Source organism: Vibrio gangliei (assembly GCF_026001925.1).
In the GTDB taxonomy this organism is placed as follows: Bacteria; Pseudomonadota; Gammaproteobacteria; order Enterobacterales; family Vibrionaceae; genus Vibrio; species Vibrio gangliei.
Genome location: NZ_AP021869.1, coordinates 749,728 through 980,413, shown reverse-complemented (window position 1 = coordinate 980,413; position 230,686 = coordinate 749,728). Strand labels below are relative to the sequence as shown.

Here is a 230,686-nt window from a genome sequence, read left to right as displayed (position 1 = left end):
CTGGTACTTCTGGTAAAGGTGCAGACGTTGATAAAGTACGTGAAGCTACTCGCATTGCTCAAGAGAAACGTCCTGATCTTGTGATCGACGGTCCTCTTCAATACGACGCAGCGATCATGGAAAACGTCGCAGCTTCTAAAGCGCCTAACTCGCCTGTAGCGGGTAAAGCAACGGTATTTGTATTCCCTGACCTAAACACGGGTAACACAACATACAAAGCGGTACAACGTTCAGCAGACCTAGTATCTATCGGTCCAATGCTGCAAGGGATGCGTAAGCCTGTAAACGACTTGTCTCGTGGTGCATTGGTTGACGATATCGTGTACACAGTAGCACTAACAGCAATTCAAGCGGCTCAAGCTGAATAAACACACCGCCTATTAAGCTGTAACAATTCATCCCCAGTAGCCTGTGTTACTGGGGATTTTTTGTTTTGAATTTCGAGTTTCGAGAGAAATGAAAACAGATAAACTAGCCGTTACTGCAACAAAAAAGCCAGCGGATTCACTCCGCTGGCCTTATAGTTTCAAATCTATATAGAAATATTAAGAATTGGTTTGAATACCAACAATCAACCAAGGCGCGTTTTGAACGGTCAAATTACGCTCTAAATGCCACACTTCATCAATGTCTTCTTCCACACCTTCAACCGCATCACGGTAACGTCCGGTAAACTGCAAGCTAAGTTCTGCTTTAGTCGTATCATAATCACCGCGTACAATATCAGCATCGACATACATAACGTCAGTATGTTGGTCACCGTGCAATTGGGCACGTTCTGCTTTCAATTGTTCAAACAAACTTGGGCTGACATATTCTTCAATCTTATCAAGCTGATTAAAGTTCCACGCACCTTGAAGAATACGATAATGCTCACGTGAACCTTCAATAAATGCAGCACGGTCAAACCCCGGTGGGTAATTGTGCGGTACATCAGAATGTCCTGTTGCACCAAATCCGCCCATAGATTGCGGCTGCTCGAAGTTCTGTACATTCGGTTGCTCGAACTGTTGACGATTCATGGCACCTGAATACGCGGCTTGTGGCCCTCGATTCATTGAACCTTGTTTCGCCCCCATCATTCCGCGCAAGAATTTAAAGGCGACAAAAGCGAGTAAACCAATGATTAAAATATCGAAGAATTGAATGCCTTCAAAACCACCGCCCATGAATAATGAAGCCAGTAAACCACCAGCTAATAAGCCACCTAGCATTCCCCCCATCATGCCACCACGGCGAGGAGTCGTTGCGTCAGGCTTTTTATTAATTGAGTTGGTATTTTGAACATTTTGTTTTGGCGCAGGCGCAGTTTTAAAGCTTTTCCCAAATGATTTACCACCGCCAAAGCGTTTTGCTTCAGCAATAGGTGCTGCTACAACTGAAACCATGATCAATGCGGCCATGATAAAAAAACGGTTCATAAGATCCCTTTTTATTGTGATTATTTAAGACTGATTTCATCATAACGGTAATAAAGTCGGTGTACACTATTGCTATGTTTCAGAATATTGCAACTTGTTCACTTAATAATCAGCTCATCATTCAACTGCTCAAGGATGAAAATGGATAATCAACCTTCACCCACATCTGTTTTTTTATCACGCCGCTTTTTTCCATATTTCGTGACGCAATTTTTTGGTGCCTTTAACGACAACATTTATAAAAACACCCTGTTGATTTTTGTCGCATTCGCTAGCGTCGATGCCATTCCCATGTCGAGCACTCTATTCATTAATATGGCAGCTGGCGTATTTATTCTGCCTTTTTTCTTATTCTCAGCCAGTGCCGGCGTTTTAACCGATCAATATGAAAAGTCGACGTTAATCCGCTGGGTTAAGTTTGCAGAGATCATGATTATGTCTTTAGGCGCAATAAGCTTTGTCACTCACAGTTACATTGCGTTACTGATTCTTCTATTTCTGATGGGGACACAATCTGCTTTTTTTGGTCCAGTCAAATACGCATTACTGCCTCAACATTTGCACCCAGATGAATTAATTAAAGGTAATGCTTGGGTAGAAACGGGGACTTTTCTTGCCATTTTATTCGGTACGATAGGCGCCGGTTTTTTAGTCGCTGCGCCACATGCTTATACACTCACAGCAATCGCCGTAGTGACCTTTGCCATATTCGGCTTTATTTCAAGCCTATTTATTCCTAAAGCGAACACTCACATTGCTCAAGCTCGATTTAGTTGGCAACCAATTGTGCATACGAAACAAACCTTCCGCTTAGTCAAAAGTGACAACACCATCTATACCGCTATTATGGCCATCAGTTGGTTTTGGTTTTTAGGAGCCAGTTATCTCACCCAGTTTCCTAACTTCACGAAACACAACTTAAATGGTGATTCCACCAGCGTGTCATTTTTGTTAGCGCTATTCTCGGTTGGCATTGCAATTGGATCTTTACTTTGCGCCAAATTATCTCACCATAAAATTCGCTTATCATTGATGTTTATCGGTGGGTTCGGTATTTCACTCTGCAGCTTATTGCTTGGCATCACAACACCGGCTACTTCCCCTACTCCTCTCACCATTACCAACCTACTCTCCCATGTTGAAGTTTACTTCGTCATTTTATCTTTACTTGGGCTAGGCGTGTGCGGTGGGCTGTTTATCGTGCCTCTTTATACCTTGATGCAAACCTCTGCCAGCGATCAAACTCGCGCTCAAGTCATAGCCGCGAATAACATCTACAACGCGCTGTACATGGTTGGTAGTGCGATTGCGGGCATTATCTGTTTATCTCTGCTTGCCATGACCATTCCGCATTTTTTCATTCTGCTTGGCGCGGTCAATTTATTAATGATGCTCGTATTTGTAAATCGCTTTAAAGGGCACACGATTAAACAACCACATTAAATATGTTTTGGAAAACAAAACTCATAGTTTAATTTATTAAAACTTACTAAACCTGATTTTTGCGATAAGCTGCACACTCTTTCTTACTGCAATCATTTAGGTCTCAGATGACATCTTACATTCGAAACTACGGTGTATTTGTACTGGCAGCATTAGCTTGCTTTACACCTTGGGTGAGCTCACCTATCGCTTTAACGTTAGGTTTTTTATTGACTAGCTTTGGGTTTGTCCCACACAGCATTCCGGTTACCAAGATCACCAAAAAGCTTTTGTCTTACTCCATTATCGGTCTTGGTTTTGGTATCAACATTGACCAAGCGATTCATGCGACGGCTCAAGGTTTTGGCATTATTGTCACTAGCATTTTCAGCACCTTAATTATCGGCACACTGGTTGCTAAAAAAATGAAACTCGACCGCGAAATAGGTCATTTGATTGCGTCAGGTACAGCAATTTGTGGTGGGAGTGCGATTGCCGCGGTTGCGCCTGCGATTAACGCCAAAGATCAACCGGTTGGTATGGCATTGGCTGTGGTGTTCGTATTGAACTCAGTGGCTTTATTCCTGTTTCCAGTAGTCGGTCATGCTCTAGGGTTAAGCCAGACACAATTTGGCACATGGGCGGCCATTGCCATTCACGACACATCGTCAGTCGTGGGTGCCGCTCAAGCATACGGTGAACAATCACTGCAAATTGCCACCACATTGAAACTTGCTCGTGCGTTATGGATTGTGCCAGTCGCGTTCATTAGTGCCATGATGTTTAAGAGTGAAAGTAAAAAAATTACCATTCCATTCTTCATCATCTTCTACTGCTTAGCGATTGTATTTTGTGACCAAGTACCTCAGTTCTCAACGATTTACCATGGGATTTATAGCATCGCGAAGCAGACACTGGTGCTATGCTTATTCCTAATTGGTTGTGGCATATCGGTTGGTAAACTAAAAGAGGCTGGGCCTAAACCTATGCTGTTTGGTGTCATTTTATGGGCGATCATTTCTATCAGCTCACTCACTTACATCATGACGCACATTCAATAACACGTAACTAACTTGACTTCAGGTTAACTGTATTACACATGAGGCTCGGTATGGGCCTCATTTCTATGTACCGCTTGCTTACTTTTCCAAGCCCATACAATCACAGCAGCAAAAGCCAATAATGCCGCTAATGCCGCCACTAGCCCTTCTGTCGAAATAGAAACTCCGAATAAAGCCGCTACAATCGCAACCAGTAATAATTTCATCATTGTCATCCTTTTATACTTACGCTCAAATTATTCAGTCTTTACAGATAATTAATCTGTATAGATAAATAGTGAGTATCCTTGTTTAAGCATTAGGATTTAGTATGAAGGCATTTCACTAAAGCCATAAATACACTTTTGTGCTAATACATAACCAATGTTGATAACTGTTCGACAAGAAGATAATTAAGACAGGTGTTGTTGGTAGTAGGCTTTCAATGCTGCGCGAGAGATTTTAATCCCGGTATTCATAAGCTCTTGCGGCAATAAATAGTAGCGTTCTGGGCACTTAAACTTTTGTAGGTATTGCTGCAAAAAAGCTTGATATGCTTGGGTGTCAAGCGGGCTCTCAGCATCAATAAAAGCCACGGGACGATAGCCATATTGTGTATCTTCGACTGGAATCACCAAGGCTTGTTTGATGTCAGGGTACTTTAATAAAGCAGACTCAATTTCCTCACAATGAATATTCTCACCACCGGAAATAAATTGATTATCGGCACGCCCCACAATAATAAATTCATCGGGTTTGCCATCTTGAACATATCGCTGCGCCAAATCTTTCGTATCAAACCACGGCTGTTCTTCACTCACTAAAGGCGTTAATTGCCCGTGAGCTAAATACCCTGCTGCAAGCGTGTCACCAGCCACATAGATTCGACCATTTTCAAGTTTGATTTTGCGATAAGGCAATAACCAACCTGCTGATGGGCTACCATCAACCGGCTTGGCAATAACCGTCGAAGCGCTCTCTGTCATCCCATAACCTAGCCAACATTCAATCCCTTTTTGTTGGGCTTGCTCAATAAGCGGCATCGGAATATGAGAACCTCCGAGCAACACTCGTTTTAAGGGCAACGGTATGCCAGAGTCGAATAAGCGTTGCAGTTGGATAGGCACCAAAGAAGCATGTGTCACTACGCTAATATCTTGTTCCAGTTGACCAGAACCAATCGCCAAGCACGCCCTTTTCGCAAGCCAACGCCAAATGATGGATAAACCCGAGACATGGTACATCGGCAAACTGAGTAACCATGTATCACGGTTGGTAAATTCAAACTTTTCAGTCAAACCTTTTGCACTAGCAAGATGATGTTTAGCAGCATGTACCACCGCTTTAGGTACACCGGTTGAGCCAGATGTAAACACAATACTGGCCAATTGTTCAGCGTGAAAGGTATGTGAGGATGCCATTAAGCGGGTGTTGCGACCGACATGCTCTAAATGCAATCGTGTCTGTGGTAATTCAGCAAGCTCATGATTATCAATATCACCGGACCAAATAAAATCCGCCTGAATGATATCGAGTTTTTGTTGCATCGCCATTTTAGGTTGCGGTGGCATCAAGGCACAAAGCGCACCTAACCGAAGGGATGCGAGATACAATAACAGCGCTTCAACATTATTCTTACTCACTAAAGCAATGACGCTGCCAGCAACCACACCTTGGGTTTGCATGATTAAAGCGATGGCATCAACCTGTTCATCTAACTGTTGCCAAGTATAGGCTCGATTTGGTGTCTTTAACGCTATCGGATTAGCTTGATATTGAGGTGTTTGACACACTTGCTGAATAAGGTCCACAAGCCATTACCATTGTTGAATAAGCTGCTGATCTGAAAGTAAAGTAACCGGCAACGGACAGCCTGGCCAAGTAACTTCCAATTGAGTTTGGAATAATTGTAAGGTATCTAGCCCCGGTGTTTGCTCAGGGGTTTTCCATGCGGACAAACGGGCTAATTGATTGAGACCTAAGCTCGATTCAATACTCGAACTGATCACGGTTTGAATGCCATGCTGATGAGCAAAATCAATCAGTTGATTACAACGTTCCAGCGAACCAATCAAGGTAGGTTTTATTACCCACGCGCCGACGTGTTCACCAAGAAAACGTTCACCGAGCGATTCTTGGCCAAACAAGGAATCTAATTCGATTTCATTAAAATCCGTTTGTTGTAACGCTTCATCCCACGCAATTGTGATACCGGTTTTCTGAGCAAAATCCCTGCTTAGGCTTTCGGTTTTACAAGGCTCTTCCAAAAATGCAATGCGTGCACGATATTCCGGTGATACGTATTGAGCAAATTTGAGCGCTTTTTCTAATGTCCAACTACGGTTTGCATCTAACCTTAATTGCAAATCAGGAATCGATTCTAAAAATAAGTTCACCAGCATGCCATCGCGAATCGGTTCGTATAAGCCGACTTTCACTTTGGCTACTTTTTGCCTGCCTGTTTCTTCCATTGCATCAAACACTGGTAATAATTCATCCGGATCGCCAGAACATAATGGTGCAGCACGATATTCACCTTGTTCCGGCAAAAGATTCGAAAGTTCTGCTTGCGCCATCGACAAAGCAAATGCCACACTCGGCGCATATTGATTCCAATCAGACCACAGGCCAGTTTGATACCAGTGTTCTAAAGCTTCTTTCAGTTGTACCTCAACTTCTTCGAGCGTTTCTTGGCTAAAACCGGGTAAAGGAGCGCATTCACCATAGCCAATCTTACCGGAATCTTTTAATTCAATAATATACCCATTTCGCTGTAATAAACGTTGATCGCGTACAATCACGCCACTGTCCATAGGAATTTGATAACGATAGAGTTTTGCGCTACGTGCGCCAGATTGGTCTAAAGGCATAATAATTTCTTCAGTTATAAATCGTTACTTACGTTATAAAGTATTACTTAGAAGATGGATGAAATTGGTGAATAAACTCGGCAACGATGGCCGCAAATTTTGCCGGCTGCTCATGGTGAACATTATGACCAGCTTGGCTCACGGAGTGGTAAGTCAGGCCACTTTGCTTTGCGAGAGACTGAAATTTGTCGTCCTTCTCTCCACAAATATACAGCAGAGGAATCGGGAGTTGTTTGAGGGTGTCTAACAGATAAGGCTGTTTAGCCAGTGAAGTCGCACGCAACATACAGCCGAGTTGAGAACCGAGATTATCACTACGCAGTTCAACCAATTCGGCCCTTTGCGTCGCGGTCAGAGAAGCAAATACCCCTTGCTGATACCAATCCTCTAGGACTTCATCAATGGCTTCTGTGGCAAAACGACGTGACCAATGTTTATCATTTTCCCAACGCAGAACTTTGTCTTCTTCAGTTTTCAGGCCAAAATTACCGCCCTCTAACACCGCACCACAAATATTCAATTGAGGAAAGGCGCTTTCAGCTAGGCCGTACATTGTCACACGGGCTCCGAGAGAATAACCGATCAGTACCAGTGGCGTTGAAGTGTCAATACCTGCTTTTTTCAATTTCGATAAAATGGTGAGTTCAACTTGCTGACAAGCCTGAACAAAATCTTCCACTTCGCAATATTTACTGCCGCCATGACAAGGCAAATCCACTTGAATCGCTGCGTCACAATGCAAATGCTCTAGGCTGTCGGCCCAGTCTTGGCTAGAGCCTAAAAAGCCATGCAGAAACACAGGAATCGGCAATGTACGAGGCTCGTTTTGAGGTGTATGATCAACAATTTGGCTATACAACATGGGATTTCATTGCCTGTGTTATGGTTTTTATTTGTTGTGATGCTTGCTCTGGTGGCGAGCTAATTTCTACTAATAACGCGCTTTGAGTCTCACCATTGCCAAAGCAAACAAGATAATCTTCAATCGCTTCTCGACACTCAAGCCAACAGCCTGGGTTTGTATAGTGTAGCCCAAACTGCTTAGCTGCAAACTCAAATTGATAACCGTGTGGCATTTGATATAGCGCTTGCTTTTGCCGCTCAGGCACCGGCAATAAATCAAAAATCGCCCCGCCATCGTTATTGGTCACAATCACCACATGCGGTTGATTATTGCGAGTGAGTAATGCCAGCGAATTAACATCATAAAGAAGAGAGGTATCGCCAATCAGAGTCAGCATTGATGATTGTTGGGCTCTTTGCACACCGGCTGCCGTCGCAACCAAACCATCAATCCCAGATGCGCCACGATTGGTATGCACATTCACGTTTTCAAACTTAGAAAGCATATCCAACAAGCGTACGATTAAACTATTCCCAACAAATAACTCTCGGTTGGGCATCAACTCAACGAGCTCATCAATACGCAATGCCAACTGACATTCCGTCAACACGTTATCGCGTTTTATCGCCATTGCGCAGTGCTCCACTTCCTTAGAGGCTGGTTTTAATGTTTCAGCCCAATTCGAAGTGTTCGCAGGCGCATTAATCATAGAGCTCAATAATGAAATACAGTCAGGAATCGACGCGACGGTTCGTAATTGCGGTAAACGGTCAGGGTTCAATACACTGGCTGTCGGTTCAAACAGCCAATAATGGCAATTGCGTTCGGTAACGACTTGTTTGGTCCATTGCGCTAAGCGTTTAGAAACGATACGCGCACCAAACTGTAAAATACACTGCGCTTGTGATAAGGCATTAAAATAGTGTGGATGTTGCAGCCATAGATCAAAGTGTGCCCATTCGGAACTGACACCGGACTGGGGATCGGCAAGAATTGGCCAGCCCATTTGCTGTGCCCATTGCTGAACGTTTTGCGCATCGGATAATGGCATTTTACCAATCACCACCACCGTCTTTAACGTCGGCAGTTGATTGACAAGACCTTGTTGTAAGCTGTTGGTTAATTCCGGCACGTTGTAACTTGGATACAATTTAGCCAAATCAGCAACATCGCTTGTTGCCTTTGTCGCACCCGTTAGCTCCGTTAAATTTAGCTGCGTTAAATACGGATCTTTTTCAGTATCCGATTGAATATACAAGGGCTCTGGAAATGGGCAATTTATATGTAGAGCGCCGCCTACTAACGATTGATAAGCCAAGCCTTGCTTAATTGGCGTCAACTCTTCACTTAAACTGGCTTGCCTACTTGGGCTAGGCAATAACACACTCTTACGTACATGAGATGAAAAAATGCCTTTTTGCACAATGGCTTGATTCGCTCCAACGCCAACCAGACTCAATGGACGATCCGCCGTCAATAACACCAACTTTTCACCGGTTAACCCCGATTCTGCAGTACTGGGTAATAAATTGGCAACCGCCGTTCCAGACGTCACAATAATGGCGACCGGTTGCTGAGTGGCTTTGGCTAAACCAAGTGCAAGAAAGCCTAAACCTCGTTCATCAAAATGGGTATGAATGGTGACGCCCGAACGTTCAGCTAATTCCAAGGCTTCTAAGCTTAATGGCGTCGAACGTGACCCCGGTGCAATACAAATATGCTTAACGCCAGCAGTCGCAATGGTTTCTAATATAGCTTGCGACCAAACTCTATTTAGGCCAGCTTGACTCATGCTTGTTCACCACGTTCATTTTCTATCGGATAATCGCTGATTAAATTCAGCAAAGTTGCGGTTTTTCGGTTTAATTCTTGCCATTCAAATTCGGCTTCCGAACCAGCCACAATGCCTGCGCCAGCATACAATTTCACGGTATTATCCACCAATGATGCGCTACGAATGGAAACACAAAACTCAGCTTTATTATGACCAAAATAGCCCACTGAACCGCTGTACCAACCGCGAGTAAAGGGCTCATTCATGCGGATAAAATTCAAAGCATCTTGGCGCGGTAAACCAGCAATTGCCGCTGTAGGCTGCAGAGCCCCAAGCAATTGCACTCCACGAATCCCAGGAGATAATTGCCCTGCAATATGGCGTTTAAGATGTTGAACTTTACGCAGTTGAATCAGTTGAGCTTGCTCTTGCACATCAATGTTTTCGGTATAAGGCGCTAAGCGCTCAATAATGTCATCCACCACAATCTGATTTTCACGCCGATTTTTATCATCATTAAGTAGCCAGTCGGCCAGTTTTTTATCTTCCACCGGATCATTGCCGCGTCCTATCGTCCCAGCCAAGGCTTCAGTTTCAATCATCTCTCCAAGGCGGCGATATAAACGCTCTGGTGTTGAACCGACAAAACTTTGGTTTTCTGCCAGTGACAATAAAAAATGGAAACTATGTCGATTTTTCTCACGGCTTGATTTTAATAGCTGCGTGGCCCTGATCGGTTTAGCAAGCTCCACCAGAGTTTTTCTTGCCAACACCACTTTTTCAAACTCACCGGCTTCTATCGCATTTAATGCTTTGGTTAAAATATGCTGCCATTCATCAAATTGTGGAGAAAAATGAACGTTGCTGGGCTGAATAACAAGCGGCTCAATAATTGGATACTGAGCTTTCAATTGTTGTAATGCTTGAATGGTTCGCTCACGATCCACAGAAAGGTTCGCGTTCAAGGTCCATTGACCATCTTGCCGAATCAGTTCTATTTTCGGCAAAAAGAAATAAGAAGATTGATGAGTGGTTTTGGCATGTTCGCTATCAAACGCTTTTCCGCCCCATACACGCTGGTGCTCACCAATGACAGTATAAGCCGCCAATGGATCGGTAAAGGTATGGATCTGCGCCAGAGCGATCACTTCTTCTCGTTCATCTCGAGATTGCCAGTAAAATCGTGGGTATAAGGTTTGTTCTGCGAGCCAATCTATGGCGCTGAAATCACTCGGAAGAGGTACAACTTCTGAGATGCGTTGTTCACTTGAAACTTGTCCATGTCTAATGCGTTGTATTAATCGCTCAATCACTAAATGTAATTCAGACAAGTCAACCTCTCATTGTTTTTGTGCAGCAGAGATTACGAAAAGAAGCATCGTATTTCACCACTGAAAATTTTCTTTTTATTTAGGTGGCATACTCTAGGGTTTCAAAGGGATCAAATCAAGCAATAAGCGAACTTGTGCCCTGATTCCTAAGAAGAATTTCAGTATAAGAATAGCTAAGATTCCCCCTTATTTGGCAAGAATCGGTGAAATTTTCTCATTCCATCAAAAATCACGCACAAATATAACGAAATCAAAGATTATTGATATGGTTTGCTCTGACAAAATAGTGTAACTTGATGGGTCACAACATAATAAACCAACGGGTATAAGGCTATGAATAACGTCGAGATGTCATCAAAACTCGATAATGTCTGTTATGACATTCGCGGGCCAATCCTAAAACATGCCAAACGCATGGAAGAGGAAGGGCAAAAAATCCTAAAATTGAATATCGGTAATCCCGCCCCGTTTGGTTTTGACGCCCCTGATGAAATTCTGGTCGACGTGATTCGCAACCTGCCAACCTCACAAGGTTACTGTGACTCAAAAGGGATTTATTCAGCTCGTAAAGCCGTGGTGCAACATTATCAAAAACTGGGGCTTCGCGACCTAGAAGTGGAAGATGTCTACATTGGTAATGGCGCGTCTGAATTGATCGTCATGTCAATGCAAGCGTTGCTGAATAATGGCGATGAAATTTTAATTCCTGCTCCTGACTACCCGCTTTGGACTGCCGCAGCGTCACTGGCTGGAGGCAAACCGATCCATTACATTTGTGATGAGTCGTCAGACTGGTATCCAGACCTCGACGATATTAAAAGCAAAATCACACCACAAACACGCGGTATTGTGCTGATTAACCCAAACAACCCAACCGGTGCAGTCTATAGCCGTGATTTCTTGTTGCAAGTGGTTGAAATTGCTCGTCAGCACAATTTGATTATCTTCGCAGACGAAATCTACGACAAAGTGCTATACGATGGCGCAATTCACACTTCTATCGCGACTTTAGCCGATGATGTTTTAATGGCGACTTTTAACGGTTTATCTAAAGCGTATCGTGTGTGCGGTTTCCGTGGTGGCTGGATGTTCTTAACGGGCCCTAAACATTTAGCTAAAGGCTACATCGATGGGTTAGATATGCTGGCGTCGATGCGCTTATGTGCAAACGTACCAATGCAACACGCGATTCAAACCGCGCTTGGCGGCTATCAAAGTATTAATGAGTTGATCTTACCTGGTGGACGTCTGCTAGAGCAACGAAACAAGGCCTACGAACTCATTACTCAAATTCCTGGGATCACTTGCGTTAAACCTAAAGGGGCAATGTATTTGTTCCCGAAAATTGATGTCAAAAAATTCAACATCACCGATGACGCCAAAATGGTGCTCGATTTCTTAATCCAAGAAAAAGTACTGCTGGTTCAAGGGACTGGTTTTAACTGGAAACAACCGGATCACTTTCGAATTGTGACCTTGCCACATGTCGAAGACCTTGAAACCGCGATTGGACGCTTCGAACGTTTCCTATCAAATTATCGACAATAATCCATAAACAGGCTTCTTACGAGAAGCCTGTTGTTTATTAGATACATTCGGAGGTAAAAGATGGACAAACCTCAACCAAGTCATTTTTTTGCGCATCTTGCGCGTATGAAGCTCATTCAACGCTGGCCATTGATGCGCTCAATTTCACAAGAAAACATTTCAGAGCACAGCCTACAAGTGGCATTCGTTGGTCATGCGCTTGCTATCATTAAAAACAAGAAGTTTGGTGGCCATGTCAACCCTGAGCGTATCGCGCTACTGGCGATGTATCATGACACCAGCGAAGTACTCACCGGTGATTTACCGACCCCAGTGAAATATTACAACCCAGCCATTGCCGCCGAGTACAAGAAAATCGAACTGGCCGCTGAAAAGAAACTGGTTTCCATGCTACCGGAAGAATTTCAGCAAGATTTTGCGCCTTTTCTAATTAGCGAAGAAATCAATGCTGATGATAAGGCAATGGTCAAACAAGCCGATAGCTTATGTGCATACCTGAAATGTTTAGAAGAACTATCCGCTGGCAATCATGAATATGAGCAAGCGAAAAGCCGTTTAGAAAACACCTTGAAAGAACGTGAAACCCCTGAGATGCGTTATTTTCTCGATGTGTTTGCCCCAAGTTTTGAGCTTACTTTAGATGAAATCAGTTAATTGAGTACCACACGCTTATGGATAAGAAATCTACTCACAATGAAGTGACTTCGACCATTGCCTCCCATGATTGGCAAGCCCGAATCAATAATGAACAAAAACTACGACGCAATGATCACCGTGATGTCTATCAGCGAGATCGCGCGCGCGTCTTACATTCAGCCGCTTTTCGCCGCTTGCAAGCTAAAACGCAAGTCCATAGTACGGGTTTAAATGATTTTTATCGCACTCGCCTTACCCATTCACTCGAAGTATCACAAATCGGCAGTGGGATTTTAGAGCAACTCAAACAAAAGCAGCCGCAGTATCACGCCATTTTACCGCCGGCGAGCTTAATCGAAACCTTGTGTCTTGCTCATGATATTGGTCATCCCCCTTTTGGCCATGGTGGCGAAGTCGCTCTTAATTACATGCTCCGCAATCATGGCGGCTTTGAGGGTAATGCGCAGACTTTCCGTATCGTGACACAGCTCGAGCCTTATACTGAGCATCATGGCATGAACCTGGCGCGTAGAACCTTGTTGGGATTATTAAAATATCCAGCATTGATCAGCCAAGTTAAAAACCCGCACAGACCCGATGATGTCAAATCTCCACGACAGTTAAAAGCCCGCGACTGGTTGCCGGCCAAAGGAATATACGATATTGATGAAGCCTTTCTTGACTGGGTATTTAAACCATTAAGCGAACATGATCGCCACTTATTTACCACTCAACGCACACCATCGGATGCAGGGCAATTTACTCACAATAAAACGCGCTTTAAATCACTCGATTGTTCCATAATGGAGTTGGCAGACGATATCGCCTATGGCGTGCATGATTTAGAAGATGCCATTGTGCTGAATATGGTTAATCGTAAGCAATGGCAAGAAGGCGCCGCCAGTAAATTAGCGGAATGCGGTGATGAATGGTTTGAAAGCAATATTGATTTATTGAGCGATAAGTTATTTTCAGGTAAACATCATGAACGTAAGGATGCGATTGGTGGGATCGTCAATGCCCTCCTGACCAGTATTGAACTCAAGCCGGTTTACAGCGAAACACCATTTGATGAGCCGTTTCTCAATATTAATGCTTACCTGAGCGCCCCCATGGCCTACGCACTGGATGTCTTTAAACGCTTTGTTTTCCAATATGTCATTCATGTTCCTGAAGTTCAGCAGTTTGAATACAAAGGCCAACAAATCATTATGGATATTTTTGAAGCACTGAATGCAGACCCAATGCGTCTCTTACCAGAAGGTACGAAACAGAAATGGCAAGAAGCCGAGCAAGATCATCAAGGGGGAACCCGAATTTTGGCTGATTATATTTCCGCAATGACGGATGGCTACGCCCAAAAAGTGCATCAGCACCTATTTTCAGCTCACTCGTCTTTCTAAGTTAACCTAAACTCGGAATAAGTTACTCTTTCGAAATCAGCGTATAATTTCGCTCAAACACCCCTTGCGGCATTTGAGCGATTTGAAAATCGACCATATTGGTAAAGGCGCTGATCAACGAGGAATAATCTCGCTGTGAATCTAATAGACGTAAAGCATGAAAACCGGCTTCTACTGTCGATAAATGCTGTTCGGTTGGCGCTTTACGGATACGATAGTTACCTTGAATATCAGACGGCAACACCATACTAGGCAGAGTATGGAGGTTGGTCGATAATTGCCACATTTTATACGCCTTCTTCCATGTACCATCGAGCAAAATGACACAAAGAGATCGCTTTGCGTTGGCCAGCTCAAATACCCATTTGCTGTCAGCGTTTAAAACTCGACTCTGCTCATTGGGATACAACACCAAAGATTGCACATTTTCATCGCCTAATATCGCGTTTAATTGCTCATGTTGAGAAAAATCTTCCCCAATCCAGATATCACATCGCTGAAGGCTTAACTGCAAAATTTTAGCTGTGCCCATTGGCCGCTTAGATTCTGTCGGATGTTGCAGCACCACCACTCTTACCGGTGAATCTATGGCTTTAATCCATTCACAAATACAGGCATTATTAGCTTTTCCGCATTGTGGGCAATATCGAGACATGACGTTTAAATCGATCCTTATATTATCTGGATTCACCATTCTAATGGCATTATTACAGCTACCAAGCCTGCATTCTTGGGCAGAATGGAACCGCCTGGCGATGAGTAATGGTCAATGGTGGCGGATAGTAACAGGAAACTTTACCCACACCAATCTCTATCACTTAGCCATGAATCTATCTGGACTATGGCTTATTCATTATATTTTCCGCCAGCACATACAAGCACGCACACTTTTTTTAGTGATATTGCTATTGAGTTGCGCTGTCGGTGGTTTACTGCTGTTAAGCTCACTCCAACTCTATGTAGGGTTATCAGGGGTATTACATGGTGTATTCGGATTCTATGCCTTGCTCGAATACCAAAATGGGCGAAAAAGCAGTTTATTGTTAGTCGTTGGGCTAGTTATAAAAATAATATGGGAGCAAATCTTAGGCTCACCAACAGGAAGCGAATCCTTTATTGAAGCGCCTGTTGCCACTCAAGCTCACTTATTTGGCGCACTATCTGGGCTGTTCTTCGCTTGGTTGTATTATATAAAAAATCGAGCTGACAAACTCAAACGTTAAGTCACAAAAAAGCCCTAACCACATGGCTAGGGCTCAGTTAATCTCGCTCATAGAACGACAACCAATATGTTTAATTACAAAACAATACGTTGTTTATTTTTATCAATCGTTGCTTGACCAATTCCTTTCACTTGTTTCAAGGAATCAATATCAGCAAATTTTCCGTGTTCATTACGGTAATCAACAATATCTTGCGCTTTCTTTTGTCCAATGCCTTTTAGCAAAGTGGCAATTTCTTGCGCATCGGCGGTATTAATATTAACCGTAATTTCAATACCTTCATGTTGAGCATTATCTTGTCGTTCTTCTGCCAACACCGAACCTGCCGGCATGAACATGAAACAGATAAGTGAAAATAATATTCCTAATTTACGCATGAGTGACGCTCCATCGTGTTTAAAGAAACCTCAGTCTAGGAGCGCGTTACATGTAATAGTGTCTTAAATTTGGACATGGAACAGGCTGCAAAATAACAGCTTGTTGATAAACAAAAAATTACATCATGCTATGAGTTAGCTACTTTTCCAGTTATAGAAAACATTAAAGAAGTAGTAACGGGATTCATAGCCACTTAATATGACAAGCAATAAAAAAGGCCACTGTTATCAGTGGCCTTTAATGATTAAGCTAATTTATCACCAGCGTGATTATTGCTCAGATAATGTCTTGTATTCAATGGATGTGGACTCACGTAATGAACTCAACAGAACTTCTAAATCTTGTTGATTATTCATACGCAGTAATTGAGAAGCAATTTGCTGTTCGAACTGGTCATCAGAACCACTCGTCACTTTATTTAGCTTAACAATGACAATATTGCCTTGCTCATCTTTGGTTTGAGAATACGTCGCTTTATCTTCATTTGGATGAGGCATTGCAAAGACATCATTGGCTAATGGAGAGCGGCGATCGATATTTTGCTCATCACCAAAAGCTAGGCCATTGTCAGCAAGAACCTTATCGTCACCTTTTTGAAGTGACTCAACTGTGCTTGCAGCAAGATCCAATGCAGCTTGCTCACCTTTCGTTGCCAATAGTTGAGTTTTCACTTGCTCTTTAACTTCGTCAAATGGCAATGTTGTTTCGTCACGAACATCATTCACACGAACAACAACCACATGCTCTGGTGCAACTTCTAGTACTTCAGAGTTCATGCCTTCTTGCTTCACATCAGCACTTTCTAGCGCTTGTGCCACCGCTGAAGTTTTCAAAATTTCTGGAGCATCTGCTTGAGAGATAAAGTCTGTTGTTTGGATTTTTTGACCAATCACTTTCGCTGCTTCATCAAGAGAATCTGGTGATTCAAACGCAACAGACTCTAACTTAGATTGAAGTTTGTAGAATTCATCTACCGCTTTCTGATCACGAATTTCTGATTTAATATCCGCAGCCACTTGTTCATAAGGTTTAGACTGAGGTGCTTTCACATCTTCTAGCTGAATGATGTGGTAGCCAAAATCTGATTTCACGACATCAGACACATCCCCTTTCGAAGCTAGGTCAAACGCAGCCTCTTCAAACGCAGGATCCATGACACCTTTTTCAATCCAACCTAAGTCACCGCCTTGTTTAGCACTGCCTACGTCTTGTGAACTTTCTTTAGCAACCGCTGCGAAATCGGCGCCATCTTTCAATTTCGCTAAGATCTCTTCCGCTTTTGCTTCATCATCTTTAATCAAAATATGGCGAACTTTACGCTGCTCATGAGTTGAGTACTTGTCCAGATGCTCTTGGTAGTATTTCTCAGCTTCTTCATCGCTTACGGTAATCGCTTGTTTAAGTTGTTCAGCAGAAAGCTCTACATAAGCCACTTTCATTTGCTCAGGACGTTCGTAATTTTCAGAATGCGACTTGTAGTAAGCCTGCAGTTCTTCGTCTGTCACTTGTGCTTTTTGAGCAAACTCAGCGATATTCAAAGTAATCGTTTGAATATCTCGAGTTTGAGTTAGCAACTGTGTTTGTTGCTCGACTTCATTTTTTAGTGTGAATTCGCTGCCTTGAATTGCTGAAACCACTTGGTTACGCAATAAATCTTTACGTAGGTATTCTGCAAAACTATCCGGGCTGAAACCTGCACGACGCAGTGTTGCCGCATAAATGTCTTGGTCGAACTTACCGTTAGTTTGGAATTGAGGCATTGTCAGAATCAATTGGCTCACTTGATCATCGCTAACACGTAGCCCTAGTGTTTGCGCATATTGCTCTAGCAACACATCATTGATCATACGGTCAAGAACACTCTTACGGAATGTTTGAACATATTGTGGGTCACCCATTAATGTCGAAAAGTAATCACCCATTTGTGATTGCATGCGATTACGTTCATTTTGATACGCTTGTTCAAATGCACCACGGTCGATGGTTGTATTACCTACTTTTGCTGCAACATTGCCACTGCCGCCCACTAAGTAACTACTCACACCCGCAAATACAAAAGAAAGGATGATTAACACTAAAATAATTTTAACGGCTATACCATTTACGCCTTCGCGTAGTCGATCCATCATAATCAGACTGCTCTCTCAAAACTAACTGTTACCAATCACAAAGCTAACCTAGCCTTTTTCTTGGTTGGAAAAAATTTAACGTCGATGATATCAGAAAACGAAAAGCGCACCAGTAAGATGCGCTTTTTGATAAAGAAAGATTGAGGTTAGACGTAAAAACCTCATGCATACACTCCTAAATAGGAGCAACACTTTCAGACAAATTAGTTACACGCGTCTTTAAGTGCTTTACCTGCTTTGAATGCTGGTACTTTTGCTTCAGCGATTTGGATTACATCACCAGTTTTAGGGTTACGGCCAGTACGTGCTGCGCGAGTACGAACACTGAAAGTACCAAAACCAACTAATGCAACTTGATCGTCAGCTTTTAGAGTGTCAGAGACTGCTTCAATGAATGCATCCAGAGCGCGACCTGCTGCTGCTTTTGAGATATCCGCATCTGCTGCAATTTTTTCTACTAATTGAGTTTTATTCACTTGTTGTTCCCCTTTTAACTATTAACACCAAGTTAATAGTAAATCGTTCCATTAAAAATTGTCTTTATAGTAAAGAAGCTCTTTATCATAAATAAAAAAGTAAGACTGGCCTTTATTTAATCAGCTTCTAGAAGGCGTTAGCCCCCACCACTATTGGCTCAGGTCTTTCGAAACTTAACTTAGCCTTGAAAAAAAACGCTGACAAGTATTTTCTGTCCCGTCAGCGTCAATCTTTTAACTAAATTTGTTTAATATCACTAGTTTGTGACTTCAATCACACAACCTGTAGGGTCTTTCTCCAGCGCAAGCGGTAAAACTTCGTCTAACCACTGGACTGGACGTACGTTCAAGTCACCAATAACGTTGGCTGGAATATCTTCCAAATCACGCTCATTTTCTTTTGGAATAATGACCGTTTTAATACCACCACGATGGGCAGCTAACAATTTTTCTTTCAAGCCACCGATAGGAAGTACTTCACCACGTAGGGTAATTTCACCTGTCATCGCCACATCAGCACGCACAGGATTCCCCGTTAAACTAGAAACTAGCGCCGTACACATGGCAATACCCGCACTCGGACCATCTTTCGGGGTTGCCCCTTCAGGTACGTGGACATGGATATCACGCTTTTCGTAGAAGTCAGGGTTAATACCGAGTTTCTCTGCACGTGAACGAACGACGGTCATCGCCGCTTGAATTGACTCTTGCATCACATCGCCCAGAGAACCAGTGTAAGTCAGCTTACCTTTACCGATCATCGATTGGGTTTCGATTGTCAATAAATCACCGCCCACTTCCGTCCAAGCAAGACCAGTGACCTGACCAATACGATTGCTTTCTTCGGCTTTACCGTAGTCAAAACGTTGAACACCTAAGTATTCTTTCAGGTTTTCCATATTGATGGTCACAGACTTCAGCTCTTTATTGAGCAAAATATTCTTAACCGCTTTACGGCAAACTTTTGAAATTTCACGCTCAAGACTACGCACACCAGCTTCACGGGTGTAGTAGCGAATCATGCCGATGATGGCCGAATCCTCAATCACAATTTCATTTGGTTTCAATCCATTACGTTCTATTTGCTTGCTGACTAAGTGACGCTTAGCAATATTGAGTTTCTCATCTTCGGTGTAACCAGAAAGACGGATCACTTCCATACGGTCAAGCAATGGACCAGGAATATTCATCGAGTTAGACGTCGCCACAAACATCACATCAGACAGGTCATAATCTACTTCTAGATAATGATCGTTAAATGAGTTGTTTTGCTCTGGATCTAATACTTCCAATAACGCAGAAGAAGGATCACCACGCATATCTGATGCCATTTTGTCGATTTCATCCAACAGGAATAATGGGTTTTTCACACCCACTTTCGACATTTTCTGGATAAGTTTGCCTGGCATAGAGCCAATGTAAGTACGGCGGTGACCACGAATTTCGGCTTCATCACGCACGCCACCCAGTGCCATACGCGTGTATTGACGACCGGTTGCCGCAGCAATAGAGCGACCTAGCGAGGTTTTACCCACACCTGGAGGTCCAACAAGACAAAGGATAGGCCCTTTTAGCTTGTTGACGCGGTTTTGCACGGCGAGATACTCAAGAATGCGATCTTTAACGCGCTCCAAACCGTAATGATCTTGGTTTAAGATCTCTTCTGCTTTGGCTAAATCTTTTTTCACCTTAGAGCGCTTGCTCCACGGCACACCAACCATCCAGTCAATGTAACCACGAACGACCGTCGCTTCAGCCGACATCGGTGACATCATTTTCAGCTTTTGCAGTTCTTGTTCGGTTTTTTCACGCGCCTCTTTTGGCATCTTAGCATCTTCGATTTTCTTCTTCAGAGCTTCGAATTCATCCGGCGCGTCATCTAAATCACCCAGTTCTTTTTGAATGGCTTTCATTTGCTCATTCAAGTAGTACTCACGTTGTGATTTTTCCATCTGTTTTTTAACACGGCCACGAATACGTTTTTCAACTTGCAATAAGTCGATTTCGGATTCCATCATGCCCATTAAAAATTCAAGACGTTCAACAACATCCAGAATTTCTAGAACGCGCTGCTTATCATTCAATTTTAATGGCATGTGTGCCGCGATAGTATCAGCAAGACGCGCAGCTTCATCGATACCGTTTAATGAGGTTAAGACTTCCGGCGGGATCTTTTTGTTTAATTTGATGAAGCCTTCGAATTGATTAATCGCACTACGAACAATCACTTCTTGTTCACGCTCATCGATGTCAGGTGTCGTTAAATATTCTGCATCTGCAGTAAAGAATTCTTGATTTGAAAAAGCGTGGACTTTGGCACGCTGTTGACCTTCAACCAATACTTTAACCGTCCCATCAGGCAATTTGAGCAGTTGCAATATGGTTGCCACTGTCCCTGTTGAGAATAAATCATCGATGTTCGGTTCATCCGTCTCTGCGTCTTTTTGAGCCACCAATAATACTTGCTTATTGGTATCCATCGCAGTTTGAAGACATTGAATCGATTTTTCACGGCCAACAAATAATGGGATGACCATATGAGGGTAAACCACAACATCGCGAAGGGGTAATACTGGAATCTCGATACGCTCGGAACGCTCCAAGTTCATATTATTCTCTCTATTCCGTTTGCACATTCATTGAAAAGTATATGGGGGCTATCTTGCTAGATTCAATAACAAAATTAAAAAAGGAGGCTAAATGCCTCCTTTATATTCATAATTTCGTTTTCTATCGAATTATTCTGAACTTGCGAGCTGGTTTTCAGCATTTTGATAAATCAATAAAGGCTCTGATTCACCTTTAATGACTGACTCATCAATCACCACTTTCGTTACTTCTTTGTTCGATGGTAACTCGTACATGGTTTCTAGTAACACAGACTCTAAGATAGAGCGTAGACCACGAGCACCCGTTTTACGCTCCATGGCTTTTTTCGCGATCGCTTTAAGCGCATCTTCACGGAACTCAAGCTCAGCGCCTTCTAAGTCAAACAAGGCAGCATACTGTTTCGTCAGTGCGTTCTTTGGCTCACAAAGGATCTGAATCAATGCTTCTTCATCCAGCTCAGTCAGTGTCGTAGTAACAGGTAGACGACCTATAAATTCAGGGATCAAACCATATTTCACCAAATCTTCTGGCTCAACTTGCTTGAATAACTCACCTGCACTTTTTGCTTCGTCTTTGCTGCGTACTTCCGCACCAAAACCAATACCCGTACCGACAGCAACACGTTGTTCAATCACTTTATCTAGGCCAGCAAAGGCACCGCCACAGATAAATAGGATTTTCGAGGTATCGACTTGTAGAAATTCTTGTTGTGGGTGTTTACGACCACCTTGTGGTGGAACCGATGCAACCGTACCTTCAACTAATTTCAATAATGCCTGCTGCACACCTTCACCCGATACATCACGAGTGATGGACGGGTTTTCAGCTTTACGAGAAATCTTATCGATCTCATCGATATACACGATACCGCGTTCTGCTTTTGCTACGTCATAATCGCATTTTTGCAGCAATTTCTGGATGATGTTTTCAACGTCTTCACCGACATAACCTGCTTCAGTTAATGTGGTTGCATCCGCCATAGTAAATGGCACATCCAAGAAACGAGCCAGGGTTTCAGCCAATAGCGTTTTACCACTACCGGTTGGACCGATTAGCAATATATTACTTTTGCCTAACTCAACGCCATCTTTGGTTTTATCGCCATTGCGTAAACGCTTGTAGTGGTTATATACCGCTACAGATAGCACTTTTTTCGCGTAATCTTGGCCGATGACATAATCATCTAGGTGCGCACGAATTTCCTTCGGTGTTGGAAGTGCTTCCGATTCTTTCTTCGGTACCACGTCTTTCACTTCTTCGCGGATGATGTCGTTACAAAGATCGACACACTCATCACACACGTAAACGGAAGGACCTGCGATCAGTTTACGAACCTCATGCTGGCTTTTACCGCAGAAAGAGCAATACAGAAGTTTGGTACTTCCACCCTCTTTGCTTTTATCTGTCATTCGCTAACCTCTTAGCCTTTAATTCTTTAGTTAGTCTATAACAGTTTCATCTAATGTGCTCGTGCTATGCGTCTTCGCGAAGCCCTGTACTCAATGAAACTGTTACACCTAAACAATCTCTCTTTATTCTATGACAAGACCTAGCATATTGCCCTTGTCTTTCATGATTAAAGAGAAAATCTGCCCTTCAATTAAGCTGGGCGTTTTTCTAATACCGCGTCCACTAGACCATAATCAACCGATTGTTGCGCTGACATGAAGTTATCACGGTCAGTGTCGCGCTCAATCACTTCTAATGGTTGGCCAGTGTGCTCTGCAAGCAAGTTATTTAGACGCTGCTTAATCGTTAAGATTTCTTGCGCGTGAATTTGAATATCAGAAGCCTGACCTTGGAAGCCACCTAATGGTTGGTGGATCATCACACGTGAATTAGGCAAACAGAAACGCTTACCTTTTTCACCACCCGCAAGCAAGAAAGCCCCCATAGAACATGCTTGTCCCATACATACTGTGCTTACGTTTGGTTTAATAAATTGCATTGTATCGTAGATCGACATACCCGCCGTTACAGAACCGCCTGGTGAGTTGATATACAAGAAGATATCTTTATCTGGGCTTTCTGATTCTAAAAACAGCAACTGAGCAACCACAAGGTTTGCCATGTGATCTTCAACTTGACCAGTTAAAAAGATAATTCGTTCTTTAAGTAGGCGAGAATAAATATCGTAAGAACGCTCACCGCGAGAAGTTTGCTCTACCACCATTGGCACAAGCGCATCAACAATTGGAGACATTGTATTATTTTCTTGGTAGCTCATTTTCGCTTTCCCTGTAGTAGATAGGCTTATAAACCTGAATTGGTTATTAAAATTATAAACAAGTTAAGTTAACCATAAACCTAGACGCTTACCAACACCATTTATTCTTTAACAAATGATCCGTAAGCTAAAAAATAAAATGGCCCGTATGATCTACCCTAAAAATTAGAGGTCATATCGAGCCATTGTTAGCAGAAGATCTAAAACGCTGTCAAATCTTCTGCTCAGCGAAGCCTGATTTCACTTCAAATTTGAGTGATTAAGCAGGTTGCTGTTGGTTCATCAACTCATTGAAGCTTACTTCTTTTTCAGAAACTTTAGCTTTAGCGATGATGGCATCAATAGCTTGATCTTCTAGAGCTACGTTGCGGATGTTGTTCATCATTTGCTCGTTTTGCTCGTAGTATGCGATAACTTCAGCTGGATCTTCGTAAGCCGTTGCCATTTCTTCGATCAGTGCTTTTACGCGGTCTTCATCAGCTTTTAGCTCTTCAGACTTGATCACTTCACCTAGTAGTAGGCCCACTTTTACGCGACGAGCAGCTTGCTCTTCGAATAGTTCACGAGGAAGTTGTGCAGCTGCTTCTGGGTTACCGCCGAAACGTTGTGCAGCTTGTTGACGTAGCACTTCGATTTCTTGATCGATAAGTGCAGAAGGTACGTCCATCTCGTTTTGCTCAACAAGACCATTGATCGCTTGCTCTTTGATACGGTTTTTAACCGCTTGCTTAAGCTCACGCTCCATGTTTTTACGTACTTCAACTTTTAGTGCGTCAACGCCGCCTTCAGTTACGCCGAATTTAGCAACGAACTCGTCAGTTAGCTCAGGAAGCTCACGAGTTTCAACTTTGTTTAGTTTGATTTCAAACTTAGCTGCTTTACCTTTTAGGTTTTCAGCATGGTAATCTTCTGGGAAGTTTACTTCGATAGTAAATTCTTCACCTGCTTTTTTACCTAGGATTCCATCTTCAAAACCAGGGATCATGCGACCTTGGCCCATTTCTAGAGGGAAACCTTCAGCTTTACCGCCTTCGAATGCTTCACCGTCGATGTAGCCAACGAAATCGATAGTTGCACGGCTTGCTTCGCCAACTGCTTCTTCAACTTCAGCCCAAGTAGACTGTTGTTTACGAAGTGTTTCTAGCATTTCAGCTACGTCTTCATCTTTTACTTCTACTGCTGGTTTTTCAACAGTAATGTTTTCAAGACCTTTTAGCTCAACTTCTGGGTAAACTTCAAAAGTTGCAGTGAAAACAAGATCTTTACCAGCTTCGTTTTCAACTGGAGCAAACGTTGGAGCGCCTGCTGGGTTGATTTTTTCTTTAACGATGTTTTCGATGAAGTGGCGTTGCATCACTTCACCCATCACGTCTTGACGTACTGCTTTGCCGTACATTTGAGCAACCATCTTCATTGGTACTTTACCTTTACGGAAACCATCGAAACGACGGTTTTTCGCGATGTTGCGCAATTCAGCTGTTACTGCATCTTCGATGTTAGCAGCAGGAACAGTAATAGTAAGACGGCGCTCTAGGCCTTCTAGATTTTCAACAGTAGCTTGCATTATTTATAAACCTCAAAACTGGCTCAGTAAGTATGAGCGTATGAGCTAGTCTTTACGCTAAGTAAAACGACCAGCCTCATTCCTTGTGTTGCATCCAAATGGACACATAAAAATTATGAGCATCAATCAACGTACTCAGCCAAAAGCTGTTGATGCGATGATTGAACTAATGAGTGAAACCTTCTTCATTTTTACTAAAGAGAATCGATAGTGAAAAACAAAGAAAAAGACTTCCCCTATTAGTCTCAGGATAAAATTCAGACGCGCCATTCTAGCGGCATGCGTTGAGCCTGTCGAGTCAAGTCCTAAATTCTCATGCGCTCATTTTCCGCTTTTTTATCTAGAGCGGAGAATGATCACGTTTCAGTTATGGGGATGAGCAATTTTATTTCAAGGCCGACCGATGTCATTTACCTCTTTTTTTGCTTATTAGAGGCAAAATTCACACTGATCGGCTAAAAATCCTGCAGTTTACTTAATGATTGCAGTTTTCATTCTGCTTCACATTCTCTCTCTGTGGCATTTTACTTGGCTATATTCGCATTTCCGTTCGAACATCAAAAAAGACGGCATTGGATAAATCAAAATACAAAGGCACGCTGTCCCCGACTTTGCCATCAAACTCGGCAGACAATCGGCACGCAACATGCTCTTGGTTAATCTCCACGATGGCGATGGTATCGGGCCCAGTCGGTTCCAAGACATCGATGGTCATTGGGATTTTAGTGAAGGTCCGATCTTCATCACTTGGCAGCTCTGTAATGTATTCCGGACGTAAACCGATGATAATGGTTTCACCGTCAAATTTACGCAAACGATCGGGTAAGTTGATTTTGTGAGCCTGACCATCCGCTGTCCAAATTTCAGCTAAAGGATTATCTTGCTCATCCAAATCCACTCGTGCTTTGATAAAATTCATCGACGGTGAACCCATAAATCCAGCAACAAACATATTGTTGGGCTGATTGTAGATTTCTTTCGGTGTGCCTAATTGCTGCAACTCACCGTCTTTCATCACCGCAATGCGATCGGCGAGTGTCATGGCTTCAATTTGGTCATGAGTCACGTACACAATCGTGGTATTGAGTTGCTGGTGTAAGCGCTTGATTTGGGTGCGCATTTCAACGCGTAGTTTGGCATCTAAATTCGATAACGGTTCATCAAACAAATACAATTTAGGCTGACGAGCCAACGCGCGTCCCATTGCCACCCGTTGACGTTGCCCGCCTGAAAGTTGCGCTGGTTTGCGATCGAGCAAGTGATCAATTTGCAGCATTTCAGCGACGCGTTTCACTTCTGCATCAATTTTCACTTGTGGCATTTTGCGAATTTTCAAGCCGAATGCAATATTGCCTCGCACCGTCATGTTTGGGTACAGCGCATAAGATTGAAATACCATCGCGATATCACGATCTTTCGGTTCGACATTCGACACATCGACCCCGTCAATTACGATCTCACCAGATGAAATCGACTCTAACCCTGCAATGGCATTCATTAACGTGGATTTACCACAACCTGATGGGCCAACTAAGATCAGAAACTCGCCTGATTCAATTTGAATATTAATGCCCTTTAACGTTTCGTTTTCAGCCCCACGATACGTTTTACGAATTTGGTTTAGTTCTAAAGCAGCCATTATTAATTTTCCTTTTAAGCTAAATTGGCGTTGTTTGAGACTTTGTGTTCCCACTATCCTTTGACTGATCCTGCGGTTAGCCCCCTAACAAAATATTTCCCTGCTACCACATACACCACCAAGGTTGGCAATGCAGCAATAATCGCGGCTGCCATGTCCACGTTATATTCTTTTACCCCTGTACTGGTATTCACTAGGTTATTGAGCGCGACCGTGATCGGTTGAGTTTCTGAGCCGGAATACACCACACCGAACAAGAAATCATTCCAGATCGAGGTAAATTGCCAAATCACCGTCACCATGATGATCGGAGTTGAAAGTGGCAGCATGATACGGAAGAAAATGGTAAAGAAACCGGCACCATCGAGTTTGGCGGCTTTAACTAATTCATCCGGTACGCCCACATAGAAATTGCGGAAGAACAAGGTGGTAAAGGCCAGGCCATACACCACATGCACAAACACTAACCCAGGCGTGGTATTGGCTAAACCAAAGAAGCCTAATGTCGATGCCATAGGAAGTAACACCACTTGAAATGGAATGAAGCAACCAAATAGCAATAAGCTAAATAACAGGTTTGAGCCTCTAAATTGCCATTTACTGATCACATAACCATTAAATGCGCCCATCAGTGTGGAAATGGCCACCGCAGGGATCACCATTTGAAAGGAATTCCAAAAGTAGCTTTTTATCCCTTCACATTTCACCCCAGTACAGGATGTCGCCCATGCTTTATGCCACGCGTCGAGCACCCATTCAGTTGGCAATGACATTAAGTTTCCGGTGCGAATATCAGCTAAACTTTTAAATGAGGTGATCACCATGACAAACAGTGGCATCAAATACAGCACACAGAAAAAAATCAAAATGCTGTAGATGGCAATTCGTCCGACACGTTTTGAATTGAAATACGGTTGTTTGCTTTGCGAGGCCATCATGATTTTTTCTCCCTTAATTCTGAATAAAGGTACGGCACCAAAATGGCGAGAATACCGGCCAACATCATCATGGCACTGGCCGAACCAAGCGCTGTTTCACCACGAGTAAATGAGTAGGCATACATGAATAGCGCAGGTAAATCAGAAGAATAACCTGGGCCACCCGCGGTTAATGCCGTGACCAAATCGAAGCTCTTAATTGCGATGTGAGAAGTAATGATGACGGCGCTGAAAAAGACCGGACGCAAACATGGCAAGACGATGCTCCAGTAGATACGCGGCAAGCTCGCGCCATCAATTTGCGCCGCTTTTATAATGGAAGAGTCAATACCCCGCAGACCGGCCAAAAACATCGCCATCACAAAGCCAGAAGATTGCCACACCGCTGCAATCACTAAGGTGTACACCACCATGTCGGAGTCAACTAGCCAATCAAATTTGAAGTTAGTGAAGCCCCAGTCGTGCACCATTTTTTCAATGCCAAGACCCGGGTTTAAAATCCATTTCCATGCAGTACCGGTAACAATAAATGACAAAGCCATTGGGTAGAGATAAATACTGCGGATCCCCCCTTCATTACGAATATTTTGGTCAAGTAAAATGGCCAACCCAACGCCAAGCACAATGACGATCAGCAGAAACAACAAACCGAAAATGCCAAGATTGGTGATTGACGTTATCCAGCGGTCGTTTTCCATCAGCTTTTCATATTGACCGAAGCCGGTGAAATTAAAGCGAGGTAGGAAGCGTGAATTAGTGAGCGATAAAGCACCCGTCCAAATAATGTAACCGTAAATGCACACCACGGTGATAAGCAGTGTTGGTGCTAATACGATTTTGGGAAGAATATGTTGCAGTCTGTCACCGAGCTTTGGCTTAGGTGCAGCTCGTCTTTGCGGCATATTGGCCGCTTTTTTATGGGAATCGAAAGCGTTGTCCATAACCGATCCTTTTATTTACATCTATACCTAACAGACGCTTTGTCTGTGGATTTTAGGTCGAAGAAATCTAGACTGCGCACAATTTGGCGCAGTCTAATTAGGTTTATTTCGTTTTGTTAAACCGTAGGTTTTAAAACGAAGGAAGGTTATTCAGCCGCTTTCACCGCTTTCGCTAACTTCTCAGCTGCTGCTTTCGGGTCAGCGCTTGGATCGTTAAAGAAATTCGTGATCACGTCATACATCGCACCTTGAACATAGCTAGTGGTCGACATACCGTGCGCCATACTTGGGACTAAACCGCCCGTTTTGGCTGTGGCTTTAAAGGCATCCATGGAATCAAGAGCACACTTATCAAACTTCGACATGTCCATATCAGTACGGACGGGAATCGAACCTTTATTTAAGTTAAACACTTGTTGGAAGTCTTTCGACAAAATGGTCTTAGCTAGATCTTGCTGCGCTTTTTGGTTGTCTTTATCTTTTATTTGGAAGAAGGCAAAGCTGTCTACGTTAAAAGTAAATGAGTCGTCAGTGCCTGGCGTTGGTGAACAAGTGTAATCCGTGCCCGCCATCTTATTGGCCGCCGTAAATTCCCCTTTCGCCCAGTCGCCCATGACTTGCATTGCGGCTTTACCACTGATCACCATTGAGGTTGCTACGTTCCAGTCACGACCTGGGGCGTTGCTATCAATGTAATCATGTACTTTTTTGAAGGTGGTGAACGCATCAACCATCTTGTCACCCGATAACACATCTTGGTCAAGGTCGACAAAGGCTTTCACGTAATCCTCATTACCCAATTTTTCTAAAGCAATCGCTTCAAATAAGGTTGCGTCTTGCCATGGTTGTCCACCGTGAGCAAGAGGAATGATGCCATCAGCTTTAAGCTTATCACCGGCTTTGAAGAATTCGTCCCAAGTTTTGGGTACGCTCAAGCCCTCTTTGTCCATCACCGCTTTGTTAGCCCACAGCCAGTTTACACGGTGGACGTTAACCGGAACGGCGACATAATGGCCTTGATATTTAGCGGTATCCGCCACCACTTTAGGTAAAATGCCGTCCCAATTGCCTTCTTTGGCTACCTTATCCAAGTTAGTCAAGAAACCAAGATCTGCCCACTCTTGAATATTATGGCCTTTGATTTGTGCAGCCGCTGGTGGGTTACCTGAAACGGCACGAGTTTTTAGAACCGTCATGGCACTTTCACCGCCGCCCCCGGCAACCGCGAAATCTTTCCAGGTGTGCCCCTGTTTTTCCATCATGTCTTTTAGAACCGCGACGGATTTCGCTTCACCACCAGATGTCCACCAGTGAAGCACTTCGACTTCCCCCGCTTGAGACAGTTGTGATGCAGAAAGTAAAGCAAGGGTCAGAAGACTTTTGTTCATTGTTTTCATTGTCATCGTCCATGTTATTGATCAGTTATTGGATTTACAGGCTAGCCCATTCTGCGCGTCGTTCACGCATTGTTATCACTTAATATGAGTTAGCTAGGGTCTACTATAGATGGGGTTAAATGCGAATATCGCGACAAAAGGTAACATCATTGTAACAATTGCGTTACATGTGCTGTGTATCACGCTATACCCTTCGTACTTGAAGCTGCAGCTTTATTGAGGTCGATGAGTATTAAATGGCAATACAACTTGCACTCTCAACCCAGCATTTCGTTCATTGAAGATTTGAATGGTTCCTCCATGCGCATGCAAAATATTGCGGCAAATCCCTAAACCTAAACCATGACCTTCTTTATCTTTAGCCAAACGAACATAAGGCTCAAAGACAGATTCCAACTGCTCTTCTGGAATACCCGGGCCATGATCGATAAAATTCAATTCAACGTAATCATCCGTTTGTTTGTAGGTAATATTGACGCTATTGCCATATTTCACGCCATTATCAATAAGGTTTGTCATCACACGCTTTAAGGCCAAGGGCTTACCTAATACAGGCGCAATAGATTGATTTGGTAGCGTCACTTTGATCTGATGTGCATTATGCGTTTCTGCCGCTGCTTTCAATAAATCATTGAGATAAACCAAATTTGAGTTTTCGTGCAGTTCGGTATCGTGCACACATTGCAACGCACCTTTCACCATCATTTCTAATTCATCTAAGTCTTGATTAAACTTCGCTCGCTTAACATCACTTTCCAATAATTCGGTTCTTAAGCGTAAGCGTGTGATAGGCGTTTTAAGATCATGTGAGATAGCGGAAAAAAGCTGCTCACGGTCCATTACATAATGTCGAATACGCTGCTGCATGCGGTTAAAGGCCAACGTAGCCGTCACGACTTCATCCGCCCCTTCTTCTGGTAACGGAGATTGCTCACCATCAATACTCATTTGATTCGCGGCTTTAGCCAGATTTCGTAACGGTCGAACTTGGCGACGAATCATGAAGTAAGTAAAAATCAGCAGCAACGCGGTCGACAGTAACAAATACAACCATTGCGACGGCGGTAAAATACGATCCTCTAACGTGTTATAAGGCGGTGGCAGTAACGCCGCGATATAAATCCATTCATCAGATTCAAGTTCAATTTGTACCACCATGATGGGCGGATTTAATGGCTCTAAAGTCAAGGTGTAATGCGCCCATGACTTTGGCAAATCACTGAGGTAAATGTCATTTTTAAGAATTTTGAGGTGTTCTGGATGGGCAAATTCAACATGGATAGAACGTACATTGGTGAGTTTTGCTTCCAGTGCTTGTGACATGGATTGAATCGCCACTTGCTTCAAACGTGTATCTTCAATTGGCTGAATATTGAGGTATTCATGGTTAAACGATACAAAAAATCGGGTGCCGCCCATTTTGCGTAACTGCTCCATGATGACATGACGATAATTGACTGGCAGCGCTTGAAAATAGGAAACCGTAGAAGCGAATAATGAGGCCATGCTGACGGTGGTGGTTTTGATGCCTTCGACTTCTTGCTGACGAGAATTACTGTACCAAATGGCCGTAGAAATGCCCTGAGCCACGATCACAGTCAGTAGTGTCAGCAATAAAGTCCGCGCGACTAACGATTGATATTTCCAGAAAAATCGCATGTTCAGGGCGCTTCAGTTAATGGCCATAATGCACAGGCGCTGTGAAAATATAGCCATTCCCACGCATGGTTTTGATGTATTTATGCTCGCGCCCCGTATCACCTAAACGCTGACGTAAACGGCTCAATTGCACATCAATACCACGCTCAAAAGGCAAGGCTTCACGACCTTTGATCTCAAAAGAAATGGTGTCTCGGTCTAAGACTTCATTCGGTCTAGATAGAAACAACATCAATAGTGCAAAATCACTGCCTGATAATTCAATTTTTTGTTTTTTATCTGAGTGGTAAGCAACGTGAGAAAGCGTATCGAGCCTCCAATCCCCAAAGGTAATGGCGGTAGGCTTGGCTTGTTCATCAAGGTGAGTTCGCCGTAGTAAGGCTTTAATACGCGCCATTAACTGACGAGGGCTAAAAGGCTTCGCAATATAATCGTCCGCACCAATTTCCAGGCCAACGATTTGATCGGCTTCATCCGAGACCGCCGTTAGCATAATGATGGGAACATTCGACTCTTTACGGATATGCTGGCAAAGGCTAAATCCATCTTCACCCGGTAGCATTACATCTAATAAAATCAGATCAGGATAATGGTGCTCGGCAATATAATTTCTCATTTGCTCACCATCATTCACAGTTGAGACCGTAAACCCCATTTTACTCAAGTATTCATCGAGCAATTCGCGGATTTCTTGGTCATCATCCACCACCAAAATATGCTTATAGTTGTGTGTCATTACTTTGTAGTCCATTACGTCTGCAAGCGGTGTGGTCAAGCGTCAACCATCACATCGAATACATCATTACCGCTATTCGTCGCAGCGGCATTTTAATAATAGTTAACACAATAATAACAATAGGCAGGCATGGCGAGTTTTTCCTAACCCGCCATCGCAAATCCTTGAAGTGAGTTACATTTAACGCCTGCCACCCGCTCTGCCTCGCATCCCGCCACGATTAAAATCAGGGCGTGGGATATTTGGACGAGCGCCGGTGTTCATCGACGGTGTTGGGCGAGCCGGTCTAGTTTGTGGCAAGTTTGGTCGCGTTGGTCGGTTAAGCGTGGGCCTTTCTTTACTCTGCCAACGGTTTTTGATCTGTTGTTTTTGCTCAGGTGTAAGGTTTTTCCCTGCCTCAGCCATGTCGCCTTTGCTCACGTTAGCCGGTAAGGTTTGTACGTTAGAATCTGACATCTGCTGTCTTATCGCCTCACGCTTTTGAGTGATCTCTTGCTGTTTCTCTGGGGGCAAAGAGTCAAATTTGGCTTGAAAGTCGTTTTTTAGTGCAGGAATATCAGGCCCATTACCCTCTTTCCAGCCATCAACTTTATCTTTAATTTCTTGCTGTTTTTCCGAGTCAAGCGTATGCCACCAACTGGTGACCGCTTGCTTAAATTCACCATCGGTATGACAGCAATCAGGATAAACATGATCTTGATAAAACCAATAATCATCATGCCACCAGCTATCGGTGTAATAATACTGCGAAGTCGAGGTTGAAGATGTACTGGAACAACCCGCCAACAACAACATCAGCATCACGAATAAAGAGCGAGGTTTTAAGATACTTGCGAAAGCCATAGATACATTCTCATTGATATCAATTACTTTCAGTGTACATGAGTTAAAAGCATTTGATGAAAAATGCCAGTCAGTATATTAAAAAATTTCATGTAATAAGGACATTTGCACGCTCGATATTAATCACTACTAACCTCTGTATCCCCCTCATGAGTCACTTTGTTTTTAAGCCCCGTTCCTGCATCTCTGATCAGTTCTATCGGAGATAAAATCACCCCTTTTACAGCCCCTTGAGCAGCTTGTTTTGACAGATCTTCACTTTTATCCATTAAGGTATCTATTTTGGCTAGCATAGGCGGTACAGCCTCACGCAAATGCGCGGATTCATCTAATATTCCCGGAAGTGCTTCACTTCGAAACGCTTTCACTTCAGCTAACACACTCGGAATATTTTGATTGATGCTATCCGCGGTTTTGTTCACTTCACCAACAGTCGTATTCACTTTTTCGACGGTTTGATTAATATCTTGCGCCGCTTTAACGGCATCAGGCGTCACATCGGCAAACTTATTAGCGACCTCAAGCCAATCATCGACTTTTAAAGTCTCTGCTGTTTTTGCAATATCACTTAGCATCTGCGGGTACTTATCCACCACTGTGGTTACGGTCGAGGTAAAGTGATAGATGGTATAGCCTAGATAAAAAATGGACGCTGATAAAATTGCTTGAATTAAAATGCCAATACGTGCCATGAGCTTTCCTTTTTTGGTCTCGTTGTATTTGAGTATACAAATAAATCGAATGTCCAGATAAACAAAACCCTCAGAACACCGGTACTGAGGGTTAATACGTTATCTAACAAGTTGGTTAGCCTTTAAACACAGGCAAAATATCCAACATAGTTAAAAAGTGGAATAACGCCGTTGCTACACCAAACAGTAAAATTAAATACGGTACCGCATTACCACCAGCAACCATGAAACCCTTGTCGCCATCTTTGCGTTGACGAGATTTAAGCGCCAACAATGCAGGAATAATGCAAGTCCAAACCGTTGCTGCTGCCCCTGCGTAACCAATCGCCAAAATAAAGCCGAATGGGAACAGTAACGACAAAACTAGCGGAGGCATGAAAGTTACGGCCCATGTTTTCGTTCTGCCTGATTTGCTGCGATTATCAAAATGGAATAAGTCCGCGATGTAGTCAAACACACCTAAACCCACACCGATAAATGAAGACAGAATCGCCGAAACGGAGAAGATGTTGATCGCTTGCGACACTTTTTCTGACGCAACAACTGTACCTAGTGCACTTAACAGAACATCCACGTTGCCATCTTTGGCGATCACCGGGCCAAATGAATCACGAGATAAATGCCCAAAAATGCTCACTAACCAAATCACATACAAAAATAGCGCAATTGATGTACCGCCTAGAATCGCATATTTGGCTTTGCGTTCCTCACCATAATAAGATCGCATCGATGCGACGGAATGGTGATAACCAAATGAGGTTAAGGCAATGGGTAATAACGCCATCGCATATTTTGCGTATTCACCGTGTTGATTGACAGCATCCGTTAACTTAGAAAAATCGACATTTACCGTTAAACCAAACACACCAAAAATAAAGCTGAACAGCATGATACAAATCAACACTACGGAAATACGATCAACCGCGCGAGTCGAATGCCACACCACACTAGAGGCTAAGAATACAAAAATAATGGAAGCGGTTTTGCTCTCTAGCCCAAGCGAGCCTTGCAGAATCAAACCAAATGACGTGGTGTAGGCATATAATAAGATCCCACCGACAAAATACACCGTTAAGTTATTAAAAGCGTTAACCTTTTCGCCAAGTAAATCAGACGTAACCGTGTTAAATGATACGTTCAGGTCGTAATGTTTAAATGCTTCAAGTAATAACCAGCCCGACACCGTCATCACCAGCATGGTTAATGCAATGGCAGCAATAGACCAAAATGTCCACGCACCTGCCCCAGCACTTGGCAAACCAAGCATACCCGCGCCGACACAGACACTTGCAATAATACAAGCGCCGCCCACCAATGAAGGTTGTTTCGCTGTTGTTGTTACGGTTGTCATATTGAGTTCTCTTTACGCTAAATTAAGTACACAAAGCACTTAAAAACAAACAAGCATCAAGCAGAAGAAGGTAGGAAGGTTGAAACTGTCTTCAAAACGATTGAAAAAATGGGGCAACCCAATTTCTATGCTGATGATGACGCCCATCATAGCGATATCAACCAGACTAGTAAACTAGTTAGCTGATACAAATTTAAAAAACTGACAAAATGTAGAGATATGTCTCACTGCACATTCATTTTGTGATTCCATCAATGCCGGCGGGCAATTTCCTCATCCACCCAGTGCAAGAGCTGCTTAATGGCTTTTGATAACACGCGATTTTGCCGCACAATATAACCCAAACTGGTGCTTGGAAATTCAGGTAATGGGGTGACTTCCGTGGTTAAATGCGCTTTGGTCGATAAAGAAAACTCTGGCACAATCGCCACCCCAAAGCCAGCTTCTGCCCAATCAATTTGCGCATCAACACTGCCCACTTCCATGATGCGATAACTCGGTAAATTTAAACTCGGCAATGCCGTATCTAGTAGATCTCGTGTGCGAGTATCATGCCCCAAAAGAATTAAAGTCGGTGGCTCACTTTGATCATAGTCGCCTTGCTGCCAACGTTGTAGGTTATTGCCTAGTGAGCACCATTTTACTTGCTGTAATTCAGTAAAATGCAAAGGCTCACTTTCTTTTTGCGCAATTACAAACCCTAAATCCGCATCGGCGCTTTTAACCAAACTCGACGCTTGTGAAGACGTGGTATTAAGCAGGGTGAAATCGATACCAGGAAACTCCGCTTTAAATAGCTGGAATGGACCTATCAATAACAGTCGTGAAATGATGTCACTGGCAGCAATCACCAAGGAACCTTGTTGCAAATCGTTTATCGCATCAAGATCGGACTGGCACACCTGCAATTCCCATAAGGTTTTTTGACCAGATTCGAGCAATCTCGCGCCCGCTGGCGTTAAGTGAAATGGGTTGCGTTCCACCAACTTCACCCGTGTCGCCTGCTCTAAGTTTTTGATATGTAAACTCACATTAGGTTGAGTCATATTTAAGGCATTGGCTGTTTTGCCGAAATGCTTTAATTCCGCCAAAGTAACAAACGTTTTTAACCAATGAATATCCAGCATCATTTTTCCTTATCAGGGCGAGTTCAAATCATCTTATTCGATATGAATCTGTTATCAAGATAATAATCATAATTAATTTCTCTTATTTTTATTGGCTACGTACTATGCATATTCAAATCAATTTGGAGAAAAAATTATGCCATCGATTGTTGTTGTAGGTGCCAACTGGGGCGATGAAGGTAAAGGCCGTATTGTTGACTTTTTAGCTGAAAATGCTGCGGCGAGTATTCGTTTCCAAGGCGGTAATAACGCAGGTCATACTGTGGTTAACGAATTCGGTACTTTCAAATTGCATCAACTGCCAAGCGGTATTTTTAATCCAAATTGTACGGCGGTTTTAGGCCCTGGCATGGTGATCAGCCCAGCGGCATTAAGTGAAGAAATTGCTGAAGTGAAACAAGCTGGTGTAGAGGTGAAATTATGCATATCTGATCGCGCCACCTTATGCCTGCCTTTACACGCACTAGAAGACACACTAGAAGAACAACGCTTAGGTGATGCCGCTTATGGCTCCACCCGTCAGGGTATTGCGCCTGCTTATGGCGATCGCGTAATGAAAAAAGGCATTTTAGTCGGCTGGTTAAATCAACCTGAAGTGCTAAAAGAGCGCATCCAATTCATGCTTGATTGGAAAATGCCGCAATTAAAAGCGCTATACCCTAGCTGCGATTTCTCACAAAGCGCCGAAGAAATGACAGAGTGGTTACTCGAAGTCACAGCCGCTTGGCGTCCATTCATTTGCAATGTGACTCAACCACTTAAAGCACTGCAAGAGAAAAATGAAAACCTATTATTTGAAGCGCAATTAGGTGCTGGTCGCGACTTAGTTTACGGCGAATACCCTTACACGACTTCATCGAATGTGACGGCGGCGTATGCTGGTATTGGTAGCGGATTACCCGCGCTTCGCCCAGAACGTATTGTGGCTGTCGCAAAATCATTCAGCTCATCAGTCGGTACTGGCACACTGGTTACCGCAATGGAAGAACAAGACAACTTCCGTGAAGCCGCCAATGAATATGGCGCAGTAACAGGCCGTCCACGTGATATGGGTTACTTTGATGCCGTCGCCACTCGTAACGGTGTCGATCTGCAAGCCGCCACCGAGATCGCTCTGACAAAAATTGATTGCTTATCTGGCATGCAAGATCTGAAAATCTGTGTCGCTTACGATGGCGAGCACAGTGAAAACCCAATTTGGCCACAAACCTCAGCGCTGAAACCTGTGTATGAATCCATGCAAGGTTGGGATGAAGACATCACCGGTTGTCGCACCTTTGAAAGCCTACCAATTGCGGCCCAAAACTACGTTAAACGCATTGAAGAGTTAATGGGTGTGCCGGTTTCTATGGTGTCAGTTGGTCCTGAGCGTGAGCAAATGATCATTCGTTAATTTGCATTTAATGGACAATAAAAATTAGCCCTGATAACGTTTGTTGTCAGGGGCTTTGTTTCCGCAATGAAACGGTTCAGCAGTATTAATCAGCAAGCTTAAGTCATTACTACTAATTGAATAAATATCAAAGCCATAAACGCGGTTGGTAAAGTTAAAAAAGTCAACCCTGCTACATCATTTGCTGGCCCTTGATAACGAGTCACAAAAATATAATTCAAGACCGCGACAGGCATACAACTTGCTATGAGTAAATTAGCCGTATAAAGCGGTGATAAATTCAGTAATAACGCAATTCCCCACGCAACACCTAACCCGATGACTGGTCGGTACCAAGCAAGCAAAAACAACTTAAGCCAATTAGCTTCTTTAACCTTCATGTGTGCAAGGGAGCGTCCCAACATCAACAACATGATTGGTACTGCAATGTTACCCAACATATCAAATATCTGGATAAAAAATTTGGGGACTGGAAGGTCTGCGGCTAAAATAACCGCCCCCATAATCAACGAGATCACCGGAGGGTTAGCCAAGAGCTTTCTAACGTTAAACGAGCCTGACATCATGCCAATCCCTAACGTAAAATGGCTAATTTCAATAACAGAGGAAATGATCACCGCACCTGCTAGTCCCTTTTCCCCAAGCAATGCATAAGCAATAGGAATTCCTAAATTGCCCGTATTAGGGTTAACTAGAACAGGAAGATAATAACGCACAGGCAAACGAAGAGATTTTAAAAATATAAAAGTGAGTAATACCATGCAGGTTAAAGCCAAAACAGCTGCGATAACCAATTTCCCCATACTCAAAAATTCAATATGTGAACCCAGCATCGAATGCAGTAATAAGCATGGCATACCAACATTTAGTATCAGTTGAGGCAGATTGGGATCATCAAGGTAAGTTGTTTTTTTACTGAGAAATGCGCCAAGCAAAGCAATTATCATCACAGGCAGAATGGCCTCCATAAAACTTGAAATCATTTTATCCCTTATTCAATTTGTCCAAACTCCAATTTTGCATTAAGACATTACTCACCAGTTATATCAATATAGAATTAATCTCTCACGTCATTATTCACCACAGGGATTAATACAGCTAATTCATACGCATTGAGAATTGCTTTGTTTCTCCCTACTTCAAACAATTATAGTGATTTTAAATATGTTACTAATCACAAGGAGTCTCTGATGTCATTTCGTTTTCCAGACACATTTCTATGGGGCGGCGCGACAGCTGCAAACCAAATTGAAGGTGCGCATACTACCGATGGGAAAGGTCTATCCACTTCCGATGTTCAACCATATGGATCATTTGGTGAGTTGCGTTCACGTCAAACTGGTGATTTCAACATTAAAGACATCGCTATTGATTTCTACCACCGCTACCCGCAAGACATCCAACTTTTTTCAGAATTAGGTTTTAGCTGTTTTCGCTTATCAATTGCTTGGAGCCGTATTTTCCCCAAAGGCGATGAGCTAGAACCCAATGAGTTGGGACTGGCGTATTACGACAAAATCTTTGATGAACTGGAAAAACACAACATCACACCTGTCGTGACGCTATCGCACTATGAAATGCCACTGCACCTGGCTGAGCATTATCACGGCTGGACAAACCGAACACTGATTGGTTTTTTCGAGCGCTACGCTAAAACGGTGTTCGAACGTTATGGTAATCGAGTCAAATATTGGCTGACTTTTAATGAAGTGAATGTCACTTTGCATGAATCGTTCACAGGTGCTGGCATTCCTCGTGGCAGTGATCAGCAAACGCTGTATCAAGGTATTCATCACCAGTTAGTTGCCAGTGCAAAAGCCGTCAAACTTTGCCATGAAATGCTACCAGAAGCCAAGATCGGCAACATGATGCTTGGCGCAGTACAATACGCATTAACCAGTCATCCTGATGACGTATTTGAAGCCATGCAGCAAAATCGTGACTGGTTATTCTTTGGTGATGTACAAAGCCGTGGTTACTACCCAAGCTACATGACTCGTAAATTTAAAGAACTAGGCATTTCCCTCAACATTACAGAACAAGACAAACAAGATTTAAAAGAAACCATCGACTTTATCTCATTTAGCTACTACATGACCGGCTGTGTGAGCGTACAAAAAAATACCATGTCACAAGAAGACGATGTGGCATTCAAAATGGGCACTAATCCTTATTTAGAATCGACAGGCTGGGGCTGGCAAATTGATCCAAAAGGACTCCGTATTGTGTGCAATCTGCTCTATGACCGCTACCAAAAGCCATTGTTTATCGTTGAAAACGGGCTAGGTGCAGTCGATAAAATCAATGAAAATGGGCAAATTGAGGATGACTACCGTATTCAATACATGAACGATCACCTCTATCAAGTCGGTGAAGCGCTACAAGACGGTGTAAAAATCTTAGGTTACACCTGTTGGGGGCCTATTGATCTCGTGAGTGCCTCAACCGCTCAGATGTCTAAACGCTACGGTGTGATTTACGTAGATAGAGATGACCAAGGTAACGGGACACTCCAGCGTATTAAAAAGAAAAGTTTTGACTGGTATAAAAATGTCATCGCATCTAAAGGGGAAAACCTCACCCCACCAGCAGACAAATAACGAATAATTTGCATTCAGTCATTTCAAAAGCAAAAACCCCAGACAACTCAAAATGGTTATCTGGGGTTTCTTTATATGGCACGCCCTACAGGATTCGAACCTGTGACCACCTGCTTAGAAGGCAGGTGCTCTATCCAGCTGAGCTAAGGGCGCTTTGAGTGGGGAATTATACGAGATGAAAAAGTCAGGTCAATCGCTTTCTATGTGATTAGGGCTTGAGTGTTGAAAAAAAAGGCATTATTGGGGCGGAACGCTTAAAGCAATGATACCCGGTGTAATTAGCGACCCATCAAATCTGTAAAACGGCAAAAAGCAAACGTTTGCCTTATGGATATTACTTTATTTTTTTGCGACAATACGCCGCAAATCTAGCACAGCTAGTCAAATAAGGATTGAAGGAAAACCATGACTGCTCAAATTATTGATGGAAAGTTGATTTCACAAACTGTTCGTTCTGAAGTTAAAGCTCGTGTTCAAGCGCGTGTCGAGGCGGGTTTACGCGCCCCAGGGCTAGCGGTTGTTTTGGTTGGTAGTGATCCAGCGTCACAAGTGTATGTCGGCAGTAAACGTCGTGCTTGTGAAGAAGTCGGCTTTGTTTCTAAGTCTTTTGATTTACCTGCAACTACATCAGAAGAAGAACTGTTGGCTGTAGTAGAAGAATTAAATAACGATCCTGAAATCGATGGTATTTTAGTTCAGCTTCCTCTTCCTGCTGGTATAGATAGCACAAAAGTATTAGAAAGCATTCACCCAGAAAAAGACGTTGATGGTTTCCATCCTTATAACGTTGGTCGCTTATGCCAACGTATGCCCAAATTACGTTCTTGTACACCAAAAGGTATCATGACGCTGCTAGAGCGCTACAATATTGATACTCATGGTAAACATGCTGTGATCGTTGGCGCATCGAACATCGTTGGCCGCCCAATGACGTTAGAGCTATTACTTGCAGGCTGCACCACCACCACTTGTCACCGTTTCACTAAAGATTTAGAAGGCCATATTCGCCAAGCGGATCTATTAGTGGTTGCTGTCGGTAAACCCAACTTCATTCCGGGTGCTTGGATCAAGAAAGGCGCAGTGGTGATCGATGTGGGTATTAACCGTATGGATGATGGAAAACTGATCGGTGATGTGGAATACGATGTCGCGAAAGACAACGCGAGCCATATTACACCTGTACCAGGTGGTGTCGGCCCAATGACAGTGGCAAGCCTCATTGAAAACACCATGTATGCGTGTGAAAACTTTTCGAAATAATCCACTTTTCAAAACAAAGTGAAATAGCATGGATAAACGCCCCTCGTCAAAAACAGGGGCGTTTTTTTAACGAATAATCCCTTCCGGTACGCCTTCATAGCTTGGAATATTAGGGTTTAATTCACACCAACTGGCTTTTGAATCGATATGGAAATTGGCAACCGGTTTGGCGTTAACCGGGGTATCAACCGTCGATAGCGTCACGCTGAAATAGAGGCTTTTATCTGGAGCATAATTAAACAAACGCGTGCCGCAAGTTGAGCAAAATGCTCGAAAGCCTCCAGTGCCGGTTTGATGCTCTTTCAATTGATGCTGCTCATCCTTAATGGTGAGTGTGCTAGCATCAGCCAATGCAACGGTGACATAATCGGCACCATGAGCTTTACGACAGTATTGGCAATGACAATTAAATACCTTTCCTTCGACCAATTCCACATCATAGTGAATGGCGCCGCATAAGCAACTTCCTTTAATCATAAGTATTTATCTCCAGATTTATTTTTCTGCCCAGAATTGTAGCACTGACTGTGGCGGTTAACTTGTCACGGATAAATAAAAAGGCAGCGAGCTCTCACCCACTGCCTTGATTATCTTTATTACATAGCCAGATTATGAGTCTTTCGATTCTATTGCAGGCTGATCTTGTTGCGTGTGGTTTTCCGCTTGCTTTCTTTTACCACCAAAGAGTTTCATCACACCGACATAGAACATAGGCACGAAGAAGATAGCTAAGAAGGTTGCGGTTAACATACCACCGATCACCGAGGTACCAATGGCATGACGTGAGTTTGCGCCCGCCCCCGTACTGGTTGCCAATGGTAATACGCCCAAGATGAATGCAAATGAAGTCATCAAGATTGGACGCAAACGCATACGACACGCTTCTAATGTGGCTTCCATCAAGCCCATGCCTTTCTCGTATAGATCTTTGGCGAACTCAACGATCAAGATGGCGTTTTTCGCTGACAAACCAATGGTTGTCAATAAACCAACTTGTAAGTAAACGTCGTTTTCTAAGCCACGCATCATGGTCGCGCCCAAGGCACCGAGTACGCCCAGAGGCACAACAAGGATAACCGCCATCGGGATTGTCCAACTTTCATACAAGGCTGCTAAGCTCAAGAATACGATCAGCATTGAAAGCGCATATAGCATTGGTGCTTGATCGCCTGATTCACGCTCTTGGTAAGACATGCCTGTCCAGCTCACGCCAACACCATCAGGTAAGGTTTTCGCAATGTCTTCGATCGCTTTCATGGCATCACCGGTACTGTAACCTGGCGCGGCTTCACCTAAGATCTCAACCGCTGAGTTACCGTTATAACGCTGTAAGTTAGGTGACCCCATACCCCAACGTGTGTGGCTGAAGGCATTAAATGGCACCATTTTGTCTTGGTCATTACGCACGTACCAATGGTTTAAATCATCAGGTGTCATGCGATAAGGCGCATCGGCTTGAATGTACACGCGCTTGATTCGGCCTTGATCGATGAAGTCATTCACATAAGAAGAACCCCAAGCCATCGATAGCGTTTGGTTGATATCGCTAATGCTGACACCCAATGCTTTGGCTTTTTCATAGTCCAGATCAATGTAGAACTGCGCTTGGTCATCAAGACCATTTGGACGTACTTTTTGCAGTGCCGGATTTTGGTTAGCCGCTTGCAATAGCATGTCGCGAGCTTGCATGAGTTTGTCGTGACCAATACCCGTTCTGTCTTCGAAGTACATATCGAAACCCGAAGCCTGACCCAGTTCACGAATGGCAGGCGGGTTAATCGCAAAAACGACACCCTCTTTATTTTGACTTAGATGCTGCATTGCGCGACCGATAATGGAATTCACATCCTGCCCCGGCTTGGTACGCTCTGACCAATCTTTTAACTCAAGGAAAGCCATACCCGCATTTTGGCTTTGACCGACAAAACTGAAACCCGATACTTGGAAGAATGACTTCACGGTATCTTTTTCGTTTTCAGTAAAGTATTCACGTACATCCGCCATTACTTTTTCAGTACGCTCTAATGTTGCGCCGGTGGGTAGCTGCACCATGACCATAAAGTTACCTTGGTCTTCATCTGGCAAGAAACTAGACGGGATTGAGGTGAACATCCAACCAATGAGTGGCAACATCACAACATAAATAATGAACACACGTTTTGGACGGCTAAGGATCTTACGCACGCCATTGGTGTATTTTTCACTTGAGCGATTGAAGTGACGGTTAAACCAACCAAAGAAGCCCGTCGTTTTCTCACCATGATGTGGTTTCAGCATAGTGGCACAAAGTGCTGGCGTGAAGATCATCGCAACGATAACCGATAACACCATTGAGGATACGATGGTCAAAGAGAACTGACGATATATCGCACCGGTTGAACCACTCATAAAGGCCATTGGGACGAATACCGCTGAAAGCACCATTGCAACACCGATCAATGCGCCAGTAATTTCACTCATGGCTTTACGTGTCGCTTCCAGTGGTGGCAAATTTTCTTCCGCCATTACACGCTCGACGTTCTCCACCACAACGATGGCATCATCCACCAGCAAGCCGATGGCCAGAACCATACCAAACATGGTTAAGGTGTTAACGCTAAAGCCCATCGCGGCCATCACCCCGAAGGTACCCAGAAGTACCACAGGCACGGCGATAGTTGGAATCAAAGTTGCACGCCAGTTTTGTAGGAACAGCAGCATCACTAGGAAAACTAAAACCACGGCTTCAATTAAAGTATGAACCACTTCTTCAATCGAGATTTTAACAAATGGTACGGTGTCCATCGCTTTAACGACTTTCAGCCCTTCAGGCATGGACTTTTCGAGTTCAGCCAGTTTCTCATCAACTAACTTTTGGGTCGCAATAGCGTTCGCACCTGTGGCTAACTTAATCGCAATCCCTGATGCACCTTGACCGTTATATTGTGCGAGAACACTGAGGTCTTCACCATTTAGCTCAACACGTGCGACATCTTTTACTCGAACTTGTGAGCCATCTGAACGCACTTTCAGCAAAATATTTTTAAATTGTTCAACACTTTGCAAACGGTTTTGCGCAGTAATGGTGGCGTTAATTTGCTGCCCTGGCACCGCTGGCGCACCACCAATTTGGCCGACTGTTACTTCAGTGTTTTGAGATTCAATCGCTTGATAAACATCAATTGGCGTTAATTGGTAACTGGTTAACTTCGCTGGATCAAGCCATAAACGCATCGCATATTGCGAACCAAACACCTGCACGTCACCCACACCATTCAATCGACTCAGAGGATCTGCGATATGCGAACTTACGTAGTCTTGAATATCACTTTGCGTCATGCTGCCATCGGTTGAAATAAATGCGTTGACAGACATAAACGAAGCGGACGATTTGCGAACACTGAGACCTTGCTTTTGTACATCGCTCGGTAACTGGCTCATGGCTTGTTGCAACTGGTTTTGTACCTGTACTTGCGCAATATCTGGATCTGTGCCCAATGCAAAAGTCAGTGTCACTGAAACCGAGCCTGACGAGCTACTTGAAGAGGACATGTACAAAAGGTTATCCAGACCTGTCATGTTTTGCTCAATCACCTGAGTCACAGAGTCTTCAGCCGTTTTCGCCGAAGCACCTGGATAAACAGCACTGATTTGGACCGCTGGGGGCGCGATAGTTGGGTATTGCTGTATTGGCAAACTCATTACTGACAGTACACCTGCCAGCATGATCAAAATTGCGATAACCCAAGAAAATATTGGGCGATCAATAAAAAATCTTACCATGGGTCTGCTTCCTATTTCTGTGCGGTTTGAGTCGCGCTTGCATCATCAGATACAACTTGCACAGGCATACCCGGGCGGATTTTCATCAGGTTCGTGGTAATCACTTGATCGCCATCTTTCAAACCGGATTCAATAACCCACTCATTACCATTAACGGTTGGGCCTGTTTTTACTTCTCGCGTTGCCACTTTACCGTCTTCAACCACAAGGACGGTCGCTTTACCACCTTGACCAAAGCTCACTAAACCTTGCGATAATGTGTACATTGGTTTCTGGTCTGCAATTACGATTTCAGCGCGGACAAACATACCCGGCAGTAAAATGGAATCAGGGTTTGGTACTTTGGCACGTAGCGTTACACTGCCGGTTGAAGTATCGACTTTGGCACCCGAGAAAGTGAGCATCCCCATTTGGTCATATTCAGTGCCATCTTCTAATTTAACGGCCACTTTCGGATTCATATTCGAGCCTAGGCTTTTCTTGATTTTCGCCATCGACAAAGAAGATTGTGTCATGTCGATATAAATGGGATCTAACGGTTGAATGGTCGTCAACGCCACGTCTTGGTTTGCCGTCACCAGTGCCCCTTCCGTCACATTTGAGATATCGATACGGCCAGAAATTGGCGCAGTGACTTTAGTGTAAGAAAGTGAAATTTTAGCGTTATCGAGTGCGGCTTGCGCAACGGCAGATTGGGCTTTTGCTTGCTGCCAGTTACCGTCAGCGGTGTCATATTCATCTTGACTGATCAACTTACGCTGCACGAGATCTTTATAGCGTAATGCTGTTTTTTTCAGTACCGATTCATCGGCCTTGGCTTTCGCTAAAGCAGCTTGAGCACTTTTCACATCCGCTTGATACGGTGCCGGGTCAATTTGATACAAGACATCACCTTGCTCAACCATTTGTCCTTCTTCAAACAAACGTTGTTGCAAAATACCGGTTACCTGTGGACGAACTTCTGACACTCTTGTCGCCACCACACGAGCTGGCAATTCGGTGTACATCGTTGTTGGCTTTTTCGCCATAGAAATCGCTTCTACTGGCATGGCCTGATTCGCGGCGGCTTGTTGTGGTGCAGAAGATTCAGAATCACATCCGGCAACCCCTGCAACCAAAACAACCGACAATAATCCCACATTTAAACGGTTAGTAAGCATACTCATATCTCGATATCTCGATATCTTATGAAAATAAAAAGGCTGTCACAAAAAAGTGTGACAGCCTCTAAAAATAGCGGTTGATCAGCAAAAATGATACGAATGCGAGACGAATTTACATTACTTTACCTTTTGCTAACCACTTGTGCAGTAAAGCTAATTATTGTCAACGATTTTATCCGCCAATGTGCTCACGGCAAGTGCGAAATAATAGGAACGATTCCAATGCATTAGCACGTTATAGTTGTTGTACACCAAGTAGCTTCGACCAATCTCATCATCGGGCATGATTAACCAGGCTTTAATGTCTTCATTCAGTACCGGTAAAGGTGAGCCGTCTAAATTCGTGATCCCCAGTTTTGACCATTCTTGTAAGTATTTACCTTTCTCTTCTTCACGACCTTGCAACTCCGGGTTAATACCTTGTGGTACCCGAATTTGGCGGCCCCAGGTGTATTTGTCATCCCAACCTTCGGTTTTTAAATAATTCGCTGCCGAAGCAAACACATCTTGCTCTGTGGTCCAAATGTCTTTCTTGCCATCACCATTACCATCTTGTGCATAGGCTAAAAACGACGTTGGCATAAACTGACATTGCCCCATGGCACCAGCCCAAGAGCCTTTCATGTTATCCGCACTGATATGACCTTCATCAATGATCTGCAAAGCCGCCATGGTCTGTTTGCGGAATAATGCTTCACGACGTCCATCAAAAGCCAATGTGGCTAATGAATCGATCACGTTATGATTTCCAGTATATTTGCCGAAATTACTTTCCACGCCCCACAATGCGACAATAAAACGAGGCTGCACACCGTATTGTTCACCAATACGCTGTAGATCGTCGAAATGCTCATGATACAAACGACGCGCCTGTTTAATTTTCCAATTCGGCACTGCGCGAGGAATATATTCATCTAACGTCAGTTTTTTCTCCGGCTGATTGTTATCGGCTTTCACTACACGTGGGTGAAATTCGACATTTTTAAACGCAGCGGCAATAGTGGCATCTGTGATCCCTTTTTGCTTAGCTTCTTGTTTTAAACCTTCAACATAGGCTTGAAAGTCTTGTTCTTGCTGGACAACATCCGTCGCTGAATCAGTTGAAGAGTCGCTGTCTTGAGCGCTCACGCTAAAGCTCAGTAACCCCGTCAATAATAAACCGGACATCCCCACTAACTTCATGTTCATATTCATCCTTAATCCGCCCACCTGGGCTTACTCTGATTGAGACTTACGTGCTTTGTGCTCATCCAGCAAATTGACTGGAGGAGGAGGCAATTGCAAAAAGTAACCCTCATCGTTAAGCGATTGTTTTACTTTTTCAATATCGACTAACGCTAATTTGCGCCCTTCCATTTTCATCACCATGACGAAAATAGGCTTACCAAACATTTGCAATAACGCTTCTGGGACATCAGAAAAATCGTCTTTTTTAGGAATATACAAGTACATTCCCTCTTTTTTGCTACTTTTATAAATCGAGCACAACATATAACACCCTTTCTAATTTGACGACTGAGCACTTACCTTGATAAATCTGGGCACATTGTAAGCAAACACACTGATTAAACGGACTTTCACTTGGATTTAACACCTTTTTTTATCATTATGACAAGCAATTAACCCAATGATGTTTTAAATAGACTATAACATTGTCAGACTTTGTAATGTTACTGTTAGTTTAATCAAATCGATCAACAAATAACCTTTTGATAAAACGCAGTAATATCTTAAATTATCACGCGTATTCAATACTCAGAGTAACTTTCTCTATGGCTACAAAACCTGATTTAAAAGGCAGCAGTTTCGCACTCTCCGTTTTGCATTTACCGGAAGATAACGTGCAAACCAGCTTGCAATTTTTACAACAAAAAGTCGAACAAGCCCCAGCGTTTTTCAGTCATGCACCACTGGTTATTGACATTGAGAAAGCCTCTCAAGTAGACATCGATTTTAGCGCACTTCATCAAGGTATTGTGAATGCGGGTATGATTCCGGTCGGGGTCACCGGATGTCAGTCACCCTTGGTCAAGAAACAAGTAACGGATGCCGGTTTTGCTGTGATGTCGACCAGTAAGTCAAGCTATCAAGCCCCTGCCGACATCGTACCAACAAAAGTCATTCGCACACCGATACGTTCAGGACAACAGGTGTATGCGAAAGATTGCGATTTAGTGATTTTAAACCATGTTAGTGCTGGAGCCGAAGTGATTGCCGATGGTAGCATTCATATTCATGGCACTTGCCGTGGTCGCGCTCTGGCTGGTGCGAATGGTCAAAAAGGCGCGATGATTTTATGTGATGATTTACAAGCTGAGTTGGTATCTATTGCTGGCCACTATCATCTCAGCGATCAAATCGCACCAGAAGTCTGGCAACATAAAGTGTTAGTGACTTTGCAAGATGAACAATTGCAATTCGACAAAATTAAATAAATTCAATCATTAAGGTCTATTGACCATTGCGGGTTGAATTTTTTCGGGATAAACGCATTTTCAGTAAAGCAAGCTGATTAGGCGATAAAACAACAACAGAGAGCAATAATGGCATTGAACAGTCATTGCTTACCATAACCAAAGTGCGTCAAGTACGAAGGGATAAGCATCACACTGTAAAACGTATCCATTGTTGGAAATACTGATTCAACATAAGGGAAATGAAATGGCACGTACTATTGTCGTGACGTCTGGTAAAGGGGGTGTAGGCAAAACTACATCTAGCGCAGCGATTGCCACCGGTCTTGCACTCAGGGGTAAAAAAACGGCGGTTATCGATTTTGATATTGGCCTACGTAATCTGGATTTAATTATGGGCTGTGAACGCCGTGTTGTGTATGACTTCGTCAATGTCATCAACGGTGAAGCCACTTTGAATCAAGCCTTAATCAAAGATAAACGTTGTGAGAATCTTTTCATCTTACCGGCTTCACAAACTCGTGATAAAGACGCATTGACTCACACTGGCGTTAAACGCGTATTAACTGAACTGCATGAGATGGGTTTCGACTTCATCATTTGTGACTCTCCTGCTGGTATTGAGCAAGGCGCATTAATGTCACTGTATTTTGCGGATGAAGCGGTGATCACCACCAACCCTGAAGTGTCATCAGTACGAGATTCTGACCGCATTTTAGGTTTACTGGATTCAAAATCACTACGCGCTGAACAAGGTCTTGAGCCAGTCAAGCAACATCTACTTCTTACTCGCTACAACCCTGCCCGTGTGAATGCGGGTGAAATGCTCAGTGTGACAGACGTTGAAGATATTCTTCACATTCCACTGCTGGGTGTGATTCCAGAAAGCCAAGCGGTTTTGAATGCATCTAATAAAGGTGTACCGGTCATTCATGATGATGAATCTGATGCGGGTCAAGCCTACAGCGATGCAGTTGATCGTCTTTTGGGTGAAGAAAAAGAGTTTCGCTTCTTAACGGAAGAGAAAAAAGGCATCTTTAAACGCTTATTCGGAGGTTAAAATGTCATTACTGCAATTCTTCCGACCTAAGAAAAAAGACACCGCTAACTTAGCGAAAGAACGTCTGCAAATCATTGTTGCTGAACGTCGTAACCAAGGCAGTAGCCCATCTTATTTGCCGCAGTTGAAAGAAGATATTCTGCAGGTACTGAGCAAATACGTCGAAGTCGATCCATCGATGGTCAACGTCAGCCTAGAACAAGGTGATGACGATTTATCGGTATTGGAACTGAATATTCAGTTGCCGGAAAAAGATTAAAAACCGAAACTCGTTACTCGGATTTCGTTTCTCGAAAAAGAAAAACCCACTTCACCAAAAATGAAGTGGGTTTTGTCGTTTTAGAGGCAATATTTATAAAGAATTCCGTGTAACAACGGTTGATCGATGTATACTCAGCATCAAAGTCGAGACACGAGTAACGAGATTCCGAATCCCGCTATTGCATTTTCCCATTCAACGCATTACCCACCACTTCTTTACGCCAGCCTTGCATCACATCCGGTAATTTTTCTGGATTGCGTTCATGTTTCCAAACCCACGTGATGAACTGGTTAATTTGCTTTTTCGAGGCAAGAAACTCCGAGGCTAAGCCAGAGGTTTCAGAGGCATGTTTTACCACATCTTTTAACGTTTTGAACAATTGCTTATAAACGGGATTGTCCATTAATCGAGTGATTTTTTCCGGCCACTCGCTTTCTGGGGTTTCTAGCCCTTGCTTCACCATAGAAATTACTCGATTACCATGACGTCGAATTTCGCGATGGTCAAAGCCGGCATCACTCATTTGTTGCAAGCTGGTCATCTGCTGGCGACAAATCTCAATCATGTTGGCTTCTTTGAGGATGAAGTTTAATGCCAGATCACGTTGTTTGGCTTCTTCTAAGCGCCACTTTGCCATGATTTTCAATATCGCTAGCTGTTGCGGGTTAAGCGTCCACGCCCCTTTTACCGCTAAGTAGGCTTTCTCTGGTTTCACGGTTTTCAGGCGTTTTTCCACCAGCAATTTAGATTCTTGCTGCGCGGCTTCAAGCCAGCCTGTTTCTTCCACTTGTACCAACAATTTTTGATATAGCGGCAACAAGTAATACACATCTGCTGCCGCATAATCGAGTTGCTTATCGGTTAATGGGCGCGCTAGCCAATCAGTACGAGATTCACTTTTATCCAACTCGATGCCAAGGTAATCATTCACTAAAGCGGCAAAACCTGTCGATAACCCATATCCTAAAAATGCCGCCATCAATTGGGTATCCACCATCGGCGTAGGCACACAACCAAATACATGCTGAAACACTTCAAGGTCTTCACCACATGCGTGCAGAATCTTCATCACAGAAGTATCGGCTAACAAATCGGCGAAAGAGTGCATGTCGTCGATTTCAAGCGGATCAATTAATACCAGCTGTTCACCATCATAAAGCTGAATCAAACCCAGCTTCGGGTGAAAAGTACGGGTACGAACAAACTCGGTATCTAGCATGATAACGTCAGTCTGGCGGGCTTTCTCACACACTTTTTGTAAGGTGTGGCTGTCTTTAATGATGGTGTAATTCACGTCATTCCTTAAATAAAATGCCAGAATTTTACTCTGGCATTTTTGACTATGTGCAACGCTAAATCAGTTTAAGCGTTAAGCACTTTCTTTCTCTTAAGCTTTCTTCGATAAATTAGCGATATTTTCCTCGCGTAATTCACGACGTAAAATTTTGCCTACGTTACTCTTGGGTAGCTCTTCTCTAAACTCAACCACTTTCGGGATCTTATAGCCCGTTAAATGCTCACGACAATGCGCGATCAATTCATCTTTGGTTAAGCTGCTATCACTTTTCACGACGTAGATCTTCACGATCTCACCAGATGTCTCTTGAGGTTGACCAATCGCCGCCACTTCAAGCACTTTACTATGAGAAGCCACAACATCTTCAATTTCATTTGGATAGACGTTAAAACCGGACACTAGGATCATGTCTTTTTTACGGTCTACGATGTACATAAAGCCATCTTCATCAAAACGAACAATATCACCGGTTGATAACCAACCATCTTCACTAATGACTTCTTTCGTCGCTTCGGCACGGTTCCAATAGCCTTCCATCACTTGAGGGCCTCGTACTTGCAACTCACCAATTTGATCAAAACCGAGCACATTGCCTTCATCATCAATAATACGCACTTCGGTTGACGACATTGGCAGACCAATTGAGCCGTTGTAGACACCAAGATCGTATGGGCATGCTGCCACCAATGGAGAACATTCTGTCAAGCCGTAGCCTTCCAGTAAGTGAATACCGGTAATGGATTGCCATTTTTCAGCTACCGCTTTTTGCACCGCCATGCCACCACCGACAGAGATTCGTAAGTTGCTGAAATCCAACTCTTTAAAATCTTCATTATTCACAAGAGCGTTAAATAGAGTATTCACGCCGGTGATGCCAGTGAAGCGATATTTTTGCAACTCAGAAATAAAACCAGGAATATCTCTTGGGTTGGTGATCAGTAAGTTTTGGCCACCAAGCTCCATAAATAACAAACAGTTAATCGTTAACGCAAATACATGGTAAAGCGGCAATGCGGTCACTATGGTCTCACGGCCATCACGCAAAATCGCACCGTAAGAGGCTTTCGCTTGCAGTACATTGGCTATCATATTGCGGTGAGTCAAAATCGCCCCTTTCGCTACACCTGTTGTACCACCGGTGTATTGCAAAAATGCGATATCGTCGCCTTCCAAAAACGGTTTCACGTACTGCTGACGACGACCTTTATACAGGGCTTTACGGAAAGAAATCGCCCCTGGCAAATGATATTTTGGCACCATACCTTTGACATACTTCACCACAAAGTCGACCGCTGTACCTTTTACTTTCGGCAGCATTTGACCAAGGCTGGTTAAAATCACATGTTTAATTGGCGTATTCGCTACCGCTTTTTCTAACGTGTGGGCGAAATTCGATACAATCACAATCGCTTTAACATCAGCATCATTCAATTGATGCTCAAGCTCACGCGGTGTGTAAAGTGGGTTGACGTTTACGGCGATCATACCAGCACGCAAAATACCAAATAGCGCGATCGGGTATTGCAGTACATTAGGCATCATTAGCGCGACACGGTCACCCTTTTGCAGTTTCAAATCATTTTGTAGATAGGATGCAAAAGCTCGGCTGCGTTCTTCCAACTTACGGAAGGTCATCACTGAGCCCATATTCAAAAAGGCTGGCTGGTCAGCAAACTTTTGAACACATTGCTCAAACATTTCTACCAGTGATGAATATTTATCAGGATCAATAGTGTGAGGTACATTCTCTGGGTAACGCTTCAACCACGGTTTTTCCACGGTATTTTCCTTTAATTGGTATCAACAACAATCAGCTTTAAACAAACCAATACAAAGCTGTTTGCCATTTTATTTTTAACGATTCGTCTCAGCTCAACAGCAATAAGGCTAGACGCAATTATATCTAAGATAAATGACTTAATCGCGATTTTGTCTAATTTTGTCTACAAAACTCACAATAATGCGACTAACTTGTGCATAAGATTCAATATGACAATGATGCCCACCTGGGACGGTCACTTCTTCATGATGCGATAATGCGGCCTTCCTTGCTGCAGCCGATGCCAATTGTGGAAACCCCGTCTCACCCAAAATAAGCAGATTTTGGCATGTGATGGCTTGTAAATAAGCCAAACTTTGTTGTTCCGTCATTCTATATAAAGAATCACAACGCAACTTTGGATCATAACGCCAGTACCAATAACCGTCTCGCTCAACCGTACCTCTGTCAATCAAGGATTTCAGTTGAGTCGCCGTCAGTTGATTGGCTTGCATCCGATGCAAACAAGCATTATGTTGCGACTCATAACGGCGAATAGGTTTGGCAAGCAGGCGTTGACGGCTCAAAATGCCTTTTCGCAACCTTTCAGCGCTATTGTCTGCGGATTCCGACAATGGGCCTAAACCTTCTATTTGGATAAGACCATGCACTTTGTCTGGAAAAGCGGCACTATAACAACTTGCTATTAAAGCACCAAGCGAATGGCCGACTAAAATGAGCTTTTTTGTGTCCAGTTGTGCCAATAGCAGGTGAAGATCGGCGATATAGTCATGAAATGGATAAAAGTTATCCGTATTGCGATGTTGAGAGAAACCGTGCCCAGCCAAATCTACGGCTAATAAGTGCCAGCGTTCTTCAGTTGCGACCGGCGCTAATTCCTGCATGATCTGACTGAAGCTGCCGGCATTATCAAGCCAGCCATGCAGAAATAACAACGTGACTTCTGCGTGATCTTCATGGCCGCATTCTAGCCCTGACAGTTGAATGTGAGGCAACAAGAATTTGACATCTTTTAGCATAAGTTTATTTCACTTGCTCCACGACACGCGCTCGAGTTGGCCCGTAGCTTGAACAGAAAATCGAACCACGCCAACATCCGCCAATCCAAAAGTCGTTATTGTCAATATACGTGGTTTTCTCTATTTGCCACAAACGTTGTCCACTCGCCTGCATCACAGGAAAGGTATAAGTGTAATCTCCGACTTTACCGGTTTCTGGCGGCATGCTTTTCCCTGCCACGGTAATTAGCCGACCTTTGGCGTAAGTGACAGGATCGAGAAAACCGTCTACATAAGCAACAAATCGACCTTTAGGATCGGCCTCTAAACTTGGCTTACCAGCAGATGAAATAGGAAGATTGACGATTTCCAGTCGAGTTTTATCTTGCAGGTTTGTCACTTTGGTAATGACGCCACCTAAGCGCACATCCGCAGTTTGGTCAGGATCACTATTCACCCATTGCTGATAATCTGTGATGGGCTGCTGCGATTGAGTTTCCAGCTCTGTTGGCAATGATGAGCAACCGGCGATGTCTATCAGAACAAACAAAAACACGGATAATTTTTTCATCATTAGCTCTCTTTGATTCATAGCAATACATCATGGACAAAGCAGCCGAGCGAAGAGTTCCCGTCAGAGCAAAAACTGACGGGAGCTTGACTTATTCACGACCCGGCAATTTTTTCCAGGTGACTTTATCGCGTAAATAAGTTGGGCTAGCTTGCTCTGCCTCTACCGTGTTGCCCTTTTGCCATTCATATTGCGCCAAAACCACAATATCTTGCGCTTCAGGGTACAGCACTTGACCTTTTTCCATATTCAATGGCAAATGATCTAAGATATCGGCGTAAGCCTCCCACCCCGTACCAGCTTGTTTCCAGGTATCAGCACTTGCGACTAGATTCGCCGCCAATTCTTGCGGTGGAATCACGCATTCAAGCTGACCGTCTGCAATGGCAACGGCTTGCCAATCACCATCAGTTTGACGCTGATATTGCCCCCAATACACTTCGCCCATACGTGCATCGATCGCAGCTGAGACTTGCTCAGTTTGATGAAGGCGATAAGACGCTTGTGCCATCGCGGCTAGAGTAGAAATACCTATCATGGGTAGCTCAGCACCAAAAGCAAGACCTTGCGCAATACCAATGCCAATACGCACACCCGTAAAGCTACCAGGGCCGCGACCATAAGCTAACGCATCCAATTCTTGCAGGGTAATACCCGCTTCTTTTAACACCTCATCCACCATAGGTAGAATTTTTTTGGTGTGATCACGCGGGGCAACTTCACTACGCGCAATAATGCGATCATCAATCATAAGAGCAACAGAACAATTTTCTGTCGATGTATCTAAGGCAAGAATTTTTGCGCTCATTAAAGCCTCAAGCTATTTATCTGGTTTGGATTAATCTTGGTCTGCCGCACTTGGCTGAGAAGCCGACAAACATAAAAATTCGGATACTTTTTGCAAATCACGCGTTCTTGGAATCGGCGGCAGACTTTGTAAAAACACACCGCCATAATCACGGGTGACAAGACGATTATCGCAAATGATCAACACGCCTTTATCTTTACTATCGCGGATCAAACGCCCAACGCCTTGCTTTAAAGTAATCACCGCTTCCGGTAATTGCACATCCGCGAATGCATCCCCTTGTTTGAGCCTGCAATCTTCAATTCGGGCTTTTAAAAGCGGATCATCCGGCGCGGTAAACGGCAATTTGTCGATAATAACACAGCTTAGCGCGTCACCTCTAACATCAATCCCTTCCCAAAATGCCCCCGTAGCCACCAGCACCGCATTGCCTAACTCAATAAATTCATTGAGCAGTTTTTGCTTACTGGTTTCACCCTGCACCAACACCGGCAAATCCAATTGCTCGCGAAACAAATCCGCTAATCGGCGCATCATTTGGTGAGAAGTACACAAAAAGAAACAACGCCCTTGGTTGGCTTCGATGACAGGAGTGAGCATCTGCGCCAGTTTTTCCGCCATGCCGTGACTATTCGGCTCGGGTAAATACCGTGGCACACAAAGTAAGGCTTGCGATTGATAGTCAAATGGGCTCGGTAGGGTCAATTGTTGCGCAGGCTCAATACCTAAACGCTCGGTAAAATGTTTGAAGTCATCCCGCACGGCTAGGGTCGCAGAAGTGAAGATCCAACTGCCTTGCTTGGTTTCAATTTGTTCTTTGAATTTCTCTGCCACCGACAACGGCGTAATATGCAACACGAAATGGCGCGGACTGCATTCATACCAATAGGAATAACCGGTGATCGACACATCGCACACGCGCGTGAGTCGATTTTTTATCATGTGCGTCCGTTCATACGCCGCGTCTAACAATTCACTTCGGCCCAGTGCGATTTTCAACACTTGCAGTGCCAAATCGAGCGCCTCATGCAATCGTTCTATTTCTCGCATCACATTGGGCGATTTGATCGCCTCTCGCCAATTACCACGACTGCCTTTACCCGATTGATTGGCACCAGCATAATTTATGTCACCTAAAATGATCCGCAAATCCATGAAGGTTTGCGTTAGTTTAGTGGCGATTTTTTGCAATTGCTTCATGTCTTTGGCTTCAGTGCGATAACCAATTTCAATGTCTTTGGCGAGATCTTGAATTTGACGGCTAGAAATCGACTGACCAAAATATTGGCTAGCAATGTCGGGTAATTGGTGCGCTTCATCAAAAATGAACACATCAGCATCGGGAATGAGTTCACCAAAGCCAGTTTCTTTAATCGCTAAATCGGCCAAAAACAAATGGTGATTGACCACCACCAAATCGGAATCCATGGCTTTTTTACGCGCTTTTAAAACAAAGCAATCTTGATAACTCGGGCACTCTTTACCCAAGCAATTGTCGTTGGTCGACGTAATGGTACTGATGATGGGTGAATCTTCTGCGATGGCGTCACAATCACCGAGATCGCCTGTTTTGCTTTCTGACGACCATGACCGCACTTTCACTAATTGCGATAAGAGTTCCGGGTCGGCTTCATTGGTATGACTTTCGATTAATTGACGACTTAACCTATCTAAACACAAGTAGTTAGATCGGCCTTTCAACAATGACACATGGCCAGTAAAACCCAATGCATTAACCATCAAAGGTAGATCACGGTGAAACAACTGTTCTTGCAGGTTTTTCGAGCCCGTACTGATGATGACTTTTTTGCCGCTTAATAACGCAGGTACAAGGTATGCAAATGTCTTACCAGTGCCCGTCCCCGCTTCTACCACTAACTGCTGGTCGCGCTGAATGGCATTATGCACCGCTTCCGCCATATCAATCTGTGGCTGACGCGGTTGAAAGCCGGGAATGGCCTTACCTAATGCACCAGTGGTAGAAAACGTTTTTTGCATCATTTGCCTATCAATACTCGCCTTTAATACTGATTTTCAGATTACTGACCTTTATACCAAAGTAACCTCAGATGGCGTGATTATGTCAGCTTTCCTGTATGAGTGGAAACTGGTTGCCTACTTTTCATCTCTAGTTATCCATTTTCCCCATACTTACTCAGTTTTCACCCTAGCAGAATACGATTTACACTTGCTAATTGCTCATCAGGCCGCTAAATTGTTGGGCTACGTTAAACACAGTGGTTTATTCACTTCTTTGTTTCTCGTCATTTTTTAAGGTAAGTGTTAATTATTTTTCGGATGTTTTATGGATAATATGGAAAAGAAAACCCTACTCACTCACTGCAGTGATGAGCGTGGCTTAATTGCTAAAATCACCAACATTTGTTTCAAGCATCAACTGAACATTATCCATAACAATGAATTTGTTGATAATGCCACGGGTCACTTTTTCATGCGTACTGAGCTTGAAGGCATTTTTAACGATGACGCCTTTTTAGCGGATCTTGATGACGCGTTACCTGAAAACAGCAAGCGTTCTTTATTTAGCTCATCACGCAAAAAGATTGTCATCATGGTCACCAAAGAAGCCCATTGCTTAGGTGACATTTTGATGAAAGCCTACGATGGTAGCCTAGATGTAGAAATCGCCGCAGTGGTCGGTAACTATGACAAACTACAAGCACTGACTGAACGCTTTGATATTCCGTATCATCATATTTCTCACGAAGGTTTAAGCCGTGAAGAGCATGAAGAAAAAATGCTAGAAGTGATTAACTCTTACGAGCCTCGTTATGTTGTTTTAGCCAAATACATGCGTGTACTAACACCAAACTTTGTGGCGCAATTTCCGCATAAAATCATCAACATTCACCACAGCTTCTTACCGGCATTTATCGGTGCAAAACCGTATCAACAAGCGTTCGATCGCGGCGTGAAAATCATAGGCGCGACGGCACACTTCGTGACCAACGATCTCGATGAAGGCCCAATCATTAAGCAAGATGTGATTCCGGTTGATCACAATTTCAGTGCATCAGACATGGCACAAGCAGGCCGTGACGTTGAGAAAAGTGTACTGAGTAAAGCATTAAGCAAAGTAGTCAATGATCATGTGTTTGTGTACGGCAATAAAACCGTGATTTTGTAACGCAAACAACTCTTATAACGTAAACAACACCGCACTTTCTTTTAGGCATGTCGTCATTACAAACGGCATGCCTAATTTTTTGTCTCTGATCCGGTCGATTATTCTTGCTCGCTGGCAATCACCGCTTTTAGTGTATGTGGATGCAATTTAATACACACGCCCTCTTTCTTAAAAGCCACCGTAGGGTTAGCTAGACGCTCTCCTTCCCCTTTTGGGCTCGACAGTTTCACCTTTACCCCTAATTCAGCCAATTGATCCCATTGGCTATCCAGTTTTGGAAAGGCTTGACGCACATCTTGAGTAAAATCTTCAACTGTTTGAGCTGGGCTTGCTACGACAAATTCGACATGCTCCCAGCCTTGTTGTGGGTAAGTGTTGTCACTAGGGTAAGGCAGCTCCAAACAATCAATTTCTTGCCCTGCTACCTGCAACGCTTGCTCAAGTTGTAACACGATAATTGGGCGGCCGTTAATCATGGCATTAGACAATTGCGTGCCTTGTTCAAGCCAAGCCTGATGGACTTGCTCGGTCAACGCCCAATCATTAATCCGCATCGCAATGTGATCGGCGGTTAAATTGTCCAACTCTAAACCGAGTAATTCGCTGAGTTGTTCAATTTTCTGCCAAAATTGAGGCAGTTGGATACGTAGCTGCGCAGGAGATAAAGACTCAAAATCATTTGTCGACATAGAAGGTAACCATTAAAAAACCACGAAAGAATGGCGAGAGTGTAACTGAAATTCTCGCTTGGCAACAAATGCACCGATAAAGCAGAAAAAATGCAGATTAAGTTTTTAAACCTGCAATAAATATTGGTATCATAGATCACATTTTCTGATTAAAAATTTTGACTGGTTGATAGCCCTCAAAAACAGCCACTCACAAGCTAACATAGGAAGCACGCGTGAATATTGCAGCCCTTTTAAATGATAAAGTTTCACAAGCTCTAGAAGCCGCTGGCGCACCTGCCGGTAGCCCTGCCGCGGTTCGTCAATCCGCAAAAGCACAATTTGGTGACTACCAAGCAAACGGTGTAATGGGTGTAGCGAAAAAACTTGGCATGAACCCACGCGAATTTGCTCAGAAAGTTATCGATGTATTAGACCTTAACGGCATCGCAAGCAAAACCGAGATCGCGGGCCCAGGCTTTATCAATATCTTCCTAGATCCTGCTTTCCTTGCAGCACAAGCTTCAGCAGCACTGGCTGACGAACGCTTAGGTATCGCGCAACAAGCACAACAAACGATAGTGGCGGACTACTCAGCGCCAAACGTCGCGAAAGAAATGCACGTGGGCCACCTACGCTCAACCATCATTGGTGATGCTGTTGTTCGCACCCTTGAGTTTTTAGGTCACAAAGTGATCCGTGCCAACCACATTGGTGACTGGGGTACGCAATTTGGCATGTTGATTGCCAACCTTGAACGTGTAGAAAAAGAACAAGGCGAAGTTTCTATGGAACTGGCGGATCTTGAAGCGTTCTACCGTGAATCGAAAAAACTGTACGATGAAGACGAAGCCTTTGCCGAACGTGCTCGTGGCTACGTGGTAAAACTGCAAGGCGGCGATGAACACTGCGCGAAAATGTGGAAAAAATTGGTCGATGTCACCATGCTCCAAAACCAGCGTAACTACGATCGTTTGAACGTATCATTAACCCGTGACGATGTGATGGGTGAAAGCATGTACAACGACATGTTGCCAACCATTGTTGCCGATCTAAAAGCGCAAGGCTTAGCCGTTGAAGATGATGGCGCACAAGTCGTATTCCTAGATGAATACAAAAATAAAGATGGCGAACCAATGGGCGTGATCGTACAAAAACGCGATGGCGGTTACCTATACACCACAACCGATATTGCTTGTGCAAAATACCGTTACGAGCAACTTGGCGCAGACCGCGTATTATACTTTATCGACTCACGTCAACATCAGCACTTAATGCAAGCCTGGACCATCGTTCGTAAAGCAGGCTATGTGCCAGAATCGGTGTCTTTAGAACACCACGCTTTCGGTATGATGTTAGGTAAAGACGGTCGCCCATTCAAAACTCGCGCAGGCGGTACAGTACGTCTTGCTGACTTACTAGATGAAGCCACTGAGCGCGCGCAAAAACTGATCGAAGAGAAAAACCCAGAGCTATCGACCGAAGAAAAAGCCAACATTGCTAACACAGTGGCGATGGCGGCAGTGAAATACTCGGATTTATCTAAACACCGCACGACAGACTACATCTTCGATTGGGACAATATGCTCGCATTTGAAGGCAACACAGCGCCTTACATGCAATATGCTTACACCCGTGTGGCTTCTATCTTTGCTAAAGCGGGTATTGATATGAACGGTCTAAGCGGAGATATCCAAATCTCTGATGACAAAGAAAAAGCACTTATTTCGAAACTGCTACAATTTGATGAAGCCGTTTCATCGGTAGCGCGTGAAGGTCAGCCTCACCTAATGTGTAGCTACCTATTTGAATTAGCGGGTCAATTCTCTAGCTTCTACGAAGCGTGCCCAATTTTGAGTGCAGAAGATGAAACCGTGAAACAAAGCCGTTTGAAACTGGCTGCACTAACTGCCAAAACCATCAAGCAAGGTCTATCACTGCTAGGTATTGAAACCCTAGAGCGCATGTAGTTTATACCCAAGTGACCTCAAGATGCAGAATTCAGAGCTATCATCCAAGCTCTTAGACCAGAAAGATTTATGCGGAATGTAAGCACCTTTCAAGTAAATCTGACGCCGGCTAAGGGCTTGGATGAAGCTCCCGAAGGGCAAGTTAAAACAAGCTTTATGCTGCGTTAAATTGAATAGAGATAGAATCACTATGATCATCTTCAATTTGCCTTGCCTAAAACTTGTTTTAATCTTGCTGAAACTCGCATCTTGAAATTACTTGGGTATACATACTGCTTTGAATTGAATAATCCCCTCAATGGTGTAATCCTTGAGGGGATTTTTTTTATTTATTTTTAAAGGCCTACTATGAGCTTTCAACTTCATCCACAACTGCAAGCCGATACCGATGTGATCGGTGAGTTTCCACTTTGCTTAGCTTTGCTGCATAAAGAAAATATAGGCCCTTGGGTTATTTTGGTACCGAAAGTTGCCAATTTGCAGGAATTGCATCATTTACCGATGGCGGATCAACAGCAGTTTTTGCTCGAATCGCAAACCGTATTTGAAAGCCTAGAGCAATTATTCAAACCCAAGAAACTTAATTTAGGCGCACTTGGTAACATGGTGCCTCAATTGCACATCCATCATATTGCACGCTTTGAAACTGATGTCGCGTGGCCGGGTCCTGTTTGGGGAAACACTGAAGGTAAGCAACGTTCTGAGCAACAGACTCAGCAATTGGTTCAACAACTAGCACAAGCCTTTCAAACTCAGTTTGCTGACTTTAAAGTGAATTAAGTTCAGCTCAAAAGCACAAAGGCTCGCCATCTTTAACGATAACGAGCCTTTCTTTTTCAATTTCACATCAAGTAATGTTAACAATATCAATGCGTAAAGCTTGTTCTTTGCGACCAACTTGTTTTAAACGCAGATAAATCACGCCAAAGATGGCTAACATCAAAGCAATCCACAAACTGCTGCTTAATGGATGCACAGCAAAGCTACTGGCTTGATAATAAATCGTTGCTGATGCGTAAGCTAAGAACATCGTCCACACAGCAATAAAGCGAGCAAACTTATTACCAAATTCGCGCACATACGCCCCCATTGCTGCCACGCATGGCGTATAAAGCAAGATGAACAACAAATAAGCAAATGCCGCACCGCCAGTCACAAAGTAAGCTTGCAAGTTACCATAGGTGCCCGCATCCACACCTTGCTCTTCTGCTGCTGCCGCTTGGTTGGTCAAATCACCAACTTCAATCCCCAATGGGTCACTAAAACTTAGAGCCACAAGATTATCAGGAACAGACTGCAAGGCTTCTTTTAGGCTTGAGATTAAATCAAATTCTGCTGCATCTTCATTCGGATCGGAATACAAATTGTTGAGCGTTCCTACCACAGCTTCTTTAGCAAAAATCCCCGTAATGATCCCCACCGTTGCTGGCCAATTCTCTTTTTCAATCCCCATTGGGGTAAACACTGGCGTCACCACTTGCGCCGCTTTCGACAATACAGAATTTTGGCTGTCTTCATTACCAAAACTGCCATCCGTACCGACAGAGTTTAAAAAACTCAATACCGCGACGACGACCACAATGGTTTTACCCGCCCCCAGTACAAAGCGTTTTAGCTTTTGCCAAGTTTTAATCCCGACATTACGCAAAGTTGGAATTTCATAGTCTGGGATTTCCATAATAAAGCTGCTGCTCTTACCTGGATACAGGGTATTTTTCAGTATTAAGCCGGTAAAGACCGCCGCTAAAATACCTAAAAGATACAAAGCAAACACCACATTTTGGCCACTGTTTGGAAAGAACGCTGCGGCAAATAAGGTGTAAACCGGTAAACGTGCCCCACACGACATAAACGGAGCCATCGCGGCAGACAACTTACGTTCACGTTCTTGATCCATGGTACGTGTTGCCATAATAGCAGGCACGTTACAGCCAAAACCTAAAATCAGCGGCACGAAGGCTTTACCCGGCAGGCCAATTTTTTGCATCACTTTATCCAACACAAAAGCGGCTCGCGCCATATAGCCAGAGCTTTCCAATAATGAAAGGAATAAGTACAAACAAGCGATCACGGGAATAAAGGTCGCCACCGTTTGAATACCGCCTCCTAAGCCATCAGCCAATACCGTGACCAACCACACAGGTAAGTGGTTATCGAGTAAGTAATGACCACCATCGACTAAAATCGCCCCGACACCAATATCAAAAAAGTCGATAAAGGCGCTACCAATATTGATAGAGAACATGAACATCAAATACATGATGAAAAAGAAAATCGGAATGCCGAGCCATTTGTTCAGCACTATCATATCCAATTTTTCGGTAAAGCTTTTACTTAACGCAGACTCACTACGACGTACTTGTCCGCAGACATGATGCAAGTAATCGTACTTGGTCGTGGTAATAGTAAGATCGATATCAAGCTCAGCTGAAAGACGATTTAGTATGCCCTGATATTGCTCTATCTGCGGCTCATCGAGCATTGCTACGACTAAAGCATCTTTTTCTAAAGCACGGATAGACATTGCTCGAGGCACAATCACTTGCTCATTCGGCCATAAACCGTTGAGTTCGTTTATACTAGATTCAATTTGATTTGGATAATCTAAGACAAGCCCACTCAGTTGTATCGGAGAACGTAACAACACCGAGAGTTCAGCTTTAAAGTCTGCCACTTGTTTCTTATTAATCGCAGACAAAATAAAAACTGGGCAACCAAGAATGCCCGACAGTGCCTCAACATCAATTTCTTGGCGCTCACGATGAAGAGCATCAAGTTTATTTAATACCACCACCATTGGGCGGCCCAGTTCACGTAATTGAAGCGTCATGTACAAGCTACGCTCTAAACTGGTGGCATCAACTACGTTAATAATAAGATCTGCAGGCATCGATGAGATCGCCGATGATGCAATCGACTCATCAATACTATTGGCATCATTGGCGCTATCTAATGAATAGATCCCTGGCAAATCAGTAAGATGAAACATACGCCCTTCTGCTTCAAACTGACCTGTTTTTTTCTCTACCGTGACACCGGCCCAGTTACCAACGTGCTGTTTAGCACCAGTCAAACTATTAAATAGCGTCGTTTTACCACTATTTGGGTTGCCGACCGTCAGAATGTTAAAACTCATGGCTACACCTCTATTTCAATCGCACTGGCGACTTGACCACGAATAGCAAGCGATACACCGCGAACTTCCACTTGAAGTGGATCTCCCATCGGCGCTTTGCGGATAAGCGTTACTCGGGTATTAGGTAACATGCCCATTATCATTAATTTTTTGCGTATATCGGACGACAACGCATCGAGATGAACAATGTGAGCACTTTGCCCTATTTTTAGATCATTTAATTTCATACCCAAACCAAATTATTAATGATAACCATTACTATTTGCATGGATGATACTCTTTTTTACAATTTATTTCTTGCTATATATCAATAAAAAATCTCATCTCAGCATAACTTTTTGAAGCGATAAGAAATATTTTTACTAGCAACAGCATATCCTTCAAAATCACAGCTCCTGCTTTCGTTAAAAACGTCATTTTCTCTCAACACACTTACGGCAAAAACGTTAATTTTAAAAACGACTATTGATAATCCAGAAAACAAAAACACAAACAAGCTATTGAAAATAAACAAATAAATTAGATTGTCGCTATTTTCATAGTATTCTGTCGTTTTTTTGATGCGAAAAATAAGATCGATTCAGTTATAAATACATCTATCGATAGCGAGGAGTTATCGAACCCTTTATTCCTGATGTGTATTGCTCGTCAATACACTCCGGCAGCAAGCGAAGGTGTCATTGACGCCCGTGACATGGTCCCCCCGGCTGTGTCACGTTTTTTTTATTCAAAAGTAAGGGCGTGTTGTTATTAGCAACACGCCCTTACTGTTTCTCCAGCCGTTACATCATTGCCAGTCCCATAAACAATCTAATAATTTCGTGGCGTGAATTTAGTCATTAAAAGCTATCCATTTGATTTATAATAAAATACAAACTCACCCCACAGAGTTTTCAACAAACTGGCTTGGGGATAAGCCAAAATGGTGTTTAAATTTTTGGCTGAAATAAGATGGATCGTTAAAGCCGGTTTCATACGCAGTATCGGAAATTTTTTCTCCCGCCATCAGTAAATCACATGCTTTTTCTAAACGAACCTTAGTGACGTAGTCCATAAACGAACCTCCAGTTAGCAATTTGAACTTACGCTGTAAACTTCGTTCGGATAGATAAAGCATTTTTGCCGCAGAACTGGTGCTAAAACTAGGATCGGAATAATGCAATTCAACTAAGTGATAGGCTTTTGCTAGCCAGTCGTTATTTTTTCCCTGCCCAGCCCCCTCAACATGCACTGACTCAAATCCTACATCATCTTTAACACTTGGTTCTGCTTCCATTGTTCTGGTGGAAGGCTTCTCATCTTTCTCCATCAATGCCTCACACTCTTCCACTGGCCAGGTTATGGATAACTGAGTCACATGAGTCAGTTGATTACAATGGAAATCAAATTGCCCACCACTTTGATACGCCATATACGCAATCGCACACAATGAGGTATCGGAAAAAGATTGTGCGAATTGGTCATCGACATCTCCGAACTCAAGTTTTTCGAATGCAGAGACCTCTTCATCCGACACCCCATCGCCGGTGTCTTCAATCGTAATACGCAATTTTTTGTCTGCTAAACGAGCCGATACATAGATAATTTGATTACTGTTTGAACGAATCAATGCACTTGCCATTAACGTATTTAAGATCTGGTCAAGGTTGAACTGCTTCACCTTTATCACACAACCTTGAGTATTATCTTCTGCCAATAAAGTTATGCCAGATTTGTCAGCCTCTTGCTGCCAACCATTTACCACCGCTTTAAGGACTAATGACACCACTTGCCCATCGAGGATCGCACTGCATTTATTTTTATGTCGATACAATGCGAGCACTTGCTCCAACGGTTCAAGCGCCTGTTGGGCATATTCGGTCAAAACCTGCTGATCTTGAGTTAAGTTAGCATGAGTTAAACGTTGCAAGATTTGCTCCACCCAGGATTTAGACTGATAAATACGATCACCCACCAGCGTTTTTCTCGTTTGAGCTTGTTTTCTTAATTGCATATTACTACGCACTAACAACTGGCTTTGATGACGTAACTGCTGAGTTTTTAAATTGATCACCCGGCGTAAACGAAGATTGGTACGCAACATAGACTTTGAACGCCATACCACCATCGCGATTATGCTAGCGAGCAATAGCAACACCAATAAAGCGATTGTCCAGGGCAACATGTACCATGGTTTGTTGATATTAAATACATATTGGGCAGCCTGAGTCCGAGTACCAACTTGAGACGGAGTTTTGAATTCTAAGCTATATTGCCCTGGTTCAAGGTGTTCAAAAGTAAGTTGAGAGCCCTGAAAATCAACCCAATGGTCTTTATCACTTCCAACCAATCGATATTGCAATTGCGGCATTTCAAAATTAGGTAATACCCCAAATAATACGCTAATGGAATGACCGTAATCGACTTCAATCGGCAGCTGCGTTTGAGGCGCGACCGTCACCAATTCATGATCAATTTGTAACTGACCAATCAACACATCATCTTCTGGTAATTGCGAATTTTTTAGTGTCGACGTTGAAGAAAACAACAAACCAAGTTTAGACGCCAGCACCAAAGTATTACCGCTTGGCGATAAGCTGCAGCCATCGGGTAAGAATTCGTTTGTCACTAAGCCTAGTGGAGAAGAAAATCGATTAACTAAGACTGACTCAGGAGAATAATAATCAAGGCCTTGAGTCGTGGTCACCCACGTTCCACTGTGAGATCCGATAGTACACAAAGGCACACTCGTCGACGTCAGCATGGAAGATTCCATTTGAAATAAGTCGTTTGCCACCATATTACGCAGACCATAATGGCTGGCGACCCACAAACGTTGACGAGCTGATTCAGACAATGAGATCACTTCACCATCGTTTGCACTTCTTGCATCAAACACAATTTCTTGTCCTTGATGTAAATACACACCATGATCGGTACCAATCCAAACTCGCCCTTGGTTACCTGACGATAAACGGGTAATACTTGATGGACCATATTTGTCAACCATCCATTCTAAGCCAAAACTCTCAGTAGTTTCAGATTGAGGCGAATAACGGTACAAACCTTGTTGAGTTGATAACCATACCTTTCCCTGAGAATCTGCGGTCAAATGAGTAATGGTATTCGGGCTCCATTTATCTTGTTCACGCACTACATACAATTTGTTCGTTGCAATATCAAAACGAATTAATTTGTCGTTGTAGCTGATCCACAAAGAGTCACCCACTTGGCTAAGATGAGAAATATCTAAATCTAATAATTTTTCAACTTTCTGTTTTTTGCCTGCAAAAGCGTTATTCACCGTAACACGGTATAAACCAGAGGTAGAGGCCAGCCATGCGGAATGATCATCAATCGCGGCAACTTCATTAATATGCACAAATGGAAGTTGGTCAGGACGCGATCCAAACCGGACACGTTTGAACATATCACTACTTTGTGAGTAATAATTCAGCCCTTTCGCAGTAGCAATCCAAACGCCGCCTTTTTTGTCTTCAGCCAGGTCAATAATATTATTATTAGAAAGCACGAGCTCATTTTGATAGCTGGCGGCAATATATTGGGTAGCCTTAATATTTTTCTGATAAACATAGAGACCTTGCTTGGTGCCCACCCAGTAATCTCGCCCAGTGATTAAAACCGACTGTACTTGCCCAGATACAATAGATTGCACCTCTGGTGTGATGCCGACAAGATTAATACTGAACAACCCACTTTGAGTGCCCACCAGCAAACGAGTATTACTGGGATCAAACTTCAAAACTTGAATATGAGAAAATTGCTGCGGCAAAATGCGCCTAGGACCATTGGTATCGAGATAAAACAAAGATTCATGGTTAGCCACCACCCATTTGTTATTCACGAAAACGGCCGTTTGGATGCCATTGTTGGCAGGATCTGCGCTTTGAGTCACAGTAGAAACATCAACCAAATGACTTTCTCCTGTCTTGGGATCAAAGATATAAAAGGTATGTGCACCATACATCCAAAGCAGATCTTGCGACTGGCCTAGTGCTTGCAGCACCTCACCATTTGGCGCTTCAAACTTAACTTCACTTTTTCCGGAAGTATCAACCTGAATGAGGCGACCGCCTTCGATAAACCAAAAATGATTATCCGAAAATGAAACTTGTTCGATACCATGGCTAAATGCATGGCTAGGTAGAGGAGAAAAATGCTGGCCATCAAAATAATAAATACGATTACGTATATCTTGAACCCAAATGCCCCCTTTGAGGTTTGGGAACACTTTTTTGACGGTTAAAAAATGGCCTTGAGTTTGGCTAGGTAAAGAATAAAAAATGGCGTCAGATTCAATAGCCTGCACCGAAAAAGACATCACTATTAATAATAAAAAACGTACCATGCCACCGCCAGAAACTGCATTAAGGTTTGAAAAGCCTACAGTTTTTCATTATGGCACAGTCCCTTCAAATTTTAAGTCGAATTTTAAAACATTCAGTCTGTTAAGCATGGTTAAGGATGCATAAAACGCGCTAATTGCGACATACGTTCAGTAAATTGATGCTGAAAGACGATTTGATCCTTTGAAGAAATCTTGAGTTGTTGTGGTAACGGAGCCTGCATTGCATCAATCGGCTGACCACTGTGACGCAATTCATAATGCAGATGTGGCCCTGTGGAACGCCCAGAATTACCGGTTAAAGCAATGCGCTGGCCTTGCTTTACTTTCTCTCCAGCCTTAACAAAAATACGGCTGAGATGAAAAAAGTGTGTACTGTAATTACGTCCATTTCGTAGTACTAGGTATTGCCCAGCTAAGGGGTGCAAACCAGCTTTCATGACGACACCATCGCCAGTGGCAATGACAGGTGTCCCCAAAGGCGTCGCGATATCGGTACCGTAATGTGGTGCGTATTGATGCGTCACAGGATTAAGCCGATGCGGATTAAAATCCGAGCTTATGGGATAAGATTGTGTCACGGGCAGGCGCATTAAAGATTTTTGAGCCCCCAATCCATGCTGATCATAAAATCCTGTCTCCGCAAACCGTATCCATTGCAGATCTTGGCCTTGGTGACGTAGCCATATCGCGGCCACTTTCCCCTGGCCGAAAGGCTGTCCACCAACCACCGGTTGTTCCACTTCTATGGCAAAGGTATCACCAATCACACCTGATTGCGTCACATCCACTTGCCAATACAATACATTGGCAATCGTTTGAATCTGACTTGGTGTCAAACCACTATTCATCACACTTTGATAAAAATTACGTGTCACTACCCCTGATTTAACCACCGTTTGAGTGATACCTTGTTGAAGGTATGGGCGAAATAGAAATTCACTTCCTTTTCGAACGTATACACTGCTTAAACGCGCATTACGATGTATCTGTAATTCTAATAACTGCCCGTCATCATCCTGTGTCCATTCCACCACTTGCCCTTTAGCAACCTGAATTGCTTGGGGGTTAGTTTTGATCATCAACAGCAGTTCATTGGGGTCTAAGCCATACAGCTTAAAAATAGTCGCGAGTGTTTCACCAGTTTGAACATGATGGCTATTCGTTTGAGGAGGGATGTCTGGGTAAATAACTTCGCTAAGAGTGAGCTCAGGATCGTTTCGCTCTAATAGCGCCTCTTGATGGACGGTAGGCAATGAATGATCTCTATAGCTACTGTATCCCATCACAATCAAGAGCAACAAAGCGACCCCACCAGCCCAATGCCAGAGTGGTCGCTTCGAATTAGCACCATGATAAGGGTGAGAAAGGTGTGACAACGATTATCCTTAACGAGTCAAACACTGAGTAAAATTGTCAGCCAGTTGCTGCAAAAACTGGAAGTAAGCGCCGGGTTGAACAGCTACATCGGTCGCCAGTGGATCTAAAACCCCATGCGAAACTTTCGTTCCTCGAGTCGTTGAATCAATCACAGCCGGAGTAAATTGTGGCTCAGAAAAAACACAATACACCTGATCTCCCTGTAACGCGGTACGGATAGCAATTAAGCTCTTCGCGCCTGGGCGACGATCAGGTGACACGGTAAATGCCCCTAAATGCTTTAACCCAAAGTATTGCTCGTAGTATTCGTAAGCATCATGGAACACATAGTAACCATGATCTTTCACCGGGGCGAGTTGCTGCTTGATTTTTTCAGTTGTTGCATTTAGTTGCTCAACAAAAGACTCGTAGTTAGCCGTATATTGTGCCGCGTGCTTAGAATCGATTTGAGACAGTTTATCAACAATAACTTTTGCCATTTGCTGTGCCTGAGCAGGACCTAACCATAAATGTGGATCATAGTTGCCATGGTGGTGATGCCCATCATCATGATGCTCATGACCTTCGTGCTCATCATAAACAAACTTATCAATTGAATCATATTGATCAAGTTGTAATGCATTTTGACTCTCTTTAAGCGCACCTTCTAAAAACGATTCTAAACCTGGGCCAACCCAAATAAAAATGTCAGCCTCTTTCAACTTACGCACATCGGATGGCTTCAACGCATAATCATGCGGTGAGGTGTTATTGGCCAGTAAGACTTCTGAATCCGTCACACCTTTCGTTAATTCTTGCGTGATAAGTTGCAGCGGTTTAATTGAGGTCATGACTTTGATGGGGGTCGATGATTGTGCCCAAGCCAGATTTGAAATGATACTAAATACCATTGCCATAGCGATCCCTGCATGTGATAAAATGCGCGGCATGTTTTTCTCCAAGTTCAATGTAGCGTAAAATCTTAGTGCTTAAGTAAGTGCCTGCTTCACCGCGCTTCAAGTTAGAATTAGATAAACTACCTTTAGACGTTAAATACTTTAGATAGAAGCTAAGTAAAGAAGCGTGGTATTGGGCGCAATATGATTACTTTTTAACAGTAGTAATCAATTTCAATAATGTTACTATATAACATTACACATCATCAAGTTGGTTGGCAATGTCTGAATTAATTCGACTAGATAATATTTCTGTTTCTTTTAATGAGAAATCGGTTCTCGATAATATCAGTCTCACAATAAACAAAGGCGAAATCACAACGCTGATTGGCCCGAATGGCGCGGGTAAATCAACCCTAGTTAAAGTGATGCTCGGTTTAGTGAAACCCAACACAGGTTCAATTCATAAACCCCAAAAAGTTCGTATCGGCTATGTACCGCAAAAACTGCATTTAAACGACAGCCTTCCGCTTACCGTTGACCGTTTTCTCAAATTAGCGGGCCGCTATAGCACCAATGAGCGTATGGAAGCCTTACGTTTAGTTGGGGCAGAAAGTTTATATACAAATGACATGCATAAATTGTCGGGTGGTGAAAACCAACGGGTTCTATTAGCACGTGCATTACTACAACGTCCAGATTTATTGGTACTCGATGAGCCGGCACAAGGTGTCGATGTACAAGGTCAAATTGATTTATACACCCTAATCAACTCACTTCGTCAGCGCTTTGGTTGTGCGGTATTTATGGTTTCTCACGACTTGCATCTTGTCATGGCTCAAACCGATGAAGTGATCTGCTTGCAGCACCATATTTGTTGCTCTGGCGCACCAGAAGCCATTACTCAACATCCCAGTTATATTGCGATGTTTGGTCAAACTGCGAAAGATACCCTCGCCTTTTACCATCACGATCATCATCACCATCATGATTTATCAGGTGAACCGATTGAAGGCGATGCAGAAAACTGTGGTCACAACAGTTGTGCTCATCATGCGACCCATCAACACAAGCGTGGACACTGATTTATGTTAGATATTTTATTGCCTTCTATTCTCGCAGGGCTAGGTATTGCCATTATTGCTGGCCCATTAGGGTCATTGGTGGTCTGGCGCAAAATGGCCTACTTTGGTGATACTCTTGCGCATGCCTCTTTGCTGGGTTTGGCGTTAGGCTTTCTATTAGATGTGAACTTGTATTTCACACTCGTCATTTGCTGTTTAGCGCTCGCCATTTTACTCGCCGCATTGCAAGAGCAAAAAGTCATCGCTACCGATACCTTACTGGGTATTTTAGCTCATAGCTCATTATCGCTCGGTCTTGTCGCTGTCAGCTTTTTAGATAATGTGCGCGTGGATTTAATGAGCTATTTGTTTGGTGATTTATTGGCGGTTTCTCCATCTGATTTGATGTTTATCTACATTGGCGGATTGGTTTTAATGGCGCTGGTGATGTATTTTTGGCGTGCATTACTGTCGACCTCGATTAATGAAGAACTGGCCAGTGTGGAAGGCATCAATGTTCCTTTCATGCGGGTGGTACTTATGCTCTTAGTCGGTCTGGTGATTGCGGTGGGTATGAAATTTGTCGGCGCGTTGATCATTACTTCCTTACTGATTATTCCCGCAGCAACCGCGCGACGCTTTGCCAAAACACCAGAGCAAATGGCAATTGGCGCTTCCTGTTTAGGTATGGTTTCAGTGCTTGCGGGCCTAAGTTTATCTTGGTATTACGATACGCCAGCCGGACCATCTGTGGTCATTTCTGCCGCTGCACTCTTTTTATTAAGCCAACTCAAACCACATCGTCGTTAGCGACCTAAGACCTGACTTTAAAACCAAGAGTGGTATTGATATCACTCTTGGTTTTATTACCTTTCATCCCTTGTTGCACCTAGTGTGATCGCTATCTCTCAGCCCTCAGAACTACGCCTAAAGATAATCATTGAAGGAGGGTTTCAAGACTTCACTGCTGTTCAATAATGTCCCAACCCTATTCTCCGTTTCTGATAAAGACAAAAATAAGAGGTCATGATGAGAAAACCTACCCACTCTATGCTTGCTAGTGCCTTAGCCTTGAGTTTCTTTTCCGCTCACGCTTATTCAAGTACTGATCCCATGCCAAATACCTGTCAGTATCCATCGGCTCAACAAACCAATGATTTACGCCTGTATCAAATCATGGTGGAAAGTTTTGTTGATGGTGACAGTAAAGCAAACTACGGTGAGGGTTATGGCACCAGTCACCATAATGGTGATTTGCAAGGCATCATTAACTCTCTCGATTACATTCAATCCCTAGGCGTTAACGCGATTTGGCTGACTCCAATTTTTGCTTCTCTCCCAATTGAAGGCCAATCACACTGGGATGACAAACTCGATGCTACCGGCTACTTTGCCAGTGATTATTTTAAAATTGACCCGAAATTTGGCACGTTGGAACAAGCGAAAACTTTAGTTGATGAAGCCCACAAGCGTGGTTTATATGTATTTTTTGATGGCGTGTTTGGTCACCATAAGTCGAATATTGTCCCTTCACCAACCGGCTTAACGCCCAAAGGCCCAGACAACCCTGTCGAATACCCAGCCAGTTTGCCGTTTTATCAACAAGTAGCGAGCTATTGGATTAAAGAATTAAAAATCGATGGCTGGCGATTAGACCAAGCCTATCAAGTGCCCACTAAAGATTGGATTGAGCTAAAAAAGACCGTACAACAAGCCTCGCAAAGTGTGCAATACACTGACCATAAGGGTGAGAAAGTGCATCCGCTAGGATATATGGTGGCTGAAATATGGAATAACCAAAACTATATCACCGAACATGGTTATGGTTCGGAGCAAGATCCCGCGCTGTGCTCAGCATTTGATTTTCCAATGCGATACCGTTTAGTGGAAACCTTTGCAGTTAATGAAAATGGCATTGGCGGTAAAGGTGGCGACTGGCTCGCGCAAGGCATGGATTTACAATCGCTTTATCCCAAACATGCAAGACCAAACTTGATGCTCGGCAACCATGACTTAGTGCGGTTTGGGGATTTGCTACAACGCGGCTATCTCGCTCAACCAAAAGATGAAAGTTACTGGCAACGACATTTAGCTGCCATCAGTTTTATGACGGCTTATACCGGCCCAATTACCTTATATTACGGCGATGAAATTGGAGATGAAGTGACAGACTTCTCCGACAAAGTTCCTAATGATATCTGCGCGTCTCAAGGTTGGTGTGATGACCACGTAGCACGCTCTAGCGCGAAAATTGACGGGGTAACCTCCGACTTAACCCAACAGCAAACCAGCCTCAAGCAACATGTTAGTCAATTGATGGCGTTACGTGCCGCCAATCCTGTGTTATCACAAGGTGAAAGGGTTTCGGTGCTAGCCAATCAATTTGTGTACATTGACCATAAAAGTTACCAAGGTAACAACATGCTCTTTATGGTGAGTACTTCGGATAAACCACAAACCTTATCGTTAAACACGCAACAAGTAGGCTCATCCGGTGCTTTAGTCGATATGCTAACAGGAGCAGATATTATGCCTAATCAAGGGCAATATCAGTTCACCTTAGCGCCTTTTGAAGCCAAATTTTTATCTATTAAGACACCAACAACCTTAGTGGTAAATAAAGCGCAAGTGAGCTTATCTGGCGATGGCTTTATGGCGCAATGCGATAACCCAACTCTAGAGGAAAGAGGCCCTATCGACAAACCTTTGTACGTGGTAGGTGATTTTACCGATTCTGGATGGAAGCATGTAGCAAGCCGCCAGTTTAGCTATAAAGGACAAGGGGTTTATCAAGCAGTAGTCGATGAACAAGCTGGCAGTTACCGTATGCAATACGCCAGTCAGGATTGGAAACCTCAATTTACCTCAGCTAGCTTAGAAGTCAGTGCTGGAAAAGTGGGCCAATTAAAATATGGTGGTTACGGTAAAGACACAGCAGCTTTGATCCCAGAATCGGGTAAATATGTGTGGAGCTTGCAGTTTTCAGACTCCGGTAGCCCTGAGAAAATCATGCTGTCAAAATGCCCACAATAGACAACAGTGAATCAAAGACTCAAAACCATACACATACGCTAAATCGATAAATAACAGCGCCGCCAAAAAGAACTGGCGGCGCTGCTGTTTCGTCTTAGCGATTTTCAAATAACGTGATTATAAGCGGTGAGTACCACACAACTTATTGCCCGATGGATCACGTAAATAAGCAAGGTACAAACGGCCTGCTGGGCCATTACGCTCACCCGGAGGATCTTCACAAGCCACCCCACCATTGGCAACACCGGCTTCGTGCCAAGCATGTACCAATTCTGGTGAAGAAATCGCAAAGCCAAAGGTTGAGCCATTACCATGAGTGGCTGGCTGTCCATTGATTGGTGTTTTCAAAATAAACACACCGGTGGGAGTCGCGTAAATACAGCTGTCACCGCGAATAACACCCGGTTCATAACCTAGTGTACCTAGAATCGCATCATAGAATTTTTTTGATGCTTCTAAATCATTCGAGCCTAACATAATGTGACTGAACATAATTCTTCCTTATTGATGAATAACAAATTCACGTGGCTACTCTAGCCCTTCACTATGAAAAATCCAAGTGATTATCAAGCCTGAAAGACGGTTTCGTGTAATAAAAAAGGCCATCCTAAGATGACCTTTTCAATAGAAATTAATGGGTGATTACCAACCTGTCACTTCTTTCAGTGCCTCACCGATTTCTGCCAGTGATTTGGTTGTGCGAACGCCAGCCGCTTCTAGTGCAGCAAATTTATCTTCTGCCGTACCTTTACCGCCTGAAATGATCGCACCTGCGTGACCCATACGCTTACCTGGAGGCGCAGTCACACCGGCAATGTAAGAGACAACAGGTTTAGTCACGTTGGCTTTAATGTAAGCGGCCGCTTCTTCTTCTGCAGTACCACCAATTTCACCGATCATCACAATCGCTTCAGTCGCAGGGTCGTTTTGGAACATTTCTAGTACATCGATAAAGTTGGTTCCCGGGATTGGGTCACCGCCGATACCAACACAGGTAGACTGACCAAAACCAGCATCCGTTGTTTGTTTAACCGCTTCATAAGTCAAAGTACCTGAGCGAGAAACGATACCGACACGGCCTGGCTTGTGAATGTGACCAGGCATGATACCGATCTTACATTCTCCCGGTGTGATCACACCTGGGCAGTTTGGACCAATCATGCGAACGCCGGTTTCTTCAAGCTTCACTTTCACATCCAGCATATCTAAAGTTGGAATGCCTTCTGTGATAGTTACGATGAGCTCGATACCTGCATCAATAGCTTCTAAGATCGCATCTTTACAAAATGCCGCTGGTACGTAGATAACGGTCGCCGTTGCACCCGTGGCTTCAACCGCTTCGCGAACCGTATTAAATACCGGCAAGCCTAAATGCTCTGTGCCACCTTTACCCGGAGACACACCGCCAACCATTTGCGTACCGTAAGCAATCGCTTGTTCTGAGTGGAATGTACCTTGACCACCAGTAAAGCCTTGGCAAATAACTTTGGTATCTTTATTAATTAGTACTGACATTATTTGCCCTCCGCCGCTTTAACTACTTGAACTGCTGCATCTTTTAGAGATGTTGCTGCAATGATATCTAAACCAGATTTCGCTAGAACTTCGCGTCCTAGTTCGGCATTGGTACCTTCTAGGCGAACCACAACCGGTACTTCAACGCCTACTTCTTTTACAGCACCTATGATACCTTCTGCGATCATGTCACAACGAACAATACCACCAAAGATGTTTACTAGAACCGCTTTAACATTAGTATCAGATAAGATGATCTTGAATGCTTCAGCCACACGTTCTTTGGTTGCGCCGCCGCCCACATCAAGGAAGTTTGCAGGCTTACCGCCGTGTAGGTTAACGATGTCCATTGTGCCCATCGCAAGACCTGCACCGTTGACCATACAACCTACGTTACCATCTAGGGCAACATAGTTAAGTTCAAATTGCGCCGCATGTGCTTCACGCTCATCTTCTTGCGATGGATCGTGCATTTCACGTAGCTTAGGTTGACGATACATAGCGTTAGAATCGATGTTGATTTTGCCATCGAGACACAATAAGTCACCGGCACCAGTAATCACTAGCGGGTTGATTTCTAGAAGTGCTAAATCGTATTGAGCAAACATTTTACCTAAGCCCATGAAGATCTGAGTAAATTGCTTGATTTGATTACCCTTCAAGCCAAGTTTAAAGGCAAGCTCACGGCCTTGATACGCTTGAGGACCAACAAGAGGATCGATCGCAGCTTTATGAATCAGTTCTGGAGTTTCTTCCGCCACTTTTTCAATCTCTACACCGCCTTCGGTCGATGCCATGAAAACGATGCGACGCGTGCCACGGTCAACCACAGCACCTAGGTATAATTCGTTCGCGATATCAGACGCTTCTTCTACAAGAATTTTTGTAACCGGTTGGCCTTTCGCATCCGTTTGGTAAGTCACTAGATTTTTACCTAGCCACTTTTGTGCAAATTCTTTTACGCCATCTTTGGTGTCATGTAGTTCAACACCACCCGCTTTACCACGCCCACCAGCGTGTACCTGACATTTAACAACTTTCTTTGCCGTGCTAATACGACCAGCGGCTTCATACGCTTCAAGAGGAGTATTGCAAGCGTAACCTTCTGGTACTGGCAATCCGAATTCAGCAAATAACTGCTTAGCTTGATATTCATGCAAATTCATGTGCGACTTCCATTTTTTATCCGTGAGGATTTATTATTTCCATTGATACTATTTCTTTGAGATAAAGGAAAAATATCATTTCGAGTGTAGGTGTACGTTTAAAATCGCCGAATAAAATACTTATCCGGCGATTGAGTCACACGCTTATACGTCAAGCAATAAACGTGCTGGATCTTCTAGCAACTCTTTAATCGTTACTAAGAAGCCTACTGACTCACGACCGTCAATCAAACGGTGGTCATAAGACAGTGCAAGATACATCATTGGCAAAATTTCCACTTTGCCATCCACCGCCATTGGACGATCTTGGATTTTATGCATGCCCAAGATAGCCGATTGTGGTGGGTTAATGATTGGTGTTGACATCAATGAACCAAACACACCACCGTTGGTGATGGTAAAGTTACCACCCATTAAATCTTCTACTTGAAGTTTGCCGTCACGACCTTTAACAGCAAGCTCTTTGATGCCTTTTTCGATATCAGCGAAGCCTAATTGATCACAGTTTTTAAGTACTGGTGTCACTAAGCCGCGTGGCGTTGATACCGCCATGCTGATATCAAAGTAGTTGTGATAAACAATGTCATCACCATCAATTGAAGCATTCACTTCTGGGTAACGTTTTAGAGCTTCTGTTACTGCTTTCACATAGAAAGACATGAAACCGAGACGAACGTCATGACGCTTCTCAAACTGATCTTTGTACTGAGCACGTAGATCCATGATTGGCTTCATGTTGACTTCGTTAAACGTGGTCAACATCGCTGTTGAGTTTTTCGCTTCCAATAAACGATTAGCAACCGTTTTGCGAAGACGAGTCATTGGTACACGTTTCTCACTACGCGCAGCCGCAGGTACATCAACGGCTTGTTCTTTCTCTGCTGGAGCAGATGCAGCAGGTTTCGCTAGGTGGGCTTCCACATCTTCACGAGTAATACGACCACCCACACCCGTGCCTTTCACATCTGATGCTTCAAGGTTGTGTTCAGCAAGAAGACGGCGAACTGCAGGGCTAAGCGCATCATTCGATTCTTCACTCAAAGACGCTTTATGACGTTTATCAGGAGAAGCTTCTGATGATTCTGCTTTATCTGTTGTTGGCTCACCCGCTACCGCACCCGGCTTAAGTTTTGCCAAAAGTTGCTTAGACAGTACGGTTGCACCTTCTTCTTCAAGAATGGCTTCCAACACACCATCATCTGGTGCTGGTACTTCAAGCACTACTTTGTCTGTTTCAATCTCAACCAATACTTCATCGCGTTGTACCGCGTCGCCTGGTTGTTTATGCCATGTAGCAACAGTCGCGTCTGCTACGGATTCAGGTAAATCTGGAACCAGAATTTCAATTGTCATATCTGTAAAGTCCTTATCTCTAGTTCATTCAACTAAGAGTCTTAATCCACTGTCACTTAATAATCTAAATTCAAAGCATCATCGACCAATGCTTTCTGTTGTTTTAAGTGAACTGACATATAACCAACCGCTGGAGAAGCTGAAGCTGGTCGACCTGCGTATTTCAACGTTGCACCATTCGGTAAAGCAAAGCGCATATTGTGTTGGCTGCTATACCAAGCGCCTTGGTTTTGTGGCTCTTCTTGACACCAAACAAAATCTTCAACATTGGTATATTGCTCAATTGCCTTACTTACATCTTCATATGGGAACGGGTATAACTGCTCCACTCGAATAATAGCCACATCGGTTTGTTCGTTCTTACGACGTTGTTCAAGCAAGTCGTAATACACTTTGCCAGAACACATCACAACACGTTTCACCTGACTTGGATCCAACTCATCCATTTCACCAATTGCGGCTTGGAATGTGCCATTGGCTAAATCTTCAAGGCTTGAAGTACAGAGCGGATGGCGCAGCAAGGATTTAGGTGACATCACAATCAGTGGACGACGCATTGGACGAATCACTTGACGACGAATCATGTGATAAACCTGTGCCGGTGTAGATGGCACAACCACTTGCATGTTTTGTTCTGCACAAAGTTGCAAATAGCGTTCTAAACGAGCGGAGGAGTGTTCAGGACCTTGGCCTTCGTAACCGTGTGGTAGCAACATAGTTAAGCCACATAAACGGCCCCACTTCTGCTCACCAGAGGAGATGAACTGATCAATAACCACTTGAGCACCATTGGCAAAATCACCAAATTGCGCTTCCCAAATGGTTAAACCACCTGGTTCTGCGGTTGCATAACCGTATTCAAATGCCAACACAGCTTCTTCTGATAACACTGAGTCAAACACTTGGAATGGCCCTTGATTATCATGAATATGACCTAGAGGCATATATGTGCTCGCGGTTTCTTGATCGTGCAACACAGCATGGCGATGGAAGAAAGTACCACGGCCAGAGTCTTGACCAGTAAAGCGGATACGTTTCCCACTATCAACTAACGTTGCGTAAGCCAGAATTTCAGCCATACCCCAGTCAATCGGCTTCTCACCGCTCGCCATAGACACTCGATCGTTGTACAGTTTTTCAACACGACTTTGTAGTTTGTGGCTTTCTGGGAACTGACACACTTTAGCACCAAGATCAGTTAAGCGTTTCAGATCAATTTGACTGTCCCATTCCTCATTCCATTCATGGCCGAGATATGGAGACCAATCAACAGAATGCAGTGCCATTGGACGCCATTCTTTGACCACCACTTCTCCACGGTCTAATGCATCACGGTATTCATTGACCATTTGAGTTGCAGTTTCAAGCTCGATATCTTGACGGTCAACCAATACATCAGCATATAACTTACGAGGGGTTGGATGCTTTTTGATTTTTTGATACATCAATGGCTGCGTAGCATTTGGCTCGTCGGCTTCGTTATGTCCATGGCGACGATAACAAACCAAGTCAATCACTACATCACGCTTAAACTCGTTGCGGTAATCTAAAGCAATACGGGTAATAAATGCTACTGCTTCTGGGTCATCCGCATTAACGTGGAAGATTGGTGCCTGTACCATTTTGGCAATATCAGTACAGTACATAGTTGAGCGCGTATCTCGAGGGTTTGACGTCGTGAAACCTATTTGGTTATTGACCACAATACGCACTGTACCACCAACCTGATAGCCACGGGCTTGTGACATGTTGAAGGTTTCAGCTACAACACCTTGACCCGCGATAGCTGAGTCACCGTGGATAGTAATCGGCAATACTTTGCTGCCATCTTTATCGCCGAGGCGGTCTTGGCGAGCACGAACCGAACCAATGACCACAGGGTTAACGATTTCTAAGTGTGATGGGTTAAATGCTAAGGCTAAATGCACATCACCACCTGGAGTTGCAAAGTCAGCTGAGAAACCTTGATGATATTTCACATCACCAGTACCCCAACTTTCACCGTGCTTACCGGCAAATTCATCAAATAAATCTTGTGGTTTTTTACCAAGAACGTTGACCAGCATATTTAAGCGGCCACGGTGTGCCATACCAATAACCACTTCGCGCATGCCTTTTGAGCCAGCATGACGAATCAGCTCTTTTGTCATTGGTATCAGTGCATCACCACCTTCCAGGGAGAAACGCTTAGCACCTGGGAATTTCGCGCCAAGATAGCGTTCCAAACCTTCTGCTGCGGTTAATTCATCGAGGAAAGTTAATTTTTCTTCTTTTGTGAAAGTGCCTTCACCGACAACCGACTCCAAGCGGTCTTGAATCCAGCGCTTTTCTTCTGTGTTGGTGATATGCATGTATTCCGCACCAATAGAACCACAGTAGATTTTATTTAGTGCTTCATAGATATCTTTTAATGGCATGGTGTCTTTACCGACAGCAAAAGAACCAACATTAAAAGATTCTTGGAAATCATCTTGGGAAAGATTATGGAATGCTGGGTCAAGTTCAGCGACTGACTCACGTTTCCAAATATTGAGAGGATCTAAATTCGCAGCTTGATGCCCGCGGAAACGGTACGCATTAATTAACTGCAATACTTTTACTTGTTTAGCATCGACATCAGGATCACTAACTTGGACATTGTAATGCTTTGTCTCTTTCGCTAATCGTCGGAAGTAGTCACGAACACGAGAATGTGGTTGTTCGCCATGGGTAGGAGCTTCTACTGGTAGGCTATCAAACACTTGTTTCCATTCGTCACCGACTTGATCGGGATCACTAAGATACAGTTCGTAGAGTTCTTCTACGTACGTTGCATTGGCGCCAGCCAAGTGTGAAGACTCGAGCCATGCCTTCATCACGCCGTTGTGCATATTTTCCCTTAACCTTTTTTGGTTTCAAATTATGCTTCGGCATCTACTTAAACCACTTATAAGTAGATACCTGATTGTAAGCCGGCCTAAAACAGGCCGACCATCCTTGCTCATTGAGCAATTTTTATACTGAACGATTAATCAGCATCGATTTGATGTGGCCAATCGCTTTTGTTGGGTTCAACCCCTTAGGACAAACATTGACACAATTCATTATCTCATGACAACGAAAAACGCTAAATGCATCGTCAAGATTTGACAAGCGTTCATCTGTAGCGGTATCTCGGCTATCAATTAACCAACGATATGCCGCTAACAGACCTGCTGGGCCAATAAATTTATCTGGGTTCCACCAGAACGATGGGCACGATGTTGTACAACATGCACACATAATGCAGTCGTACAGACCATCTAAATGCGCGCGGTCTTCTGGTGACTGTAAGTGTTCACGCGATGGTGGCAATTCACCGTCATTAATTAGGTATGGCTTCACTTTCGCGTAGTTATCGTAGAACTGAGCCATATCCACAATTAGGTCACGAATAACTGGTAGACCAGGCAATGGACGGATAATCACTTTACCCTTGGCGGTCAATGCTGATAATGGCGTAATACAAGCGAGGCCATTTTTACCATTCATATTGAGACCGTCTGAACCACACACACCTTCACGGCATGAACGACGGAATGAAATTGTTGGATCTTGCTCTTTCAAAAGAATCAGAGCGTCCAACACCATCATGTCAGAGCCTTCTTCTATTTCCAGTGCGTAATCCTTCATATATGGCTTTTTGTCCACATCTGGGTTGTATCGGTATAAAGAGAAATTCACTTTCATTATTCAACCCTCCCTTAGTAAGTACGCACTTTCGGCGGGAATGCTTCGCGTAATACAGGTTGCATATTCACATCACGCTTAGACATTTGTTCCGTCTCTGGGTTATAGATAGAGTGACATAGCCAGTTAGCATCATCACGGTCTGGGTAATCGAAACGCGCATGAGCACCACGACTTTCTGTACGGTAGTTTGCTGCTACTGCTGTGGCATAAGCCGTTTCCATCAAGTTATCAAGCTCTAAACATTCAACACGTTGAGTATTAAACTCCGTCGACTTGTCAGAAAGGTGGGCATCTTTCAAACGCTCACGAATTTCTTTCAATTCTTTCAAACCTTCTGCCATCGCTTCACCTTCACGGAATACCGAGAAGCTACGTTGCATACAGCTTTGTAGGTCTTTACGAATTTGAACAGGATCTTCACCACCAGTGCTATTTTCCCAACGATTGTAGCGAGCAAGAGATGCTTCAATATCCGATTCAGTTGCCGGACGCGCTTCGGCTTGTGCTGCCAGTGTTTCACCTAGGTGTAAGCCTGTTGCACGGCCAAACACAACAAGGTCGAGCAATGAGTTACCACCTAAACGGTTCGCACCATGTACCGATACCGATGCAATCTCACCACAGGCAAATAGGCCTTGAACTTCTTGATCTTGACCATTGGCGTCTTGTTTAATTGCTTGACCAGAAACCTGTGTTGGCACCCCACCCATCATGTAGTGACAAGTTGGGATAACAGGAATCGGTTCTTTCACTGGGTCAACATGTGCGAAAGTACGTGAAAGCTCAAGAATACCAGGCAAACGAGCATCTAGTACTTCTTTACCTAAGTGATCCAATTTCAGCTTAATATGTGGACCCCAAGGACCATCACAGCCACGACCTTCACGAATTTCGATCATCATTGAACGCGCAACCACATCACGACCAGCTAAGTCTTTGGCATTTGGCGCATAACGCTCCATGAAACGTTCGCCATCTTTATTTAATAGGTAGCCACCTTCACCACGACAGCCTTCGGTCACAAGCACACCCGCGCCAGCGATACCCGTTGGGTGAAATTGCCACATTTCGATATCTTGCATTGGCACGCCAGCACGCAGCGCCATACCAACACCATCACCAGTATTGATGTGAGCGTTAGTCGTCGATTGATAAATACGACCAGCACCACCTGTCGCTAAAATCGTTGCCTTAGCTTTGAAGTAACAAATTTCGCCCGTTTCCATACAAAGCGCCGTCGTACCCAAAATGGCACCATCTTGGTTTTTCACAAGATCCAATGCATACCATTCAGAGAAAATCGTCGTTTTGTGTTTAATATTTTGTTGGTAAAGCGTATGAAGCAATGCGTGACCAGTACGGTCAGCTGCCGCCGCAGTACGCGCCGCTTGTTCGCCACCAAAGTCTTTAGACTGACCGCCAAATGGGCGCTGATAGATAGAACCATCTTCAAAGCGAGAAAAAGGTAAGCCCATTTTCTCTAATTCGATCACAGATTCTGGACCATTTTTACACATGTATTCGATCGCATTTTGGTCACCGATATAGTCGGAACCTTTCACGGTATCGTACATGTGCCATTGCCAATCATCTTTATGTGAGTTACCAAGCGCAACCGTAATACCACCTTGCGCAGAAACAGTATGAGAACGAGTTGGAAATACTTTTGAAAGCAACGCACAAGATAGGCCTTGCTCTGAAATTTGTAATGCGGCACGCATACCTGCGCCACCAGCGCCGATCACAACGGCGTCAAATTCACGAACGGGAATACTCACTTACACACCCCACAGAATAAATAGACCAGAGAAGAAGTACGCAATTAATGTCACGATGATGATAAGTTGCAGAATAACGCGTACTGCGGTTGGTTTTACATAATCAGTCAACACCTGCCACATGCCAATCCATGCATGGATAAGGACACAAACTAAAGCAACCATGGTAAACACTTTGGTGAAAGTGCCACCAAAGAAGGATTGCCAAGCTAGGTAGTTGATCTCTGACGCACAAGCCAAATAGCCCACCATATAAATGGTGTATAACGCCATAATGATGCCTGTCGCTCGGATGAGGAGGTAATCATGTACTCCATTACGTCCGAATGAAGAAATGTGCTTTACCATACAAGAACTCCTGCTAATACCGATAATACAGCTGTAACCACGAAAACAGCTTTTGCACTTAATGCGCCGCTTTCTTTCTCTTCAAAATATTTCATATCCATTAGCAAATGGCGGATACCACCACAAATGTGGTAAGCAAGCGCGGTCAAAATGCCCCATAAAATGAATTTCACAATAAAGCTATCAATAAAGCTTGATGCTTGTGAAAAGCCGGTTGGAGATGCTAGAGAAGTGGCAAGAAGCCATAATAAGATACCAACAGAAACAAACATAATGACACCAGAGATACGGTGCACAATGGATGCGATTGCGGAAATCGGAAAATGTATCGTTTGTAGGTCTAAATTGACCGGTCTGGACTTTCTTTCTTTCACGGGTGTGCTCACTCAGCTCCATTGGGAGCATTTATAGTTATTGACATAAATTGATTAAACAACCTGTAACGATTTAACTAACAACTTCAGTCCATAACACCCAGTTTATATATGAATTTTTTGCTAATTAAACGTCGTCTTCACCTAGAGTAGCTTCCTAAACCCCTGATAAAATAAGGCGTTAACCAAAATTTTCTCTTGCACTATACGACCGTGAAGTTTCAAATTCAATTCATGTAACAAAATATGCTACATAGAACATATTTTTAACTTTTTCCATGTAAAAAATTCAAACTACCCCACAGAACCGAGTAGAACAATTGACTTTACTAGCCATTCTGAGTACAAAAACCATACACAAAATATCCTGGACGGATAAATAATTAACAAAGGAGAATGTCATGGCGGATAAGAAAGCGACCCTTCATATTGAGGGTCAAGCACCTATTGAGCTCCCTATTCTTAGTGGCACAGATGGCCCAGATGTGTTGGATGTTCGCAAATTAGGTGCAAGTGGTTATTTTACATTTGACCCAGGTTTTCTTGCTACAGCGTCTTGCGAATCCCAAATCACTTACATCGATGGCGGCAAAGGTATCTTGCTACATCGTGGTTTCCCAATTGATCAACTTGCTAATAACGCAGATTATTTAGAAGTTTGTTATATCCTACTCTACGGTGAAGCACCGACTCGCGAAGAATATAAAAAATTCAAAAAAATCGTTTCTGACCACACCATGGTGCACGAGCAAATTGCAAGTTTCTTCCATGGGTTCCGTCGTGATGCGCACCCAATGGCGGTAATGTGTGGTGTGGTTGGCGCATTAGCTGCGTTTTACCACGATTCACTCGACATAAACAATTCAACACACCGCGAAATTACAGCGTTCCGTTTGCTATCTAAAATGCCAACGTTGGCTGCGATGTGTTACAAATATTCGATTGGTCAACCATTTATCTACCCTCGTAACGAACTAGATTACGCGAGCAACTTCCTACACATGATGTTTGCTAATCCATGTGAAGAATACGTGGTTAACCCTGTTGTGGCTCGTGCAATGGATAAAATCTTTACCTTACATGCTGACCACGAGCAAAACGCGTCAACGTCAACGGTTCGTTTGGCTGGTTCTTCTGGTGCAAACCCATTCGCGTGTATCGCTGCAGGTATTGCTTCTCTTTGGGGCCCTGCGCACGGCGGTGCGAACGAAGCTTGTTTGAAAATGCTAGAAGAAATTGGCAGCGTTGAAAATATTCCTGAATACATTGAGCGTGCGAAAGACAAAGAAGATCCATTCCGTTTAATGGGCTTTGGTCACCGTGTATACAAAAACTTCGACCCTCGTGCGAAAGTTATGCGTGATTCTTGCCACGAAGTACTTTCTGAACTCAACATTCAAGATCCACTGCTTGATGTCGCTATGGAATTAGAGCGTATTGCGCTTTCTGACCCTTATTTTGTTGAGAAGAAACTGTACCCGAACGTCGATTTCTACTCAGGCATCATCTTGAAAGCAATTGGTATTCCAGTATCTATGTTTACGGTAATCTTCGCGATTTCACGTACCATTGGCTGGATTGCCCATTGGAATGAGATGCACGATGATCCGAACAATCGTATCGGTCGTCCACGCCAACTTTACACTGGTAAGCTAAGCCGTGATTTCACACCGCTTCAAGAACGTGAATAAGAGTTTTAGCTAAACCAATACAACAAAGCGAGCCGACAATGGCTCGCTTTTTCGTTTCTCGTTTCTCGTTTCTCGAGGATGAACCTGCACTAGACCGGATTATCGATATCGATAAATTCAACATCAAAGCCATGCTCTTGTGCTAGCCATTCACCCAATGCTTTAACCCCATAACGCTCAGTTGCATGATGGCCAGCTGAATAATAATGGATTCCCATTTCGCGTGCACTGTAAGTGGTTCGCTCTGAAATTTCCCCAGAAATAAACGCATCCAAACCAGATCTCGCCGCCAATTCAATATAGTCTTGTCCTCCGCCAGTACACCAACCGATAGTTTTAATCATCTTATCTTCAACATCAGGATGAATATGTAATGGCTTGCGTTGCAACACATTTTCAATACGCTCCGCTAATTGCTTACCTGATAGCGCGGTTTTAAACTCGCCAAACATGGCAACAGATTGAGGGTGCCCTTCTAAACCACCTTGCGTATCGATGCATAATAGTTGGGCTAGTTGCGCGTTGTTGCCAAGAGTAGGATGAATATCGAGCGGCAAATGGTAGGCATAAAGATTGATGTCATTTTGGATCAGGCTTCGAATACGCTTACCTTTCATTCCAACCAATGGCTCGGCTTCACCTTTCCAAAAATAACCATGATGGACCAATATCGCATCTGCATCGGCAGCAATCGCCGCTTCAATAAGCGCTTGAGAAGCGGTGACACCTGTGATGATTTTTTTCACCTCTTGCTTGCCTTCTACTTGCAGCCCATTAGGACAATAGTCTTTTACCAATTGAGGTGATAAAGTTTGATTCAGTAATGTCTCTAATTTCAGGTTATTCATGACCGACCTTTTGATTAATCTCTGATAGTGATACAACAATGATCAACGGATGGCAGCAAGGTTTCAACCTTTAAAGTAAGGAACATACATTTTTCGCTATGAAATACCATATATCTGCTGAGCAGCGTGATAATTTATTTAACAAGATAAGTGATTGGATGACGGTTACCCCACCGCTATTCACACCCAATCAACACCGACTGGCTGACAATCCATTTTCACCGGATATTACACCGCTTCCGATTGAGTACTCAGGTAATTCACGACTTGGCTTTTGGTATCAGCACTTATGTCATCAGCTTTTTGCTGGCCATCCTCACTACCAAATTTTGGCAGAAGAAATTCAGTTAAATGATCAAGGTAGAACCATTGGTGCGCTTGATTTTGTGTTATTGAATCAAGTCTCTGATAGTGCAGAACATTGGGAAGTGGCGATCAAGTTTTATATCTTATTTAACGGGTATTGGTACGGACCGAACAGCCGAGATCGTTTGGATTTAAAACTGTCACACATGCTCAATCATCAGCTGACGATGTCACAGCACTCATGTTTTAAACACCTTTATCCTACCCTTGAGCACATTGAACCTAAGTTGTTAATGCAAGGGCGCTTATACGTTAATCCTTTCCGTGATGAAACCATTCCAACTCATTGCTTAGAATATGAAATAAACACTAGCCAAATTAATGGTTATTGGTGTTTTTTCGATGAAGTGTCACAGATTCAACAGCCACTCTATGCGCTCAAAAAGGGCCAATGGTTAACAGGAAAAGAAAGTGACTCTCTATTATTAGATGAACTTGAAGATGAATTTGTCCATTGCCAAGCAGAAGATGGGCGTTTCTGGTTTATCTTGCCCAATCACTGGCCTAAGCACTGCCTAAAAACGTAGCACAATAAAAAGCGCAATAAAAAACGAGAACACTAAGGCTCTCGTTTCATTTCGTTTTAATAGACTTCCTTATCCCGAGTTCAGGTTAGGTAGACTTTATAATCCGGCGTTGGCAAATACTTGATTTACGATCTCTTGTGCTTCCTGCTCAATTTGTTTGAGGTGCGCTTCACCTTTAAAACTCTCACAATAAATCTTGTAAATATCCTCAGTGCCAGATGGACGAGCAGCAAACCAGCCATTTTCAGTGGTCACTTTCAGGCCACCGATTGCCCCTCCGTTGCCTTGCGCGTGCGTCAAACGAGCTGTGATTTTTTCACCTGCTAACTCATCAGCACTCACCATTTCTGCCGACATATTTTTTAATATATTTTTCTGTTCAGTATTCGCCACAGCTTGGATACGATTGTAAGCAGAAGCACCATGTCTCGCCGCTAACTTATCGTAGTACTGCTGTGGGTTCATGCCTGTTACCGCAGTAATTTCTGCTGCTAACAAGCATAAAATAATGCCATCTTTATCCGTTGACCAAGGGGTACCATCTTTACGTAAGAAAGACGCACCGGCACTTTCTTCGCCACCAAAACCAAAACGGCCTTCGTACAACCCATCAACAAACCACTTAAAGCCAACCGGCACTTCACACAGTTCACGGCCTAAATCGGCAACCACACGGTCAATGATCGCGCTAGATACCAATGTTTTCCCCACTTGTACGTCCGGTTTCCATTCATTGCGGTGACGGAACAAGTAATCAATACAGACCGCAAGGTAGTGGTTTGGATCCATCAAGCCTTGTGGTGTCACTATACCGTGTCGGTCGTAATCCGGGTCGTTACCAAAAGCCAAATCATAATCATCTTTCAAAGATAATAGACTTGCCATCGCGTATGGCGATGAGCAATCCATACGGATCACACCATCTTTATCTAAAGTCATAAACTGGAATGAAGGATCAACGGTCTCACTGACCAAAGTCATATCAAGCTGATAAGTTTTGGCAATACGGCGCCAATATTCAATACCTGCACCACCAAGCGGATCGATACCAATTTTTAACGTCGCTTTTTGAATCGCTTGCATATCAATAACATTGACCAGATCATCAACATACGGTTGGACTAAATCCACTGTTTTCACCACTGAAGTATCTTGCGTACGTTTTACGCCAGCAAGATTGGCCGCAATGTATTGATTGGCTTTGTCTTCAATGCGCTGAGTAATCTCACCTTCCGCGGGACCACCATGGCTTGGGTTGTATTTAATACCGCCATCTTGAGGTGGATTATGCGAAGGTGTGATCACGATACCATCGGCTTTATCCTGATGCGTTTTGTTATAAGTCAAAATGGCATGCGAAATGCCCGGTGTTGGTGTGAAGCCATTGTTTTCTTGCACAATCACTTCAATGCCATTGGCCACTAACACTTCAACTACAGAACGGCAAGCTGGCTCAGACAATGCGTGAGTATCTTTACCTACAAACATCGGCCCGGTTAAACCAGTCGTGGTTCGTTCGTCCACCACCGCTTGAGCAATCGCGAGAATATGATTTTCATTAAATGTGGCTTTACTGGAACAACCTCGGTGACCAGAAGTACCAAATTGCACTTTATGGGCACTGTTAGTCGCATCCGGTTGAATAAAAAAGTAATCGCTTACTAAAGCAGGAATATTAATGAGATCTTCCGGTAAGGTTTTAGTACCCGCTCGTGGATGAATAGGCATAAGATGGTCCTTGCAATAATCTAAAATTAAAAAAGCCTCATAATAAATGGTTATCCAATATCATGAGGCTCTTATCCAATCAGTGTTATCTTAATACGTTAGATGGCATTACACACTTTATCAATCAGCTCGGCTTGGAAGCCCATTTGAGTCATCAGCTGTTGCACCATTTGGCGTTTACGGTTGGTGTTGTTATTGGTGATAACCCAAAACGGCGTATTCGGAATAGAACGAGGTTTGGTCGTTTTACCACTCGCCAATAGGGTTTCTTCATTATCCGCAAAATACACACGAGTACGGCCTTTTACTTTCGCCGCTTCGGCAAAGTCAGCCTCATTGATATGGTACAAAGAAGATAAAATCAGCATAAAGCGATCAATGGCTTTCTCTTTTTCTGCAAACTCATCAGAAATCAGCAAAGTACGCATCACTTTCACGCCATCTGCTTTTTCTTGCTTTGCAGGTTGTGCCGGAGTTTCCGCAACTACAGGCTGTGCAACTTTAACGGTTTCTTGTGATCCTTGCTGCCCACCGATTAAAAGTCGACGCAAAATATCCGAGGCACTTTCACCAATATGCTGGGTTTGGCTCGCGATATAACGGTAAAGTTCTTCATCTACTTCAATGGTTTTCATTGGCTTTTCACAATCTCAATCTGTTTAAAACTGGCCAGATTATACCTATAACTGAGCAGATTCTCTATGTTAATTACGGTTTGTTATTCACAAAAAAGATCGGTTTGATCACTGAATATCAGATTGTGTGGTTATTAAAACAGCGAACACCATTTTCACTCCAAATATTCTAGGTATACAAATCCATAAGCCATTTCTACTATCTCTACTGCAATAACCTATAATGACGGTTTAATTATGAACAACTGTAAGCCCTCATTACTTTTCTACCACGACTGTATTATGATGACATCATTGAATTCAGTTATAGGCTTAATATGAACGCTCAACCACTCCTTCATCATACTATTCAAGGACATGGCCCATGTATTGTGTTAATACATGGGTTGTTCGGCAGCTTAAGTAATCTAGGATTACTCGCTCGTGACCTAGTAGAAGATCACACAGTCATTAGTGTCGATTTACGTAATCATGGTCTTTCTTTTCACAGTGAGACAATGAACTACACTGCAATGGCTGAAGATTTAAACCAATTATTAGATGCGTTGAATATTTCCTCAACGGTAGTGATTGGACACTCTATGGGCGGCAAAGCTGCCATGTCTCTGGCAGGCATCGCTCCAGATAAAATTTCCCAGCTGATTGTATTAGACATGGCGCCTGTTGCTTACACTCAAAGAAGGCATGACAATGTGTTTGCTGGGCTAAGAAGCGTGATAGAACAAAAGCCAGCCACGCGTAAAGATGCACTTGCCTGCCTGGCGCAACATGTGGAAATAGAAGGTGTACGCCAGTTTCTTGCAAAATCGTTGGTTTCAAAAGATGGCTATATGCAGTGGCTTTTCAACGTAGATGACATCATAGCCAACTACCACAACATCCAAGATTGGCAGTCAATCGCTCCCTATCATGGCGAAACATTATTTTTAAAAGGTGCAGAATCCGATTATTTAATGGCGAGCCATCAAGCTGAAATCATTCAACAATTTCCAAACAGCAAAGCACATATCATTGCCAATACCGGCCATTGGTTGCATGCAGAAAAACCACAAGAAGTACTGCGGTCTATTCATCGATTTCTGTCGAAATAATTCACATTTAACACAAGCTGAACACGGACTTCGCATTAACTTTCAACTCGATTGATGCTATAGTTCACCCATAAAAAAACAATGGCGCACAAACCTATGCTTTACGAACATATCAATACCATTGAATCTCTAGGCTTAGATCTGTTTTTTGCATCGCTATTTTTGCTGATTGGCTTGGCCATTAAAGATGTTTTAAAACAAGGTAATGTTCCTGTATTTGGTCGTCGCATTGTATGGCTTGTTTTATTTTTAGGTTGCGCAGGTTTTATCGCAAAGGGCTTAATTCAAGTCAGTTGGGAAGGCACCGGTTTAGGGTAACGTGCGTTAACATCGTCGTGTTTAATTAGATTGATACCGAAACCGTCAATATTGATAAGTTCGGTAATAAATAGATAAATAGGTAAAATTTCTATGGCAAGTGTAGGACTCTTCTTTGGTAGTGACACAGGTAACACTGAAGCCGTTGCTAAAATGATTCAAAAAGAACTCGGCAAGCAACTGGTACATGTGCAAGACATTGCAAAAAGCAGCAAAGAAGATATTGATAACTTTGACCTATTACTACTCGGTATCCCGACTTGGTACTACGGTGAATCACAATGTGATTGGGACGACTTCTTCCCAGAATTAGAAGCTATCGATTTCTCAACCAAACTTGTTGCTATTTTCGGCTGTGGTGACCAAGAAGATTACGCAGAATACTTCTGTGATGCGATGGGCACTATTCGTGATATCGTAGAAGCCAAAGGAGGAACCATCATCGGTTACTGGCCAACAGAAGGTTATGAATTTGAAGCGTCAAAAGCCTTAGTCGATGACGACAACTTCATTGGCTTATGTATTGATGAAGACCGCCAGCCAGAATTGACAGAAGAACGCGTCAAAACATGGTCAAAACAAATTTATGATGAAATGTGTCTGGCAGAATTAGCCGATTAATCAAAAATTTGTGACATATGAAGATACCTCCTTAGTGAGGTATTTTGTTATCCTTAGTCTAATGCTATAGTCATTTCATATACAATTAGACAACATTTAATGAAACGCAGTGAACTTGGTCGTTTGAGTTAATCATAAGTCGAGTCATATTTACTGATGTAATTCATGTCTTCTGTAAAACGCAGAATCTCACAGGAAAGTACAATGCCAGATAACAACCAAGCTCTAAAGGAAGCAGGCCTAAAAGTCACCTTACCTCGTCTAAAGATTTTAGAGGTATTGCAACAACCAGACTGCCAACATATCAGTGCAGAGGATCTATACAAAAAACTGATCGATCTTGGTGAAGAAATTGGTCTTGCAACCGTTTACCGTGTTTTAAACCAATTCGATGATGCAGGTATCGTCACCCGTCACCACTTTGAAGGTGGAAAGTCAGTTTTTGAACTGTCAACCCAACACCATCACGACCATTTGGTTTGCCTAGATTGCGGTGAAGTGATTGAGTTTTCTGATGACCTAATTGAAGAGCGTCAGAAAGAAATTGCAGCGAAATACAACGTCAAACTAACAAACCACAGCCTGTACTTGTATGGCCGCTGTGCTGATGGTAACTGCAAAACAGACAAAAATCCGCACAAAACTCAATAATCTATTTAGATTTAGCTCCACGAGCCTAACTAAAAAAACGCACTCGATATTGAGTGCGTTTTTTTATATCTGTACCTTGCTTAACATCCATACCGACTTATTGAACCCAATAATTCATCTATGGATGCTAACAATGACTCAAGCTAACCGAGACTAATCTTGGTTGTCTATTTTAGCCCAAGTATCACGTAGACCAACCGTACGGTTAAACACTAAATGTTCTGGTGTGGAATCTTTTGAATCAAGACAGAAATAACCCGTACGTTCAAATTGGAAACCGACACCTGCTTCCGCGTTAGCAAGACTAGGCTCTACATACGCCTTCTTCACAATAAGTGAATCTGGGTTGATGGTTGCAGCAAAGTCATCCGCAGCCGCTGGGTTTGGTACAGTAAACAAGCGATCATATAGACGCACATCGGCTTCCACACCTTTAGATGCTGATACCCAATGAATCACACCTTTTACTTTACGTCCATCAGCAGGGTTTTTCCCTAATGTTTCAGGATCATAAGTACAGTAAATAGTTGTCACATTGCCATCGCTGTCTTTTTCAATGCGGTTTGCTTGAATCACATAAGCACCACGCAAACGTACTTCTTTACCTAGCACTAAACGCTTGTATTTTTTGTTTGCTTCTTCACGGAAGTCATCTGCTTCGATCCAAACTTCTTTTGTGAACGGCACTTCACGTGAGCCCATTTCTGGTTTGTTTGGATGATTAGCAATCGTTAGTGTCTCTTCCCCATCAAAGTTTTCAATCACTACTTTAACCGGATCGAGCACCGCCATCGCACGCGCTGCATTTTCATTGAGATCTTCACGAATACAGGCTTCTAAAGAGCTGAACTCAATCATGTTGTCTTGCTTTGTCACACCAATACGTGAACAAAACTCACGGATAGAATTCGGAGTAAAACCACGACGACGTAAACCAGAAATGGTAGGCATACGTGGATCATCCCAACCATTTACTAACTTTTCAGTTACCAACTGGTTCAACTTACGCTTAGACATCACTGTGTATTCAAGGTTTAAGCGGCTAAACTCATACTGATGCGGCTGACAATCAATCGTGATATTTTCCAAAACCCAATCATATAGACGGCGGTTATCTTGGAATTCAAGCGTACATAATGAATGAGTAATGCCTTCTAGCGCATCAGAAATACAATGCGTGAAGTCGTACATTGGATAAATGCACCACTTATCACCCGTTTGATGATGCTCAATAAAACGCACGCGGTAAAGGACTGGATCACGCATAACAATGAACGACGATGCCATATCAATCTTGGCACGAAGACAGGCTTTACCCTCTTCGAACTCACCATTACGCATTTTCTCAAATAATGCTAAGTTTTCTTCAACACTACGATCGCGATAAGGGCTATTTTTACCCGGCTCTTTCAGTGTGCCACGGTATTCACGAATTTCATCTGGGGACAATTCGTCAACATAAGCTAAGCCCTTTTCAATGAGCTCAACCGCATAACCATATAATGCATCAAAGTAATTAGATGAATAGCAAATATCGCCATCCCATTGGAAACCTAACCAATTCACATCAGCTTTAATCGATTCAACGTACTCGATGTCTTCTTTCGCAGGGTTAGTATCATCAAAGCGAAGGTTACACTTTCCCTGGTAATCTTGTGCCAAACCGAAGTTTAAGCAGATAGATTTCGCATGGCCAATATGCAGATAACCATTCGGTTCAGGCGGGAAACGAGTATGAATCCCAGTGTGTTTGCCATCCGCTAGATCCTTGTCAATAATTTGGCGGATAAAGTTGGATGGTCGAGCCTCAGCTTCACTCATCGATAGTACCTCAGTAAAAATAAGAGTCTTTTTATAATTAGGGCTAATGATCCACAATTCTAGTCCTTTACACAACTTAGAACTGCTATTTTCTTTATCAAATGTACAAAAAGCCGCTTGTTGGATGATTTAGCATAAAAAAAGGCTCCGCAATGGGAGCCTTTAGTATCAAATTATCGACTTAATTATGGCAATACCACATCCGATAAGTCATCTGATGCTGGGATTTCTTTCATCTCACCAGCAACGATTTCAGCCAATGGGCCAAGGATAACTTGAAGGTTATTTTCACCCAGTTTTACAACACCTTTAGCACCTAACTTTTTCAGTACCGTTTCATCAACAATTGAACGGTCTTTCAGAGTTAAACGTAGGCGAGTAATACAAGCATCAATAGTCGTTACATTCGCATGGCCACCTAACGCTTTTAGGTATTGACGTGCTACCGCACCAGAACCTTTCTGAGATTTATCAGCCGCGACTGTCTCTTCTTCTTCGCGACCCGGTGTTTTCATGTTGAAAGCACGGATTAGGAAGCTAAAGATGAAGAAGTAAGCAACACCGAAACATAGACCAATGATAAGCAAGGTAACAGGCTTAGTTGCAAGACCCCAGTTCAACACGAAGTCAATCAGACCAGCAGAGAAGCCGAAACCATGCAGTGTACCGAACATGTTAGCCACAACAAGAGACAAGCCAGTTAGTACAGCGTGTACTGCGTATAGTCCAGGAGCTAGGAACATAAACATGAACTCTAGCGGCTCTGTGATCCCCGTTAGGAATGAACAGAATGCTACAGAGAATAAAGCACCAGCAACTTGACCACGACGCTCAGCAGGCGCTGCTAAGTACATGGCTAATGCGCCACCAGGTAGACCGAACATCATGATTGGGAAGAAGCCATTCATGAATACGCCTGCAGATTTGTCACCACCGAAGTAACGGTTCAAATCACCAGTTTTGATAGTTTCTTTCACACTATCAACAACCGCTGTGATTTCAGGAGTCACTGCATTATTGAAAGTAAACGTGTGCTCTTGACCAACAACGAGTGTTTTAGCAATCGCTGGGTCAACACAAAGTTGGTGGATATTAGAGAATGCACCCGTTGCTGTCACCATCACTTCTTGACATGAACCCATGCCGAACCAGAAGTAAGAGTTAAGAACATGATGAAGGCCAACAGGAATTAGCGCACGGTTTAATGTACCGTAAATAAATTGTCCAATCGCACCAGAGGTTGAAATACCGTGAGCAAGCGCATCAAGACCATGTTGAACCATTGGCCAAACAACACCGAACACCGCACCGGCAACTAGCGCAACAAGACCAGCCATGATTGGCACTAAACGACGACCAGAGAAGAAAGCCAACCATTCAGGCAAACGAGTCGCATGGAAAGCGTTATAACAGTGACCCGCAATGATACCTGCGAAGATACCGCCGAAGAATGACATATTCACATCAGCATTAATTTGTTGCGCCGTTGCAGTCAGAACAAAGTACGCTACCGCACCCGCAAGACCTGCCGCACCCGCACCATCTTTCGACAGACCGATTGCAATACCTAAACCAAACAATAACGGTAATTGACTAAAAATCGCATTACCAGCCGACGCCATAAAGGCGATATCTAACAGGTCAGGTTGACCCAAACGTAATAAAAGCGCCGCAACAGGTAATGTCGCGATAGGTAGCATTAACGCTTTACCTAGTCTTTGCGCGTATCCAAGTATATTCACCGTAATTCCCCCCTATAGGATTTGGTAAAAGCACACAACTTATTTTTCTGAAAAAATTTAGTACAACGACAGTCTATGTAATTAATTTTAGTCCGCAAATTAAAAGCCTGTTATTTGTGATCTTTATCAAGAGTTATTTGCATGTTTGCGCAATTCTTGTGAACGATTTATCTTATTTATACTAGATAGTTTTCAAAACTTATTTTATCATGCAAAATAATGAAATGACTATTTTGTTCCTTAATTAAGTTTATGCTCTGTAGAGGTGTACTGTGAGACTCATTCCACTAGAAAACGCAAATGAAGTTGGCTTATGGTCAGCTCGTCACATTATTAATAAAATCAACAAGTTCAAACCAACAGAAGACCGTCCTTTTGTTCTTGGATTGCCGACTGGCGGAACACCTCTGAACACCTATAAGCAGTTAATTAAGCTACATAAAGAAGGTGAAGTTAGCTTCAAGCATGTTGTTACTTTCAACATGGATGAATACGTTGGCTTAGCGGCCGATCACCCTGAATCATATCGTTCATTTATGTACGAGAACTTCTTCAATCACGTTGATATTCAAGAGAAAAACATTAACTTACTCAATGGTAATACTGATGACCATGAAGCTGAGTGCAAACGTTATGAAGATAAAATCAAATCATACGGCCGCATTAACTTATTCATGGGTGGTGTGGGCAATGATGGACATATTGCTTTCAATGAACCAGCTTCCTCATTATCATCACGCACTCGTATTAAAACATTGACGGAAGACACCAGAATTGCAAATTCACGTTTCTTTGGTGGTGATATTAATCAAGTTCCAAAATACTCTTTAACTATCGGTGTAGGCACATTGCTGGATTCCGAAGAAGTGATGATTTTGATCACTGGCCACAACAAAGCGCTGGCACTTCAAGCGGCGGTTGAAGGTTCAGTAAATCATTTATGGACGGTATCAGCTCTCCAACTTCACGCTAAATCTGTCATTGTCTGTGATGAACCGTCAACTCAAGAACTTAAAGTAAAAACCGTTAAATACTTTAAAGAGCTTGAAGCTGAAAACATTAAGAATCTGAAATAAGGTACGACGCATATGTATGCTCTGATTAATGCAAAAATCTATACCGGTCATGACGTACTTACAGGGCACGCGGTTGTTGTTGATAATGACCAAATTCAATCAGTTGTTTTGCAAGAAGAACTGAGCCCCGAGATTGAAAAAATTGATCTTCAAGGGGCTAACTTAAGCCCTGGCTTTATTGACTTACAACTCAACGGCTGTGGTGGTGTCATGCTTAATGACGACATTACCGCAGAGGCTATGCAAATTATGCATAACGCCAACTTAAAGTCGGGTTGTACCAGTTTCTTACCGACCTTAATCACGTCTTCAAACGAAGATATGCAACATGCGATTGCTGCCGCTCGTGACTACCACCAGCGCTATCAAAATCAATCGCTTGGTTTGCACCTAGAAGGTCCTTATCTGAACGTTTTGAAGAAAGGTATTCATCGTCCTGATTTTATTCGTAAATCTGACGATGAAATGATCCAAACCATTTGCGATAACCATGATGTTATTGCTAAAGTGACGCTGGCTCCTGAACAAAACTCACCGTCACACATTCGACACTTGCGCGATGCGGGTATTGTGGTTTCAATTGGACACACTAATGCCACGTACAAAGAAGCTCGCGAAAGCTTTGCAAATGGAATCACATTTGCCACTCACCTTTTTAACGCGATGACACCTATGGTTGGTCGTGAACCAGGTGTTGTTGGTGCAATTTATGACACACCAGAAGTTTATGCTGGCATCATCGCTGATGGTTTCCATGTAGACTATGCAAACATCCGAATTGCACACAAAGTAAAAGGCGATAAGTTAGTATTAGTGACGGATGCCACAGCTCCAGCAGGCGCTGACATGGATCACTTTATTTTTGTTGGTAAGAAAGTATATTACCGAGATGGAAAGTGTGTAGATGAAAATGGCACACTTGGTGGTTCAGCTTTAACCATGATTGAAGCAGTACAAAATACAGTTGAACATGTAGGAATCGCTTTAGACGAAGCACTTCGTATGGCTACTCTTTACCCGGCTCGAGCAATTGGAGTGGATAATAAACTTGGCCAGATCAAACCAGGAACGGTAGCAAACCTGACCGTGTTTGATCGTGACTTCAAAGTCAAAGCGACGGTTGTTAACGGACAATACGAGCAGACATAGAATGAATGGCGGACAAATTGGTAATGTAGACTTAGTTAAACAGCTTAATAGTGCGGCTGTATATCGATTAATAGACCAACAAGGCCCTATTTCTCGAATACAAGTTGCCGATGTCAGCCAATTAGCTCCCGCCAGTGTCACAAAAATTACGCGTCAACTTTTAGAACGCGGGTTAATCAAAGAAGTTGCGCAGCAAGCCTCTACGGGAGGACGACGCGCAATTTCTTTAACTACAGAAACCGCACCATTCCACTCAATCGCTATTCGTCTTGGCCGTGACTATATTCAGCTCAGTATCTATGACTTAAGTGGTTTTGAACTCGCCAAGCAACACTCTCCGTTCAAATACGATAAACAACAAGATTTGCTTGATGGCCTGGTTTTACACACCCAAGCCTTTATTCGTCAGAACACTGATATCCTTGATCAATTAATCGCCATTGGCGTTACCCTGCCCGGCTTAGTTAACCCTGAAACCGGCGTGGTGGAATACATGCCGAATACTGAAATTGATAACCTTTCTTTAGGGAAATTATTAAGTGACACTTTCGAGGTAGAAACATTTGTTGGCAACGATATCAGAGGTCTAGCATTAGCAGAACATTATTTTGGTGCCAGTAAAGATAGCCAGGATTCCATTTTAGTCAGTGTTTATCGCGGTACTGGTGCGGGTATTATTGTGAACGGGCAAGTTTTTCTTGGTTCTAACCGTAACGTTGGTGAAATTGGTCATATTCAAATAGAACCGCTTGGTGATCGCTGCCAATGTGGTAATTTCGGGTGTTTAGAGACGATTGCATCTAACCCCGCTATTATTGCACATGTTGAGTCACGTTTAGAGCAAGGCTATCCGTCAAGTTTGGCTAAGTTAGACACATTAACTATGGCTAACATTTGCGACCATGCCAACCAAGGTGATGAACTTGCCGTACAGGCACTTACCCGTGTTGGTCACTACCTTGGTAAAGCAATTGCCATGACAGTCAACTTATTCAACCCGCAAAAAATCATTATTGCAGGGGAATTAGTGAAATCAAAAGACATCATTTTCCAAGCAATTCAACGTAATATTGAAAATCACTCACTGACCACATTCCATAAGAACTTACCTATTGTTGAGTCTCAACTATACTTGCAACCGACTATCGGTGCGTTTGCCATGATAAAACGTGCAATGCTCAATGGGGTTTTGCTGCAGAAACTACTGGAAGAATAGAAAGGAATTTAACACTTCGGCTCCAATTGAAATAAGTATATAATTTATACGGGTATATCCTCCGATATGCCCGTTTTTGTTTTTAGGAATATAGATTTAATGGATATTTTGTTTATTATTGCGGCCTTTCTGTCCGGATTTATCGCTCTCAACCTGAAACTTCCACCTTTAGTCGGTTTTCTTGTCGCAGGTTTTGGTCTGCAATACGCTGGCTTTCAAACCACAGAATTGATCTCAGGATTATCGGATGTAGGCGTTATCTTACTGCTGTTTAGTATTGGTCTGAAACTCGATATAAAAACGTTAATGGCGAAAGAAATTTGGGCCAGTGCTACGTTGCATAATATTCTCTCCACACTCTTTTTTGCATTAGCACTACTTGCGTTTAAATTTCTTGGCATCACTCTATTTGCCAACATTGATCATTCTCAGTTATTACTGTTGGCCTTTGTTTTATCCTTCTCAAGCACGGTTTTTGCCATCAAGAGCCTGGAAGAAAAAGGCAACATGAACTCGACTTTTGCCATGATTTCGATTGGCATTCTGGTCATGCAAGATATTTTCGCAGTGTTATTTCTCACCATTTCAACAGGAAAAATCCCAGAATGGTATGCGATAGCATTATTCGCACTGCCTTTTATCCGCCCCCTCTTCTATAAAGTATTAGATAAATGTGGACATGGCGAAATGCTGGTGTCATACGGGTTTTTCATGGCGCTCGTCGTGGGTGCGGGTATCTTTAAGCTGGTTGGGATGAAGGCAGATTTAGGTGCATTGGTCGTTGGTATGCTACTAGCGGGTCACTACAAAGCGTCTGAGTTATCTAAGTCACTGTTTAATATCAAAGAGCTATTCTTAGTCTGCTTCTTCCTCAGCATTGGTTTATCTAACACCCCAACGGTTGACGGTTTCATTTTAGCGTTGTTGTTAATGCTGCTGCTTCCGATTAAAGGTGTATTGTACTTTATCGTCATTAACCTATTTAAATTCCGTGTGCGAACGTCTTTGCTGGCTTCACTCACCTTGTTGAACTACAGCGAGTTTGGCCTAATTGTATCTGGCATCGCTTTTAAAATGGGCTGGTTACCTGGTGAAATGATGGTAGCGATTGCCATCGCAGTCTCATTGTCATTTATTATTGCCGCACCGATAAACAACATGAGCAATAAAATTTACCGCTATACGTCGAATTGGTTACGTGAACAAGCAGATGAACAACTGCATTTAAAAGATAAGCGCATCAACCCAGGAAACGCTCAAGTCTTAATTTTAGGCATGGGACGAATTGGTACGGGGGCTTATGACGAAATACGTACCCGCTACGGCAAAATCAGTCTAGGTATTGAAACTCGCGCCGATGTCGTTGGCACTCATAGAAGCAGTGGACGTAATGTGATTCACGGTGATGCGACCGACTCAGATTTTTGGGAGCGTATATTAGATATCGCCAACGTTAAATTAGTGCTTTTGGCCATGCCGCACCATAAGGGTAATCAGTTCGCCTTAGAGCAATTAAGAGCGCGAGATTACCAAGGTCAAATCGCTGCGATTGCAGAGTATCCAGACCAAGTAACAGAGATGATCGAATCGGGTGTCGACGCTGCTTTTAATATTTACAACGAAGCCGGTGCTGGTTTTGCTCGCCACGTCTGTGACAAATTAAATCCACAATTTAAAGTGATGCAAATAGGTGACTGGGATAAATCCAAGGATCTGACTGAATCCTAGCTAGCCCTTTCTTTTTTGCGTAATAGAGGACTCTATATTTCTTAATAGACAATTTGTTACGCTAAAGAAAATGAAAATCGAGCAAAAAACAGCTCAAACAATAAAAAATTCATCAAAAACCACATTTTGGTGAATTATTTTTAATCGTTATGAGCTTTTGTCATTTTTTTAATAATGAACGGTTGCTTTTTTTATTGATAATGGCAAATTGAACCTAACAGATAAAAACGAAAACGGATTTTTTAAGGATAAGAGTATGTGTTCAATTTTTGGTATTTTAGACATTAAATCAGATCCGGCGCCACTTCGCCCTCTCGCATTAGAAATGTCAAAAAAACTTCGTCACCGTGGTCCTGACTGGTCAGGTATTTATGCTTCTGATAATGCAATTCTTGCTCATGAGCGCTTGTCCATCGTTGGCTTAAATAGTGGTGCACAACCGCTATACAGCGAAGACAAAAAACACATCCTCGCAGTGAATGGTGAAATTTATAACCATAAAGAAATCCGTGCTCGCTATGCTGACAAATTCAACTTCCAAACCGATTCTGACTGTGAAGTTATCCTTGCCCTTTACCAAGAGCTTGGTGAAGATTTGCTTGAAGAGTTAAACGGTATTTTTGCTTTCGTTCTTTATGATGAAGAAAAAGACAAATACCTAGTTGGTCGTGACCATATTGGTATTATCCCGCTATACCAAGGTTATGATGAGCATGGTAACTATTACGTCGCGTCAGAAATGAAAGCCTTGGTGCCGGTTTGTAAAACGATCAGTGAATTCCCTCCTGGTTGCTACTACGGTTCCGATGATGCAGAACCGGTTCGCTACTACCAACGTGATTGGATGGAATATGCTGCTGTTCAAGGTAACAGCACTAGCAAAGAAGACTTAACTCAAGCCTTAGAAGACGCAGTAAAACGCCAGTTAATGACAGACGTACCTTATGGCGTATTACTTTCTGGCGGACTAGATTCTTCGATTACTTCAGCAGTAGCCAAACGCTTTGCTGCGATGCGCATTGAAGATGACGAGCAATCTCAAGCATGGTGGCCTCAGTTACACTCATTTGCCATTGGCCTTGAAGGTGCGCCAGATCTAAAAGCGGCACGTGAAGTGGCTGATAAATTAGGTACTGTACACCACGAAATGACTTACACTGTTCAAGAAGGTCTTGATGCGATTCGTGATGTCATTTATCACATTGAAACTTACGATGTGACCACGATTCGAGCTTCCACTCCAATGTTCTTGATGGCTCGTAAAATCAAAGCGATGGGCATCAAAATGGTACTTTCAGGTGAAGGTGCTGATGAAATCTTTGGCGGCTACTTGTACTTCCATAAAGCACCAAACGCGAAAGAATTCCATGAAGAGACGGTTCGTAAACTCCTTGCACTGAACATGTTTGACTGTGCTCGTGCTAACAAGTCTCTTGCCGCGTGGGGCGTAGAAGGTCGTGTTCCGTTCTTGGACAAAGAATTTATCGATGTCGCGATGCGCCTAAACCCACAAGATAAAATGTGTGGTAACGGCAAAATTGAGAAACACATTTTACGTGAATGTTTTGAACATTACTTGCCAGAGTCCATTGCATGGCGTCAAAAAGAACAGTTTTCTGACGGTGTAGGCTATAACTGGATCGATTCACTTAAAGCGCAAGCTGAAGAGAAAGTGACTGACCAGCAATTAGAAACCGCGGCATTTAAATTCCCATACAACACGCCGACAACAAAAGAAGGCTATGTTTACCGTGAGATTTTTGCTGAACTGTTCCCACTAGAATCCGCCGCTCAATGTGTTCCAGGTGGGCCATCAGTAGCTTGTTCCTCTGCTAAAGCGATTGAATGGGACGAATCATTTAAGAACAATGCCGATCCTTCAGGTCGTGCAGTCAAAGCGGTCCATAACGCGGCTTACTAAGTTTAGCTTTCCACTAAGCTGACACTATAAACCAAAAGTACAAAGCCTATTCAATATGAATAGGCTTTGTTGTATTAGCTGGTTTCGAAAACGGCTTACTTGGCTACCAATCTACTTGGGTATTATCCACTTTGATCTTCACTTGCTTATTGATAAGAGTGATCAGAAGTATTGAGCGTTTTTCACCATCTGACTCATGATAAACGGCATCAAAACCGGCAAATTGTCCTGACGTAATTTGTACGGTCTGACCCTGCTTAGGTAATGTGGTGCCTTCTTCATCCGGTTTGAAATTTTGTAAGCGCTCAATCACACCTTTAGGGACTTTATAAGGCAAACCACCAAAACGTACAAAATCCATAACACCACGAGTAGAGCGGATGGTGGTGAATGTTGGACCATTATCGTGGTCTAACGCCACAAACATATAAGAAGGGAAAAGTGGCTCAACAACTCTTTGCCGTTTACCTCGTAAAATTTTTTCAATTTCAATCTCAGGGTAATAACATTCTACCTGTTGGTTTTCCAGATGCTGTTTCGCTCTCTTCTGCTCACCTCGTTTGCAATACAGTAAATACCAACTCTTCATCTTTTTCTACCCTAAAAAATTTCATCTATCCTAACAGGATGCTTTCATGATTCACACTAGCTGTAGCCTAATTAAGGACTCCAAATTGTATACAAAAAAACCTATCAGTGCCTAACCATATCAACAAAGTGCAAAAAACAACCAGATAGTAAGAAAATGTAAAAAAGAATGTGCTCAGATCATTGTAGTTTCCATTTATGAGCTGTATATATATTGCCAGCATTAGATTCTGTGATCTCTATCATTATAAAAACTTATGCATAATGCAAAGAGACCATACAACAATAAAAAGCTATTTATATAACACAAACAAAACATTATATGGTTCAACTAAGGAATATTCCTTAATACAAACCAGCACTTAAATGGAAAATCACATGACAACACAACAAGTCACCGTATCAAAGACTAAGTCATTTATGACCGTTTCTTTGATTGAGTTATGGGAACGATTTGGCTACTACGGTATGCAAGCACTGATCGTTTACTTCATGATTCAACGCCTAGGTTTTGAAGATTCTCGCGCTAACTTAGTTTGGGGTGCTTGTGCTGCACTGATCTATGTGTCACCCGCTATTGGTGGTTGGATTGGTGATAAAGTTTTAGGTACCAAACGTACCATGGTAATGGGTGCTTTCATCCTCTCCGTTGGTTACGCACTAATGACGCTGCCGTCTGAAAATACTTGGGTATTATTCACCGCTCTAGGCGTTATTGTTGTCGGTAATGGTATGTTTAAGCCAAATGCAGGCAACTTGGTTCGTAAAATTTACGAAGGCGATGATTCTAAAATCGACAGCGCTTTTACCATTTACTACATGGCTGTAAACGTGGGCTCAACCATCTCTATGCTATTGACTCCATGGGTAAAAGATTATGTGAATGAACAATACCAAAACCAATTTGGTTGGCACGCCGCTTTCGCTGTATGTTGTGTTGGTCTACTGGTTGGTCTTGCAAACTACTTTGTTATGCGCAATACACTAAAAGATTATGGTTCAGAACCCGATACTCGCCCAGTTGATACCGGTAAACTTACCTTAGTATTGATCGGCTCAGTGATTGCAGTTGGGGTTTCAGCTCTTATTCTTGAATACCAAGAACTTGCTCGTATCTTCGTTTATGTTGCTGGTATCGTTGTTTTAGGTATCTTTGCTTATTTAATCCGCAACAGTGAACAGCACGAGCGTGCCGGCCTTATCGCTGCCTTAGTATTGATTATTCAAACTGTATTCTTCTTTATTTTCTATCAACAAATGTCGACCTCTTTGGCATTGTTTGCCCTTCGTAACGTTGACTTAAACTTCACCGTTTTCGGTACACACCTATTGACTTGGTCTCCAGCTCAATTCCAGGCATTAAACCCAATTTGGATCATGCTGCTTAGCCCTGTTCTTGCATTAATTTATTCAAAAGCTGGCTCTAAAAATAAAGACCTTTCCATTGCCGCTAAATTCGCACTTGGTTTTGCAGTTGTCGCGATTGGTTTCTTTGTTTACGGGTTCGCAGGTAACTTTGCGGTCAATGGTAAAACGACCTCTTGGGTCATGATTGCTGGCTATGGTGCATACTCACTTGGTGAACTACTAGTAAGTGGTCTAGGCTTAGCGATGATCGCACGTTACGCACCTGAGCGTATGGGTGGTTTCATGATGGGTGCTTACTTTGTGGCATCAGGTATATCTCAATACCTAGGTGGTGTGGTTGCAAACTTTGCCAGTATTCCAAAAGGTATGACCGACCCACTAGAAACACTTCCGATCTATACCAGCCTATTTAACAAACTAGGGATGGCTGCGGTGGTTTGTACCTTCATTGCACTAGCGGTATTGCCTCTCATGCGCCGTTTAGATAAGCAACATCAAGGTATCAAATAAACGCTAAAAGCTCTTTAGCGATAGACAAAACCAATAAAAATACCGCGCTTTAATTAAGCGCGGTATTTTTTATGAGAAAGAATTAAGCTGGGAATTATTCAGTCAGTGTTGTTGATTGCCCTAGGACTAAGGAAGCTATCATCTCAACATGCTTATCCGAATCATTTAAGCACTCAATATAGCGATATTCTTGCCCACCAGCTTGCTGGTAAGTTTCTTTTCCTTCTATAGCAATTTCTTCTAGTGTCTCTATACAATCACATGAGAAAGCGGGTGAAATCACATCCAACTTTGCATAGCGTTTAGCCGCCAATTTTTCTAATGTCTCATTAGTATACGGTTTGAGCCATTCTTCTTTACCAAAGCGCGATTGATAGCTCATTCCAATTTTTTCTGACTCTAAGCCTAATTCTTGCGCTAATAATTGCGTGGTCATTTCACAATGTTGCGGATAGACATCACCTTGATCCGCGAGACGTTGCGGAATGCCATGGTAAGAACAGAGTAAATAATCGCCTTGACCATGCTGCTGCCAATAGTCTTTCACCTTCTCAGCCAAAGCTTTGATATACAAAGGATGGGCATGATAGTCACGAATGAGATGATAACTCGGCAGTGCAACCCGCTTTTGCAAGCTTCGCGATAACGCATCCGAAACCGCTGCAGTCGTGGTACTAGAGTACTGGGGATACAGAGGCAAAACGGTAATATCATCACAGCCTTGCTCAATCAATTGTTCTAAACCACTGTCAATGCTTGGGCGACCATAAGTCATACCAAGTGCAACGGGTATATTTAGTTGAGCTTGTAATTTCATGACCTGACGGCGTGAGTAAACCATCAGAGGTGAGCCTTCATCCATCCAGACTTGTTGATAGACCTTGGCTACTTTCGGAGAACGTAATGGCAAAATAATACCGTTAAGTAATGGCCACCATACAATGCGAGGGATACTCACAACACGTTTATCACTTAAAAAAGGTTTGAGAAAATCCTTCACACCTTGTGCGGTTGCACTTTCTGGCGTACCAAGGTTAACTAGAAGAACCCCTTTTTTGGTTGCTGTGGCTGTATTCATCCCTACTCCTTATTCATGGATATCGGTAACTTTGCCGCTGATTTACCGCTAAAAAATCGATAAAAAAAGCGACACTGAGGTCGCTTAATATATCAAATAATTTACATCATCATCGAGTGTTTTACCTATCAAATCAATAGCTAAAATACGTTAACGATTCAATTATTTTGCTAGTGCTTTCTCGATGTCAGCACTGACTTCTGAAACTGGTTTCGTACCATCAAATTTCAAATAAGTGGTGTTACCCGCTTCCGCTTCTTTAGTGTAGTAAGCGATTAATGGTGCAGTTTGCTCGTGGTAAACGCCTAGACGCGCACGAACGGTTTCTTCTTTATCGTCATCACGAACAACCAGATCTTCACCTGTTACGTCGTCTTTACCTTCCACTTTAGGTGGGTTATAAACCACGTGGTACGTACGTCCAGATGCAAGGTGAGCACGACGACCTGCCATGCGCTCAACGATAACACTGTCCGCCACATCAAATTCAATCACGTAATCAACGTCCACACCTAAAGCTTTTAAACCGTCAGCTTGAGGAATGGTGCGAGGGAAACCGTCAAGTAAGAAGCCTTTTTCACAATCATCTTGTGCAATGCGTTCTTTTATTAAACCAAGAATGATGTCGTCAGACACTAACTGACCTGCATCGATAACGGCTTTCGCTTGTTTGCCCATCTCAGTGCCTGCTTTGATAGCAGCGCGTAACATATCACCGGTTGAGATTTGTGGAATACCAAACTTTTCCATGATGAATTGAGCTTGAGTACCTTTACCTGCACCCGGGGCACCTAAAAGAATGATGCGCATGATTATTCCTCTTTTTTGATATTTTTATACCGAAGCTCACTGTAACGCAAAGCCACGGTAAGTTTCGGTATAAGGATTACGTCAGTATATCTTTGTTATAAAAAAGATTAACGACAAATTTGAAAACTTAGGCCGGAATTTTACCATAAACTCCGGCCTAATTTCATTTTACTTAGTGAGAAGTGCGTTGATTGCACCGACAAAGTGACTTGGATCTTCCATTGCACCACGTTCGGCGAGCATAGCTTGACCAAGAAGCACCTCAACCCAACGGCCAAAGGCTTCTTCATCTGATTCATCTGCCATGCGCTTAACAAGGGCATGATTTGGGTTAATTTCAAAAATGTACTTCACTTCCGGTACATCTTGACCCGCTGCCGCAAGAAGTCTTGCCATTTGAGTACCGATTTCATAATCATCGGTCACCACGACAGCTGGTGTATTCGCTAATTTAAAGGTAGTGCGAACCTCTTTCACGCGATCACCTAAATAGGTTTTTGTGCGCTCAACGACCGACTTAAATTGCTCTTCCGTTTCTTTTTGCTGCTCTTTTTCCGCTTCATCTTCGAATTTAGATAAATCTAAGCCCGCCTTAGTGATCGATTGGAATTGCTTACCATCGAACTCTGTCAGATAGTTCATTAACCATTCGTCGATACGGTCATACATCAAGACAACTTCTAGCCCTTTCGACTTAAACTGCTCTAAATGCGGGCTATTTTTCGCCGCGGCATAGCTATCAGCCGTTAGGTAATAGATCTTATCTTGACCTTCTTTCATGCGTTCAACATAAGAGGCTAACGATACTGTTTGCTCTGATTGATCAACATGGGTAGAAGCAAAACGCATGAGTCCTGCAATCTTTTCTTTGTTAGAGAAATCTTCTGCTGGGCCTTCTTTAAGTACCAAGCCAAACTCTTTCCAGAATGCTTGGTATTTTTCTTCATCACGGTTAGATAGTTTCTCAAGCATACCCAAAACACGCTTAGTACAAGCATTGCGAAGCGATTGAGTGATCTTGTTATCTTGAAGAATTTCTCGTGATACGTTCAGTGGTAGATCATTAGAATCAATCAAACCTTTTACAAAGCGTAGGTAAGAAGGCATGAATTGTTCTGCATCATCCATAATGAACACACGTTGAACATACAACTTCAAGCCTGCTTGATGGTCACGATTCATCATATCCCATGGGGCTTTTGATGGAATATACAACAAGCTCGTGTAATCATTTTTACCTTCAACCTTGTTGTGACTCCAAGTTAATGGATCGGCAAAATCGTGAGAAACATGTTTATAGAACTCGATGTATTCTTCATCCGTCACGTCAGATTTTGCGCGGGTCCATAATGCTTGAGCTTTGTTTACTTGCTCCCAAGCGGCTTCTTTTTTGGTGACTTTTGTGCCGTCTTCATTTTCTTCACCTGTTTCTACCTCTTTTTCTACCCAAATAGAAACAGGAATGCCGATGTGTTCAGAATATTTACCAATTACATCTCGTAGACGGTATTCCGATAAGAACTCTTTACCTTCATCACGCATATGTAAAATGATGTCGGTACCACGTGTTTCTTTAGTGATATCTTCAATGGTGTAATCGCCTTCACCTGCCGAATGCCATTGAACCGCTTGGTCAGCCGGTAAGCCAGCCGCACGCGTACGTACAGTCACTGCATCAGCAACGATAAACGCTGAATAAAAACCTACACCGAATTGGCCAATAAGTTGCGAGTCTTTGCTTTGATCTTCGCTTAACTTTGAGAAAAACTCAGCAGTGCCCGACTTAGCAATAGTCCCTAAGTGCTCGATTACATCATCACGAGACATACCGATACCATTATCTGAAATGGTTAATGTATTGGTTTCGGTATTGAAAGAAAGTTTCACGCCAAGATCAGCATCACCTTGATACAAATCTGGGTTAGATAAGGCTTGGAAACGCAATTTATCGGCGGCATCCGACGCATTTGAAATTAGCTCACGTAAAAATATTTCTTTATTGGAATATAAAGAGTGAATCATTAAGTGCAGCAACTGCTTTACTTCTGATTGAAATCCACGTGTTTCTTTATTGTTTGTCATTGTATCGCTCATGAGAACTCCACTTTGTGTTGTCCGTAATGGGGTTTATCAAAATCGTATCTCTCAAATTTGGGCGAATGAATATAAATTCAAGGTAAAAAATCATCAAAACCGTGTTTTTCTTATCAATTTTGATTATGATGAACGGGAAAAACATCATAAAATCTAAATTCCGTTGGTTTTTTAACCTGCCGGAAGCATAACCTCACTCTTTTTGCTACTGAGAAAACCTAAATGACTAACATAGGCACTAAATATATTCTTGCCCAAAAGTTCATCTTTGATCCTTATAGCAATACGCTTACGGATCTCAATGATGACAGTAATGTCGTACGTTTAGGAAGTAATGAAAGCCGCATACTTTTGATCTTGATTGAAAACTCAAATCAGGTGGTGAGCCGAGATCAACTGCATGAGTATGTATGGCGAGACCAAGGATTTCAGGTCGACGACTCAAGCCTCACTCAAGCAATATCGACATTAAGGAAGATGTTGCAAGATTCCACCAAATCTCCTCAATTTGTCAAAACCGTTCCAAAGCGAGGCTATCAGCTCATCGCTGAAATTGAACTGGCTACCCCGCCCAAAATTCAAGAGGAGTCAGTCAATGACACAGCAGAACAAGCGCCCTTAGAGGAGAAAAATACTACGTTAAGCCAAGAGTCCACAACGTCATCTATTTCTCCGACAACAACTCCAGCATCAACCAACTCTCAAACGGTTGAGAAAGAAAAGATTCCGCTTTGGCTGAAACTGATTTGGGTTGTCATTATTTTGGTTCCGGCGCTCGCGTGGTTTGCTCAAGCCCCGAAATCTGGTGACTTTACCCGTATTGCTCTGGCTGATAAAACCCCATTGCTCTTACTTTCTAACCAAACAGAAGTCGGTGACTGGTTACCCATCATTCAGCAATGTACACAAAGCTATCAATCTCATGTGAAAACCCCACTATTAAAAGTGATCACCACAGGTGGTGGTAACGAAAATATCGCGTTAAATTTTATTCACGATGAAACATACACTGACCAAAACAAAACCATTGTGTTGTTCGTTAACCAAACAAACTACAAATCACTTTGCCAATAAAGGAGGCATTATGAAAAAAAACATTTCTTTTGTCGTCCTTATTGCCGCTTTACTGGGGTCATGGCTGTATTGGACGGGTGATGGAAAGTTAAAGCAAACTTTGCTCGCCAATGAATGGCATTCCAGCACAGTGGCTTACATGAATTTTTGGGATCAAAAGGTGGCATCTTTAGATAAGGCGGTCATTACTTCTACGGTGAAGTACTTGCCGAACCAAACTTACCTAAAGAATTCAACATTGATTTTTTCTAGTGCGAACGTAGAAAGCCCAGTTGAAATTACTATTTCAGAGTCTGGCCGTTGGGACCTGAGTGACCACTACTTAATTGTCGACCCTGATGAGTTTAAGGACATTTCAACAAAACCGGTCACGCAAATATCGCCACAGCAAGTAGATGAGCTGAAAAAACTATTTAAAATTAGCTCTCAGCAAAGCAGAAAAGTCGATGTTGTGGATGACAACACATTGTTACTGACTACACTTGGCCACGGTTCGACTTTGTTAGTCTCGCTTCAGTGATATAGCTTGAATAACTCCCAAAAACGAAAAGGGTTCGCTCCCTTTTCGTTTTTATAAATTTTTACTACCTAGGGTCTGTTGACCTTTCGTGGTTAAATTTTGTTCGAGGTAAAAGCATTTTAGGCGAGGCAAGTCGATTGTAGCCTAGTTATTCTAAGTAAATGAGACTTAACCTGTCTTATTACAAACTAAGGTATAAAATGCTTTTAGCCGAACCCTTCGGGCAGCGTTTGTTGGTCATTTGCACTGCGTTATCGGCTCCTCGTGTAGGCTAGCTACACCACGGATCCTCTGCCTTGTTCAAATACCCAACAATTCGCTGCAAAAACAATCACGAAAGGTCAACAGACCCTAGGAGTACTAATGAAAGCTCAAATCGATATTTATTATTGCCGGCAATGCAACTGGATGCTTCGTGCCAGCTGGTTGAATCAAGAGCTTTTACATACTTTTAGCGAAGAAATCGACTTTGTTGCACTCCACCCAGATACTGGTGGACGTTTTGAAATTTTTTGTAATGGGCAAAGCATCTGGGAACGTAAACTAGACGGGGGCTTTCCTGAAGCGAAAGTATTGAAACAGCGAGTGAGAGATATCATCGCGCCAGACCGCGATTTAGGTCATAGCGACACAAAGTAGCTTTTCTCCGGCGCTTTATATTATCAGATCTCACTTGTAAGCAAGCACTCACCTTCTAACGAGTAAATAGTAAAAACACCATCGTCATACATACCATAACTGGCACCTTCATTATTTCGTGGGAAGGTTATGGAGCCAGGATTAAAAATAAATTGCTCCCCCGCCCAATCAGCTTGAATGATATGCGTATGCCCATGGCAAAGCACATCGCCAATATTAAGGTTCGGCATACGTTGCTGATTATAATGATGCCCGTGAGTCAGAAATAATTTTTTCCCGTTTTCAAGTAATAAGATGGAGTATTCCGCCATCATTGGAAAATCTAAAAGCATCTGGTCAACTTCACTATCACAATTTCCACGTACTGCAATAATGCGTGTTTTATATTGATTAAGTAATTTAGCCACCTCTGCTGGGTTATAGCCTGCAGGGATAGGATTTCTCGGCCCATGATTCAATACATCACCAAGCAAAATTAGGTGCGCCGCGTCCGATTGTTCAAATAAGTTTAAAACATGTTGTGTGGCAGGTAGGCAACCATGCAGATCTGATATAAAAAAGAGTTTCATAACAATATCATTCATTAAAGTAGTCATACGTCATCGTTAAATGGCTTGTCGGCTCGGCATAAACCGAACCCAAGTCTATAATTATCCCAACTCAGTACAAATTAGATTAGTACAAATCAAATTCAAACCAATAAAGGAGCGAATATGCATATTTTAATGACGGGAGGAACAGGCTTCATTGGTACAGAATTAGTCAAGCATTTTACTGGTCATCAAATCACTATTCTCACTCGCTCCCCTAAAAGAGCAAAAAAAGCCCTTAAACATGCTGATTTTTCGAATATTAACTATATCAATAACCTTTCAGACTTCGCTGATCTGAATCATATCGATATGGTAATTAACCTGGCGGGAGAGCCGATTGCGGACAAACGTTGGAATACACAACAAAAAGACAAAATTTGCAACAGCCGTTGGGGCACAACCGAACAATTGGTCACGCTGATTAAGAAAAGTAGCCAGCCACCTAAGTGTTTGATCAGTGGCTCCGCGGTTGGGATATACGGTGATAAGAAACATCATCAAGTGTATGAAAATGCCAAACTAGCTGATTCCGGCTTTCCATTTAAAGTATGTCATCACTGGGAAAAGTTAGCTTTGCAGGCTGAAAGTGAAAATACCCGAGTTTGTATACTGAGAACGGGCATCGTCCTAGGCACTCAAGGCGGGGCGCTCCATAAAATGCTCCCCCCATTTAAATTCGGTTTAGGAGCAAAGCTTGGTTCTGGTGAACAATATATGCCTTGGATACACCTCCAGGATGCGGCACGAGCGATCGCTTATTTAGCTCAGCACTCCAAAGCCAGTGGCATATTCAACTTATGTGCTCCTCACCCTGTGACCAATGCAGTATTTACTGAGTGTTTAGCAAGAAGCCTTAAAAGACCAGCGTTTATCACTTCACCTAAATGGTTAATGAACATTATGATGGGAGAATCAGCCCAACTGCTATTCGACAGTGTAAGAGCAAAGCCTAAGCACCTCACCGAACTTGGATTCACATTCACCTTCTCACACTTAGAACCGGCATTGAAGCAATTACTGCACACAAAATAATCTGCACTTGGGTCAGCATGTCATTAAACCTTAATATTTATAGGTCATTATATCTATTCATTGTAGAGAACTATCAGTAATGGAGCAGTATGATGACTCTCAACCAACTCAATTGGCTTTGCATCACTCTAGTTGTGGCATTTTTTCTCATCTCATAACCTATCCAACGGACTCAATCTCAGTATTTAATGACTGAACCTTGAAATCTGCTAAGTCTGGCCTCATTGTTATTTTTAGTTGATATTTGATTGAAAAAACAAACAGTATTCAAGGACATTGAGATGCAGAACGACTTCATTTTAGAACTTAACGAGCAAAACTTTCACTCTACCATAGAACGCTCTCAGCAGCATCCTGTCCTTATTCATTTTTGGGCACCGTCCATTCCTGAAAGCGCAAGTATTATCAATGACCTACAAACACTAGCGACACAATACCAGGGTGCATTTGCATTAGCATTTTTAAACTGCGAAGCCGAACCCGCTCTTGCTTCTCAGTTTGGTGTGCAATCTTTACCCACTATTGCTCTTTTTTCAAATGGTCAAGCCGTAGATGGCATGGCTGGTCCTCAAACGATAGATACCATTTCTACTATGCTGATGAAACATCTGCCTAGCCAAGAAGACCTGACTCTAAAATCAGCCATCGAAGCCATGGAAAATGACCAGCATCAAGAGGCTTTATTGCTATTACAGGCCTTACCCGACATCTATACATCTCGTGGGGACATTAAACTCGCCATTGCTGACTGCTTGTTAGAAACGCAACAATTTGATACGGCAAAACAGCAATTAGCGGTCATTCCTTTAGAATACCAAGACAACTATTACAAAGGATTAGTAGCGAAACTAGAACTGCATGAACAAGCAGCTGACAGCCCTGAAATACAAGCACTCGAAGCACAATTACAGTCAGAACCAGAGAATCTAGCCTGCATCTGTGACTTAAGTTTGCAATATCATCAAGTCTCTCGTGATGAAGAAGCGTTGCAGCTTTTGATGAGCGTATTGAAAAAAGATCTCAACGCCCATGATGGTGAAGTGAAAAAAGTATGCATGGATATTTTATCTGCACTTGGGCAGGGAAATGCTCTTGCATCAAAATATCGCCGCCAATTGTATTCTTTACTTTATTGAGTAAGTAGCACTTCATTTCAAAGGGAACCATGTTGCTCCCTTTATTTGCAGCATCTAGACTCTTTTTTTGGATCTGTGCCAGATAAACCATTAATTATCGGGCAATCAGGTCCTTCATCTCCAGGGCATTCATTAATCCAATCAACCAATTGCTGCCTGATTGAGGTTAACTCCGCCAATTTCTTATCGACTTCAGCCAACTTTGCCTTAGTGGTTTCTTTTACTGTAAAACTGGTACGACACGGGTCAGAAGCAAGATCAACGAGAGCTTTACACTCGTCAAGGTGAAAGCCGACCGCTCTAGCGCGCGCGACCATTTTTAGTTGTTCGATTTGCGCTTCAGAATAGTCCCGATAACCATTATCCAGTCGTAATGGAGCCTGAATAATACCTTTATCTTCATAAAAACGAATCGATTTAGCGGTTAAACCAGTCAGTTTTGATACTTGGCTGATGTTCATTAGCCCCTCTTAAAATAAGCCCATTGATATAAAAGCTTCCCAACCTCGTTGCCACTCAGCTTTAATCCTAACATGTTGAGAGAATTCATCACATTGGTCAGAATATTTTATACCTGAAATACCTTTATTAAAGGCTTGTTCAGGGTCACAGAAATCAGATTTACCATCAACATACCCTCGATGATAACTTTGATTATCAAACTGTTTATCTTCCTTGAATATTAACAATTTGGCATGATCTATAAATTGACCTCTAACACCTAACATAAATCCTTGCTTATACCAATACTCCTCAGTAGTCGGTACAGAGTGAGCACAGCCTAATATAAAAAATGAAAAAATAACGATATTACTGTAGTTTCTCATTTTTCCTCACAAAAAAGCTGGGCTTTATTTGCCCAGCTTTTACACATATCAGCCTTATAATCTCGCTTACTTAACAGTAAACGGAATAGTCAGCATAAGTTTGAAATCATTTTCATCTTGGAATAGGTTCGTGTAAGGAGCCCAGTTTCCAGCATTGGTATCATTGAAGTATTGTGTCCAATAGAAGTTAATATTCGCACCTTCTAATGCACCACCTTGAATTGCATAGTTTGCAAACGCACTGTAAGCGTATTCAACTAAGTCATCAATATCACCACCAGCGCTTGCACCGCCGCCGCCAGCGACACTTACACCAGCACTGAAGCCTTTAGCACCAATATCAGAGAAATCACGAGATGCAGATAAGAAACCAGCAAACTCGCCATCATGGTTATAATCCGAACGGTTGTTCCACCAAATATCGTAAGCACCGTTTGAACCACCATATTGGCTAGTTACACGATACGAAAGGTTACCAACTGAATTTTCATCTTTTGACTCAGCTGACGTATAAGTCGCCTCTGCACGGAAAGAATATTGCCCAAGTGAATATGCAGATAAGAAAGCTAACTGAAACGCTGTACTGTCATATTGTTCTTTATCATCAACAATATAAACCTGTGGAGACCAGTAGAAACCACCATCTGTCGTGCCTTTGACCTTAAAGTGGCCTGTTTTACGATCACCATCAGTCAAACCTGCGTATGCAGCGTCAAATGAAATACCGTTGTCTAGTGTATAGCGAGCACCAACAGAGTATACCTCACCAGCATCTTCACCATTCGTAGTTTGGAAACCATATGTTGTTTTAAACCATGGTGCTTTATATTCATCAGCAACAATGACGCCCAACTCTAAACCACTAAAATTAAAGCCGATTTCACCACCACGATATGTACCTGGTGCAAAGGACCAGTTAACCCCAAGAGAACTTGGTACCGATGGTTGGAAATAACCTAATTTTGCTGTGGCAACATCACCAAACTTAAATTTAGCAGCAGCTGTTGCAATAGACGCACCGTTATCTGTACAGCTAGAATCCCATGCTCCATCACAGCCACTATCATCAGGGTTCTTATCATAAGGGTTATTAACGCCCCAGAAATTCATTTCATGATCTGGGGAACCGTTGTTCCACATATCAAATGTGCTGTATATGACAAAATCTGCACCTGCAACATCACCTACATAGCCAGAATTAAAACCCAAGTTAGCGAACACTGAGCCATGATCTAAGTTAGTAATTTTTTTCTCGTCGTTACCATTTGCATCAGTACCTGGAGCACGATCACGAGCTCGCATAAAAAAGTTCAAATTACCACTAACAGTTGATTCAGAAAAAAACTTGGTAACTTCACCAGCATATTCTGGACCAACTGGATCCTCGGCTGCTGCAGGCATTGATGCAAAAGCACCAACCATTGCGGCAGTTAACAACGTAACTTTAAATTTTTTTTCCATGGAAAAGCTCCTAAAAAATGGACATAGCTGTTTTATTTCACCTTGAAACTTTAAGTGGCCGCCGAAAGCAACAAGGTATCCTTCCTAATTATTTTTCTTAGCAAACTAACTAAGAGAAATTTTATCTTTTTATGTTCATACACAATGTGTATCCACGTATTTAAGACTAACTTTGCTGCGCGAAATATCAACACTAAGTTAATTAATTAGCAAAAAAACATGAGGCAGTGCAAAGTTCCCGTACAAAGGTGATCACCATCACAATCACAAGAAAAATGATATATATCGATACATTTCAATGGGTTATAGAATAACTCTGGTGTTTTTTACACTGACAACCATTTCATCAATAAATGTAACGCGGCAGTTTCATAACCCCAAAACAGCAACGTTAACAGCATAAAAACAGCAGACATAAAAAAAGCGCCATGACTGGCGCTTTTACAATTTCTCACACTTAATTATCTTTTTGAATAAAGTTTTTTTTAATTACTTTGAAGAAGAGCAAGCAGTTGCGCTTCATCTTGTATCTCTACGCCTAGTTCTTGCGCTTTTGTCAGTTTCGAACCAGTCGCTTCTCCTGCAAACAAGATGTCTGTTTTCTTCGAAACGCTACCTGCTACTTTTGCTCCCAACGCTTGTAACGCGGCTTTAGCCTCATTGCGATTAAGTTGGCTAAATGAGCCCGTGATGACCACGGTTTTATCTTTCATTGGTAATGACTCAGGATCGACAGTCACTTCAATTTCCGGCCAATGAATTCCTTGAGCAATTAAATCATCAATCACGGCCAAATTATTCTCTTCAGAAAAGAAATGCACGATATGTTCTGCAACCACTTGACCGACATCTGGTACTTCAACCAATTGTTCTTGAGTTGCATTTCTGATCTTATCTAAAGATTGAAAATGAACAGATAAGTTTTGTGCCGTTGCTTCTCCAACCTCTCTGATCCCTAAAGAGTACAAGAACCGCGGTAACGTTGTTTCTTTAGCCGCTTCTAATGCATTTACAATATTTTGTGCAGATTTAGGCCCCAAGCGATCTAACACGGTTAGTAAGCCAGCCGATAATTTGAATAAATCCGCTGGCGTTTGCACCATCTCACGATCGACTAATTGCTCAATCACTTTCACACCCAGTCCATCGACATCCATCGCCTTACGCGAAACAAAGTGCTTTAAGGCTTCAATGCGTTGTGCTTGGCAAATTAACCCGCCAGTACAACGCGTCACCGCTTCACCTTCTACTCGCTCTGCATCAGAATGGCATACAGGGCATTGAGTAGGATATTCCACGCTTTTCGCGTTATCAGGACGTCTATCTGCAACCACACCAACGATCTTAGGGATCACATCACCAGCACGGCGCACGATGACGGTATCGCCAATATGTACATCCAAGCGCTCAATTTCATCAGCATTATGCAACGTGGCATTACTGACGGTCACACCGCCTACATACACTGGTTCTAATTTCGCAACGGGTGTAATCGCCCCTGTGCGACCGACTTGAAATTCAACATCGTTTAAGCGCGTCATTTCTTCTTGAGCTGGGAATTTATACGCAATGGCCCAACGCGGTGCGCGCGCGACAAAGCCCAACTCTTCTTGTAGGTCGATATCATCAACTTTGATCACCACACCATCAATTTCATACGCGAGCTCAGCGCGGCGAGTGAGAATATCTTGATAATAGTCTTTAACTTTATCTAACCCTTCAACCACCTTAGTCTCCGGGCACATAGGTAGCCCCCACGACTTCAAAGTTAAAAAGCGCTGATAATGGCTCTGCGGTAGCTCACCGCCTTCAACAACACCCACGCTATAGGCATAAAAACTAAGAGGTCTCGTGGCGGTAATTTTTGAATCCAGCTGACGTAAGCTGCCCGCAGCTGCATTTCGTGGATTTGCGAAAGGTTTAGTACCATTTTTTAATGCTTTTTCATTAAAGGCGTTAAACCCATCAAGCAACATAAATACTTCCCCACGCACTTCAATGCGTTGAGGCCAGTTGTTACCTTGCAGTTTTAATGGAATGGATTTAATGGTTTTCACGTTAGCGGTAATGTTTTCCCCGGTGGCACCATCACCACGAGTTGCAGCTTGTACAAGAATGCCATTTTCATACAACAAACTGACGGCTAGACCATCTAGTTTAGGTTCGCAGCAATAAATATTGCATGGCTGACCGTTTAAACGCGTAGTGATTTTTTTATGAAAGTTATCCAGCTCACTGTCTTCAAAAGCATTATCAAGCGATAACATTGGGATTTCATGTTTAACCTGAGTAAAGCCCTCTAAAGGTTTACCACCAACGCGCACAGAAGGGGAAGACTCTGAATAAAACTCAGGATGGGCCTGTTCTAATTCTTGCAACTCTCTCATCAAACGGTCGTATTCAGCATCCGTGATTTCAGGGTTATCTTCGACATAATAACGAACACCGTGATAATGCAAGGTTTCGCGCAATTGTTCTATTTTTTGTTGAATTTCTGTCGTCATTTGTATTTACCAAACAAAGCTATTCGATTAAAAAAGGCCCCGATAAAGGAGCCTTTAACATATATACATTAATAAACTATTCGGCTTGCGTGTTTCTTGCCTCAAATTCACGGATTTGCTGGCGATAAGCTGATAAACGGTCAGGAGTCATCAAGTTTCGTTTATCATCCAGTACATTGGCGCCAAGATCGTCTGCAATTTGCTGCGCAGTTCGAAGCATCAATTTAAAGTTTTGGTCTGGATTACCAAAGCACGGCAATGTCATAAAGAAAGAAATACCTTTCGTCGTAAACGTAGCTGGATCATCGTGTGCTAACGTGCCTGGGTTCATCATATTGGCGACACTGAACAATACTTTACCGGTCCCCGATGTATCAGTATGACGATGGAAAATATCCATTGCACCATAAATCAAACCATTTTGACGCATGCTTTCAAACAATTCAGTACCAACAAACTCGGAATTACCTGCCGCGTGAACATGGAATACAATCACTTCCATGTCATTTTGTTTAGCTTCAGTATTTTTCGGTTCTTCTAATTTAGCTTCAGCTGCTTTCATGGATTGAGGTGTGGGTTCTGTCGCAATCTGGGCTTCACGTTTCTCTTGCGCACTATCGACTTGCGGCTGAGCTATTTGTGACTTGGCTACGCTCGACTTAGCTACTTGAGGCTGGGGTTGAGAGTGAATCATGTCATCATCAACAGCATCATCTTGTTCTATCTCATCAGGGGTTGCCGAAAAATGATTGCCTTTGAAGGCACGGTCTGAACTACCGAATAGAGGATCATCATCCTCAGGCTCAACATGAAATGCCGGTTCTTTTCTCTCTTTAACAGGTTTGGCGTGCGAGATAATGCCTTCTTCTGCATCATCAGAAAGAGGAGTGTGAACTTTTGGTTCCATTTTATTTAGAGGTTTATCGGCAAATTTTGCTTTGCCTTCTTTTTTACTCGTCCAGATGCCATGTACCAACAAACCTGCAATGGCAAGGCCGCCGACAATGATGAGTACTAGTCGCAATTCCTGCATTTATCACTCTCAATTATTAATCTACATTATTGAAACCATCATCCAGCGAGTGAATGACACAACATCATTTTTGATGCTGAATATTCTACGCTGATCACTCAATTTACCAAGTGATTAAAATGAATAACCAGCCGACAATATGAAACTATTGATTACTTTACCAAAAGTTTATACTAGTTTTGAACCAAATATTGTCAGTATTCAAGTAACTTTCTACATTAGTCAAGCTTTAGCGACCATTGTCGCCCACCTGTGATGAAATTTTAGACAAAGCATTTTCGTTAGTTCTTTTCTTATTGAGCGATAACAGTAGAATACCCTGTACGTTAATTCATTTAGGAGTTCGCATGTCATCTGATACACATCTGCGCCCTCAGCTCTCATCTCGCACTGGCTTCGGTTACTTTATTTATGGTGCACAACTATGCTTTAAGCCTGGCATTCGACGTTTCGTTATTTTACCGCTTATCACCAATATTTTATTATTTGGTGGTTCTCTCTTCTATTTATATAGCAACCTAAGTGAATGGCTTGAGAATTGGATCGGCACGATTCCGGATATGTTTTCTTGGCTGACGTATCTTTTACTACCATTACTCGGCCTTACCATCATTGCCACTTTCAGCTACTTTTTTAGTACAGTAGCTAACTGGATTGCAGCCCCGTTCAATGGTCTATTGGCTGAAAAACTGGAAATTCAATTGACAGGCCAAGGTCCAAATGAACAAAGCTTATTTTCATTAGTAAAAGACACGCCACGCATTTTGCACCGTGAGTGGGTAAAGCTAAAATATTACTTACCCAAAGCGATTGGGCTTTTCATTCTACTTTTGATCCCAGCCTTAGGCCAAACCGTCGGCCCTATTCTGTGGTTTGCTTTCTCGGCATGGATGATGGCAATTCAATATTGTGACTATCCGTTTGATAACCATAAAGTCACCTTCCCTAAAATGAAGAATGATCTCAAAGGCGACAAATGGCGCGCTTATAGCTTTGGCGGGTTAGTCGCACTTTGCACCATGGTGCCTATTGTCAATTTATTTATCATGCCTGTTGCTGTGTGTGGCGCAACGGCAATGTGGGTTGAACGGTACAAAGCCATTAACTAAGTCATGTTCATCCTCTGGCTTTCACCACTAAAAATGCCGGAGGATGCCTCAACCTCTTCTCCTCATTTCCCCCGCGTTATTTTTATCCATTTTCTTTGAAGCCCAACACAAAATTCAGCCTGACATTTGTCCATATCATATAACCATTTATTCCTTTCACCTTATCTGTTGTAGATTTATCCTTTTGATACTGCATAAATTCATACTCTACCGTGTAATGAAGGAACATCGACATGACAAAGATTTACGAAGATAACTCCCAAACGATTGGTAATACCCCACTTGTTCGCTTAAACCGCGTCAGCAAAGGCAACGTGTTAGCAAAAATTGAAGCCCGTAACCCAAGCTTTAGCGTTAAATGCCGTATCGGTGCCAACATGGTATGGGAAGCAGAAAAAGCGGGCATTCTAAAACCAGGTGTAGAGCTTGTAGAGCCAACGAGTGGCAACACCGGTATTGCACTGGCGTACGTTGCAGCAGCACGTGGTTATAAATTAACTCTTACCATGCCAGAATCAATGAGCCTAGAGCGCCGTAAACTGCTTAAAGCATTAGGTGCAAATCTTGAGCTAACAGAAGCAGCGAAAGGCATGAAAGGCGCCATTGCTAAAGCAGAAGAAATTGTCGCCAGCGATCCAAGCAAATACTTATTGCTACAACAATTCAATAACCCAGCGAACTCTGCGATTCATGAACAAACCACCGGACCAGAAATCTGGGATGCAACCGATGGTCAAGTCGATGTGTTTGTATCTGGTGTTGGTACGGGCGGTACACTAACCGGTACAAGCCGCTATATTAAAAACACGAAAGGTAAAGCCATTACTACGGTAGCGGTAGAGCCGGCTGAATCACCGGTTATCGCACAAGCGCTTGCTGGTGAAGAAATCAAACCTGCGCCACACAAAATCCAAGGGATTGGTGCCGGTTTCATCCCAGGCAACCTGGATTTAGAGCTTATTGATAAAGTGATTTCTGTAACATCTGATGAAGCAATTACTATGGCTCGTCGCCTAATGGAAGAAGAAGGAATCCTAGCGGGCATTTCATCTGGTGCTGCTGTTGTTGCTGCGAACAAAATCGCTGAACTTCCTGAATATGAAGGAAAAACCATTGTTACTATCCTACCAAGTTCAGGTGAGCGCTACCTAAGTACAGCCTTGTTTGCGGGCATCTTTACAGATAAAGAAAACGAACAGTAAAAACTGGTCCAAATCAATTTTTGTCGGAAAAAAGCTCCTTTATGGGGCTTTTTTGTTGATTCGGACCACACCTTTGGTAATATTCGGGCTGTTTTATTTTAAGCTTCAAAATAAAGAAGCCTAATATTTGACCAATTCTGTCTCATATTAGTAAGAAATAAATATAAGTGATGGCTGAAAGCAAACGATTTGTTGTACTTATTTTCTTCTCTAGCGAAGCGATAAATAAGAAGGTAAGCTAAACTACTTTCAGTTTCTAACAAAAAGCAAATTAATCGGGGTAACACACATGTATCAGAAGCAAGTTGAAATCACTGCAGAAAACGGTCTTCACACTCGTCCAGCTGCTCAATTCGTAAAAGAAGCTAAAGCATTTGACGCTGACATCACAGTGACTTCTAACGGTAAAAGTGCAAGCGCTAAGAGCCTTTTCAAACTACAAACTCTTGGCCTAGTAAAAGGCACAGTTGTGACTATCTCTGCTGAAGGTCCACAAGCTGAAGCAGCAGTTGACCACCTAGTTGCTCTTATGGATCAACTACACTAATCACATCTGTGATTCACTGTATTTTTACTTTTTATATTTGAACAAATTAAGGTAAGGCTATGATTTCTGGAATTCTAGCATCTCCTGGTATTGCTTTCGGTAAAGCACTACTTCTTCAAGAAGATGAAATTGTCCTAAATAAAACTCCTATTTCGGACGATCAAGTTGAAGCAGAAGTAAAACGCTTCTTTGATGCTCGTAATAAATCTTCTGAGCAATTAGAAGGCATTAAACAAAAAGCACTTGAAACTTTTGGCGAAGAAAAAGAAGCAATCTTTGAAGGCCATATCATGCTGCTTGAAGATGAAGAGCTAGAAGAAGAAATTTTAGCCCTCATTAAATCAGACAAAATGTCAGCAGACCTTGCAATCCACACCGTGATTGAAGAACAAGCATCTGCGCTTGAGTCTCTTGATGATGACTACCTTAAAGAACGTGCTACTGATATTCGTGATATCGGTAGCCGTTTCGTAAAAAATGCATTAGGCATTAACATCGTATCTTTAAGCGCTATCAACGAAGAAGTGATTCTTGTTGCTAACGACTTAACGCCTTCAGAAACCGCTCAAATCAACCTAGACTACGTTCTTGGTTTCGTCTGTGACATCGGTGGCCGTACTTCTCACACCTCAATCATGGCTCGTTCTTTAGAACTTCCTGCGATTGTTGGTACGAACGACATCACTAAACGTGTTTCTAACGGCGATACCATTATTCTTGATGCTATCAACAACAAAGTTATCGTGAATCCTTCTGAAGCTCAACTTGAAGAAGCCAAATCCATTCGCGACAACTTCCTAGCTGAAAAAGAAGAGCTAGCAAAATTAAAAGATCTACCTGCTGTCACTCTTGATGACCACCACGTAGAAGTCTGCGGTAACATCGGTACTGTAAAAGACTGTGACGGTATCTTACGCAACGGTGGTGAAGGTGTAGGTCTATACCGTACCGAATTCCTATTTATGGATCGCGATGCCCTTCCAACTGAAGAAGAGCAATACAAAGCATATAAAGAAGTCGCTGAAGCCATGGGTGATCAAGCAGTTATCATCCGTACAATGGACATCGGTGGCGACAAAGATCTACCATACATGGACTTGCCACAAGAAATGAACCCATTCCTTGGTTGGCGTGCGGTTCGTATCAGCTTAGATCGTCGTGAAATTCTAAAAGATCAGCTACGTGGTATCTTACGTGCTTCTGCACACGGTAAGCTTCGCATCATGTTCCCAATGATCATCTCTGTTGAAGAGATTCGTGAATTGAAGGCAGCGATTGAAGAATACAAAGCTGAACTTCGCAATGAAAGCCTAGCGTTTGACGAAAACATCGAAATCGGTGTTATGGTTGAAACTCCAGCAGCAGCAGCGATTGCACACCACCTTGCTAAAGAGGTTTCGTTCTTTAGTATTGGCACAAACGATTTAACCCAATATACTCTTGCGGTTGACCGTGGTAACGAGTTAATTTCTCACTTGTACAACCCGCTATCTCCAGCTGTTCTTACTGTGATCAAGCAAGTTATTGATGCTTCTCACAAAGAAGGCAAATGGACTGGTATGTGTGGTGAGCTAGCAGGTGACGAACGCGCTACTCTACTTCTATTGGGTATGGGTCTAGATGAGTTCAGCATGAGCGGTATTTCTATCCCTCGCGTTAAGAAAATCATCCGTAACTCAAACTTCGCAGAAGTGAAAGCAATGGCTGAAGAAGCGCTTTCATTGCCAACTGCGGCAGAAATCGAAGCCTGCGTTGATAAATTTATCGCAGAAAAATCGAATTAAGAATATAATCTTTCAATTAAAGATTAAAAAGTTAACTGCTTAGGAGCACGACATGGGTCTGTTTGACAAACTTAAGAAGCTAGTATCTGACGACACAGCTGACGCAGGCGCGATTGAAATCATCGCCCCTCTTTCTGGTGAAATTGTTAACATCGAAGATGTGCCAGATGTAGTTTTCGCTGAAAAAATCGTTGGTGATGGCGTAGCTATCAAACCAAACGGCGACAAAATGGTTGCACCTGTAAACGGTACAATTGGTAAAATCTTTGAAACTAACCACGCTTTCTCTATCGAGTCTGACGACGGCATCGAGCTATTCGTTCACTTCGGTATCGATACAGTTGAACTAAAAGGCGAAGGCTTCACTCGCATCGCTGAAGAAGGTCAATCTGTTAAAGCTGGTGACACTATCATCGAATTTGATCTTGCTTACCTACAAGAGAACGCAAAATCAACATTGACTCCAGTTGTTATCTCTAACATGGACGAAATCAAAGAGCTTAATAAGCTTTCTGGTAACGTTGTTGTTGGTGAAACACCAGTTATCCGTATCACTAAGTAATTCATTACTCAGTCATACAAAAAACGCTGCTCAGTTCAAATTGAGCAGCGTTTTTTTATGTCCAAAATTATGAATAAAAAGAGCGCACGATACCACGCGCTCTTAATCTATCCGTCTAGTTATCTAACCTCAGAATAACCTTAAGCTAATTGTAAGCTCGCTAACATTTCTTCTGATGGTGCAAAAAAGTACGCCCCAGTCACGGCTTGAGTAAAGCGTAATAAGTGGTCTGTTTTGCCATCCGTTTCACCGAACATACTATCCAGCAACACTTTGAAATTATGCAGACGATTACAGTAAGCAATAAACAATAAGCCATGCTCACCTGAGACAGAACCATAAGGTAAGCTATGGCGAACCATTTTTAGACCTTTGCCGTCTTCTTTAATATCAACACGACCAACATGAGATTGTGCTGGGACGTTATCAAGCTCAATCGAATCAGGCTTAGTTCGGCCAATCACTTTCTCTTGAGCAGAAACATTCAAACGATTCCAGGCTGGAAGGTTATGCACATAACGCTGCAACATTACGTAGCTGCCACCAGCAAATTCACCTTCAGGGATCACAGCAATTAAACGACGCTCATCTCCTTCAGGATTTTCGGTACCATCGATAAAATCCGTCATGTCTCGACTGTCTAAATAACGGAAACCATAAGTTTCATCGACAATTTCAACATCATCGCTTATACCCGCTAAACAATGGCGAAGGACATAAAAGTTCAAGTCATGGCGTGTAGAGTGGCAATGCAACAAAACATCAGTCTCTGTTGCCGGTGCTTGAGTCTCACCCTGACCTAACGGTTTAAATGGCTCTAATTCTTCAGGCATAGACTGATTGGTCTTTTGCCAAAATGCGTGAGTGAAAGCCAGCGATAAAAACAAATTCGCACCTGGTTGTTGCTTGTTAAGTTCAGCAACGAGTTCAGGTAATGCTTTCAATTTTTCAAGCACTTTTGCGTGATTGGCATTAATCTTTAGCAAACATTGCAAAGAAAACGGATTCGCTTCTGGAATAATTGCAGATTGTGGTTGTGACATGAATGCTTCCTTATTCTTTTTTGTCATCTCGTTATTTACACCCAGCAACGGCATATATGGTACGAGTGGCCACTTAGGTGGCATATCAATAATAAAACTTAGCGTAAATTCGGCGCAATAAACGTATCTTTAACTCGGCTTGATTGCACTAGAAAGAGCAGAAGCCAAACTAACCCAAGTAAAGTTAGCGCATCGCTCCAATTAAATTGCCAGCCCGTCATGAAGAGGTGATAAAATGTTAGGCCTAATTGTGCCAGCGCAACGAAAAATGTCATTCCTCGGCCATAAGAGAGTACTGTATTAAGCCATTTTCTTTCTGGTGTTCGTAATGAAATCGTCCATGCGAGAAGCACAATAGGCAGCCCTGCAATCAAACCGAGATACAAACTATCCGGTACGGGGTAAACAATCTCTAGCAAAGCACTGCTCATGGTTCGGCTAGCACTGGCAACAATGAATACAATCCAGGCTTTAGCAAGAAACAGCCAAGCTAGCCATAACCATAAACTGGGTTTTAAAAAACCATTTTTATCGTAATCATCTAGGTTGTAGTTAACTGCGTATTGCACTGTCGGTATATGCCTTAATTAGTAGAACGTCTGGAACGTGTTATCTACTTTAACAAAAATTCAATACAAAGAAATGAAAGCAAGCAAAATGAAATCATCCAAAGCACAAATTTCACCGCAAACCCAACAAGAAGCACTGGCTGTTGCCAAATCTATTCAAAAACCAGGGCAAACAAAAGAGCAAACCAAGCTGATTGCTCAAGGGATAGAAAAAGGTATCGCTTTATATAAAAAGCAACATAAGGAAAAATTACGCGAAGCGGATAAACTACGCAAACAACAGACTAAACCATCCCTATCCGAGCCAACTGATGATATACAGAATTCAGTTACGTCGCACGACCGTTCTAAAGGCTCAATTTTACCATGGTCTTTATTGGTTCTCAGTTGGCTTGGCTTTGCTATTTATCTTTTGTTACAAAGATAGCTATTAAAAAGATAGCTATTACAAACATCCCCCCTGAATAAGGAGGCTTTCAACTTAAACAAGCCAAGCTGAATACTTGGATAAATTTAAATGGAAGCCGGTAACCCAAGAAAATTAGCTATATCCGTTTTCCAGTTTTTTAGAATACGAACATCAAATGGTCCCCAGTTGTTCACCATGTAATAACCATCATTATGACGGCGACCATCTTGTATGAAAGACAAATGAATACCGATTGCAGGTAAGGCTTTTAAAACATCTTGGATGGTACGACGCGGCCATCCTGTGATTGCCATTAACTTAGGTACGTTTGGACGTTCTAAATCTTTAATTAATAAAGCAATATAAAGGCGTCGTGCAAATACTGGGCTCAACTCCACCGTGTTATCCTCAAAAGTAGCTCAGGTCTATGGCCTAGGCCCTAGATTCCATCATAAAAAATACTGTCTCCATTATCCTGATAAAACCGTATTTCAATTTGAGTAGGATCAAACCGATGCCATCAAGTTAAAAACTAACTTGATGCTAGGACCTGTTTCTCCGAACAACATCCCCTAAGAAAGATAAGCACGCCCTATTTAACCTCAGCTAAGGTTATTTAAAAATGTGCATTAGGACGCTGAATTGTGTACGATTCTGTTCATCTCTTTGCCATTGTTTTTGATGGCACTCATTAAGGCAGCGTGCCCTAAAACCAAGAAAATCGAATAGGATGAATTTATGCTGACCATGTATGGTATCCCTAACTGCGACACAATTAAAAAAGCCAAAAAGTGGCTCGAGACACAAGGCATCGAATATCAATTTCACGACTATCGCAAAGATGGGATTGATGAAGGAATGGTAAGCCAATTTTGCCAAAAGTTCGGTTGGGAAGCAGTTTTAAATAAACGTGGCACGACCTATCGCCAATTATCTGATGAGCAAAAAAACACGCTCAATGAACAAAGCGCACAAGCTTTACTTATCGAGCAACCAGCGATGATTAAGCGCCCTATTTTACTGTCTGATTCTGTTTCTTTAATTGGATTTAAAGCCGCTGAATATGAAGCTCATTTATCATAAGGAAATCACAAGGATGTCTGCTAGTCCCGTTCTTGAACTTGCACAAGACCTACTCAAACGCCAATCCGTCACACCAGAAGATGCTGGTTGCCAAGATTTAATGATTGAACGCCTAAAAGCGCTTGGTTTTGAAATTGAAGTAATGGTGTTTGAAGATACCACCAACTTCTGGGCTCGCCGTGGTAAACAAGCTCCATTATTTGCCTTTGCTGGTCATACTGATGTCGTTCCATCTGGTCCGCTAGAACAGTGGCATACCCCGCCATTTGAGCCAACGATTATTGATGGCTATTTACATGCTCGTGGTGCTGCGGATATGAAAGGCTCATTGGCCTGCATGATTGTGGCTGTTGAACGTTTTATTGCTGAGCACCCCGATCATCAAGGGTCGATTGCGTTTTTAATTACTTCTGATGAAGAAGGCCCATTCATTAACGGTACGACTCGTGTGGTTGATACCTTGATGGCACGTAATGAAATTATTGATATGTGTATTGTTGGCGAACCATCGAGCACCAATCAAGTTGGCGATGTCATTAAAAATGGCCGACGTGGTTCCATTACTGGTGACTTAACGGTAAAAGGAATTCAAGGCCATGTGGCTTACCCCCACTTAGCCAACAACCCTGTCCATCAGGCATTGCCAGCGCTAGCAGAATTAGCCGCCACAACGTGGGATAACGGTAATGACTACTTCCCGCCGACCAGCTTCCAGATTCCGAACTTAGCAGCTGGTACTGGGGCATCAAATGTCATTCCTGGTGAATTTCAAGTTCAATTTAACTTCCGCTTCAGCACGGAACTCACCGATGTAGAAATTAAACGCCGCGTTCATTCTGTGCTCGATGCGCATGGATTAGACTATGATCTAAAATGGACACTCAGTGGCCACCCTTTCTTAACCGATAAAGGACCGCTGATTGACGCCGTTGTCGATGCCGTGAAAGCGGTAAACCACCAACCAGCACAACTTCTGACGACTGGTGGCACCTCTGATGGTCGTTTCATTGCCCAAATGGGCAGCCAAGTGGTAGAACTTGGCCCGGTGAATGCCACCATTCATAAAGTCAACGAATGCGTGAAAATCGCCGATCTGGAGAAACTCACGGACATGTACCAAAAAACGTTAGAGAACTGTTTAGCCTAATGAGCCACTATTCACTTGAGCAACTTACAGGATTAACTGAATCCCATTTGTGTCGTTTAACCGTCGGTGAAAAAGAATTTCTTATTCATCGAGATATTCATTCGCCACTACAAGGACTCATCACCCAAGCTCAAGTGGATGGTTTTGATTTTGCTATCGCAAGCAGCTTTCGTGACTATCACCGTCAAGCGATGATTTGGAATGCTAAGTTCAGCGGTAAACGTCCTATTTTGGATAATCACAGCCAACCACTCGATAGCGCTCAGTTATCAGATATTGAAAAAATTCACGCCATCATGCGGTGGTCTGCACTACCGGGTGCCAGCCGCCATCACTGGGGATGTGAATTGGATGTCTATGCACGTAATTGCCTGCCTAAAGGTGTATCGCTGCAATTAGAGCCTTGGGAGTATGAAACTGGACATCAAGCTGAGTTCAGTCAATGGTTAAACGAAACAATGCCAAAGTTTGGATTTTATCTGCCGTACCAACGTGATTTAGGTGGTGTTGCTATCGAACCTTGGCATATAAGCCATATTGCAACCGGTCATGACATGCTGCAGCAATTGTCACTCGATGCGTTATTGCAAACTTGGAAATCGAATCCATTTTTCGGTAGCGAGATCGTGTCTCAGCATGCCGAAAGCTTATATACTCGTTTTATTAGTAATATTACTTCCGGTGTTAATTAAACGCAGGTTTGTTGACCTAGCTGCCGTCAAAGATGTAGGTAAATTATGGACTTAGAACTACTACTCAACCCATGGGTTATCAGTATCATTATTCTGGTATTTGTTATTGGTAACCTCGCCTCTATGAAATACTTAGGTAAATCTCATTTAGTTCGTAAGAATCCGAAACAAAAATCTGATTTAGATAAACTGATTGAAATTTATAAAGAAAAAGACAAAGAAGAAGCCAAACAGCCAAAGTCCAATCAAACAAAAGCTGAGACGAAAACCAGCTCAACCGATAATCAGAAAGCGGACTAACGCTTGTAGCACTAGGGTCTGTTACCCCTAATAGTCTGAATAAAAAAATCCCTGCTTTACCTTCATGGTAAAACAGGGATTGATTTAATCTAGACCAAGGTTATTCGTTGTTGGTTTGCTTGCTCGTATCAAACAAACTTTGCAGTAATGGGATTAACGTCTGTAATTGATCTTCAGGAATTGGCTTACCGTCATCATCAGTGACATTGATAGAAGTTCGGTTATCCAAATCACCCAATAAGAAGCTGTACTTTTTATTATCAAGTGTCAGAGGTTTCACCCCAAGACTTTGCCAAACTTCCTCATCTTGCGCTTTATAGTCCGTATCGATCATGCCTTGTGAACGGTTCTTATCTTCAATATTAAAGCCGGCTTGCGGTAGTGTATTATCCAACTTACTCCACACTAAATCATAAGGTGCACGTGCAATAATAACAGGCAGACCACTTCGGTCTTTACCCATTGTAACTGGCACTTTATTGATTAACTCAAGCGCACGAAGACGAGCCTCTTCCGTCACTTGCTTATCGTATTGTGTCGTAATGTAGTTGACCATGGTACTTGAATAGCGGTCTTTCACTTCCGGAGTCAATTCGATTTCGTCCCCGTCTTCCTTCCATCCCACTAAAGACACTTTGAACCCGTAACGACCCGCCGTATCAAGACGATCAATCAAATAACGGCCCGCGATTGGGTATGACTCATCTTCCGCACTCAAATTGACCCAGTCAGTTTCTAGCGAGGTCGGCGTATCTGTTCTCAAAGTAATGTCTTTTTCATCCGCCACTCGGTGGATCATATCCCATACTTTGTTAAGTTCATCTTGGCTAATAAGCCAAACCGTGACATCACTATTTTGCTTTTCAATACGTGCACCAGGAATAAGCTCAAGGACTTGTTGCGGTGGACGTATATCAACTTCAGGCCCTAATTTACCCGCAAACTCTCCTTGTGGAATGTTGTATTGCGGGTAAAACTGCGGCTGAGCATCGGGCAAGTTTTTCCATTGCTGATCAAGCGAGGTGTCTAGATAAGCAAAATCATCTTTAGCTTGACGACGTTCTTCCGGATCACCAGCACACGCTGACAATACGAATACCGCTAGCGAACTGATCACTAGCTGGTGAGAGAATTTCATGTAAATACAACTCCTGAGAAGAATCCTGAAGATAGTTTCAGGCTCATCTTATTGAATACCGGCATCCTTTAGCGCTTGAGCCACGACAGATTGAGCTGGCTCAGATAATTCCGTCAACGGCAAACGCAAGTGCCCTTCATTAATTAAGCCTAATTGATGCGCAACCCATTTCACCGGAATTGGGCTCGATTCAATAAATAGATTTTTATGTAATGGCATCAATTTTTGGTTAATTTTTTCCGCTTCGTCAAATTGACCTTCTGCCGCCAATTTGAACATGGTTGCCATCTCTGCAGCCGCGATGTTATTGGTAACAGAAATAACGCCATTACCACCAAGCTTGACAAAATCTAAACCCGTCGCGTCATCACCACTGAGTAAGATAAAATCTTCGCCACAAAGTTCACGGAATTTTTCAACTCGAGACAAATCGCCCGTTGCATCTTTAATACCAACAATTTTATCCAGTTGAGATAAGCGACCGACCGTTTCAGGAAGCAAATCCACCGCAGTACGGCCAGGCACATTATAAAGAATGACCGGAACTTCACTGACTTCTGCGATAGCCTTGTAATGTTGATACAAGCCTTCTTGGGTTGGTTTGTTGTAGTAAGGCGTCACACTTAAGCAACCTGCCACACCAGAGTTATTAAGCAAACGGCTGAATGTCACCGCCTCGTGAGTGGCATTGGCCCCCGTACCTGCGATAACAGGAATACGCCCAGCGGCAAACTCTACCGTCTTATTGACTACTTTCACATGTTCTTCAACGGTGAGAGTCGCCGATTCACCGGTTGTACCAACCGCCACAATACCACTTGAACCTGATTTAATGTGATATTCCACTAGACTTTTAAGGCAATCATAATCGACTTCATCGAGATGATTAAAAGGCGTAACTAGTGCAACAATACTTCCTGAGAACATGGTTTTCTCCTTATCCAATCCTTCTTGCATGTTACTTTAACCACCTTAATAAAGACAAGCATCCAACCCGCCTTTCTCAGCATTTACTACGAAATAATGACATGCGGCAAAGTTCTCGGCCTAACAACTTAATCTGTCTGGTAAAATGGCTTTACTCTATAATAGCTAACTTAGGCGGAAAGCCACTTTCGTGCTACCATACAAATCGTATTTCAATTGGGACGTTGAGATTATGATCCATCATCTAGTAATAACCGCTGTTGGCTCTGACCGACCAGGCATCTGTAACCGACTGACTCAAGTCGTGACGCGCTCTGGCGGCAATATTGTCGATAGCCGCATCGCACTCTTTGGCAAAGAGTTTACCTTGATCATGCTGGTCTCTGGCGAAATGACGGCCATCACCAAAATTGAAACCGTGCTGCCTTCTGTCAGTGTGGAACATGACTTGATGGTCGTGATGAAGCGCACCGCACCGCATCAAACGCCACAATACACGTATAAAGTTGATTGTACGGTGCAATCAGAAGACAGAGTGGGCTTAACCGAAGCCTTCACCCAGTTTTTTTCTAATCATCAAATCAACATTTCAGAACTAAGTGCCCAAACCTTTGCTTCCACCCACGAAGCTGAGGCAGACCAATTCCATATTCAAATTGCTGGGCTAACGGAATTAGAAATCGACACCGACAAACTCATCGCATCATTTAATAACTTATGCGATACCTTATCGGTATCAGGTCATCTTAATCTCCATCCCAAAACAGACTGATACTGATTTATCATTATGCAAAGTTAAAGGAAGATTCATGCAGATATTAACCGCTGGCACCCCTGCCCCAAACTTTTCATTGTTAGACCAAGATGGCAACACCGTTTCACTTGGTGATTTCAAAGGTAAAAAGATCCTATTTTATTTTTACCCTAAAGCCATGACACCTGGTTGTACCGTTCAAGCACAAGGGCTTCGTGATGTACAACAACAGTTGGCTGAAAAAAATGTCGTCGTACTTGGCGTCAGTATTGATCCAGTCAAACGTTTAGGTAAATTCATCGAGCGCGATAACTTAAACTTCACACTCCTTTCTGATGAAGATCATGCCGTCGCTGAACAATTTGGCGTGTGGGGCGAAAAGAAATTCATGGGCAAAGTGTATGACGGACTGCACCGTATTAGCTTCTTAATTGATGAAAATGGTGTGATTGAACATGTCTTCAACAAATTCAAAACCAAAGATCACCATGAAGTGGTATTAAATTACTTGAATGACAATGCCTAATACGGCAAACCCCAAGCCTAAAAAAGCCCAGCGTTCTGAAGTGACCCCCAATAGTTGGACACCAATTATTGGGGGTCTTTTTATGTCCAAGTACAGTCGAGCATTGAAATGCTCTATTGCTAAACAATATCTACAAGGCGAGAGTTCATCTGAAGAGCTTTCTCGTCTTCATTCCATACCATCACGTCAAATACGTTACTGGGCACAAGTGTTTGATATTCATGGTTATCAGTCATTTAAACCTCATGGATTTGCGAAGACCGCACAAACCAAACTGCAAGCTTTAAAACACATGTGGACGAATGGTTGGTCTGTCAGTCACACTAGTGCGATATTGAATTTTTCGTCTACTGGCACTCTCTCTGTTTGGCTCAAACAATATCAAAGAGATGGTATTCAGGGACTTGAGCGCAACAAAGGACGACCAACAATGAGTAAACACCCTTTTATTCAAGATAAGCACGATGATGAGAAAACACTTGAAGAGCTCAAAGAGGAGTTAGCGTACTTGCGAGCAGAGAACGCTGTCCTAAAAAAGTTAGAGGAGCTGGAACAGGAGAAACGTCGTCGAACAAAGAAAAAACGAAAGTAGTTCTAGCTCTTAGAAATCAATATTTACAACAACATCTCTTATATACCCTTAAGTTAGCGAGAAGTAGCTTCTACTATCATACGCAATCAAGCAACGCCGCAGATAGTTATCAAGATGAGAAGCAGTTGTTCGAGAAAATATACCATGACCATAAAGGGAGGTATGGCTATCGTCGCATTCACCTAGAGTTAAGGAAGCAGGACGTGATGTTAAACCATAAGACAGTTCAACGTCTGATGAGGTTACTTGGCTTGAAATCAACGGTTAGGCCCAAGCGGTACAGCTCATATAAGGGAGGAGCAGGAACAACCGCTCCGAATGTACTAGAGCGTGACTTCACTGCAACAAAGCCAGATGAGAAATGGGTAACAGATGTCACTGAGTTTAAAGTTAAGCAGCAGAAGGTGTACTTATCACCAATCGTCGATCTATTTACACAGGAAGTCGTCGCTTATAAGGTTGCTAAAAACGCGTGCTTACCTCTCGTCACTGACATGCTAACAGAGGCAGTTTCGACCTTAGATAAGAACGCGAAGCCAATCGTTCATAGCGATCAAGGGTGGCAATATAGGCATAGAAAATATCAGAAAGCTCTCGCTGACCGAGGGTTAACTCAAAGTATGTCGCGAAAAGGAAACTGTTTAGATAATGCAGTAGCAGAGAACTTCTTTGCCTTGCTGAAAACAGAAATGTACCATAACCAGCACTTTGAAAATGCGGATGACTTAATCACACAGATTGAAGAATACATCGAGTACTACAATACGAAACGCATCAAGGTGAAATTAAAAGGCCTGACTCCGATAGAATATCGAAATCAGGCCTTACAAGCCGCTTAACAGAACTGTCCAACTTTATGGGGTCACTTCATTCACTGGGCTTTTTTTATTCATTTTGTGTCAACTATTCAAGCTCTTAATAATAACTGCTTTGATTTTGTTTATCGTTGTCGTCAGTACTTGGAAGTGCATGCCACACCGCTTTGACCAACGTCGCTAGCGGAATCGCAAAGAACACGCCCCAGAAGCCCCATAAGCCACCAAAAACCAGTACTGCTACGATGATCGCAACCGGGTGTAAATTCACCGCTTCTGAGAATAGTACTGGAACCAGCACGTTACCATCCAACATTTGCACAATACCGTACGCAATGACTAACCAGTAAAATTGAGGCCCTAAGCCCCATTGGAACAAGGCCACCAGCACAACAGGCACCGTTACGGCGACGGCACCTATGTATGGAATCAACACCGAGAAACCTACCGCCACGGCTAATAGCAGCGGATAGCGTAAACCAAAGAAGAAAAAGACAAGGTAGCTGGCAACACCAACAATGACGATTTCTACCACCTTACCACGAATGTAGTTTGAAATTTGGCTATGCATTTCATCCCACACCTTGGTCGCTAAACGGCGATTTTGCGGCAGAATGCCACTAAACATGTTGATTAATTCCGTCTTATCTTTTAGCAAAAAGAAAATCAACAGCGGCACTAATACTAAATACACGCCAAGAGTGGCAATGCTCAATAATGAAGCCATTGAACCGCGAAGGATGGTATCCCCCATACCTAAAATTTTGGTTTGAGCATTATTCATGATCACTTCTATCAACTGCAAATCAGCCAAATCAGGGAAGCGGTCGGGTAAGCTGGCTATGTACATTTGGAATGTGGTGTACATATTAGGCATATCATTTAATAGGCTAGCAATCTGTTTCCAAATGGTTGGAATCAAGCCAAACAATGCCAATAACATTAAGCCAATGAAGGCACTGACGACGACCAACACACTGGCAAGCCTTGGTAAACCTAATTTAGACAAGCGGTTTACCGGCCATTCAAGCAGGTAGGATAAAACAATCGCAACCAGTAACGGGGCGATCAAGTGACCGAAGAAGTAAATAGTAATAAAGCCAAATAACAGTATGGCTACCAAGCTCACTGCGTGTGGATCAGAAAATCGTCGTTTATACCAACGAATAATCATTTCAAACATTCAACATTATTCCTTTTTGTCACCACCAAAGCCCACTCATCACCGTGATGATGGACGCCGGCTGAATAGGGAGGCTGGCTAAAAAATCGAACCATATCATTCAACGAGGCTTTATCACGCACTAAAATAGTAAGAGATTGATTCAACAATAGCTGGACACATTCCCGCTTAGCTCTAAGTAAAGCCATTGGGCAACGTTCTGAACGTAAATCTAGTGAATCCACTGACATTTAACCATTCCGTCTTTGTGATACAGTCATAGAGTCTATTGACTGAGATAAGATTCCATATACCGTACCATGCGAGTATAAATACTTTATCTAAAAAAGAAACCAAGTAGAGGGCTTAAGGTCTTATATATTTGAGTTACAAAAGATAAACTACCCTTTGTATTCGATGATCCCAAACTGGAACCATGGAATTACTTTGAGAAATAACGTCAAACAATAATGGATGTTGCTTAACGATATGCGTCAATTCTTTCGTACCACTGCTTGCTTATGCCTTTCTACCTTGCTTTGTGTGCAGCCAATCGCTTATGCACAGCAAGATCTGCCAGACATAGGAACGGTCGCAGCCGGCACACTCACCATCGCCCAGGAATTGGAATATGGTGATGCTTATATGCGCATTTTGCGTAGTAGTAGCCCCATCATCAATGATCCGGTCATGGATGAATACATCAGCACGCTTGGGCATCAATTGGTTGCCAACGCGAATAACGTTAAGACACCATTCCACTTTCACCTGATCCGCGATGGCAGTGTCAACGCCTTCGCTTTTTTTGGTGGTTATGTAGTCGCCAATACAGGGCTATTTTTACACGCCAATAATGAAAGTGAACTCGCTTCTGTTTTTGCTCACGAAATATCCCATGTGACTCAACGCCATTTAGCTCGCCACATGGAAGATCAAGCACGTCGCACCCCTCTCACCATAGCGGCGCTCGTGGGTTCATTATTATTAGCGATTGCATCTCCAGAAGCTGGTATTGCCGCGGTGAATGCCACCACAGCTGGCTCGATGCAAGCCAGCATTAACTACACTCGTTCTAATGAACAAGAAGCCGACCGTTTCGGTATTGAAACATTAGCCAAAGCCGGTTTTGATCCTGAAGGTATGCCCAATTTCTTTGGTCACTTAGCAGACCAATATCGCTATGCCAGCACACCACCGCCGATGCTGCTAAGCCACCCATTACCGAGCTCACGTTTAACTGAAGCACGTGACCGAGCCGGACGTTATCCTCGCGTGAACCCGTCTGTCTCTTTGCCATTTCACCTGGCAAAAGCCCGTGTGATTGCCCGTTATGCCAATATTGATTCTTCACAGTCGCTCGATTGGTTTAACCGCAAATTAAAATCCGCCACTCCCATGGTCAAACCAACGTTAGAGTACGGCCAAGCGTTAGTGTACATGGATAGCGGAAAGCTCGATCAAGCGGAAGGTATCCTGACTCACCTGCTTAAAACTGATCCGTACAACAATTTTTATCTCGATGCCGCAGCTGATCTTTATATACATAAAAAACAGTATGATACTGCTCTATCGCTACTCAAGGCTGGTTTAGAAAGAAAACCGGGCAACTCGGTATTAACCATCAACTACGCTAACGTGCTTATCGAAGCAAACCGTAGCAAAGAAGCCATTACCATCTTGCAGCGCTACACTCATAATAATCCCGATCAGACGGTAGGTTGGTCATTACTCGCAAGTGCCAACAGTAAAATCGCCAACGAGGCAGAACAACTGGCCGCTCAAGCAGAACTGTTCGCTCTAAGTGCTAACTGGAATAAAGCGATTAGTAACTACACCCGTGCCAGTCAATTGGCCGAATTAGGCAGTCTGCAACAAGCGAGATATGATGCCCGTATCGACCAATTACGCATTGAACAGCAACGTTTTGCTGCACTCAAATAACCCATTCGATCATAATAAAAACAGGTAAGGATAGAAGCATGTCAGTCACTATTTACCATAACCCACGCTGCTCTAAGAGCCGTCAAACCTTAGAATTATTAACCGAAAAAGGCATTGAGCCTCAAGTGGTGAAGTACTTAGAAGAAACCCCCACTGTCGAAACGTTAAAAAACCTATATCAACAACTTGGGCTGAACAAAGTTCGCGACATGATGCGCACTAAAGAAGACATTTATAAAGAATTAAATCTGGGTGATTCAAGCGTTACCGATGAACAGCTATTCGAAGCTATGGCAAACCATCCAAAATTAATTGAGCGCCCGATAGTGGTGAACAATGGTCAAGCACGTCATGGCCGCCCACCAGAGCAAGTGCTTGAGATTTTATGAGTCACGATCAGACGATAAACATCTTGGTGTTGTACCATAGCCGACATGGTACAACCCAACAGCTTGCTCGCCATATTGCACGCGGTGTTGCCAGTATTGCCCACTGTAAGGCTAACCTACGCACCGTTGCTGATATTGAAGCGAGCGATTACCCAGTCAAAGACCCCATTGTCACTATTCAAGAGTTAAAACAATGTGATGGTTTAGCCCTCGGTAGCCCAGTCTGGTTTGGTAATATGAGCGCTGCAATGAAGCATTTTTGGGATCAAACCACTTCCCTTTGGCTGACGGGCGACTTAATTGACAAGCCGGCTTGTGTGTTTACTTCATCGTCCTCACCTCATGGCGGGCAAGAAACGACCCAACAATCCATGATGCTGCCTTTACTCCATCACGGCATGATGATCATGGGTATTCCCTATTCAGAGCCTAACTTACATACCAGCCTACAGGGTGGTACGCCTTATGGTGCTAGCTCTATCTCCAAACAAGGTCAACAACCTTTAGATAAACAAGTGACCGAGCTAGCATTTGCACAAGGCCAACGTTTAGCCAAAGCCGCATTGGCCTTATCATCGCTGTAATATTCAAAACCGCATTATGGATCTATGAACACACCGACAACCCCAATTAGCCGTTACCTCGCTCTATTCAGTTATCTTGCCCTACTAGGTTGGGTTATCGCTTGGCATGGATGGATTTCACCGCACCCGGATCTTAACCCGACTGCGGTGACCGTCGGTTGGTGTATTCCATTATTACTGCCATTTATCGGCATCATTAAAGGCAAACCTTACACGCACGCGTGGGCGAACTTTATTTTGATGTTCTACTTCTTGCACTCGCTCACCCTCCTATACGTTGTTAATGGTGAACGCTGGCTCGCGGCGATAGAACTGCTCCTGACGACACTCAACTTTGCTGGAAATATTTTCTACGCCAGACAAAAAAGCCGCGCTCTAGGGCTAAAACTGCCGCGTTTATCCGAAGTCGAAAAGCGAGAAAAAGCACGCTTTGAAGGGCACAAATAAGCGTTTTCGAACGATAAGGCAGCCTACTTTAAGGGGTCACTTATAGTAAGGTTGCCATCACCTTCTGAATTTCAGACCGTAGCCATCTGTGCGCTGGATTATTATGCTGCCTTGCATGCCAAACCATATGATATTGATATTCAGCCGTTTCCACTGGCGGTTGGCGAATGACAATATCAAGATGTTCCGCCATTTTGTCAGCAAGGCAACCGGGTAAAGTCAATAACAAGTCGCTTTGTTCAATCGCATAAGGCGCAGCGGTAAAGTGCGGCATACGAAGCACAACGTTACGTTTACGTCCAACTTTCGCTAACGCCAAATCGATTGATCCGGCACGGTCTCCGCCCATGGTGATCAAAGCATGCGAGCTGTCGCAATAAGCATCGAGCGTCAATTCTTGCTGAGCTAATGGATGGCCTTTTCTCATAATAGTAACCAGACGATCCGGCCCTAACGCTTGCGCATAAATATCAGCCTGTGCTTTTTGCACGTCACTACTAAAACTCAAATCCCCTTCTCCTAATGATAACTTCTCCATCATGTCCGGCTGACGATTCAAACAGGTCAACGAAATACCGGGCGCTTGCTCAAACAAACTTTTATAGACCGGTGGCATAAACACTTGTGAGAAAAAATCACTCATCATCAAGGTGAAATGGGTATTCGCCTTATGCGGTTCAAATTCTGCCGGATTCAACAAGGTCTCGGCATGTTGCAGCAGGCAATCCAACGAGGTCGACATTTCCAACGTACGCTCAGTGGGAATTAATCCACCTTTGGTTCGGACAAACAGTGGATCACCAAATTGATGGCGTAAACGCTGCAAGGTACGACTCATGGCCGATTGAGTGATATTCAGTTGTATGGCTGCCTTCGTCACACTTTTGCTGCGTATTAACGCTTGCAGTGCCACCAGCAAATTCAAATCCACTTGACTCAATTTATTCATGTTATGACTTTAACTCATTTTGGTAATTATCATTATGCATTAGGAATATATTATGTTTACCGCTAATCTAACAATCAAAATTTCAAGCCATACTTTGATAACCCTTGATTAAATAGAGGTTCCGATGCACATAGAAAGTAAAGGTTACGCTTTAAAGCAGCGTCCGACAGGTCTGCCTACCCTCGATTGTTTTGAACTACAAACCCAAACCATTTCTGATATTAAAGATGGCCAGTTTGTGATTAAAAACCTTTGGCTATCTGTAGATCCATATATGCGCGGCAGAATGTCAGATGCGGAAAGTTATGTTCCCCCATTTCAGCTTGGTGAGTTGATGCAAGGCTCTGCTATTGGTGAAGTGATTGAATCTAAACATTCAGATTTTCAAGTAGGCGACAAAGTAAATAGCATGCTGGGTTGGCGTGAATATGCGGTGTCTAATGGCGACATGGTGCAAAAACTGCCACACACTGAATTACCCGATCAAAGTTTTCTCGGCGTCGCAGGTATGCCTGGGTTGACCGCTTGGGTTGGCTTAAACGTTATCGGTGAATTAAAAGAAGGCGACACTGTCCTTGTTTCAGCCGCCTCTGGTGCAGTAGGTAGCCTTGTGTGCCAATTTGCCAAACTCAAAGGTTGCCGCGTTGTCGGTAGTGCCGGTAGCGCAGAAAAAATCGAATGGCTACTTTCTCTCGGTGTCGATGCCGTAATCAATTACAAAAATTACCATAGCGCCGCTGAACTCGAATCTGCTCTAGCGCAACATTGCCCAAATGGCGTCGATTTATGTTATGAAAACGTCGGTGGCGATCATTTTGAAGCCGCGTTAAATCTTATGAATCGTTATGGCCGTATGGCAGTGTGCGGCATGATCGATCTCTATAACTTAGAAGATGCCAAAGCCGGCCCAAACAACTTAGCCAACATCGTTAAGAAGAGCTTACGCATTCAAGGCTTTATCGTTTCCGATCATTGGGAGCATTACCCAAGCTATGTCGCTCAACTGAGTCAATGGGTCAAAGAAGGCAAGATCAGTTGGAAAGAAACCGTCCGTAGCGGTATTGAATCAACACCAAACGCTTTCTTAGGCTTATTCACTGGTGAGAACATCGGCAAGATGCTGATTCAACTATAAAAATAAGCCCATCAGACAGTAAACAAACAAAATTACAGAATAATAGCCACAAGCACATCACGGCTTGCGGCTAATTTTAGCAGGAGCAATAGATGAACAATTTCAGTTACCAAAACACGACACAAATTCATTTTGGCCAAGGTCAAATTGCCGCGATCACCAACAGCATTCCTCAAGATAAAAAAATTCTTGTCACTTATGGCGGCGGCTCAATCAAAAGCAACGGTGTTTATGATCAAGTGGTTGAGGCATTAAAAGATCATAACTGGGGTGAATTTTCTGGTATTGAGCCAAACCCACAATACGACACATTAATGAAAGCAGTCGAAAAAATTCGCGCTGAAGGCTTTGATTATCTTCTGGCTGTCGGTGGCGGCTCAGTCGTTGACGGAACTAAATTCATTGCAGCAGCAGTTAATTTCTCTGGTGAAGAAGAATGGGACATCCTGGCTAAGCGGGCTCCGGTTGAATCTGCACTACCGTTAGGCTGTATTCTGACTCTACCGGCTACAGGTTCAGAAACCAACATTGGCGCGGTAGTCACTCGTGGTAAAGACAAATTGTCCTTCATGAGCCCATTTGTACGCCCACAGTTTGCCGTACTTGACCCACAAACCACATTGAGCCTATCAGAGCGTCAAACCTCAAACGGTGTTGTGGATGCGTTTGTACATGTTATGGAGCAATACCTAACCTACCCTGTGAACGCTAAAATCCAAGATCGCTTTGCTGAAGGCATTTTGCTGACACTTATCGAAGAAGGTCCAAAACTTATCGATAATCTACAAGATCTTGAAGCTCGAACTAACGTGATGTGGGCGGCAACTCAAGCACTGAGCGGTTTAATTGGCGTAGGCGTACCACAAGATTGGGCAACACACATGATTGGTCACGAACTAACCGGTAACTTTGGGGTTGACCACGGTCGCAGCCTAACCATCGTACTACCTGCGGTGATGGACGTATGTCGTGAAGAGAAAAAAGCCAAATTACTGCAATATGCAGAGCGTATCTGGAACATTACGGATGGCTCTGATGACGCACGCATCGATGTCGCTATCGAGAAAACCAAGCAATTCTTCAGCCAGATGAAAACACCAGTATCCCTATCTGAAATTGATCTAACCGCTGAAGATATCAATACTGCAATGACCAGCCTTGAAGCACACGGCATGCTAAAACTGGGTGAGCACGGCTCGATTGACTTAGCGCGTTCACGTAAGATTTTGGAAACGGCACTGTAATACTGCTGATTTATATCCTAGAAATTGGGTATAAATACCTAAAACAACAAAGGGATCCAATTGGATCCCTTTGTTTTGTATAGAATAATATTATTTCAAATCAAACCAAAGCTGGTCATTTAATGCTGGTTGTAATGCAGGTTGATTGGCAGATGACTCATCCGTTGAATTCGGTGCGTCAGAAGCCATATCATCAGCCATAACAGAATCGCTTTCAGCGCTGCCCTGTTCAGGAGTGTGTTCTTGCGCCGCTTGTTTCGCGACAACCGAAGGGTCAACAGGTGCATTCAACTGTGTCACGCCTTTTTGTTGGCTCACCTGCTTTTTAAAATCTTCTTCATTGGTCAAAAGCTGAACATCGAACGTCACTGTATCGGCTTGAATCGATTGCACTTGTACTGTCGCTACGCTGTCTAAACCATTTAATAAGCGCTCTAATTTAAAGAAAGCCGGAGCCGATTGAATACCGGTGAAATTAGCCCATAAGGCACCTTCCGCCACTTGCGCATTGCCGCTTGGCTTATTCTTTTGCGCGTAATATTGGCTGACTTTACCCATAGCAAGTTGGATGGTCTGGCCGGCATCAGCAGCGTCTGTGTCCTTTGTTGATTCGATACCTGTTAACGTTGGCTGTGGATTCTGTTCAATGTTTTGTGGCGCACTATCATAAAGTTGCCAGTTGAGTTCTGAACTCTTGCCATTTTGTGTGAGTTTTAACACCAACACCGCATCAACAGGGTAACGTACGCTGGCTGCTTCAAGTGGCGCCGGAAAATTGCCCCATATATCAGTGGCAGAAATTTTGGTCATGTCGTCCATATCACCCAGTGGCAAAGTGATAGGTAACCCGGCTTGTTTTGCGGCCTGCTGGAGTTGCTCAACAGACGTTAAACCCGATTGTTCCCAGCCAATTTGTCGCTGCACATTATCGTCTTGCACCAACCACACCAGCAGGTTTTCTCGTTCTGCTGGCCAATAAGTGGCATTGGCTTGTTGCAGTAACGCCGTAATTTGCTTTGGGTTGTATTGCATATCGAGGCTTTTTTGCCCATCCAATGTGCCATATTTGAATTTCGCCAAATAATCCGAACCGTCACGCAGGGCTTTTTTTACCACGCTGTTGTTGGCGATATTGGCATCTCCAGAAGCTTTCACTAAAACTTGCTCTAACCCCTGTGACCAAGCCACCGAGTTGGCATTTTTTTCTTGAGTCAGTACCACTTCGGCATGATAAATATCCACTTTCGTTTTTGCCAAAGCAGAAAATGGAAAAATCAAAGAGGCAATAATAGGAACAACGAGATAACGCATAACAAACCTGTTTTTGGTTCAAAGATAAAAAATTTAAGCCCGCAATCATACAGGAATCAAACGGTAATTTCTTGGCTCAGCTCAACATCTTAATTTTGTGAGCGAAAATAAAAAAGCGACTCAATAATAGAGCCGCTTTTTGCAAAATAATTCCGTGATTTTACTGATTTTTATTGAGTACCAAAAATCTTATCACCCGCATCGCCCAAACCTGGAACAATGTAGCCTTTATCATCCAATTTTTCATCGATAGCAGCGGTGTAAAGCTCAACATCTGGGTGCGCTTTTTCTAATGCTTCAATACCTTCTGGCGCAGCGACTAATACCAAGACTTTAATTTGCTGACAGCCTTGCTCTTTCAGTAAGTCGATCGTCGCAATCATTGATCCACCCGTTGCCAACATTGGGTCAACCACAAGTGCGATTCGCTCATCAATACGAGAAGTTAATTTGTTGAAGTATGGAATAGGTTCAAGCGTTTCTTCATCGCGGTAAATACCCACTACAGAGATACGCGCACTTGGCATGTGCTCAAGTACGCCATCCATCATACCTAAACCTGCACGCAAAATAGGCACAACAGTGACTTTTTTACCTTTGATTTGATCAATTTCAACTGGACCATTCCAACCTTTAATGGTCACTTTTTCTGTTTCAAAATCAGAGGTTGCTTCATAAGTTAGAAGGCTACCCACTTCTGTCGCTAATTCACGAAAACGTTTGGTGCTGATATCGCCTTCGCGCATTAAACCAAGTTTATGTTTAACCAGTGGGTGTTTAACTTCTACGACTTTCATGTCCTACTCCATGCTTAAATTTTTTACAAACGGGGCAAGTATACTCCAAAACACACTGAAATGGTTGATAGATATCATCTAAAATGATGGCCTATTGATAAAAAAATAGCGCAAACAAAAAATGACGCAAACGTTTTCCTTTTTGTTTCATCCCCTGTTAGAATAGCGCCGTTTTTCACATCCAATCAAAATCAAAGCGAGGATATCCCCGTGAGCGGTAACAATTCTTCTCTAAGCTACAAAGACGCTGGTGTTGATATTGATGCAGGTAATGCATTAGTTGATAAAATTAAGGGTGTGGTAAAACGCACTCGTCGCCCAGAAGTGATGGGTGGCATCGGTGGTTTTGGCGCGCTATGCGAACTTCCAACCAAATATAAGCAGCCGCTTCTTGTTTCTGGCACCGACGGTGTGGGTACAAAATTGCGTCTGGCTTTGGATATGAAAAAACACGACACCATCGGTATCGATTTAGTTGCCATGTGTGTCAATGACCTTATCGTACAAGGTGCAGAACCGCTATTTTTCCTAGATTACTATGCAACAGGCAAACTGGATGTTGATACCGCAGCAAGTGTGGTAGCGGGTATTGGCGAAGGTTGTGTACAAGCTGGCTGTGCACTTATCGGCGGTGAAACGGCTGAAATGCCAGGCATGTATGAAGGCGAAGATTACGATGTCGCTGGCTTCTGTGTTGGCGTCGTTGAAAAAGCCGACGTTATTGATGGTTCAAAAGTGGCCGCAGGTGATGCTCTTATCGCCGTTGGTTCTAGTGGTCCACACTCAAATGGCTACTCACTAATCCGTAAGATTTTAGAAGTATCAAACGCCGATCTTAACGAAGATTTGAATGGCCGTACGATTGGTGAACACCTGATCGAACCAACAAAAATCTACATCAAATCGGGCCTAAAAATGATTGAGAAATATGACATTCATGCTATTTCTCACATCACAGGCGGCGGTTTCTGGGAAAATATCCCACGCGTATTACCAGAAAACACCAAAGCGGTAATCGACGGAAACAGTTGGGAATGGCCTGCGATCTTCTCTTGGTTACAACAAAAAGGTAACGTTGAGACTTACGAAATGTACCGCACCTTCAACTGTGGTGTTGGTCTTATCGTTGCACTACCACAAGTTCAAGCTCAAGCTGCGGTTGAATTACTGAAAGCTGAAGGTGAAAATGCTTGGGTTATTGGTCACATTGCAGAAGCGGCAGCAGGCGAAGAGCAAGTCGAGATCAATTAATACTGAGAGCCGAGAGCCGAGAGCCGAGAGCCGAGAGCCGAGAGCCGAGAGCCGAGAGCCGAGAGCCGAGAGCCGAGAGCCGAGAAGATTTTGGTTTGAGGCTCCTTTTATTTTCAAGGGCTTGTATTACAAAGGTAACACATGAAAAATATTGTTGTATTAGTTTCAGGCAATGGCAGTAACCTACAGGCCATTATTGATGCTTGCGAGTCAGGCCAAATTAACGCCAAGATCACTGCTGTGTTTTCAAACAAAGCATCGGCTTATGGGCTTGAACGAGCAAAAAAACACAATATTCCAGCGCACTCCCTTGCTGCGCAAGACTTTTTAACACCAGACAATCAACCCGATCGACAAGCGTTTGATGCTGAACTTATGCAACAAATTGACACTTACCAGCCTGATCTTGTCATACTTGCCGGTTACATGCGTATTCTCAGTGCAGACTTTGTACAACATTACTTAGGTAGAATGCTCAACATCCATCCGTCTTTATTACCGAAATACTCTGGGCTTCATACCCACCAGCGTGCTATTGATGCGGGTGATACCGAGCATGGCACAAGCGTACACTTTGTCACAGAAGAACTTGATGGCGGCCCGGTGATTCTTCAAGCTAAAGTCCCGGTATTTGAAGACGATGATGCAGATGCATTAGCAGAACGTGTGTTGGTTCAAGAACATCAAATCTACCCATTAGTCACTCAATGGTTTATTGATGGCCGATTGGAAATGCAAGGCAATCATGCTTATCTAGATGGTCAAAAGTTGGGGCTGCACGGATACGCGGAAGATTAAGACTGTTTCGGGATCCGAGTGCGCTTCGCTTAGAGAGCCAAAAAGAGTAAAAGCCAAAAGCAGTTGCGAGTTGCGAGTTGCGAGTTGCGAGTTGCGAGTTGCGAGTTGCGAGTTGCGAGTTGCGAGTTGCGAGTTGCGAGAAAGATTGTGCTTAGTGACTCAGTAATATCAAGCACAATCTCCAACTTTATTGCTGACCCTACCCACGGTAAAGCCGAGCGACGAGCAGCAACGCGCCCGAGCTCCGAGAAACTTTAACCTTAACCTAGTTACCAGGAACCAGGAACCAGGAACCAGGAACCGAATATCCTCTTACGCAAACGGCTTATCAATCAAATCCAAGCTATTATCCAAAATCAATTCACCAAATTGAAATACGCCAAATTCACCCGGTTTCATTTTATGCCAACGTTCATTGTCGGTTAAAGGCTGTGTGGCAATCACAGAGACCACATCATTCGGAGTGGTTTCTTGTTGAAAATCGATAGTTACTTCTTCATCGATTAAGGTCGCTTGACCAAAAGGCGCTCTGCGAGTGATCCAATGTAGGTTATTGGTGCAATACATCATCACGTACTCACCATCACTCAGCAGCATGTTAAACACACCAAGCTTTCTCAATTCATCACAACATTGAGCGATAAATTCGAACACATCGTTCATTTGTCTTGGGTGCGGCGGCTCTGGATAACGCTGCTCCAATTGGCTCAAAATCCAACAAAATGACAACTCACTGTCGGTTTCTCCGATTGGACGATGACGGCCTGTATTAAGATCTTGGTAACCACTTAATTGACCGTTATGCGCAAAAGTCCAGTTCTTACCCCATAATTCACGAGTAAACGGGTGAGTGTTTTCTAAATTGACCCCACCTCGATTCGCTTGGCGAATATGGCTGATCACCGCACAACTTTTAATTGGATAATTTTGTACTAATTCAGCGATTTTAGAATGGCAGCTCGGATTCGGGTCTTTAAAATTACGACAGCCTTTTCCTTCATAAAAAGTGATCCCCCAGCCATCACGATGCGGGCCGGTTTTACCACCACGTTGTATTAATCCGGTAAAACTGAAGCAAATATCCGTTGGGACATTGGCACTCATACCGAGCAATTCACACATTCATTTATCCTTAATGACCACTTACTGTACTAACCGACATTGCCGATTACTTTTCCATTTCTTTTTCAATCAGCTGAATGACGATATGGATGATCTTAATGTGTACTTCTTGGATACGATCCGCGTAACCAAAATGAGGAACACGAATTTCCACATCAGCAATACCCGCCATTTTACCGCCATCTTTACCCGTTAGTGCGATGGTCTTCATGCCTTTTTCTTTTGCCGCTTCCATCGCTTTTAGGATATTGCCAGAGTTACCTGAAGTCGATAAGCCAAACAGTACATCACCTTTTTGACCAACCGCCTCAAGATAACGAGAAAACACATATTCATAGCCGAAATCGTTACTCACGCATGACAAGTGGCTCGGGTCTGAAATCGCAATGCCAGGATAACCTGGACGATTTTCACGGTAACGCCCCGTCAATTCTTCGGCAAAATGCATCGCATCGCAATGTGAACCACCGTTACCACAAGATAAAACCTTACCGCCTTGTTTGAATGAATTGGCGATCAGCTTTGCGGCATCTTCAATATCTTGAATGTTTTTTTCATCACTTAAAAATGCATTGAGGACTTGAGCCGCTTCGGTTAATTCACTTCGGATTAAATCTTGATACATGGGAATGTCCCTTATTTGGATTATTGTCAATTTGAAGTTTACCTATAAAGGATCTGTGCTGTCACCCGTTGGTTGTAAATTTTTATTTGGGCCACTGTTTTTCCTATTTTTCGAATTGAAAAGTTAAAACGCTCATTTAAAACATTCATTTCATGCTTTAGATCACTTTTTAACCACGCCAACCTTTTACAATTACTCAACAAGACGATTACAATAACATGACTGGTAAGACCAGATAAAAGCTATACTACAATAACGACTGAAACCAATGGCTACACACCAATAACAACACATTAATTTCAACGCTGTTGGTTTTATTTACTCATCATAATAAGGAAGATAAAGATGGCCACCCTACTCACTCTCATCCTCGCGTTCATCGCGCTTGGGTTTTGTTTATATCATCGTAAGTCCCAACTCATTACCTTGGCGTCTATGGCTGTCGTGTTGGTCGCTTCGACTTTAGTTGGCGGCTTATCACCGATTATTTTAGGCCTGTTTATTATTGTTGCTGCCTTGATTTCAGTGCCATCTATTCGTCGTTCACTGTTCAGCAAACCGGCTCTAAAAGTGTTTCGCCAGATCCTCCCTGCGATGTCACAAACTGAAAAGGAAGCCATCGATGCGGGAACTGTTTGGTGGGAAGCCGAGCTATTCAAAGGTAAACCTGACTGGAAAAAACTGTCTAATATCAAAGCACCACAATTAAGCGCCGAAGAGCAAGCCTTTATTGATGGGCCTGTAAATGAAGTGTGCCGTATGGCCAGTGATTTCGAGATCACTCATGAATTGGCCGATTTACCACCTGAAATCTGGCAATATCTAAAAGATCACAAATTCTTCGCCATGATCATTAAGAAAAAATACGGTGGCTTAGAATTTTCTGCCTACGCGCAATCTGTCGTACTACAAAAACTCACCGGTGTTTCTGGCGTCCTATCTTCTACCGTGGGTGTACCGAACTCATTAGGCCCAGGTGAGCTATTGCAACACTACGGCACCAAAGAGCAACAAGATTACTACCTGCCACGCCTTGCGGAAGGTAAAGAAATTCCATGTTTTGCATTAACGAGCCCAGAAGCGGGTTCCGATGCCGGTGCCATTCCTGATTTTGGTATCGTATGTAAAGGTGAATGGGAAGGCAAAGAAGTGCTCGGTATGCGCTTAACTTGGAATAAACGCTACATCACCCTAGCCCCTGTAGCGACCGTATTAGGTCTTGCCTTTAAACTTCGCGATCCTGAGGGATTACTGGGTGATAAAGAAGACATTGGCATCACCTGTGCCTTGATCCCTACCGATACTCAAGGTGTCAAAATTGGTCGCCGTCACTTCCCATTGAATGTCCCGTTCCAAAATGGTCCGACTCAAGGTGAAAACATTTTTGTGCCACTCGACTACATCATCGGTGGCCCTGAAATGGCAGGTCAAGGCTGGCGTATGTTGGTGGAATGTTTATCTGTCGGTCGCGGTATTACTCTACCTTCAAACTCAACCGGTGGAACCAAAACAGCCGCATTGGCAACCGGCGCTTATGCCCGTATTCGTCGCCAATTTAAGCAACCTATTGGTCACATGGAAGGTATCGAAGAACCTTTAGCACGTATCGCTGGTAATGCTTATGTTATGGATGCCGCAAGCCAATTAACGGTCGCTGGTATTGATCTTGGTGAGAAACCATCGGTTATCTCAGCAATCGTGAAATACCACTGTACCCACCGAGGTCAACGCGCCATCATTGATGCCATGGATATCGTGGGCGGTAAAGGTGTGTGTATGGGCCCATCCAACTTCTTGGCGCGTGGCTACCAAGGTGCACCTATTGCTATCACCGTTGAGGGTGCGAATATTTTAACCCGTTCGATGATCATTTACGGTCAAGGTGCGATTCGCTGTCATCCGTATGTGTTAGAAGAAATGGAAGCGGCGCATTCTAGTGAAAAGAATGCACTGGCCCGTTTTGACAAAGCGGTCTTTGGCCACATCGGCTTTAGCATGAGTAACGCAATTCGAAGCTTGTGGTTAGGCATTACCGATGGTCGCGGTTCCGATTATGCGGTACCAAACGATGCTAACTTCAACGGTATCGTGCATGATCAAATCAAAGGCTATTACCAAAAACTCAATCGTTACAGTGCCAACATCGCATTAATGTCTGACATCTCAATGGCGGTTTTAGGTGGTTCACTAAAACGTAAAGAACGTTTATCCGCACGTCTTGGTGATGTGCTCAGCCAGCTTTATTTAAGCTCTGCAACCTTGAAACGCTTTGAACTAGAAGGCTATCAAGAAGCCGATTTACCTCTTGTTCACTGGGGTATTCAAGATAGCTTGCGTCAAGCTGAAGAAGCGATTGACGATTTCTTGCGTAACTTCCCATCGCGTGGAGCAGCGGCGTTAATGCGCGTTCTCATCCTGCCATTTGGTAAAGTACGTAAAGCGCCAAGCGACAAACTCGATAACGAAGTGGCGTTAATTCTACAAACACCTTCAGAAACGCGTTCTCGTATTGGCCGCAATCAATATTTGGAACCAAGTGAGCATAACCCAGCAGGTCGCATTGAACGTGCTCTGGTTACGATTTTAACGGCAGAACCTTTGTTTAATCATATCTGTAAAAAGCTCGAACAACGCCGCGCCTTTGTACAACTAGATAAAGTGGCTGAGATTGGTTTAGAAAATGGTTGGATAAACGAACAAGAAGCCAACATCCTACGTGATGCTGAATTCTACCGCTTAGAAACCATTAATGTGGACGATTTCGACCCAAGTGAGTTAAGCGCAAAAAAGACTGAACCCTCAGTCAGCTCAAAAGTTGCTTAAGCCGAGATCTTAAAACTAAAACGCTCCAGTGGTGATATCAACAACTGGAGCGTTTATTTACCAATCTATTGAATAATCTACTGCTCCGGCTCACAGCGCCACAAACACGTTCCTTTTTTAGCAAACACATCCAAGCGTTCTTCATGTAACTGTAATTCTTCATCGGTGGCTTTTAATACTTTTAATGCCTTGCAGCCGGTCGCTCGCTTAATCGACTCACCCGTCTCACCTTCTTTGGCTTGGCCTGCATTAAATTGCATCGCGGTTTGACCACCGGTCATCAGCAGATAAACATCCGCCAAGATTTCGGCATCGAGCAAAGCGCCGTGCAAAGTACGATGCGAATTATCTATACCATAACGATCACACAACACATCCAAGTTATTGCGTTTACCTGGGAAGATTTTCTTCGCCATCGCCAAGGTATCGGTGATTTTACAAACTTGAGCAGTCTTAAGTGGTTGTCCCGCTAACTCAAACTCATAATCCATAAAGCTCACGTCAAAGGGCGCATTGTGGGCAACTAACTCAGCACCTTGAATAAACTCTAAAAACTCTTGATGGACTTGTTTATATTCTGGCTTATCGACCAAAAACTCATCGGTAATACCGTGAACCGCGATCGCTTCCGGATCAATCTCTCGGTCGGGTTTGATATACACATGAAAGTGACGGCCTGTGAGTTTACGGTTCACAATTTCTACCGCACCGATTTCAATAATGCGGTGTCCCATATACACAGGTCCACCTTCTCGGTTCATACCCGTGGTTTCGGTATCGAGAACGATGATGCGGTCATAAGAAACATTAGTGCTGGTATTCATAATAAACTCTTGTCAGACTAGCCGTATTAACTCATATCGGCACATAGTATCAAATCATGGCGAAACACGTAGAAATTTTCACAGACGGTTCTTGTTTAGGCAACCCAGGCCCGGGTGGTTATGGGATTGTATTGCGTTACAAAGGCAAAGAAAAATACCTTTCTGAAGGGTTTACCCTCACCACCAATAATCGCATGGAAATGATGGCAGCCGTCGTCGCGCTAAAAGCCTTAACCGAACCTTGCCAGGTGACATTAACCACTGATAGCCAATATGTTCGCCAAGGCATCACGCAATGGATTCATGGCTGGAAAAAGAAAAACTGGCAAACCGCAGCGAAGAAGCCGGTTAAAAATGTCGACTTATGGAAGGCCCTAGACCAAGAAACCGCACGCCATCAAATTGAATGGCATTGGGTCAAAGGCCACGCAGGGCACAGAGAAAACGAAATTTGTGACGAACTTGCCCGTACTGCTGCCGAGTCCCCTACCCAAGAAGATGCTGGGTTTGAAGCCAACTCGGATAAATAAAGGACTTCTAGTTATCAGCAGCTAAGGTTATTTACTGCGACGCAAACTCTTATTAAACCCAACACTGGCTGGTGACAACCCTCGACGTTTCACCTTCCAGTGCGGTTTGATGGGCTTAAGTGGATACATGCGCTTTTTAGCCACAATAAAATACACACTACCGAACGTCGAGCCGCAAGAGCCTAAACCGTGCTCTAACCAAGTGGTAAACGCCCGCCCTTTACTCACCGGAAACAACGCATAAGTATCACAGTGCAATACTTCGTAATTAAGCAACCCTAGCCAATCTTTGATGCGATATGGCGTAAACATACGGCCACTCCAAGGCAGATTATTCTTTCGCCAAGGCATCAAACTTGAAATGCCAGTGAGGCTAATTGGATTAAAGCCAGTGAGAATTAAGTGCCCGTCATCAATAATTATTCTATCAATTTCTCGCAACAGCCGATGAGGATCGCTACAATAGTCTAGCTGGTGACAAACCAAGGCAGCATCGATGCTTTTTTCAACAAAAGGCAAATCATAAGCATCAGCGATGACGGAATGAAGCGGATTTTCAATATCAACATTGACTTGATGTTTGATATTGCAATTGTGTGTGGTCAATTCGCAGCTTAGCCCACCGAGTTTAAGCATGTGATAACCAAAAAACTTGGGGCACCACTCATCAAGGCGAGTTTGAATCGATTCAGAAACCCATTCACCATTTTTTAGCTGCTGCCAAGAATGGGGTTGAACTAATGACTTTTGAATACGTGCTGGCTTCATTGAATAGACATCTCTTCGCAGTCGGGATTGGAGATCCACATGTTAACTGATAACAAAAATTCAGGTTTAACGGTCAAAAGCATACCTGCATTTAATGATAATTACATCTGGCTGATTCAAAATAATACAACGTCCTGTGCCATAGTCGACCCAGGAGAAGCGGCACCCGTTTTAACCAGATTAGAACAAGATAATTTACAACTTGAGTTAATTATCATCACTCACCATCACCCTGATCATGTTGGCGGCGTGGCCGAATTACTGCGCCATTGTCCTAAAGCCAAAGTCATAGGCCCAAGCAACGACCCAGTGTTAATGCTGACTCAATCAGTTCAAGGTGGCGATCGCATTGATATCTTCGGTGAAACCTTTTTAGTGATGGATGTTCCTGGGCATACCCATGGTCACATTGCTTATGTTGGCGATGGCAAACTATTCTGTGGTGATGTGCTTTTCTCTGCCGGTTGTGGCCGTGTGTTTGAAGGCACTTATGAAGAGATGTTTCAATCGCTACAAAAACTTGCCTCATTGCCACAAGAAACGGAAGTGTACTGCGCTCATGAATACACTTCCTCTAATGTCTCTTTTGCGCTAGCGGTTGAGCCTGATAATCAACTACTGCACGAATACCGTGACGAAGTAAACCGTCTTCGTGCGCAAGAAAAACCCACACTCCCAACCACCATTCGCCAAGAAAAGTGGATTAATCCATTTCTACGTTGCCAAGAACCAAGTGTAATGAAAGCCGTTTCAGCACGTACCGATGAACTGAACGAATTATCGGTATTTGCGGCATTGCGTGAATGGAAAAATGAATTTTAGTATGGAAAAAACACGGTTGTAAGCCTTTTGTGACACGCTTCTAAAACCTGCTCATAAACAGTTACAAACGCTTACAACTTGTTTTTTGATGCCAAATCAATCAAATTGCTCATAAAATTATCTAAAACTTCATCTATTCTCACACTGAATATCAGGTTTTATGCCGTTTTAGACTATTTCGCGCTTGCCAGAGATTCATAAACAAAAGTATCATTTGCAGCCATTTTCTAGAGGCTGTTTTTAATGAATTCAAAATACATTTGGGCTACGGCTTTACTCCTGGTAGGTTGCCAGACCGTACCAACTAACACCGATCAACAGACCGATGCTAAGGACAAAGCTAACCAAACTGTATCTGTTGATTCAGGTAAAACTCAAAAGGTCAAAGCGCCGGTTGTTAAAAAGCCAGTGCAGTTGACCCCTCAACAACAAGAGGATCTTTGGAAGCGCATTTCAATGCAGTTTAAACTTCCAATTCCTGACGATCCAAGCATCGAATATTACCGTAACTGGTACTTGAAAAACCCGACCCACTTAAAAACGGTATCGGAGCGTGCTGCGCCGTTTCTTTATATGATCACCACTCGTATTGAAGAGCGTAAATTGCCATTGGAGCTTACGTTACTGCCTGTCGTTGAAAGTGCGTTTGATCCCTTTGCTTATTCATACGGCAGTGCAGCCGGTTTATGGCAATTCGTTCCAATGACGGCGGATCGTTTTGGTTTAGATATCAATTATTGGTATGACGGCCGACGCGATGTCAGCGCATCAACCAATGCTGCACTAGATTACATGACTTACCTTGGTGATCGTTTTGATGGTGACTGGGAAAATGCTATTGCGGCCTATAATAGTGGCGGTGGGCGCGTCTCTAGCGCTATCCGACAGAATCGCAAAGCGGGCAAGCCGACCGATTTCTTCTCTCTGAATTTGCCGAAAGAAACTCGAGGCTACGTCCCTAAGTTGTTAGCACTGGCTGATATCCTTGCTAACCAAGAAGCGTACGGTGTTGATATTCCAGCGATTCCAAACAAGCCAGTACTGGCAGAAGTGAATCCAAAAGAACAACTAGATTTAGCCATCGCCGCCCAATATGCCGGCATCTCAGTAAAAGAACTACAAAGCTATAACCCTGGTTACAACCAATGGGCAACATCACCAACTGGCCCGTATAGCTTTTTAGTTCCATTAGACAAAGCGGATCGCTTTAATGAGCAAGCGGCTAAAAAGAAAGGTAAGGGTATTCAATTTATCCGTTATAAAGTTAAGCCAGGCGACAGCTTGAGTGTGATAGCGAATAAGAACCAAACCACCAGTAAAGCAATTCAAACTGCGAATAACCTGAATAACAGTAACATCCGCGTTGGCCAATATTTATTGGTACCTCGCTCAAGCCAAAATAACACTAACTACACGTTAAGTGCAGAGAACCGTTTAGCTAAGATTCAATCCACTTCACGTGGGCAATTGAAAACGGAATACACGGTAAAAAATGGTGACAGTTTCTGGGCGATTGCAAAAAACAACAATGTTTCAGTGCAATCATTAGCAAAATGGAACGGCATGGCTCCAAACGATTCATTGCGTGTTGGCCAAAAGCTCGTGATGTGGAAAGAGAATAAAACCGGCGCGGTGATTCGCACTGTCGTTTATAACGTTCGCTCTGGTGATACGGTTGGCAGCATTGCACAGAAATTTAAAGTTGAAACCCACCAAGTATTAGCTTGGAATGGTCTTGATCGTAAAGATTACCTACAACCGGGTCAGAAATTGAAATTGTATGTCGACGTGACCAAAGTCGGCAGCGTCTAACCGTACTAGAGAATAAAAAGCCGCTAACCTTTAAGCCTCGTCTTGTACGAGGCTTTTTATTTTGTACTTGGCTTTCAGTTTTCTTAAGATTTCGAATTCATCAGCTCATCGTCATATCAATGCTCTAGACGAAAACTCACGAGTAATGGGTTATGGTCAGATGCACTTGTGGTTGGAGAGCTCGCTGATACCATTGTTAAGCCACGATAAAATACATGATCAAACGGCAAGTCATTAAGAAACACTTTACGGTTATCCGGTGTAAAAGCCACTTCTTTCATACCCAGTGAACCGGTGATACGTCTTAATTCTTCTAACCGAGTTTCGCTCCAAGTATTAAAATCTCCAGCGGCAATTAAAGGACCTTGGTGCTTTTTCACCGCCTTTTCCAATTGCTCAATCTGCTGCTCAAACTCTTTAGTTCCGACAGTGAAATTGATCGCATGTACATTGATCACGACTAAATCTTGTCCATTTGAAAGTCGATATCGTGCATACAAAGCGGACTTAGGTAACATAATCCAAGGCTCAACGCTGGTATACGCACAAGCTCTAATGGGCATTTGACTGGCTAAATTCAGCACGCCAGCACTCACACCAAACGCCTTAAACGCATTGACATAACTCGCCCCCCAGTCTTGTAAGTCAACCCACTCCTTTAATTTAGAAGATAAACTCGCTTCTTGAAGTAAGATCAATTGCTTATCTTGGCTAAATTGACTGAGAGCTTGCTGCCATCCTGGATCGGCTTGCTTATGTATATTCCACACCATAAGATCTAGATTCCCTTGGTTATCAATCGCATCGGGCTGTGATTCCGATTGATGACAATACCAATTTGAAGAAGAGTCTTGCTGGTGGATTGAAATGATTTGCGGCTGTTTAGGAATGGTAAAAATAGAATAAAAACCAACCACTGAGGCTCCCGCTAGAACCGCAACCCCCATTGCCCAATATTTTAGTTTCATTAATCAAGATCCATTTAGGTAATACAATCAGTGCACAAACAAAAAAGGAAGCGAAATCGCCTCCTCTTTATGCCAATCTAGTTTTTATAGAAACCTAACGGTTTATACCGCTTCGTCGTCTTCTTCGCCAGTGCGGATACGAATAACTCGCTCCACCTCTGTGACAAAGATTTTGCCGTCACCAATTTTACCGGTTTGAGCGGTTTGCATAATACAATCAATGCACTCATCAACCACGTCATCTGAAACCACAATTTCCAGTTTCACTTTCGGTAAAAAATCGACCATGTATTCCGCGCCACGGTACAGCTCTGTATGACCTTTTTGACGGCCAAAACCTTTCACTTCTGACACCGTCATACCTGTAATGCCAACATCAGCCAAGGCTTCACGAACATCATCAAGTTTAAATGGCTTAATGATTGCTTCAATTTTTTTCATTGGTTCTTATCCCTAAAACTCTGAAACTTCTTTAAAGTATACCTCTCAACACAGATTGTGAAAAGGTATCCTCATCACTGTCAATCCGACGGCAGCCACAATAATTGATATTCGACGCCACTGTAGGCTTGACCGACACACAAGCCTACTGCGGCAACTAATTCATTATCATCGACTAAAAATGGGATCTGCTGACGTTGCCAGGTTGGAATTGACCAATCTTGCAATAATTTTTTCAAGGCTCGCCCATAAGGTCTGCCTTCTGGATGTGCGTGAATACCAGTAGCAGAGAACGTCACATTCAATACTCGTAAACGGTGTGGTAGAGACAGGGTTTGAATGCTCTTTGCCTTTAACGATTGAACATCGAAATCGTTTTTCTGTTCAGCCTGATTGAGATTACCATCTTCTTGCTTAATCTCTTGGTTATTAAACTCTTGATTATTAAACAGGGGCTTCAATACCAGCTGCCCCAAATCATGTGGCAAAGTCAACGGGGTGGCGATATCCCATTGCACATTAAAATCAGATAAATCTGGGCATTGATTAAAGGCATACAATTGATGTTGATGTCGACCAATTTGAGTATTGCCATAAGTCAAAATAGGAGCGGCATCAGGCTTGGATAATGCGACGTTATGCCAAATTTGCTGTAGCTGCTTTTCACTTGGCATAGTGAAGCCTTGTTCTTGTAGCCACAATCGTAAAATTGCGTTTCTGCAAGCCTCTGACTGCTTTTGCAATTCATTGATAGCAACTGAGCCATCATGACTTAATAAGCCCTGATAACGCTCATTTAGCAGCTCTTTAAGCAGATTTTCTTGTTGAGCGCACAAAGCAGCACTTCTCGCGACCGATTTTTCAATATTCGGCCAACGCTGTTTTAATGCGGGTGCAATTTCATGGCGGATAAAGTTACGATCAAAGCGGGTATCTTGATTGCTTTCATCTTCCACCCAATTCAGTTGGCACTCATTAGCATAAGCCTGTAACTCTTCCCTAGAAATATTCAATAACGGACGAACCAAGCTACCCTTAGCAAAAGGCATTGCGTGTGCCATGGATGCTAACCCTTTAGGCCCACTACCGCGCTTCAGCGCCAATAAGAAGGTTTCGAGCTGGTCGCCTTGATGATGCGCGGTCAGCAATAAATCGTTCCCATTAATATGTTTGGCTAAGGCTTGATAGCGAGCTTCTCTTGCAGCTTGCTCTAAACTCACTCGAGTTGCCGTGTTCACATTCACTCGTTCAGCAACAAATTCAATTTGGCTGTCTTGCGCCCATTGCTGACACTGAATTAACCAAGCATCCGCATTGGTGCTTAAACCGTGATGAACATGAACAGCTTTGATTTGAATTTGGGGACGTTGAGACTTTAACTGAGCTAATAAATGCAGTAACACACGTGAATCTAGGCCACCGCTCAATCCCAACACCAAATTGGGATTATCGGCAAGATAAGGCTTCAAGGTGTGATAAAACGTCGTGTACAGCATAGTTAAAGTACTCTTTAAAGGGTCTCTACCCAAGTAACGTCAAAAAGATAATTGATACAATCGCCGAAAAACAAAAAAGCGAGCCGAAGCCCGCTTTCAGTGTATCAACGATGTACTGTCGTCATCAAAGATTAACAGTAGCCGTAGCTCATCAAACGTTGATAACGACGCTCAAGCAGGTTGTCATTATCTAAACCATCAAGCTCTTCAAGTTGCGCTAATAGCGTTGCTTTCATGTTTTCCGCCATACCAACGTAATCACGATGTGCGCCACCTAGAGGCTCTTCGATAACAGTATCGATCAAGCCAAGATCTTTTAGACGAGGAGCAATCAAGCCCATCGCTTCAGCGGCTTGTGGTGCTTTATCTGAATCACGCCATAAGATAGAAGCACAACCTTCCGGTGAAATAACAGAATACGTAGAGTATTGCAGCATGTTAACGTAATCGCCCACACCGATTGCCAATGCGCCACCTGAGCCGCCTTCACCAACAACATTACAAATGACGGGTACTTTTAAGCCAGACATCACTTTTAGGTTACGTGCGATAGCTTCCGATTGACCACGTTCTTCTGCACCAACACCAGGGTATGCACCCGCGGTATCGATAAAGGTAATCACTGGGATATTAAAACGTTCCGCCATTTCCATTAAACGTAATGCTTTACGGTAACCTTCAGGGCGTGGCATACCAAAGTTACGACGCACTTTTTCTTTGGTTTCACGACCTTTTTGATGACCAATCACCATCACAGGGCGACCATCTAAACGAGCTAAACCACCAACGATAGCTTTATCATCGGCATAAGCACGGTCACCTGCCAGCTCATCAAATTCAGTAAATACGTTTTCGATATAATCAAGCGTATACGGACGTTTTGGGTGACGCGCAAGTTGAGCAACTTGCCATGCACCTAAGTTGCCAAAGATTTTTTTCTTTAGCTCTAAACTTTTCGCTTCTAGTTGGCTGATTTCTTTACCCAAATCAACAGATGTATCACCGCCATGAAGTGACCCTTCACGTAAAGCTTCAATTTTTGCTTCTAGTTCAACAATGGGTTTTTCAAATTCAAGAAAATCTAGGCTCATCAAAGAATCCTTTGTATTGTTTTAATTATTCCTACTACGCTAGTCCATCATACTTGAAGTTGCACCATAATTGATAACAACTTTAACCATTTGGAGACATACCTATACTAGATAATGTTTACCGCAATAAAAATCAATCAGCGCATATTATTCATTAATCGGATAATAATGCCCTGTTCTTTAGTTAAATTCGAGTTCTACTTGCTTAGTTCCAAGAAGAAGTTTTAATTCATCCAATAAATTATCATCTGGTGTTACTCGCCATTCGACGCCCAAAGACAATTTTGCTCTCGCATCTTGGCGCTGATAATAAATATTGACCGGAACCGTACCCGCTCGGTATGGCTCTAAAATTTGACTGAATTTGTCGAAAAATTGTCCGTCAATTTGTGATTGTTCAATCGAAATTGATAATCCTTTGGCGTATTTTTCACGCGCATCCGCAAGACTCATCACTTCACGAGCCGACATTTTAAGCCCACCATTGAAGTCATCAAAGCTGACCTGTCCAGAAACGACGACAATTTTATCTTGTTCTAACAATTCCGCATAGCGTTCAAGCGCATCAGAGAATAACATCACCTCCAAGCGACCAGAGCGATCGTCGAGTGTCATCAGGCCTATTCGTGTGCCACGTTTTGTCGTCATCACACGCGAGGCAATCACCAACCCAGCAACGGTCATGCTTTGATCTCGTCGCGTCGGTTGCAAATCATTTAAACGACATTGCGTGTAGGTGGATAGCTCTTTCAAGTAGGCATTAACTGGATGCCCGGTTAAATACAAACCTAACGTTGCTCGTTCGCCTTCAAGCCAAACTTTTTCAGGCCATTCCGGCACTTGAGCGTAAGCCTGCTCAACCTCTTCCGGCGCCTCGGTTAATACACCAAACATATCAGATTGACCAAAGGCTTCCGCTTGGTGGAACTGCCCAGCCGCTTTCACTGCTTCATCGAGTGAAGCCATCATCGCCGCTCGGTGTGGGCCTAATCGGTCTAATGCGCCTGCTTGGATCAGTTTTTCAATCACGCGCTTATTGCATTTTTTAAGATCAACACGGGCGCAAAAATCAAACAAATCTTTAAAATAACCACCTTGTTCACGACAGCTGATGATATTTTCAATCGGACCTTCACCGACCCCTTTAATTGCACCAATACCGTAAACGATCTCACCATTCTCGTTAACGTTAAAGCGATATAGGCCTGAATTCACATCCGGTGGAAGCACTTTCAGATTCATGCGAATACATTCATCCACCAAACCAACCACCTTTTCGGTGTTATCCATATCAGCCGTCATTACCGCCGCCATAAACTCGGCAGGATAATGGGTTTTAAGCCATAACGTTTGATAAGAAACCAACGCATAAGCGGCTGAGTGCGATTTGTTAAACCCGTAACCAGCAAACTTTTCTACCAGGTCGAAGATTTTCATGGCAAGTTCGCCATCGACACCGTTCTTCTCTGCACCTTCTTTAAAGACTGAACGCTGCTTGGCCATTTCTTCTGGCTTTTTCTTGCCCATGGCACGACGTAACATGTCCGCGCCACCCAGCGTGTAACCCGCCAAGATCTGGGCAATTTGCATCACCTGTTCTTGATACAAAATGATGCCGTAGGTCGGTTCTAACGTTTCTTTTAAAGATTCATGCTGCCAAGTGGAATCAGGGTACGAGACTTCTTCTCGGCCATGTTTACGGTCAATAAAGTTATCCACCATGCCCGACTGCAATGGGCCTGGGCGGAACAAGGCTACCAGTGCGATGATGTCTTCAAAACAGTCAGGTTGAAGGCGTTTGATCAAATCTTTCATGCCGCGAGATTCCAGCTGGAATACCGCAGTCGTTTCTGAATTTTGCAGTAAGCGGAAAGAAGCTGGATCGGCTAGATCAATCGACTCAATTCGAACCAGATCTTTGCCTTCTTTTTCTAAACGAGGGTTAATCAACCCAAGCGCCCAGTCAATGATGGTTAATGTGCGCAAGCCTAAGAAGTCAAACTTAACCAAGCCCGCATATTCAACGTCATTCTTATCAAACTGGGTTACGGGGAAATGCCCTTCTGCATCACAATAAATGGGTGCAAAATCGGTAATGGTGGTTGGTGAAATCACCACCCCCCCGGCGTGCTTACCGGCATTTCGGGTACAGCCTTCCAAAATACGGCACATGTCGATGAGTTCTTTAACTTCTTCATCGGCTTCATACAACTCTGGCAATTGTGGCTCCGCTTCAAATGCTTTGGCCAGTGTCATTCCAGGATCAGGCGGCACTAATTTTGAAATACGATCAACAAAGCCATACGGATGCCCTAGCACTCGACCTACATCGCGAATAACCGCTTTTGCAGCCATGGTACCGAATGTAATGATCTGGGATACGGCATCACGGCCATACATTTCCGCGACGTGGTCGATCACACGGTCACGCTTATCCATACAGAAATCGACGTCGAAATCGGGCATGGAGACACGTTCTGGGTTTAAGAAACGTTCGAACAGTAAGTCATATTCCAGCGGGTCAAGATCGGTAATTTTTAACGCGTACGCCACCAATGAGCCCGCACCAGAACCACGGCCTGGGCCTACAGGGATGCCGTTATCTTTTGACCACTGGATAAACTCCATTACGATCAAGAAGTAACCTGGGAAGCCCATTTGGTTAATAACGTCTAATTCGACTTGTAAACGCTCGTCATATTCAGGACGCTTTTCGAGTCGAACCTTTTCATCTGGAAATAAAAACTCAAGACGCTCTTCCAAACCTTCGCGAGATTTCATGACCAAGAATTCGGTTTCTTTCATGCCTTCCGTTGGGAACGCAGGTAAGAAGTATTCACCAAGACGTACCGTTACGTTACAGCGCTTAGCGATTTCAACACTGTTTTGCAGAGCTTCCGGAATGTCTTTAAACAGTTCGAACATTTCATCTTCTGTACGTAAATATTGCTGTGAACTGTAGTTTTTAGGTCGACGTGGATCTTCTAGCGTATAGCCATCGTGAATCGCGACACGAATTTCGTGCGCATCAAATTGATCTGGCGTGAGAAAAACGACTTCATTGGTCGCCACCACCGGCAAATCATGCTTTTCAGCGATGTCGAGCGCAAAATGAAGATACGTTTCTTCATCAGGGCGTCCAGTACGAGTGAGTTCTAAATAGAAATGATCCGGAAAATGGGTTTGATAAAATTCAAGGCAGCTGTCTAATAATGCTTGATTACCTTTGAGTAAAGCACGACCGACTTCCCCAACTCGCCCACCAGATAGGATGATCAAGCCTTCTTTATGATTCACCAGCCATTCTTTATCAATCACAGGTTGATGCTGAACGTGACCACGCTGATAGGCTTCTGAAATCAATAATGTTAGGTTTTTATAGCCGACATTATCTTTTGCCAAAATGGTTAAACGGGTTAATTCATCGCCGAATTCCGGTGATTGCAAGGTAAAATCAGCGCCAACAATCGGCTTAATACCACAACCATGCGCTGTGCTGTAAAACTTCACCAAACCACACAAGTTTGTAAAATCAGTGAGGGCCATGGCAGGCATGCCAAGCTCCGCTACTTTTTTCACTAGCGGTGGGACTTTCGAGAGGCCATCGACCATTGAAAAGTCACTGTGAACGCGAAGATGTACAAACTTAGGATCAGACATAGATTTACTGTATTTTTTGGTATTGAACAGAAAAAGCAGAGTGTGAAAGTGTAAGGGCTATTGGCAGACGCAACAATCATTTTCATTGCGCTTGACTCGGATTGACACTTATTCGACTAACCCAAGCACCTTTTTCACTGGTTTATAGCTTTTACGATATTGAGCCAATAATTCAGGCATTTGGTTTATATCATGTTGTTCTATCGCCAACATATGCGCTTTGGTTGGGTAACCATTATGCTTAGCAAAACCAAACATGGGAAATTGAGCATCAAGTTGTTTCATTTCTTCATCGCGCGCAACTTTCGCGATAATCGAAGCGGCGCTGATTTCAGCCACACGCAAGTCCCCTTTTACCACGGCTAAGCTAGGCATAGACAGTTCAGGGCAACGGTTCCCATCAATTAAGACATGATCGGGCTGAAGGTTCAATCCAGCCACTGCACGCTGCATCGCCACCATGGTCGCCTGTAAGATATTTAGCTCATCAATTTCCCAAGCCTCACAACGGCCTAAAGACCAAGCGAGCGCTTTTTGTTTGATTTCGGGTAATAAGGCTAAACGTTTCTTTTCAGTTAATTTCTTAGAATCAGTCAGGCCATCAATGGGATTATTAGGATCGAGAATCACCGCTGCGGTCACTACAGCGCCCACCAATGGGCCTCGGCCGACTTCATCGACCCCAGCAAACAATGTGTAGCCTTGCGGGTATTCAAATGGTGGCAATTCAACACTCATGCGTTTGCCTCTTTATGCAATAAATTAGGATCGATCAAATTCAATACTGCTTTTGCTGCTTGCGTATCGGCATCTTTACGAATCCATTGGTGCATTTCATGGAATGATGCTTGCATCGCCTTACCTTCATCCGTCATTAAGCGAGACACTTCATTAGCCAGATTTTCCGGTGTGCACTCTTCTTGCAAAAACTCTTTCACCAGCTCTTTATCGGCCAAGATATTTGGAAGAGAGACATATTTGGTTTTCAACATGCGGCGAGCGATAAACGCACTAATAGCATTAACACGATAGCCAACCACCATTGGGCGATTCACTAACATACACTCAAGTGCCACAGTACCAGATGCCAACATGACGACATCAGACGCTTCAATCACGGTTCTAGCGGTGCCATCACGCAGTTCAAAATGCAACTCTGGGGCATATTGTTTCCATGCTTGCTCAAATTGCTCTCGACGTTTTTGGTTCACTAACGCGACCACAAAACCCAAATTAGGGTATTGCTTCGCTAAACGTTGGCAAGTTTGCATAAAAGGTTCGCAAAGCATTTTCAATTCGGCATTACGGCTACCTGGCAAAACCGCGAGCCAGGTTTTATCTTGCTCTAAACTTAAGGTGTCACGCGCCGCTGTTTTATCGGTTTCAAGCGGAATAGCATCGGCTAAAGTATGGCCAACAAACTCACACGGCACGTTAAATTTATCATAGAAGGCTTTTTCAAAAGGCAAGAAAGCCAAAACTAGGTTGGTCGCTTTGGCAATACCATGAATACGGTTTTGACGCCAAGCCCAAACCGATGGGCTGACATAATGCACGGTTTTAATTCCAGCTTGTTTGAGCGGCAACTCTACACGCAGGTTAAAATCTGGAGCATCAATCCCAATAAATACATCTGGCGGATTTTGAGTAAAGTAATCGACAATAGATTTTTTGATTTTCAGAATGCGCGTCAAACGGCCAAGTACTTCAACCAGCCCCATCACAGACAATTCTTCCATATCAAATAAAGAATCGCAGCCTTGCTCGATCATTTGCGGTCCACCGATACCCACAAATTCGGCATCCGGATGAATCTTTTTCACCGCTTTAATTAGGCCAGCCCCTAGTATGTCTCCCGACAACTCACCCGCAACAATGCCAATTCTTAATCGACGTGTCATAGCTTTTCCCATAAATAAAAGACCCGGTAATAAAAAAGGCCCAATCAATAGGCCTCTTTAATATTCAATTGCACAGAATCAATAGGTACAAAGTGCAGTTCAAGCCAATACCTTTGATTGATTAGCGAACGATACCACGCGTAGATGCTTCGATAAAATCAACCATGGCTTGTACTGATTCAAACTGTGCTGCATCTTCGGCCATTTCTGCTTTCGCTTCTTCAATGGTGTTTTTATTACGATATAAAGACTTATAAGCGCGACGAATAGCATGAATTTCAGGCTTTTCAAAACCACGACGCTTCAAACCTTCAAAGTTTACACCGTAAGGTTTGGCGTGGTTACCTTGTGCAATCACAAATGGAGGTACGTCTTGCGCGACGCCAGATGCTCCGCCAACCATACTGTGCTGACCGATTTGACAGAATTGGTGTACCGCCGACATGCCGCCAATAATAGCAAAATCACGTACTGTCACATGGCCTGCTAAGGTTGCGTTGTTAGCGAAAATACAACGATTTCCAACCACACAGTCATGAGCGATGTGAACGTTAATCATAAATAAGTTATCACTACCCACTTGAGTGATACCTTTATCTTGAGTAGTACCACGGTGCATTGTCACGCTTTCACGGATAATGTTACGGTCACCAATCACAAGTTTGGTTGGTTCACCTTTGTACTTGAGATCTTGACAAGCTTCACCGATCGAAGCGAATTGGAAAATTTTGTTATCTTTACCAATGACCGTTGGGCCTTTGATTACAACATGCGAATACACTTCAGTGCCTTCGCCAATCTCAACATCAGCACCAATGTAGGTAAAAGGACCTACTTTTACGTTAGCGCCGATCTTAACGCCTTCTTCAATAACAGCAGAAGGATGGATTTGAGCGGTTTCATGAATCATTGAGGCCACCTTTAGAATTCGCGACGCGCGCATTTTAGTTCAGCAGAGCAGACAACCGCACCATCAACTTTAGCCACACCATTAAACAGTGCGATACCACGACGGTCCTTAATGAATTCCACTTCAATCACTAGTTGATCACCCGGTACAACAGGTTTGCGGAATTTCGCGTTATCAATACTTGCAAAGTAATACAGTTCATTTTCAGCGGGTGCACCGAATGATTTAAAAGCTAACAAGCCAGTTGCTTGCGCCATCGCCTCTAAAATAAGCACACCAGGGAAAATAGGAAGTTGAGGGAAATGGCCGGTAAACTGCGGCTCATTTACTGACACATTTTTCAGTGCTACAAGGTATTTTTCTTCTTGGTAATCCGTTACACGGTCAATCAATAGGAATGGGTAACGATGAGGAAGCAGTTCGCGGATTTCCGTAATATCGAGGGTTTTCTTTTCTGTAGTCAAAATATTTATCCTATTAATAATCGTCTAACTGAGCGAATCTAATTTGCTTAATTATAAACGCAAAGCCATTTGGAATATATACCCAAGTGACTTGGGTATATACTCAAAACATGTGGCCTTACAGTATGATGAGAATAGCTCATAACTTTAAAAGCGGTTGAAATGCTCGCCTATAAACAAAAAAGGCCAGCACAAAGCTAGCCTTTTAGTGATGCTAGACTAGACCTAGTCTTCTAATTTCTTTTCTAATGCTTTTAAACGTTTGTGCATATCTTCAATTTTCAAAGTACGCGCTGCCGTTTTGCGCCATTCTCTATTGGTTTGCAATGGAATGCCTGATGAATAGATGCCTTTCTCACTGATACTACGCATCACCATGCCCATACCCGTAATCGTTACGCCATCTGCAATTTCAATATGCCCATTAAGCACGGATGCGCCGCCAATAATACAGTACTTACCAATTTTGACACTACCTGCCACAGTGGTACAACCAGCCATTGCGGTGCCATAACCAATATGAACGTTATGAGCTATTTGAAGATGGTTATCAATAATGACGTTATCTTCAATCACCGTATCGTCAATCGCACCACGGTCGATGGTGGTACAAGAGCCGATTTCAACTCGATTACCGATCACCACCGAGCCAAGCTGAGGGATTTTCACCCACTCACCACGGTTATTCGCATAACCAAAACCATCGGCACCAATCACGGTATTAGATTGAATCAAACAAGACTCACCAATGACGACATTATGGTAAATACTCACATTGGCCCACATTTTGGTATTAGCACCAATTTTGGCATTTTTACCGATGAAGCACCCAGCGCCAATCACCACGTTATCGCCAAGCTCTACACCTGATTCGATCACTGCGTTATGCCCGATGCATACACCTTCACCTAACTTAGCATCCGCCGCAATCGCCGCACTTGGTTCAATACGCTCCGCTGGTTCAGGTGTAGTATCGAGTGCTTGTGCAACCAAGGCAAAAGCAAGATAGGGATCAGGCACAACAATTGCGTTAGTTTGGCAAAGCTCTAGCTCGCTTGATTTAATTAAAATCGCACTCGCTTGGCACGCGCTGAGGTGTTTACGGTACTTTGCGTTGGTCAAAAAGGTAATTTGCCCTTCGCCCGCTTTGTCCATAGCAGCTATTGTGGAAACGGTGACAGCACCGTCTCCATGTAATTCGCCACCAGTAATTGCTGCTAGTTCAGCAAGAGTCAGTTTTGGCATGGTTTACTTCTATTATTTCAGTTCTTTGATGATAGCGTCAGTTAGGTCAGTGCTTGAAGTCGCATATACAAGCGCTTGAGCATTCACAACTAAGTCATAACCTTGTGCTTTTGCCACTTTGTCGATTGCTTCTTTAATTTGAGAATCAATCTTCTTCATCTCTTCTTGACGAACTTTATTCATGTCTGCTTGGTAAGTTTTCGCTTTCACTTCTAACTTCGCTTGCATCGATTGAATATCGATTTTCGCGTTATCCACATCTGAAGCAGACATCAACTGACCATCACGCTTAAGTTTGTCTACTTTTGCGTCGATTTGTTTTTTCAATTTATCCAGCTCGGCTTTTTTATCTTTGCCAGACTTTTCTAATTTTTTTTCTACCGCTTGCACTTGAGGCATAGTTTGGAAGATTTTAGCGGTATTCACATAGCCAATTTTCTGTGCTGCTTGAGCGGCTGTCGCAGTAAGCGAAGCAGTTAACACAACAAGACTTAGACCAGCAACTTTCATTAATTTTTTCACAATCATTTCCTTACAAAAAATCTAAAATTAGAAGGTTCGACCAATAGTAAAGGTAAAGAATTCTTCATCATCACCTTCATAAATTTTAATCGGTTTCGCCAACGAGAAGACCAATGGGCCCATCGGTGACATCCATTGCATCGCCACACCATAAGATGCGCGATATTCCAGTGGATCTGAGTAATCATAATAATAATCACGACCAGACATGTTTGCATCCATATCACGGTACTTGAACTCAGTATCCCAAACACTTGCCATGTCTACAAACACGCTCGTACGCAGAGATTGTTGTAGCTCTTCCGACGCAAATGGAGTCGGTACGATTAACTCAATACTTGCCAATGCCGTCGCATTACCACCGACAGAATCATCGGTTGCAACATAGTTCGGGTTATTACCACCGTCACCACCACCTTCATCATACACCGCTTTAGGGCCGGCTGAGTTAGAGCCAAAACCACGCAATGAAGAGAAGCCACCTGCATAGTAGTTTTCATAAAATGGGAACAAGTTATCATTCCCTTTCGTCGAACCATAGCCATTACCATAACCTAATCGACCACGAAGTAGTAACGTGAAGTCTTCTTTCTTGGTTAGTGGGATGTACTGTTTAGCATCATATTGAATTTTGTAGTACGGAACGTCAGAGCCAGGTACAGTTATTTTAAAAGTTGCACGTTGGTGGTTACCCGCGGTCGGGAAATACCCTTTATTGAGGTTGTTCCGAGTCCACGAAATATTCACATCGTAATCATTAACTTCTAACTCACCATTATTTGGATCGTAGTTTCCTGCGGCCTGTTGCGTCTGCAAGAAGCCTTCATTTTGTACATACGGGTCAATATTGGAAATTTTGTTATGAGTGTAACCCACACCTAACTCAATGTAGTTCAGTTCGTTAATTGGGAAGCCCCAAGTTAAACTGGTACCGTAACTTTGGTTGGTATAGTCAACAATACCCGCTTCTGATGCTTCAAACTCATTATAGAACACCTTACCACCGAGACTTACGCCATCCAGTGTCCAATAAGGATCGCGATATTCTAAGCTGATGTTTTTCTGATAATCGTTTGTCATGGCATTAATACCAATACGATTACCCGTCCCTAAGAAGTTATCTTGCTGTAAGCCCACCTGGAAACTCACACCAGACTCTGTACCATAACCGATACCAAAGTTAATGCTACCTGAGTTGGCCTCTTTCACGTTATAAACGATATCGACCTGATCATCCGTTCCTGGTACACGCTGTGTTTGTACATCGACGGTTTCAAAGAAACCCAAACGGTTCAAACGCGCTTTACCGGTTTCAACAGATTTAGAGTTGAGCCAACCACTTTCCATTTGACGCATTTCACGACGAAGCACTTCATCTTTGGTGATGTTGTTACCGGTGAAGCGAATATCACGCACATACATGCGGTTACCCGGATCCACTTGTACGGTTAAGGTCACTTCTTTCGTTTGGTCATCAAATTCAGGAATAGTTTGCACTTTTGGATAAGCGTAACCCGATTCACCTAAGCTCTTTTTAATACCATCTTCTAAACTCGTGACAAGTGAGCCATTGTAGGTATCACCTTCTTCAAAAGGCACCATGGCATTAAATTCTTCACTTTTACCAATCAAGTCACCACGGAACTTCACATCTTTAACCGTGTAAGGTTCACCTTCATTGAGATTCAAAGTGATGTAAACGCCTTTCTTATCAGGCGAAATAGAAACTTGTGTCGATTGAACTTGGAACTTCAAATAACCGCGGTCAAAGTAGTAACTGCGCAGTTTTTCAATATCACCTGCAAGCACTTGCTTTTGATATTTTTCATCCGCCATAAAGTTCCACCAAGGCACATCAGCATTCAAATCAAAACGTGAAAGGAGCTCATCGTCGGTAAAGACTTCATTACCGATAAAGTTAATTTGTTGAATTTTTGCTGATACGCCCTCAGTGAAGACAAACTTTAAGTCTGAACGGTTACGAGGAAGAGGCGTGACCACCGCTTTTACCGTCGCATTGTATTTACCTACGCTGTAGTAAAAGTCTTCTAACCCTTTTTCAATGGTACTGAGTTTGGTGCGATCTAATGCCTCACCAACACGAATTCCAGACGCATCAAGGTTTTGCTGTAATTGCTCATCTTTAATGGCTTTATTGCCTGAGAATGAAATATCAGCGATGGTTGGACGCTCTTTTACTTGAACAAGCAACACATCACCATCACGAAAAACTTTCACATCTTCAAAGTTACCCGAAGAATAAAGCGCTTGAATAATTGCCGACGCATCTTGTTCGTCGACGGTATCCCCAACACGCACTGGCATTTTTAACAATACCGCACCTAGCGCGACACGTTGTAAACCTTCAATTTTAATATCAGAAACTTCAAAAGAGTCTGCATGCGCGACCGTACTCAACATCAGCAAGGTCGAAATCCATAAACGTTTGATCGCCATAAAATTTATTATTAATCCTTTATACTTCTTGGCCTTGATAAACCACAACTGGCACTACAGGCGAGCAAAATCATTGAAAATTGCAATTAACATCAAGGAAAAAATTGCAGCGCTGCCAATACGATATCCCATTTCTTGCACTTTTTCAGGCACAGGTCGACGAATCACGGCCTCGACTGCAAAAAATAACAAATGCCCACCATCAAGTACAGGCAGAGGCATCAGGTTTATAATGCCTAAATTCACACTTATTAACGCTAAGAAGCCTAAAAAGTAAACCAAACCAAAATCGGCGGTCATCCCAGCACCTTTCGCAATGGTAATTGGGCCGCTCAAATTATTAATACCAACATCGCCAGTAAATAATTTTTTTACCATAGTGAAAGTCAGATCCATTATCTGGCCTGTTTTTTCAATCGCTTTTGGTATTGAGGCAAACGCACCGTATTTTTGATCAATCAAATACGACTCAGGCCAAGCACCAACGGTTGGCGCCACACCGGCAAAACCAATTGTGTCACCATTTTTTAAACTTTTGCTAGCCGGCGTTAAAGCCAGTGTCAGTTGTTGGTTATCTCTTTCAACTTGTATCTCAAGCGTTTTATTTGGGCTATCGGTTACTTTTGCAACAAACTGTTCCCAACCTTCAATTGACTGACCATTAATCGCAACTATCTTATCCCCGACTTGTAAACCAGCCGCCTCCGCAGCACTGCCTTCGGTTACAGCCGTTAATACCGGAGTAATCTCAGGACGGTAAGGCTTAAAGCCCAAAGTCGTGATGGCTGAATCAACCTCTGGGTCAAACTGCCAGTTCTGCGTATCTAATGTAATCGTTCGTTCTTGACCGACTTCATCCGCTGAGCTGACTTTCAAAACAATGCGTTCATCACCGATATGAGATACCAGTGCCATGTTCACTGAATCCCAATCAGGGGTTTCGATACCGGAAATCTGTTTAAGTTCCATTCCAGGTTCAATACCAGCCTGCGCGACAATAGAATTGGGCGCAACATCACCAATAACGGGCTTTACAGACGGCACACCGATCATAAACACGAGCCAATAGGCAACAATCGCAAATAAGAAATTAAAGGCAGGGCCTGCAGCGACAATCGCACTGCGTCGCCATAAACTTTTGTGATCAAACGCGAGATGTTTTTCATGCTCCGGCACTTCATCCACTCGAGAATCGAGCATTTTAACAAAGCCCCCCATTGGAATCATTGAAATGGAGTACTCTACCCCATCTTTGCCTTTACGAGACCAAAGGGATTTGCCAAAACCGATTGAAAACTTTTCAACTTTGACACCACAACGTCTTGCTACCCAAAAGTGTCCAAACTCATGGATAGCAACGAGAATTGCGATTGCAACAATAAATGAAGCCAAGTTCCATAATATGCCAGTCATTAAAATACGCTCTGCTAAAGTTTAAGTATCAGGTTGAACACAAAGGCTCAGCGACGTAGACATTCTGCCGCATAAACTCGCGATATTCTATCGAGCTCAAGTAAGCTTTCCAAACTATCCGTATTAAGTGTCGATAAAGCACACACTTTATTCATCACTTTCTCATTAATACGGGCAATGTCAGTAAATTTTAGTTCACAATTTAGAAAGGCTGCGACAGAAACCTCATTGGCTGCATTAATAGCCGTAGTGGCATGTTGGCCGGTATAACAAGCATCAATCGCCAACTGTAAACACGGATATCTTGCCATGTCAGGCGCCAGAAAGGTCAACTCACTCATTTGAGTAAAATCAAGCGGCTTTACACCAGACGGAATACGCTTAGGGTATGACATAGACAAGGCAATAGGTGTGCGCATGTCAGGCTCACCCATTTGCGCAAGTACTGAACCATCATTGTATTGCACCATGGAATGAATAACCGACTGAGGATGAATCAGCACTTTAAGTTGTTCTTGTTTGGCATTAAAAAGCCACTTAGCTTCAATAAACTCAAGACCTTTATTCATCATGGTCGCTGAATCCACTGAAATCTTCGGCCCCATAGACCAATTAGGATGGGCAATCGCCATTTCAGGAGTGACCGCGTCTAGACTGCCAATGTCACTGTAACGGAAAGGGCCACCGGAGCCTGTGAGTAAAATAGAGTGAATACCTTCGGCTTCAAGATCACAATGGCCGAGCTCGGTTTGAACGGTTTGGGATAAACATTGGAAAATGGCATTGTGCTCACTATCTACAGGCAGAATCTGAGCACCATATTGTTTCGCAGCATCAATGAAAAACTGCCCAGACATCACTAATGATTCTTTGTTCGCCAGCAAGATACGTTTGCCCGCTTGCACTGCCGCCATAGTCGGTAGCAAACCAGGAGAGCCCACGATTGCCGCCATCACCATATCAACTTCTGGCGCAGACGATATTTCACACAACCCATCAATACCTGCCACAACTTTCGTTTTGCAATGGTTTCTTTGCAGTTGTTTCTCAAGCTCTAAGGCTGCATTCTCATCCGCCATCGCGGCATATTGAGGCCGCCACATACGGCATAACTCAAGCATTTTCTCAACATTAGACCCAGCAGCCAGTGCATAAACTGAAAAATCTTCCGGATTATGCTCAATGACTGAAAGCGTGCTGGCACCAATAGAGCCGGTTGCACCTAAAATCGTTATCTTTTGCATGAAAATAAAACCACTCGAGATAAAGGCAATGAAAGCAGCTTGTTCAATTAAAAACCGCTGCTTGTTGGCAAATTCATTTCTTATTGACGGATGTTTCTGTTACTGACTGATATTTTTATTACTGACTAATCAGGTACAACAAAGCAAAAACAGGGAATGCGGCCATTAAACTGTCAATACGATCTAGAACGCCACCGTGACCTGGGATGATATTGCTGCTGTCTTTAATATTTGAAACACGTTTCAGCATGCTTTCAACAAGATCACCCAGCACTGAAATCACTACAGTAACAAAAGTAATAAACAGCATCACTGTCAAGCTGACAAAGTGAATAGAAAGTAATGAGGAGGCAAACCAGCCGACAACCATCGCCAGCACTACACCGCCAAACAAGCCTTCCAACGTTTTATTTGGGCTAACTTTCGGCGCCATTTTATGTTTACCAAATGTTTTGCCAGAGAAGTACGCACCAGTATCCGCAGCCCACACCAACAAACAAACAAACATCACCAATTTCGCGCCATGGTAAGGCTCAGTTGCAGAATCTTCCGCGCGAAGTAAAAACACACTCCAGATGAATGGGATTAAAGACAACATGCCAAATGCGTGACGCATCCAGCGTTGGTTTTGCCATAGCACCATACTTTTCGGGTAAGTTAACGCCAATGCGCTCGCCGCTAGCCACCAAATGCTTCCCACCAGCAGAATCCAGATATATTCGCTGCCTGCCGCTGATAAACTGGCACTATCAAAAGGCAAAATAACAAAGCTCACCCCCAAGACAATAACCGATGGAATCAAACTTACGATACGGTTTTTAGGTTCAACAAATTGAGTCCACTCCCAAAATCCGATCAGGGAGACCGCAGTAATAGCAGCAATAAAAAGTGGGATAGAAAGCTCAAATACTCCCCATACAACTAAAGGTGCTAAAATCAATGCTGTTATTATTCTTTGTTTCAAACTTTCGTCCTTTGTTATTTCTTCATCAGCGCTTGTAATTGTTCACTGGTACAACCAAAACGGCGTTCACGATTGAGATACCAAATGATCGAATCGAGCAGCGCTTGCTCATTAAACTCTGGCCAACATAAATCCGTAAAATAGAGTTCCGCATAAGCCATCTGCCATAACATAAAATTACTGATGCGACACTCGCCACTGGTGCGGATCATCAAATCCACATCCGGCAGACCCGACATGGAGAGTTGTTGGCTGATGCACTCTTCTGTCACATCATTGGGTTGCAGCTGTCCTTCGGCGACTTGAGCGGCAATCTTTTTCACGGCTTCAGTAATGTCCCACTTACCACCGTAGTTGGCTGCCACGTTAATTACCGTACCTGTATTGTCACGGGTTAGATCTTCCGCCGCGGCAATTTTCTTTTGCAAGGCATCACTGAAACGGGTTTTATCACCAATGATCTGTAGGCGTAAATTGTTCTTATGCAGTTTTTTGACTTCTCTCGTCAATACCGTCATAAAAAGGTCCATCAATACACTGACTTCTTCCTCTGGGCGTTTCCAGTTTTCACTACTAAATGCGAATAAAGTAATGGCTTTAATTCCTAAACGGCTAGCGGTAGAAATGGTTTCACGTACCGCTTTTACGGCTTTACGGTGTCCATAAATACGAGGTTTACCTTGGCGTTTTGCCCAGCGACCATTACCGTCCATGATGACAGCAATATGCTTAGGTAATAAATCCGGAGAGAATTGAAAGTCAGACATTATTTTATTCATACTTGTAGGCAGGTTTGCATAAAAAAGGCGCTATGCTGTCAGCACAGCGCCCTCAAGCAGAAATGGGAGAGATTATACTTCCATTAATTCTTTTTCTTTTACAGCCAGCAATTCATCAATGTTTTTCACTGCTGCATCTGTGATTTTTTGGATCTCATCTTGCGCTTTACGATCTTCATCTTCAGAGATTTCTTTGTCTTTTAACAAACCTTTTAGGTCTGCATTCGCGTCACGACGGATGTTACGAACGGCAACACGACCACCTTCAGCTTCACCACGCACAATCTTAACAAGGTCTTTACGACGCTCTTCTGTTAGTGGTGGAAGTGGAACACGAATTACCGTACCTGCAGACATTGGGTTTAAACCAAGATCAGACTTCATGATCGCTTTTTCAACGGCTGCCGTTAGCTCTTTATCAAATACAGTGATGGCCAATGTACGAGCATCTTCTGCAATGATGTTTGCTAATTGGTTTAGCGGAGTTGGAGCACCGTAATATTCCACAGTAATGTTTTGTAGAATGCTTGGATGAGCACGACCAGTACGAATTTTTGAAAGGTTGTTTTTAAGAGCTTCAACACTCTTTGCCATGCGCTCTTGAGCGTCTTGTTTAATTTCGTTAATCACGATATCACCTTGTTATTGGTTATTTGCGATGGAGTGAAACAGAGACATTTCACTCCCGCGATATTGCTTATTCAGATAGCTCGCTAATAAGTGTGCCTTCTTGCTCACCCATAACCACGCGACGTAATGCGCCAGGTTTGTTCATGTTAAATACACGAATCGGCATTTTGTGGTCACGAGCCAAAGTGAAGGCCGCTAAGTCCATCACTTTCAATTCTTTTTCAAGTACACTGTTGTAGCTCAGTTTATCACACAAAACCGCGTCTGGGTTAGCAACTGGATCAGCTGTATAAACGCCGTCCACTTTGGTCGCTTTTAATACAACATCTGCTTCAATTTCAATCCCACGCAAACATGCTGCTGAATCAGTTGTGAAGAATGGGTTACCAGTACCTGCAGAGAAAATCACCACACGGCCTTGACGTAACTGGCTGATTGCATCGGCCCAGTTATAGTCATCACACACGCCTTTTAGCTGAATCGCTGACATTACACGCGCATTAACATAAGCACGATGAAGTGCATCACGCATCGCCAAACCATTCATCACTGTCGCTAGCATGCCCATGTGATCACCAACCACACGGTTCATACCTGCTTCAGCAAGGCCCGCACCACGGAATAGGTTACCACCACCAATTACAACGCCTACTTGAACACCAAGTTCAACAAGCTCTTTAATTTCTTGTGCCATGCGATCCAAAATGGCTGGATCAATACCAAAACCTTCTTCACCTTGTAGAGCTTCACCACTCAGTTTTAGCAAAATACGTTGATACGCTGGCTTAGGATTCGTAGTCATGGAGTTTACCTTTCAATGTATGGTTGATTAACGGTTATGAATAGACGTTATTCGATTCTCGTCGCTCGTGACGCTTCGCTGCTCGATAAACAAAAGCGTTTTTTAGCTTAGTTGAACCTAATACCTATTAATAACAATTAACACGATTACAAAAACAAACAGTATTGATCTCGTAAAACGAGAAGCGTAGCGCTCTAGTACCGAGACTCGCTACCTTATTCACAAAAAGACCGCAGCAGTGCCACGGTCTTTTAGGATTAACAGCTCAATCAGGATTAACCTTTTTGCGCTGCTGCAACTTCTTCAGCGAAGCTCATTTCTTCTTTCTTCTCGATACCTTCACCTACTTCTAGGCGAACGAATGAAGAAACAGAAGCGCCTTTTTCTTTCAGCATTTCACCTACAGATTTCTTAGGTTCCATGATGAACGCTTGACCAGTTAAAGATACTTCGCCAGTGAATTTCTTCATGCGACCTTCAACCATTTTTTCAGCGATTTCTTTAGGCTTGCCTTCGTTCATTGCGATTTCAACTTGAACTTCACGCTCTTTAGCAACAACGTCAGCTGGTACGTCAGCTGGAGTTACGTATTCTGGACGAGAAGCTGCAACGTGCATTGCAACGTGTTTTAGAGTTTCAGCATCGCCTTCACCCGCTACAACTACACCGATTTTCTCACCGTGACGGTAAGAAGCGATTGCAGCACCTTCAACGTATTGAACGCGACGGATGTTGATGTTTTCACCAATTTTAGCAACTAGAGCTACACGAGTTTCTTCAAACTGAGCTTGTAGTTCTTCAACAGATACTTTAGATGCTAGAGCTGCAGCCGCAACTTCGTTAGCAAATGCAGTGAAGTTAGAGTCTTTAGCAACGAAGTCAGTTTGGCAGTTAACTTCAAGAAGAACAGCAACACCGTTTTCTTCTTTGATGATGATTGCGCCTTCAGCCGCTACGTTACCTGCTTTTTTAGCAGCTTTAGCAGCACCAGATTTACGCATGTTTTCAATTGCTAGTTCGATGTCAGCGTTTGCTTCAACAAGCGCTTTTTTACATTCCATCATACCCGCGCCAGTACGCTCGCGCAGTTCTTTAACTAGGGCAGCAGTTACAGCCATTGTTTAGTCCTCGGTTGATTCCAATAGGGTAAAAAACAGGGGTCGGCTTCAATTTAAAATAAAAGCTTGACCCCTATTATAGTAACGATAACTCAGCCTCACTACTCTATGATGACAGCAAGACTAAGTGACAAGGAGTGTCGATATTAAGCTTCTTCTACGAAACCGTCTTTATCAGCAACTTCAGCTACGTCTTTGTTACGACCTTCAGTTACAGCTTGTGCTGCAGCGTTTAGGTATAATTGTACCGCACGGATTGCATCGTCGTTACCAGGGATAACGAAATCTACGCCATCTGGGTCAGAGTTTGTATCAACAACAGCAAATACTGGGATACCTAGGTTGTTCGCTTCTTTAACAGCAATGTGCTCGTGATCAGCGTCGATTACGAATAGTGCGTCAGGTAGGCCACCCATGTTTTTGATACCACCAAGAGATTTCTCTAGCTTCTCCATTTCACGAGTACGCATTAGAGCTTCTTTCTTAGTTAGTTTTTCAAAAGTGCCATCTTGAGCTTGAACTTCGAAATCTTTTAGACGCTTGATAGATTGACGAACTGTTTTGTAGTTAGTCAACATACCGCCTAACCAGCGGTTGTTTACGTAGTACTGGTTGCTGTTGATTGCAGCTTCTTTAACTGATTCAGAAGCTGCACGCTTAGTACCTACGAATAGTACTTTACCTTTACGCTCACCGATTTTGCCTAGCTCAGCTAGTGCTTCGTTGAACATAGGAACTGTTTTTTCTAAGTTGATGATATGAACTTTGTTACGAGCGCCAAAGATGAATGGCTTCATTTTTGGGTTCCAGTAACGAGTTTGGTGACCAAAGTGAACACCAGCTTTAAGCATATCGCGCATTGATACAGTTGCCATTATATAATCCTCTATATGGGGTTAGGCCTCCACATCCCCCATGATGCCGACTCAACACCTAAGAAAACCTTACGTTTGAGCACCCCGGATCACGTGTCGGAATGTGTGTGATTTAAGAAATAAGTATATGAAAGCCACACTACTTCGTCGAAATAAGAAGAGAGTAGTTGCGAATTTCGGTGCGCTTTATACCACAAAAGCCAGTCAAAACACCAGAAAAACCACGTTTTTTACCACGAGATTTTCGACTATTTTTCCTGCCTATTATTGAAAAAACACAATTAATCCTACTGAAAAGCCGATTAATGATGATGAAAACCGGATTTCAATTGCGATTAAGACTCACTGTTAATACACTAGACGTAATAAAAAAACGGATACAAATTATGTCGATCAAAATTAACACCTCTGAAGAAATTGAAAAAATGCGTGTTGCCTGCAAACTGGCATCCGAAGTATTGGAAATGATTGAACCCTATATCAAAGAGGGTGTCACCACCGAAGAGCTGAATCAAATTTGCCATGATTATGCGTTAGAAAAAGGCGCATATTCCGCACCTTTGAATTACCACGGTTACCCAAAATCAATCTGTACCTCGATCAACCACATCGTGTGCCACGGTATCCCTGCAAGCCAAGATGAAATTGGCAGCAATGGCCAAGTGAAGCCTGCCGTGCTTAAAAATGGCGACATCGTCAACCTAGACATTACTGTGATCATTCCTAATGATCCGAATGCCGATTTAAGCGAGCGCCCAGAAGGTTACTACGGTGACACCTCTAAGATGTTCCTTGTGGGTGATGTCGCCCCTGCTGATAAGCGTTTATGCATGGTGACACAAGAAGCGCTTTATGTGGGCATGCGTAAAGTCAAACCAGGAAACACCATTGGTGATATCGGTACGGCGATTGAGAAATACATCAAAGACAACAACAAAAAGAACCCACGCAATAAGTTTTCTATTGTGCGTGATTTTTGTGGTCATGGTATCAGTGATGAATTCCATTCAGAGCCACAAGTGGTTCACTACAAAAACACCGATCGTCGAGTGATGAAAGAAGGCATGATTTTCACGATTGAGCCGATGATTAATGTGGGTAAATTTGGCGTCACGGTCGATGCTGAAGACGATTGGACGGTGTACACTGGTGATGGTAAAAATTCAGCGCAATACGAACACACTGTGTTGGTCACCAAGAATGGCTGTGAAGTATTAACCCTTCGTTCAGAAGAAACCATCCCTCGTTTAATGAACAATAGCTAAACTCGAAACTCGAAACTCGAAACTCGAAACTCGAAACTCGAAACTCGAAACTCGAAACTCGAAACTCGAAAAATTAAGCCTTTACCTCCACACAGATAAAGGCTTTTTATTGGTTTTATTAACATGAAAAGGTACTATCAAGAGAGTTAAATTTGTGGCAAGGAACGCTCTCATGGTTTACCAATCTCCAACCGCTCTTGAAGATCAACAGATCTCTTCTACGGTACTCAAGCAAGAACTCGAACAATTTTCAGAATATCAAAAAGAGACATTTCTTCGGCAACGGCAGCCCGTGCAAGAACTGGTTTATGAGCGTGCTGATTACATGGATGCGATGTTGCAACGCTTGTGGGATTTCTTTGGATTTAACCAAGTCGCTTCACTCAGTTTAATTGCGGTTGGCGGATATGGTCGCTCTGAACTTCACCCTCTTTCTGATATTGATATTCTCATACTTTCCCAAAAAAGTATCTCCGACGACATTAAAAAGAAAATCAGTGAATTTATTACTTTGCTGTGGGATTTGCGTTTAGAGGTCGGCCACAGTGTTCGAACCTTAAAAGAATGTATTAAGGTTGGGAAAGAGGATTTAACCGTCGCCACTAATTTACAAGAAGCACGTTATTTATGCGGCTGTGAATCCACGTATAAAGATCTGGTCGAACAGGTTTCGAATAAGAAATTCTGGCCAAGTGAAGTGTTCTATAAAGCGAAATTGGAAGAACAGCGCGAGCGTCACGCACGTTACCATGACACCACTTACAACTTAGAACCTGATATCAAATCTAGCCCTGGTGGCCTACGTGACATTCATACTTTAAGCTGGGTGGCCCGTCGCCACTTCGGAGCCACCTCTTTACGTGAAATGAGTTACGCTGGCTTTTTAACCGATGCAGAATATCGAGAGTTATTAGAGTGCCAGAACTTCTTATGGCGAGTGCGTTTTGCTCTTCATATTGAACTCAAGCGATACGACAATCGCCTCACCTTTAACCATCAAGCGAAAGTGGCTGAAAACTTAGGCTTTGTCGGTGAAGGCAATCGCGCTATCGAAATGATGATGAAAGAGTTCTATCGAACCCTACGCCGTGTCGCCGAACTCAACAAAATGCTGCTAAAACTGTTTGACCAAGCCATCATCAATAAGGGCAAACTGCCAGATGCGGTCATTTTATCTGACGACTTTCAACGTCGCGGGCCGTTAATTGAAGCTAGAAAGCCCGCCCTTTTCCAAGCTCGTCCAGAAACTATTTTAGATATGTTTTTACACATCGCGAATGATTCAACCATTGAGGGTGTGAGTCCTCCGACATTACGCCAATTGAGAACCGCCCGCCGCCGTTTAAATCGCTTTTTGCATACCATCCCTGCGGCTCGTGAAAAGTTCATGGCACTGGTGAGCCACCCTAACTCATTACATAAGGCCTTCAGCTTGATGCATAAGTTGGGTGTCCTTGCCGCTTATCTGCCGCAATGGAGCCAAATCGTCGGACAAATGCAATTCGACTTATTCCACGTGTATACGGTTGATGAACATAGCATGCGTGTGTTGAAGCACATCCACTCTTTCAGCGATATGGAAAATCACGAAAGACACCCAATTTGCTGTGATATTTATCCTAAATTACAAAAGAAAAACCTACTCATTCTAGCGGCAATTTTCCACGATATCGGTAAAGGTCGTGGTGGCGATCACTCTGAAATCGGTGCCGTTGAAGCCTATGAGTTCTGCATTGAACACGGCCTTTCTAAGCCTGAAGCCAAGCTCGTTTCTTGGCTAGTGCAAAACCACCTACTGATGTCTGTGACTGCGCAACGTCGTGATATTTATGATCCGGATGTGATCACTGAATTTGCCAAAAAAGTTCGTGATGAAGAATATTTAGAAAACTTAGTCTGCCTTACCGTTGCTGACATTTGCGCCACTAACCCAGAACTTTGGAACAGTTGGAAACGCACACTCTTAGCCGAGTTATTCTATTCAACCCAACGAGCGCTACGTAGAGGGTTAGAAAACCCGGTCGATTTACGAGATAAAATTCGTCATAACCAGCACATGGCCTCGGCGATGCTGCGCAAAGAAAACTTCACCCCACGTGAAATCGAAGTGCTTTGGCAACGCTTTAAAGCCGATTATTTTTTGCGTCATACACCAAAACAAATTGCTTGGCACAGCGAACACTTACTCAAACATTCTATCGATGAACCTTTAGTGCTCATCAGTAAAAACGCCACTCGCGGTGGAACGGAAGTGTTTATCTACGCCAAAGATAAGGCCAGCCTATTTGCGACCATGGCCGCTGAATTGGACCGCCGCAATCTAAGTATTCACGACGCACAAATCATGACCAGTAAGGACGGCTACGCACTGGATACCTTTATGGTACTCGATCAAAACGGCGACCCGATTGATGACATGCGACATGACCAAATTAAGCAATATTTAACCGACGTATTAAATGGCAAGATCAGCGCCAACACTCGCTCTCGCCGCGTCCCCAATAAACTCAAGCATTTCCATGTTAAAACGCGTGTTGATTTCATTCCAACCCGAACAGGAAAACGCAGCCTAATGGAGCTAGTGGCGCTGGATACTCCAGGACTGCTGGCGACTATTGGTCAAGTTTTTGCTAAACTCGGTGTGAATCTACATGGAGCCAAGATCACCACTATCGGTGAGCGTGCAGAAGATTTATTCATTCTCACTTCGCCAGCCGGTGGACGCTTAGAGCCGGAAGTAGAAGAAAGTTTAAAAGTGGAACTGGTGGAAGCGATTAAAACCCTGTCCCCACATTAATCTTTCAAATTTAAGGGAACACAGCCGTTATACTGATGATGCCCCAACCTTGAAGGGGCATCTTCAAAGTACGAAAGCGATAACGGTTTCAATTTTGTTTTAATTAGAGGTCAATCATCTATGCATCCAAACTTAAAGCAACTCGGTATTCCAGATACATCCCTTATTTCTCGTTACAGCTTGCGCCAAGAAGCTCAAGTCGATGTACTTAAGATTTATTTCCACAAGCAAAAAGGCGAGTTATTTGCCAAAAGCTTGAAATTCAAATTCCCACGCCAGCGCAAAAATGTTCGCGTACACAATCAATCAGGTCAATACAAAGAAACGACCGAGATCAGTCCAAGCCTGACTCAAATCATGACTGAATTGAACCAAATCACCAAACCACAAGAATTGTCTAGCGACGATGTCAAACATAAGATTTTGACTGATTTGCGTCACTTAGAAAAAGTGGTCGTGGGGAAAATTGCGGAAATTGAAGCAGATTTAGAGAAGCTGAAATAACAGCCGAGAGCCGAGAGCCGAGAGCCGAGAGCCGAGAGCCGAGAGCCGAGAGCCGAGAGCCGAGAGCCGAGAGCCGAGAGCCGAGAGCCGAGAGCCGAGAGCCGAGAGCCGAGAGCCGAGAAGATTGTCCAGTTGACTATATAGGTGTCAAGTATTCTTTTCGGCTCACAAGCGCCGCATCCCTTAACTTGAATGAGTCATTCCGTACATGAGCCTAAGCGAAGAAGATACGGAATCTCCTACAACCTTTTGATATTTCAATTACTGTCGGAGATCCTGAACTGCGCTCCTACGTCGCTTTTCAGGATGACGACTTTAAATTACAGCACATAAAAGCTCAGGTCGTTCTTACTAAGAAACAAAAAGTGAAATGGCTAGATTCAAATCACGAAACTGCTGTTCGGCTCCCGAACACCGCGTCCCCGTAACTCGTCTCCGTATCTTCCGAGCAACGAGAAGTGAAACGCCCGAGATTCCGAGTTCCGACACTTCTTTTCTATTCACAACACGCTACCCGAAACAACCACTCCAACCAAACTCTTCAACCAGTGCTAACCACACCTCATCAACCCCAGCTTCAATCACTACTGGCTCTTGAGTATAGGGATGCTCAAACTCCAGTTTACTGGCATGCAGCATTAAACGATGTGCCTTATACACGTCGCGAAATAAGCGGTTTTGCTTGCCATCACCATGAGAGGTATCGCCTAAAATCGGGTGGCGTAGGTGCGCCATGTGACGGCGTAATTGATGCTTTCGCCCAGTCAAAGGCTGCATTTCAACAAAACAAAAACGACTAGTCGGAAAACGGCCTGTGGAATGTGGCACTTCGACTTTAGCAAGTGGCTTGTAGTCCGTTATTGCCGATTGCTCTTCCGCTGGCTTTGAAGCAAATTTATCAGCAATTTTATCGTGTTCTTTTTTCAAGGAATAATCTAATCGCGCGCCCTCTTCAATCCATCCACGCACTATCGCATGATAGGTTTTGACGAATCTGTGCTCAGCAAACATGGGGGCGGCTTTCGCGGCAATCTCACTGGATAAAGCAAACAACAAGACACCCGATGTTGGTCTATCTAATCGATGCAAAGGAAACACATGCTGACCAATCTGATCACGCAAAGTTTGCATCACAAATTGCGTCTCATGACGGTCAAGCCAAGAGCGATGGACAAGCATGCCTGCGGGCTTATTGACCGCGACAAAATAGTCATCACGATAAATAATTTCTAATTCAATAGCGGGACTTTCATCGATTCGCTCGCCTGACTCTTCAAGGCTAAGTTGTTCAGGAATAATAGATTGTTCTGGATTCATCGTACGGTTTCGTCTAACTGCTGCAAAATAGGAAGAAAATTATCAAGGTGTGGATCGCCGCCCATCGATTGCTCAAAATACGGACTAATTTCAAAACCAATAGGGACTTCTGACTCAGAATCAATCAATTCACGCATTTTAGGAATAAAAATCCACTGCAACCATTGAGTCGGTTTGAGTTCATCCAATGCAAACGGTTGAGCGCTATTTAAAGCTTGCTCAGATGGCGCTTGGGATTCCCATAAATCGAGTTGAATTAATTGATCTTCAAGTTGTTCAATCACATCCAATAACTCAGTGTATTCGCTCATTTTATGATGTCTCCCTTGATATTTTCGGCATAAGATACCATTTCATACCTAATCTCGACGATCTAATTTATGATTGTCTTTTATTTACTTGCTTAACATCGTGCGGAATTTTTATGAATGCCATCCATAACCTAAGCCAACTATTAGAACAAAGTCAGTGCCAGTTTAAAATTTTCGACTTAGGGCGTCGCATTCAAGCCATCGATAATAAAGAATTTAAACAAGTAGAAATGGGGCAAAAACCTTATCCTTATCCATTACAGCGTCATGCCAATTTAGCGGTGGCTTATTGGAATGATAAACATCAACCTTGGATTTGGTTCTTAAAATTCCCCCTAGATGAGCGTGGTTTGCTCAATCAAACCGATATCGGTAATTTCTTAAAATATGTCACTGAGGCATTTTCCGTCAAATCAAGCGGTGCGCTTCTTAGCCAAGAGCTCACCGAAGAGCAACAACAACACCTTGCTAATAATCCTTATACGTTTAAACCTAATGACGACAAGATGGCGGTGTTTCATAGCTTGATCCGTGCCGATTTAGGTTTACCCACCAGCCAATATTATGAACATGCTCAACACTATTTTAGTGGCGACTTAGGTTGGAGTCATTGGCAAACCGTTGGGCTACAAGGCATTACCGATATTTGTAGTCGCCTCAACAGTGAACAAAATGGGGTGTTAATTCGCAAAGCGTTAACCAATATGGCCGCCGAGCCAAATGCACAACCTGCGCTTTATGCTTTGCTTGGTGCATTAGAGCATGTCACATTGACTGATAAACTAGCCGAGCGCTTAGCGGAACTGACAAAACAAGAATGCCAACTATCACAGCCTGATTTATTCTTAATTTCAGCCTATGTACGTGCGTTATCTGGCGCTCACTCTGACTACCTAGAACCCGTGCTTGAAACGATTTTAGCCAAACCAGAATTAAGCCATACCGAAGTGTTAATTGCCATTGCAGGTCGTTGTTGGGCGCAATTAAATACCGAAGCCAGAGCGGGCAAATTCTTGCTACGTTTAGCACAAACGAAGAATCAAAACCTATTCAATCAACTGTTTGCGGATTTGGTGATGATCCCAGACTTACGCTTTACCTTTTTACCCTTGCTTAGCCATACACCAAGCCCGGAACTGGCGAATGCGTTATATGCCTTACAACAACAAACCAAATCTGGGCAATAACATCATTCACCTGAACTCAACATTGTGAAAGGAATAAACACAAAAGATGGTTACGGATTTACTGATGATTCTCGCGGTTGCTTTCATTGCCTTCTTGTTTTGGCAGCAAAGAAGGCAGTCGGAATTGGCCTATCAAGCGGTGAAAAGACATTGTGAACACTTAGATTTACAAGTGCTTTCGGTGTCCTTTTTTCGTTATCGGTTTCAGTTGCCTGATGGTCGTTTTCGGTTTCATTCGGTTTATCAGTTCGAGTTTTCTGCCCGTGGTGATGATTATTACCAAGGCAGAATGATCATGATTGGATTTAAAGCCGCAAAATTTATGCTTCCTCCTTATCGTTTAGTCGAGAATAGTTATTAAGTAAGCCCTGAAGATTTTTAAAGGAATATCACGATGCAAACACAAAACGTGACAGAAGAATTACAACGTGTTCTTTCAACACTTCAAGCAGAAGGTAAAGAACCGACCGTTGCACTAGTAAAAGCGCGTTTGTCGATTCCGGTACCTATGCCTGCGATAATCACCACGATTAAATCCTGGAAAGCCTCTCATCGAGTGCCAAATGTCGAAGTCGCTGCACAAGAAACGCTTCGCAGTGCGGAAGAGCGAATTGTAGAATTGGAAAAACAAGTGCAAGCATTAACGGCTCGCTTAGAGCTATTAGAAAGGAAATAACATGAAGATTTGGGTGGATGCCGATGCGTGTCCGAAAACCATCCGTGAGACGATTTGTCGCGCCGCAGAACGTACCGGAATTACCACCACGTTTATCGCTAATCATTTAGTGCCAGTGCCCAAACGCAATAATATTCATAGTGTGCAAGTTGAAAGTGGCTTTGATATTGCCGATAACGAAATTGTTCGCAGAGTAGAAGCCGGCGATTTAGTGATCACTTCAGATGTTCCTTTAGCCGATGAAGTCATCACCAAAGGCGGTCAAGCGTTAAGCTCTCGCGGTGAACTGTATACCAAAGACACCATTAAAGCGCGTTTAAACATTCGAGATTTTATGGACACCATGCGTTCAAGCGGCGTACAAAGTGGTGGCCCGGCACAATTATCCCAAACCGATAAGCGAGAGTTTGCTAATCATTTGGATAGGATATTGGCGAAAAGAGGGAACTCGTAGCTCGGACGCTGCGCTTCTCGTTTCTCGTTTCTCGTTTCTCGTTTCTCGTTTCTCGTTTCTCGTTTCTCGTTTCTCGTTTCTCGAAAAAGATAAAAGCAAAAGCACTCATGAAAGATAAATAAGCGAAGCGACCTAGCAGCGAAGCGACCTATTTCAAATAATCCCAAGACAAATTCGACACGATTCGGCACTCATCGCACTTGAAGTAAAAAATATCATGCAGTGGCTCATCAAGCTTCCAATCATCACCACAACGTGGACATGGTCGATTCTGTTCTGCTTGCAAACTTTCACCACCGACGCGGTAAAGATAGTAATAGGTCGGTATTTTGGTCATGTACTCCAAACGGCCACGCAAATCCCAGCCGCGTCGAAATAAATCACTATCAACTTGGGCAATTTCTCTTAATGCAGCATGTTCTGCTTGGCACGCCCCCGCCATTTGCAGTTCATCGCAGGCTTGCCATTCCGTTTGCCATTTCACTATCGCTTTATGATCGCCATTTAACGTGGGTGGGTAATGGTATAAAGGGATCGGTCTAAAGGTATCGCCACAACGTAATGGTGAGCACGAATGCACATACGTGGTATACAACACCTGCCAACTCGGTTTGTTTTGTTCATCAAACGCAACGGTTTGCTCAGAATTCAAATCCTGCCCAAGCACCTTCACTTTAGGCGCTAATACTTTGGCTTCTGTCAAACGCTGCAAACACACTTTCACGTAATCAGAATGGTAATCGGCATGCAAGCTGTCGGCTTCAGGGCAAATCAAACGAGCACGAAACTCCCCCTCACCAATAATGATCGGAAACTCACGACCAAGAATTTGTCCGTTGTAACGCAACGCATCTAATAAACCATTAATCGACTTTTCAACCGCTTCAACAGTGGTGTTATCAAAACATTCAAATCGTAATTCAACAACGTACATCTAAACTTAAACCTCAGCTTTGCATTGCAATAAAAATTGCTCAACATTAGAACTCAGCACATCACGTTTATCCGTACCTAGACGCTCTAAAATCACTTCGCCTGTAATATTACAAATGGAAATCACGTCTAGCTCAGCGTCAGTGGTGCCGATAAAAATCGTCGGCTTGAGTTTGAGGCGTCGCTGAGTCACCAAATGACCTAAAATATTTTCTTGCAAGCGAACGAAGTCATCATCGCTCCAGACTTGTAATAACGTAAATGGCTTACCTTGCCATGAAGCGGTAATATCGGCGCTATACTGTGAACCATAAAAAGCTTTGACATCAGGATGAATCAGTAGCTCAATGCCTCTCTCTAACGAACTGAAATCGGCAATATCATCACGTTCTTGGGGTAGCCATTCGATATTTTGACTATTTGAGCTTGATTGCACACAAGGCGATGGCAACCCTTCCATTTCGTTAGCAATAGGAAGACTTTGATATGCAGCTTGCCAGTTATCCACAAATTCTGTGGTTAAAACAGCCAATGCTTGTGCAATATTGTGATTCATTGAAGGCTCCATGATGACAGTGAAGATGCTATTCAGTACTATTTGCGCTCGATTTAAAATCGTTTAAACGAATTCAATAATGAGACCCGTTATGTCTACAGAACACACCACGCCTCTCGCAACGCAGACAAAATATGCTAATGCAGAAGAATTGCAAGGATTAACATTAGGTCAAACGACAGAATATCGTCATGACTATGATCCTAGCCTATTGCAACCCGTACCACGCAGCTTAAATCGTAATGATCTCGGTTTAACGGATGAGCAAAACTTGCCGTTCGTCGGTGGTGATATCTGGACATTATACGAACTCTCCTGGCTTAACCCAAAAGGCTTACCACAAGTTGCGATTGGTGATGTCATTTTGCCCGTGACTAGCCCTAATCTGATTGAGTCAAAATCATTCAAACTCTATCTCAATAGCTTTAACCAAACTCGCTTTGAAAGCTGGCAACAAGTGCAGCAAACCATCGTTCGAGATTTATCTCAATGTGCGGGTGGTGACGTTGAGGTCGTGTTACATGCGTTAAGTGATTACAACCAGCAACCTATCGTGAATATGCAAGGCGAATGCATTGATGATCAAGATATTGATATTGCCAATTACCAATTTGACGAAAGCTACCTAGAAAATGCCACCAGCACCGATAGTGTAAGTGAGTGCTTACATAGTCACTTGTTGAAATCTAACTGTTTGATCACCAATCAGCCAGACTGGGGCAGCGTTGAAATCAATTACACGGGAAACCAAATCAATCAAGAAGCCCTACTTCGTTATTTGGTCTCTTTCCGCGAACATAATGAATTTCACGAGCAATGTGTTGAGCGCATCTTCTGTGACATCATGAAGTATTGTCAGCCAGAAAAGCTCAGCGTTTACGCGCGCTATACTCGTCGTGGTGGTTTAGACATCAACCCATTCCGCTCAACGCATGAGACCCGCCCTCTTAGCCTGGCGAGAATGGCTCGCCAATAGCCATCCATGACTTAACTAGGGATACGACAAATGGTTCGGGTTAGGTATTATTTATCTAGCCTATCAATCTCGAGATGATAGGTAGAAGTCAGCAAAATTTTCCGCCTAATCCCCTTTATCAGCAGCCTGTTTATTTCAACAAGGCATAGTAATAATGCTAAAATGCCAACTTGAGACGCCACCTTCGCAAAGTAGAGTAATTGAATAATGAAAAAGACATTTTGGACATGTTTCGCTTTTATGCTGTTGTTCAGCACCGCGCTGCAAGCCAAAGTCTATAGCTCTCCGCTCCTAAACGAAGCCAGTAAACTGCTGACCATCAACCCGGAGCAATCTCTCGATATTACGAAGCAATTTATGGCGAAGCGTAAACTGGTGTCGACCAAGAGCCAGGATTACACCATTTCTCGTGACGGCAGCGAAAAAACCATTCGAACACCGTCCACCTCGGTTGAAGCCTTACAAATCATGGCCAATGCTTATTTTGAATTAGACTCCAAGCATTTAGCATTTGTGACGCTCAAAGAAGCTGAAACCCTCTCTCAACAATATCAAATTATTCAGCCTCAGCTCAGTACCAAATTGGTTCGGGCTGAGTTGCTATGGCGCTTAGATCGAGATCCTAAAAGCGTATTGCCAATGTTGACTGACATCATTAATCAGGCTCAACAAAAAGGCATCAACAATAATTGGAAACAAGAAACGCTGTATCAAGTCTACATGTTACAAGCGGAAATTAATGCGTTTTTAGGCGATGAAGTTAAAGCGCAAACTGACTTCCAACAAGCGTTGAACTACCTCAATAATAATAAATCGACTCATTTAACTATCGATTACCATTTGCGGCTGGGTGAATATTACTTATCCCAAAACGAGTACGATGATTCATTAACCGAATTACTCACTACTTACTGGCTTGCAATCAAAGAAAGCGACAGCATTGAATTAGCGAGAACCAACCTTCTGTTGTCTCGTCTATTTTTTGCCCGCCATGTACTCGACAAAGCGTTAGAACATGCCACCGAAGCCGCCGATTTTTATGATAATTATCCAGGCTCCGCACCACTGTCAGCGACAGTAAAATTAATGGCTGATACATACTTCAAGCAAGGCAAGTACAACTTAGCATTAGTGAACTACTTGAATGTATTAGACAACGAATCGAGTGGTGCCAATATTGACCACATAATCCAATTGCGCATTGATATCGCTAATACCTATTTAAAGCTCTTTGATTTCACCCATGCTGAAATCTACTTAGAGCATGCTCAAGCCCTGGTGAAACACGCCACGCATGATGATATGAAAGCAGAAATCTTGCTGCTGCAAGCCTCTCTCGCCCTTCCTCAAAATAATCCGAAACAAGCCATTGCGAGCAGTAAACAAGCACTCAATATTGCTCAAGAATTACAAAATAAGCCTCTTGAAATGCAGGCTTATCAAATCATGTCAGAAGCCTATCAGCAAAATAAGGACTACCAACAAGCGCTGCAAGCACAGCAAAAATACTTACACTTATGGCAAAACCAACAAGAACGTTTTAATGCCGTCAATGAGGAAGTATTTCGCCAGCAAAAAGACATCATCGAAAAATCGCTCCATTACGCGGGTTTAGAAGACAAACTCATTTATCTGAATGCACAATATTCTAAATATCAGCGTGCCACAGTGGTCGCTATGTTAGTGTCTTTCTTATTGTTGTGCCTTGTGGTTCATCGCGGTTACCGAAATCAAAAAATGCGTGATGAAGTCCAAAAGCAAACCATCGATTTGTATACTCACCCTCGCTCCGGATTACAAAATCTAAAATTGCTTAACAGTAAGTTACCTAAATCGCTAGAGCGTAGTAATGCTGTATTTGAACAATGGCGACTAGGCGAATTAATCCACGAGCCTTTAAGTGACCGATTAAGTTTCGTGATGTTTGACTTGCCTTTTTTACGCAATATTTATCTAAAACTTGGCTATCAAGCAGGGCTGCGTATTGAAAAAGAGTTTGGTGAATATATGAAGCCACTTGTCTCTAAGCCGGCTCGTTTGTACCATTTTTCCGATGGTATGTTTTTGTATATTGAACCTAAGTCAGATAGCCAAGCCTCTCCGGAGCACTTTTTTAAAAAGATAAAACACTGGATTGACGACTTTGAGCTCGAAATTACGATGGATAAGCATTTCAAAATGGGCGTGGCTGAGTACCCATTCTTACCGCGTGCTTATACCGCCATTAATGATAAAGACCTCATTGATATCTTATTCATGGCTATTTATTTGGCTCGAAGAATTTACGACCGCTATCCCGATGAATCTGCCCATTGGGTTTATTTGTCTGCCATTGAAAACGCACCAGCGGCCAGCTTTGCCAGCGACAATATACGCCATGCTTTTGAGCAAGCTGTCGAGCAAGGGTTAATTAAAATTCACACGTCCGGTGAACATGATGATCTTGCCAAAGCCATCTTACGTAATGATGACCACTCAAATTTAGATTAAATCACTGCTATGACTACTAATTTCAGCATCTCTCTATAGCACGCCATAAAAAATCTGTGTAAGGTGAAATAACCTAGCCGCAATAACATAATGATAAACGGCGAAAAGGAGCATTCCATGATTACTCAAATAAGCCCAATGGGCAGTTTAGATTTATTATCACAATTAGAAGTTAACAAATTAAAAAAAGCCGCCTCTAGCGATTTATATCAGCTTTATCGCAGCTGCTCATTGGCCGTTTTAAATTCAGGCAGTCATACCGACAATTCAGAGCAACTCCTTAGTTTAAACGAGTCGTTTGAAATTGAAGTGATGCGTCGTGAACGTGGTATCAAGTTAGAGTTAACCGATCCACCTGCACATGCTTTTGTCGATGGTACTATCATCAAAGGGATTCAAGCTCACCTGTTTTCGGTACTGCGTGACATTGTTTTCCTGCATGTTCAATTAGCAGAAAGTCAACGTTTACACCTTACCGATTCCACTCAAATTACCAATCTCGTCTTTGGTATTTTGCGTAATGCCAAAGCCCTACATACCGGCATAGATCCAAATCTTGTCGTGTGTTGGGGCGGCCATTCAATTAATCCAATTGAATATCAATACACGCGTGAAGTCGGCAATGAGCTTGGTTTGCGTGAAATGAATATCTGTACTGGTTGTGGGCCTGGCGCGATGGAAGGTCCAATGAAAGGAGCAGCAGTCGGACACGCGAAACAGCGCTACACGAACCAAAGGTATATTGGCTTAACTGAGCCCTCTATCATTGCTGCAGAGCCACCTAACCCCATTGTGAACGAACTTATTATCATGCCAGATATTGAAAAACGTCTGGAAGGATTTGTTCGTATGGGACATGGGATCATTATCTTCCCTGGCGGTCCTGGCACAGCGGAGGAGCTGTTGTACATTTTGGGTATATTGATGCACCCAGATAACGCCGACCAGCCACTACCATTGGTATTAACTGGCCCGAAAGAGAGCGAAGCCTACTTCCGCTCGCTCGATGAATTCATTGGTGATACGCTTGGCCCTGAGGCGCAAAAACACTATGAAATCGTGATTGGCGATCCAGCAAAAGCGGCACGTATCATCAAAGATGCAATGCCAAAAGTAAAAGAACACCGTAAAGCCCATGAGGATGCTTATAGCTTTAACTGGTCATTACACATTGCACCTGATTTCCAAGCACCGTTTGAGCCTACCCATGAATCTATGGCTGCACTTGATTTACACATGGATCAACCGGCAGAGAAGTTAGCAGCGAATTTACGTAAAGCCTTCTCAGGCATTGTAGCGGGTAACGTAAAATCAGAAGGCATCCGTGAAATCAAAAAACACGGTCCATTCATTATTGATGGTGATCGTAAGCTGATGGAAAAAATGGATAAACTGCTTAATGATTTCGTCGAGCAACAACGTATGAAATTGCCTGGCTCAGAATACATTCCTTGCTATCGAGTCGCGCGTTAACCGTTTGTCTTAAATTTTAGGGCTAATAACAGCCTTAAAGTTTGTTACACTAGCCTCGGCTTTGAGTTTCGCTCTGGCCGAGGCTTTTTTGTATAAGGAATAAAACCATTATGTCGATTCATTTAGTGATCATTGATGCATTAAACCTCATCCGTCGAGTGCATTCTGCCCAACCCGATCCGAATGACATCGACAGAACCATTGAAACCACCAGCCGTACATTACATAAAATACTCAACGAATCCCAACCCACTCATATCATTGCAGTATTTGATCATCATTTACAAGATCGAGGATGGCGCGCCCAAGTATTACCAAGCTATAAAGCCGACCGCAAACCGATGCCCGAAGCGCTTCTACACGGGCTAGAAAAAATTCAATCCGCTTGGTGGGAATTAGGCATAGACTCTTTGCTTTCTGATGGTGATGAAGCCGATGATTTAGTGGCTACGTTAGCTTACAAAGTCACATCCGCAGGCGAAAAGGCAACCATCATTTCAACCGATAAAGGTTACTGCCAATTACTATCGCCAAACTTACAAATTCGTGATTACTTCCAACATCGCTGGCTTGACGCCCCTTTTATCGAACAAGAATTTGGCGTAAAACCAGCACAGTTAGCCGATTACTGGGGATTAGTCGGTATCAGTTCCAGTAAAGTGCCCGGCGTTCCAGGCGTTGGCCCTAAAGCTGCCAAAGAAATATTGCAACAATACGGTGATATTGAAAGCGCGTATGCCGCACAAGATTTAGTGCCTAAGTACCGTAAAAAACTGGATGAGCATATTGAACTCGCCCGAACCTGCAAACGTATTGCCGCACTTCAAACGGATATGGAATTGGGGTTTAATTTGCAGGATATAAGGTTTGTTAGCGGGGCTCGTAGCTAGGACGCTACGCTGCTCGAAAGCTCGAAAAAGATAAAAGAATAATTTGAATTTGTGGCTCGGACCATCGAGATACGAGCCACGCTAAGCGAAGCGCTCCTAGAAGAGCAGCGCCCGCTTTTAGTACGGAGAGATATTCTTCAAAATCTGCACATGGACGGTGATTTCTTCGCGATCATGGTACAAATGCTTGGCTTGCAGTTTGAATGGAATATCATTCTCTTTGAAGAAGATTTTCAAGTTTTCAATGTCTTCCAGCACTTCGTCATAACGCCCTTTCATTGGAAGTTTAAGGTTAAAGATCGCTTCTTTAGCCCAACCACGGATCAGCCATTCGCCCATCAATTGCGCGACGCGAGACGGTTTTTCGATCATATCGCACACCAGCCAAGTCACGTTCTTCTTCATCGGTTCGAACTTAAAGCCATCAACCGCATGGTGTTTCACTTGACCCGTTTCCATTAAGGAATCTGCCATCAAGCCATTATCAATCGCATGCACAAACATAGAACGTTTGACTAATTGATACGTCCAACCACCCGGGCAAGCGCCTAAATCGACAGCCCACATACCTGGCGCTAAACGCGTATCCCACTCTTCTTTTGGAATAAAGACATGGAAGGCTTCTTCTAGCTTCAAAGTTGAACGACTTGGCGCATCGGCTGGGAATTTTAAACGAGGGATCCCCATGAAAAACTGCGAATTGTTTTGCGTTAAAGAGTAACCCACAAAGCAATTGCCTGGCGCAATGAAACACACATGCAATACCGGTTTTTTAGCATTGTCCTTGGCATACAAAAAGCCTTTACCGCGCATCGCACTGCGTAGTGGCACAGTGAACTTACGACAAAATTTCAGCAACTCTTTCGCTTCGTTAGTATCTGGCGTTTCCACTCGAATATCACCACAAGTCGGGAATGACTCTAATGCATCAATCGCCTCTAGAATAGGTGAAATACGATCATCACTGGGTAAGTCCGTCAACGCTTCTGTTACCGCGATCATTTGACGAGCAAAAATCAGCGCTTTGAAATCAATTTGCTTGATTAACTTATCGGCATCGCCTTGTTGGTAACACTCGAACAACACGTAACCCGATTGTTTTTTTACACGTGGAAAGCCAAAAATTTCAAGGTCATTGGCTTTATCTTGGATTTCTCCTGCGCATTCTTTTTCAAAACCTGAACGGCAGTAAAGTAGTACGTGTTTCACTGTGTCACCTTATTTAATCGTAAAACGGAAATGGCAAAAGAGAGCCAGCCCAGCATAAAGAATACACCACCTAGTGGCGTGATGGGACCAAACCATTTGATGCTCGTTAAAGCGAGCGCATAGAGGCTGCCGCTAAAACAAAGGATGCCGATGATAAAGCATATCCCCGCAAAGACCAGACCTTTACGCGCTTTCAAGCTGTATTCTTCCACTTTATGGTTTGAACGAGGAGCCGTGATCATGAGCAGTACTCCACACACAAGCAATGCAAGCGTATGCCATGCCTGATACTGAACACCGGTTTTAAATACCGACAATAAATATTCAGGTAAGCGGTGTGATAGCCCATGAGCTGCAAATGCTCCAAGCGCGACAGTAATAAAACCGGATAGTCCCGCCACGGCGAGCAATTTTTGGCCTCGGCATTGTGAAACTGACATAAACCACCTATTTAATTTGAGTTTGAATAAATTGATACATGCGTTTAATCGCAAGCTCTCGGTTACCTTGTTCTGTATGGCCAGATTTCACCCGAGGTTTAAAGCTATGGTCACCATCTGGAATAAACTCCAGTTGCACACAATCGGCAAATTCAAAACTTTGGCATTCCTGTTTCGTCCCAAAGGTATCACGCTCACCTTGCAAGATGAGAGTCGGTTTGACCAAGTGCGCCAAATGCTCGCCTTTATAATTTTCAGGTTTCCCTGGTGGGTGAAAAGGAAACCCTAAACACATAACACCGGATACTTTGTCATTCTCAGTTAAATGACTGGCCATCCGTCCACCCATGGATTTTCCAGCCAAAAATAAATACTCTGTCTGGCTAGCAAACTTGTCGATCTTTTGCTCAAAATCATCTAATAGTTTTGGGGCTCTGTCTGGTGGCCGGCGCTTACCATCTTGTGCTCGCTTCACCATATAAGGGAAATTAAACCGAACTACTTTAATGTTTTTACTCGCCAAACCAATTGCAATATGAGCCATAAACTCATGCTCCATTCCGGCACCGGCACCATGTGCCAATAACACGGTAACCTTAGCATCTTCGGGGCTATCGACTAATAGAGAAGTCATATCCACAAGCTTTCCTTACTTCTTTTATGTCTTAATTTATTGCTTTATTCCGATACAGATATTTCAGTCTGATCTTGATCGAGCAATTGATCTTGTTCACTTGCCGCTTTGCTCAGCATCCAATCTCGGAAAGTCGCGACTCGACCGACATCTGCCTGCTTGGCATCACACACCACATAAAAGGCATTTTGGCTGATCAACACTTCATCAAATGGCTGCACCAAGCGACCAGAATCAAGATCAGGCTGTGCCAATACATTATTAACTAAGGCAATCCCTTGTCCGTGCATCGCAGCTTGGATCACCATACTTGAGTGGCTAAAAATAGGGCCTTGGTTAACATTAACACCGTCAATATTGTGCTCTTTGGTAAATTGCTTCCAATATTTACGTGAACTGTCATGCAGTAAAGTGTGATTTTTAATGTCTGCCAAACAATTCAGCGGTTTGGTACCTAATAGCAACTGAGGTGAACACACTGGAATTAAACATTCGACGTATAACTTATCCGCACGCACACCGGGCCAATTACCTCTGCCATAGTAAATCGCCACATCAACATCATCAGAAAGCAAGCCTTCATCCATATCGACCGCTTTAATACGCACATCAATATCGGGCTCTTGTTGGTTAAAATCTGCCAATCGAGGAACAAGCCATTGAATGGCAAAACTTGGCGTTAAGCTGATGGTCAACGCCCCTTTCTCACTGCGCTCTAGAACCTTATCGGTGGCATCGGAAATGGCGGTAAAAATATCCTTGATATCCAGAAAGTAACTTTGCCCTTCTTCGGTCAGCAATAAAGAACGATTACGGCGACGAAACAACTTAATACCTAAAAACTCTTCTAATGCTTTTACCTGATGACTCACTGCAGCCTGAGTGACAAAAAGCTCTTCAGCGGCGCGGGTAAAACTCAAATATCGAGCCGCCGCTTCAAAGACTCGCAATGAATTCAGGGGAGGTAAGCGTCTAGCCATAATTAAAACCTTTAATTAACCAAAAATGTGCAAAATTGCTACTGATAGCAAACACAGCGTATAATCATTAATTTTTCTCATGCGAAGCATTATAAATTGTCCCTTGTCGTTGTGCCATGAAAACTCTATATTTCATCCCACATTAATGAGTTACAGAATTTATCTCAAACCTGTATTTCTGTGATTGACTAATGCTAATGTTGTGTTTGCATTAACTCTTTTGAGTTTTATGACTTAATGGTAATACTCCCTCATTTCCATTATGTCCTGATTATTTGATGATTATTCAAATTTATGCACAGTTAAGATCATTGCGATGTTAACTGTGCTTTTTTTATGCCTGCTATTTATCTCACTAAAGTATAAAAATAAAAAAACGCCGACCTAAGCCGACGTTTTTGCTGCTATTCACAATCGTTTTATGGACGATAAACTTTCACGTTTTGATAGCCTAAATCTTTTAAATACAGCGCTTGTAAACGACTCATTACGCCTCGCTCACAGTACAGTAGGTATTGCTTAGATTGGTCTAAATCGCCAAATTGAGTCGCTAATTTGTAGAAAGGAAGATGCTTAATTTCCACCCCGTCAATCTCGAGTGGATTCATGTCTTCTTCATCCGGGCTGCGAATATCCAATACCACAGCTTGATCCGCAATTTCTTCGACAAGTTCGACTTCTGGCGCTTGTTCTTGGCTTTCTTCTTCAATCGCACGAATGTCCATCACGCGAGCATTGGCTACCACTTGCTCAAGAATATCGAAATTAAAATTCGCTTCTTCTTTTTCAAGTTTGGCTTTCACCGCTTTCACTGTTGGTTTTTTCGAAATCACACCACAGTATTCAGGCATCACTTTGGCGAAATCTTCGGTACCAATATCACGAGATAAATTGATGATATCTTCTTTATCCCAGTTGATTAGAGGGCGCAAAATCAAAGTATCGGTCACGTTATCAATCAAGCGTAAGTTGGTCAGAGTCTGGCTTGAAACCTGGCCTAGCGCCTCACCGGTCACTAAGGCTTCGATGCCAAATTTTTCCGCAATCATACCACCCGCGCGCATGAACATTCGTTTAAGCACAACACCCATTTGGCCATCATCGATATTTTCTAAGATTTCAGCCACCACTGGCTCAAAATCGACAGCGATAAATTTCACTTTGGCAGACGAGCCAAACTTCTTCCATAAGTAATGAGCCACTTGTTTTACGCCAATTTCATGCGCTGGGCCACCAAGGTTAAAGAAGCAGTAATGGGTTTTTGAACCACGTTTGATATGCAGGTAACTTGAAACACCGGAATCAAATCCGCCGGAAATCAGGCTCAAAACATCTTCTTGCGTTCCTAGAGGGAAGCCGCCCAGACCTTTATGACGCGCAATCACTTGGTTCAATTTGTCGCTTGCGATTTCAAGGTTAACCGTGACTTCAGGGTTAGACAATTTTACGCGTGCAGACTCAACCGCTTGGTTTAAGCCGCCACCAACGTAACGCTCGACATCAATTGAAGTAAAATCATGCTTTCCGCGGCGCTTCACACGTACCACGAATGTTTTGCCTTCAATTAAGTCACGGCTTTGCTCTAACGCTTGTTCGTAAATGTTATGCAAATCGGTAAAGTCTGATTGCAGCACTTCTAACGAATGATGAATACCTGGCGTATGAGTTAAGATCTCTAACACCTTGTCATAATATTCATCGCTATTAGCGGCGACTTCAATGTGATCACGACGGTTTAACACCGCAACAGATTCTGTTTCGCGCTGGATGATATTACGTAAGTTACGCTCCAACGTACGAGTGAAACGCTTACGAACCGAGTCACTTTTCACAAAAATTTCTGGATGGGGTTTTACAATAAACTTCATATCATGATTCACTTTTTAACGGATTATTGACCCTACTGACCCATTAGCTCAGATAACGCCAAAACTAAGGCGCAAAATTATACACGACTATTCATCATGGCGGAAATGGTTTACGACACTAGGGCCTGCTTATCTTCCGTGGTTAAATTTTATTCGAGATAAAAGCGTTGTCTAATCCTGAACTTTTAACAGAAAATACCGATTAACTCTTGTTTCATCACCGCTAGGTCAAATACAATTAGTCTCTTTCGTATCCCGAGATAAGCAGGATCAATATGGCGACCAAAAAACCTGAAAACATGAGCTTTGAAGAGTCATTAACTGAACTCGATGCTCTGGTCAATCAACTTGAAAATGGCGACCTTGATCTAGAAGATGCGCTGAAAAAGTTTGAGCGTGGTATCGCACTTGCTCGTTCTAGCCAAACCAAACTCACAGAAGCTGAACAACGCGTTGAGATCTTATTAAGAGATGAAGACAAATCCGAACTTGTTCCATTTGATCCAGAAAGTGACCTCTAATATGAGTATTTCATTGGCCGATTACCAAGCGCGTAACAATCAACAACTGAACCTTTGGCTCGATAGCATTCCACATCAACAACAAACTCTGACTAAAGCCATGCGTTATGGTCTATTGTTAGGTGGCAAGCGTGCGCGCCCTTATTTGGTGTATATTACCGGCCAAATGTTCGGTTTAAGTCTTGAAGATTTGGATACACCAGCATCAGCGATTGAGTGTATCCACGCCTACTCACTTATCCATGATGATTTACCGGCTATGGATGACGATGAATTACGCCGCGGTCAACCGACTTGCCATATTGAATTTGATGAAGCCACCGCGATTTTAACCGGTGATGCTCTGCAAACGCTCGCATTTACTATTTTGGCTGAAGGTGCATTGTCTTCCCAAAGCGAACCACAGCGCATTCAATTAATCAAAGAGTTAGCTAACGCTTCTGGCGCACTTGGTATGTGCATGGGGCAATCGTTAGACTTAGAGGCCGAAAATCGTCTAGCCTCTTTAGATGAGTTACAAGAAATCCACCGCAATAAAACCGGTGCCTTGATAAAGTGTGCGATTCGTATGGGCGCATTATGTGCCGGTGATAAAGGCATCGCCGTGTTGCCTGAGCTAGACCGTTACGCAGAAGCAGTCGGTCTCGCGTTTCAAGTGCAAGATGACATTCTTGATATCATCAGTGACACAGCAACCTTAGGTAAGCCACAAGGGTCGGATCAAAACTTAAACAAAAGTACTTATCCGGTTCTGCTAGGATTAGAAGGTGCCAAACAAAAGGCTCAAGACTTGTTACAAGACGCACTTCAAGCATTACAAGCAATACCTTACAATACACAATCACTTGAAGAATTCGCCCGCTACGCCGTTGAGCGCAGCCACTAAAATATAATAAAAACGAACTGAATATGACTCTTGATATTTCAAAGTACCCCACTCTCGCACTCGCTAACACACCTGACGAATTGCGAACCTTACCAAAAGAAAGCTTATCGGCTCTATGCGATGAGCTGCGTACTTATTTGCTCAATTCAGTCAGTCAGTCAAGTGGACACCTTGCCTCTGGCTTAGGTACTGTTGAACTGACCGTTGCTTTACATTATGTCTATAACACCCCGTTTGATCAGTTAGTTTGGGACGTAGGCCACCAAGCCTACCCGCACAAAATCTTAACCGGTCGCCGTGAACGTATGTCGACCATTCGTCAAAAAGACGGCTTGCACCCTTTCCCTTGGCGTGAAGAAAGCGAATACGACACCCTTTCTGTCGGTCACTCATCCACCTCGATCAGCGCAGCATTAGGTATGGCGATCAGCGCACAAAAAGAAGGCCAAGAGCGTAAAGTGGTCAGCGTGATCGGTGATGGCGCGATTACCGCGGGCATGGCGTTTGAAGCGATGAACCACGCCGGTGATGTGCACGCTGATATGCTCGTGATTTTGAATGACAATGAGATGTCGATTTCTGAAAACGTCGGTGCTCTCAATAACCACCTAGCGCAATTACTGACGGGTAACTTCTACACCTCGATTCGTGAAGGTGGTAAGAAAGTGTTATCTAACGTGCCGCCAATTAAAGAATTAGTGCGTCGCACCGAAGAACATTTAAAGGGCATGGTGGTTCCAGGCACCATGTTTGAAGAACTTGGCTTTAACTACATTGGCCCTATCGATGGTCATGATGTCAAAGAGCTGGTCAAAACCTTGAAAAACATGCGTGGCTTAAAAGGTCCTCAGTTTTTGCATGTGATGACGAAAAAAGGCAAAGGCTATGAGCCTGCGGAAAAAGATCCGATCGGTTATCATGGCGTGCCTAAATTTGATCCAAACGAAAGCTGCCTACCTAAAAGTTCAGGAGGCAAGCCAACATTCTCAAAAATCTTTGGCGATTTCCTATGTGATATGGCAGCGCAAGATCCAAAACTCATGGCGATTACACCGGCCATGCGTGAAGGTTCAGGTATGGTGCGTTTTTCTAAAGAATTCCCACAGCAATACTTTGATGTCGCGATAGCCGAGCAACATGCCGTGACACTGGCAACCGGCATGGCGATTGGTGGAATGAATCCGATTGTGGCCATTTATTCGACTTTCTTGCAACGCGGTTACGATCAACTGATCCACGATGTCGCCATCATGAACTTACCTGTGATGTTTGCGATTGACCGCGCAGGCCTGGTTGGCGCAGATGGTCAAACTCACCAAGGTGCGTTCGATTTAAGCTTTATGCGCTGCATTCCCAACATGGTGATCATGGCACCAAGTGATGAGAATGAATGCCGTCAAATGCTCTACACGGGTCATAAACACCAAGGCCCAAGTGCGGTACGTTACCCGCGCGGTTCTGGCTGCGGTGCTGAAATCGAAAGCGAAATGACTGAACTGGCAATCGGTAAAGGCCGTATCGTTCGCGAAGCTAGCCTTGAAAATAGTACAGCGAAGAAAGTGGCGATTTTATCTTTTGGCACCTTCTTACCAGAAGCACTCAAAGCGGCTAAAAGTATAGATGCCACGGTCGCTGATATGCGCTTTGTGAAGCCATTAGATGAAGAGCTAGTATTAAAACTAGCTACTGAACACGATGTATTAGTCACGCTAGAAGAGAATGTCATTGCCGGAGGTGCTGGCTCAGGTGTGATTGAACTGCTAATGCAGCGCAAACAAATCAAGCCAGTATTGCAACTAGGCCTACCTGATAAGTTTATTCATCAAGGTACACAAGATGAACTGTATGATGAGCTAGGTTTAAATGCTGTAGGTATTGAAAAGCAAATCAAAGACTACTTAGCGTGATAAAACGTTTTCAGGCCAGGCATAAAACAAACTAAGCATAAAAAAGGACGAGCGATCGTCCTTTTTCTATTTATAAGCACTTTTCAATTAAAACTGCGGCGCATCAAAGTTATTGGGTTCGTCTGTGTACACGGCCACATTCGATTTTTCGACTAAGCCAGTTTCAGCAACACATTGCTGCTGGAAAAATTCGACAATTTCTTTACGCTGACAATGCGCTTCAAATGCTTCGTTACTTGCCCAGATTTCATGAAATGCAATCGGGTAGCTTTCACCACCAGCAAATGGGCTTGAACGATGACGAGTGACGACATATTGCAAACAACCATCTTCACGTAATGTATTTGGCTCAAGCGATTGCAGCACCGCAAACAATTCATCCAGCTTGCCTTCTTTAGGCTGAAATTGAGCCACGCAGTACACTTTTTTAGACATGTTATTTCCTTAAACTTTATAAATACCAATAAACCAGCACGAGCCACAAAGCTACGGCTGCCATCACACCTGCGAGTAAATCATCCACCATAATGCCGAAGCCGCCATGTACCTTACGGTCAAGCACACTGATCGGCCAAGGTTTCACCATATCGAAAATACGAAACAGTACAAAACCGATGGCAATAATGTGCCAATCATAAATGGGTAATCCCATAAAAGGCACGACACTCATGGTGATCCAAAAGCCAACAAATTCATCCCATACAATCGCGCCGTGATCATGCACCATCATATCGTCAGAGGTTTTCTGACAGATGACAATACCCAGCAAAGCCGCCACAATAACAAGCGTGCAATACACTAACGACGGCAATTGAACCAACAATAGATAAAAAGGGATAGAAGCTAAAGTGCCCATGGTGCCGGGAACAAATTTAGATAAACCGCTACCAAAGCCGACTGCCAATAGATGCCAGGGATTGGACAACTTGATACGTGACAGCGGGTTAATGGATGGTTTTTGTTGTGACATGCTGCGCCTATATTTTTCTAATTATGATTGATTAAAATGATCAAAACCTTGCGCCTGCAAAATAGGATCATCCGATAAAAGTGGTTGGCCTGCCCGAACTAACTCAAGACACGCCACATTATTTGAAATTTCCGGCGCGACAATTTGGCCTATACAAGTGAGCTGACAACCGGTTTTCTGAGTAATAGCGGCCAATTTTTCGGCATTATTAGCAGCCACAGTAAAACATAATTCATACTCTTCGCCACTCTTTAAAGCCGCTCGCTGAGCTTGAATATCATCACCATAAAACGCGATGGTTTCAGGTGATATTGGAAGTTGAGAGACATCAAGCTGAGCACTAACTTGTGAGCGCTTTAAAATATGTCCGAGATCCGACACCAAGCCATCGGAAATATCAATACAGCTGCTAGCGACGCCTCGTAATTGCTCTGCTACTTTAATGCGTGATTGTACGTAAAAGTGACGCTGAACCAAAATATCGGCAAAAGGTTTTGTGCGATTATCAGGATTTAAAATAACGTCTAATCCCGCTTGGCTATCACCGAGTTGCCCAGTGACATAAACCCAGTCGCCAACTTTAGCCCCACTGCGGGTCAGTGCTTGCCCATGTGGAACTAACCCTTGAATAGTAAAGGCAATACTTAATGGGCCTTTAGTTGTATCGCCACCTATCAATTGCAAATCATGCTCATCGGCCAGTTGAAACATAGCATCACAAAATGGCGTCAACCAGCTTTCATCGATTTCAGGAAGCGTTAAAGCCATCGACAACCATGCTGGGGTTGCCCCCATCGCAGCTAAATCACTAATATTTGACATCAAGGCCTTATATGCCACGGCAGCTGGCTCAGCACCAGCAAGGAAGTGTGTTCCTAATACGACGGTGTCAGTACTAATAGCAATTTGATAGCCCGGTGGCGGTGAGACTATCGCGCAATCATCGCCTAACGAAAGATCAACATCCGCCCGATTAGTTTGCTTATGAGCAAAGTATTTTTCGATTAAGTTAAATTCACCCGACATGAACACACTCGACAAATGGAAAGGTCAAAGTATACAAAAAAGGTCAGCGCTTGGCTGACCTTTCTACTCGATCCATTGCAGCAATATTGCCAACAAAGATCGGAATCACAATGTTTAGAAATTATTTCTTACGTACGTGTGGCGCAGCTTTATCAAGCACACCATTGATGAACTTGTGGCTGTCTTCAGCAGCAAACACTTTCGCCAATTCGATCGCTTCGTTGATCACCACTTTATATGGGACATCGTCACGTTGCGTCATTTCGTACATAGCAAGACGAAGCAAAGCCAATTCCATCATATCCAAATCTTGCATTGGACGTGATAGATATGGACGCAATTTGCTGTCTAATTCCATGTTCATATTCACTACACCAGACAATAAGTCTTGGAAATAAGCAACATCAGTTTCTGGTGCTTTTAAGCTAGGTTCACCGGCATGATGTTCTTCTTCATCATACTTTTCTCCTGTGAGAAATTGATGTTCAATTGTTGCCACATTTTCTTTAGTGACTTGCCAAGAGTAAATCGCTTGTAGTGCGAATTGACGTGCATTACGACGTGCGGCTGGTTTCACGCGAGCCCCCATTAGGAATTAGTTAATTTCATTTAAAACGTTGATCATCTCAAGTGCGCTAAGAGCTGCTTCTTGCCCTTTGTTACCAGCCTTGGTGCCTGCGCGTTCAATCGCTTGATCGATAGTATCAACAGTTAGTACGCCAAATGCCACTGGAAGGCTATATTCCAAAGACACTTGAGCTAAACCTTTATTACACTCACTGCATACATAATCAAAGTGTGGAGTACCGCCACGAATAACCGTACCTAGAGAAACGATAGCATCAAATTTGCCAGTTTTCGCAACACGCTGTGCGACTAATGGTAGCTCAACTGCACCTGGGCAACGTACAACAGTGATGTTGTCATCGCTCACTTGGCCATGACGCTTCAATGTGTCAATCGCACCTGAAAGTAAACTTTCGTTAATAAAACTGTTAAAACGAGAAATAACGATAGCAATTTTTGCATTTGGAGCGGCAAACGCACCTTCGATTACTTTCATAAGTTATCCTTTAACTATTTTTGTAGAGAGTGAGAATCGGCGGATTCTATCACAAATTTGTGAGCAATATCTATGGGGAATTGTCCCTAGTTCCTAGTCTATAGTCACGCTTCGCTTCTAGGAAAAGAAAAGCCGCCAACAAATCTAATTAAATTAAGACTTTCTGACAGCTTCACACCTAGGAACTAGGAACCAGGAACTCGTTCCCTATTCAGTTACATAATCCACAACATTCAAACCAAACCCAGATAACGCGTGATAACGTTTATCTGACGATGACAACAAGCGCATATCTTTCACACCTAGGTCCGCTAAGATTTGCGATCCCACACCGACGCGACGTGATGTGCCTTGCTTTTTCGCCATGGTTGGCGCGGTCTGGTTATCTTGCTGCTCGAACATTTTCACTTTGTGAATAATCGACTCTGGTGTTTCTTCATTACCTAGAATCACCAATACCCCACCTTCTTGATTGATACGTTTCATTGCCGCATCTAACGTCCAGCTGCGATCAGCAGTACGGTTTGAATGAAGAAGATCGGTAAAGGTATCTTGCAAGTGAACACGCACTAAACACGCATTATCAGTCACATTACCTTTGCGTAATGCGTAATGTAATTGGTTATCAATAGTGTCGCGGTAAGTCACTAAGTCAAACTCACCAAACTCGGTTGGTAGCTTACATTCAGCAACACGCTCAATGGTGGTTTCGGTGTTGTTACGGTATTCAATGAGATCGGCAATTGTGCCCAATTTAATGCCGTGCTTTTCAGCAAAGATTTCTAAATCTGGGCGACGCGCCATGGTGCCGTCTTCGTTGAGAATTTCAACAATCACAGACGCAGGCTCTAATCCAGCAAGACGCGCTAAATCACAGCCGGCTTCGGTATGGCCTGCGCGAGTTAACACTCCGCCTTCTTGCGCGGCAAGTGGGAAAATATGGCCAGGCTGAACCAGATCAGACGCCTTAGCATTTTTAGCTACCGCCGCTTGCACTGTCACCGCACGATCCGCCGCAGAAATCCCAGTTGTTACGCCGCGAGCCGCTTCAATTGAAACGGTAAAGTTGGTGGTATATTGGGCATTATTGTCTTGCACCATCGGCGGTAAACCGAGGTTATGACAACGCTCTTTGGTTAAGGTTAAACAAATCAATCCGCGACCATGAGTTGCCATAAAGTTAATCGCTTCAGGCGTAATGTGCTCAGCTGCCATAATCAGATCGCCTTCATTTTCACGATCTTCGTCATCCATCAAAATGACCATTTTTCCTAAGCGAATATCTTCAATAATGTCTTTTGAGCTGCTAATTGCCATATTGAGTTCCTTAATGATTCTTATTGATTGAATTCTGCTAGCTTAAGCAAAGCCATTCTTTTGCAATAATTCCATCGTAATACGTGATTCTGGTGTTTCTTCTTGCTCAGCTTTACCTGAAATCAAACGTTCTAAATAACGGGCAATCACATCTACTTCTAAATTGACTTTTCGACCGACAACAAAACTATCGACTGTCGTTTCTTGAGAGGTATGGGGAACAATCGTGATTTTGAATGCATTCTTACGCACATCATTGACGGTTAAGCTGATGCCATCCACGGTGACGGAACCTTTCTCTGCGATATAACGTGAAAGATGGGCAGGCACTTCTATCCAATATTCCATTGCACGACCAATAGGTTGACGGTCGACAATCACACCGACATCATCCACATGCCCTGAAACAATATGCCCACCAAAACGTGTGCTCGGCAGCATGGCTTTTTCAAGGTTCACCGACTCTCCCACTTGATATTGAGAAAACCCGGTACGTGTTAACGTTTCAAGTGAAAGGTCAGCACTGTAACTGCGTGAATCATATTCCACCACAGTTAAACACACGCCATTGGTAGCAATACTATCGCCAAGATGCACATCGGACATATCTAACTTGCCCGCATCCACTTTAATCGTGACATCTTCACCTTTTGGAGTGATAGCTAAAATAGTCCCAACCGCTTCAACGATTCCTGTAAACATAATTTCTCTTATTTCTTTGTTTTTATGGTGGCAGTCACACGGATATCGCTTCCCACCATACGTAAATCAGTAATATTAAGATCAATGGCTTGATCCATCTCTGTTAAGCCAGTGATTTGAGTTAAGCCACGCCCATCAGTACCCATTAATTTAGGGGCAATATACACAATCAACTCATCAACCAATGCTTGTTCAATCATGCTCGCCGCCAAACTCGCCCCAGCTTCGACCCAAATATGATTAATATTATGTTCACTTGCTAATTGTTGCAGCAAAGTAGGCAGATCAAATTGCTGCTTATCATTTAGCGCAGCAATCATGTCACTCTCACCCGCATGAGAAATGGTACGTACGAATAGACATTCACCTTCCGTGTTGAATAGCTTCAACGCCTTATTGGAATTCAATTGGTTTTGCCTATCTAAAATCACGCGAATCGGCTGACGAAGTTGAGATTCTGAATATTGTGCTTGCACTGAGCTTGGCAAATCATGCCAACGTACATTCAGCGATGCGTCGTCATCTAACACTGTCTTTGAGGTGGATAACACCGCCCCCGCTTTAGCGCGATAATGCTGTACATCTTGACGTGCATTCGGGCCAGTGATCCATTGGCTTTTACCGTTCGCAAGCGACGTTTTTCCATCGATGCTTGATGCCAACTTTAATTGCACAAATGGCATACCAGTTTTCATTCGCTTGATGAAGCCTGGATTAAGCGCGATGGCATCTTGCTCAAGTAGACCAACATCCACTTGAATACCAGCCTCTCTTAGCATGGTAATACCACGTCCAGCCACTTGAGGATTAGGGTCTTGCATCGCGCATACAACACGGGCAACTTGCGCTTTAATTAAAGCTTCAGCACAAGGTGGCGTGCGGCCATAATGGGAACACGGCTCCAAGGTCACATAAGCGGTGGCACCTTTAGCTCTCTCGCCAGCCAAACGTAAAGCATGCACTTCTGCGTGTGGTTCACCCGCTTTAAGGTGTGCCCCTTGACCAATGATCTCTTGGTCTAGCGTGATCACACAGCCTACATTTGGATTTGGTGCGGTGGTATAGATCCCCTGCTTCGCCAGTTCAATTGCTTTGACCATCATTTGATGATCAAATGCAGAAAATACCGATTGGCTCATCACACTTCCCTTTCTAATTTTATTTATCGCAATGAAAGATCAATCTTCAAGACGCGCGATTTCTTCACCGAACTCACGAATATCTTCAAAGCTGCGGTAAACCGAAGCAAAGCGAATATACGCCACCTTATCTAACTCTTTAAGTTGCTCCATCACTAAGTTACCAATCATCTCGCTTGGTACTTCACGTTCACCGGTCGCACGTAATTGAGATTTAATCGTACTGATTGCCAATTCAATCGAATCGGCACTCACGGGGCGTTTTTCTAGAGAGCGCTGAATACCACCGATCATTTTTTCTTCATCAAAAGGTTCTCGGTTTCCATTTGATTTGATGACTTTCGGCATCACCAATTCCGCCATTTCAAACGTAGTAAAACGTTCACTACAAGCTAAACATTGGCGACGACGGCGAACCTGATGGCCGTCAGCGACTAAACGTGAGTCGATCACTTTAGTGTCATTTTCAGAACAAAATGGGCAGTGCATACTCTCTCCCTTGAGTCAGAGTCTGAGCGGTTTTATTAACTATTGTTATCGCAATGCATCTATTCAGACAAAACTCTATATTTAAATGCGATTGTTGTAGGATTAGTTTATCCGAAATAGCAAGGGTTAGCGACAAGCAGCATCGTCTTGATGAGACCTAGTGAAGATTTTTTAGGCGAAAGTTGAGCGAACCAATCGATAAGGTTACACTTAATACAGTTTTATGGTTGGCTAGCTCATTTTCTTTCTAGCAATCATTCACATTTTGATCCGTTTACAGCCGGATAACTATAGGACGTAAGAATATGAAATATGCAGGATTGGTCGGGTTACTCACATTAATTTTAGCGGGTTGTTCAAGCACAACTCAAGAAGACAACTACTTAGATGCTTCTTTTGAACTATGTAATACAGAAGTGAAAGTATTCTCAACCAGCGATGACGGTAAAGTACGTATCGTCTGTGCTGATGGTTCAAAATTCGCTATGGATAATGCCAAAACACTAGACACAATGCGTGACCTCAACGCGTCTTACTGTTCAGGTGAAGGCCTTGGCCAATTTAACGAAAGCTCTCGTTACTACATGTTCAAATGTAAATCTGGCTCAATGATCAGCATTAATAAAGAAGGTTAATTCGAGTTTCGAAAACATCTTAAAGCCCCAGCTTGAATGTTCAAGCTGGGGCTTTCTATTATTTTTACAAAAACAAAACCCAGCCATTTCTGACTGGGTTTTTATCTCTTTCGAGAAGCGAAGCGCTCTAGATTCGAGTCACGAAATTCGGCTCTTACCAGACGCCGTTATAAACTGTTTTACGACGAAATATTATGCGTAAACTGGTTTACGCTTACAGATATCTAATACTTTTGCTTTAGTCGCTTCAATCACCGACTCATCGCCCATATTGTCTAGGATATCACACATCCAGCCAGCAAGGTTTTTCGCATCTTCTTCTGTGAAGCCACGGCGAGTAATTGATGGTGAACCAACGCGGATACCAGAAGTCACAAATGGGCTACGTGGATCGTTTGGTACTGAGTTTTTGTTCACTGTGATGTTCGCAGCGCCAAGTGCGGCATCCGCATCTTTACCTGTGATGTCTTTGTCGATCAGATCAACAAGGAACAAGTGGTTTTCAGTTGAACCTGAAACGATGTTGTAACCGCGAGCAATAAACTCCGCCACCATGGCTTTTGCGTTTGCAACAACGCGCGCTTGGTATTCTTTAAACTCTGGCTCTAGTGCTTCTTTAAATGCCACCGCTTTTGCTGCGATAACGTGCATTAGAGGACCGCCTTGTCCACCCGGGAACACTGCAGAGTTTAGTTTTTTGTACAGATCTTCACCTGCATTAGACAGAATCAATCCACCACGAGGGCCAGCCAATGTTTTATGTGTTGTGGTTGTTACAACGTGTGCGTGTGGAACTGGGTTTGGATAAACACCAGCAGCAATAAGACCCGCTACGTGCGCCATATCAACAAAAAGGTACGCGCCTACTTTGTCTGCGATCTCACGCATACGCGCCCAATCACACACTTGAGAATAAGCAGAGAAGCCACCGATGATCATTTTTGGTTTGTGTTCAACCGCAAGCGCTTCCATTTCTTCATAGTCAATCTGACCATTTTCATCGATACCGTAAGGAATGATGTTGTAAAGCTTGCCTGAGAAGTTAACAGGAGAACCATGAGTTAAGTGACCACCGTGCGCCAGGCTCATACCAAGAACCGTGTCACCCGCATTAAGCAATGCCATGTAAACGGCGTTGTTAGCTTGAGAGCCTGAGTGCGGCTGTACGTTTGCATATTCTGCACCGAATAGCTGACATGCACGCTCAATAGCAAGAGTTTCAACTTTATCAACGTACTCACAACCACCGTAGTAGCGTTTACCTGGGTAGCCTTCAGCATACTTGTTGGTAAGTTGAGAACCTTGAGCTTCCATTACACGTGGGCTGGTGTAGTTTTCTGAAGCGATGAGCTCAATGTGCTCTTCTTGACGAAGAGTTTCTTCCTGAATTGCGGTAAATAGATCCGCATCATAATCCGCAATGTTCATGTCACGCTTAAGCATGTGTATCTCCTAGCTCAGGTTTAACTGATTCCTAAAAAGACCAAAAGGTCATAAAAACGGTAAAATTGTTAAAAAATGGCTCAATGACGCAAAGCAAACGTTTTCGTCATCAATTTAGATGGCAGTATTCTACCTAATTTGATCCATATCAGAAAGTGGCAATGTAAACTTTCTGCATGCAAAAATATCACGATTAAGATGAAAAAAAATAATACAGTGCTGGATAGCTGTACTTTCTTGACTTCTAAGGTCAAAACCATAGCGTCAGTTTACATTTATGTAAACATTAAGATACAAGCCATTCACTTTGTTTTTAGACTGTATATACCAAAACTGATATTTATTGAGTACATTTTTAGTTATTTATGGATGAAAAGATTGATACTGTGATGGAAAAACACACACCTAAAGAAGACATCGTCGCCCTCGTTGTAGGCAGCTTTGTGGTTGCCCTTGGGGTTTACTTTTTATCGTCAGCTAATTTGATCACTGGTGGTACGGCTGGGCTGTCTTTATTATTAAGTCAGCTGAGTCCACTGTCATTTGGCACGATATACTTTTTCATTAACTTGCCTTTTTATGCTCTTGCTTGGCTTCGCTTTGGTAAAACCTTCGCGATTAACAGCCTTATTGCAGGTGCTTTAGTGTCTGTTTTTGCTGATAACCTAGAGCGTTTTATGTTACTCAGCCGTATCGATGCGGTATTCAGTGCTTTCGCCGGTGGGTTATTAATTGGTATCGGTATGCTAATTTTATTTCGCCATCGTTCAAGTTTAGGGGGCTTCAACGTGATGTGCCTACTTATTCAAGACAAAACGGGTATTTCAGTAGGTAAAACTCAAATGGTGCTCGATTGTAGCATTGTGGTCGCGTCGCTGTTTTTCGTTTCCCCTTACTTAATTGCGCTTTCAGTACTCGGTGCCATCGTATTAAACATCACACTTGCGATGAATCATAAACCGACTCGCTATACCGTAACTTACCCAAAATAGCCATCTGATAGATAAAAAAGGCGCTCAAAGTTCAGATATTGAGCGCCTCTTAATGCTAACGATATTCCACTACTTCACCACAAAACAGTCTTTAAACGTTTCATGATTAAAAGTGATCATTGCAGAATCACCGTGCCCCCAAAACTCTTGCAACCCATCCACTGAGGCATATTTCTCACCAGAAGCCGCTTCCACTCGAATTAAAGGATAGGAACCGGAACGTTCAATTAACGTCGCTTTATCTTGACCAGAATATTCGATCAAAAATGGCACTTCAAGCTTGCCTTGGTATTCTGATTCAGATTGATCAATGCGGCATTTGTACGCCACCGAGTGAACTTTAACACCATCTACAGAAGTGGTGGTTTTTACTGGTTCAGAAACAGGGCTCTCTTCCACGACCGTACATCCGGCTAACACGGAAACAGATAATGCGGTCATCAATAACGACTTATTTAACATCGATTCGCCTCTTAACAATTTACTTTATTGGCTCGTTTTAATGGGATTCATATAAAAAGCAAGATACTTGATGATCATGCTTTGAATACGACTGTAATTTGGGTGGTTTACTGCGACATTCTTCCATGACCTTAGGACAACGCGAAGCAAAGCGACATCCTACAGGGCGCTCAATCGGTGATGGAATATCGCCTTGTAATAAAATGCGCTCTCCAATGCCTTGCTCCTGCATACGTAATTTAGCATCACGATACTTTGGATGAGTAATCGGAATTGCAGACAACAAAGACTGAGTATAAGGATGCTTAGGGTTTTGATAAACCTGCTGCGCATCACCATATTCGACAATTTGCCCTAAATACATGACAGCAATTTTGTCAGATATATGACGAATCACCGACAAATCATGGGCTATAAATATCAGGGTCAAATCCATTTCTTGCTGCAATTTCATCAACAAGTTAAGAATTTGCGCCTGTACAGACACATCTAATGCCGATACAGACTCATCACACACCACCAGCTTAGGTTTTAAGGCAATCGCTCGTGCAATACCAATGCGTTGTTTCTGGCCACCAGAGAATTCATGTGGATAACGCTCAGCGGCCTCTGGGGTTAATCCCACTTTGATTAATAATTCGCTGACCCACTGCTGCCTTTCTTCCGCCGTGCCTAGATGATGTATTTCAAATGGCTCATGTAAGATCATCCCAACCGTATGACGTGGGTTGAGCGATTCAGTGGGATCTTGAAACACCATCTGCATTTCTTGACGTAAAGAGCGCATGGCTTTGCTATCGAACTGACAAATATCTTGCCCTTCAAACAATATTTGCCCTGCTGTGGGTTCATACAAGCGCAGTAAGCTACGACCCAACGTACTTTTACCGCAACCTGATTCACCCACAATACCTAACGTCTCGCCTGTGTTTACGCTCAATGACACGTCATCAACCGCATACACGGTATAGCCTTTTTTGAAAATGCCTTTGCCTGAGTGGAAATATTGTTTGAGATTTTTTATCTCTAATAAAGGATTTTTTTCGGGTAAGACGTTCTTTTCTGATGAAATATCCGTATTTAACGATTCTTGATTCATGGTTGCCCCTCTAGCTGATTTCGAGGCATTAATTGCGACCAATAATGACAACTCACTTGATGTTCAGAAGATTTTTTTTCTAATAACGGACTTTGTTGCAAGCATTTGTCTTGTTGATATGGACAACGAGAAGCAAAACGGCAACCTCTTGGCATATTCAATAAATGAGGCACCGAGCCTTCAATGGTCGGCAGTTCCGATTTAGGCACCGACTGCTGATTGGGCATCGAAGCCAACAAACCTTGCGTGTATGGATGGGTTGGGAAATCAAACAGTGAAAAGACATCGGCTTGTTCCACCACTTTTCCTGCATACATCACCACCACTTGATCGCACATTTCCGCGACTACCCCTAAGTCATGGGTAATGAAAATGATCGACATGCCCGTTTCTTGTTGCAATGCTTTCATCAAATCCAATATTTGCGCTTGTACAGTCACATCTAACGCAGTGGTCGGCTCATCACAAATCAAAACATCCGGTTTACACGCTAACGCAATCGCGATCATCACACGTTGACGCATCCCACCTGACAACTGATGCGGAAACTCCAGCATGCGTTGTTTAGCCGATGGAATGCCCACTTTTTCGAGCATCTCCAACGCCTGATGATAACGCTGCTTTTTATTTAATTGCGGCTGATGCAGTTGATACACTTCCATCAACTGTTTGCCTATGGTGTGAACCGGATTGAGCGCCGTCATCGGATCTTGGAAAATCATCGAAATGGCATTACCGCGCATTTGATACATGTTTTCCGCCGGTAGACTGGCCAAATCCACCTTTTTATCTTGATAACAATATTCAATCTTACCGGACACCACTTGTCCAAAAGGTTTTGGCAACAGCCCTAAGATCGACATCGCTGTAACACTTTTACCGCATCCAGATTCCCCGACCAACCCAATGGTTTTGCCCTTGGGGACATGAAAAGTCACACCATCAAGCACTCTCACCACCTCATCATCGGTGGTAAATTCAGTGCATAAATCTGTGATGGTTAAAACTGAGTTTGGGGTCATAGGGTTTCCGTTAATTCAATTTTTCGGTTCTCGTTACTCGGCCGCTACGCTTATCGTGGCTCGAGAAAGATAACAGCGAATGACTAAGTCTCAAGCAACGAAACCGCTTTTTGGCTCGCGAGCGTAGCGTCCCCGTCACTCAGCTCTCGTTTATCTACCGATATTTCTCATCTTTAATCGTCACCGGCTCAAATGTTTTACCGGATTTCATCGCATCCAGCGTTTCTTTTTTCGCCTCTTGATCAATCCAAAATGTGCCGTATCCGCCCATAAAGCCGGCTGGGTAAAATAAGTATTCCGTTTGCTTTGTAGCAATTTCTTTCGGCAATTTCATCCAACGCCAGTAGCCTTCACGAGTGTAAGGCACCATGTAGCCGGGAATGATCACTTTGGCCTCATCAATCATTGTCTGAATTTGACGCGATAACTGATGCTTCTTACCTAAATCGAACTCGTTACGATAGTTTTCAATTAACGTCTCAAGCTCTGGCGAGGTAAAATTAGTAAAATTATTATTTTGTGGCTGATTGGCAAATTCAGCAGCGAAATACTGCCAATAAACAGGAATACGGGAAGCCGACATATCATGGAATGACAGCTGATGCTTCTTCTCTAACACATATTTGAACATGCTAGAGCCATCAATCAGGTTCAAGGTGAGATCTAAGCCGGCCAATTTGGCTTGTTCACGAAGATACGCAATTCTTGGGGTATGCGCAGGGGTGGCGTAAGTGACCGCAAAACTTAAACGCTGCCCCTTATCATTTTGACGAATACCGTCTGGGCCAATAAGAGTAAAGCCAGCTTGCTCAAAATAAGACACCGCTTGCTTAGGATCGAATTTAGGCGCTTTTATACTTGGCTCATCATAATCACCATGTCCGATACCCATTGGATTAGGCTTGCGCACATAATCATTACGCAATGTCTTTTCAATCATGCCGTCATAATCAACCGCATGCATCAACCCTTTACGGACATTAATGTCGTTAAGTAATGGCATAGAACTGTTAATCCAAATACCACCGGCTCCCACAGGGGCTTGGTTAAACGCCCACGCTTTTTGGATATAGCCTTTATCAAATAATTCACCGGTCGCTTTATCGTGCCACAGCGTTGGGCGAATCAACGGAAACGAATCAAGCTGACCTTTTTCAAAATATTTAAACGCGATGTCTGGGTCACGAATCACTTTAATGCTGATGCGATCGACATTGTAACGGTGTTGATAATACTTATTGCTGTAACCCCACCAGTCTTTAACATGCTTGAAGGTGACGGCCTTACCTTTATCAATCTTATCGATGAAATATGGGCCAACGGTTGGCTCTGGCTTAAAGTTATAACGACGCACAAAGTCATCTGCGATGCCGTCACCATTTTCATCTTTTTTAGGATTAGCATAAAAATGAGCGGGGATCGGAGACAGATTAACGTAATCCATCAATTCATCCGCATTGCGAGGCTTGGCAGATACGACAGCTATGGTATGGGGATCATAGACAATAATGTCACTGACCTCGTTGTTGTAAAAATCGTTATACCAAGGTGCCACAATATCTTTAGAGCGCATCATTTGCAGAATAAATTTGAAGTCTTCTGCGGTAACCGGTTTACCATCACTCCATTTGGCTTTCGGATCAAGCTTGAAATACACCGTTTTATGGTCATCACCAAATGCCCAAGATGACGCGATCGACGGTAGCCAATTATCCGTATTAGGGTGCTTATCCAGCAGAGCCATAGTCGAACGAGTCCAAGACGCAAACGCACCATTCGCATCCGGCCCTACGGTACGAAAGGTCTGTGGAAAGCTATCCATGTAGGTGTGATAAATGCCGCCATATTGCGCATCCGGTGAGGCAAAAATAGGATCGGATTCATTGGTTTGCCATTGCAGATTCTGTGGCAAACTTTGCGACGATGTGTCGGCATAGCTCAAACAAGAAAAACTCAAAGATGATAAAAGAGCGATACACGCTGAAAAGCCAACAGCCGATATTTTTTGGGATATGCGTTTTTTCATGGACGCTCCTTATCCAGAATTCAGGTTAATTTAAACATATTGAGTAAAGCGTTTAGGATCGAATGCTTCACGTATCGCTTCACCAATAAATGTCACCATGACTAATACGGCGACAATCGCACTCACGACCGAAATAGCAATCCAAGGGGCATCTAAATTCGATTTCCCTTGTTGTAATAACTCGCCCCAACTTGGCGTTGGTGGCATTAAACCCAAGCCCAAATAATCCAACGCGGTCAGTGCAGTAATATTCGCCACTATAGTAAACGGCGCTAAGGTGACGATCATCACCATGGTATTGGGCAAAATATGATGGAATAAAATTCGCCAGTTCGATGCGCCCAACGCTTTGGCGGCTAATGTATATTCACGCGCCTTTTCTTTATAAGTCATGGTGCGCATATACCAGGTCATGCCCATCCACCCAAACAACACATTAATAAAGGTAAACAGCATAAAGCTAGGCTGCATGATCGAGACTAAAATCATGATCACATATAAAAACGGCACCATCGACCAAATTTCAATAAAACGTTGAAAAAACAAGTCAAACTTACCGCCCCAAAACCCCATCACGCAACCGACTGTAACGCCAATCGCATAGGAAACCGCCATGGTGAGCAAGGCAAAGCCCATCGCAATTCGAAAGCCGTATAACAGACGCGCTAAGATATCGCGGCCAATGGTATCAGTCCCTAAATAATGCTGATGTTCAATACTCGGTGCTGCCGGAGGAAATTCGCTATCAAAATCTTGCTCATAAGGATTCCACGGCACTAAAGGCATCAAGACAAAACCGTCAGGATCTTTTTCTGCAATCAAGGTTTGCAGTTGTCGGTAATTAGTCTCGGATGGATACCCTAAATCAAATTGGGTACCAGGAATGACATCAGCATAGGTAGGAAAAAACCAGTCACCTTGATATTTCACCACTAAAGCGCGGCTATTCACGAACAGTTCAGCTAAAAGAGCCAAGACTAAAAGCGACGTTAAAATGATGAGCGACCAATAGCCACGTTTAATCGCCTTAAATCGCTTAATTTTCTTTTGCGTTAATGGATTGGTAAAAAATGGCCTGGTAACAAATGAAGTCGAAAACACTCTCATATCAAGCTCCAAATTTTACGCGAGGGTCAACTAACGCCACACAGATATCCGACAAAATATTGCCAATCAGCAGCATTAACGCATTAATCGCAAACAAGCCCATCACCACCGGATAATCGCGTTCCATAATCGACTCATAACCCAGCAATCCAATGCCGTTGATATTAAAGATCACCTCAATCAAAAACGATCCAGTCATGAAAAACATTAATGAATTACCAAACGAACTGGCGACAGGTATCAAGCTATTTCTCAGTGCATGACGTTTGACTGCTTGTTTAAAAGGCAACCCTTTGGCAATGGCTGTGCGCACATAATCCGCAGCGAGGTTTTCCATTAAGTTGTTTTTCATGGTCATGGTGAGCAAAGCAAAATCACCAATCAAATAACAAAATAGCGGTAAAACAGCATGCCATAACACATCTTTGACTTGTTCTGGAAAACTAAAATAATCGAAATCATCACTGACAAAACCGCCCATTGGGAACCAACCCAAGTGAAAGCTAAAGAGGCTTAATAGCAAAACCCCAATCACGTAGCCGGGCAGCGCAAAACCAACAAAAATAAAGATAGAGCTGGAGGCATCAAGCACACTGCCATGCCGTAACGCTTTAAGGTAGCCAAGCGGAATCGAAACCAAGTAACTAATTAAAAACGTCATACCTCCGTAAAAAAGCGAGACGGGTAAACGTTCAGCAATCATGTCAGTCACGGGTTCGTAATAGCGGGTGGACTCGCCCAAATCCAGTTGGACTAATTTAGTTAACCATTGCCAGTAGGCTTGCGGAATTGGCTGATCCAAACCGTAAAACTCATTGAGCTCCGCGATTTGGTCTTCAGATAAAGAATTATTACCACCATGAGTCGTGCTGGATGAAACGGTGGTGTCACCTTGCTGCATCTGCAAACTAAGCAACATACGCTCCACAGGTCCGCCGGGAACAAAGCGTGTCAGCGTAAAGATCAGTAATGTAATACCAATAAAGGTAGGAATAACGAGCAGTAGCCGTCTAAAAATATACGCTAGCATCCTATCCAGCCTGCCTTCATGACGAGATCACCCTTAAAAACCGTTTACTTTTGAATACTTAATGATTGTATACCCAAGTCACTTCAAGATGCGAGTTTCAGCCAGAATAAATCGAGTTCTAGCTCGGAAAATAAAAGATGTTCGTGTGATTTAAACAAAAAAGGCCGCTAATGCGACCTTATTCAAACCAATAGAGCTAGTTATAATCAACTGGCTCTAAGTTCAACGTACTTACGTGCCGCCAAACTTACTTAATCTCCGCCAGATACTTCGGCACATCCTTGATACTATCGAGCACCACATCGGCGAGTTGCTGCGCTTCTTCTGTTACCGCTTTGCCTGAGCGCACTAAAATTTTGTTTTTTACGCCGGCGGCAATAGCAGCGCGCATGTCATCGGCTTTATCGCCAATCATTACCGACTTGGCCATATCAATATCGAGCTCTTGTTGAGCGGAAATAAACATACCTGGCTCAGGTTTACGGCAATCGCATACCTGAGTGTATTTTTCGACAGAACCTTCTGGATGGTGAGGACAATAATAAATGCCATCAAACTCAACACCCAGATCAACAAAATTCCAATCCATCCACTCCGTCAGTGTTAAGAATTCCTGTTCAGTGTAATAGCCACGAGCAATACCAGATTGATTAGTCACTAAAACCAATAAGTAACCCAAATCTTTTAACGCTTTGGTTGCGTCAAACACGCCGTCAATATATTCAAAATCGTCCACATTGCTCACGTAACCATGGTCGACATTAATGACGCCATCACGATCAATAAAAACAGCCGGTTTAGACACAATCACACTCTCTCTGTTGGCTCTAAGCATATTTTTACACAAACTAATCGCGCTTAGAGCTGAATTCTTTAAGCGGTAATTATTGCATGCTTTGCGTTGTTGTTCATTAATATTCATCATCCATCCGAGTTTGATTCACTCATTGTAGACCCAGTTATAACTTAGATGAAGTCAGTCTTATCTGTATTGGCACTTTAGACGTCTAGACGTAAAAATACCTATTGACTTGAGAAAGCGAAAACCATAGCATCGTCTACTAAATCGCAATTACGATGCGTGTTTTCACTAAACCAGCGCTAGTTTGAAAATAGAATATACGGAACATATTACCCATTCAGGTTGTTAAATGATTGAAATTAATCAAGTCAATAAAGTGTTTTATCAAGGCAGCAAAAAGATCCCTGCCTTAATTGACATTAATCTTCATATTCCTCAAGGGGAAATCTTTGGCGTGATCGGCTCATCCGGTGCCGGTAAAAGTACGCTGATTCGCTGCGTCAACATGCTGGAAGCGCCGACGTCAGGTTCTGTATTGGTTGATGGTTTGGATCTCACTAAACTTTCTTCAAAAGAACTCAGCCAAGCACGTCGTAATATCGGCATGATTTTCCAGCACTTTAATTTGCTCTCTTCTCGCACCGTATTTGATAACGTTGCCCTTCCTCTTGAGTTAGCGAAAATCGAAAAAGCTAAAATAGAGCAACGTGTAACCAAACTACTTGAACTCGTCGGTTTGGCTGATAAACATGATAGCTACCCGGCTAATTTAAGTGGTGGTCAGAAGCAACGTGTGGCCATTGCTCGTGCGTTAGCATCAGAACCTAAAGTTTTGTTGTGTGATGAAGCCACCAGTGCGCTTGATCCCGCGACCACTAAATCCATTTTAGAGTTGCTTAAAACCATTAATAAGCAGTTGAATCTCACCATTTTGATCATTACGCATGAAATGGATGTAGTGAAAAACATCTGTGACAAAGTGGCGATCATTGGTGGCGGCCGCCTAGTGGAACAAGGCTTAGTAAGCGATATCTTTGCCCATCCGAAAACCGAGTTAGCGCAAGAGTTTATTCGCTCAACTCTCGATTTATCGATTCCAGAAGACTATAAAGCTCGCCTACAAGCCACACAAGTGGAAGGCTCTATTCCTTTAGTACGTTTAGAGTTTACCGGTGCATCGATTGATGCTCCAGTGATCAGCCAGCTTTCACGTAAATTCAATATTGATGTCAGCATTTTAAGCTCAGATATTGATTATGCCGGTGGCGTGCGTTTTGGCTTGATGGTCGCTGAGTTTTTTGGTGAAGCAGAACAAGCCGAACAAGCCATGGTTTTCTTAAAAGAACACAATATTAAAGTCGAGGTACTTGGCTATGTTTTATGATCACATCATGGATTGGTATTACGATCATCGCACCTTTCGTCTTATTTGGGGCGCAACCTGGGAAACCTTGTATATGGTGGGTGTGGCAGGGCTAATCGGTTTTATTATCGGTATTCCTATGGGCGTGGTGTTGCATGTCACCAAGAAAAATGGCCTGTTAGAAAACCGTATTCTTAATACTGTACTAGGTGCGATAGTGAATATCGGCCGCTCTGTGCCGTTTCTCGTACTCATGGTGGCGATCATTCCATTCACCACCTTATTGATCGGTAAATTCATTGGTACGACCGCGGCGATTGTGCCCCTCACAGTCGGTGCAATTCCATTTATTGCTCGATTAGTTGAAAGCGCGTTAGTTGAAGTACCAAGCGGCTTAATTGAAGCGGCGCAATCTATGGGTGCGCGCCCAATGCAAATCATCTGCAAAGTATTACTACCAGAAGCTTTGCCTTCTATTGTGAATACCATCACTATCACTCTCGTCACGCTAGTAAGTTACTCAGCAATGGCCGGTACTGTCGGCGGTGGCGGTCTAGGTGATGTGGCAATGCGTTATGGTTACCAACGTTACCAACCCGATATCATGTTTATCACGGTTGTATTACTGGTTATCGTGGTGCAAATTATTCAAATGGTAGGTGATAGAATCGCTAGCCGAGTGGATCATCGTTAAGAATAAAAATAAACCTAACAAATTATATGCCCTAGTTCGCAGGGCATATACCCAAAGTAATTGACGTTGCAGTGAGGCGACAAGTGAATGAGACCCTATGAGTTTAGCTTGTCTAAATGATTGGGGCGAATGAACGCCGTCAACAAAGCTGCAGCTTCAAGTACGAAGGGTATATCACAAAGCATTTATACATGGAGATAAGTATATGAAATTGAAAAACCTCATCAGTGCAGCAGCCGTTGCTACTTCTTTACTTCTTACTGGTGCAGCCAATGCCGCAGACAATACCATCAACGTAGGTGTTATTGCGGGCCCAGAAGCTCAAGTTGCAGAAGTTGCCGCTCAAGTTGCTAAAGAAAAATACAACCTAGATGTTAAGCTCACCATTTTCTCTGATTACATTATTCCTAACGCTGCTTTGGATGATGGTTCTATCGATCTGAATGCTTTCCAACATCTGCCTTACTTAGATAAGCAAATTAAAGACCGTGGTTATAAACTAAAACCGGTTGGTAATACGTTTGTTTACCCTATCGCTGGCTACTCGAAAAAAATAAAATCAATTGATGAGCTGAAAAAAGGCGACAGCATCGCAATTCCAAACGATCCAACCAACGAAGGCCGTGCGCTATTACTCCTTGAACAACAAGGCTTAATTAAGTTAGCAGAAGGTGCGGGCCTAGAAGCGACCCCTCTTGATATCGTAGAAAACCCGAAAAAACTGGATTTTGTTGAGCTAGAAGCACCACAGTTGCCAAACTCTCTACAAGATGTTGCTATCGCGGTGATCAACAACACATTCGCTGCTCAAAATGGTCTAACAGCTGAGAAAAACGGCGTATTTGTTGAAAGCAAAGAGTCTCCTTACGTGAACCTAATCGTAGCTCGTGAAGACAATGCAAACGATGAAAACGTGAAGAACTTTGTAAAAGCATACCAAACTGACGCGGTTTACCAAGAAGCAATGAAACTGTTTAACGGTAGCGTTGTTAAAGGTTGGTAATACAGACCTAAATCACCAAGTCATTGGAACGGAAGTTTCAAGCGAAAAGGTATACAGGCTAGTTAATTAATCGCAGATATATAAAGGGTGGAAGCATATTCCACCCTTTTTCTATGTCGGAAGCATTTTTCTATTTCAAAACCATTTTTCTATTTCAAAACAAATAATTTAAACACCACCACTCGCTATTTTTGTACCGCTTTAAACCTCGGGTTAGCTTTACAAATCACGTACAATCTTCCTTTTCTCTTGACGACCTGACAATCAGGATGACGTGACTTAGCACTCTTCAAAGACTTTAACACTTTCATTTATTTATCCCCTTTTGAAAACTGAGCAAAGCGACGATTAAAGTTTGCCACTCGACCTTCTTTCTGTATCACACGCTGTTTCCCGGTATAGAATGGATGTGAAAGAGAAGAAACTTCAATGGTAAAATACGGGTACGTTTTCCCATCTTTCCACTCAATAGTTCGATCTGTCTGTAAAGTTGAACCAATTAAAAAATATTCATCAACACTTGTGTCGTGAAATACAACAGTGCGATAGTCTGGATGGATTCCTTGTTTCATACTGATACCTTTTTGTTATAATATAACATAACAACAAGGTATCAGTATCGAGAATACTTATCAATTATAATATACAAAAAACCCTCTAACTCATCGCTAGAGGGTTTGCTTTGATGGGTAACTTACCATTATGCCTTATGGCGTGTAATAGGTTGCCGCTCCAGGGCCAACAGGGAAACCGAGAACAAATACCCATATGTAGAACAAAATACTCCATCCCACTAAGAAACACAGCGTATATGGCAGCATGGTGGCAATCAAAGTGCCAATACCAAGATTCTTAACATAGCGTGATGCAACGGCTAAGATCAGGCCAAAGTAGCTCATCATCGGCGTGATTAGGTTCGTTACTGAGTCACCAATACGGTAAGCCGCTTGAATGGTTTCAGGTGCATAACCAACCAACATCAACATTGGAATAAAGATTGGCGCGGTTACCGCCCATTGCGCAGAAGCCGAACCTATCATTAGGTTAATGAAGCCACACATGACAATGAAGGCAAAGAATAATGCTGGGCCGGTTAAGCCTATGGTTTGTAGGAATTCCGCACCGCCTACGGCAAACACTTGACCAAAGTTCGTCCATTTGAAAAATGCCACAAACTGGGCTGCGAAGAACACCAACACAATGTACATGCCCATTGAAGACATGGATTTCGACATCGCATTAATCACATCGCGGTCATTTTTCATGCTGCCTGTGACTTTACCGTAGACAAAACCTGGAATAGCAAAGAACACAAAAATAAACGCCACAATACTCTTTAAGAATGGCGAACCCGCAATTTCCCCTGTCACCGGATGACGCAACACGCCATTTTCAGGCACGATTGTCCAAGCTAATAACGCACAAACAACCAAAACCGCTAGGCCCGCCATTTTCAGGCCTTTTTTCTCTTCAGCCGTTAATGAGCCCATTTTATCTTGCGACAGATCTTCTGCTGCTTCTTCAATGCGATATTCACCCAATTTCGGCTCAACGATTTTTTCAGTCACAAACGCACCGACAATCGCGATAAAGAAGGTAGAAACAAACATGAAATACCAGTTAACTTCAGGCCCTACGGTGTAGGTGGGATCTATCATTTGGGCAGCCGATTCTGTAATGCCCGACAGTAATGGGTCAACCGTACCGATAAGTAAGTTAGCTGAATAACCACCCGACACACCAGCAAAAGCCGCAGCAAGGCCAGCTAATGGATGGCGTCCTAATGAGTGGAATAGCATCGCGGCAAGAGGAATAAGCACCACATAGCCTAGCTCAGACGCAGTGTTAGAAATGATACCGGCGAAAATCACAGTAAAAGTGACCATACGTTTAGAGGCACCCATTACCATGCCACGCATTGCCGCTGACAATAAGCCAGAATGCTCAGCAATGGCGACACCGAGCATCGCCACCAATACCGTTCCTAGCGGCGCAAACCCTGTGAAGTTTTTCACTAGGTTAGTCACAATAAGCTGTAAACCTTCGGCATTTAAAAGACTCACAACGTGAATAATACCATCAGCGGAACGACCACTCGCCCCCTCAGGACGCGGGTCAACAACTGACACACCAAAATATCCAGCGATACCGGAAGAAATCAGAATTGCGACACAGAAAATGGCAAATAAAGTGATGGGATGTGGCAATAGGTTTCCAAGATATTCAACCGAATCTAAGAAACGAGTGAAGAGTGTTTTTTTCGAGTTGTACTGCGTGCTCGAACCTTGTGTTGTCATTTGGCCCTCCTAGTCAATGATATCAGTGTGAATTAACACAGCTATAACAATTGGCCGGCAAGACTACGTGAACAAATAGAAACCTAAAAAGAATAAAATGTTAAAAATTGTAATAAAACTGGATATAAAAAACACAATAAATCCAATACGGCAAATTAGACGATTGTTTTTAAATAAGTTCACAACCAATAACACCAACCAAGATGATTGAGTTAAAATAACCATAAATGTGATCTGTCATTCCACATCGGTAGACTTTTAATCTATCAAAAGTGAGCTTGATACGGCTGAGAGTTTGTCGGCTGCGGTTATGCAGGTATGATGTCCCCATATTAATCAATCATTGAATCACCATGTCATTTGCTATTGAACCTATCGGTAAAATTCACAGCCCGTATAAAGAAAAATTTGCCGTCCCAAGGCAACCTAGATTAGCGCCCAGTGCCACAGCGCGTATTGAATTATTAGGCGAGGCTAATTCACCAGAATCTGTGCGGGGTATTGAACAATTTAGCCACATCTGGCTATTGTTTTTATTTGATCAAAACTTAGCGGCTGGCTGGAAACCAACAGTACGCCCACCGCGTTTAGGCGGCAATGAAAGGATCGGCGTGTTTGCTTCACGAGCCACATTTCGCCCCAATGGTATTGGCATGTCCGCGGTGGAATTAAAAGGCGTCACTCAGCAAGGTGGTCAAACTTGGTTGGAATTAGGCAGCGTCGATTTAGTTCACGGCACCCCTGTTATCGACATCAAACCTTATATCCCCTATTCCGATTCAATTCCCGATGCCACAGGGGGATTTGCAGAAAGTGCGCCATCAAGCATGCCTGTTGTATTTTCCACTCAAGCTCAATTGATACTCAAATCGAACCACCAATCGGATCATATTCAAGCCGTCATTGAACAGGTTTTGGGGCAAGATCCTCGTCCTGCTTATAAGAAAAACAAACCCGATAGCAAAGAATATGCGGTGCATTTATTTGATTTGAACGTCAAATTCACCATTGAGAGTGATAGTTCACCACAAATAAACGAATTTAATCGCAATTTCATCCATGTAACCTCAATAGAACGCTTTTGAGATACGGCCTGTACTGCTATTATTACGGGCTAAATTGTCGCTTTACAAAATTACGTGACAATAGAATTTATTAACCACTACACAGAAAAGCGGGTACAAAAATGCGCACCAGCAACTACCTTGTTTCTACTCTAAAAGAAACACCAAACGATGCCGAAGTGATCAGCCACCAGCTGATGCTACGTGCAGGTATGATCCGTAAACTTGCGTCTGGCCTATACACTTGGTTGCCGACAGGTTTACGTGTGTTCCGTAAAGTTGAAAATATCGTTCGTCAAGAAATCGACAACGCAGGTGCTGTTGAAACATTAATGCCCGTAGTTCAACCATTTGAATTGTGGGAAGAAACGGGTCGCTCTGAAAAAATGGGCCCTGAATTACTTCGTATTCAAGACCGTCACGCGCGTCCATTCGTGCTTAGCCCAACGGCAGAAGAAGTGATCACTAGCCTGGTTCGCAACGAAGTGAGCTCTTACAAACAATTGCCACTGAACTTATACCAAATTCAAACCAAATTCCGCGATGAGCGTCGTCCACGTTTTGGCGTTATGCGTGCACGCGAATTCTGCATGATGGATGCCTACAGCTTCGATATCGATAAAGCGGGCCTAGAAAAATCTTACCAAGCGATGCATACCGCTTACTGTAAAGCGTTTGATCGTATGGGCTTAGATTACCGTCCAGTATGGGCTGACAGCGGTGCAATTGGTGGTAACGGTTCACAAGAGTTCCACGTAATCGCTGAAAGTGGTGAAGACTTAATCGTATTCTCTACCGAGTCTGACTACGCGGCTAACATTGAAAAAGCCGAAGCGATTGAGCTAAAACAAGCGGCCGATGCCCCAACTCAAGAAATGACGCTAGTGGATACACCAAACGCCAAAACTATTGCAGAATTGGTGGAACAACACGGCTTACCAATTGAGAAAACCGTTAAGACATTATTTGTTAAAGCCTCTGACGAAGTAGAAGCACCGATCATCGCGTTAATCATTCGTGGCGATCACGAGTTAAACGAAATCAAAGCGGAAAATCTACCTCAAATCGCAGCTCCACTAGAAATGGCAACGGAAGAAGAAATTCGCGGTTTAATCGGTGCAGGCCCTGGCTCTCTTGGCCCTGTAGGTTTAGAGCTACCGTTTATTGTCGACCGCTCTGTTGCAGTCATGAGTGACTTCGGTGCAGGCGCTAATGTCGATGGCAAACACTACTTCGGTATTAACTGGGGTCGTGACGTAGCATTAGGTCAAGTAGAAGATCTGCGTAATGTCGTCGAAGGGGATCCA

At 43.2% G+C, this 230,686-nt stretch carries 211 protein-coding genes, 1 tRNA gene and 2 pseudogenes (2 of these 214 running past the window's edge); 83 read left to right on the top strand and 131 right to left on the bottom strand.

Going from position 1 to position 230,686, the window contains the following annotated elements; genetic code table 11:
• Positions 1-368: the end of a phosphate acetyltransferase gene (pta, locus tag Vgang_RS04480; RefSeq protein WP_105902401.1), read on the top strand. Its footprint begins 1,774 nt before the window's first position; 368 of the gene's 2,142 nt are visible here — the last part of the coding sequence; the start codon falls outside the window, past its left edge; its stop codon occupies positions 366-368.
• Between the two features lie 177 nt (positions 369-545).
• On the opposite strand, the gene Vgang_RS04475 is transcribed toward pta, so the two are convergent.
• Positions 546-1,421: a Tim44 domain-containing protein gene (locus Vgang_RS04475; RefSeq protein WP_105902402.1), complete on the bottom strand. Its 876-nt coding sequence runs from the start codon at positions 1,419-1,421 to the stop codon at positions 546-548.
• Between the two features lie 141 nt (positions 1,422-1,562).
• Here Vgang_RS04475 and Vgang_RS04470 point away from each other — a divergent pair.
• Together Vgang_RS04470 and Vgang_RS04465 are read left to right on the top strand one after the other, a co-directional pair.
• Positions 1,563-2,834: pseudogene (locus Vgang_RS04470) on the top strand (MFS transporter); the annotation flags it as partial.
• A 137-nt stretch (positions 2,835-2,971) separates the two neighbouring features.
• The gene (locus Vgang_RS04465; RefSeq protein ID WP_105902404.1) at positions 2,972-3,904 is read left to right on the top strand and encodes a YeiH family protein; all 933 of its coding nucleotides are present in this window, start codon (positions 2,972-2,974) and stop codon (positions 3,902-3,904) included.
• Between the two features lie 32 nt (positions 3,905-3,936).
• On the opposite strand, the gene Vgang_RS04460 is transcribed toward Vgang_RS04465, so the two are convergent.
• The 6 genes from Vgang_RS04460 to Vgang_RS04435 form a co-directional block, all read right to left on the bottom strand.
• On the bottom strand, positions 3,937-4,113 hold the full coding sequence (locus Vgang_RS04460; RefSeq protein ID WP_157946024.1) for a hypothetical protein: 177 nt from the start codon (positions 4,111-4,113) through the stop codon (positions 3,937-3,939).
• 183 nt (positions 4,114-4,296) lie between these two features.
• Positions 4,297-5,694, bottom strand: a complete 1,398-nt coding sequence (gene menE / locus Vgang_RS04455) for an o-succinylbenzoate--CoA ligase (protein WP_105902405.1) — start codon at positions 5,692-5,694, stop codon at positions 4,297-4,299.
• Positions 5,695-5,700: 6 nt separating this feature from the next.
• Positions 5,701-6,753 carry an o-succinylbenzoate synthase gene (menC, locus tag Vgang_RS04450; RefSeq protein WP_105902406.1) on the bottom strand — a complete coding sequence of 351 codons (1,053 nt, stop codon included), beginning with the start codon at positions 6,751-6,753 and terminating at the stop codon, positions 5,701-5,703.
• Positions 6,754-6,796: 43 nt separating this feature from the next.
• Positions 6,797-7,615, bottom strand: a complete 819-nt coding sequence (menH, locus tag Vgang_RS04445; RefSeq protein WP_105902407.1) for a 2-succinyl-6-hydroxy-2,4-cyclohexadiene-1-carboxylate synthase — start codon at positions 7,613-7,615, stop codon at positions 6,797-6,799.
• Positions 7,605-9,389, bottom strand: coding sequence for a 2-succinyl-5-enolpyruvyl-6-hydroxy-3-cyclohexene-1-carboxylic-acid synthase (menD, locus tag Vgang_RS04440; protein WP_105902408.1), 1,785 nt, complete (start codon positions 9,387-9,389; stop codon positions 7,605-7,607). Before menD ends, menH begins: the two co-directional genes overlap by 11 nt.
• Complete coding sequence (locus Vgang_RS04435) at positions 9,386-10,702, bottom strand: isochorismate synthase (protein WP_105902409.1); 1,317 nt, start codon at positions 10,700-10,702, stop codon at positions 9,386-9,388. Before Vgang_RS04435 ends, menD begins: the two co-directional genes overlap by 4 nt.
• Positions 10,703-11,035: 333 nt before the next feature.
• On the opposite strand from Vgang_RS04435, the gene Vgang_RS04430 reads away from it, so the two are divergent.
• Genes Vgang_RS04430 through Vgang_RS04420 form a run of 3 tightly spaced genes read left to right on the top strand, consistent with a single transcriptional unit; the run spans position 11,036 to position 14,289 of the window.
• Positions 11,036-12,250 carry a pyridoxal phosphate-dependent aminotransferase gene (locus Vgang_RS04430; RefSeq protein WP_105902410.1) on the top strand — a complete coding sequence of 405 codons (1,215 nt, stop codon included), beginning with the start codon at positions 11,036-11,038 and terminating at the stop codon, positions 12,248-12,250.
• Positions 12,251-12,310: 60 nt separating this feature from the next.
• Positions 12,311-12,904: a 5'-deoxynucleotidase gene (gene yfbR / locus Vgang_RS04425; RefSeq protein ID WP_105902411.1), complete on the top strand. Its 594-nt coding sequence runs from the start codon at positions 12,311-12,313 to the stop codon at positions 12,902-12,904.
• Between the two features lie 17 nt (positions 12,905-12,921).
• The gene (locus Vgang_RS04420; RefSeq protein WP_105902412.1) at positions 12,922-14,289 is read left to right on the top strand and encodes an anti-phage deoxyguanosine triphosphatase; all 1,368 of its coding nucleotides are present in this window, start codon (positions 12,922-12,924) and stop codon (positions 14,287-14,289) included.
• Between the two features lie 22 nt (positions 14,290-14,311).
• Here Vgang_RS04420 and Vgang_RS04415 read toward each other — a convergent pair whose 3' ends face one another.
• On the bottom strand, positions 14,312-14,944 hold the full coding sequence (locus Vgang_RS04415) for a tRNA-uridine aminocarboxypropyltransferase (protein WP_105902413.1): 633 nt from the start codon (positions 14,942-14,944) through the stop codon (positions 14,312-14,314).
• Positions 14,945-14,987: 43 nt separating this feature from the next.
• Between Vgang_RS04415 and rrtA the strand changes: the two genes are divergently transcribed.
• On the top strand, positions 14,988-15,512 hold the full coding sequence (rrtA, locus tag Vgang_RS04410; protein ID WP_245879931.1) for a rhombosortase: 525 nt from the start codon (positions 14,988-14,990) through the stop codon (positions 15,510-15,512).
• Between the two features lie 74 nt (positions 15,513-15,586).
• Here rrtA and Vgang_RS04405 read toward each other — a convergent pair whose 3' ends face one another.
• The 17 genes from Vgang_RS04405 to Vgang_RS04325 form a co-directional block, all read right to left on the bottom strand.
• The gene (locus tag Vgang_RS04405; protein WP_245879934.1) at positions 15,587-15,850 is read right to left on the bottom strand and encodes a ComEA family DNA-binding protein; all 264 of its coding nucleotides are present in this window, start codon (positions 15,848-15,850) and stop codon (positions 15,587-15,589) included.
• A 309-nt stretch (positions 15,851-16,159) separates the two neighbouring features.
• Positions 16,160-18,019, bottom strand: a complete 1,860-nt coding sequence (gene ppiD, locus Vgang_RS04400) for a peptidylprolyl isomerase (RefSeq protein WP_105902416.1) — start codon at positions 18,017-18,019, stop codon at positions 16,160-16,162.
• 203 nt (positions 18,020-18,222) lie between these two features.
• A complete protein-coding gene (locus Vgang_RS04395; RefSeq protein ID WP_105902417.1) occupies positions 18,223-18,495 on the bottom strand; it encodes an HU family DNA-binding protein in 273 nt (90 codons plus the stop codon).
• A 257-nt stretch (positions 18,496-18,752) separates the two neighbouring features.
• Complete coding sequence (gene lon, locus Vgang_RS04390) at positions 18,753-21,104, bottom strand: endopeptidase La (RefSeq protein ID WP_105902418.1); 2,352 nt, start codon at positions 21,102-21,104, stop codon at positions 18,753-18,755.
• A 129-nt stretch (positions 21,105-21,233) separates the two neighbouring features.
• Complete coding sequence (clpX, locus tag Vgang_RS04385; protein WP_105902419.1) at positions 21,234-22,514, bottom strand: ATP-dependent protease ATP-binding subunit ClpX; 1,281 nt, start codon at positions 22,512-22,514, stop codon at positions 21,234-21,236.
• A 191-nt stretch (positions 22,515-22,705) separates the two neighbouring features.
• Complete coding sequence (gene clpP / locus Vgang_RS04380; RefSeq protein WP_105902420.1) at positions 22,706-23,332, bottom strand: ATP-dependent Clp endopeptidase proteolytic subunit ClpP; 627 nt, start codon at positions 23,330-23,332, stop codon at positions 22,706-22,708.
• 259 nt (positions 23,333-23,591) lie between these two features.
• The gene (tig, locus tag Vgang_RS04375) at positions 23,592-24,896 is read right to left on the bottom strand and encodes a trigger factor (RefSeq protein ID WP_105902421.1); all 1,305 of its coding nucleotides are present in this window, start codon (positions 24,894-24,896) and stop codon (positions 23,592-23,594) included.
• 532 nt (positions 24,897-25,428) lie between these two features.
• Positions 25,429-26,535 carry an ABC transporter ATP-binding protein gene (locus Vgang_RS04370; protein ID WP_105902422.1) on the bottom strand — a complete coding sequence of 369 codons (1,107 nt, stop codon included), beginning with the start codon at positions 26,533-26,535 and terminating at the stop codon, positions 25,429-25,431.
• A gap of 53 nt (positions 26,536-26,588) precedes the next feature.
• Positions 26,589-27,470, bottom strand: coding sequence for a carbohydrate ABC transporter permease (locus Vgang_RS04365; protein WP_105902517.1), 882 nt, complete (start codon positions 27,468-27,470; stop codon positions 26,589-26,591).
• Positions 27,470-28,375 carry a carbohydrate ABC transporter permease gene (locus tag Vgang_RS04360; RefSeq protein ID WP_105902518.1) on the bottom strand — a complete coding sequence of 302 codons (906 nt, stop codon included), beginning with the start codon at positions 28,373-28,375 and terminating at the stop codon, positions 27,470-27,472. The genes Vgang_RS04365 and Vgang_RS04360 overlap by 1 nt, the downstream gene beginning before the upstream one ends.
• 185 nt (positions 28,376-28,560) lie before the next feature.
• A complete protein-coding gene (locus Vgang_RS04355) occupies positions 28,561-29,811 on the bottom strand; it encodes an ABC transporter substrate-binding protein (protein WP_105902423.1) in 1,251 nt (416 codons plus the stop codon).
• A gap of 213 nt (positions 29,812-30,024) precedes the next feature.
• A complete protein-coding gene (locus Vgang_RS04350; RefSeq protein WP_105902424.1) occupies positions 30,025-31,470 on the bottom strand; it encodes an ATP-binding protein in 1,446 nt (481 codons plus the stop codon).
• 16 nt (positions 31,471-31,486) lie between these two features.
• Complete coding sequence (locus Vgang_RS04345) at positions 31,487-32,206, bottom strand: response regulator (RefSeq protein WP_105902425.1); 720 nt, start codon at positions 32,204-32,206, stop codon at positions 31,487-31,489.
• 180 nt (positions 32,207-32,386) lie between these two features.
• Positions 32,387-33,049: a hypothetical protein gene (locus Vgang_RS04340; RefSeq protein WP_105902426.1), complete on the bottom strand. Its 663-nt coding sequence runs from the start codon at positions 33,047-33,049 to the stop codon at positions 32,387-32,389.
• A 119-nt stretch (positions 33,050-33,168) separates the two neighbouring features.
• Positions 33,169-33,741: a hypothetical protein gene (locus Vgang_RS04335; protein WP_105902427.1), complete on the bottom strand. Its 573-nt coding sequence runs from the start codon at positions 33,739-33,741 to the stop codon at positions 33,169-33,171.
• Between the two features lie 115 nt (positions 33,742-33,856).
• Complete coding sequence (locus Vgang_RS04330) at positions 33,857-35,092, bottom strand: aromatic amino acid transporter (RefSeq protein ID WP_105902428.1); 1,236 nt, start codon at positions 35,090-35,092, stop codon at positions 33,857-33,859.
• Between the two features lie 251 nt (positions 35,093-35,343).
• Positions 35,344-36,219 (bottom strand): LysR family transcriptional regulator, encoded by an 876-nt coding sequence (locus Vgang_RS04325; RefSeq protein ID WP_105902429.1) that lies wholly within the window; start codon positions 36,217-36,219, stop codon positions 35,344-35,346.
• Positions 36,220-36,355: 136 nt separating this feature from the next.
• On the opposite strand from Vgang_RS04325, the gene Vgang_RS04320 reads away from it, so the two are divergent.
• Positions 36,356-37,612 carry an adenylosuccinate synthase gene (locus Vgang_RS04320; protein WP_105902430.1) on the top strand — a complete coding sequence of 419 codons (1,257 nt, stop codon included), beginning with the start codon at positions 36,356-36,358 and terminating at the stop codon, positions 37,610-37,612.
• A 98-nt stretch (positions 37,613-37,710) separates the two neighbouring features.
• Here the strand turns inward: Vgang_RS04320 and Vgang_RS04315 are convergent, their stop codons facing one another.
• Positions 37,711-38,595 carry an AEC family transporter gene (locus Vgang_RS04315; RefSeq protein ID WP_105902431.1) on the bottom strand — a complete coding sequence of 295 codons (885 nt, stop codon included), beginning with the start codon at positions 38,593-38,595 and terminating at the stop codon, positions 37,711-37,713.
• Between the two features lie 207 nt (positions 38,596-38,802).
• Between Vgang_RS04315 and Vgang_RS04310 the strand changes: the two genes are divergently transcribed.
• A complete protein-coding gene (locus Vgang_RS04310; RefSeq protein ID WP_105902432.1) occupies positions 38,803-40,212 on the top strand; it encodes a glycoside hydrolase family 1 protein in 1,410 nt (469 codons plus the stop codon).
• Positions 40,213-40,288: 76 nt separating this feature from the next.
• On the opposite strand, the gene Vgang_RS04305 is transcribed toward Vgang_RS04310, so the two are convergent.
• Positions 40,289-40,365, bottom strand: a tRNA-Arg gene (locus Vgang_RS04305).
• Positions 40,366-40,617: 252 nt separating this feature from the next.
• Here Vgang_RS04305 and folD point away from each other — a divergent pair.
• The gene (gene folD, locus Vgang_RS04300; RefSeq protein WP_105902433.1) at positions 40,618-41,472 is read left to right on the top strand and encodes a bifunctional methylenetetrahydrofolate dehydrogenase/methenyltetrahydrofolate cyclohydrolase FolD; all 855 of its coding nucleotides are present in this window, start codon (positions 40,618-40,620) and stop codon (positions 41,470-41,472) included.
• A 66-nt stretch (positions 41,473-41,538) separates the two neighbouring features.
• Here the strand turns inward: folD and Vgang_RS04295 are convergent, their stop codons facing one another.
• The 5 genes from Vgang_RS04295 to Vgang_RS04275 all read right to left on the bottom strand — a co-directional run bounded on the left by Vgang_RS04295 (position 41,539) and on the right by Vgang_RS04275 (position 47,888).
• A complete protein-coding gene (locus Vgang_RS04295) occupies positions 41,539-41,949 on the bottom strand; it encodes a GFA family protein (protein WP_105902434.1) in 411 nt (136 codons plus the stop codon).
• 132 nt (positions 41,950-42,081) lie between these two features.
• Complete coding sequence (locus Vgang_RS04290) at positions 42,082-45,234, bottom strand: efflux RND transporter permease subunit (protein ID WP_105902435.1); 3,153 nt, start codon at positions 45,232-45,234, stop codon at positions 42,082-42,084.
• A gap of 11 nt (positions 45,235-45,245) precedes the next feature.
• On the bottom strand, positions 45,246-46,400 hold the full coding sequence (locus tag Vgang_RS04285; protein ID WP_105902436.1) for an efflux RND transporter periplasmic adaptor subunit: 1,155 nt from the start codon (positions 46,398-46,400) through the stop codon (positions 45,246-45,248).
• Between the two features lie 150 nt (positions 46,401-46,550).
• The gene (locus Vgang_RS04280) at positions 46,551-47,585 is read right to left on the bottom strand and encodes a lytic murein transglycosylase (protein WP_406708292.1); all 1,035 of its coding nucleotides are present in this window, start codon (positions 47,583-47,585) and stop codon (positions 46,551-46,553) included.
• Between the two features lie 27 nt (positions 47,586-47,612).
• Entirely contained in the window at positions 47,613-47,888 is a 276-nt protein-coding gene (locus tag Vgang_RS04275; protein WP_105902437.1) for a YcgL domain-containing protein, read from the bottom strand.
• A gap of 281 nt (positions 47,889-48,169) precedes the next feature.
• Between Vgang_RS04275 and minC the strand changes: the two genes are divergently transcribed.
• The 3 genes from minC to minE all read left to right on the top strand — a co-directional run bounded on the left by minC (position 48,170) and on the right by minE (position 50,130).
• Positions 48,170-48,832, top strand: a complete 663-nt coding sequence (minC, locus tag Vgang_RS04270) for a septum site-determining protein MinC (protein WP_105902438.1) — start codon at positions 48,170-48,172, stop codon at positions 48,830-48,832.
• Between the two features lie 226 nt (positions 48,833-49,058).
• Positions 49,059-49,871 (top strand): septum site-determining protein MinD, encoded by an 813-nt coding sequence (gene minD / locus Vgang_RS04265; RefSeq protein ID WP_105902439.1) that lies wholly within the window; start codon positions 49,059-49,061, stop codon positions 49,869-49,871.
• A gap of 1 nt (position 49,872) precedes the next feature.
• The gene (gene minE, locus Vgang_RS04260) at positions 49,873-50,130 is read left to right on the top strand and encodes a cell division topological specificity factor MinE (RefSeq protein ID WP_105902440.1); all 258 of its coding nucleotides are present in this window, start codon (positions 49,873-49,875) and stop codon (positions 50,128-50,130) included.
• Positions 50,131-50,308: 178 nt separating this feature from the next.
• Here minE and rnd read toward each other — a convergent pair whose 3' ends face one another.
• From rnd to Vgang_RS04230, 6 genes are all read right to left on the bottom strand, one after another.
• Positions 50,309-51,427 (bottom strand): ribonuclease D, encoded by a 1,119-nt coding sequence (gene rnd / locus Vgang_RS04255; RefSeq protein WP_105902441.1) that lies wholly within the window; start codon positions 51,425-51,427, stop codon positions 50,309-50,311.
• A 93-nt stretch (positions 51,428-51,520) separates the two neighbouring features.
• On the bottom strand, positions 51,521-53,209 hold the full coding sequence (gene fadD / locus Vgang_RS04250) for a long-chain-fatty-acid--CoA ligase FadD (RefSeq protein WP_105902442.1): 1,689 nt from the start codon (positions 53,207-53,209) through the stop codon (positions 51,521-51,523).
• A 138-nt stretch (positions 53,210-53,347) separates the two neighbouring features.
• Complete coding sequence (locus tag Vgang_RS04245; RefSeq protein WP_105902443.1) at positions 53,348-54,229, bottom strand: alpha/beta fold hydrolase; 882 nt, start codon at positions 54,227-54,229, stop codon at positions 53,348-53,350.
• Positions 54,230-54,233: 4 nt separating this feature from the next.
• Positions 54,234-54,782, bottom strand: a complete 549-nt coding sequence (locus tag Vgang_RS04240; protein ID WP_105902444.1) for a Slp family lipoprotein — start codon at positions 54,780-54,782, stop codon at positions 54,234-54,236.
• A gap of 88 nt (positions 54,783-54,870) precedes the next feature.
• Positions 54,871-55,587 (bottom strand): tRNA (adenosine(37)-N6)-threonylcarbamoyltransferase complex dimerization subunit type 1 TsaB, encoded by a 717-nt coding sequence (gene tsaB / locus Vgang_RS04235; protein ID WP_105902445.1) that lies wholly within the window; start codon positions 55,585-55,587, stop codon positions 54,871-54,873.
• 30 nt (positions 55,588-55,617) lie between these two features.
• Positions 55,618-57,588, bottom strand: coding sequence for an ATP-dependent DNA helicase (locus Vgang_RS04230; protein WP_105902446.1), 1,971 nt, complete (start codon positions 57,586-57,588; stop codon positions 55,618-55,620).
• 313 nt (positions 57,589-57,901) lie between these two features.
• Between Vgang_RS04230 and purU the strand changes: the two genes are divergently transcribed.
• The gene (gene purU / locus Vgang_RS04225; protein WP_105902520.1) at positions 57,902-58,735 is read left to right on the top strand and encodes a formyltetrahydrofolate deformylase; all 834 of its coding nucleotides are present in this window, start codon (positions 57,902-57,904) and stop codon (positions 58,733-58,735) included.
• Positions 58,736-58,833: 98 nt separating this feature from the next.
• Here purU and Vgang_RS04220 read toward each other — a convergent pair whose 3' ends face one another.
• Positions 58,834-59,424 (bottom strand): VOC family protein, encoded by a 591-nt coding sequence (locus Vgang_RS04220; protein ID WP_105902447.1) that lies wholly within the window; start codon positions 59,422-59,424, stop codon positions 58,834-58,836.
• A 215-nt stretch (positions 59,425-59,639) separates the two neighbouring features.
• On the opposite strand from Vgang_RS04220, the gene argS reads away from it, so the two are divergent.
• Complete coding sequence (argS, locus tag Vgang_RS04215; RefSeq protein WP_105902448.1) at positions 59,640-61,373, top strand: arginine--tRNA ligase; 1,734 nt, start codon at positions 59,640-59,642, stop codon at positions 61,371-61,373.
• A gap of 348 nt (positions 61,374-61,721) precedes the next feature.
• Positions 61,722-62,153, top strand: a complete 432-nt coding sequence (locus tag Vgang_RS04210) for an HIT family protein (protein ID WP_105902449.1) — start codon at positions 61,722-61,724, stop codon at positions 62,151-62,153.
• A gap of 67 nt (positions 62,154-62,220) precedes the next feature.
• On the opposite strand, the gene feoB is transcribed toward Vgang_RS04210, so the two are convergent.
• The 5 genes from feoB to znuA all read right to left on the bottom strand — a co-directional run bounded on the left by feoB (position 62,221) and on the right by znuA (position 71,163).
• Entirely contained in the window at positions 62,221-64,509 is a 2,289-nt protein-coding gene (feoB, locus tag Vgang_RS04205) for a Fe(2+) transporter permease subunit FeoB (protein ID WP_105902450.1), read from the bottom strand.
• A gap of 2 nt (positions 64,510-64,511) precedes the next feature.
• Positions 64,512-64,736: a FeoA family protein gene (locus Vgang_RS04200; protein ID WP_105902451.1), complete on the bottom strand. Its 225-nt coding sequence runs from the start codon at positions 64,734-64,736 to the stop codon at positions 64,512-64,514.
• 650 nt (positions 64,737-65,386) lie between these two features.
• On the bottom strand, positions 65,387-68,857 hold the full coding sequence (locus tag Vgang_RS04195) for a helix-turn-helix domain-containing protein (protein WP_105902452.1): 3,471 nt from the start codon (positions 68,855-68,857) through the stop codon (positions 65,387-65,389).
• Between the two features lie 110 nt (positions 68,858-68,967).
• Positions 68,968-70,233: a peptidoglycan DD-metalloendopeptidase family protein gene (locus Vgang_RS04190; RefSeq protein ID WP_105902453.1), complete on the bottom strand. Its 1,266-nt coding sequence runs from the start codon at positions 70,231-70,233 to the stop codon at positions 68,968-68,970.
• A gap of 9 nt (positions 70,234-70,242) precedes the next feature.
• Complete coding sequence (znuA, locus tag Vgang_RS04185; RefSeq protein ID WP_105902454.1) at positions 70,243-71,163, bottom strand: zinc ABC transporter substrate-binding protein ZnuA; 921 nt, start codon at positions 71,161-71,163, stop codon at positions 70,243-70,245.
• A gap of 227 nt (positions 71,164-71,390) precedes the next feature.
• Here znuA and znuC point away from each other — a divergent pair, with 227 nt between their 5' ends.
• From znuC to Vgang_RS04170, 3 genes are all read left to right on the top strand, one after another.
• The gene (gene znuC, locus Vgang_RS04180) at positions 71,391-72,194 is read left to right on the top strand and encodes a zinc ABC transporter ATP-binding protein ZnuC (RefSeq protein WP_105902455.1); all 804 of its coding nucleotides are present in this window, start codon (positions 71,391-71,393) and stop codon (positions 72,192-72,194) included.
• 3 nt (positions 72,195-72,197) lie between these two features.
• Positions 72,198-72,983 (top strand): zinc ABC transporter permease subunit ZnuB, encoded by a 786-nt coding sequence (gene znuB / locus Vgang_RS04175; protein WP_105902456.1) that lies wholly within the window; start codon positions 72,198-72,200, stop codon positions 72,981-72,983.
• Between the two features lie 216 nt (positions 72,984-73,199).
• Positions 73,200-75,206 (top strand): alpha-amylase family glycosyl hydrolase, encoded by a 2,007-nt coding sequence (locus Vgang_RS04170; RefSeq protein ID WP_105902457.1) that lies wholly within the window; start codon positions 73,200-73,202, stop codon positions 75,204-75,206.
• A gap of 117 nt (positions 75,207-75,323) precedes the next feature.
• On the opposite strand, the gene Vgang_RS04165 is transcribed toward Vgang_RS04170, so the two are convergent.
• The 9 genes from Vgang_RS04165 to sdhC all read right to left on the bottom strand — a co-directional run bounded on the left by Vgang_RS04165 (position 75,324) and on the right by sdhC (position 85,463).
• Positions 75,324-75,698, bottom strand: a complete 375-nt coding sequence (locus Vgang_RS04165) for a VOC family protein (RefSeq protein WP_105902458.1) — start codon at positions 75,696-75,698, stop codon at positions 75,324-75,326.
• Positions 75,699-75,848: 150 nt separating this feature from the next.
• The gene (sucD, locus tag Vgang_RS04160) at positions 75,849-76,721 is read right to left on the bottom strand and encodes a succinate--CoA ligase subunit alpha (RefSeq protein WP_086982774.1); all 873 of its coding nucleotides are present in this window, start codon (positions 76,719-76,721) and stop codon (positions 75,849-75,851) included.
• The gene (gene sucC / locus Vgang_RS04155) at positions 76,721-77,887 is read right to left on the bottom strand and encodes an ADP-forming succinate--CoA ligase subunit beta (RefSeq protein ID WP_105902459.1); all 1,167 of its coding nucleotides are present in this window, start codon (positions 77,885-77,887) and stop codon (positions 76,721-76,723) included. The genes sucD and sucC overlap by 1 nt, the downstream gene beginning before the upstream one ends.
• Before the next feature lie 144 nt (positions 77,888-78,031).
• Positions 78,032-79,240, bottom strand: a complete 1,209-nt coding sequence (gene odhB / locus Vgang_RS04150; protein ID WP_105902460.1) for a 2-oxoglutarate dehydrogenase complex dihydrolipoyllysine-residue succinyltransferase — start codon at positions 79,238-79,240, stop codon at positions 78,032-78,034.
• Positions 79,241-79,296: 56 nt separating this feature from the next.
• The gene (gene sucA / locus Vgang_RS04145) at positions 79,297-82,110 is read right to left on the bottom strand and encodes a 2-oxoglutarate dehydrogenase E1 component (protein WP_105902461.1); all 2,814 of its coding nucleotides are present in this window, start codon (positions 82,108-82,110) and stop codon (positions 79,297-79,299) included.
• 124 nt (positions 82,111-82,234) lie between these two features.
• The gene (locus Vgang_RS04140) at positions 82,235-82,948 is read right to left on the bottom strand and encodes a succinate dehydrogenase iron-sulfur subunit (protein ID WP_105902462.1); all 714 of its coding nucleotides are present in this window, start codon (positions 82,946-82,948) and stop codon (positions 82,235-82,237) included.
• A gap of 14 nt (positions 82,949-82,962) precedes the next feature.
• Positions 82,963-84,729 (bottom strand): succinate dehydrogenase flavoprotein subunit, encoded by a 1,767-nt coding sequence (sdhA, locus tag Vgang_RS04135; RefSeq protein ID WP_105902463.1) that lies wholly within the window; start codon positions 84,727-84,729, stop codon positions 82,963-82,965.
• Positions 84,730-85,077, bottom strand: coding sequence for a succinate dehydrogenase, hydrophobic membrane anchor protein (sdhD, locus tag Vgang_RS04130; protein WP_105902464.1), 348 nt, complete (start codon positions 85,075-85,077; stop codon positions 84,730-84,732). It lies immediately after the preceding gene.
• Positions 85,071-85,463, bottom strand: coding sequence for a succinate dehydrogenase cytochrome b556 subunit (sdhC, locus tag Vgang_RS04125; protein ID WP_105902465.1), 393 nt, complete (start codon positions 85,461-85,463; stop codon positions 85,071-85,073). The genes sdhD and sdhC overlap by 7 nt, the downstream gene beginning before the upstream one ends.
• Positions 85,464-85,852: 389 nt before the next feature.
• Between sdhC and Vgang_RS04120 the strand changes: the two genes are divergently transcribed.
• Entirely contained in the window at positions 85,853-87,142 is a 1,290-nt protein-coding gene (locus tag Vgang_RS04120) for a citrate synthase (protein ID WP_105902466.1), read from the top strand.
• A gap of 89 nt (positions 87,143-87,231) precedes the next feature.
• Here the strand turns inward: Vgang_RS04120 and Vgang_RS04115 are convergent, their stop codons facing one another.
• The gene (locus Vgang_RS04115; protein WP_105902467.1) at positions 87,232-87,990 is read right to left on the bottom strand and encodes a Nif3-like dinuclear metal center hexameric protein; all 759 of its coding nucleotides are present in this window, start codon (positions 87,988-87,990) and stop codon (positions 87,232-87,234) included.
• Positions 87,991-88,088: 98 nt separating this feature from the next.
• Here Vgang_RS04115 and Vgang_RS04110 point away from each other — a divergent pair, with 98 nt between their 5' ends.
• Positions 88,089-88,883, top strand: coding sequence for a DUF1853 family protein (locus tag Vgang_RS04110; RefSeq protein WP_105902468.1), 795 nt, complete (start codon positions 88,089-88,091; stop codon positions 88,881-88,883).
• Positions 88,884-88,979: 96 nt separating this feature from the next.
• Here the strand turns inward: Vgang_RS04110 and pgm are convergent, their stop codons facing one another.
• Both pgm and seqA read right to left on the bottom strand, forming a co-directional pair.
• Complete coding sequence (gene pgm, locus Vgang_RS04105) at positions 88,980-90,611, bottom strand: phosphoglucomutase (alpha-D-glucose-1,6-bisphosphate-dependent) (protein ID WP_105902469.1); 1,632 nt, start codon at positions 90,609-90,611, stop codon at positions 88,980-88,982.
• Positions 90,612-90,709: 98 nt separating this feature from the next.
• Positions 90,710-91,246 carry a replication initiation negative regulator SeqA gene (seqA, locus tag Vgang_RS04100; RefSeq protein ID WP_105902470.1) on the bottom strand — a complete coding sequence of 179 codons (537 nt, stop codon included), beginning with the start codon at positions 91,244-91,246 and terminating at the stop codon, positions 90,710-90,712.
• A 317-nt stretch (positions 91,247-91,563) separates the two neighbouring features.
• Here seqA and Vgang_RS04095 point away from each other — a divergent pair, with 317 nt between their 5' ends.
• From Vgang_RS04095 to fcrX, 4 genes are all read left to right on the top strand, one after another.
• Positions 91,564-92,337 carry an alpha/beta fold hydrolase gene (locus Vgang_RS04095; protein WP_105902471.1) on the top strand — a complete coding sequence of 258 codons (774 nt, stop codon included), beginning with the start codon at positions 91,564-91,566 and terminating at the stop codon, positions 92,335-92,337.
• A 96-nt stretch (positions 92,338-92,433) separates the two neighbouring features.
• Positions 92,434-92,655 carry a DUF2788 domain-containing protein gene (locus Vgang_RS04090; RefSeq protein WP_105902472.1) on the top strand — a complete coding sequence of 74 codons (222 nt, stop codon included), beginning with the start codon at positions 92,434-92,436 and terminating at the stop codon, positions 92,653-92,655.
• A 93-nt stretch (positions 92,656-92,748) separates the two neighbouring features.
• Positions 92,749-93,276, top strand: a complete 528-nt coding sequence (gene fldA / locus Vgang_RS04085) for a flavodoxin FldA (RefSeq protein WP_105902473.1) — start codon at positions 92,749-92,751, stop codon at positions 93,274-93,276.
• A gap of 204 nt (positions 93,277-93,480) precedes the next feature.
• Entirely contained in the window at positions 93,481-93,927 is a 447-nt protein-coding gene (fcrX, locus tag Vgang_RS04080) for a ferric iron uptake transcriptional regulator FcrX (protein ID WP_105902474.1), read from the top strand.
• 153 nt (positions 93,928-94,080) lie between these two features.
• Here the strand turns inward: fcrX and glnS are convergent, their stop codons facing one another.
• Both glnS and nagE read right to left on the bottom strand, forming a co-directional pair.
• Positions 94,081-95,748 (bottom strand): glutamine--tRNA ligase, encoded by a 1,668-nt coding sequence (gene glnS / locus Vgang_RS04075; protein WP_105902475.1) that lies wholly within the window; start codon positions 95,746-95,748, stop codon positions 94,081-94,083.
• A 185-nt stretch (positions 95,749-95,933) separates the two neighbouring features.
• A complete protein-coding gene (gene nagE / locus Vgang_RS04070) occupies positions 95,934-97,490 on the bottom strand; it encodes an N-acetylglucosamine-specific PTS transporter subunit IIBC (protein WP_105902476.1) in 1,557 nt (518 codons plus the stop codon).
• Between the two features lie 272 nt (positions 97,491-97,762).
• Here nagE and nagB point away from each other — a divergent pair, with 272 nt between their 5' ends.
• From nagB to asnB, 5 genes are all read left to right on the top strand, one after another.
• Positions 97,763-98,566: a glucosamine-6-phosphate deaminase gene (gene nagB / locus Vgang_RS04065; RefSeq protein WP_105902477.1), complete on the top strand. Its 804-nt coding sequence runs from the start codon at positions 97,763-97,765 to the stop codon at positions 98,564-98,566.
• A 12-nt stretch (positions 98,567-98,578) separates the two neighbouring features.
• Positions 98,579-99,715 carry an N-acetylglucosamine-6-phosphate deacetylase gene (gene nagA, locus Vgang_RS04060; RefSeq protein ID WP_105902478.1) on the top strand — a complete coding sequence of 379 codons (1,137 nt, stop codon included), beginning with the start codon at positions 98,579-98,581 and terminating at the stop codon, positions 99,713-99,715.
• 1 nt (position 99,716) lies between these two features.
• Positions 99,717-100,931: a DNA-binding transcriptional regulator NagC gene (gene nagC / locus Vgang_RS04055; RefSeq protein ID WP_105902479.1), complete on the top strand. Its 1,215-nt coding sequence runs from the start codon at positions 99,717-99,719 to the stop codon at positions 100,929-100,931.
• A 99-nt stretch (positions 100,932-101,030) separates the two neighbouring features.
• Positions 101,031-102,659, top strand: a complete 1,629-nt coding sequence (locus Vgang_RS04050; RefSeq protein WP_105902480.1) for a cation:proton antiporter family protein — start codon at positions 101,031-101,033, stop codon at positions 102,657-102,659.
• A gap of 256 nt (positions 102,660-102,915) precedes the next feature.
• On the top strand, positions 102,916-104,580 hold the full coding sequence (gene asnB, locus Vgang_RS04045) for an asparagine synthase B (protein ID WP_105902481.1): 1,665 nt from the start codon (positions 102,916-102,918) through the stop codon (positions 104,578-104,580).
• A gap of 103 nt (positions 104,581-104,683) precedes the next feature.
• Here the strand turns inward: asnB and rfaH are convergent, their stop codons facing one another.
• Positions 104,684-105,169: a transcription/translation regulatory transformer protein RfaH gene (gene rfaH, locus Vgang_RS04040; protein WP_105902482.1), complete on the bottom strand. Its 486-nt coding sequence runs from the start codon at positions 105,167-105,169 to the stop codon at positions 104,684-104,686.
• Positions 105,170-105,546: 377 nt separating this feature from the next.
• Here rfaH and Vgang_RS04035 point away from each other — a divergent pair, with 377 nt between their 5' ends.
• Entirely contained in the window at positions 105,547-107,046 is a 1,500-nt protein-coding gene (locus Vgang_RS04035) for a peptide MFS transporter (protein WP_105902483.1), read from the top strand.
• Positions 107,047-107,140: 94 nt separating this feature from the next.
• Here the strand turns inward: Vgang_RS04035 and hemH are convergent, their stop codons facing one another.
• From hemH to htpG, 3 genes are all read right to left on the bottom strand, one after another.
• Positions 107,141-108,124 carry a ferrochelatase gene (hemH, locus tag Vgang_RS04030; RefSeq protein ID WP_105902484.1) on the bottom strand — a complete coding sequence of 328 codons (984 nt, stop codon included), beginning with the start codon at positions 108,122-108,124 and terminating at the stop codon, positions 107,141-107,143.
• A 162-nt stretch (positions 108,125-108,286) separates the two neighbouring features.
• Positions 108,287-108,934: an adenylate kinase gene (gene adk / locus Vgang_RS04025; RefSeq protein WP_105902485.1), complete on the bottom strand. Its 648-nt coding sequence runs from the start codon at positions 108,932-108,934 to the stop codon at positions 108,287-108,289.
• Between the two features lie 168 nt (positions 108,935-109,102).
• On the bottom strand, positions 109,103-111,028 hold the full coding sequence (htpG, locus tag Vgang_RS04020) for a molecular chaperone HtpG (protein ID WP_105902486.1): 1,926 nt from the start codon (positions 111,026-111,028) through the stop codon (positions 109,103-109,105).
• A 222-nt stretch (positions 111,029-111,250) separates the two neighbouring features.
• Here htpG and Vgang_RS04015 point away from each other — a divergent pair, with 222 nt between their 5' ends.
• From Vgang_RS04015 to Vgang_RS04005, 3 genes are all read left to right on the top strand, one after another.
• A complete protein-coding gene (locus Vgang_RS04015; RefSeq protein ID WP_105902487.1) occupies positions 111,251-112,102 on the top strand; it encodes a winged helix-turn-helix domain-containing protein in 852 nt (283 codons plus the stop codon).
• A gap of 10 nt (positions 112,103-112,112) precedes the next feature.
• Complete coding sequence (locus Vgang_RS04010; protein WP_105902488.1) at positions 112,113-112,622, top strand: regulatory protein ToxS; 510 nt, start codon at positions 112,113-112,115, stop codon at positions 112,620-112,622.
• A gap of 363 nt (positions 112,623-112,985) precedes the next feature.
• On the top strand, positions 112,986-113,261 hold the full coding sequence (locus Vgang_RS04005; RefSeq protein WP_105902489.1) for a SelT/SelW/SelH family protein: 276 nt from the start codon (positions 112,986-112,988) through the stop codon (positions 113,259-113,261).
• Positions 113,262-113,284: 23 nt separating this feature from the next.
• Here Vgang_RS04005 and yfcE read toward each other — a convergent pair whose 3' ends face one another.
• Complete coding sequence (gene yfcE, locus Vgang_RS04000) at positions 113,285-113,830, bottom strand: phosphodiesterase (RefSeq protein ID WP_105902521.1); 546 nt, start codon at positions 113,828-113,830, stop codon at positions 113,285-113,287.
• 144 nt (positions 113,831-113,974) lie between these two features.
• Here yfcE and Vgang_RS03995 point away from each other — a divergent pair, with 144 nt between their 5' ends.
• The gene (locus Vgang_RS03995) at positions 113,975-114,886 is read left to right on the top strand and encodes a TIGR01777 family oxidoreductase (RefSeq protein WP_105902490.1); all 912 of its coding nucleotides are present in this window, start codon (positions 113,975-113,977) and stop codon (positions 114,884-114,886) included.
• Between the two features lie 281 nt (positions 114,887-115,167).
• Complete coding sequence (locus Vgang_RS03990) at positions 115,168-116,022, top strand: co-chaperone YbbN (protein WP_105902491.1); 855 nt, start codon at positions 115,168-115,170, stop codon at positions 116,020-116,022.
• A gap of 41 nt (positions 116,023-116,063) precedes the next feature.
• Here Vgang_RS03990 and cueR read toward each other — a convergent pair whose 3' ends face one another.
• The 5 genes from cueR to zipA all read right to left on the bottom strand — a co-directional run bounded on the left by cueR (position 116,064) and on the right by zipA (position 121,847).
• Entirely contained in the window at positions 116,064-116,483 is a 420-nt protein-coding gene (gene cueR / locus Vgang_RS03985; RefSeq protein WP_105902492.1) for a Cu(I)-responsive transcriptional regulator, read from the bottom strand.
• A gap of 9 nt (positions 116,484-116,492) precedes the next feature.
• A complete protein-coding gene (locus tag Vgang_RS03980; protein ID WP_105902493.1) occupies positions 116,493-116,849 on the bottom strand; it encodes a DUF2799 domain-containing protein in 357 nt (118 codons plus the stop codon).
• Between the two features lie 66 nt (positions 116,850-116,915).
• The gene (locus Vgang_RS03975; RefSeq protein ID WP_105902494.1) at positions 116,916-118,310 is read right to left on the bottom strand and encodes a multidrug transporter; all 1,395 of its coding nucleotides are present in this window, start codon (positions 118,308-118,310) and stop codon (positions 116,916-116,918) included.
• A gap of 485 nt (positions 118,311-118,795) precedes the next feature.
• Positions 118,796-120,814, bottom strand: a complete 2,019-nt coding sequence (ligA, locus tag Vgang_RS03970) for an NAD-dependent DNA ligase LigA (protein ID WP_105902495.1) — start codon at positions 120,812-120,814, stop codon at positions 118,796-118,798.
• A gap of 76 nt (positions 120,815-120,890) precedes the next feature.
• Positions 120,891-121,847, bottom strand: a complete 957-nt coding sequence (gene zipA / locus Vgang_RS03965; RefSeq protein ID WP_105902496.1) for a cell division protein ZipA — start codon at positions 121,845-121,847, stop codon at positions 120,891-120,893.
• Positions 121,848-122,194: 347 nt separating this feature from the next.
• Between zipA and cysZ the strand changes: the two genes are divergently transcribed.
• The 5 genes from cysZ (at position 122,195) to crr (ending at position 127,051) form a co-directional block, all read left to right on the top strand.
• Complete coding sequence (cysZ, locus tag Vgang_RS03960) at positions 122,195-122,956, top strand: sulfate transporter CysZ (protein WP_105902497.1); 762 nt, start codon at positions 122,195-122,197, stop codon at positions 122,954-122,956.
• Positions 122,957-123,189: 233 nt separating this feature from the next.
• A complete protein-coding gene (gene cysK / locus Vgang_RS03955; protein ID WP_105902498.1) occupies positions 123,190-124,158 on the top strand; it encodes a cysteine synthase A in 969 nt (322 codons plus the stop codon).
• Positions 124,159-124,447: 289 nt separating this feature from the next.
• Entirely contained in the window at positions 124,448-124,705 is a 258-nt protein-coding gene (locus Vgang_RS03950) for an HPr family phosphocarrier protein (RefSeq protein WP_027696971.1), read from the top strand.
• Positions 124,706-124,764: 59 nt separating this feature from the next.
• Positions 124,765-126,489 carry a phosphoenolpyruvate-protein phosphotransferase PtsI gene (gene ptsI, locus Vgang_RS03945; protein ID WP_105902499.1) on the top strand — a complete coding sequence of 575 codons (1,725 nt, stop codon included), beginning with the start codon at positions 124,765-124,767 and terminating at the stop codon, positions 126,487-126,489.
• 52 nt (positions 126,490-126,541) lie between these two features.
• Positions 126,542-127,051 (top strand): PTS glucose transporter subunit IIA, encoded by a 510-nt coding sequence (gene crr / locus Vgang_RS03940; RefSeq protein ID WP_105902500.1) that lies wholly within the window; start codon positions 126,542-126,544, stop codon positions 127,049-127,051.
• 140 nt (positions 127,052-127,191) lie between these two features.
• Here crr and Vgang_RS03935 read toward each other — a convergent pair whose 3' ends face one another.
• A complete protein-coding gene (locus Vgang_RS03935) occupies positions 127,192-128,094 on the bottom strand; it encodes a Dyp-type peroxidase (protein WP_105902501.1) in 903 nt (300 codons plus the stop codon).
• Positions 128,095-128,192: 98 nt separating this feature from the next.
• Positions 128,193-128,663: a DUF2919 domain-containing protein gene (locus tag Vgang_RS03930; protein ID WP_105902502.1), complete on the bottom strand. Its 471-nt coding sequence runs from the start codon at positions 128,661-128,663 to the stop codon at positions 128,193-128,195.
• 88 nt (positions 128,664-128,751) lie between these two features.
• Here Vgang_RS03930 and Vgang_RS03925 point away from each other — a divergent pair, with 88 nt between their 5' ends.
• Complete coding sequence (locus Vgang_RS03925) at positions 128,752-129,090, top strand: DUF2956 domain-containing protein (protein ID WP_105902522.1); 339 nt, start codon at positions 128,752-128,754, stop codon at positions 129,088-129,090.
• An 86-nt stretch (positions 129,091-129,176) separates the two neighbouring features.
• Here the strand turns inward: Vgang_RS03925 and Vgang_RS03920 are convergent, their stop codons facing one another.
• Entirely contained in the window at positions 129,177-129,470 is a 294-nt protein-coding gene (locus tag Vgang_RS03920) for a helix-turn-helix domain-containing protein (RefSeq protein WP_105902503.1), read from the bottom strand.
• 340 nt (positions 129,471-129,810) lie between these two features.
• On the opposite strand from Vgang_RS03920, the gene Vgang_RS03915 reads away from it, so the two are divergent.
• Genes Vgang_RS03915 through Vgang_RS03900 form a run of 4 tightly spaced genes read left to right on the top strand, consistent with a single transcriptional unit; the run spans position 129,811 to position 132,294 of the window.
• On the top strand, positions 129,811-130,155 hold the full coding sequence (locus Vgang_RS03915) for an ArsC family reductase (RefSeq protein ID WP_105902504.1): 345 nt from the start codon (positions 129,811-129,813) through the stop codon (positions 130,153-130,155).
• 13 nt (positions 130,156-130,168) lie between these two features.
• On the top strand, positions 130,169-131,302 hold the full coding sequence (dapE, locus tag Vgang_RS03910) for a succinyl-diaminopimelate desuccinylase (RefSeq protein WP_105902505.1): 1,134 nt from the start codon (positions 130,169-130,171) through the stop codon (positions 131,300-131,302).
• The gene (locus Vgang_RS03905) at positions 131,302-131,994 is read left to right on the top strand and encodes a M15 family metallopeptidase (protein ID WP_105902506.1); all 693 of its coding nucleotides are present in this window, start codon (positions 131,302-131,304) and stop codon (positions 131,992-131,994) included. The genes dapE and Vgang_RS03905 overlap by 1 nt, the downstream gene beginning before the upstream one ends.
• A gap of 45 nt (positions 131,995-132,039) precedes the next feature.
• Positions 132,040-132,294, top strand: a complete 255-nt coding sequence (locus tag Vgang_RS03900; protein WP_211294043.1) for a DUF2897 domain-containing protein — start codon at positions 132,040-132,042, stop codon at positions 132,292-132,294.
• Between the two features lie 100 nt (positions 132,295-132,394).
• Here the strand turns inward: Vgang_RS03900 and bamC are convergent, their stop codons facing one another.
• Both bamC and dapA read right to left on the bottom strand, forming a co-directional pair.
• A complete protein-coding gene (bamC, locus tag Vgang_RS03895; RefSeq protein ID WP_105902507.1) occupies positions 132,395-133,432 on the bottom strand; it encodes an outer membrane protein assembly factor BamC in 1,038 nt (345 codons plus the stop codon).
• A gap of 48 nt (positions 133,433-133,480) precedes the next feature.
• Positions 133,481-134,359, bottom strand: coding sequence for a 4-hydroxy-tetrahydrodipicolinate synthase (gene dapA / locus Vgang_RS03890; protein ID WP_105902508.1), 879 nt, complete (start codon positions 134,357-134,359; stop codon positions 133,481-133,483).
• A 232-nt stretch (positions 134,360-134,591) separates the two neighbouring features.
• Here dapA and Vgang_RS03885 point away from each other — a divergent pair, with 232 nt between their 5' ends.
• The 4 genes and pseudogenes from Vgang_RS03885 to Vgang_RS03870 form a co-directional block, all read left to right on the top strand.
• Positions 134,592-135,131, top strand: coding sequence for a glycine cleavage system protein R (locus tag Vgang_RS03885; protein WP_105902509.1), 540 nt, complete (start codon positions 134,592-134,594; stop codon positions 135,129-135,131).
• Between the two features lie 37 nt (positions 135,132-135,168).
• Positions 135,169-135,639: a thioredoxin-dependent thiol peroxidase gene (gene bcp, locus Vgang_RS03880; protein ID WP_105902510.1), complete on the top strand. Its 471-nt coding sequence runs from the start codon at positions 135,169-135,171 to the stop codon at positions 135,637-135,639.
• A gap of 82 nt (positions 135,640-135,721) precedes the next feature.
• Positions 135,722-136,231 (top strand): transposase, encoded by a 510-nt coding sequence (locus Vgang_RS03875; RefSeq protein ID WP_319952088.1) that lies wholly within the window; start codon positions 135,722-135,724, stop codon positions 136,229-136,231.
• Positions 136,219-137,070: pseudogene (locus Vgang_RS03870) on the top strand (IS3 family transposase); the annotation flags it as partial. The gene Vgang_RS03875 and the pseudogene Vgang_RS03870, both read left to right, overlap by 13 nt.
• Positions 137,071-137,146: 76 nt before the next feature.
• Here the strand turns inward: Vgang_RS03870 and Vgang_RS03865 are convergent.
• Positions 137,147-138,229: an AI-2E family transporter gene (locus Vgang_RS03865; protein WP_105903514.1), complete on the bottom strand. Its 1,083-nt coding sequence runs from the start codon at positions 138,227-138,229 to the stop codon at positions 137,147-137,149.
• Positions 138,217-138,459, bottom strand: a complete 243-nt coding sequence (locus Vgang_RS03860) for a sulfurtransferase TusA family protein (protein WP_105903513.1) — start codon at positions 138,457-138,459, stop codon at positions 138,217-138,219. The genes Vgang_RS03865 and Vgang_RS03860 overlap by 13 nt, the downstream gene beginning before the upstream one ends.
• A gap of 238 nt (positions 138,460-138,697) precedes the next feature.
• Here Vgang_RS03860 and bepA point away from each other — a divergent pair, with 238 nt between their 5' ends.
• From bepA to Vgang_RS03840, 4 genes are read left to right on the top strand one after another with little or no spacing between them, the layout of a single operon-like run.
• Complete coding sequence (gene bepA, locus Vgang_RS03855) at positions 138,698-140,149, top strand: beta-barrel assembly-enhancing protease (protein WP_105903517.1); 1,452 nt, start codon at positions 138,698-138,700, stop codon at positions 140,147-140,149.
• A 38-nt stretch (positions 140,150-140,187) separates the two neighbouring features.
• The gene (arsC, locus tag Vgang_RS03850) at positions 140,188-140,538 is read left to right on the top strand and encodes an arsenate reductase (glutaredoxin) (protein ID WP_105903512.1); all 351 of its coding nucleotides are present in this window, start codon (positions 140,188-140,190) and stop codon (positions 140,536-140,538) included.
• On the top strand, positions 140,535-141,122 hold the full coding sequence (gene wrbA / locus Vgang_RS03845; protein ID WP_105903511.1) for an NAD(P)H:quinone oxidoreductase: 588 nt from the start codon (positions 140,535-140,537) through the stop codon (positions 141,120-141,122). The genes arsC and wrbA overlap by 4 nt, the downstream gene beginning before the upstream one ends.
• A gap of 24 nt (positions 141,123-141,146) precedes the next feature.
• Positions 141,147-141,569 (top strand): DUF2069 domain-containing protein, encoded by a 423-nt coding sequence (locus tag Vgang_RS03840; protein WP_105903510.1) that lies wholly within the window; start codon positions 141,147-141,149, stop codon positions 141,567-141,569.
• A gap of 40 nt (positions 141,570-141,609) precedes the next feature.
• Here Vgang_RS03840 and Vgang_RS03835 read toward each other — a convergent pair whose 3' ends face one another.
• The gene (locus tag Vgang_RS03835) at positions 141,610-142,518 is read right to left on the bottom strand and encodes a LysR family transcriptional regulator (RefSeq protein ID WP_105903509.1); all 909 of its coding nucleotides are present in this window, start codon (positions 142,516-142,518) and stop codon (positions 141,610-141,612) included.
• Between the two features lie 124 nt (positions 142,519-142,642).
• On the opposite strand from Vgang_RS03835, the gene Vgang_RS03830 reads away from it, so the two are divergent.
• Together Vgang_RS03830 and Vgang_RS03825 are read left to right on the top strand one after the other, a co-directional pair.
• Entirely contained in the window at positions 142,643-143,653 is a 1,011-nt protein-coding gene (locus Vgang_RS03830) for an NADP-dependent oxidoreductase (RefSeq protein ID WP_105903508.1), read from the top strand.
• 92 nt (positions 143,654-143,745) lie between these two features.
• Positions 143,746-144,897: an iron-containing alcohol dehydrogenase gene (locus Vgang_RS03825; RefSeq protein WP_105903507.1), complete on the top strand. Its 1,152-nt coding sequence runs from the start codon at positions 143,746-143,748 to the stop codon at positions 144,895-144,897.
• A gap of 90 nt (positions 144,898-144,987) precedes the next feature.
• Here the strand turns inward: Vgang_RS03825 and Vgang_RS03820 are convergent, their stop codons facing one another.
• The gene (locus tag Vgang_RS03820) at positions 144,988-146,208 is read right to left on the bottom strand and encodes a DUF2066 domain-containing protein (protein ID WP_105903506.1); all 1,221 of its coding nucleotides are present in this window, start codon (positions 146,206-146,208) and stop codon (positions 144,988-144,990) included.
• Between the two features lie 170 nt (positions 146,209-146,378).
• The gene (upp, locus tag Vgang_RS03815; RefSeq protein ID WP_105903505.1) at positions 146,379-147,005 is read right to left on the bottom strand and encodes a uracil phosphoribosyltransferase; all 627 of its coding nucleotides are present in this window, start codon (positions 147,003-147,005) and stop codon (positions 146,379-146,381) included.
• A 210-nt stretch (positions 147,006-147,215) separates the two neighbouring features.
• Between upp and purM the strand changes: the two genes are divergently transcribed.
• Complete coding sequence (gene purM, locus Vgang_RS03810; protein ID WP_105903504.1) at positions 147,216-148,256, top strand: phosphoribosylformylglycinamidine cyclo-ligase; 1,041 nt, start codon at positions 147,216-147,218, stop codon at positions 148,254-148,256.
• A 141-nt stretch (positions 148,257-148,397) separates the two neighbouring features.
• Complete coding sequence (gene purN, locus Vgang_RS03805; RefSeq protein ID WP_105903503.1) at positions 148,398-149,054, top strand: phosphoribosylglycinamide formyltransferase; 657 nt, start codon at positions 148,398-148,400, stop codon at positions 149,052-149,054.
• A 312-nt stretch (positions 149,055-149,366) separates the two neighbouring features.
• On the opposite strand, the gene Vgang_RS03800 is transcribed toward purN, so the two are convergent.
• Entirely contained in the window at positions 149,367-150,176 is an 810-nt protein-coding gene (locus tag Vgang_RS03800; protein ID WP_105903502.1) for a class II glutamine amidotransferase, read from the bottom strand.
• A gap of 46 nt (positions 150,177-150,222) precedes the next feature.
• Complete coding sequence (lpcA, locus tag Vgang_RS03795) at positions 150,223-150,801, bottom strand: D-sedoheptulose 7-phosphate isomerase (RefSeq protein WP_105903501.1); 579 nt, start codon at positions 150,799-150,801, stop codon at positions 150,223-150,225.
• Between the two features lie 345 nt (positions 150,802-151,146).
• Between lpcA and fadE the strand changes: the two genes are divergently transcribed.
• Positions 151,147-153,624, top strand: a complete 2,478-nt coding sequence (fadE, locus tag Vgang_RS03790) for an acyl-CoA dehydrogenase FadE (protein WP_105903500.1) — start codon at positions 151,147-151,149, stop codon at positions 153,622-153,624.
• 77 nt (positions 153,625-153,701) lie between these two features.
• Here fadE and dnaQ read toward each other — a convergent pair whose 3' ends face one another.
• Positions 153,702-154,448: a DNA polymerase III subunit epsilon gene (gene dnaQ / locus Vgang_RS03785; RefSeq protein WP_105903499.1), complete on the bottom strand. Its 747-nt coding sequence runs from the start codon at positions 154,446-154,448 to the stop codon at positions 153,702-153,704.
• Positions 154,449-154,504: 56 nt separating this feature from the next.
• On the opposite strand from dnaQ, the gene rnhA reads away from it, so the two are divergent.
• Positions 154,505-154,978, top strand: coding sequence for a ribonuclease HI (gene rnhA, locus Vgang_RS03780; RefSeq protein WP_105903498.1), 474 nt, complete (start codon positions 154,505-154,507; stop codon positions 154,976-154,978).
• Positions 154,979-155,005: 27 nt separating this feature from the next.
• Here the strand turns inward: rnhA and Vgang_RS03775 are convergent, their stop codons facing one another.
• Entirely contained in the window at positions 155,006-155,746 is a 741-nt protein-coding gene (locus Vgang_RS03775) for a class I SAM-dependent methyltransferase (RefSeq protein ID WP_105903497.1), read from the bottom strand.
• A gap of 39 nt (positions 155,747-155,785) precedes the next feature.
• On the opposite strand from Vgang_RS03775, the gene gloB reads away from it, so the two are divergent.
• Both gloB and Vgang_RS03765 read left to right on the top strand, forming a co-directional pair.
• On the top strand, positions 155,786-156,568 hold the full coding sequence (gene gloB, locus Vgang_RS03770; protein WP_105903496.1) for a hydroxyacylglutathione hydrolase: 783 nt from the start codon (positions 155,786-155,788) through the stop codon (positions 156,566-156,568).
• 243 nt (positions 156,569-156,811) lie between these two features.
• The gene (locus Vgang_RS03765) at positions 156,812-158,380 is read left to right on the top strand and encodes a LysM peptidoglycan-binding domain-containing protein (protein WP_105903495.1); all 1,569 of its coding nucleotides are present in this window, start codon (positions 156,812-156,814) and stop codon (positions 158,378-158,380) included.
• Between the two features lie 116 nt (positions 158,381-158,496).
• On the opposite strand, the gene Vgang_RS03760 is transcribed toward Vgang_RS03765, so the two are convergent.
• From Vgang_RS03760 to rpsB, 20 genes are all read right to left on the bottom strand, one after another.
• A complete protein-coding gene (locus tag Vgang_RS03760) occupies positions 158,497-159,348 on the bottom strand; it encodes an endonuclease/exonuclease/phosphatase family protein (RefSeq protein WP_105903494.1) in 852 nt (283 codons plus the stop codon).
• Between the two features lie 102 nt (positions 159,349-159,450).
• Complete coding sequence (gene glnB / locus Vgang_RS03755; protein WP_027696925.1) at positions 159,451-159,789, bottom strand: nitrogen regulatory protein P-II; 339 nt, start codon at positions 159,787-159,789, stop codon at positions 159,451-159,453.
• Positions 159,790-159,869: 80 nt separating this feature from the next.
• Positions 159,870-161,285 (bottom strand): tRNA lysidine(34) synthetase TilS, encoded by a 1,416-nt coding sequence (tilS, locus tag Vgang_RS03750; protein ID WP_105903493.1) that lies wholly within the window; start codon positions 161,283-161,285, stop codon positions 159,870-159,872.
• 131 nt (positions 161,286-161,416) lie between these two features.
• Complete coding sequence (accA, locus tag Vgang_RS03745; protein ID WP_105903492.1) at positions 161,417-162,376, bottom strand: acetyl-CoA carboxylase carboxyl transferase subunit alpha; 960 nt, start codon at positions 162,374-162,376, stop codon at positions 161,417-161,419.
• Between the two features lie 180 nt (positions 162,377-162,556).
• Entirely contained in the window at positions 162,557-166,036 is a 3,480-nt protein-coding gene (gene dnaE / locus Vgang_RS03740) for a DNA polymerase III subunit alpha (RefSeq protein ID WP_105903491.1), read from the bottom strand.
• Positions 166,037-166,144: 108 nt separating this feature from the next.
• The gene (gene rnhB / locus Vgang_RS03735; protein ID WP_105903490.1) at positions 166,145-166,774 is read right to left on the bottom strand and encodes a ribonuclease HII; all 630 of its coding nucleotides are present in this window, start codon (positions 166,772-166,774) and stop codon (positions 166,145-166,147) included.
• Positions 166,771-167,937 carry a lipid-A-disaccharide synthase gene (gene lpxB / locus Vgang_RS03730; protein ID WP_105903516.1) on the bottom strand — a complete coding sequence of 389 codons (1,167 nt, stop codon included), beginning with the start codon at positions 167,935-167,937 and terminating at the stop codon, positions 166,771-166,773. Before lpxB ends, rnhB begins: the two co-directional genes overlap by 4 nt.
• Positions 167,938-168,058: 121 nt before the next feature.
• Positions 168,059-168,847, bottom strand: a complete 789-nt coding sequence (gene lpxA, locus Vgang_RS03725) for an acyl-ACP--UDP-N-acetylglucosamine O-acyltransferase (protein WP_105903489.1) — start codon at positions 168,845-168,847, stop codon at positions 168,059-168,061.
• An 11-nt stretch (positions 168,848-168,858) separates the two neighbouring features.
• Positions 168,859-169,311, bottom strand: a complete 453-nt coding sequence (fabZ, locus tag Vgang_RS03720; protein ID WP_105903488.1) for a 3-hydroxyacyl-ACP dehydratase FabZ — start codon at positions 169,309-169,311, stop codon at positions 168,859-168,861.
• Positions 169,312-169,536: 225 nt separating this feature from the next.
• The gene (lpxD, locus tag Vgang_RS03715; protein ID WP_105903487.1) at positions 169,537-170,556 is read right to left on the bottom strand and encodes a UDP-3-O-(3-hydroxymyristoyl)glucosamine N-acyltransferase; all 1,020 of its coding nucleotides are present in this window, start codon (positions 170,554-170,556) and stop codon (positions 169,537-169,539) included.
• Between the two features lie 12 nt (positions 170,557-170,568).
• The gene (locus tag Vgang_RS03710) at positions 170,569-171,084 is read right to left on the bottom strand and encodes an OmpH family outer membrane protein (protein WP_245879972.1); all 516 of its coding nucleotides are present in this window, start codon (positions 171,082-171,084) and stop codon (positions 170,569-170,571) included.
• A gap of 21 nt (positions 171,085-171,105) precedes the next feature.
• Complete coding sequence (bamA, locus tag Vgang_RS03705) at positions 171,106-173,535, bottom strand: outer membrane protein assembly factor BamA (protein ID WP_105903486.1); 2,430 nt, start codon at positions 173,533-173,535, stop codon at positions 171,106-171,108.
• A 54-nt stretch (positions 173,536-173,589) separates the two neighbouring features.
• Entirely contained in the window at positions 173,590-174,948 is a 1,359-nt protein-coding gene (rseP, locus tag Vgang_RS03700; protein ID WP_105903485.1) for a sigma E protease regulator RseP, read from the bottom strand.
• Positions 174,949-174,995: 47 nt separating this feature from the next.
• Positions 174,996-176,192 carry a 1-deoxy-D-xylulose-5-phosphate reductoisomerase gene (gene ispC, locus Vgang_RS03695; protein WP_105903484.1) on the bottom strand — a complete coding sequence of 399 codons (1,197 nt, stop codon included), beginning with the start codon at positions 176,190-176,192 and terminating at the stop codon, positions 174,996-174,998.
• Between the two features lie 118 nt (positions 176,193-176,310).
• Complete coding sequence (locus tag Vgang_RS03690; RefSeq protein ID WP_105903483.1) at positions 176,311-177,156, bottom strand: phosphatidate cytidylyltransferase; 846 nt, start codon at positions 177,154-177,156, stop codon at positions 176,311-176,313.
• Between the two features lie 14 nt (positions 177,157-177,170).
• Complete coding sequence (locus tag Vgang_RS03685; protein ID WP_105903482.1) at positions 177,171-177,923, bottom strand: isoprenyl transferase; 753 nt, start codon at positions 177,921-177,923, stop codon at positions 177,171-177,173.
• Between the two features lie 84 nt (positions 177,924-178,007).
• Positions 178,008-178,565, bottom strand: a complete 558-nt coding sequence (gene frr, locus Vgang_RS03680) for a ribosome recycling factor (protein ID WP_105903481.1) — start codon at positions 178,563-178,565, stop codon at positions 178,008-178,010.
• Between the two features lie 67 nt (positions 178,566-178,632).
• On the bottom strand, positions 178,633-179,367 hold the full coding sequence (gene pyrH / locus Vgang_RS03675) for a UMP kinase (RefSeq protein WP_105903480.1): 735 nt from the start codon (positions 179,365-179,367) through the stop codon (positions 178,633-178,635).
• A gap of 275 nt (positions 179,368-179,642) precedes the next feature.
• Positions 179,643-180,485, bottom strand: coding sequence for a translation elongation factor Ts (gene tsf, locus Vgang_RS03670; protein ID WP_105903479.1), 843 nt, complete (start codon positions 180,483-180,485; stop codon positions 179,643-179,645).
• A gap of 146 nt (positions 180,486-180,631) precedes the next feature.
• Positions 180,632-181,360 carry a 30S ribosomal protein S2 gene (gene rpsB / locus Vgang_RS03665; protein WP_105903478.1) on the bottom strand — a complete coding sequence of 243 codons (729 nt, stop codon included), beginning with the start codon at positions 181,358-181,360 and terminating at the stop codon, positions 180,632-180,634.
• Between the two features lie 386 nt (positions 181,361-181,746).
• On the opposite strand from rpsB, the gene map reads away from it, so the two are divergent.
• From map to Vgang_RS03650, 3 genes are all read left to right on the top strand, one after another.
• Positions 181,747-182,625, top strand: a complete 879-nt coding sequence (gene map / locus Vgang_RS03660) for a type I methionyl aminopeptidase (protein WP_105903477.1) — start codon at positions 181,747-181,749, stop codon at positions 182,623-182,625.
• A 172-nt stretch (positions 182,626-182,797) separates the two neighbouring features.
• Complete coding sequence (gene glnD, locus Vgang_RS03655; RefSeq protein ID WP_105903476.1) at positions 182,798-185,422, top strand: bifunctional uridylyltransferase/uridylyl-removing protein GlnD; 2,625 nt, start codon at positions 182,798-182,800, stop codon at positions 185,420-185,422.
• 120 nt (positions 185,423-185,542) lie between these two features.
• Positions 185,543-185,926 carry a DUF3461 family protein gene (locus tag Vgang_RS03650; RefSeq protein ID WP_105903475.1) on the top strand — a complete coding sequence of 128 codons (384 nt, stop codon included), beginning with the start codon at positions 185,543-185,545 and terminating at the stop codon, positions 185,924-185,926.
• A gap of 510 nt (positions 185,927-186,436) precedes the next feature.
• Here the strand turns inward: Vgang_RS03650 and truC are convergent.
• Entirely contained in the window at positions 186,437-187,243 is an 807-nt protein-coding gene (gene truC / locus Vgang_RS03645) for a tRNA pseudouridine(65) synthase TruC (protein ID WP_105903028.1), read from the bottom strand.
• Positions 187,240-187,554, bottom strand: a complete 315-nt coding sequence (locus tag Vgang_RS03640; protein ID WP_105903029.1) for a YqcC family protein — start codon at positions 187,552-187,554, stop codon at positions 187,240-187,242. The genes truC and Vgang_RS03640 overlap by 4 nt, the downstream gene beginning before the upstream one ends.
• 113 nt (positions 187,555-187,667) lie before the next feature.
• Here Vgang_RS03640 and Vgang_RS03635 point away from each other — a divergent pair, with 113 nt between their 5' ends.
• Genes Vgang_RS03635 through Vgang_RS03620 form a run of 4 tightly spaced genes read left to right on the top strand, consistent with a single transcriptional unit; the run spans position 187,668 to position 189,871 of the window.
• The gene (locus tag Vgang_RS03635; protein WP_105903030.1) at positions 187,668-188,741 is read left to right on the top strand and encodes a DUF3549 family protein; all 1,074 of its coding nucleotides are present in this window, start codon (positions 187,668-187,670) and stop codon (positions 188,739-188,741) included.
• Between the two features lie 46 nt (positions 188,742-188,787).
• Positions 188,788-189,102 (top strand): DUF3301 domain-containing protein, encoded by a 315-nt coding sequence (locus tag Vgang_RS03630; protein WP_105903031.1) that lies wholly within the window; start codon positions 188,788-188,790, stop codon positions 189,100-189,102.
• 33 nt (positions 189,103-189,135) lie between these two features.
• On the top strand, positions 189,136-189,417 hold the full coding sequence (locus Vgang_RS03625) for a hypothetical protein (protein WP_105903032.1): 282 nt from the start codon (positions 189,136-189,138) through the stop codon (positions 189,415-189,417).
• 1 nt (position 189,418) lies between these two features.
• Positions 189,419-189,871: a YaiI/YqxD family protein gene (locus Vgang_RS03620; RefSeq protein WP_105903033.1), complete on the top strand. Its 453-nt coding sequence runs from the start codon at positions 189,419-189,421 to the stop codon at positions 189,869-189,871.
• A 148-nt stretch (positions 189,872-190,019) separates the two neighbouring features.
• Here the strand turns inward: Vgang_RS03620 and Vgang_RS03615 are convergent, their stop codons facing one another.
• The gene (locus Vgang_RS03615) at positions 190,020-190,805 is read right to left on the bottom strand and encodes a Zn-ribbon-containing protein (protein ID WP_105903034.1); all 786 of its coding nucleotides are present in this window, start codon (positions 190,803-190,805) and stop codon (positions 190,020-190,022) included.
• Positions 190,806-190,811: 6 nt separating this feature from the next.
• The gene (gene syd, locus Vgang_RS03610; protein WP_105903035.1) at positions 190,812-191,360 is read right to left on the bottom strand and encodes a SecY-interacting protein; all 549 of its coding nucleotides are present in this window, start codon (positions 191,358-191,360) and stop codon (positions 190,812-190,814) included.
• A 91-nt stretch (positions 191,361-191,451) separates the two neighbouring features.
• Here syd and queF point away from each other — a divergent pair, with 91 nt between their 5' ends.
• The 4 genes from queF (at position 191,452) to xni (ending at position 197,189) form a co-directional block, all read left to right on the top strand.
• A complete protein-coding gene (gene queF, locus Vgang_RS03605; RefSeq protein ID WP_105903036.1) occupies positions 191,452-192,336 on the top strand; it encodes an NADPH-dependent 7-cyano-7-deazaguanine reductase QueF in 885 nt (294 codons plus the stop codon).
• Positions 192,337-192,543: 207 nt separating this feature from the next.
• Positions 192,544-194,826, top strand: coding sequence for a tetratricopeptide repeat protein (locus tag Vgang_RS03600; RefSeq protein ID WP_157946035.1), 2,283 nt, complete (start codon positions 192,544-192,546; stop codon positions 194,824-194,826).
• 117 nt (positions 194,827-194,943) lie between these two features.
• Positions 194,944-196,299 carry a nucleotide 5'-monophosphate nucleosidase PpnN gene (ppnN, locus tag Vgang_RS03595; protein WP_105903038.1) on the top strand — a complete coding sequence of 452 codons (1,356 nt, stop codon included), beginning with the start codon at positions 194,944-194,946 and terminating at the stop codon, positions 196,297-196,299.
• Between the two features lie 110 nt (positions 196,300-196,409).
• Positions 196,410-197,189, top strand: coding sequence for a flap endonuclease Xni (gene xni, locus Vgang_RS03590; RefSeq protein ID WP_105903039.1), 780 nt, complete (start codon positions 196,410-196,412; stop codon positions 197,187-197,189).
• Between the two features lie 117 nt (positions 197,190-197,306).
• On the opposite strand, the gene rlmM is transcribed toward xni, so the two are convergent.
• The 5 genes from rlmM to thiI form a co-directional block, all read right to left on the bottom strand.
• The gene (gene rlmM, locus Vgang_RS03585; protein ID WP_105903040.1) at positions 197,307-198,398 is read right to left on the bottom strand and encodes a 23S rRNA (cytidine(2498)-2'-O)-methyltransferase RlmM; all 1,092 of its coding nucleotides are present in this window, start codon (positions 198,396-198,398) and stop codon (positions 197,307-197,309) included.
• Positions 198,395-198,838, bottom strand: a complete 444-nt coding sequence (locus tag Vgang_RS03580; protein ID WP_105903041.1) for a DUF423 domain-containing protein — start codon at positions 198,836-198,838, stop codon at positions 198,395-198,397. The genes rlmM and Vgang_RS03580 overlap by 4 nt, the downstream gene beginning before the upstream one ends.
• Positions 198,839-198,845: 7 nt before the next feature.
• On the bottom strand, positions 198,846-199,472 hold the full coding sequence (locus Vgang_RS03575; RefSeq protein WP_105903109.1) for an alpha/beta family hydrolase: 627 nt from the start codon (positions 199,470-199,472) through the stop codon (positions 198,846-198,848).
• 44 nt (positions 199,473-199,516) lie between these two features.
• Positions 199,517-200,452, bottom strand: a complete 936-nt coding sequence (locus Vgang_RS03570; RefSeq protein ID WP_105903042.1) for a transcriptional regulator GcvA — start codon at positions 200,450-200,452, stop codon at positions 199,517-199,519.
• A 419-nt stretch (positions 200,453-200,871) separates the two neighbouring features.
• Complete coding sequence (gene thiI, locus Vgang_RS03565) at positions 200,872-202,320, bottom strand: tRNA uracil 4-sulfurtransferase ThiI (RefSeq protein WP_105903043.1); 1,449 nt, start codon at positions 202,318-202,320, stop codon at positions 200,872-200,874.
• A gap of 275 nt (positions 202,321-202,595) precedes the next feature.
• On the opposite strand from thiI, the gene xseB reads away from it, so the two are divergent.
• Genes xseB through dxs form a run of 3 tightly spaced genes read left to right on the top strand, consistent with a single transcriptional unit; the run spans position 202,596 to position 205,634 of the window.
• Positions 202,596-202,841, top strand: a complete 246-nt coding sequence (gene xseB / locus Vgang_RS03560) for an exodeoxyribonuclease VII small subunit (protein WP_105903044.1) — start codon at positions 202,596-202,598, stop codon at positions 202,839-202,841.
• 1 nt (position 202,842) lies between these two features.
• The gene (ispA, locus tag Vgang_RS03555; RefSeq protein ID WP_105903045.1) at positions 202,843-203,727 is read left to right on the top strand and encodes a (2E,6E)-farnesyl diphosphate synthase; all 885 of its coding nucleotides are present in this window, start codon (positions 202,843-202,845) and stop codon (positions 203,725-203,727) included.
• A gap of 23 nt (positions 203,728-203,750) precedes the next feature.
• Positions 203,751-205,634 (top strand): 1-deoxy-D-xylulose-5-phosphate synthase, encoded by a 1,884-nt coding sequence (dxs, locus tag Vgang_RS03550; RefSeq protein WP_105903046.1) that lies wholly within the window; start codon positions 203,751-203,753, stop codon positions 205,632-205,634.
• Positions 205,635-205,721: 87 nt separating this feature from the next.
• On the opposite strand, the gene Vgang_RS03545 is transcribed toward dxs, so the two are convergent.
• The 9 genes from Vgang_RS03545 to nrdR form a co-directional block, all read right to left on the bottom strand.
• Complete coding sequence (locus Vgang_RS03545) at positions 205,722-206,069, bottom strand: putative quinol monooxygenase (protein WP_105903047.1); 348 nt, start codon at positions 206,067-206,069, stop codon at positions 205,722-205,724.
• 16 nt (positions 206,070-206,085) lie between these two features.
• Positions 206,086-206,604 (bottom strand): phosphatidylglycerophosphatase A, encoded by a 519-nt coding sequence (gene pgpA, locus Vgang_RS03540; protein WP_105903048.1) that lies wholly within the window; start codon positions 206,602-206,604, stop codon positions 206,086-206,088.
• A 21-nt stretch (positions 206,605-206,625) separates the two neighbouring features.
• Positions 206,626-207,630 (bottom strand): thiamine-phosphate kinase, encoded by a 1,005-nt coding sequence (gene thiL / locus Vgang_RS03535; protein ID WP_105903049.1) that lies wholly within the window; start codon positions 207,628-207,630, stop codon positions 206,626-206,628.
• A gap of 121 nt (positions 207,631-207,751) precedes the next feature.
• Positions 207,752-208,219, bottom strand: coding sequence for a transcription antitermination factor NusB (nusB, locus tag Vgang_RS03530; RefSeq protein ID WP_105903050.1), 468 nt, complete (start codon positions 208,217-208,219; stop codon positions 207,752-207,754).
• 6 nt (positions 208,220-208,225) lie between these two features.
• The gene (gene ribH / locus Vgang_RS03525; protein ID WP_027696879.1) at positions 208,226-208,693 is read right to left on the bottom strand and encodes a 6,7-dimethyl-8-ribityllumazine synthase; all 468 of its coding nucleotides are present in this window, start codon (positions 208,691-208,693) and stop codon (positions 208,226-208,228) included.
• 207 nt (positions 208,694-208,900) lie between these two features.
• Positions 208,901-210,010, bottom strand: coding sequence for a bifunctional 3,4-dihydroxy-2-butanone-4-phosphate synthase/GTP cyclohydrolase II (gene ribBA / locus Vgang_RS03520; protein WP_105903051.1), 1,110 nt, complete (start codon positions 210,008-210,010; stop codon positions 208,901-208,903).
• A gap of 42 nt (positions 210,011-210,052) precedes the next feature.
• A complete protein-coding gene (locus Vgang_RS03515) occupies positions 210,053-210,712 on the bottom strand; it encodes a riboflavin synthase (RefSeq protein WP_105903052.1) in 660 nt (219 codons plus the stop codon).
• Positions 210,713-210,720: 8 nt separating this feature from the next.
• Positions 210,721-211,851, bottom strand: a complete 1,131-nt coding sequence (gene ribD, locus Vgang_RS03510; protein ID WP_105903053.1) for a bifunctional diaminohydroxyphosphoribosylaminopyrimidine deaminase/5-amino-6-(5-phosphoribosylamino)uracil reductase RibD — start codon at positions 211,849-211,851, stop codon at positions 210,721-210,723.
• A gap of 39 nt (positions 211,852-211,890) precedes the next feature.
• Positions 211,891-212,340 (bottom strand): transcriptional regulator NrdR, encoded by a 450-nt coding sequence (gene nrdR / locus Vgang_RS03505; RefSeq protein WP_105903054.1) that lies wholly within the window; start codon positions 212,338-212,340, stop codon positions 211,891-211,893.
• Between the two features lie 305 nt (positions 212,341-212,645).
• On the opposite strand from nrdR, the gene Vgang_RS03500 reads away from it, so the two are divergent.
• Positions 212,646-212,975: a hypothetical protein gene (locus tag Vgang_RS03500; RefSeq protein WP_105903055.1), complete on the top strand. Its 330-nt coding sequence runs from the start codon at positions 212,646-212,648 to the stop codon at positions 212,973-212,975.
• Positions 212,976-213,167: 192 nt separating this feature from the next.
• Here Vgang_RS03500 and glyA read toward each other — a convergent pair whose 3' ends face one another.
• Positions 213,168-214,418, bottom strand: coding sequence for a serine hydroxymethyltransferase (glyA, locus tag Vgang_RS03495; protein ID WP_105903056.1), 1,251 nt, complete (start codon positions 214,416-214,418; stop codon positions 213,168-213,170).
• A gap of 389 nt (positions 214,419-214,807) precedes the next feature.
• Between glyA and Vgang_RS03490 the strand changes: the two genes are divergently transcribed.
• Positions 214,808-215,410 (top strand): YitT family protein, encoded by a 603-nt coding sequence (locus tag Vgang_RS03490; protein ID WP_105903110.1) that lies wholly within the window; start codon positions 214,808-214,810, stop codon positions 215,408-215,410.
• Between the two features lie 69 nt (positions 215,411-215,479).
• On the opposite strand, the gene Vgang_RS03485 is transcribed toward Vgang_RS03490, so the two are convergent.
• From Vgang_RS03485 to gmhB, 7 genes are all read right to left on the bottom strand, one after another.
• The gene (locus Vgang_RS03485) at positions 215,480-215,872 is read right to left on the bottom strand and encodes an MliC family protein (RefSeq protein ID WP_105903057.1); all 393 of its coding nucleotides are present in this window, start codon (positions 215,870-215,872) and stop codon (positions 215,480-215,482) included.
• A 37-nt stretch (positions 215,873-215,909) separates the two neighbouring features.
• Complete coding sequence (locus tag Vgang_RS03480; protein ID WP_105903058.1) at positions 215,910-216,971, bottom strand: ABC transporter ATP-binding protein; 1,062 nt, start codon at positions 216,969-216,971, stop codon at positions 215,910-215,912.
• Positions 216,968-217,993, bottom strand: coding sequence for an ABC transporter ATP-binding protein (locus tag Vgang_RS03475; RefSeq protein ID WP_105903059.1), 1,026 nt, complete (start codon positions 217,991-217,993; stop codon positions 216,968-216,970). The genes Vgang_RS03480 and Vgang_RS03475 overlap by 4 nt, the downstream gene beginning before the upstream one ends.
• 154 nt (positions 217,994-218,147) lie before the next feature.
• Positions 218,148-220,019: an extracellular solute-binding protein gene (locus Vgang_RS03470; RefSeq protein ID WP_105903060.1), complete on the bottom strand. Its 1,872-nt coding sequence runs from the start codon at positions 220,017-220,019 to the stop codon at positions 218,148-218,150.
• Between the two features lie 30 nt (positions 220,020-220,049).
• Complete coding sequence (locus Vgang_RS03465; RefSeq protein ID WP_105903061.1) at positions 220,050-221,126, bottom strand: ABC transporter permease; 1,077 nt, start codon at positions 221,124-221,126, stop codon at positions 220,050-220,052.
• Between the two features lies 1 nt (position 221,127).
• Complete coding sequence (locus Vgang_RS03460; RefSeq protein WP_105903062.1) at positions 221,128-222,156, bottom strand: ABC transporter permease subunit; 1,029 nt, start codon at positions 222,154-222,156, stop codon at positions 221,128-221,130.
• 247 nt (positions 222,157-222,403) lie between these two features.
• Entirely contained in the window at positions 222,404-222,961 is a 558-nt protein-coding gene (gmhB, locus tag Vgang_RS03455; RefSeq protein WP_105903111.1) for a D-glycero-beta-D-manno-heptose 1,7-bisphosphate 7-phosphatase, read from the bottom strand.
• Positions 222,962-223,307: 346 nt separating this feature from the next.
• Here gmhB and metN point away from each other — a divergent pair, with 346 nt between their 5' ends.
• From metN to metQ, 3 genes are all read left to right on the top strand, one after another.
• The gene (gene metN / locus Vgang_RS03450; protein WP_105903063.1) at positions 223,308-224,342 is read left to right on the top strand and encodes a methionine ABC transporter ATP-binding protein MetN; all 1,035 of its coding nucleotides are present in this window, start codon (positions 223,308-223,310) and stop codon (positions 224,340-224,342) included.
• On the top strand, positions 224,332-225,015 hold the full coding sequence (locus Vgang_RS03445) for a methionine ABC transporter permease (protein WP_105903064.1): 684 nt from the start codon (positions 224,332-224,334) through the stop codon (positions 225,013-225,015). Before metN ends, Vgang_RS03445 begins: the two co-directional genes overlap by 11 nt.
• A 205-nt stretch (positions 225,016-225,220) precedes the next feature.
• Positions 225,221-226,018, top strand: coding sequence for a methionine ABC transporter substrate-binding lipoprotein MetQ (metQ, locus tag Vgang_RS03440; RefSeq protein ID WP_105903065.1), 798 nt, complete (start codon positions 225,221-225,223; stop codon positions 226,016-226,018).
• A 185-nt stretch (positions 226,019-226,203) separates the two neighbouring features.
• On the opposite strand, the gene ykgO is transcribed toward metQ, so the two are convergent.
• From ykgO to Vgang_RS03425, 3 genes are all read right to left on the bottom strand, one after another.
• A complete protein-coding gene (gene ykgO / locus Vgang_RS03435) occupies positions 226,204-226,329 on the bottom strand; it encodes a type B 50S ribosomal protein L36 (RefSeq protein WP_105903066.1) in 126 nt (41 codons plus the stop codon).
• On the bottom strand, positions 226,330-226,590 hold the full coding sequence (locus Vgang_RS03430) for a type B 50S ribosomal protein L31 (protein ID WP_105903067.1): 261 nt from the start codon (positions 226,588-226,590) through the stop codon (positions 226,330-226,332).
• Positions 226,591-226,725: 135 nt separating this feature from the next.
• Complete coding sequence (locus tag Vgang_RS03425) at positions 226,726-228,315, bottom strand: AbgT family transporter (RefSeq protein WP_105903068.1); 1,590 nt, start codon at positions 228,313-228,315, stop codon at positions 226,726-226,728.
• Between the two features lie 353 nt (positions 228,316-228,668).
• Between Vgang_RS03425 and tsaA the strand changes: the two genes are divergently transcribed.
• Both tsaA and Vgang_RS03415 read left to right on the top strand, forming a co-directional pair.
• Entirely contained in the window at positions 228,669-229,400 is a 732-nt protein-coding gene (gene tsaA / locus Vgang_RS03420; protein ID WP_105903069.1) for a tRNA (N6-threonylcarbamoyladenosine(37)-N6)-methyltransferase TrmO, read from the top strand.
• A gap of 101 nt (positions 229,401-229,501) precedes the next feature.
• Positions 229,502-230,686, top strand: partial view of a proline--tRNA ligase gene (locus Vgang_RS03415; RefSeq protein WP_105903070.1) — the 5' portion only. 531 nt of this gene lie beyond the right edge of the window; only the first 1,185 of its 1,716 coding nucleotides appear in the window; it begins with the start codon at positions 229,502-229,504; its stop codon lies beyond the right edge, outside the window.

What these genes read in the sequence shown, in the direction of transcription:
- Vgang_RS04290 (WP_105902435.1), bottom strand. Translation starts at nt 45,234, where the DNA reads ATGGTAAGATTTTTTATTGATCGCCCAATATTTTCTTGGGTTATCGCA.
- feoB (WP_105902450.1), bottom strand. Translation starts at nt 64,509, where the DNA reads ATGAGTTTTAACATTCTGACGGTCGGCAACCCAAATAGTGGTAAAACG.
- Vgang_RS04120 (WP_105902466.1), top strand. Translation starts at nt 85,853, where the DNA reads ATGGCGGATAAGAAAGCGACCCTTCATATTGAGGGTCAAGCACCTATT.
- Vgang_RS03975 (WP_105902494.1), bottom strand. Translation starts at nt 118,310, where the DNA reads ATGGAAAAAAAATTTAAAGTTACGTTGTTAACTGCCGCAATGGTTGGT.
- adk (WP_105902485.1), bottom strand. Translation starts at nt 108,934, where the DNA reads ATGCGCATCATTCTTTTAGGTGCCCCGGGTGCAGGTAAAGGTACTCAA.
- dapE (WP_105902505.1), top strand. Translation starts at nt 130,169, where the DNA reads ATGTCTGCTAGTCCCGTTCTTGAACTTGCACAAGACCTACTCAAACGC.
- Vgang_RS03515 (WP_105903052.1), bottom strand. Translation starts at nt 210,712, where the DNA reads ATGTTTACAGGAATCGTTGAAGCGGTTGGGACTATTTTAGCTATCACT.
- truC (WP_105903028.1), bottom strand. Translation starts at nt 187,243, where the DNA reads ATGAATCCAGAACAATCTATTATTCCTGAACAACTTAGCCTTGAAGAG.
- Vgang_RS03545 (WP_105903047.1), bottom strand. Translation starts at nt 206,069, where the DNA reads ATGTCTAAAAAAGTGTACTGCGTGGCTCAATTTCAGCCTAAAGAAGGC.
- hemH (WP_105902484.1), bottom strand. Translation starts at nt 108,124, where the DNA reads ATGAATACAGCCACAGCAACCAAAAAAGGGGTTCTTCTAGTTAACCTT.
- Vgang_RS03950 (WP_027696971.1), top strand. Translation starts at nt 124,448, where the DNA reads ATGTATCAGAAGCAAGTTGAAATCACTGCAGAAAACGGTCTTCACACT.
- Vgang_RS03500 (WP_105903055.1), top strand. Translation starts at nt 212,646, where the DNA reads ATGAAATATGCAGGATTGGTCGGGTTACTCACATTAATTTTAGCGGGT.
- thiL (WP_105903049.1), bottom strand. Translation starts at nt 207,630, where the DNA reads ATGTCGGGTGAATTTAACTTAATCGAAAAATACTTTGCTCATAAGCAA.
- fcrX (WP_105902474.1), top strand. Translation starts at nt 93,481, where the DNA reads ATGCCAGATAACAACCAAGCTCTAAAGGAAGCAGGCCTAAAAGTCACC.
- Vgang_RS03580 (WP_105903041.1), bottom strand. Translation starts at nt 198,838, where the DNA reads ATGTCAGTTTCACAATGCCGAGGCCAAAAATTGCTCGCCGTGGCGGGA.
- lon (WP_105902418.1), bottom strand. Translation starts at nt 21,104, where the DNA reads ATGAACTTGGAGCGTTCCGAGCGTATCGAGATTCCAGTATTACCCCTT.
- Vgang_RS04220 (WP_105902447.1), bottom strand. Translation starts at nt 59,424, where the DNA reads ATGTCGACAAATGATTTTGAGTCTTTATCTCCTGCGCAGCTACGTATC.
- minE (WP_105902440.1), top strand. Translation starts at nt 49,873, where the DNA reads ATGTCATTACTGCAATTCTTCCGACCTAAGAAAAAAGACACCGCTAAC.
- Vgang_RS03575 (WP_105903109.1), bottom strand. Translation starts at nt 199,472, where the DNA reads ATGACTTCTCTATTAGTCGATAGCCCCGAAGATGCTAAGGTTACCGTG.
- znuB (WP_105902456.1), top strand. Translation starts at nt 72,198, where the DNA reads ATGTTAGATATTTTATTGCCTTCTATTCTCGCAGGGCTAGGTATTGCC.
- Vgang_RS04465 (WP_105902404.1), top strand. Translation starts at nt 2,972, where the DNA reads ATGACATCTTACATTCGAAACTACGGTGTATTTGTACTGGCAGCATTA.
- tilS (WP_105903493.1), bottom strand. Translation starts at nt 161,285, where the DNA reads ATGCTGTACACGACGTTTTATCACACCTTGAAGCCTTATCTTGCCGAT.
- Vgang_RS04325 (WP_105902429.1), bottom strand. Translation starts at nt 36,219, where the DNA reads ATGCTGGATATTCATTGGTTAAAAACGTTTGTTACTTTGGCGGAATTA.
- fadE (WP_105903500.1), top strand. Translation starts at nt 151,147, where the DNA reads ATGGCCACCCTACTCACTCTCATCCTCGCGTTCATCGCGCTTGGGTTT.
- Vgang_RS04320 (WP_105902430.1), top strand. Translation starts at nt 36,356, where the DNA reads ATGCCATCGATTGTTGTTGTAGGTGCCAACTGGGGCGATGAAGGTAAA.
- folD (WP_105902433.1), top strand. Translation starts at nt 40,618, where the DNA reads ATGACTGCTCAAATTATTGATGGAAAGTTGATTTCACAAACTGTTCGT.
- Vgang_RS03825 (WP_105903507.1), top strand. Translation starts at nt 143,746, where the DNA reads ATGAACAATTTCAGTTACCAAAACACGACACAAATTCATTTTGGCCAA.
- Vgang_RS04475 (WP_105902402.1), bottom strand. Translation starts at nt 1,421, where the DNA reads ATGAACCGTTTTTTTATCATGGCCGCATTGATCATGGTTTCAGTTGTA.
- Vgang_RS04335 (WP_105902427.1), bottom strand. Translation starts at nt 33,741, where the DNA reads ATGGCACGTATTGGCATTTTAATTCAAGCAATTTTATCAGCGTCCATT.
- ppnN (WP_105903038.1), top strand. Translation starts at nt 194,944, where the DNA reads ATGATTACTCAAATAAGCCCAATGGGCAGTTTAGATTTATTATCACAA.
- sucD (WP_086982774.1), bottom strand. Translation starts at nt 76,721, where the DNA reads ATGTCAGTACTAATTAATAAAGATACCAAAGTTATTTGCCAAGGCTTT.
- Vgang_RS04345 (WP_105902425.1), bottom strand. Translation starts at nt 32,206, where the DNA reads ATGACACACAACTATAAGCATATTTTGGTGGTGGATGATGACCAAGAA.
- Vgang_RS04330 (WP_105902428.1), bottom strand. Translation starts at nt 35,092, where the DNA reads ATGACAACCGTAACAACAACAGCGAAACAACCTTCATTGGTGGGCGGC.
- asnB (WP_105902481.1), top strand. Translation starts at nt 102,916, where the DNA reads ATGTGTTCAATTTTTGGTATTTTAGACATTAAATCAGATCCGGCGCCA.
- Vgang_RS03625 (WP_105903032.1), top strand. Translation starts at nt 189,136, where the DNA reads ATGCAAACACAAAACGTGACAGAAGAATTACAACGTGTTCTTTCAACA.
- dnaQ (WP_105903499.1), bottom strand. Translation starts at nt 154,448, where the DNA reads ATGAATACCAGCACTAATGTTTCTTATGACCGCATCATCGTTCTCGAT.
- xni (WP_105903039.1), top strand. Translation starts at nt 196,410, where the DNA reads ATGTCGATTCATTTAGTGATCATTGATGCATTAAACCTCATCCGTCGA.
- Vgang_RS04360 (WP_105902518.1), bottom strand. Translation starts at nt 28,375, where the DNA reads ATGCCGCAAAGACGAGCTGCACCTAAGCCAAAGCTCGGTGACAGACTG.
- Vgang_RS03840 (WP_105903510.1), top strand. Translation starts at nt 141,147, where the DNA reads ATGAACACACCGACAACCCCAATTAGCCGTTACCTCGCTCTATTCAGT.
- tsaA (WP_105903069.1), top strand. Translation starts at nt 228,669, where the DNA reads ATGTCATTTGCTATTGAACCTATCGGTAAAATTCACAGCCCGTATAAA.
- Vgang_RS03775 (WP_105903497.1), bottom strand. Translation starts at nt 155,746, where the DNA reads ATGAAGCCAGCACGTATTCAAAAGTCATTAGTTCAACCCCATTCTTGG.
- Vgang_RS04210 (WP_105902449.1), top strand. Translation starts at nt 61,722, where the DNA reads ATGAGCTTTCAACTTCATCCACAACTGCAAGCCGATACCGATGTGATC.
- dnaE (WP_105903491.1), bottom strand. Translation starts at nt 166,036, where the DNA reads ATGTCTGATCCTAAGTTTGTACATCTTCGCGTTCACAGTGACTTTTCA.
- cysK (WP_105902498.1), top strand. Translation starts at nt 123,190, where the DNA reads ATGACAAAGATTTACGAAGATAACTCCCAAACGATTGGTAATACCCCA.
- Vgang_RS03765 (WP_105903495.1), top strand. Translation starts at nt 156,812, where the DNA reads ATGAATTCAAAATACATTTGGGCTACGGCTTTACTCCTGGTAGGTTGC.
- menH (WP_105902407.1), bottom strand. Translation starts at nt 7,615, where the DNA reads ATGTTGTATAGCCAAATTGTTGATCATACACCTCAAAACGAGCCTCGT.
- zipA (WP_105902496.1), bottom strand. Translation starts at nt 121,847, where the DNA reads ATGCAGGAATTGCGACTAGTACTCATCATTGTCGGCGGCCTTGCCATT.
- tsf (WP_105903479.1), bottom strand. Translation starts at nt 180,485, where the DNA reads ATGGCTGTAACTGCTGCCCTAGTTAAAGAACTGCGCGAGCGTACTGGC.
- glnS (WP_105902475.1), bottom strand. Translation starts at nt 95,748, where the DNA reads ATGAGTGAAGCTGAGGCTCGACCATCCAACTTTATCCGCCAAATTATT.
- rpsB (WP_105903478.1), bottom strand. Translation starts at nt 181,360, where the DNA reads ATGGCAACTGTATCAATGCGCGATATGCTTAAAGCTGGTGTTCACTTT.
- Vgang_RS04460 (WP_157946024.1), bottom strand. Translation starts at nt 4,113, where the DNA reads ATGATGAAATTATTACTGGTTGCGATTGTAGCGGCTTTATTCGGAGTT.
- Vgang_RS03875 (WP_319952088.1), top strand. Translation starts at nt 135,722, where the DNA reads ATGTCCAAGTACAGTCGAGCATTGAAATGCTCTATTGCTAAACAATAT.
- Vgang_RS04310 (WP_105902432.1), top strand. Translation starts at nt 38,803, where the DNA reads ATGTCATTTCGTTTTCCAGACACATTTCTATGGGGCGGCGCGACAGCT.
- pgpA (WP_105903048.1), bottom strand. Translation starts at nt 206,604, where the DNA reads ATGTCACAACAAAAACCATCCATTAACCCGCTGTCACGTATCAAGTTG.
- menC (WP_105902406.1), bottom strand. Translation starts at nt 6,753, where the DNA reads ATGCCTTTAGACCAATCTGGCGCACGTAGCGCAAAACTCTATCGTTAT.
- Vgang_RS04240 (WP_105902444.1), bottom strand. Translation starts at nt 54,782, where the DNA reads ATGATGAAAAAATTATCCGTGTTTTTGTTTGTTCTGATAGACATCGCC.
- ykgO (WP_105903066.1), bottom strand. Translation starts at nt 226,329, where the DNA reads ATGAAAGTGTTAAAGTCTTTGAAGAGTGCTAAGTCACGTCATCCTGAT.
- cysZ (WP_105902497.1), top strand. Translation starts at nt 122,195, where the DNA reads ATGTCATCTGATACACATCTGCGCCCTCAGCTCTCATCTCGCACTGGC.
- clpP (WP_105902420.1), bottom strand. Translation starts at nt 23,332, where the DNA reads ATGAGCTACCAAGAAAATAATACAATGTCTCCAATTGTTGATGCGCTT.
- Vgang_RS03490 (WP_105903110.1), top strand. Translation starts at nt 214,808, where the DNA reads ATGGAAAAACACACACCTAAAGAAGACATCGTCGCCCTCGTTGTAGGC.
- map (WP_105903477.1), top strand. Translation starts at nt 181,747, where the DNA reads ATGTCGATCAAAATTAACACCTCTGAAGAAATTGAAAAAATGCGTGTT.
- ribBA (WP_105903051.1), bottom strand. Translation starts at nt 210,010, where the DNA reads ATGGCAATTAGCAGCTCAAAAGACATTATTGAAGATATTCGCTTAGGA.
- sdhD (WP_105902464.1), bottom strand. Translation starts at nt 85,077, where the DNA reads ATGGTAAAGCACATTTCTTCATTCGGACGTAATGGAGTACATGATTAC.
- purU (WP_105902520.1), top strand. Translation starts at nt 57,902, where the DNA reads ATGGAAAAGAAAACCCTACTCACTCACTGCAGTGATGAGCGTGGCTTA.
- accA (WP_105903492.1), bottom strand. Translation starts at nt 162,376, where the DNA reads ATGAGCCTAGATTTTCTTGAATTTGAAAAACCCATTGTTGAACTAGAA.
- wrbA (WP_105903511.1), top strand. Translation starts at nt 140,535, where the DNA reads ATGAGTCACGATCAGACGATAAACATCTTGGTGTTGTACCATAGCCGA.
- Vgang_RS03615 (WP_105903034.1), bottom strand. Translation starts at nt 190,805, where the DNA reads ATGTACGTTGTTGAATTACGATTTGAATGTTTTGATAACACCACTGTT.
- rrtA (WP_245879931.1), top strand. Translation starts at nt 14,988, where the DNA reads ATGGCATTATTACAGCTACCAAGCCTGCATTCTTGGGCAGAATGGAAC.
- syd (WP_105903035.1), bottom strand. Translation starts at nt 191,360, where the DNA reads ATGAATCACAATATTGCACAAGCATTGGCTGTTTTAACCACAGAATTT.
- Vgang_RS04015 (WP_105902487.1), top strand. Translation starts at nt 111,251, where the DNA reads ATGACTAACATAGGCACTAAATATATTCTTGCCCAAAAGTTCATCTTT.
- Vgang_RS03460 (WP_105903062.1), bottom strand. Translation starts at nt 222,156, where the DNA reads ATGCTAGCGTATATTTTTAGACGGCTACTGCTCGTTATTCCTACCTTT.
- lpcA (WP_105903501.1), bottom strand. Translation starts at nt 150,801, where the DNA reads ATGTATCAAGATTTAATCCGAAGTGAATTAACCGAAGCGGCTCAAGTC.
- znuA (WP_105902454.1), bottom strand. Translation starts at nt 71,163, where the DNA reads ATGCCGCGCATTTTATCACATGCAGGGATCGCTATGGCAATGGTATTT.
- lpxA (WP_105903489.1), bottom strand. Translation starts at nt 168,847, where the DNA reads ATGATTCATGAAACCGCTCAAATCCATCCTTCTGCTGTTATTGAAGAA.
- metQ (WP_105903065.1), top strand. Translation starts at nt 225,221, where the DNA reads ATGAAATTGAAAAACCTCATCAGTGCAGCAGCCGTTGCTACTTCTTTA.
- glyA (WP_105903056.1), bottom strand. Translation starts at nt 214,418, where the DNA reads ATGCTTAAGCGTGACATGAACATTGCGGATTATGATGCGGATCTATTT.
- rfaH (WP_105902482.1), bottom strand. Translation starts at nt 105,169, where the DNA reads ATGAAGAGTTGGTATTTACTGTATTGCAAACGAGGTGAGCAGAAGAGA.
- tig (WP_105902421.1), bottom strand. Translation starts at nt 24,896, where the DNA reads ATGCAAGCTACTGTTGAAAATCTAGAAGGCCTAGAGCGCCGTCTTACT.
- pyrH (WP_105903480.1), bottom strand. Translation starts at nt 179,367, where the DNA reads ATGACTACGAATCCTAAGCCAGCGTATCAACGTATTTTGCTAAAACTG.
- Vgang_RS03990 (WP_105902491.1), top strand. Translation starts at nt 115,168, where the DNA reads ATGCAGAACGACTTCATTTTAGAACTTAACGAGCAAAACTTTCACTCT.
- Vgang_RS03905 (WP_105902506.1), top strand. Translation starts at nt 131,302, where the DNA reads ATGAGCCACTATTCACTTGAGCAACTTACAGGATTAACTGAATCCCAT.
- Vgang_RS03475 (WP_105903059.1), bottom strand. Translation starts at nt 217,993, where the DNA reads ATGACCCCAAACTCAGTTTTAACCATCACAGATTTATGCACTGAATTT.
- crr (WP_105902500.1), top strand. Translation starts at nt 126,542, where the DNA reads ATGGGTCTGTTTGACAAACTTAAGAAGCTAGTATCTGACGACACAGCT.
- Vgang_RS03820 (WP_105903506.1), bottom strand. Translation starts at nt 146,208, where the DNA reads ATGCGTTATCTCGTTGTTCCTATTATTGCCTCTTTGATTTTTCCATTT.
- dapA (WP_105902508.1), bottom strand. Translation starts at nt 134,359, where the DNA reads ATGTTCTCAGGAAGTATTGTTGCACTAGTTACGCCTTTTAATCATCTC.
- htpG (WP_105902486.1), bottom strand. Translation starts at nt 111,028, where the DNA reads ATGAGCGATACAATGACAAACAATAAAGAAACACGTGGATTTCAATCA.
- Vgang_RS04115 (WP_105902467.1), bottom strand. Translation starts at nt 87,990, where the DNA reads ATGAATAACCTGAAATTAGAGACATTACTGAATCAAACTTTATCACCT.
- nrdR (WP_105903054.1), bottom strand. Translation starts at nt 212,340, where the DNA reads ATGCACTGCCCATTTTGTTCTGAAAATGACACTAAAGTGATCGACTCA.
- Vgang_RS04370 (WP_105902422.1), bottom strand. Translation starts at nt 26,535, where the DNA reads ATGGCTGCTTTAGAACTAAACCAAATTCGTAAAACGTATCGTGGGGCT.
- Vgang_RS03480 (WP_105903058.1), bottom strand. Translation starts at nt 216,971, where the DNA reads ATGAATCAAGAATCGTTAAATACGGATATTTCATCAGAAAAGAACGTC.
- dxs (WP_105903046.1), top strand. Translation starts at nt 203,751, where the DNA reads ATGACTCTTGATATTTCAAAGTACCCCACTCTCGCACTCGCTAACACA.
- sucA (WP_105902461.1), bottom strand. Translation starts at nt 82,110, where the DNA reads ATGCACAACGGCGTGATGAAGGCATGGCTCGAGTCTTCACACTTGGCT.
- Vgang_RS04405 (WP_245879934.1), bottom strand. Translation starts at nt 15,850, where the DNA reads ATGTTCATGCCGGCAGGTTCGGTGTTGGCAGAAGAACGACAAGATAAT.
- bepA (WP_105903517.1), top strand. Translation starts at nt 138,698, where the DNA reads ATGCGTCAATTCTTTCGTACCACTGCTTGCTTATGCCTTTCTACCTTG.
- Vgang_RS04365 (WP_105902517.1), bottom strand. Translation starts at nt 27,470, where the DNA reads ATGGCCTCGCAAAGCAAACAACCGTATTTCAATTCAAAACGTGTCGGA.
- Vgang_RS04355 (WP_105902423.1), bottom strand. Translation starts at nt 29,811, where the DNA reads ATGAAAACAATGAACAAAAGTCTTCTGACCCTTGCTTTACTTTCTGCA.
- gloB (WP_105903496.1), top strand. Translation starts at nt 155,786, where the DNA reads ATGTTAACTGATAACAAAAATTCAGGTTTAACGGTCAAAAGCATACCT.
- Vgang_RS03630 (WP_105903031.1), top strand. Translation starts at nt 188,788, where the DNA reads ATGGTTACGGATTTACTGATGATTCTCGCGGTTGCTTTCATTGCCTTC.
- minC (WP_105902438.1), top strand. Translation starts at nt 48,170, where the DNA reads ATGGCTACAAAACCTGATTTAAAAGGCAGCAGTTTCGCACTCTCCGTT.
- bamA (WP_105903486.1), bottom strand. Translation starts at nt 173,535, where the DNA reads ATGGCGATCAAACGTTTATGGATTTCGACCTTGCTGATGTTGAGTACG.
- Vgang_RS04275 (WP_105902437.1), bottom strand. Translation starts at nt 47,888, where the DNA reads ATGTTGTGCTCGATTTATAAAAGTAGCAAAAAAGAGGGAATGTACTTG.
- Vgang_RS03430 (WP_105903067.1), bottom strand. Translation starts at nt 226,590, where the DNA reads ATGAAACAAGGAATCCATCCAGACTATCGCACTGTTGTATTTCACGAC.
- glnB (WP_027696925.1), bottom strand. Translation starts at nt 159,789, where the DNA reads ATGAAAAAAATTGAAGCAATCATTAAGCCATTTAAACTTGATGATGTT.
- Vgang_RS03445 (WP_105903064.1), top strand. Translation starts at nt 224,332, where the DNA reads ATGTTTTATGATCACATCATGGATTGGTATTACGATCATCGCACCTTT.
- Vgang_RS04165 (WP_105902458.1), bottom strand. Translation starts at nt 75,698, where the DNA reads ATGTTCAGTCACATTATGTTAGGCTCGAATGATTTAGAAGCATCAAAA.
- Vgang_RS03640 (WP_105903029.1), bottom strand. Translation starts at nt 187,554, where the DNA reads ATGAGCGAATACACTGAGTTATTGGATGTGATTGAACAACTTGAAGAT.
- arsC (WP_105903512.1), top strand. Translation starts at nt 140,188, where the DNA reads ATGTCAGTCACTATTTACCATAACCCACGCTGCTCTAAGAGCCGTCAA.
- Vgang_RS04280 (WP_406708292.1), bottom strand. Translation starts at nt 47,585, where the DNA reads ATGAACATGAAGTTAGTGGGGATGTCCGGTTTATTATTGACGGGGTTA.
- Vgang_RS04010 (WP_105902488.1), top strand. Translation starts at nt 112,113, where the DNA reads ATGAAAAAAAACATTTCTTTTGTCGTCCTTATTGCCGCTTTACTGGGG.
- Vgang_RS03995 (WP_105902490.1), top strand. Translation starts at nt 113,975, where the DNA reads ATGCATATTTTAATGACGGGAGGAACAGGCTTCATTGGTACAGAATTA.
- nagA (WP_105902478.1), top strand. Translation starts at nt 98,579, where the DNA reads ATGTATGCTCTGATTAATGCAAAAATCTATACCGGTCATGACGTACTT.
- Vgang_RS04110 (WP_105902468.1), top strand. Translation starts at nt 88,089, where the DNA reads ATGAAATACCATATATCTGCTGAGCAGCGTGATAATTTATTTAACAAG.
- Vgang_RS03800 (WP_105903502.1), bottom strand. Translation starts at nt 150,176, where the DNA reads ATGTGTGAATTGCTCGGTATGAGTGCCAATGTCCCAACGGATATTTGC.
- tsaB (WP_105902445.1), bottom strand. Translation starts at nt 55,587, where the DNA reads ATGAGCGCAAAAATTCTTGCCTTAGATACATCGACAGAAAATTGTTCT.
- pgm (WP_105902469.1), bottom strand. Translation starts at nt 90,611, where the DNA reads ATGCCTATTCATCCACGAGCGGGTACTAAAACCTTACCGGAAGATCTC.
- rnhA (WP_105903498.1), top strand. Translation starts at nt 154,505, where the DNA reads ATGGCGAAACACGTAGAAATTTTCACAGACGGTTCTTGTTTAGGCAAC.
- Vgang_RS03570 (WP_105903042.1), bottom strand. Translation starts at nt 200,452, where the DNA reads ATGGCTAGACGCTTACCTCCCCTGAATTCATTGCGAGTCTTTGAAGCG.
- Vgang_RS04005 (WP_105902489.1), top strand. Translation starts at nt 112,986, where the DNA reads ATGAAAGCTCAAATCGATATTTATTATTGCCGGCAATGCAACTGGATG.
- Vgang_RS04095 (WP_105902471.1), top strand. Translation starts at nt 91,564, where the DNA reads ATGAACGCTCAACCACTCCTTCATCATACTATTCAAGGACATGGCCCA.
- Vgang_RS04200 (WP_105902451.1), bottom strand. Translation starts at nt 64,736, where the DNA reads ATGAAATTAAATGATCTAAAAATAGGGCAAAGTGCTCACATTGTTCAT.
- Vgang_RS03760 (WP_105903494.1), bottom strand. Translation starts at nt 159,348, where the DNA reads ATGAAACTAAAATATTGGGCAATGGGGGTTGCGGTTCTAGCGGGAGCC.
- Vgang_RS04170 (WP_105902457.1), top strand. Translation starts at nt 73,200, where the DNA reads ATGATGAGAAAACCTACCCACTCTATGCTTGCTAGTGCCTTAGCCTTG.
- metN (WP_105903063.1), top strand. Translation starts at nt 223,308, where the DNA reads ATGATTGAAATTAATCAAGTCAATAAAGTGTTTTATCAAGGCAGCAAA.
- ptsI (WP_105902499.1), top strand. Translation starts at nt 124,765, where the DNA reads ATGATTTCTGGAATTCTAGCATCTCCTGGTATTGCTTTCGGTAAAGCA.
- Vgang_RS04415 (WP_105902413.1), bottom strand. Translation starts at nt 14,944, where the DNA reads ATGTCTCGATATTGCCCACAATGCGGAAAAGCTAATAATGCCTGTATT.
- Vgang_RS04295 (WP_105902434.1), bottom strand. Translation starts at nt 41,949, where the DNA reads ATGATTAAAGGAAGTTGCTTATGCGGCGCCATTCACTATGATGTGGAA.
- Vgang_RS04050 (WP_105902480.1), top strand. Translation starts at nt 101,031, where the DNA reads ATGGATATTTTGTTTATTATTGCGGCCTTTCTGTCCGGATTTATCGCT.
- fldA (WP_105902473.1), top strand. Translation starts at nt 92,749, where the DNA reads ATGGCAAGTGTAGGACTCTTCTTTGGTAGTGACACAGGTAACACTGAA.
- ribD (WP_105903053.1), bottom strand. Translation starts at nt 211,851, where the DNA reads ATGAGCCAATCGGTATTTTCTGCATTTGATCATCAAATGATGGTCAAA.
- Vgang_RS04195 (WP_105902452.1), bottom strand. Translation starts at nt 68,857, where the DNA reads ATGGTACGTTTTTTATTATTAATAGTGATGTCTTTTTCGGTGCAGGCT.
- Vgang_RS04420 (WP_105902412.1), top strand. Translation starts at nt 12,922, where the DNA reads ATGGATAAGAAATCTACTCACAATGAAGTGACTTCGACCATTGCCTCC.
- znuC (WP_105902455.1), top strand. Translation starts at nt 71,391, where the DNA reads ATGTCTGAATTAATTCGACTAGATAATATTTCTGTTTCTTTTAATGAG.
- Vgang_RS03835 (WP_105903509.1), bottom strand. Translation starts at nt 142,518, where the DNA reads ATGAATAAATTGAGTCAAGTGGATTTGAATTTGCTGGTGGCACTGCAA.
- minD (WP_105902439.1), top strand. Translation starts at nt 49,059, where the DNA reads ATGGCACGTACTATTGTCGTGACGTCTGGTAAAGGGGGTGTAGGCAAA.
- Vgang_RS04140 (WP_105902462.1), bottom strand. Translation starts at nt 82,948, where the DNA reads ATGAAAGTGAATTTCTCTTTATACCGATACAACCCAGATGTGGACAAA.
- Vgang_RS03465 (WP_105903061.1), bottom strand. Translation starts at nt 221,126, where the DNA reads ATGAGAGTGTTTTCGACTTCATTTGTTACCAGGCCATTTTTTACCAAT.
- lpxB (WP_105903516.1), bottom strand. Translation starts at nt 167,937, where the DNA reads ATGACACGTCGATTAAGAATTGGCATTGTTGCGGGTGAGTTGTCGGGA.
- seqA (WP_105902470.1), bottom strand. Translation starts at nt 91,246, where the DNA reads ATGAAAACCATTGAAGTAGATGAAGAACTTTACCGTTATATCGCGAGC.
- Vgang_RS04430 (WP_105902410.1), top strand. Translation starts at nt 11,036, where the DNA reads ATGAATAACGTCGAGATGTCATCAAAACTCGATAATGTCTGTTATGAC.
- yfbR (WP_105902411.1), top strand. Translation starts at nt 12,311, where the DNA reads ATGGACAAACCTCAACCAAGTCATTTTTTTGCGCATCTTGCGCGTATG.
- queF (WP_105903036.1), top strand. Translation starts at nt 191,452, where the DNA reads ATGTCTACAGAACACACCACGCCTCTCGCAACGCAGACAAAATATGCT.
- Vgang_RS03710 (WP_245879972.1), bottom strand. Translation starts at nt 171,084, where the DNA reads ATGATTGTGAAAAAATTAATGAAAGTTGCTGGTCTAAGTCTTGTTGTG.
- ligA (WP_105902495.1), bottom strand. Translation starts at nt 120,814, where the DNA reads ATGACGACAGAAATTCAACAAAAAATAGAACAATTGCGCGAAACCTTG.
- bamC (WP_105902507.1), bottom strand. Translation starts at nt 133,432, where the DNA reads ATGAAATTCTCTCACCAGCTAGTGATCAGTTCGCTAGCGGTATTCGTA.
- cueR (WP_105902492.1), bottom strand. Translation starts at nt 116,483, where the DNA reads ATGAACATCAGCCAAGTATCAAAACTGACTGGTTTAACCGCTAAATCG.
- Vgang_RS03935 (WP_105902501.1), bottom strand. Translation starts at nt 128,094, where the DNA reads ATGTCACAACCACAATCTGCAATTATTCCAGAAGCGAATCCGTTTTCT.
- sucC (WP_105902459.1), bottom strand. Translation starts at nt 77,887, where the DNA reads ATGAATTTGCATGAATATCAAGCTAAGCAGTTATTTGCTGAATTCGGA.
- Vgang_RS03600 (WP_157946035.1), top strand. Translation starts at nt 192,544, where the DNA reads ATGAAAAAGACATTTTGGACATGTTTCGCTTTTATGCTGTTGTTCAGC.
- menD (WP_105902408.1), bottom strand. Translation starts at nt 9,389, where the DNA reads ATGAGTCAAGCTGGCCTAAATAGAGTTTGGTCGCAAGCTATATTAGAA.
- Vgang_RS04285 (WP_105902436.1), bottom strand. Translation starts at nt 46,400, where the DNA reads ATGAGTATGCTTACTAACCGTTTAAATGTGGGATTATTGTCGGTTGTT.
- thiI (WP_105903043.1), bottom strand. Translation starts at nt 202,320, where the DNA reads ATGAAGTTTATTGTAAAACCCCATCCAGAAATTTTTGTGAAAAGTGAC.
- Vgang_RS03485 (WP_105903057.1), bottom strand. Translation starts at nt 215,872, where the DNA reads ATGTTAAATAAGTCGTTATTGATGACCGCATTATCTGTTTCCGTGTTA.
- upp (WP_105903505.1), bottom strand. Translation starts at nt 147,005, where the DNA reads ATGAAAGTCGTAGAAGTTAAACACCCACTGGTTAAACATAAACTTGGT.
- Vgang_RS04245 (WP_105902443.1), bottom strand. Translation starts at nt 54,229, where the DNA reads ATGCTAAAAGATGTCAAATTCTTGTTGCCTCACATTCAACTGTCAGGG.
- rnhB (WP_105903490.1), bottom strand. Translation starts at nt 166,774, where the DNA reads ATGAGTGTTGAATTGCCACCATTTGAATACCCGCAAGGCTACACATTG.
- Vgang_RS03650 (WP_105903475.1), top strand. Translation starts at nt 185,543, where the DNA reads ATGCATCCAAACTTAAAGCAACTCGGTATTCCAGATACATCCCTTATT.
- Vgang_RS03885 (WP_105902509.1), top strand. Translation starts at nt 134,592, where the DNA reads ATGATCCATCATCTAGTAATAACCGCTGTTGGCTCTGACCGACCAGGC.
- Vgang_RS03635 (WP_105903030.1), top strand. Translation starts at nt 187,668, where the DNA reads ATGAATGCCATCCATAACCTAAGCCAACTATTAGAACAAAGTCAGTGC.
- Vgang_RS03860 (WP_105903513.1), bottom strand. Translation starts at nt 138,459, where the DNA reads ATGTCAGTGGATTCACTAGATTTACGTTCAGAACGTTGCCCAATGGCT.
- Vgang_RS04340 (WP_105902426.1), bottom strand. Translation starts at nt 33,049, where the DNA reads ATGGCTTTCGCAAGTATCTTAAAACCTCGCTCTTTATTCGTGATGCTG.
- Vgang_RS03900 (WP_211294043.1), top strand. Translation starts at nt 132,040, where the DNA reads ATGGACTTAGAACTACTACTCAACCCATGGGTTATCAGTATCATTATT.
- ispC (WP_105903484.1), bottom strand. Translation starts at nt 176,192, where the DNA reads ATGCAAAAGATAACGATTTTAGGTGCAACCGGCTCTATTGGTGCCAGC.
- Vgang_RS03620 (WP_105903033.1), top strand. Translation starts at nt 189,419, where the DNA reads ATGAAGATTTGGGTGGATGCCGATGCGTGTCCGAAAACCATCCGTGAG.
- rseP (WP_105903485.1), bottom strand. Translation starts at nt 174,948, where the DNA reads ATGACTGGCATATTATGGAACTTGGCTTCATTTATTGTTGCAATCGCA.
- Vgang_RS03915 (WP_105902504.1), top strand. Translation starts at nt 129,811, where the DNA reads ATGCTGACCATGTATGGTATCCCTAACTGCGACACAATTAAAAAAGCC.
- lpxD (WP_105903487.1), bottom strand. Translation starts at nt 170,556, where the DNA reads ATGCCAAAACTGACTCTTGCTGAACTAGCAGCAATTACTGGTGGCGAA.
- Vgang_RS04315 (WP_105902431.1), bottom strand. Translation starts at nt 38,595, where the DNA reads ATGATTTCAAGTTTTATGGAGGCCATTCTGCCTGTGATGATAATTGCT.
- Vgang_RS03830 (WP_105903508.1), top strand. Translation starts at nt 142,643, where the DNA reads ATGCACATAGAAAGTAAAGGTTACGCTTTAAAGCAGCGTCCGACAGGT.
- Vgang_RS03685 (WP_105903482.1), bottom strand. Translation starts at nt 177,923, where the DNA reads ATGTCTGACTTTCAATTCTCTCCGGATTTATTACCTAAGCATATTGCT.
- ribH (WP_027696879.1), bottom strand. Translation starts at nt 208,693, where the DNA reads ATGAAAGTAATCGAAGGTGCGTTTGCCGCTCCAAATGCAAAAATTGCT.
- Vgang_RS03980 (WP_105902493.1), bottom strand. Translation starts at nt 116,849, where the DNA reads ATGAGAAACTACAGTAATATCGTTATTTTTTCATTTTTTATATTAGGC.
- ppiD (WP_105902416.1), bottom strand. Translation starts at nt 18,019, where the DNA reads ATGATGGATCGACTACGCGAAGGCGTAAATGGTATAGCCGTTAAAATT.
- ispA (WP_105903045.1), top strand. Translation starts at nt 202,843, where the DNA reads ATGAGTATTTCATTGGCCGATTACCAAGCGCGTAACAATCAACAACTG.
- Vgang_RS03425 (WP_105903068.1), bottom strand. Translation starts at nt 228,315, where the DNA reads ATGACAACACAAGGTTCGAGCACGCAGTACAACTCGAAAAAAACACTC.
- Vgang_RS04230 (WP_105902446.1), bottom strand. Translation starts at nt 57,588, where the DNA reads ATGATGCAAAAAACGTTTTCTACCACTGGTGCATTAGGTAAGGCCATT.
- Vgang_RS03865 (WP_105903514.1), bottom strand. Translation starts at nt 138,229, where the DNA reads ATGTTTGAAATGATTATTCGTTGGTATAAACGACGATTTTCTGATCCA.
- Vgang_RS03925 (WP_105902522.1), top strand. Translation starts at nt 128,752, where the DNA reads ATGAAATCATCCAAAGCACAAATTTCACCGCAAACCCAACAAGAAGCA.
- clpX (WP_105902419.1), bottom strand. Translation starts at nt 22,514, where the DNA reads ATGACAGATAAAAGCAAAGAGGGTGGAAGTACCAAACTTCTGTATTGC.
- xseB (WP_105903044.1), top strand. Translation starts at nt 202,596, where the DNA reads ATGGCGACCAAAAAACCTGAAAACATGAGCTTTGAAGAGTCATTAACT.
- nusB (WP_105903050.1), bottom strand. Translation starts at nt 208,219, where the DNA reads ATGGGGGCTCGCGTGAAACCAGCCGCACGTCGTAATGCACGTCAATTC.
- yfcE (WP_105902521.1), bottom strand. Translation starts at nt 113,830, where the DNA reads ATGAAACTCTTTTTTATATCAGATCTGCATGGTTGCCTACCTGCCACA.
- Vgang_RS04035 (WP_105902483.1), top strand. Translation starts at nt 105,547, where the DNA reads ATGACAACACAACAAGTCACCGTATCAAAGACTAAGTCATTTATGACC.
- nagC (WP_105902479.1), top strand. Translation starts at nt 99,717, where the DNA reads ATGAATGGCGGACAAATTGGTAATGTAGACTTAGTTAAACAGCTTAAT.
- Vgang_RS04090 (WP_105902472.1), top strand. Translation starts at nt 92,434, where the DNA reads ATGCTTTACGAACATATCAATACCATTGAATCTCTAGGCTTAGATCTG.
- Vgang_RS03470 (WP_105903060.1), bottom strand. Translation starts at nt 220,019, where the DNA reads ATGAAAAAACGCATATCCCAAAAAATATCGGCTGTTGGCTTTTCAGCG.
- odhB (WP_105902460.1), bottom strand. Translation starts at nt 79,240, where the DNA reads ATGACAATTGAAATTCTGGTTCCAGATTTACCTGAATCCGTAGCAGAC.
- purN (WP_105903503.1), top strand. Translation starts at nt 148,398, where the DNA reads ATGAAAAATATTGTTGTATTAGTTTCAGGCAATGGCAGTAACCTACAG.
- glnD (WP_105903476.1), top strand. Translation starts at nt 182,798, where the DNA reads ATGGTTTACCAATCTCCAACCGCTCTTGAAGATCAACAGATCTCTTCT.
- bcp (WP_105902510.1), top strand. Translation starts at nt 135,169, where the DNA reads ATGCAGATATTAACCGCTGGCACCCCTGCCCCAAACTTTTCATTGTTA.
- Vgang_RS04350 (WP_105902424.1), bottom strand. Translation starts at nt 31,470, where the DNA reads ATGCGATTTTTCTGGAAATATCAATCGTTAGTCGCGCGGACTTTATTG.